This window comes from Gardnerella phocaeensis, from assembly GCF_048545075.1.
Classification (GTDB): domain Bacteria; phylum Actinomycetota; class Actinomycetes; order Actinomycetales; family Bifidobacteriaceae; genus Bifidobacterium; species Bifidobacterium vaginale_J.
Genome location: NZ_JBKQXS010000001.1, coordinates 1 through 230,686 on the forward strand (window position 1 = coordinate 1; position 230,686 = coordinate 230,686).

A 230,686-nucleotide genomic window follows, 5' to 3' on the forward strand; every position below is an offset into this window, starting at 1 on the left:
CTCCAGGATGCGTTTGCATACAAAAAGACTCTTAGATTTCTACAGTGCTTGTTCATTTATTATCTATCTTATTTAATGAGATATAAATAAATGTAGTAATAAAGACTGTGTATATGTGGAAAAGTGATTAAAAACCGCTTGGAAAAAGACTTATTAACATTTAAAAGCTGTGGATAATGTCAGAATAACAATGTGTATAAGTAGCCAACTTATCCACAGTTTTTTCTATTTTCTAAAGTTTCCACATTTTTAAATGCCTTATAAACAAGTTACTAACATTTTTAAGCGGCGTTTTCCACGAGTTATGCTCAGCTTTTACCCACATTTGTTATTAAGTATGTGGATAACTTTTTTTAAACTTTTAAACAATTCTTCATAAATATGTGGAAAAGAAGATTATTTTCTACGATCAGCAGGATTTTGCTTTAAGCGAACAGTTAATTCCATAACGTAGTTATAAATTTCTTGTTTTTCTTGCATCTCGCCACTTACACGAGTGTAAGCATGCATAACTGTAGTATGATCTCTACCGCCAAAAACTTCGCCAATATCAACCAAACTCATGCTTGTCATCTCTCTTGCAAGATACATTGCAATTTGACGAGCAAGAGCAACATTCTTTGTGCGCTGTCGTCCAACAAGTTCATCGAAAGTCATGTGGAAATATTGAGCTACCTGACTAATGATGTCAGTTGGACGAACTTCAATATCTGTAGCAAAGAAATCTTGTAATGCTTGTTCAGCTAAAGCTTTACTAACAGGCTGATTGCTTAAAGATGCTACAGCAGTAACGCGCGTCAATGCACCTTCAAGTTCACGAATATTTTCTGTAAAACGTTCAGCAATTAAATCAAGTACGTCACTTGGGACATTACAGTGATTCATTGATGCCATCATTCTAAGAATTGCAATACGCGTTTCCAAATCTGGCGGTTTAATATCAACCGTAAGACCTGATTCAAATCTGGAAATTAAGCGCGCTTCAAAGCCCTTAAGATTTTTTGGAGCAACATCTGAAGCTATAACTATTCGCTTATTTGCTTGGTATAAAGAATTAAAAGTATGGAAGAATTGTTCAAGCGTTGCTTCTTTTCCACCAAGGAATTGAATATCGTCAATAAGAAGAACATCTACTTCGCGATATCGCCTATTAAAATCAGCAATTTGACCTTGACTTTGATTTGGCGTTTGAAGAGCTTCAATAAATTCATTAGTAAATTCCTCACTTGTTACATAACGAACTTTAAGTGAAGAATCTTTTACCAAAGCATAATTGCCAATTGCGTTAAGCAAATGAGTTTTACCAAGGCCGGAACCGCCGTAAATACATAAAGGATTAAAATCTCTTCCTGAACCCTCTGCAACTGCTAAAGCTACAGTTCTTGCAAAACGATTTGAGTCTCCAGGCACAAAAGTATCAAAAGTTGCGCACGTGTTTAAATGTGTAATTGCATCGCGCTGAACAGAAACAGGCATTTTTTGCTGTGCAACTTGTTCATTAGAAATATCAGTTTGTTTAAGAGTAGATATTCCAGTTGCATGATCAAAATCTGGTTGTACAGGAGATACATCATTCGCTGTAACCGATGGCAAATCAGTAGATGCTGAAACTGAAATATTATCAACAGGCAAAACTGTATTATCAGTTACTACTTTATTTAAATTCGTATTGTTCTGCGCTTGATTAGATAAAGAATTTGAAGAACTTTGTGCAGCTTTTTCCTGATATTCAGATTGAGGAACAATCCTAAAAGCAGGAAACATATCTTTACCAGTGCAAATCTTTAATGCTGTAAGTAGAGGAGAATTTAATTCATTTTGCAAAGCTTGTTGCGTTTCAGCATTAGATACACACAAAACAATGGTTGTACCAAAGATTGCTTCTGGTTTAACGCCTTCAAACCAACCTTTATCGCGCGCAGTTAAAAGGGCATTATGCTGTAAAACAGTAAGCGTATTAGACCATACCAAAGCAGCTTGCGATGTAGGATCGCCTAATGTATCAGCCATTTCACCCCCAAACTTGCATTTAGCGCATGTAATAATGCTGATTCTGTTTACGCGCGCACGTGTGTAATAAGTATCAGTAAGATATGTTTACTCTGACCCTACGAAGTTATCCACAGTCTAGCGTGTTGAAATTGTTTAATTGTGAATAACATGTGTGTAATTTGTGGATAAGTTTAAAGCTGAGATTTGGCTATTTTTCAACGATTCTGCATGTACAATAAATTGTAATAGAAATGTGAATAAATCATTTTTATTTATATCTTACTATGTTGATTCTTTAATAAGAAAATGTGGAGTTTTGAGCATTGGTGAGGGGTAATAGTATTTTGGTATAGCTTGACTCATACGGGGCCATGCTTTTGCATGGCTGAATACAGGAGCATTAGTTATGAAGAGGACATTTCAGCCGAATAATCGTCGTCGTCACATGAAGCACGGCTTCCGCGTTCGCATGCGTACGCGTGCAGGTCGCGCAGTAATCAATCGTCGTCGTGCCAAGGGCCGCAAGTCACTGTCTGCCTGAGTTAAGGTAGCGTCGTAAGGCATGGAAAGGCTGAAAAGCCACCGTGATTTTGTTGCGGTGCTAAAAAAACGGCGCAAGGTGAGTTCCCGGGATATCGTCGCGCATTACATTATGCGTGACGATATAGCCGTGCAGAGCACACTTAACGAAGATAGAAGTGCAAGTTTAGATTATATTGCCACGGGTTTTGAAAGTGATACTCCCGCGGCATTTTCTGATACCTTCTTACATGATCAAAAATTTGAACATGTAAAGAGGCTAGGTCTTGCTGTATCTAAATCAGTGGGGAAAGCTGTAGTTCGCAATAAGGTAAAAAGACGTCTACGAGTAATCGCAAAAAATTATGAATCTTTATTACCTGCAGGTTGTGATGTGGTGCTAAGAGCAAAACCTTCTGCAGCTCAATCTTCATTTGATTCGTTACAATGCCAGATACAAAAGCTTTTTGGCAAAATTAGTGCAGATTTATGTTCTACACAAAATTGCAAAATGCATGAGAATAATCAGAATCAAGGATAATTGAAATATATTATTTTGAGTAAATGGTGGTTATTGTCATGCGTAGTAAAAAAAGTTTAAGCTCTAAGTTTGTAATTAGTGCAATTAGATGGTATCAGCGCACGATTTCTGCAAATAGACCAGCTTGCTGTAGATACTATCCTACGTGTTCGCGTTATGCTATTGAAGCAATTGCTAGATACGGCACGTTTAGAGGTGGTATTCTTGCATTATTACGCCTTCTACGCTGTAGACCTTGGACAAGCTGCAGTATTGATGATGTACCCCGCAAATATTCGATTTTTTACAGATGTGCTTGGTCTAAGGCACATGAAGAGCCACGGCTAACTCCCTTGGCTGAAGAAGACAAGGAAAACTAATGTTTAATCAAGATAACTTCATACTTGATAATGGATTCTTTGGATGGTTTTATAAAATCTTGACGCCAGTTGAGTGGCTTATGACTCAAATTATGTCATTATTCCACAAGTTATTAACTTTTCTTGGAATGAATGAAGTTGGCTTCTCTTGGGTTTTTTCCATCGTATTCTTGGTATTAGTTGTGCATGCGTGCATTTTCCCTGCATTTATTAAAAGCATTAAAGGCATGCGCAAAATGCAAGCTATTGCGCCTAAGATTAAGAAAATACAGCAAAAATATAAAGGTAAAAATGACCCTGCAAGTAAAGAAGCTATGCAGCGTGAAATGATGAAGCTTTATCAAGATAATAAAGCTAATCCTGCTGGCTCGTGCTTGCCTATGATGATTCAGGGTCCTGCATTTATGAGTATTTGGTATACGCTTTCCGTTATTCCTTTTATTGCTCGTGGCAAGCATGCAGCTCTTGGTGCCTTTGACATTGCAACAGCACAGCAATTCGTTAAGACTCGCGTATTTGGGGTTGGTGTTGCAGATACTTTTATGACAACTGCTGGCGCAGGTAAAATTGTCATAGTTATGTTTGTTGTGCTTATGTGTGCTGCAATGTGGTACATGCAATTCAATAATATTCGTAAGAATCTTCCGCCTGAGTCTAAGCAGGGTAGCCAATATACTGTACAAAAGCTTATGATGTGGGGATTCCCGTTGATTTACGTTTTCTCTGCATTTGCTATGCCTTTTGCAATGTTGGTGTACTGGTTAGTAAACAACGTTATAAATATGCTGCGTTCAATTTGGCAGGTTTACGCATTCCCAACTCCTGGATCTCCTGCAGCTGAAGAAAAAGAAAAGCGTGACTATAAAAAAGAAACTGATCGTCGTGAGCGCGAAGGTTTGCCTTCTATTGAAGAAGAGAATCTTCAAAAAGCTCGTGAGGAAGCTGAGCGTAGAGAGATTGAAGGATTCCAACGCAAGCAGCCACAACGTAAGCGTAAGGCGGCAAAGCGCTAATATTTAGATACATTTTGCGGATATATAAAGTCATTTTTATGACTTGAAAATAAGTTAGTAACTTGGCTTTATTATCCGCTAAACTAGACTTCAGAAATTTGTAAAACGTGAATTTTCTCACGATAAGGAGTAATTAATGGTACAAGATGAGAAGAGGACGGTTGATCAACTCAATGAAGAAGCTGATATTGCCGCAGATTATTTAGAAGGCTTACTTGATATTGCTGATTATGAGGGTGATATTGAGATGGGTGTGCGCAATAATCGCCCAATGATTCAGATTGTTGCAGATGATGACACTGATATTAAGAATTTAATTGGTCGCAATGGTGAGGTTGTCGACGCTTTGCAACAATTGAGCCGTCTTGCTGTTCAGCAAAAAACTGGTGATCGTTCGCATCTTATAGTTGATGTAGATGGATTCTTGAAGCGTAAACGCCAACATTTGCGCGATATTGCTTTAGATGCTGTTGATGATGTGCGTGAAACTGGTGAACCTGTGAATTTGAAGCCAATGAATTCTTTTGAACGCAAAGTTGTGCATGATACTGTGCGTGACGAAGGTTTGCGTTCCCGTTCACATGGTGAAGAACCACACCGCTATGTAACTGTTTACATGCCTTCAGTTGCTTCTGAAGATGAAAATATTGACGAAATTAACGATGTAGACGGCGAATATTCTGAAGAATAATTGATTCTTATTTAATTGGTTCTTTTCGAAGGAAAAGAGAAATAAAATGAAAAAGTAACACAATGAAACAAAAAATGTTTTGTTGTGTTACTTTTTATTTATTGTTTATTATATTTCTTTTATTTGTTTTGGGGAAAATATGGAAGCTAGTTTAGATAAAAAATATGAGGAAGATACGCAAAAAGTAGCGGACGAATTAGAAGGATCCCCATTGCTAAGTGAAGTTTTAGGTGAAGCATTAGAAAAGTGCGAGCTGTTTCACGTGAAACTTCAGCAAGAGGGATTAGTAAGAGGTCTTATCGGTCCTAGAGATATGAATATTCTTTGGGAAAGACATATATTAAATTCTGCAGCAGTTGTTCCTTTTATTAAAGAAGCAATAGTCGGTAGAAAAAATAAAAGAGTTGCAGATGTAGGCAGTGGCGGCGGTTTTCCTGGTCTAGTTTTAGCTGCGTGCTTACCTGATTATGACGTTACTTTGATTGAACCTATGGAGCGTCGTGTTGACTGGTTGCGTGAGTGCGTTGCTCTTATGAAATTAAAAAATGTTACTATATTTCATGGCAGATCAGATGAAGTTATTGACAAAATTAAGTCACACGAAATTCCAGCGTTTGATGTAGTAACATGCAGAGCTGTAGCTCCTATGACGAAATTAGCTGGATGGACTATTCCTCTATTGAATAAGCATGGGAAATTAATAGCATTAAAAGGTAAATCTGCTCAAGCAGAAGTAGAAAAAGCTGTAAAAATGATTCGAAAAGCTGGTGGAACAAATCCTCGCATTCTTGAAGCACCAGTTGCATCTGGTTTGCAGCCGACTACAGTCGTATTAATAGATAAAGCCTAATTTTTTAATTAAAATTTGTGTTTAAGCAAGTTTTCGTTTAATGTGGCGCGAGTTTATGTTTAATGTGGCGCGAGTTCATATCTAATGTGGCGCGAGTTTTGGGGGATTTCTTTCCTCGCACGTCCCGTCCTTCAGTCGCTCTGGCTGCTAAAAGAGTTTAGTGTGTTCGTCTTTCTTTAAGAATGTTGCTCCATCAGTCCTCTTTTAGTGCTCGTAAAGAAATCCCCCAAACTCTGCGTGTTTAATCGTTAATAACCGTGCCCATCGCAGAGATTTTTCGATTTTTCTTCTTCGCTTGGCGAATCAGCAGCCTGCGGCTCTGACGTTCGCCTCGCTCAGTGCGAAAAATCTCAAATCTCACCACACGAATATTCGTGCAACTAAAGTTGCGCAATTAAGCTGCGGGTGGGTGCGTGGTTTGTGTGCTTTGTGTGGTGTGTGCAGCAGCACTAATGATAGTGTTCGCTAATCAACAGGAATCAGCGTCTGCAGAGAATTAATGCTAAAGTTCGCTAATCAATAAATAATCGCCGTTAGCAAAGCATTACTGCAAAGCTACATAATCGACGTTAGCAAAGCACTGGTGCAAAGCTACAAAACCACTTTTCGCAGAAGCAATACTGCAAAGCTTCATACGCTACGTTTGCAAAGCATTGGTGCAAAGCTTCATGTGCAACGTTAGCAGAGGATTGGTGCAAAGCTACAGAAACGTGCAAGATTCAATCAGTGCGAAAAATCGAAAAATATGTAGTTAGTTATGGAATAAGGTGTTGATGTTTCATGTGAAACATCAAAAAATTTGTGCTTTTTATGTCCATAGAAACGACGAAACTTAAAACACGATATTTTTATTTTAAGAGTTTCGTATATTTAATTGGGGGTGATACATCGTGGAATCAGCTGCTGAAACGATTCAACGAATTTTTGGAGATTCAAAATCCTCCCTAGGTATTGAATTGGCAGATTTGACATCTCGTTTTCATTCCATTGAACAGGCGAAATATCCTAAGCCTAAGCAAACGCGTTTTATTGCTGTTGCTAATCAAAAAGGTGGAGTAGGAAAAACAAGTTCTGCTGTAAATCTTGCTGCAGCTATGGCTGTGAGTGGATCAAAAGTACTTCTTATTGATATGGATCCACAGGGAAATGCGTCGACTGCATTAAATGCTCCTCATGCTTCTGGTGATTTGTCAGTTTACGATGTTCTTGAAGGGCGAAAAAGTATCGCTGAAGTAAAACATGCTTGCCCAGATATTGAGGGACTTGATGTTGTTCCAGCATCTATTGATTTAAGTGGTGCTGAATTAGAGCTTGCAGATATGGATAATCGTAATAATCTGTTAAAGAATGCCTTGCAACAATATCTTGATAACAGCAACGAACACTATGATTATGTTTTTATCGATTGTCCCCCGTCGCTTGGCTTATTAGTTATTAATGCAATGTGTGCTGCACGTGAAATGCTTATACCAATTCAAGCTGAGTATTATGCTCTTGAAGGTTTAGGACAACTTATAAGAACTATTGGTTTAGTCCAGCAACATTACAATCCAATTTTAGTTGTTTCTACAATGCTTGTTACTATGTTTGACAAGCGAACTTTATTAGGTAGAGAAGTTTTCCAAGAAGTTAAAAAACATTATCCAAATATCGTGCTTGAGACTACGATTCCTCGTACTGTGAAAATACCTGAAGCGCCAAGCTTTAATCAAAGTGTTATTACTTATGATCCACATGGATCAGGAGCGATTTCTTATCGCGAAGCTGCGTTAGAAATTGCGAAGAGATCTAAGACGGTATTATCTGTTATTGCAGCAAAGCAAGATGCTAATCGACAAGAACAACAACAGGAGAATAAATAATGAGTGGAAATAAGTCTCGCCTGGGTAAAGGTTTAGGCGCTTTGTTCCCAGCTTTGCCTGGCGAGGATGCGCTTGCCGATGCATCTAATAATTTGCAATTTAATGTTTCACATGAAACACAAAAATCCGAATCTGTGGATGGTCAGCTAGAAAAACAAGCAAAAGTTTCACGTGAAACGTTAAATAAAGATAATAATCAATCAAAAAATGTTTCACATGAAACAAAGGTCCCTAGTATGAGCAATTCAATTGCTCCTCACGCGGATAAGAATAATAACAAAATAAAGAATGTTTCACGTGAAACCGTGCCGTCAATTAATACTAACAAGCATTCTCATAAACGCTCAACTATGCCATCTCTTGGAGATGTCACTAGACCTATGGATTTCTTTTTTGGAGATTCAGCATCAACGACATTTATGTCGTCTAAGACAAAGAATAATGAAGAAACCGTTATTGGTGAAAAAAATAACGCTGCTGAAAAATCAAATAAAACCGCAGAAAATGAGCCTTTGAAGCCAGTAAAAGGTGGGTATTTTGCTTATCTTAAGCCGCTAGATATTGTTCCAAATGCACACCAACCTCGAACAATTTTTGATGAGGATGAGCTGCGAGAACTTGCGTCATCTATTAAAGAAGTTGGCGTTTTACAGCCTATAGTTGTGCGACCTATTGTTGATGCAGATAAAAATGATGAACAAATTGCACATTATGAACTTATTATGGGTGAGAGAAGATGGCGTGCTTCTCAGCTAGCTGAACTTGATACAGTTCCAGCGATTGTGCGCACAACTGCTGATGAAAATATGTTAAGAGATGCATTGCTTGAAAATCTTCATCGCGTTGCTCTTAATCCTCTTGAAGAAGCTGCAGCATATTCTCAGATGATAGATGATTTTGGTTTAACACAGATTCAGCTTTCTCAGTCTGTATCAAAATCACGCCCACAAATTGCCAATACTTTGAGGCTTCTTAATCTTCCTGCTAGCGTGCAAAAACATGTCGCCTCAGGCGTGCTTTCTGCAGGTCACGCACGAGCACTACTTGGCTTGGAAAATCCAGAAGATATGGAAAGTCTAGCTAAGCGCATTATTGCAGAAGGATTGTCGGTTCGTAGTACCGAAGAGATTGTTTCGTTAAAGAATGAAGATACATCTAATGGAGTAGTGCGTACGCGCGTGCGTCGCAATAATCAATGGTCTTCTTCGCCTGTGCGCAAGCAGCTTGAGGAGCATTTTGCTACCAAAGTTTCTATTAAAGGCACAGAAAATCATGGAAGAATCGAGATTGTCTTTTCTTCTCCTGAAGAAATGCAACGAATTATTGGTTTACTTGTTTCTAAAAAAGAATAGTAGTTTTAATAAAAACGTGTGACATTTGTCTACAATATAATAGCTTAGACTGTAATGTCACACGTGAATTTAATTGTATTTATGCTTTTACTTTTAGTAAGCCTTTGTGTAATAAGTAAGATTTAAGCGTATTTTTCGTTAAGATAAGTTTGAGCATCAAGAGCTGCTCTGCATCCCATTCCTGCTGCAGAAATTGCTTGACGATACATGTTGTCGACAACATCTCCAGCAGCAAAAACGCCTTCAACAGAAGTGCGAGTAGTTGCGCCATCAACAACAATCGTTCCATCTTCATTAAGATTTAATTGGCCGTTTAAGAACTTTGTTGCAGGAGTGTGACCAATTGCCACAAACAATCCGGCTGACTCAACTTCTTGAGTTTCTCCCGTAATAACATTGCGAACAGTAAGTGAAGTAGCCTCTACATCATTGCCGTGCACTTCATCTACAACACTATTTGTAATAAATTTGATTTTTTCGTTCTCTTTTGCTCTGTCAACCATAATCTTTGAAGCGCGGAACTCATTTCTGCGGTGGATTAAAGTAACAGAAGAACCAAATCGCGTGAGGAATAATGCTTCTTCAAAAGCAGAATCTCCTCCACCAACTACAGTAATAGGTTTTCCGCGGAAGAAGAAGCCGTCACAAGTTGCACAATAAGATACACCTCTGCCGGAGTACTCTAGTTCTCCTGGAACGCCCAATTTGCGCACTTGCGAGCCCGTAGAGACGATAACTGCGTCAGACTCATAAGTTATACCGTCGTCGGTAGTAACGAGCTTTACGGTGCCTTTAAAGTCTACAGAAGTAACATCGTTCAGCAATACTTCTGCGCCAAATTTTTCAGCTTGCTTTTGCATAGATTCCATTAAGTCAGGACCTAAAATACCTTCTGGGAATCCTGGATAATTTTCTACTTCTGTTGTATTCATCAATTGACCGCCTGGAGTAAGAGCTCCAGCAATAACAAGTGGCTTGTATCCAGCGCGACCCAAATATATTGCAGCAGTGTATCCTGCAGGTCCAGATCCAATTATGATAACTTTTCGAAGCTTATTTTCCATTACTTATTTCCTTAAAAGCATTTGTTATAAGAGATTCAGTACAGTTTTACAGAATTGATGTACAAACTGTTCTTAGGCATACTATCTTTTGGAACCCAGAGCATGAAATCTTGAGATTTTACAACCTTCTTAAGCTTTACGTCTGTTGTTCCACTTTCGTCGAACGTAAATTCTGCTACTTGAGTTCCCTTAGTTGGATCATTCTTAGTATTTGCCAACAAATATGCGTGACCGCCAGAGGAACGTATCGAAACAACGAAGCGATACACAGTTTGTGGTTCGGTTAAGTGAATATAGTATCCGTATCCAACTTGATTAGCTGGGAAGCTTAAGAATTGATAACGATCAGCTTCGTAAGCAATGTTATTAGTAGGAATTTTAGGCTTAGGCACAGGTTTTACTTGCTTACGACCCATATTTTTCTTAGCAGGTTGCTTTTCTTGAGGAAGAATACCTTGGCTGCCAAACGGAACATTTTCTTGACTAGTGCTATCCCATGAGCCGTTGTTTCCGAAGTTATCTGCACTTTCATGATTTCCAAATAAACCATGTAAAGCTAAGGCTAATCCAGCTACAAGAAGCAATGAAACAGTTCCGATAGCAATAACTTTGGTTGAAAGACCCCACCAAATCTTAGCATCTGCAATAGTGTTGTTATTTTGCGTACTCTGCTTTTGTTTGTGCAAAGTAGCAGATTGTTCCAGAGGCTGGAAACTTGGCGGCAAAGAAGGTGATCCATTTTCTTGACTATCGTCGTCTTGATCACTGTTTATTTCGTCTCTAAGCGCTCTTGCTGATTCCTCTCCAGGAGCTACAAATCTTCCGTGAGAATCAACAACAGGAACACGACCAGTAGATTCGCCTTCTGAAGTTAAGTTTTGCGGTCTTGACATTAATTCTGTGTGCTGATTATTTTCAGTAAGAAGATGACTAAAATCAAAACTGCTAACTACGCCTGTTTCACTAATAGTATTTTTGGCAATTTGATTTCTTGTATTTTCAGCGTGATCAAAAATATTTTTAGATGTAGCAGTATCAGGAAAATGCTTATATGATGCAGACAATGTTGGGAAAATAGCATCGTCTGTATCGAGTTCTGTAGGAGCTAGAATGCTAGCCATTTCTGCTGCTGCAATATCATGAAAATCTATATCTGTATTGGTGTTACTTTCGTCGCTAAAATTATCGTTGTCACCGTTTTCAGAATTTGAGTTAGTATTGCTTCTTTTAAGAAGAGATCCTAATGTTCTTCCAGCATTTTTGAAACTATTACTTAATTTAGCGGATCCATTTGTATTGTTTGAAATAGTGTTGGCTGAATTAGTTGAAGAAAAATCGTTAGAATCCTGATTATTTCTTTGCATTAATTGTGCATCGAATTCTTCTTCACTTTGTGAAAGACCTTCAGGCAAAGGTAGTATAAAATCATCTTTTGCTTCGCGAAGTCGAACATTGCTAATAGAAGCAGCACTTGTTTTACTATCAAGCACAATATCTTTTGTTGTGAGCTTAGATAAAGGCGTGTATGAACCTAATAATGCTACTAATTCTGCAATAGATGCCATAGGTATTACGTTGTTATTTTTATTTGGAGCTAGGCTTCTTGTGCAAATCATCCTAAATTCTGAAGGAGTATTATCTGGCAAAAGAGACGCATCGAAACGAGCTTGTATTCGAGAAGAAGTTCTAGTAATCAAAGTGTATAACAATGATGCAAGTTGCCTAGTTGCAATATGTTCAACATTTTGCCTTGGAATTTGATCATCATCTTTTTGAGTTACATCTTCCAAAAGAGGACTTACTGGAGTATCTGCTAACTCAATTCCTGAAGAACTTATGCGAACAGTGTCACTAGAAATAGCGTGATGAGTAATATTGCTAGCAAGTAATCTGCTTAAAGCTTGTGCAGTTTCTGCAACAATAGTTCTTATTGCTTCGTAACTTAAAGGTGCTTTTTTAAGAGCCAAATAATCATTGATAGTAACACCGCGATCTAAAGCTGTAACAATAATTGCAACAGAATCATGATGCTGTAACTGAAGCACTTGCGTAAACTTGCGGCTATGCGATAAAGCCAAAGTTGATGCAATTGTATTTACTTGCGGCAAAAAACGTGAATCTCGTACAATAAAAAGCTGGCAATCCTGCGTAAGTATGCGGTCATTGGCTTGCCATACTTGCAAGCCTGCTTCGTTGCGCAAAAGCGATACTAATACGTATCGATTTAGTACAATATCTCCTAACCGAGGTTCCATTTGTTCCTCATCTTCCTACGCATGTGCAATAAGTAATTTGACATTTTTTACTAACACATAATTGTACTTGTGAGCCGTCATGTTATGTACAGCATTTTGCTGTTATTGAAATAATTTCCCAAATAATCACATATTTTAAGGAAAAGCTCAATATGAAACTAAGCTCTTAGAAGTTTTTGCCGTTAGAAGAATCATCATATTTTGCATCGGATTGTATTCTACGCGGAACTCTAAGATTTTTCTGTTCGTTATGTGATTGATTTCTTGCAGTTTCTTCAAAAATTTTAGCAAGAGGAACAAGAGCAGGAATCTTTTGGGCAAGCTTACTAATTATTGGAGCAGACAAATCTACAAGTTCTCTGGTCTTCAAAAGTAAGAGTGCTGACAGATAAATAACAGCAATAATAATTGTTATTATTGCGCAAATAAGTATTGCGTATATCCACCTTAACGCTCCATGCATGTGTGGAGAAGTAAAGTTTAAAACGTGCAATAATGGTTTACTTATTAAGAGGCCAACAATAATAGATACTATTGAAGCAATGATAATTTTTATATGCGCAATTATAAGATTTCGATCATCTAAATTATTGTTGAAACGATTCCGAAGCATGTGAACAAGCGCAGGGAAAGTCAAGAAGTAACTTATTGAAACTGACGAGCCTAAAGCCGTAACCCAATAAGTAGGCGGCAGTACATTAATGCAACAGACAAATGCAAAAAGCTCAGTAAGAAGTTGCGCTGCTGCGAAAATAAAAGGACTTTTACCGTCTTCAAAAGCAAAGAATGTGCGTTGGATGATCAAATAGCTACTAGTTAAAGGCAAGCCAAAAGCTAGCATCATTAAAGGTGCAGACATAAGGTTTGCTTCTTGAACGCTTATTGATGGTATTAAAGCTAACGAAATAGGTGTTGGAATAACAATAAAAACGACTGTAAAGAAGCACATAATTATGCTTACGTGCCTAAGTGCTTCACTTAAGTCATTGCGCGCGCCATTTAGATCGTGAGATGCAATAGAGCGTGAAATTTTAGGAAAAATTGCTGTTGCAACAGATACTGCAACTAAAGAGTATGGCAATAGGAACATTGTGTAAGCGTTTTGATAAGTAGCATTACCTGCTACTTCAAACTGGTCTAAGCCTAAACGTTTTTCGGCAACAAATGGGACGCTTGTTGTTATATGCGTAGTAATCATTACAACTATTTGTGTAACAATAACAATGCCCATGCTCCATGCAGCAACAGGACCCATCGATCTTAAGCCGATATCTCGTATGCCAAAACTTGGTTTGTAGTGTATTCCGCATTTCATAAGAGGTAGGAATAACACTAAAGCTTGTGCTGCTACGCCAATAGTCCAGAATCCTGCAGTGAGCAAAAGAGTATTGCCATTCCAAAAACTTAATGGCATCCTATTTGCTTTACCAAAGATGATGATAAAAACGCCAAAACCTAAGCAGCTAATAATATTTGCTGCAACTGAACTCCACGCGTACATAGCAAAATGTTCTTTTGCTGCCAAAACTTGCCCAAGTACCGTATAAATGCCGTAAAAGAAAATTTGAGGCATGCACCACAAAGTAAATGAACAAGTTAATGTTTGCATTTCTGCGCTTCCGCCGGCGTATAGCATAGTGAGCACAGGCGTTGCTATAGACATAAGAACTGTTAGCGCGAGAAGCAGAAGAATTGCAAATGTAATAAGTTTATTTAAGCGTTCCTCGGCATTTTTCTTTTCGAGAGTGCGAACAATTTGAGGTACTAATACAGCGTTGAAAATTCCACCTGAAACAAGCGTATATATTAGCTGTGGAATCATAGAGCCAGCTTGATATGCGTTTGCTGCCAAACCTGTTGTTCCAATGGCTGCTGCTAATAAGATAGTACGTATTTGACCTGTAATGCGCGATGCGGCTGTTCCGCTAGCCATAATTACAGAATTTCGACCTACTGAACTCATTCGTCTGGATCCTTTTTACGGTGGAATTGCCTCCAAAGGCCAAGAAGACCAAGAATGAAAGCAAATACTATAATAATCGTACCGCTTTTATCACTAATTTGCAGTGTACTAGTAATAAGCGTGCTCTGTTCTTTTGAAAATGCTCGATGCTGATTGTCTTCAAGCACAAAAGTAGCTTTTGTGTGAATTGATGTAGTGATTCTCAACGGTAAAGTTACTTGAGTTTCGCTATTAGCTGGAATTCTTACTAAAGTTTTACGACGCGTAACAATTTCCATAGCATGAGTATTTGCAGATAAATATACTTGCACAGGGTAAGAGTATGTGTTGCTTATCGTAATAGGCATGCTTGCTGTTTCGCTTACGGCAGTAATATCATGCGGTGGGATTATGCGGATTCCATTCATCAGCGTATTTGCAAAATTCTTAGCATTATTTTTACCTATACAAGATTTGTTATTTTGCTTGCTGTGTGCAGTAGTTTTGCTTGAATCTTGCTGCTCGATTGTATTATTTGTAAATTCATGCAAAGAAATATCGTCGTATAAGCGTAATAAATACTTTTCTAAGTCTTTTATGTTAATAAGTTTTTTTGTTTTGGCTGTTTGCTTTGCAAGTGCTTGAGCGTCACCTTCAGTATTATGAGGATGCTTAGCGGCACTATAGTCGAGAATATTCTTAGTAAAACGTAAAACGTTTTTCCTTGAATGTGACAAATCGTTTAGGCAAGAGCGTCTTGTTTTAGTAATATTCGCGCTTATAGAGCTGTTGCGAGATATTTCACGCATTATGGAATTTTTCTTCCAGTCAGGCAAGGCGTCTTGCTTCACATTTGCCATTGTTTGCAAGTCGCTTAGTGACAACCAAGGAGATTGTTCTAATGCGCTCATAACAGCATCAATATTTGAATTAGATGCATTATTTGAAAAAGTAATAAGAATATGCCTATCAACGTACGGCTGTTCCATTTGGTAGAACGCGCTTTGTGCCACTAAACGATTAATGCGCCCAGCCTGAGTTTGTTCGCTTGTTGCGCTATCGCTTGTAGGTTTTCCATTTGCTAAAAGAGTGAGCACTGACTGAGGTGACAAAACTCGCACATTCCCTGCGGGCGTATCTATATCGTATATTCCATTTCTAACAGCAAACTTTGAAGCATTATTGTCAAATTCATCTGTTGCAATAACAGTTTCATATCCATTACGTTTAGCTTGCTCTAGCGCATGAATAGTCCACTTGCCGTATGTTTGCCATGCATAAGCTTTATTTAAATTATGATTAGCTGAGTCTGTTTGTTTTGAATTATTTGCTTTAGTAGTATTTTTTTGCAATTGCGAATTTTTTGCAGACCATTTTTCTCTAGTAATTCCTGCCGATTTGTATAAATCGTCATTATTGTCGTCTGCATAAGCGCTGATATCAAAACCAGATTGTTGCATATAAGCGCTTGGTTTGAGTGTTAAATGAGACGCTTGTATTGTGCTTAAATCTGCAATTGTTTGTAATTTTGAGTGTTTATTTGCTAAATCAGCCTTCTCAATAATGTTGTGAATACTATCTTTGTCGGCTCTAAGTAGCGTTTCTAAATGATCGCTAGGCTGAATGTTATTAGCTTTAAAATTGCGTAAATCGTTTTGTGTACGAATTAATACTGGCATAAGAGCAGTAAGTTTCATCGCTGGTAAATTAGCTGAGTGCATGCCAACATTTGCTCTTGTCAAAAAAGAATGTATTGATTTGTATTTTGAATAATTTTGTGAGAAATACGTAATTTTTAATGGTTTTGGGCCCCAATTCAGGATGGACCGTAATTCTTGTTTATCTGCGGGTATGTTAAAGCTAAGAGTGCACGTGTGACCGGAAGCTAAACTTGGAGTTTTTATGGAATCTAAAATTTGGGGAGTCGGTATAAGAGATTCCTCTTGCGCCCAATTTTGCACGTCCGTGCGCGAAACAAAAGTGTAATTGGAATTTATAGAAAGTTGTAAAGTGCCTTCTGGAAGTGCAGTTTTTACGGCTTTTAGTGTTGCAGTAAGGTGGTATCCGCTTTCATCTGTCACTACAGGCGTTGCTTGAGTTATATCTATTTCAATGCCCTTGTTATTCGGATTCTCATACGTAGATTGTTTTTTATTTTGCCTTGCAGAAGTTTTGTCAGATAAATCTGCTTTTTTCGTGTCTGCATATGCGTAATTTACTAATCCTGCATATTTTGCTGTTGGAAAAGCAAAAATCGTTGCAAATACTACGAATAATATAAAAATAAAACGCGCAGAAATTAAGCAAGTACGTAACGTAATTCGTAATAAAGAAAATACGTACGAAAGTGACTTCTGCTTTAGAGCAGTAGACGCATTTGTGGCCTGATGTTTACGCGTGAGTTTCTTCACTGTTAGACCGCCTATGTGCTTTTTTGGCATAAAGCCATGCAATTTTACGTTCATTTGGATAGCTTAATATTGCATTAAGTTCTTTAAAATTCACCCATATTGCATCTTCTGCTTCGTGATCAGGATCTCCTAATACAGATAAGTCGCCACTTACGTAACGTAACGCAAAATGGTGCACTAGCTTGTGTACTCTATGCGTTGTGCCTGTAAACCAATAGTCAATTGTGGCAATCGAATCTACTACTTCGCCGACTATACCCGTTTCCTCATGAATTTCGCGAACTGCTGTTTCTTGAGGTGTTTCACCTTTTTCTATATGTCCTTTTGGTAGACACCATTCAAGGTGTCCACTTCTTGAATGACGAGCAATAATTGCGACACGCCCGAGAGAGTCAAATACTAAACCACCTGCGGAATATTCTCGAATAATTGGCAAGTCTTGCGCGTCTAAAGAAGCAAAAGTTGTAGGAGTATCTGCCTGTCTGCGTGGTGGCATAAGTGCTGGAGATACGCCTGAGAAAGAAGATGTTTTTTGAAGATTATCTTCCGGCGATTCTGAGTCTTGCGTAGTGCTGTCAGCCTTAGAAAACAGCGGAATATCAACAACATTTTGTTCTTCGCAACTGTCTTGCTGGCAAGACTTTTTTCTATGCATTTTAGCTAAATCAAGTGGCGTAATAACAGGAGCAGCTTGATTTTGGGCATGATTATCCGCAAGCTTGGCGAGCGTACGTCGTAAGTCTGCAGGAGTAATCATATAGTCAACATTACTCAATCCGCTGTGCATTGGGGTAACGGTATGCTGGAATATAGATTGATTTTTGCTGAAAGGGTGTCGGTAAGGGTGACTGAGAACTTCGAAGTTTGGCCTGAAGCTATAGAGTTGGGGCGACTTTTTGCTGAGCGTCATTATGAACTTGCATTAGTTGGTGGTCCTGTAAGAGATATGCTACTGCATCGCGTGTCGCATGATCTTGATTTTTGTACATCAGCTCGGCCTGAAGAGTTTGAACCTATTTTGCGTCGCTGGGGACATGATGGTTTTTGGGATATGGGTCGTAAATTTGGCACGTTGGGAGCTATGCGTCGGCGTGCGGATGGTACTGAAGTAAAAGTTGAAATTACTACATACCGTTCTGATGTGTACGATCCAGATTCTCGTAAACCTGAAGTGCAATACGGTGATACTTTAGAAGGTGATCTTTCTAGGCGTGATTTTACTGTCAACGCAATGGCGTTGCGCGTGCCAGATTTAGAGTTTGTAGATCCTTTTGGCGGTGCGAGTGATTTAGCTAAAGGCGTGTTGCGAACGCCGGTTGATCCTCGTCAATCTTTTGATGACGATCCTCTGCGTATGATGCGTGCAGTTCGTTTTGTTGCGCAACTTGGGTTTAGTATCGAAGCAAATACTGCTGAAGCGATTGTAGACATGGCAGATAGGTTAGATATTGTTTCTGCTGAAAGAATTCGCGACGAAATTACTAAAATGTTGCTTTCTGACAGGCCTCGTAAAGGATTAGAAGCTCTTGTCGAATCTGGTATAGCTCAGCGTGTTCTTCCGGAGATTCCAGCTTTACAGCTTGAAATTGACGAGCACCATCGTCATAAGGACGTTTTTGAACATACAATGATGGTTCTTGAGCGCGCTATTGCTTTGGAAACAGATCAAGAAGGTCCAGTGCCATCTCCGGATTTAACATTGCGTCTAGCTGCTTTATTGCATGACATTGGTAAGCCAAAAACTCGAAAATTTGAAGATGGAGGGAAAGTTAGTTTCCACCATCATGATGTTGTTGGCGCAAAAATGACTCGTAAACGTTTGAAAGCATTGCATTTTGATCATCATCTTATCGACGATGTTACTGAATTGGTGAATTTGCATTTGCGTTTTCATGGCTATGTTGATGAACCGTGGACTGATTCTGCAGTTCGTCGTTACGTAAAAGATTCAGGGCATCTGTATGAGCGGTTGAATCGACTTACTAGAGCAGACGCAACCACTCAGAATCGTCGCAAATCGTTAATGTTTGAACATGCGATGGACGAAATGGAAGAGCGCGTAAAAGAGCTTAAAAAGCAGGAAGATTTTAACGCTATTAGACCTGATGTAGACGGTAACGAAATAATGCAATTATTGCATTTGCAACCAGGTCCAATAGTTGGTGAGGCTTATAAGCATATGCTTGATTATCGTCTCGATAATGGTCCGGTAGATCATGATATTGCTGTAGAAGAATTACAGCGATGGTATGAAGAAACGTGCAAAAAGTAAAAGTCTACTCGTTTAAATAAAAAGTAGCAGTAAAATATTTTATACTGCTACTATTTTTTTATCTAACTTCCTTATGCTGAATTGCCTTAGGAATGTTTTTCATAAGGTCAGCTCTTATGCATCCTTGCACTTCATGTATTGCTGCGCCTGCTGCTGGAACATCTACTTTAGGGCGAAGATTATTAAAAGTAGAGCCAAGCACAATATCGACGAGTTTATCTTGCCTATCGTCCATTCGCATAATTGCATCGGCAAAATTAGCGCTTACTGTATAAGCTTCGTTAATAGCGTTCTTCCCAAAGTAAATAACTGTTCGTTTGATATTGCTTGATTTGTTATTGTTAACTTCTGTTAAGTTAAATCCGCGAGCATTTAAAGCTTCGCCAACAGCGCGAGCAAAACCGCGGAACTTTGTGCCGTTTAGAACTCTGATTGTCACAGCTCTATTATCTACGTAAGGGGCTTTGGCTCCTTCTTTTCCTATTATTGCGCATGGAGCTGGAACGCCGTAATTTGGGTTATCTTTTGGAGCGCGCACAGAATTTATGCCAAAAGCGTGGAATTGCACGAGTAAAGCAAATATAAAAATTACGCCTAAGCCTACGCTCACTGTAGTGAGTACAGATCTTTTTCTTTGATACATGAAAGCTTTACGAGCAATACGTTCGTCGTATTCTTGCGTCATGTTCACTTCCGATCTGTGGTTTATAACTTTGTTAGCAGCAAGTTTACACAAGCTGCAGAATATACGTAATATTTCATTGCGTAATATTTTATTTTGCATATTTATTCAACAAATAAATATGCGTTTCATTTATAATTTACAATCTTTGCATGCGCGATATAAAGCAATAAATTCATCGCAAGTAAGCGTCTCGCCGCGTCTAGTTGGGTCAATTCCAGAATTTTTATATGCTTCTTCTGGAACTTGATTTTTAAGAGCTGCGTGCAATGTCTTACGTCGTTGCTGGAAAGCTGCATCAATTAAAGCGAATACTCCCTCACGCTCATTGTTGTCACCTTTGCTTGTGCAATCGCGAGTAAAAGAAACTAATGCTGAATCAACGTTTGGCGCTGGCCAAAACACATTACGACCGATAAGCCCTGCGCGTTGTGCTTTTCCATACCATGCCAACTTAACACTTGGTGTGCCATATACTTTATTCCCAGGTTGTGCGCATAAACGATCTGCTACCTCTTTTTGAACCATAACTAGAAAATTCTGTAAGTTGCTAAATTTTTCTAGCAAAGTAAGAATAATAGGCGTCGCAACGTTGTATGGCAGGTTTGCAACAAGAGTAAATTTTTTAGCCCGTGCAATCTGTGGAACATCATCGGCATTTACTGTCAAAGCATCTTTTAGAATGACGTTAAATTTTTGCATTGCTTTAGGCATAAATTCTTCTACAGTATGCGGCAATCGTCGAGCTAGCGGAGGGTCTATTTCTACTGCAGTAAGCTGTGCTCCTGTTTGCAATATTGCAAGAGTAAGAGAACCAAGACCAGGTCCTACTTCCATAACAGTATCGTCAGGTTTAACTTCAGCTGCTGCTACTATTTTTCGCACTGTACCAGGATCAATAACGAAATTTTGACCGAACTTTTTGGTAGGAGTAATGCCTTCTTCTGCAGCGATACGTCTAATATCTGCTGCGCCTAAAAGCTGACCTTCATTTTCAATGCTGATTTCTGTCAAAGTTTTACCATCCAAATTTCGTAACAATTAACCCGTTGCGCCAAAGTGCGTAAAACACGCTGTTGTCTTTTAATACCAACCAATTTCGCGCGAATGTTTTACTGCTCCGCTAGGTGTTTTGTATCTGCCTTTAATGTAACTTATACCCCAGCTAATTTGTATTGCGGCATCTTCATGCCAATTAGCTCCTGCGCTGCTCATCTTATCTCCAGGAAGAGCTTGAGGAATGCCATAAGCGTGTGAGCTAGGATTTTCTGCGTTCCATCTCCATCCAGATTCCCTATTCCATAGCCATAAAAGATCTTCCCATTCTTTGCCGGTCCAACCCATTTGCGCAGCTGCGCCTTGAGCAAATAATTTAGCTTGTTCTGGAGTAGCATGTACGAGGCTATCGGGATTAGAGCTTGGTGCTGGTGCAGGTGGATTAGCAGCAGGTGCAGGAGCAGCAGATGTGGTTTGTTGTTGAGTTTGTGATGCTTGTGCGCCATTGTTGCTAGCAGTATTTTTCACATTGCTACTGTTCTGATCTTTATTTTGAGCCTGATTCTGCGTTTTATTCTGGTTTTGTTGAGTTTGCTGTTGGCTGTTTTTCTTTTCTTGTTTTGTAGATTGCTCAGCATCCTGCTTTTTTGGTTGAGATTTTGTTTGCTGCTTGGATTGTTTTGGCTTTTGTGTATTCGTATTATTTTTGTGAACTGGCGCAGGAGCAGCCTTACCTACAGCAATAACTTGATTAACTGCAGGCTTTACCAAATTTTGCGAAACTAGGGTTGCGCTTTCTGCTTTTCCATCTACGTACGTAACGTTATAAACATCTTCGCGCTCGCCATTCACGCCGGCTTGTTGTATGACGCGAGAATTTGCTGGAAGTTTAGGATCTACTACAGTTTGCGTGGCAAAAGGTAGCGAAACTGTACGAGTTTCTTTGCCATGAGTAACTCGAGAAATACGTAAAATAGTATTTCCATCATCTTCTTCTACGCTTACGCGATCTTCCTTGCCAAGCACTATACCTTGAGAATCAAGAATTGCACTCGCAGGTAAGTCTCCATTTTGCACAACGCGTGTCTTACCGTCAGCAACAACGCTAATTGGGCCTTTTTTATTAATTGATAAGCCGCAAGTTAGTTTATCGTAAATATTTTGCAAATTTACTGTAATTCGTGAAGCGTTTTTAGCATTAGCTTTAAAAAAGCCGATTAATTGATCGACGCTAGTTGCAACAGTCCAAAACGGTATAGTTACTCCATCTACGGTGATAGAAGTTTGATAAGCACTGCGAACTGTTACAGTAGAATGGTTTGTGAGAATATCTCCAGAAGAAGAAATAACTTGATCGTGAGTTTTTACTGGAACGTGTTGTTCTTCTAATAAGCGTATTGGATTTGTTGAATAAGTGCTTACAATGCGCGTTTTTCCATTTACGACCATTGCAACAGATTTTTTAGCTGTAAATATAAATAAGCTTGTTGCTGTGAGTGATATAGATAAAACGCAGGCAATTATTCTCGCACGACGCATTACTATTAATCGTCTAGGCGTCCATCGACGTGCCATACAATCACTCCTTCGCAATAACGCTAACTTTTCTATTATACCTTCAATATTGCATTCAAAATTGAGTGCAAAACAAAATAAAAGTGGGGGCGGGAGAGAAGGGGATATTCCCGCCCCCTATGAGGTGGAGCTGGTTGGGGGACGCTCCACTCTCACCTCGGAAACCCTGAGTTGGGGGAAGGTTTCCGAGTTCTTACTCGCGAAAAGTTTTGTTATAAAGATGATTATGTGTGCAGATATAGATTTGTTATTTTCATAATACGCCATAATTTGGCACTGTATATGAAAAGTAGAAATTTTTTCTATTTTGAATAGTTAATTAGCTGCTATCCCCTCTGCTTTAATCATTTCACGTCATTATATGTGATACGAAAGATAACAAAACTGTAGTTTTGAAATTGAGAATAGAAAATAACAAACACTCACGAAATGAGCATAATAAAAATGGAGCCTCCTGCCGGGATCGAACCGGCGACCTGCCGCTTACAAGGCGGCCGCTCTGGCCATCTGAGCTAAGGAGGCGATGTTTTCTAATCGGCATAACGAATCATGCTAAGTAGAACAATTGATTAGTGTACCATATGCCACGTCATTACAAAATTACGGCGATGTTGAATATAGAAACGGCGTGTTTTTTGTTTCGTATATTTGCGTATTTGGCAATATAAGGCATTAACATAATGCAGTATGGAAGATACAAGCATGTTCGATTTGCAACCAGGGAATAATGTAGGCGGATACACGCTTATTTCTAGGCTTGGCGGCGGCGCAATGGGGTCAGTTTGGCGTGTTAATGACGACGGCGGCAATCAATATGCTATGAAAATATTACGTGCTTCTGTTAATGCAAAACAGAGTGAAGAAGAGGATTCTGAGCAGGAACGTGCTCGAATGCGTTTAAAACGTGAAGCTTTGGCTTTGCAGAGGATTCATCATCCAGGTGTTTGCGCGATAGTGGATATGGAATTAGATGCTTCAATCGCTTTTATTGTGACAGAGTTGATTGAAGGACATAATTTGCGCGAAGACGTGGATGAGAATGGGCCTTATATTGCAGATGATTTAGAGCGCCTTGCGCATAAGCTTATTGAAGCTGTTAAGGCTGTTCATGAAGCAGGTATTGTTCATCGCGATATTAAACCAACTAATGTAATGATTTCTGCTACTGGACCAGTATTAGTAGATTTTGGTATTGCGATGGGTGAAGGTGAAAGCCATGTTACTCGCACGGGATTAGTGATGGGCACTCCTGGTTTTATTGCTCCAGAAATTATTGAAGGCGGAGATTCAGATGAACTTACAGATTGGTGGTCTGTTGCCGCTGTGCTTGCATTTGCAGCTACAGGTAAGCCTGTTTTTGGCATAAAGCCTATGATGGCTGTTTTGGAGCGTGCTGCTTCAGGAAATGCAGATTTAACGGGGTTGCCTCCTAGAACAATGGCTGCTTTCCGTAAAGCTTTGAACCCGATTCGAGAGCAGCGTTGTATGCCATCTGATTTAGAAAATGCAATTAGTCAAGATGCTATGGATCCTTTAGCTTGGCCGGAGATGAATCGCCCTTTTGATCGTAACGCCACTAATGTAACTATGCGTGAAATGTGGCGTGCAACAAACCGTGAAACAATCCGTGAAACAAAAGAAAAAACTGCTATACTAACAAATTCTCCTGCCTGCGATGCAGCTGGTACAGTTGGTGCAGATAGCATATCAAATCTTAATTCTGATGAAGAAGCGCCTACCGTAACTGTTCGTTCTACTACTGTTATGCCGCATTCATTAGATAGTGAAGACGATAAAACGTCTTATGTGGATGAAAAAACACGAATTAATGCGTTAAAAGACGTAGATTTTCAGAATATACAGAACGACAATTCAAACAATTCGCGCATTGCACAATCTTCAAAACTTATTCATCCTTCTGATAGCACTTTTGATAATGGCAATATTGAAAATGAAGCAGGCGATTCTCTACACGTTAAAAGTGACGAAGTACCTTCTGCCAATCGTGTTCTTAATCAACATGATTATGCGCGTAGAGGAACATGGATATTACTGATTTGTGTAATTTTTCATTTAGCTATTGCTTGCTTAAGTATTCTCGATTCCATTGGTTTTGCAATGGTTTTTATGTGGATTAGTGCAACATCCGGTTACAGTATTTCATCAAGCTTTAGAAGAATGCAACTTAACGATGGGATAATTCCTCGACACGATTCTGTAGTGCGTGTTGCAACTTTGCCATGGCATATTATTCGAGGATTCGTTTACATGCTTCCACGAGTTATAGCTATTGTGATTTCCGGAGGTATTGGAGCTGTTATATATCCATTTTTCTGTGGTGATAATCCTGAATTACTTTCTATAGATGTTGGATCCTTGCGTATTCTTTTGCCAGCTTACTCACCTAATATTTTTTCAAATACTGCATTTGGATATGCTCTAGGATTTATGGTTGCATGGGTTGTTTTTGCTGTAGTTAAGTGGACTACAAAATTCCGTTTAGGATTAGGTGCGTTATTTTATTCTGAAAAATCATTTGAAAAATAAAAAATAAAAATAGTACGATGCGTAATGTTTATTTTCCGTTGATGCCATCTACTAAACTGTGGTGAAGTTATTATTTTATTAACAAGAATGCTGCTAGGAGCTAGTCTTAGCGTGTGAAATAAAGGGTTGAAGGATAGCAATGCCTAAAATTCAGATGCGTGATGATAAGCAGAAGAATCCATCTTCTGCTCGCCAACAAAGAATTATAGAAAAACGCGAGCGTGAAGAGCGTGAAGAGCGCGAGCGTCGTCAGCAAGCAATTATCGGAGTTATCGTAACGATTATTGTTATGGCTATGCTGGTTACAGTTGGTGTTGCAGCTTATCAAGCTTTGTCTCAGCCAAACGAGACCGAACAAATGCAAATTGAGCGTTCTAAGCAAGCTAAAAAGCGACTAAAGAAAGATGGCGCTAAATATAAGCCGGAAGTTGTCAATTCTAATGGCGGAATTCTTATAAGCAAGCTTGGTTACAACAAGCCTGTTGCTAAAGCCCCAACGGTTGCAAGCTATTTTGATCCTTTGTGCCCTGGTTGTGGAAACTTTAACCGTACGTCAGACAAGACACTGATTTCAATGGTTAAAGCAGGTCAAATTAACCTAGAACTTCACCCAATGTCATCCTTGGATAAGTTTACTGTTGACCATTACTCGACTCGCGTAACCGGCGCTGTTATATATATTGCTTCACATGACAACAATCCAAAGCATCTGCTTCAGTTTGTTAATAACATTTTTAGTAAAGAATTCCAGCCGGAAGAAGGAAGAGATTATAAGCCTGTAAGCAATGAAGAATTGATTAATCTGGCTAAAAAATCTGGCGTTTCAGAAGAAGTTGCAAGTAAAGCTTTTGACAGACAATATTTGAAGTGGCAGGATTTGATTAACGAATGCATTCCTGATTTCAAAGAGCTGTTAAATGTTTCTGGGGATAACAAGGGTTCAATGACAACACCAACTGTCACCATTAATGGGAAATTACTAGATATTAATGCTGCAAGTGAAAAAAATATGAAAATTATTGACGCTTTGTTGCATTGCATTGGCTTGGATAAAAAGCAAGTTGGAGTTGCGGGTCAGATGCCTAAAGTGTCTAGCACTGACTCTCCTATTGAATTGTAAATAAGCTAAATTATAGAAATCTAAATTATTAAATAAAAACGGACGCTAGGCTTGTTCTTAACGTCCGTTTTTGTATAGAAATTATTTAATTTTATTTATAAATCAAGCGGCTTACTCTTATATGTAACTTGCGGCATATAACCAGATTTGCCAACATGTTTTTTATCGATTCCCAAAGACTTTAATATAGCTTCCAAAGGATCCATCTGCTTTTCAGAAGCTGCATGTAGATCTACTAGCTTACCGTTAATTGTTACTGTTGGAGTTGTCATAGCGCCTTTATTAGAGCCAGAAACATTCCATAAAGCTTTTTCTTCTGGAGTATTCTCATTAATAACTTCTTGCCACTTAACATAGTGTAGGTTAAAGGCTTCATTCGCAATCTTATTTGCAACTCCAGCATCTTCAGCTAAATCAATAAGAGCTTTATTTGGTGTTGCTTGGTATCCATCGCCTTCTTCCGGCTGGAATCTTTCGCTAAAAATACTATTGATGAACTTGAGCAAGTGCTTTGGATCGTTATCATATGAGGCGATATAAGCAATACCGCTTGATACGCGATAAGAATATTGATCTGAGCTAAAACGATTTAAGAATGACATAGGGTGAAGCTCTAGGTTAATTTGACCTGCTTCAACCATTTTAATTAAAGTTTCATCAACAGTACGATTAAAGGATCCGCAACCAGGGCACAAAGGATCAAAATAAGTAGCAACTGTAGGAGCACCAGCAGCTTGCTTGCCGTACCCATCCTTGCTAAGAAGAATTCCGCCTTGTAAATTAGATGCCGGTGGGATGTCAGAAGAAGGCAGTTTTTTAATCTCTTTGGCTATTTTGGAGTCTGCTGTATCCTCAGTTTGTGTATCTGGCTTATTAGTTGTTGGATTTTCAATTTTTACTTGTGGTTTATTGATTGAATTGTAATAAGCCATAAACCCAGCTCCCGCAACGAATGCAAGAATAATTAGTGCTATTACGATGCCAATTAAGCTTTTACTATAAGGGGTATTTGATCTTTGTATTTCATTATTTGTTGTTTCTTGTTGTTGATCCATAGTTATTCTCCTTTTGTGCGCCTTATTCGACACGCCGAGTATTGAGAAAATACTGATTTTTTGCTGTTTTTCTAAGATAAACATGATATATTAAGGCATGGCTCAACGAAGAGAACCTTCAATGGACCAGGTAAGTAAACTGTGGACGATTGATACCCGCCGATGTAGGAATTGGGGTCATGAGTGCACACCCTTCACTACGGATCGTTCGGCACGTACCTGCCGATGAAAGGACATATCATGGCAGAAGTTGTATTTGATCATGTGACTCGTATATACCCAGGCAACGATAAGCCTTCGGTTGATGACTTGAACATGACTATTAAAGATGGTGAGTTCCTCGTACTCGTTGGTCCATCTGGTTGCGGTAAGTCAACTACTTTGCGTATGTTGGCAGGTCTTGAAGAGGTTAACAAAGGACGTATCCTCATCGGCGGTCAGGACGTTACTACAATGCAGCCAAAGGATCGCGATATTGCAATGGTCTTCCAGAATTATGCACTGTATCCACACATGACAGTTGCTGATAACATGGGCTTTGCTTTGAAGATTGCTGGTGTTCCTAAGGAAGAAATTCGCAAGCGTGTTGAAAAAGCTGCAGAAGTGTTGGATTTGACAGAGTATTTGGATCGTAAGCCAAAGGCTTTGTCTGGTGGTCAGCGTCAGCGTGTTGCTATGGGTCGCGCAATTGTTCGTGAACCAAAAGTCTTCCTTATGGATGAGCCTCTTTCCAACCTCGATGCTAAGCTCCGCGTTCAGACTCGTACTCAGATTGCTGCTTTGCAGCGTCAGCTCGGTGTTACTACTCTGTACGTTACCCACGATCAGACTGAAGCTTTGACCATGGGTGACCGCATTGCAGTGATTAAGCTTGGCGTATTGCAGCAGGTTGGAGCTCCTACTGAGCTTTATGACCGTCCTGCAAACGTATTCGTCGCAGGCTTCATTGGCTCTCCATCCATGAACATCAATCAGCATCCAGTTGTAAATGGTCGAGCTCAGATCGGTGAGGATTCCATAGTTCTTCCAGCTGAGGCTGTTGACAAGCTCACTGCAGAGGATGACGGACAAATTATTGTTGGCTTCCGTCCAGAAGACGCAAGCTTGGCAACATCCGATGATCCAAATGCGTTCTCCTTGAAGGTAATGAACGTGGAAGATCTCGGTTCTGATGGCTATATCTACGGCAATATCATTACAGATGGTTCTCCTGAAGAAGCATCTACGATGATGTCTGATCAAAACAAGCTCACAACTATTCGCGTGAATCCACGTGCTCTTCCAAAGGTTGGAGACACCGTGAAGATCAAGATTGATCCATCTAAGATGCATCTGTTCGCACCTTCTACGGAGTTGCGTTTGAACTAAAAGCGTTGGTTTGCCTGCTTATATGAGCTAATAAGCAAACTTTCGGTATAAGGTATAGCGGGGTTCGCAATATGACGCGAACCCCGTTTTTGGCACAAAAAAGCAGTATAATAAGTGTGCAATAATACATCATTACAATGCATCGCTTATTATATATAGTTGTTATCAATAATTCGCCGGTGGTTAAGCTGTGTTTATATTGAATGCAGTGATATCGTTGGCATGAGCTTGATTGGTAAATAAACTTTATGGAATGGAATGACGCTCCTCAATTAGACCCGCGTGCTGTGCAAGCAACTTCGGTATCTGCACAGGACGAGAATGCGTCGTCTCAAGAGCCGCAGGCGCTTAAGATTACTGCGGCTAGTTCAAATCCAAAAATGTTTACACTGCCTTGGGAATTACCACTTTCTCAATGGCCTGCTGATTTATTCGTGAATTTGCCGCGCGGTATTTCTCGCCACGTTGTGCGATTTGTTCACGTTGGCGATGAAGTGTATGCAATGAAGGAAATTACTCGTCAAGTTGCAGAACGTGAGTATGAGCTTTTGCGTAGGCTTCGTAAACTTGAGTTGCCTACAGTTACTCCTATAGCTGTTGTTGCAGGTCGCCATGATGCTAATGGTGAAAAGCTTGAGGCAATGTTAGTTACGAAACATTTGAAGTTCTCACTGCCATATCGTGCGTTATTTGCTCGTACGTTGCGTCCGGATACCGCAGAGCGTCTTATTGATGCGCTCGCTGTTCTTATGGTGCGCTTGCATCTTTCTGGCTTCTATTGGGGCGATGTATCGCTTTCTAACGTGCTGTTTTTGCGAGATGCAGATGCTTTTTCTGCTTTTCTAGTTGACGCAGAAACTGGTGATTTGCACGGAAGCTTAACAGAAGGTCAACGAGAATACGATATTGATTTAGCTCGAACCAACATTATTGGTGAGCTTATGGATTTGAGCTCCGGTCAGCTTTTGCCGACGGAAGTAGATGAAATCAGCATAGGCAATCGTCTAGTAGACCGTTATCATTCGCTTTGGAGTACGCTTACTGACGTTGATAAGTTCAGTCCTGATGAGATGTGGCGAATTGAACGTCGTGTTAATCGTCTAAATGAGCTTGGTTTCGATGTTGACGAGTTGGAGATGAAGACTTCAGAAGATGGTCGAAGGGTTTTGGTTCGACCTCGCGTTGTGGATGCTGGCTATGCTTCCCGCAAGCTTCTTCGTCTTACTGGATTAGATGTTCAAGAGAATCAGGCTCGAAGGCTTCTGAACGATTTGGATGCGTATCGCACTTCTACATGGCGTCAGGGTGAAGAGTTGGAAATCGTCGCAACTGATTGGATGCGTGAAATTTTCGAGCCAACAGTTCGTATGATTCCTCCTGAGTTCCGTTCGCAAATTGAACCAGCTCAGTTCTTCCATGAAGTGTTGGATCATCGTTGGTTTATGGCAGAAAAAGTTGGCCACGACGTTGCTATGCAAGATGCTGTAACTAGCTATATTAAGAACGTATTACCACAGTACAAAATGGATAAGCATGTTCTTGCTGCTATTAATGCAGATGCTGATTCTGGCGTTGTGGATGATGAATACACGTATTCTTCTCCAGCACTTGTAGGTCACGATATAGATGAAGATGATCAAGACGCTAGTGTTTGGGCAAGTTGAGTTTAAATTTTTCTGCTTGAGTCGGGTGAATTGTATCTAGAGAGATAATAGGGAGAGTGAAATGAGTCAATTTAAGAAACTATTTTGTAGCATTTTTGCAATAGTAATACTCATGAGCTTTTCTTCCTGTGGGAACGATAGTGTCAATCAGTCTTACAGTGACGAAATATCTTTTAGTGGTAGTAAGAAAATAGTAAAGCACAAGAAGAAAAAACCTACTAAACCTAAGAAAGTTACGGACGTTAATCTAACCGTATGGTCAAGTAGCAAAGACAATAGTTGGGTTGCGCAGATGGAAGAAAAATTTCAGAAAATCCATCCGGAATACAAAATAACTTTTAAAAATAGCGTGGTTGAGTCTCAGGATCCTGCATTAAAAATGAATAATAATAGCGAAAGTCCTGATGTTTTCTGTTACTGCAATGATATGATGATAGAGTTATTAAAACTTGGCAAATTGGGCGAACTTCCGCCGTACGCTGTTAAACAAGTAAAAAAGCAGAATGATGATGTAGTGGTTCGTGGAGTTACCTACACGGATGGAAAGCTATACGGCGTTCCGTATACAACTAACTCATGGCTAATGTATTACAACAAATCAAAATTCACACCTGACGATGTTAAGTCTTTAGATAAGATGATTGCAAAAGGCAAAGTAGCTTTTGATATTAGTAATGCGTGGTATCTTGCTGGATTCTATTCTGATGGGGCTGTATCATTCTTTGGCAAAAATGGGAATGATGCAAGTAAAGGTATAAAGTTCAATAAGAAAGCTGTTGCTATAACGCAATATATTATTGATCTAACAAGAAACAGTAATTTTGTTTTAGGTGGTAATGGAAGGGAGCTTAAAAGCCTTAGGAAAGGTTCTGTGGACGCGATTTTTTCCGGAACATGGAGTGCAAGTGAAGTGAAAAAGATTCTTGGATCTAACTATGCTGCAACTAGCCTTCCAAAGTTTAAAACTAAGATTGGAGAATTCCAGATGAAAGCTTTTTCTGGATCGCGTGATTTTGGTTTCAATCCTAACTCTTCTTATAAAAAAGCTGCTGCTAAATTTGCAGCATTTCTTGGGTCAAAAAACTCTCAAAAAGTATCTTTTGAAAAAACAGGCACGGTGCCATCAGATAAAAGGCTTAGTAAGTTTGTTGGTAAAGCTGATGCTGCAGCCGAAGCAGAAATGAAAGTTATTGCGCGCACTTCTATTCTTCAGCCGACAATACCTGAAATGTATGCTTTTTGGGATCCTATGCAAAAGTTCGGCAAGACAATAGCAAAAGGTGAAGCAAGTTACGATGATGCTGACAAACTTATAGATGATTTAAATCAAGGACTTCAATTATACCATTCCGACCGATAATTAAATTAACTAAGATTCGGGTTATAGGCTCCAAAAGTGTGTAAAGCTCAGCTGATGGATACTCTGCGTTAGTAACAGAGTTTGTGACGATTTATTGTTAAATATTCAGCTAATGAATGCTTCGAATGCCACAGAACATAAAAATAATCCGCATTCGATATACTACGAGCCCTACTGCCGTAGTTGTTATGAGTTTATTTTTACACATTTTTGTCTTGGTGGCGAATGTGCAGAAAGCAGATTTAATTATCGCAAAATGCTTGTATTGCAAGACCTAAAACATGATTTCTTACACACTTTACACGCTTTTGACCTATAACCCTAAGATTCTGTACTAGCCGATTATTTGGATTAACTAATCTACAAGCCATTAGTGTTGTAATAAACATACTTATACGCTCTCGGCTGTGTGCTTAAGGTATAAAAAAGTGCCCCCTGTGGGACTCGAACCCACAACCCAAGACTTAAAAGGACTCTGCTCTGCCAATTGAGCTAAAGGGGCAACAAATGCCAAGTATACTACATTCAATCGACGAAGTGAATATCGTGTTAACTTATGCGTGTTACATACATTTATTGCAGTATTCCGAGTGACTCAAGTTTTGCTTTTATTTGTGTTGCTGATGGCTCAACCATAAAAGTATTATCTGCAAAAGTAACAACTGGAATATGCTTTTGATTGCTAATTTCAATCGCTTTTTCTTCAGCGCCCTCTTCTGTTTCGATATCATGCCAAATAAATGCTACTCCGTACTGAGTTAGTGCAGCTTTCGCACGTTTGCAATCTCCGCACCAATCTGCACCGTATACATTTACGGTAGGCTGATCTGACATAAAATCCTCCTCAATTATTTAGTGAATTCAAATTTTGCGTAATAATAACTAGCGCTATTTATTACGACTTTTATTAGTGTAATAGATGCAGGTGTACCTAGACATATTGATGTTGAAGTGTGACAAAGATGAGAAAAAATAGTGAAATGTATTGCTAGTGTCCCTTGACTTTCATAGTCTTGATGTCATGAACATGGTTATGGATATGAACATGCTAATTTGGTTTGCGGTTGCAGCTGTTGTTATTGCAATCTTATTGGTAACAGTTGCAGTGATTTTGCGCATTCACAGCAATAGTCATGGGCCAGTAATTCCTAAAAGCGTTAATAGCTCAATCGATACGAGCAAATCTAAAGCGCGCGGCACAAAACAATCTGAAAAGCAGATAGAAAGTGACGTTGCTGTTGCACACAATGAAGAAGCGAAGTCTGAATCATTGCCAGAAAGCACCTCTTCGCGTATTAAGCGTCTTCGCGAACGTTTGTCTCATAGTGCAAATCCATTTGGTCGTGCATTGTTTAATATCATAAGCAAGGATCATCTTTCGGAAGAAGATTGGGAAGATGTAGAAGATACTCTTCTTATGGCCGATGTTGGTTCTCGAGCTAGTGAAGAATTAGTAGAAGATCTACGCAAAGATGCACGCATTGCTGGCACCTCTAGTGCAGAAGATGTGCATTCTGCATTGCGTACGAAACTTTTGAAAATAGTAGATGAAGATGCTGATCGACGCTTAAACGCAGATAAATCAGATGCGCATCATCCTAGCGTTATTATGATGGTCGGCGTTAATGGCACCGGTAAAACCACTACTGCTGGAAAGTTAGCGCGATTGTTTATTGCTAAAAAACGTTCAGTAATGTTTGCTGCAGCAGATACTTTTCGTGCGGCTGCAGCTGATCAACTTGAAACTTGGGCATCTGCAGTAAGCGTGCCAGTTGTTCGTGCAGATAAAGACGGTGCTGATCCTGCTTCTGTTGCTTTTATTGCTGCAAATAAGGCGAAGGAAGAGCAAGCTGATTTATTGATTGTGGATACTGCTGGTCGTTTGCAAAATAAAGCAAATTTGATGGAAGAGCTTGGCAAAATTCGTAGGGTTATAGAAAAAATTATGCCTGTTGATGAAGTATTGCTGGTATTGGATGCTACTACTGGTCAAAATGGCATGTCGCAAGCAAAAGTGTTTGCTGAAGCTATTGGCATTACGGGCGTAGTTCTTACTAAGCTCGATGGTTCTGCTAAAGGTGGAATTGTTATAGCTGTTCAACGCGAACTTGGCGTGCCGGTTAAGCTAGTAGGTCTTGGCGAAGGGCCAGATGATTTGATGCCGTTTGATGCTCAAAGCTTCGTAGACGGTTTGCTCGCTTAATGCTGAACATTTGTAGCTGCACGAATGGTAGTTTTTAATGTTCCATTAAAGTTCTTCTATGAGTTTTGGCTATAAGGGTTTCTCGGTACAATAGTTATATAAGTAATACTTAAGTTGCAACGATGTATTGTTGCGCTGTTTCAAATAATTGAGGTGAAAAATGACCACAATGGATCCGCAATGGGCATTGTTGGCTGGCGCATTGGTGTTTATTATTACGCCGGGTATTGCCCTGTTCTATGGAGGTCGCGAACGCGCTACTTCCATGGTGAATATGATGATGCTTTCAGCTGGCGCTATTGCTGTAACCACACTGGTTTGGACGCTGTGGGGATGGTCGTTAGCTTTTGCTGGCAAAGATATGGCTGGCGGTGTTATAGGTGATCCATTGAGTGGTTTGCTATTCCGTGATTCGATGGTGGCAGATCACGGTGTGTTTACGTCTATGGACGCAAATTCTGGGCTATCTGGCGGCATTCCTGCAGCTTTTCGTTTAGCATGTGCGGTAGTTGCAGTAGCTCTTATCACCGGAGCTCTAGCCGGTCGAGTGCGTTACGCTATTTGGCTTATTTTCGTAGCTGTATGGATTACTTTAGTATTCGCTCCATTAGCACATATGGTGTGCGGTGGTGGCTTACTTTCGCCTAATGGTGCTATTTCACAGGCGTTAGGTATTTCAGTGCATGATTTCGCAGGTGGCTCTATATTGCATATTGCTGCGGCTGTTTCGGCTTTTGCGATTGTTATGATTATTGGCGGACACGCTCACTTCCCTCTTAAGCGCTTTGTTTTGCATATTAAGAAGGTTGCGCATACGAGTGGCAATGCTAATTCTGGAGCTACTAATTCGCGTAATTCTAAAAGTCGTTTATCGCGCGCATTGTGGGCTGATGTTGAGCATGCTAAAAATGCCGCTAGTGAGACTGTTGTCTCTCCAGTTGCTACAGTAACTGAAGTTGCTGCTGAATCCACTGCAACGCAGTCAGCAGTTGAAAATGGTGTTGCTGCTCGCCAGCCACATAATGTTCCTTTTGTTATGCTTGGCGTTTTCTTGATTTGGTTCGGTTGGCTTGGGTTAATGATTGGTTCTTCTGCAGGTGTTCCTGGAGTTGCAGGTTATGCTTGGGTGAGTTCCACAATAACTGCTTCTGCTTCAATGCTCGCCTGGGGCGTGACTGAACGTTTACACTCTGGATGCTTTACTGCTTTGGGAGCTGCGTCTGGCGTTATGGCTGGATTAGCTGCAAGCGCTGCAGCCGCGGATGTTATTGCTCCATTGTGGGCTTTAGTTTTGGGTGTTCTTTCTGGTGTTATTACTTCTTTAGTAACTCACTCTCGTACTTTTGTGCGCTACGATGGCGCTTTGCATGTAGTTAGCGTTAATGGTGTTGCTGCGCTTATTGGTGTGCTTGCAGTAGGCTTATTTGCCGATGGTTCCGGATTACTTGCTGTTGGCGACTGGCATCAGTTAGTTGCGCAACTGTGCTTGATTGGAATTACGGTTCTTTATGCAGGCGCCGTAACTGCAGTGCTGGCTTTTGTTCTTGAAAAGCTTTTTGGATGGCGCATCTCGGAAGCTAAGGAACGTAAGGGCGTTGATTTAGTTGATCAAGGAGAACGTGCTTACGATTTTTCTTCTATTGCACAAAGTCACGATGGCGCTGTAGTTGCTGTTGCAGATGATGATGCAGATAAGACTCAAATGGCTGTTCTTACTTCCGTTGATATTGATATGAGCGAAAATGAGGTTGAACAATCTGATTTTATGGCTGATCAATCTGAGGCGAATTCTGAACAAGGTGATTCTAAGGCTGATGATACTAAATCTGAAGTTGAGCAAAAAGAGTCTTCTTCTGAAGAAGAGTCTGAAACTGTAGAAAAAGATAAACCAGCGCAAAATAATAAAAAAACAGAAAAACGAAATAATAGTGCTAAAGAATAGATGCATGTGCGTAAGTACTATTGTTTAGCAGCAAGTTCGAGTTTCTGATATAAACCGCATGTCTTATCTAAGATATGCGGTTTTGTTATTTTTGCTAATTTAAAATCAAGTTTTAAATTAATAAGTTATTTTTAGTGAATAAGTTATTAATATGACACGCACGAATTGCTTGATGTGGATAAAAAAGACAAGTTATCCACATTTTAGGCGTGTCTACGTGGATATCACACAAATTTATCCACATAGTGGGGATAACATTGTGGATATCCTGCGGATAACTTTTTAAAATAATATTTTTATTTGCGATTTACGCATATTTGTGTTACTTCACTCGCAATTACTTTTGCATAAAATTTGTTAGCAATTGCAATCTTCTTTTATGCAAGCGTGACAAAGTAGCAGTAGAATGAAGCATTATGACAAATCAAAAGTTGGACAACCAGGACAAAAAAGACGTATTGCGCAATATTTGGCTACTAGCCGTACCAACTTTTGGACAGCTCATATCTGAGCCGGCATTTGTACTTATTGACACTGCTATTATTGGTCACATTGGCAAAAGCGCTCTAGCAGGTCTTTCTATTGGATCAACGGTACTTCTTACTACTACAGGTCTTTGCTTATTTTTGGCTTACAATACAACTTCACAGGTTGCGCGTCTTTTAGGCGCAGGTAAGCGTCGAGAAGGTTTTAGCATTGGCATGGATGGATTGTGGCTTGCATTATTGCTTGGCATAATTCTTACAGTTATACTTATTTTCGCCGCTGAACCGTTATGTTACGCAATAGGCGCGCGTGGCTCTACGTTGCAAAATGCTATTGTGTACACACAAATGGTTATGCCCGGATTGCCTGCGATGCTGCTCGTGTATGCAGCAAATGGCATATTTCGCGGTCTTTGCAACGTGCGCATAACATTATTTGCTGCTGTAAGTGGAGCTGTCCTAAATACTATTCTCGATGTAATCGCAGTATTTGGTCTCAACATGGGAATCGCTGGTTCTGGTATTGCAACAATGATTGCACAATGGTATATGGGACTTGTTCTCACTATTCCTGCAGTTATTTGGGCTACTCAAAGTGGTGCGCGTCTCAAACCGCATTTCCGGCATATTCTACATTCTGCTGGAACTGGTATGCCTTTGTTTGTTCGTACACTTGCATTGCGCGTGTGCATGGTAGCTACGGTTGTTACTGCGACTCATCTCGGTACTAATACTCTCGCCGCGTATCAGGTTGCTAATTCCTGTTGGAATTTTGTTATGAATATTTTGGATGCAATTGGTATTGCTGCGCAGACTATTGTTGCTGCAGCGCTAGGTGCAGGCTGTCGTAAGCGCGCAGGAATGATTACGCGTATTTGTGCTCAAGTGGGAGCTGTAAGCAGCGTAGGAGTCGGTTTATTCATGATTTTCGTGGGTTGGAGTTGCGCGCCACTATTTAGTCAGCATACAGATATTCAGTTTTTAATTTCTGTAGGCATGACAATATTAGGATTATTCTTGCCTCTTGCTGGATGGATGTGGGCACTAGATGGCGTATTAATTGGCGCAGGTGATCACCGTTACTTAGCAAAAGCTTGCTCAGTAATGGCTGCTGTGTATTTAACATTTTTGGCGCTCACAAGCGTTTTTGATGTCGTCGTCGATGCTAATGACGTGGTAAGAACTATTACTTTATGGGTTGTTTTAAATGCTGTTTATATTGGGGGGCGTGCAATAGGCAATAGTTTGCGCATAAGAAATGATACGTGGATGGATTCTGCGCTAAAAATGTAAATAAAGTTTTGTGTTAATACATTTACGTTTTTTCATAATACGTGCGCGCGTTTATACTCGTTTTTATGGCAGATAATGATATGTGGCAATCTACTAAAGGCAATGTTATCCGCGCAGGTAGCAATCGTGGTGGCAATGGTGACGCCTCTGCATATGGTTCTGGCGTTGCAAATCGTGGTGCTGAAGTAGGTGCTACGTTGTTTGATCGTGTGCCTCCTCACGATGTTGATGCAGAAATGGCTGTGCTTGGCGGAATGCTTATGAGCAAAGATGCTATTGGCGAAGTGTCTCAATTGCTTGAAACATCAGATTTTTATTTACCGCAGCACCAAACAATTTATGATGCTATTCTTACGCTTTTCGCTGGCTCACAGCCTGTTGACGTTGTGCTTGTAGCTAACGAATTAATGAAAGATGGAAATCTCGATAAAGTTGGCGGAGCTGACTATTTGCACAGCCTAGTAGCTTCTGTGCCAACAGCCGCAAACGCAATGTACTACGCAGATATTGTGCACCAAAATGCGGTTCTTCGTAACGTTATTACTGCTGGCACAAAAATTGCACAAATGGGCTATTCTGCTTCCGGAGCGCAAGCAGAAGATATTGTAAATCTTGCGCAATCAGAAGTGTATGAGATGAGTGCCGGCAAAGTGCGTCAAGATTACGTTGCTATTGGCCCAGTTTTGCAAAATACACTTGATCAGCTCGATAAAATGCAAAATCACGAACTTGAACAAGGTGTGCCGACTGGATTTAGAGATATTGACGAAGTTACTCAAGGTTTGCAACCTGGCCAAATGATTGTTGTTGCTGGTCGTCCAGCTATGGGTAAGTCAACACTTGGCATTGATTTTGCGCGCTCAGCAGCACTACACCACAATATGACATCTATTGTGTTCTCTCTAGAAATGAGCAAAGTGGAATTGGCTCAGCGCATTATTGCTGCAGAAACTAATATTCCGCTTGCTGCTATGCGAAGAGCGGAAGATATTACTCCAGATCGTTGGAATACTCTTAATACTTTTTGGACAAAAATGCAAAACGCTCCGCTTTTTATTGATGACAGTCCAAATATGAGCTTGATGGAAATTCGCGCAAAATGCCGTCGTTTGAAGCAAACTAATGATCTGAAACTGGTAGTTATTGATTACCTTCAGCTGATGAGTTCCGGCAAGCGCGTGGAAAGTCGTCAGCAGGAAGTTTCGGAATTCTCGCGTGCGCTTAAGTTGCTTGCAAAAGAGCTTGAAGTGCCAGTTGTGGCTTTGAGCCAGCTTAACCGCGGACCTGAAATGCGAAACGACAAGAAGCCACAGCTTTCAGATTTGCGCGAATCTGGTTCTATTGAGCAGGATGCTGACGTGGTGTTCCTTGTACATCGCCCTGATTTTTACAATAAGGAAGATCGCCCAGGCGAAGCAGATATTATTATGGCAAAGCATCGTAACGGCCCTACTGACACGTTTAATCTTGCCTTCTTGGGTGCAACTTCCAAGTTCATGGATATGCCGCAAGACTACCAGCAATAAGGGGTGTGATTTAGTATGTCAAGCCGCGACCATAAATCGCATAAAAAGTTGCGCCAAAATTTGCATAAGCATTGGTACAGTTTTGCAATGCCTGCTGTTGGTAAACTTGTTTGCGCTCTTTCTAGGGTGCTACATCATGGTGGAAGCGCATTGCCGGGTAAAGTTATTGAAAGCCTTGATTCTGGCTTTCTAGCACGTACTCTTGCCGCATTGCCATACGGAATAGTGTTGATTTCTGGCACCAATGGCAAAACTACCACAACGCGTATGGTAACTTCTATGCTGCGCGACGCAGGGCTTAATGTATTTACTAATCCAACCGGTTCAAACTTTACTAGAGGAGTAGTGGCAGCTCTTGCAAAAACAATGCCGGCTTTTGGCACAAAACTAAATGCGGATATTGCAGTTTTAGAGCTCGATGAAGCGTATGCAGTGCATTTTGTAAATCAAATCAAGCCTCGCTACTCTTTATTGCTAAATGTTATGCGAGATCAGCTTGATCGATTCGGCGAAATTGACACAACTGCAAAACTATTAAGCAATGTAGCTGCAGCAACTGAAGGAACGGTAGTGCTAAATCGCGAAGATCCACGTATTTGCGCGCTTGCAAAAGTTGTTCCTTCCGAGACTTGTGTGCGGTATTTTGGTTTGGATGACGCAGTAAAAAGCATGTTCCCAACGGATGATGATTTGCACAATACTGCCGAAAAAAGCGAAAATTGCGAAGATACTGCAGAAAGCAAGGATAACAATCTTCCTAAAGCAGACGTTGTGCTTTCAAAAGTTGGAGACCATGAGGCTGAGCTTATACTTGATGGCAAGCGTAAAACCACATCTGTAAAACTCGACGGTGCTTACAACATTTTCAACGCTGCTGCAGCAGCAACAGTAGTTCGCGCTATCTTGGCGGACGCTAAAAAACAAAATTCTACGCTGCAAAAATTTGACGACGACTCGCTTATGGAAGCGATTTCGCACGTAACTCCTGCTTTTGGTAGAGGAGAAGTAATTGAAGTTAATGGCGCTCCTGTTGAGCTTGTTTTAGTGAAGAATCCTATTGGTTTTAGACTTGCGATTGCTTCGGACCATCCGCAAAATCACGATACCATGATTGCAATTTGTGACGAATACGCTGACGGTAGAGACATGAGCTGGCTGTGGGACGTTGATTTTGCAAGCTTTAGTGTCACTGGAGTTGCGTGTGTTTCGGGCACTCGCGCATGGGATATGGCTTTGCGGTTGCAATACGATAAGGTTGAGGCTCGCAATGTGAATACGGATTTGGAAGAAGATGCTAAAGCTTTTGTAAATGGCGATTTTAGTGGCAATACTAAAAATGCTAAGCGCATATATTGCACGTATACTGCTATGCTTCGCGTGCGCGCTGCTTTAGCACAACTTGCGGAAGTTAAAGACGTTGGAGTTGGGAAGTAATTGTCATGAATGGTTCCAGTGATATTAGTAAAGCAAATGCTACTTGTGAAGAAAATCGCGTGCTAGATATTGTGTCGTTGTACCCGAAAGACATGAATATTTACGGGGACTACGGGAATGTGCTTACGATTATGCGCCGAGCGGAATTGTATGGCTACGAGCCTGTGCTACACGAATACAATGTTGGCAATTTATGGCCAGAACACGTGGATATGATTCTTGGTGGCGGCGGTCAAGATCATGGTCAAAGTAGAGTCACGGAAGATTTATTTGCGCGCGCAGACACGATTCGTGGGCTTGCAGAAGATGGCGTTCCAATGCTTATGATTTGTGGACTTTACCAGCTTTTTGGAGAGTATTTTGAAACCGTTGAAGGGCAAAAACTTCAAGGAATTGGTGTGCTCGGCGAGCATACGGTTGGTCAAGACGTGCGCATGATTGGGAATCTTGTGGAGCATAGTGCCGATTTTGGCGATATTGTGGGATACGAGAACCATTCTGGGCGCACAAGCTTGGAAGATGGCACGCAGCCGCTTGGCTTGGTTAATAGTGAAAATTGCGGTAATAATGGCAAAGATCACACGGAAGGAGCGCGCAAATACAATGTTATTGGAACGTATATGCACGGCTCAGTTTTGCCGAAAAATCCGCGTCTGGCTGACTTTTTAATTCGTACTGCTGCACAAAATCGTTACGGCGAATTTTCGCCAAGGCAAACTGATGCTCAACGCGCGGAGCTTGCGAAATTAGACGAACTGGCCGAGCGCGCTCGCGAAGTGGCCGTAACTCGTCCGCGCTAAACACAAAAGCCTGCTGAACTTGCAAAGTGTTGCAAATCAGCAGGCTTTTTGTAGTTTTGATTTTAGCTGTTATATTCTAGCTTTCGCTTGATTTGGTGAGTGTATTAGTCAATCAAACCATACAAGCGATCGCCAGCGTCGCCAAGACCTGGCACGATATAAGCTTTGTCGTTCAAATGTTCGTCAACAGCGCAAACAACAACCTTGAAATCGATGGAAGGATCAAGTTCCTTCTCCAAGCGCTTTAAGCCTTCTGGGGCTGCCAAAATGTTAATAGCAGTAACATCCTTAGCGCCGCGCTCAGCTAAATAATGCGTAGCGGCAATAAGAGTGCCACCAGTGGCAAGCATTGGGTCAAGAAGGAAGCATTGACGACCGGTCAAATCTTCTGGCAAACGGTTGGCATAAGTGACAATGTCGAGCGTCTGCTCGTCGCGCTTCATGCCAAGGAATCCAACCTCAGCGGTTGGAAGAAGGCGAGTCATGCCATCGAGCATGCCAAGACCAGCGCGCAAAACCGGCACAACCATTGGGCGTGGGCGGTTTAAATGCTTGCCAGTCATCTTGCAAATAGGAGTTTCAATCTCGCGATCGCTAACTTCCAAATTGCGGGTTGCTTCGTATGCTTCGAGGGTTACCAATTCGGAAACCAACTCGCGGAAAATGTTAGAAGGTGTATTCTTATCACGCAAAACGGTGAGCTTGTGGTCCACCAGCGGATGATGTAAAACATGAAGATCCATACCTTCTAGGGTAATGCAAGCATGGCATGTTAAGCTATCGGCGTGCCGTTATTTTTGCGCGAAATATAAACAAATGTGAGTAAAAATATATATTTTATCTAAAATTAGCTAGCAAAATCTAAAATATAAAATCTAAAATATAAAATTCGAGATTCAGAGCAGAAACGATACTGACTTGCGAAAGCGCCTGTCGGCGCAAACGCCGCTCGCAGCGGCAAAAAATGGAGCCCGGGGCTTAAACACAAGCCAGCATCATTTTGAGTATACCTTGTTTTCTATTTTCACGCGCCGCATAATTTTAATCGCAAATAATTTATTCCAACTTTCCTGCGCGCCATAATTTCGCTCCATGAGCAAAAGATAACGAAAGTGCGTGCATATTTGCGGAGATATGCAAAACTTTTGCAATTTTCTGCGTGTGCATTGTATTTGCTTGTTCGTCTAACTTTTTTGCGTAAACTTGCATTCCGCGCGCAATAATCGAAGTAAAAGCTGAAGATCGGTAAAGCGCTACAGCAAAATCGCCTGTAAAAGCACCAGAAAGAATAGAATCTGCAAGTCGCGCAATATCCTCTCCTGTAGGAGCTTCGTTAATCCCTGTAATAGCGGATGCGCTTGTTGTTTCAGGCTCGCCAAGACTCCAGTACTCAGCATAAGCTTCGCGCTGTTTTCGTAGCGACATGCGCAATAAATACAGTCGCCACAACATTCCAGGAATAGACTCTGCTTCCGCATGGCTCCACAAATCTGCAATAACTTCAATGCCCTCATTTTCAACCAAATTCAGCACGCGCTCAACGATTTCCGGCGACTGCGTTTTATGAACGCGGTTAAGCAGAACGGCAGCGGAAGTGTGACTAATTTCGTTTACAACCTGCGGGTCTGTGCCGCCTTCAATCTGTGCGAGCATCGCAGGATCCATTTGTGCAGGCCGGCTTGGGCGGGCAGCTCCTGTAGGGCTTGGCATAAAAGCAGATCTGCTTGAATGAATGGAACTCGATTTTGAATTTAAACTAGTAGACACTTGGAAGAACCTTTTCAATATCGATAATGCGAGCACCTTTAGGTGTATTAATTATGTGCAAAACTATTGCGCTTCCTGTAGGCATGTATGGAGATTTTTGGCTGAGTATGCGCTTGTGTGCTCTAGGTTTTGTTATTTCGCGCAAATAATCGAAGAAAGTGCCAATAACCGGGCGATGTAGGCACATGATGGTTGCGTTGTTAATTGTGCTTACGTTGTTGGCTGTGCTTACATTGCTAGTTTCGCTTGCATTTTGTGCGTTGTGATCAAGATTTTGTATTTCTTTTGTAAGCACAGATAGCGTAGATTTTGGTTGTTTTTCGTGATGATCTTCAGTAAGTTCCGCAACCTGTTCTATTGGGAGTGAAGAGTCGTGCGCAAAAGCTGCAACCGTTTCTACGCAACGCTTCCAAGGAGACGATATGATTTTATTCGGCGCGTAGCAGGCAAGCTCACGACCTAAAGCGTATGATGCGGCTGCTCCAAGGGGTGTGATTGGTCGAGTCGCTTCGCTTCCTTGCCAAGTTTTTCGAGACTCAGCTTTTCCGTGACGCACCAAAAGCAGCGTGCTGTATTCTCCTTGACCTGCGTGGAGCTTTTCTAAGAAAGCGTCTAGCACTTCGCGGTCGCTATCGTGCGTAAGTTTTTTGCGCGCTTGAGAAGGAGTAAGCCATAAAACATTGCCAATTTCAGTAGGCTTAGCTGGCTTAATTGGTCCGAAAGCAGGAAGACGCTTTGCTGCGGTTGGTTTATCGATTAAGCGCATCATCCAGTAGTGGATTCGCTTTATTACTTCCGGCTGAGAATTGCGATTTTGGTTGCTATTTGATGAGCTGTTCTTGGAAGATTTTTTGCCTTCGCGCTCAAGCGGATACTCTATTTTGGCAATGTGTGGGCCTAGCGTGACTGAATATCCTGTTTCTTCTCCAACTTCGCGCACGGCCGTGTGGCGATGCGATTCTTTTGTCTCATTCTTTCCTTTTGGCCAGCTCCAATCGTCATATTTAGGACGGTAGACTAGGCAAAGCTCAAAATCATCGTCGGTAGACTTTATTGCGCTTATTGGCTTATTTGCATGGTTTGGATTTATTGCATTGCTGCCCGTTTTTGTATCTTCACCTGCGTTTGAGCTGTTTGTAGTATTGCGCTTGCGATAAATAATTCCGCCAGCTGCTTCAACGTATTGCGTCGTTACTGCACTCATATTCACTATTTTAGCGGTTTTCTTTCGCAAATTTTAGTTGTGCTTGGTTATTTATTGCAATTCGATTATTTGCCCATTTGGTTAGAGTCAATTTAGTTGCTGATTTTTGTATATTTGCGCTGCTTACGTTTATCATGGCCATGACTGTGATAAAAGTGTTGTGACTGTCATTTTCTCGTCCATAACAGTGATTTTCGTATATATGACTGTCATTTTTTCGATTTTGAACATGATCTACTATATTTTGACAGTGATCTTACGTATTTTGACCGAGATGCGTAGATTTATGACGATCATTTTGACTTCCGTGACTGTGATACCCCCCCCCATTTATGCTGTGATATCTCACCAATATCGCGCTATCATATCACCTACAATCTCTTTATAATTTTACGCGCCCCGCATTCGTTGCTGTTAATAGCAGCAACGAATGCGTATACAGTTACATTATTAATTCACAATTTTGCTGACAAATCTATTCCTGAAGCATGTTTGCATTCATTCAATATTGTTTCTACTATTTCTGCCACATCCGTCCATGGAGCATAATTTGACTTACTAGTTATCGAAGGGTGATTTCTACGCTTTTTCTTCTGAGTTTGTCCCATATGCAACTTTGCATTCTTAAATGCATTTTTGTAGTTACCTTCTATTTTTCCCAATTCAATATGCTTGTGTTTGTTACCAGTTGTGTTACACAATAAACCAAGCTGCTTTGCTGCTCTTTGGCAATCTCGCGTAGCCGTACAAGAAAGTGGGCAGCTTTTTAGATGGTCAATAATCCACACTTCAAAACATGGGTTGGAAATTATTAATTTTATTTTTCCACCAGTTGAATTCGCCTTCGACTGCGCCTGCTGAATTTTTTCTCCAAAATCATCTACGTCTGTTACAGCCCATACCAGTGTAAACGGATCGTAGTTTTCTTTTTCTGCTTCTTTGCAGTCTAATCTCTCAAGCTTAATTGCATAATTCATTAAAGTGAGTGGGTCTACGCCCTCTTTTTCTATGTTAATTGATTTATGAATATCCCATGATGTAGCACAATATTTACTTACTTCTGATTTTATATAGCTAAAATACTCAAACTCTGTGACTACGCCGCCGCAAACAATAAGGAATCTTTTGTTTCGTTTCGACTGTTTCTTCGAACGGCCGTGTGATGGAACATGAACCATAGCCTGCTCCTCATGAATACTAGTGTTTTATATTGTTTTGAATACTGGTAGTGTTTTAGCTTCTGTTAGTATTTGTAAGTATTTCCGCAAAAACATCATGTAGTGACGGCTGTGGCGCTGAAGCGTATATGTTGTGTTGATAGTTTTTACCAAAGTTCACATTGCGGTTTTCCCATTCTGTAAGTGGATGTAATGAAGATTCACCTAATGCGTTTTTCTCTATAAACCAAATTTGATCTCTGTCGAGAATGGTTTTGTCGGTTCCAGAATTACTAATAAGACTCAAATCATGAGTTGTAAAAATCAATTGTGACTGATGAGGATTTGTTTCGGGATTATTATAAAGGCTAATCACCTCCGATATAAGCTGCATACTAAGGCTTGTATCAATTTCATCAATCAACAGTATAGATCTTTTCAATAAAGCATCTAAAACAAAAGCAAATAACACCAACGCTGTTTTAGTTCCTAAAGATTCAAAATCTTCAGGAAGCTGACGCTCTTGCTGTCCAGAATGCGTAAACGCTAAACGAGAAACGCTGAATTTTTGCAATTTTGCATCATTTTCTAAACCATTATTTGTAGGTGTGCTACTATCTGCATCGAGTTCCTTAATAAGATGCGCAATTTTCGTTAATTTTTCTGAAGTGGCAGCATCTAATTGTTCGTCTTGTACTGCTACATCTTTTAACCCTAAATCTGCGTATTTAAGCAACTTACTAATGTTGTGCGCAAAATCTGGGTGTTCTCGCAGAATTCTTGTTAAGACGGCACGATAATCATTAAAATTAACTGTTCTACATTGCATACTAGAAGTTATCTCTTCGTAAGCATCCTGTAGCGCAGATACTCCAGATGCTGCAGCAGTAGAAAGAAAGAGCACATTGTCTTTTGTAATCTTCTCTACAGCTTTACCAACATTTTTAATAGATGTTCCAAATTTAATTGGTTTACCGTATTCACGTTCAAATAATACAGTTTTTCGGTTTGTCGTTGATCGGAAAAGCCACAAAACTTCTTCTAGAACATGCTTATTATTTATTATGAACCAATACTGATACCTATTATTATCACGTGCAATAAATTCTATAAAGAGGGTTGATGGCTTATTCTCTGATTCTTTATTGAGAATAAAGGGAATCGCATTTATACCTGAATTAGAGCTGCCATCTTTGAAACTATTTTCTACAAAATTTCTTAAAAATGATATGCACCTTAATAAGTTTGTTTTACCACATGCATTTCCACCATAAATGGCAGCAAGTGTTGACACTTCTGGATGAGCCCATTCACAATCTTTTACGCGAATGCTTCTTTGCATAGTAAATTGCTGCAATTCTCGAAAACTTAAAGCGTTCATTGCGCTAAAATTGAGCAACATAACTACCTCCAGTTGCCTTGTATATATGATCTTTTGCAACATTCTTTATGTAAACAATAATAGTAAAAAATAGTATATTTGCAACCTACAGGCAATATTTTGTACAAAATTTACATAAAAGTAGTTGAAAATTTAAAGAATAAGATTATTATTCTCGCTAGTGTAATTGATTTATACTAAAACATTGGCAACACTAAATTCTCAAACATCCTAAAACTGGCAAATGGTGCTGTAGAAGATTTCGGCTATTGCGGGAACGCTTGAAATTTAACGGAGATAACAGCTTACAGTCTATTTGTGTTAGAATCGCCGAAGCCGAGCCCAAAACAGTTTGAGCCCGGCTTCAGATGTTTATTCAGGATGGCAGGCAACGTGTTACTTGCAATGCAGCACTTGCAATACGTTACCAACCAAGTTATTTTATTTAATTCGCGCCGCGAGGCTTGCGCGTATGAGTATGGATTAGGTAAGCCTGGCTGTCCACGAGCGGACGGCCTTCCTTATCGCGAGAATGCAAGGTATACGTGCCGTCGCCATCCATCCACCACGAAACAGTAGAATCAGCCATTTGCAAATCAATGTACTGAATCAAAGCTTCAACCTGATCAGGCGCGCTGATACGAACCAGAGTTTCAACGCGGCGGTCAAGATTGCGGTGCATTAGATCAGCCGAGCCAATCCACACTTCTGGACCGCTTGCAGGACCGTCACCAATCTGCGGACCGCAAGAATTAGCGAACGCGTAAATACGGCTGTGTTCAAGGAATCGACCAAGAATAGAGCGCACGCGAATATTGTCGCTCAATCCCTCAATTCCAGGCTTAAGCGAGCAGATACCACGCTCAACAATATCAATCTTTACTCCAGCTTGAGAAGCTCGATACAAAGCGTCAATAGTCTGCTCGTCAACCACAGAATTGACCTTAATCTTAATCCAAGCTTCCTTGCCGGCAAGAGCTGCAGCTTCCTCGCGCTGAATTCGCGCAATAATACCAGTGCGAACTGTACGAGGAGCAACAAGCAGGCGGTGGAAACTAGACTTCGGTGCATAACCAGAAAGTTGATTAAACAAGCGAGTCAAATCCTGACCGACTACAGGATCGCAAGTAAGCAAACCCAAATCCGTGTAAAGGCGAGCAGTTTTAGGATTGTAATTACCTGTACCAACATGGCAGTATCGGCGCAACCCTTCTGCTTCCTGACGAACCACAAGAGAAAGCTTACAGTGAGTCTTCAAACCAACAATGCCGTACACAACGTGAACGCCTGCGCGCTCAAGCTTACGAGCCCAAGCAATATTTGCGTCCTCGTCAAATCGTGCCTTAATCTCAACCAGCGCAAGCACCTGCTTGCCAGCGTGAGCCGCATCAACAAGAGCGTCAATAATTGGCGAATTGCTAGACGTACGATACAAAGTCTGCTTAATTGCAAGCACTTTTGGATCCGCAGCAGCCTGAGCAAGGAATGCCTGCACAGAAGTAGAGAACGAATCGTAAGGATGATGCAGCAAAATGTCATGCTCGCGAATCGAAGCGAAAATATCTTGCGCGTGGCTAGTTTCAACTTCCGCAATCTGACGGTTCGTAGTAGGAATGAACGGACGATACTTCAAATCTGGGCGGTCAAGCGCCTGCAATTCAAACAATACCGTCATATCAAGCGGCGAAGGCAAACGATAGACTTCCTCAGGGCTTACGCGAAGCTGATTTGCAAGCAACTGAGAAAGGAATGGGCTGGCCTCGTTAGAAATTTCCAAACGAATTGGAGGTCCAAAGCGGCGGCGAAGAAGTTCCTTCTCCATAGCATTGAGCAAGTTTTCTGCGTCATCTTCCTCAACATCAATATCCTCGTTACGTGTAACGCGGAAGGAGCGGGCTTCCTTAATAATCATGCCTGGGAAAAGCGATTCCAAGTGTGCTGCAATCAGCTTTTCCATTGTGATGAAGCCGTAGCGCTCTTCGCGACCTTCTTCGTCTGTTAAATCGTCAACTGGTACAAGGCGATTCAAATTATCTGGAATTTTGACGCGTGCAAAATGCGACTTTCCAGAATTTGGATTTTCGACGATAACAGCCAAGTTAATAGACTTGCCGGAAATGTATGGGAATGGGTGAGCAGGATCCACTGCAAGAGGCGTAAGAACAGGGAAAACTTGCTTTTTGTAGTAATCAGACAAACGCGCTTTTTCTGATTCTGTAAGCTTATCCCAGCTGAGCAAAACAATGCGCTGTTTGGCAAGCTCAGGAAGAATGTGCTCAATAACATAGTGAGCGTGCTCATCTTGGCGGCGGTGAGTTACCTCACTAATAGCGCGCAACTGCTGGCGAGGGCTTAAGCCGGATGCTGCAGTTACTGCTATTCCAGAATCTATTCTGCGCTTTAATCCTGCAACTCGAACCATAAAGAATTCGTCGAGATTTGACGCAAATATAGCAGCAAAATTAGCGCGTTCAAGAAGTGGCAAATCTGTATTCTGAGCCAACTCAAGCACGCGACGATTGAACTTCAACCAGCTTAATTCTCGGTCGAAGAAACGATCTTTTGGCAACGGTAGCTCACCCTCACGAGCTTCACGCTTTTCTGCCTTTTCATCTTCGGCGATATGCTCTGCAATTTGACCACGCAGAATCGCCTTTGAGGGAGCGTCAAAAATTTGTACCATATTCTGTAATTGTATGCGTTGCAAGGGAAGTGCGCGACTGAGTGTCGATTTTATTTGCTTGCTTTGCGCTCTAAAAATATCTTGCGACACGCCGGAGTATGTCTCATGCGAACGTAATTTAACATGACAACCTTTGCATGTTCACAAAATGCCGCAAGAGTTGCGATTTTTCGTGTGCAATTGAACAGTAGTGACAATATGTTAACAAAGGCTAATTTGCTCTTTACTATTAGGCAAAAAACGATGATAATAATAATTACAAAAACAAAAAAGAGATAGCGGTAACCCACAAAAGTGTATGGATATGAAATCCGTGGACGTTGGACGGGATATTTAAGACTTTAACCGTTGCAACGAGGATGTTGTGAAGATGAAACCGCAGATATTGTTTTTGTAGATAAGAGGCTCGCCAAAGTGGCGGGCCTCTTTTGATGTGAGTGCGATTTTACTGCTCACGCAGACTGTCGCGCGCATAAGGGAAACTATCAAAGAATAATTGTTGGAATTCATTTTCTTAGCTTCTTTGAAAATGAGAATATATTGTGTTCCATGCTGTGCTAATCGCAATTGCGAGTTGTGAATTTATTGACGCGTGATTACGTGTGTGGAGTTTGAAACAGGTAAGAAGGATCGAAGGACCATGCAACATTCGTTTATGGCAATGTTGGCTGCAGAATTTATTGGCACTGCTATTCTTATGATTTTTGGAAACGGTGCTGTGGCAAACGTTGAATTAAAGAATACTAAAGGACACCATGCAGGTTGGCTAAATATTGCCATGGGCTACGGTTTTGGTGTGATGTTCCCAGTGCTCATGTTTGGCGGAATTTCCGGTGCGCATATCAATCCTGCTATGACAATTGCGCAAGCTGTAAACGGCATGTTCCCATGGAAGGATGTAGCTCCTTATATTGTCGCTCAGCTTTTGGGTGCGTTGGTTGGCCAGCTTATTGTGTACGTAACTTATTTGCCGCACTACAACGAAACTGAGGAGCCGGGAGCTATTCTTGGCACTTTCTGCACTACGGACGCTTATAACAACAAGCTTAATTACTTCCTTAACGAGTTCTTCGGCACGCTTGTGCTTGTTCTGGCTGCACTTTGCTGCCTAACTTCTCCATGGGGTGAGAAGAATTTGGCTGGCGCTTCAATCGTTGTTGGCTTTGTTGTGTGGGGCTTGGTAACTTCTATGGGTGGTCCAACTGGTCCTGCTTTGAATCCTGCTCGTGATCTTATGCCGCGTTTGCTTCACGCGATTTTGCCAATTCCGCACAAGGGCTCTTCTCGCTGGGGTGAAGCATGGATTCCAGTTATTGCTCCTATTGCCGGCGCAATCTTGGGCGTGGTTATGTACAAGTCGTTATTTGCATAAAACATTTGCTTTTAACCGCGATTGATTGCGGTTGATTGCGATTGTAAGAAGCGCGTAATGCTAGTATGAATGCGTTACGCGCTTTTTATTTTGCGAGCTTATGCTTTGCAAACTTGTGCTTATTAAGAAAGATATTGGAAAAGATATTAAGAAAAATTTTAAGAAAGACGAAATAATGTTTTCGAAGTCAACTATTGCAATTGGGCGTTTTGCGCCGACTCCTTCCGGGCGTATGCATATTGGCAATATGGTAGCAATGTTGGCTGCGTGGCTCTCTGCAAAATCGCAGGGCGGCCACATGCTTTTGCGTCTGGAAGATCTTGATATTGCGCGAATGCCGAAGGATGCTAGTGCTCGAGTTATTGACGATTTGAAATGGGCTGGGCTTGATTGGGTTGGTGAGCCTACTTATCAGCATGAGCGCACTGCAATCTACCAAGAAGCTCTTGATGCGCTAAAATCTTTGCAAGATGACGACGGAAATTCGTTAATCTACCCTTGTTTTTGCTCGCGTTCCGATATTCGTGCGATTGCAGCTCCGCAAGAAGGCGACGGTTTTATACGCTATCCGGGTACGTGCAGAAATCTTCGCAAAACTGCGCAAGGTTTGGCGCAAATCGAAAAGCGTTTGCAAAATAATCAGCAACATTCCTTGCGACTTGCGGTACCGTCGGCTGATTCGCTGCAAGCAAATGTGAGTTTTGAAGACGCGATTTTTGGGCAGCAATCTTTTAATATTGATCGCGATTTGGGGGATATGGTGATTCGCCGCGCGGATGGCGTTTTTTCTTACCAGCTTGCGGTTGTTGTTGACGATGTTTTGAGTGGAGTAAATGATATTGTGCGCGGACGCGATTTGCTGCGTTCTGCAGCGCTTCAGATTTGGATTGGTGAGCTGCTTGAAAAATCGGGATTTTTTGCGGCTCACGGCGTGCGTTATGTGCGTCCGCAATTTGCGCATTTGCCGCTGATTGACAACGCACAAGGCGAGAGGCTTGCCAAAAGTAAGCACTCACTAGACGTCGGTGCGCTTCGTGAATCTGGCTGGAGCGCTGAGCGCATGATTGGCTATTGCATGTATCTTTTGGGATACAAAAAGCATGGTCAAAATCAGCCGGTAGATATGAGTGCTGCCGACGCGCTCGCGTTATTTAAAAGCCTTGACACGCCGTGGGATTCTGTTCGCGCAAACCTAGCCGACAAATCCGTGCCCTTCCTTGACTAAACTATGTAGTTAGGTTTGATAGATTGGGGGCAATAAATGGCATATATGACGCAAAAAGATTTAGCGAATACTGAGGTCGATTGTGTTCGTGCGCGTCAAATTGCCGACGGCGTGCACAGCGTGCAAGATGTCATTGCTCAAGCCGAATCGCATTATGGTCGCAAAGCTGAGTCGGTTACACTGCTTGCCGCAACTAAAACGCGAGATGTTGGCGAAATTATGGCAGCGCTTCGTGCTGGAGTGCGAGTAATTGGGGAAAATCGCCCACAAGAAATCGTTGCAAAAGCCGAGATTTTACGCGCACAAGCTGCTCGCGAGAATTTAAGCGTTGGTGTGAACGGCGAAATTCCGCTCTACTTAATAGGTCAGCTGCAAAGCAATAAAATAAACAAAGTTTTACCACTTGCAAATGGTATTCAGTCGGTTGACGGCATTGAACTTGCGCAAAAAATATCTGCTCGCGCGCAAAATTTGGGACTTTGCACAGACGTTATGTTGGAAGTGAACGTTTCGGGAGAATCTACAAAATCCGGGTGCGCTCCCGAACGTGCGATTGACGAAGCTCTCGCTATATCTAGCCTGCCTGCGCTTAATTTGCGCGGATTTATGACGCTTGGAGCGCGCGTGGATGATGAAAAAATAGTGAGAAGTGGTTTCGCAAAATTGCGAGAAATTAGAGATTGTGTGAGTGAACAACTCGCGCAAGATCATGATGGAAACTCTACAAAACTAGAGCTTTCGATGGGAATGTCCGGCGATTTTGCGTGGGCGATTGCCGAAGGCTCAACAATGGTTAGGATCGGTTCGGCAATCTTTGGCCCACGCTCATTCGTGTAGTTTTAAGTCAAAGTTTTAAGTCAAATTGATGATTTTGGTTACGCATGCACAATCACATTGCGCAGCGAGCCAATGCCATCTACGTGTACAATCGCTTCGTCACCAGCTCGCAAAGTTCCAGCTGGGTACGGAGTTCCTGTCAAAATCACATCTCCCGGAAGAAGAGTTGAGAAGCTTGAAATCGCTGCAATTTGCTCAGGAATACTGTGAATAAGTCGAGCTGTAGTGCCGTCAGCTTCCGGCACATTTTCACCATTAAGCGTAAACGAAATATGTGCATCGCGCCAATTTAGCTCGGTTGTAATCCAAGGTCCGAGTGGACAAGAAGTGTCGAAGCCTTTTGCGCGCGTCCACATTGGGTCGCTTCCTGCGCAATCTCGCAAAGTTACGTCGTTTACGCACGTAAAACCAAAAACGTAATTCATTGCAGTATCTGCCGTCACGTTTTTGGCGATTTTGCCCATAACAACTGCCACTTCTGGCTCAAAATTCATATCGTTTGAGCAAGCAGGAATCACAATTGGATCGTCCGGACCAATCACAGAAGTACTCGGCTTTGTAAAGATCACCATGTCTGCAGCAGTATGCGAAGAAGCTGCAGAAGAAGTAGTGCGCTCGTCGTCAGAGCGTGTATCGTAATTTTTTGCCAATCCGTACACTTTTGAAGGAATTACAGGCACAAGCAAGCGCACGCCATCGGCGTCTAACGCGTAACGTTTACCAGTTGGCTTAACTCCTTGCGGGCTTAAAGGATGACCTTCAAGGGCTACTAAATAATCTTTACCGTCGGTTTCGTCTTTTTGAACGAAAGCGTATTGCGGAACTTCATTATATGAAAAACGTGCAATTCTCATGTTTTTAAGATTACGACATATTTACTACTTAATTAAAACCTACTTACTCATTAACTAAACTTGATTGCTACTTAATTAAATTATCTGCGTAAATTATTTGCGATTGAAAGTTCTTGAAAACAAAACTTGAGTCTAGTACACTCAAGTTTTAGGAATAAAGTTATAGGAAAATCTGTTATACGTATCAGATACATGAAAGTGAAAGCTCGTTAGAACTCGAAAGTATTGTCAAAAAGATTGAAGTTGCAGCGAAAGTTGCAATAAAAGTTGCAATAAAAGTTGCAGCGATTTGACTTAACTGAAATGTGTTTTAGAGCTTTCGTGGAAATGAGGTAGATATGGAACAAAAGTTTACAACCTTAGCGCAAGACGCATTAAGTGATGCTGTGCAAAGTGCAGCGGCTGCTGGCAATGCGCAAGTTGACACTTTGCATTTGGCGGATGCTTTACTTCGTCAAGAGCAGGGCGTCGTTCGTGCGCTTATTGCGCAAACGGGGGCAGATGCGCAACAAATCGGTGCTGAAATTCGCAACGCATTAGTGGCATTGCCTTCATCTACTGGCTCAACTACAACTAAGCCAGATGCAAGTCGTCAGCTTTTGGCTGCGCTAAGCCAGGCAGAAAAAGAAATGCGCGCAATGGGAGACGAATACGTTTCTACGGAGCACATGCTTATTGGCATAGTTGCGAGCGCGCCGAATGCAGTTGCGGATATTTTCAAAAAGCACAACGTTTCCGCAGACGTGTTGCGTAAGGCTGTGCCAACTGTGCGCGGAGGTGCGAAGGTTACGAGTCCAGATGCTGAAGGCAACTACAAAGCGCTCGAAAAGTATTCTGTTGATATGACTGCGCGCGCTCGCGAAGGAAAGCTCGACCCAGTAATTGGACGAGACCAGGAAATTCGCCGCGTGATTCAGATTCTTTCTCGCCGCACGAAGAATAATCCTGTGCTAATTGGCGAGCCGGGCGTTGGTAAAACGGCAGTTGTGGAAGGCTTGGCTCAGCGAATCGTTGCAGGAGATGTGCCTACAACTTTGCAAAACAAGCGTCTTATCAGCCTTGACTTAGCTTCGATGGTTGCAGGTTCGAAGTATCGCGGCGAGTTTGAGGAACGCTTAAAGGCAGTGTTGAAGGAAATCCAGCAATCGGACGGTCAAATTATTACGTTTATTGACGAAATTCACACTGTTGTTGGCGCAGGATCTGCAGAAGGTTCAATGGATGCTGGCAATATGCTTAAGCCAATGCTTGCGCGCGGTGAGCTGCGCTTGGTTGGCGCAACTACGCTTAACGAGTATCGCGAGCATATTGAAAAGGATTCCGCGCTTGAACGCAGATTCCAGCAAGTGTTTGTTGGCGAGCCATCTGTTGAAGATACGGTGACGATTTTGCGCGGACTTAAGCAACGTTACGAAGCACACCACAAGGTAACGATTAGTGACGATGCAATCGTAGCTGCAGCAACGCTTTCAAACCGCTATATTACTGGCAGACAGCTTCCAGATAAGGCGATTGATTTGGTGGATGAAGCGGCAGCTCACTTGCGTATGGAGCTTGATTCTCAGCCAGAAGAGATCGACGAATTGCAGCGCAAAGTTACGCGTCTTGAAATGGAAGAAATGCAATTAAAGAAAGCGGAAGATGCTGCTGCTAAAGAACGCTTAGAAAAGTTGCAGGAAGAATTGGCAAACTCGCGCGAAAAGCTTGCTGGTTTGAAGGCGCGTTGGGATGCGGAAAAGGCTGGTCACAACAAGGTTGGTGATTTGCGAGCGCAACTCGACGCTAAGCGCGTAGAAGCCGACAAATTCACGCGCGAAGGCAACTTGGAACAAGCAAGCCGTATTTTGTATGGCGAAATCCCAAGCATTCAAAAAGCTTTGGAAGAAGCGGAGTCCGAGGCTGCTAACGCTAAGAGTGAAGCAAAAGAGCCGATGGTCCCAGACCAGGTTGATGCTGATTCTATTGCTGGAGTCGTTAGCGAATGGACGGGCATTCCTGTTGGTCGCTTGATGCAAGGCGAAAATGAGAAGCTGCTCAACATGGAAAAGGAGCTTTCTAAGCGCGTTGTTGGTCAAAGCGAAGCAATTCAGGCTATAGCGGATGCTGTGCGCAGAAGCCGCGCTGGAATTGCAGACCCGAATCGCCCGACCGGTTCCTTCTTGTTCTTGGGTCCTACTGGCGTTGGTAAAACGGAGCTTGCTAAGGCTCTTGCCGACTTCTTGTTTGACGACGAGCGTGCAATGGTTCGCATTGATATGAGCGAGTACATGGAAAAGGCTTCCGTTTCGCGTCTAATCGGTGCTGCTCCTGGTTACATTGGCTACGAGGAAGGCGGCCAACTTACTGAAGCCGTGCGTAGACGTCCGTATTCTGTAGTGCTTTTTGACGAAGTTGAGAAGGCGCATCCAGAAGTATTCGACGTTTTGTTGCAGGTTTTGGATGATGGTCGTTTGACTGACGGTCAGGGTAGAACGGTTGATTTTACGAATACGATTTTGATTATGACATCAAACTTGGGTTCGCAATTCCTTGTGCAAGAAGGCTTGGACGATGCTGCTAAACGCAAGGCTGTTATGAATGCTGTTCACGCTGAGTTTAAGCCAGAGTTCATCAACCGTTTGGATGAGCTTGTTATGTTCCATCCGTTGAGCCGCGAAGAGCTTGGTGGAATTGTGGATATCCAAGTTCGTCAAGTGGCTGCACGCTTGAACGACCGCCGCATTAGCTTGGATGTGAGTGACTCTGCTCGAGCTTGGCTTGCAGAGCATGGCTATGATCCAGTTTATGGCGCTCGTCCGTTGCGTAGATTGGTTCAAACGGAAATTGGCGATCAGCTTGCGCGATTGCTGCTTTCCGGCAAGGTGCATGATGGTGCTCGCGTAGTTGCGGATTGTGCAGAGAGCGACGACCACGTGACCCTAAAGATTGCGTAGTTCCTGCATTCTTCAATGTAGCCAAATAATGTAGTCAAATAAAACAAAGCGTGCTGTTTATTGGATTATTTTCCAGTAGACAGCGCGCTATTTTTTTATCTAAATAAAAAATATTTGTAGAATGAACTTGAAATAAAAAGGTGGAATTCCCCCTTAATTTTTCGAGTTACTGCTGATAATTGGCATTATCGAATATGCGTATCTTTTAAAATTGTAATTGGTTTTTGTAAAAATCTATTTTTTTTTATATTGAATTATTATAAAATGCGTGTATGTATTCAAGGCTGAATACGTTATGAAGCAGATTGAAAATGGAGATACGAATATGTTCGCAAAGGAAGGATTTGCAATAGTTGCGCGTTCTACTATTGTTTATGCTATGCCAATGTCAGCTTATGCTCAGATGAGTGGTTCTGTAGTTGGAATAGACAGAGAAAATATACGAAGTTGTCGGTAAGTAGTCTAGTTATTAAGTGGTGAGATATGCAAGAATCATATACGGGCTCAGATGTGCAACTTGTTAATGTGAATTTTTCGTATGGGAAAAAACAAATTTTGCATAATCTTTCTATAGATTTATCTTTTGGCATATGTGGTCTTTTGGGGCCAAATGGTGCTGGGAAAACTACTCTGCTTAACGTTATAGCGACTATTTATGCTCCCTCTAGTGGAAAACTTTTTGTTCATGGCTTTGACGTAACTGATCGTGCGGAAAGGGCTAAAGCTCGGTCAAATATTGGTTATTTGCCACAATCATTTGAACTTATGAATGCATCGAGTGTGTTAAAAAATGTTCAATATGCCGCATGGGCGCGAGGTCTATCGTGGAGTGCTGCGTATCAAGCTGCTTGGAATGCTCTCAAACAGGTTGGCTTGGAAAAACAAGCACATCGCATAGTTGCAAAAATATCAGGAGGTCAGCGTCAGCGTGCTGGTATTGCTTGTGTGATTGCTAGTCAGCCTGCAGTACTAATACTTGATGAGCCTACTGTTGGTTTAGATCCTGAGCAGCGTATTGATATTCGTAATTTTCTTAAGTCTTATTCGCAAAAGCATACCGTTATTGTCAGTACACATTTAGTAGAAGATTTAGCAGTAATTGCGGATCGGGTTATAGTTCTTAATGAAGGAATTATATTGCTTGATGGAAAAATGGATAATCTTCTTCAATATGCTAATCGTGAAGATCTTATGGTAACTCCATGGGAATCAGGGTATAGGCATTTGCTATCTAAATTTCATAAAAATTAGTAGTAGCAGTAACTAGATATGTATAGTTTCTTATTTTGTTAATGTGGTAGTGAGTAGGGATGTGATTAAATATGCGTCAATATTCTAACTTTTTAACTGAATTCAGTTTTTTTGCAAAAAGTCATAAGAAGTGCACAATTATTTCACGTATTATGTACCCATTATCTCTAATAAGCAGTTGTATTTTTAGCTTATTTTTGATTGCATATCCTGTTTTTTTGGGTGTGGCAAATTTTTTAGCGCATAATAATAATTATGCGCTTTGGTTAAGAATTGATGTCACGTGGATGCATTGTTTGTCTGATATTGTTGCTTGCATTTTTGGCGCATGGTGTTCATGTAAAGCTTGCTCGCCCAGATGTTTGGTTAATCCTGCGTGGTGTGCAGGAAAATCAGCCAGTCGTTACGCTATTCCTATACTAAAAGGCGCTATACTGTGCAGTTTGTTATATTGCGTAAGTATATTGCCAACAGTAATTCAGAGTGATGTAAATATTACAAATTTCCCGTATTTTCCACTATTATGTGGAGGCGTGACGCCAAGTGCATTTTTTGCAATTGGTTTTACTTTAGGGGTAATTATTGGTAATCGTTGGGCAATTGTATTCTCAGCTTTATTATCTTTTGCAATAATTTGGTGCTGTATTTATGGCGTCATTATAATGCATAATGGCACCATACCTCAAGGAGATATTTTTCCTAGATATTGGGGTAGTAGTTTATACGCAATACTTCCAGTGTCGGACGCTGGTATCGGCGCCGAGCCTGGTTTGCGAATGAACCCATGGTTGGTGACTTTGCGCATATTCTTTGTGTGTGTTGTTATCGTTTCATGCATTCTTTGTTGCGCGCATATTAGATATTTTTGGCAAAAGGGATCTTATTGGCGCATAAAAGCAATAAGTATTTCTTTAATTATGCCAATAGTATGCGCTTGTTGTATAGCTATGTGGGGTCCAAAACCTTGGATTCGCTCTGGACCTTTTGTGCCTCAGTGTACGACGTTTAAAGATACTGCTTTTTCTGTTTGTGTACATCCTGAAGAAGCTTATATTCGTAAACTTCGTGCTGTTAAACATTTGAAAACTGTTGTTTCTTGGTTTCCTAAGAATCAGAGAGATTCGCAAGGCAAAGGAATTGTGCTTGTGCTTGGAAATGCGTTTACTCCAACAAATACTGAAAAATCTTGGAATCTTACTAATAGTGGTTTAATAAAGTTACGTAATCTTAAAGCTACTGTTATTCAACAACAAACAGATACATTTGTTAGGCGTTCTGAGAAATATGGTGATATGACTGGTATCGCTCAAGAAGTGTTACAAAGATTTGTGCCTGCAAAATGTGCATCAAGTGCTATGAAAGAAGTATATGTAAAAAAGAATCTTGATTCAAACGCTTCTGTTACAGCATTTTTGCTTGCACAACTTCCTTCTCGTATAAGTAATGATGTGTATGGGTCATATGGATTTATTCCAGGTGAAGCAAACGATAAAGTGGCTATGAGTATTAATAATGCTGATGATGCTAAGCTGAAACAATTTGTAAAAAATCATGTTAAAGAACTTAATCAATGTCTCATAACTCCACAACAAGTCTTATCGGAACTTGGTGATAAGCATGAAAAATAATTTTCGCGCTTGGCTTGAAGGTAGGCATTATATTGTTGCAATCGTTGCAATCTTATTGTCCGTAGTCCTTCCCTCTTTAATGCTTGTTATATTCAGATCATTTGTAACGCAGTTGCCAGTTTATGTTGGTTATATGTGTTTGCCAGATTCTGCTAATGTGCATAATGCGGTAGAAGGTATAACGTTCCAATGTCAATCTGGTAGTAGTGTTGTTAATTTTGTTGTTCCTCTGTATGAAGTTATTGTAGTTGGGTTTATTGCCGCGGCATTCGTTTGCCTTGCTCCGATTATGGTATCGTGGGAACGTTTCGTGATGAAAAGGCTGCGAATATATGCATTGAGTGCTGCTTTATTGTGTTTGTTTGTTTCATTCGGCGCTTCAGTGTTAATTGTTCGTATAATTGACTTGCAGTTATTGAGTACATTGCAGATGATCTTAGGTAATGCTTGGATTGATATTGTGCTCATAATGATTGGATTAGCCTGTTTTGGAAGGTTTTACGGCCTTGCATTTGGTGTCTTTTTAGCGGTGATGAATATTGCCACACAAGGTTTGCAAAGTAAAATTGGATTGATTTTGCGATGGTATCCTTCTGGAACTTTGCCTGTAATTCCTGGACAATCCATATTGTTATATGTCGTTGTTGTGCTTACTGTAATTGCAGTTTGCCTATGGAGCGGCACGTGTGGACGTGGATTGCTTTATTTTGAACGTGCTTAAAAGACGTGTTTAATTATATTTCAAAAGTCAACTCAATAGTGTTTAATAGAACGTATGTTCGATAATATTGTGATGCTTGTTTTAATGGTGGTTGCTGTAGCAATAACCGCTGTTATTGTGCTGGCTATTGTTAAGCACAACTCTGGAACGCAAGGCACTAATGGCGTAAACCAACGCGAATTTAACGAATTACGCTCGCAGTATGAACAAGCGCGCACTCAAGCGCAAGAAAATGGCAATCAGGCTATACGGTATCGTACACAAGCAGAGCAGCTTGCTGAGCGATTGAAATTTGTGGAGTCTGAGCTGTTAAAAGCGCAGCAAGCAGAACAATTGCGAGTGAATCGCGAAGAACAATTGCGTGCAGAGCGAGAAGAACGCGAACGGTTAAATCGTGAAAAAACTTTGAAAGAGCAAGGTAAAGTCTTGGAAGCGCTTGCTCCAGTAAAAGACAATCTCGAAGCTCTGAAGAATAAAGTTTCGCAGATTGAAGAAGGACGCAAGCAAGAAATGGGTGTGCTGAGCACTCAGCTTAAAGGCTTAAGCGAGCAGCAAACAAGGCTTGACCGCGAAACAAGTTCGCTTTCTGCAGCATTGCGAAATAACAAGGTTCGCGGAGCTTGGGGCGAGGCTCAGCTAAAGAATATTGTGGAATCTGCAGGCTTGCTTGAACATGTTGATTTTGATACGCAGGTTGTTGTAACTGGAGTAAATGGTGAGCAACAGAGACCGGATATGGTTGTGCATCTGCCAGGAGGCAAAACAATTCCAGTTGATGCAAAAGTTCCGTATGCGGATTATCAACGCGCTTGCGAAATACCAGATAATGCAAGTGACGAAGAATTAGCTAGAAGAAGTGAGCTTCTAAAAGCGCACGCTAAGGCTTTGCGAGAACACGTTAGAGTATTGGGAGCTAAAGCGTATTGGCAGGCTTTTGAAACAGCACCAGATTTTGTAGTTGCATTTATTCCAAACGAAGCGTTGCTTCAGGCAGCTCTTGAAGCGGACCCAACGCTTATGGATGATGCTTTTGCGCAAAAAGTAGCACTTACTTCCCCAGTTACTTTGTGGGCTGTGCTTAAGTCTGTTGCGTACGCATGGCAGCAGCAAAGTCTTACAGATGATGCAAAAGAACTTTTCGATTTATCTCGAGAATTGTATGATCGCTTTGCAGTTCTTGGAGAAAATGCTTCAAAACTTGGCGTATCTTTGGCAAGAACAGTTGCAGCTTACAATAAGTTTGCTTCTTCGCTTGAGTCGCGAGTGTTGGTAACAGCGCGTAAACTTCAGAAGTTAGATCAAAGTAAAGTTATTGCTTCAATAGATCTTATAGATTCTGATAAAGCTGATGTTAAAGAGCTGAGCGCTCCGGAAGTATCAGTAGAAGATCGTTAAGCATAAAAACATCAAAGCATCAAAAATTGAAGAACTCTAAACGTTAAGGAGTGTAATAATGACGGAATTACAAGAGGAACGCGCGGAACTTAAGCGCATGCTTTGTGCGGATATGAGTGCGAAACCATTTAGCGAACTGTTTTCTGTTACTTTTGCTCAGCGCGGCTCCAAGTTGGTTGGTGATGTTCTTTTTGATGCAATTGAGAAAGCTGGGTATTCGTTAGAACGCGATGTTGACGCTATTGGTGCGTTAACTGCTGCTGCAGTGCCGATGGTTTTTGCGCTTATTCATGCTGCAGAACGTAAAGGAATTGCACTCGACGGCTTTGTTATGGATTTTGTTTTCCCTGCAACAAAAGGTCCGTCTGTTAAAGGCAAGCGAGTATTGTTACTTGACTCTTGGCTTTCTGAAAAATCGTATGTTCAAACTTCTTCGCTTGTGACTTTACGACACGGCAATGAATTAAGTCTTGATTTTGGCATTGTTAATCAGCAAGGCGCGCAAATTCTTGCTATAGTTGCATTAATTGGTGGTGTTGACGCCGACGAACAAGGCACAAGGCATCTTCAATTAGTAAATCCAATAAGTGAGGAGAGTACTAAAATGGCATTTGTTCAAGCTTTCGATGAAGAAGAATTACGTGCAGATGCAGATCACGACGATTGCTGCAACGACAACTGCTGTGGCGGTCATTGCGAGGTTAAATGCACAGGAGATTGCAAGCATGATGGTTGCACTGAGCCATGCTGTGAAGACAACTGCTGCGGTGGTCATTGCAAAGTAGAGTGCACGGGTGATTGTGCTCATGATGGTTGCACTGAGCCATGCTGTGAAGATAATTGCTGCGGTGGCCATTGCAAAGTAGAGTGCACTGGTGATTGCGCTCACGATGGTTGCACTGAGCCATGCTGTGAAGACAATTGCTGTGGCGGTCACTGCAAGTCAGGTTGCACAGGCGATTGCGCAACTGACGGCTGCCAAGACTAGCTGCAATTACTAGCTGCCAATACTAAACAAAAGTATTAAACGGAGCAAAACTCACACATGCACGAACCGAATCCAATTACTTTGGCTGCAAAAGCTTCCGATGAGCCAGAATTCCGACCTATAGGAGTTGGCCCGTGGGAAGAAGAGCATCCAGGTGAACCTCGCCCAGATAATCCAGAATCGCCAAATTATGATGCGCGGTTTAGCACTGAATTACTAGACGAAGGCGACCAGCGTAACGTCCTAGACCGTTACCGGTACTGGAAAGTAGAAGCCATAAAAGCGGATCTCGATTCTAAAGGCCGTCATGAGTTTGAAGTAGCTGTAGAAAATTGGACTCACGATTTCAACATAGGCTCTATGGTTCGCACTGCAAACGCGTTTACTGCGAAAAAAGTGTATATCGTAGGGCCTCATAAATGGAATCGCAAAGGCTCGTTAATGACTGAGCTATACCAATACGTTGAGTGCTGCCCAACTATTGAAACTCTAGTAACTAATTGGCGCGAAAATATGCTTAAAGAAGCAGAAGAAGCGCATCAACTTTTGCTTAAAGCACAAGCAGAAGGTAATAAAGAAGCCGAAAAAATCGCAAATATTAAGGAACAAGACGCTAAAAACGCTCGCGTTATAGCGCTTGATATTATTCCAGGCGCTGTTGCTATGGAAAACTACAAATTCCCTAAACGTTGCCTTATGCTTTTTGGTGCGGAAGGTCCAGGTCTTTCTAAAAAAGCGCTAGAGATGGCGGATGACGTTGTTTATATTTCGCAATTCGGCTCTGTTCGCTCGCTAAACGCAGGAGCTGCTGCGGCTGTTTCCATGCATGCGTGGATTGCGCAACATGCAGTACCAAATTTCTGATACAAGCTACAAACAAGCAAATATAAGCAAACAATCGCAAACAAACAATCGCATTACAAAACGCAGCAGCCTGTACTCATAAACGCTTACATTTAATGTGTATTTTTTTTTATTTGTGATACTGTTAAGCTATGTTAGAATTCCAACATATCACAAAGCGTTTCGGCGCAAAAACATCGCTTAACGACGTTTCTTTCGTCGCTGAAGACGGTAAAGTCACGGGCTTTTTAGGCCCTAATGGCGCTGGTAAATCTACTACCATGCGTTGCGCGTTAAATCTTATTCATGCCAATAGTGGCACTTCTCTTATTGACGGAAAACCTTACGCAAAAATCGCATCCCCAATGACGGAAGTTGGCGCAGTTCTTGACGCAAAGTCTGCTCACAGAGGTCGTTCCGCTTATAATCACTTGTACTCGCTCGCTTTAACTCACGGAATATCAAAAAAGCGCGTTGACGAAGTGATTGATATTACTGGTTTAACTAGCGTAAAAAATCGCAAAGCAGGTTCATTCTCGCTCGGTATGAGTCAGCGTCTTTCGATTGCGGCGGCACTTTTAGCAGATCCGCACAATCTTATTTTGGACGAGCCAATTAACGGTTTGGATCCAGAAGGCGTTAAGTGGGTTCGCGAATTGTGCAAGTATTACGCAAGTCAAGGTCGTGCAATACTACTTAGTTCGCACTTAATGAGCGAAGTTGCTCTTACTGCAGATAATCTTGTGATTATTGCGCATGGCGAAATTTTGAAGCGTACAACAGTACAAGATTTTGTTAATGCACATTCTCAGCATGCTATACGTTTAGTGACTCCTGAAGGCGAAAAACTAAAGTCGGTGCTCGCTCAAAATCGTCCGGAATGCAAGATTTTGCCTGATAATCGCACGCCTCAAGACGTTCAAGAAGGTGAGCTTTTTAAGGTAACAGGTTGTGAGCTTAATCAGCTTGCTCACGAAATTGCAGATAATCAAATTATGGTTTACCAGCTAAATCAAGAGCACGCATCGCTTGAGGAAGCATATTTGGCTCTTACGCACGGTCAAGAGCAGTACGCAACAAAAGCATTGCCAAATGCTACTGCTACGACTGAAACGCAATATGCAGATGGAGGAAGCGCAAAATGAGTGGGCAAGTAGCAAATCAGCAAGTGCAATTGGCTGAATCTAACGCATATCAATCTAACGCACACCAATCTAACGCATACAAGACTGGCCGTAGCATGAACGCTCAGCACTTGCGCCTTACATTTATGCACACGCTTAAATCTGAGATTGTTAAGCTGCGCGGACTTGCGTCCACTTGGTGGTGCATGGCATTAGCTATTGTTTTGCCAGTAGTTTTCAGCTTTATTATCGCGATTGTGCAAAAAGCAATGTCTAAAGTTGACATTAAGAATGGAGCAAATCAAGGTAGATCAAGCGCTGCAATTACTGTTGGGCCGAGCAATAAAGGCAGCCTTATTGCATCTCAAGATAGCATTTTCCGCTTAGTTATTAGTTTTGCTTCTGTATTTTTGATTGTTTTGTCGATTTTTGCAGTGCTCGCTGTAACCGCGGAGCATTCTACAACTTCGATTCAGGCTTCTCTTACTGCTGTACCTAGAAGGGGTATGTTTTTTACGGCTAAGTTTATTGCTGTTGCAATCTACGTTTTTGTGGTTCAACTTATTGCAATGGCAGTTTCGTTAGCTGCTGCAGAATTAGCTTTTATAGGAGACAGCACTTCTGGATTATCTGGAAGCAACGCGTGGAAATTGCCTCTTACGCTGTTTCTTGGATCTCCTGCAATTATGGTTGTTGTAGCAGCAATGGCGTACGGTTTTGGCATGATTTGCAAGTCAACTGCTGGCGGAATTATGTGCGTTATTGGAGCCGTGATGATTTTGCCTAGTGTTCTTAGCATTATTATGTTTGCAAGCAATTTCGCGAAGTGGAATTCAATACTTATACAGCTTATGCCAGCCACAGCGGTGGGGAAATTCTTGGGCGGCTCCCCTAATTCGGGTGCACAGCTTCCACCAAACGCATATATTTTCACATGGTGGCAATCAGGCTTGGTGGTTCTCGCTTGGGGCGTAGTCATGTATGCAATTGGCCACGTTGTTGAAAAGCATCGCGATATTTAAATTATAGTAAGTAAAATAAAAAATAACCCCTGCTCGATTGCAATCATTACTGAGCAAACGAGCGGGGTTTATTTATTGCAACTATTTGCTAATACTAGTTTCTAATTCTTCTTCTTGCTAGAAATAAAGCACCCAGCTGCAAATAGAACAATAGCCCAAGCAACCATAGCAATAATAGATGGCACTAATCCTGACACTAGACTTATTGTGCATTTCCATTAGCATCCTGATCATCTTGTTTCTTTTTAGCAAATTGAGGATGAGCATACTCTGGACCAATATATGAAGTATCAGGCAATGGCAGCTCGTTTGTAGGCTTAGCTTGCTGCGGTTGCGCATACTGAGGTTGTTGCGCGTATTGCTGCTCATAGTATGGTTGCTGGCCGTATTGCTGATTGTAATATTGTGGTTGTGCGTACGGTTGCTGCGCGTACTGCTGACCGTATTGGATTTGTTGTGGTTGTTGCGCGTATTGCTGCTCATATTGTTGTTGCGCGTATGGTTGCTGCGCGTACTGATTTTGTTGAGCGTACGGTTGCTGTGCATATTGCTGTTGCGAGTACGGTTGTTGAGCGTACTGATTTTGTTGTTCATACGGCTGTTGCGAGTACGGTTGCTGAGCGTACAGTTGTTGCTCATATTGTGGTTGAGCATACTGCTGTTGAGCGTACTGCTGACCGTATTGGATTTGTTGTGGTTGTTGCGCGTACGGTTGTTGCTCATATTGTTGTTGAGCGTACTGCTGTTGCGCGTACTGATTTTGTAAGTATTGTGGAGTCTCCTGCTGCGGTTGAATAGGTTGTGGATTTTGAGCTGACAAGTCAGTTTGAGAGGCTTCTTCTATTATGTTGGCGTGTAGCACAGGTGCAGGTTTGGCTTGAGGCTCAGGTTCGGCTTGAGGCTCAGGTTCGGCTTGTAGCTCGGGTTCAGGTTCAGGTTCAGGTTCAGGTTCAGGTTTGGTTTGAGGTTCAGGTTCAGGCTCAGGCTCAGGTGTTACTTGCACAGCAGGCTCAGTATTTGCTTGCACCGCAGCCTCGGGCGCTACATTTGTTTCATGCTCTGTCGTTGGCTGCGTATCAAGCTCAGGGGATACCTGTGCCTCAGGCTCAGTAGTCACATGCGTTTCAACCGCGATTGTTTCCTTAGGCTCAACTGCTTGAGGTTCTGCAACTGCCTTAGGTTCAACTGCTTTAGGTTCTGCATATATATGAGATTCTTCCGTCAGCTGAGGCTCTACTTCTGCCTTTACTTCTGTCGCTACTTCTGTCGCTACTTCTGCCTTTACAGTTGTATTCTCTGTTGTTAATTGAGTATCAGGCTCATTTTCAGGCATCAATTGAGGCTCAGGCTCAGTTAACAATTGAGGATCTACTGCCGCATCTTGCGTTAATTGTTGTAGTGAATTTAGCGGAGTCGTTTCATTGTTGATATTATTAGGGATTTGTTCTTGAACATATACTCCTGTAGGATTCTGGTATTTTTGTTCATTGTTATAAACATATAGAGGTTTGGACACGTATGCTGCGTTGTCTCCTATTGTCGCCATATACGCATCTTCGAGTGAAACGCATTCTTTACTTAACTGATATGTAAGTAATTGTTTATTGTTAAAGAATTGCGCCAAATCTGCAATATTTGCATTATCTATAACGAAAGCTGCGCCTTCCTGCACGTCTTCGCTTTTGTGCTCAACTTGCATAATAGAGCATTCGCTATGCTGAGATTGCATAATGTCAAATAGCTTTTCTGGTTCAGGAGTAATAACTCGTACAGTGTTTTGAGAATATGCAGCAAGCAAATCTGCCACGCTTGTTTTTTGTAGAATCTCACCATGCGCAATAATAACAAGATCGTCTGCAATAATAGAAAGCTCACTAATGTTATTAGTGCTGATAAGTACTGCGCCGCCGCGTTCTGCATAGTATCTGCAGATTCCGCGCAACCATTTAATTCCTTCGACATCTAAACCATAGAATGGATTATCTAGTATAAGGTTATGAGGGTCTGCGAGAAGCGCTGCGGCTACTTCAAGTCGCTTGTACATGCCGGTTGACATTTCTTTGATTTTCATATTCTGTATAGAGCTGATTCCAGCAATATCCAGAGCTTCTAATATGCGATTTTTTGGAATTTTACAATATTTCGCAACGAATGTGAGCTTTTTTATAGCACTAGTATTTCTGTAATTATCTTTTAAATCTAATACAGTGCCGACTGTTTCTATTGGGGAATTAAGCTTTTTGTATGGGACGCCGTCGAATAATGCTTCACCTTCATTGGATTTTATGAGTCCCAATGCGCAATATAGCGCAGTTGATTTTCCAGAACCGTTAGGTCCAACAAATCCTGTAACTTTACCATTTTCTGCTACAAAAGAAATATTATTTAGTACTTGCTGTTTTTTATAGTACTTGGATATATTCTGTATCTCTAACATAACTAAATCCTACTGCGTAATTTTAAATAAATCTATTATTATTGCTAAACCCCACCCGGTTTTTTAGGTTCTTGTTGAACTTGCAACCGGATGGGGTCTATGCAATTAAGGTTTTTAAATTTAATATATTATCTAACTCATTAATATCATTTCATAATATTTCTCATTCTTTCTACGGTATGTCCGATTCCGTAGAATAATGCTGCCCAAATAATCATGTATAGAAGCGAAATCATGAAGTTTGGCATAAAAATAGTCCAATTACTTATGTGTAATTCCGCATCTAATAAGCAATTACTTGCAGCATATGATGGCAACATTTGTAAAATATTCAACGAACCTGAAATTGCAGGATCTGCAATAAGTAACATCAAAGGGTTGTACGTGCCGTATGGGCTGTACGTGCCGTATGAGCTATACGGGCTGTACATGCCATATGGATACATTGTAGAAAAATGTGTAATGCCATTAATTATGCTACTTATTAATGTGATAACAATTATTGAAGTAATAACCATCTGCGATAGTATAAGCCATAAACTTCCAGCAGCTGCAGATTTGCATATTAAACCCATTCCGTAGCCCATAATTGCAAACAAAACCATGCATATTGCTGAAAGAATCATCGTTGCAATTGATATGCTAAATAGACATTTTCTTTGTGGGTCAAATGGCATATAAAAATCAGAGAACATAGCTGAAAGAGCTATATTTAATACAATCATAGAAATTATTTGCATAATGAATGCATAAAATACTACGACAATTAATCTTGCAAATATAAGTAGGTTTCTTCGTGGGACTGCAATAACAGAGCTTCTTATCGATCCTCTTTTGCGATCTTGAGTTGCAGCTTTGCTTGCGAAAACAATGACGATTATAAGTGCAGATAGTGCGAGCGGAATGCAGAATAATGACGCGGAGTTTTTTACAGCGTCAATAAAAGGTTGTTTTCCGTTGCATTCGCTGTAATGCCAGAAACCATTTGATTTATACCTTCCGCTGCATGATGGCGCAGATTGATATCCTTGAGCTAATATCGCAGACGGACTCATTCCTGCAGGAATAAGCGCGTGAATAATAGATGACAGTAAGGATGCGGAAATAATTGGAAATATTATGAACAGTGCTGTGCACCACCATGTAAACTTTGCGTATGCTAACTTAATTGTTTCAGACTTAAGCACATTAGCAAAAGTTAAATGGTAGCGTGTGTTTCTTTTTAAAGATGCAGAAAATTGCATCTGTGCTTGCATTTGGTTCATATTTACTGCATTTTGGCTATTCATAGTTGATGCGTTCATCGTGCTTCTCCCTGAATGCTCTGTTGCGATTGTGGAATATATTGCGTTTTTTGTTCTTTTAGAGATTGCGCAAATTGCGGATGTGCATATTGTTGTTGGTCGTATTGCGATTGCCTGTATTGTTGACTGTGTCGCGCTGTAGGTTGCGTAGGTTGCGTAGGTTGCGTAGGTTGCGCAGGTTGTACAGGTTGTACAGGTTGCGTCTGAACATATTGCATCTGCTGTTGTTGCATATATTGAGTTTGAGCAGTCGCGCCGTTTTCCATACTCTTATATGCGCTAGTAGGAATGGATACGAATCTTGCATGCTTAGCAGTCATTGCTAAATAAGCGTCCTCTAAAGGAATGTGTTCATTATTTATTTGGTAAGTAATCAATTGTTTATTGGCAAAACTTTGAGATAAAGATGTAATATCTGCGTTATTTATAACAAAAGCCGTGCCTGCTTGAACATCATCATTTTTGTGAACAACTTTAGTAACAGTGCACTCTCTATACTGTGACTGCATGATGTCAAGAAGCTTTTCAGGTTCTGGAGTTATAACTCTAACTGAAGCATATTGCGAATAAGATTCAATAAATTTTTTAGTAGTAGTTTGTTGCAAAATGTTGCCATGTGCAATAATAACCAAGTTGTCTGCAACGTTAGCAATTTCACTAATTGTGTTTGAACTTAGCAATACAGCTCCGCCGCGTTTTGCATAATATTTACACAAATCTCTCATCCATCTAACGCCGTCAGCATCTAACCCGTGGAAAGGCTCGTCTAGAATAAGGTTGTGAGGATCTGCTAATAACGCTGTTGCAACTGATAGTCGTTTACGCATGCCGGCTGACATTGATTTAATATCCATATTTTTTATAGAGCTGATTCCGGCAATATTCAGAACTTCTAATACGCGACTTTTTGGTATGCCATAAACGGCTGCGAAAGCGTTGAGATGATTAATAGCGCTTCTGTTATAATCTTCAATCTTTATATCTAACACAGAACCGACTGTTTCAATTGGAGATTGAAGACCCTCATAAGGCATACCATCGAAGTAAGCTCTGCCGCTATTGGTTTTCATTAGTCCCAATGCACAATACAGTGCAGTTGATTTTCCGGAACCGTTAGGTCCAACAAATCCTGTAACTTTACCATCTTCTGCTACAAAAGAAATATTATTTATTGCTAATTGTTCTCCGTAGCTTTTTGTCATATTTCTTATTTCTAACATAACTAAATTTTACTGCTAAAAATGTAATAAAAAAATCCTATTTATATAAAAAGTAAGGACTTTATCTTGTAACTGGCTACAGGATAAAGTCCTTACTTGTTTCATTTTTATGTATTTATTTATTTATGCTCAATTGCAATATGAGTTCAGTCATTCTTTACAGTCTCAGCAACGCGAGGCCACAAAGTTGTACCCCAGTTCTTGATTGTGCGCTGGCGAACCAACGGCAAATCGGTGCGGTTGTACACTGTGCGCCATGGTTCCCATGCTAAGCCGGTCTTTTCTTCCAACTTAATGCGCAGGTTGCGCACATTGCCCTTGAACTGAATCGTTGTGCTGAAGTGAGCGGTACGATACTTGCCGTTTCCTTCCCAAGCGCGAGAACGTACGTATGGAGTTCCGTCGATATCAGTGCCGTACTCATCCCAGTAGACGTAGTAGCGAGCTACATAAGCTCCACGGTGATCCAAGGTCAAATAGCCGTCACGGTAAGAAGAAACCTTGGTTTCAACGTAATCGCTGTTGCTCTGAAGAGTTGCTACTTCGTTATCTTTTACGAAGGAAGTAGTGTAAGCGATTGGAACAGCTGGGCTGGAGGTGCTCAAATTTGCACCTTCCTGAATCAAAGCCTTAAGCGTATCGATGTTGCCGGTAATAACCTTTGCTGCACCGTCAGCGCTGCCGCCGAGAATCACTGCAGTAACAGAAGTATTCTGGAGAATGCGATGGAACTCGGTGTTTGGCTTGATTTCTACGCCCTTAATTGCTGCTTCTACTGCAGCCTGGAAATCAGTGCTCTTGCTGGTGGTATCGAACTTTACATACATTGAGCGGCCATAAGCTACGTTTGACACGTAAACTGGTGGGCGCTTGCTGTCGACGCCGCGGTTCTTCAAGCTTTCTGGCGTAGTGCATGGAGCAAAGAAGTCTGCTGGGCTATCTGGAGCGTCAACGCTTACTGTGTAGTAAGTTTGCTTGAAGTTCACAATTTGAGTCTGCTTCTCACCCTTGTGTACTGCATCGAAATCAATCTTCAGCGGTACGCCAATCTTTGCAAAATCAGCACCAAACTTAGCTTTGAGCTGGTTCATGCTCTGTGCGCTTGCGGAATCATACTGCATACGAGCTGCCACATGATGGCTTGCTGCATATTGTGCATTCCACTTAGAAACTAAGCCGTTAACTGCTGAAGTAACGGAGCTCTTGGTTGGATGCTGCACAGTTACAGCGCTCTCGCCGCCATGGAAGCCTGGCAAATCAATGCTCAAAGTTAATGGAGCACGATTTGCTGAAATCAAGCTTGGCATGTTATCCATCAAATTCTGGTCAGCGCGGAATAATGCACCAGGATATACGCGATCATTGTTGGCGGAAGTTACCGACAAGTTTGAAGTTGTATTTGTGATGTTCTTCTTCTGGTGTTCAACAACAACGAATTCGCCGTTATTGTTGAAGCTGTCGCTGGAGAATTTATTGTTAATTGTTTCGCCGTGACGTGCGAGAATATTTGTTTTATCGTAATGCAAATCCCACAAGTAGTTGTTCAGCGAGTCCTTGCTAGCTGCGCAAGATGCAGCTGGATCCGAAGGTTTTGCAGAAGAATCTGCCATTGCTGGAACTGCTAAGCATTGTGGAATAATAGTCGCGCCCGCGAGCAACAACATTGCTGCATTACGGTAGAACTTTGTGCTCTTCATATGTATCCTTCAATTTTTATTAGATTTTATTTCAAATTATTTCTTCAGTGAGATGCTGCAAATACGTGCTTCAGTGCATATATATGCTTCAGTGCATCAGCTTCAGCTTCTCACATCACATGATTATTACACACTTTTTATTTATGTGATAATTGTTTAAAATAATTTTTTAAGTTTCAAACAAAAGTTTAAATAATGCTGAAATACCAACACTTTTTGGTTACGTCAGTTTTGTTGTTTCGGCGTGTTGACAGGTAAAATGAGCGGATTTTACGTATTTTGATTTGTGATAATTTTGTGAAAATATAGGCAAAATATCTGTTCAAATATTATTTAGTGTTACGCATGAGCTTTTTAATTGCTGCAGTCTTAAAAAATTAATTCCTAACACTTTCTCAATAAAACAAAAATAATCAACAAATAACTCTAATAAAGCTTTTATCCACATTGCTTTTTTCTACTAACGAAGGTCACGTATCACACATATAGTTGAGGTTATGCCTACATTCACACGCGAAGAAATTGAGCATTTGGGCGTTTTGTCCCAGATTGCTTTAAGCGACGAAGAAATCAGTCGCTTGCAAGGCGAATTAAACGTCATTGCAGAATCTATTAATAAAGTGCAGGAAGTTGCTGGCGAAGATGTGCCGCCTACTGCAAATCCAGTTCCTTTGGAAGCTTATTTGCGCCCAGATGAGCCTGCTACACCTTTGACTCAAGAAGAAGCTCTTTCTGGTGCTCCTAAAAGTGAGTCTGGCATGTTTGTAGCGCCTCGAATTTTGGGGGAGGAATAAAACATGACTAATACTCAAGATTTAGTAAAACTTTCTGCTGCCGATATGGCAAAGGCTGTGAAAGCTAAAGAAGTTTCTAGTCGCGAACTTGTTGAAGCTCACTTGGCAGTCATTGAGTCTGCAGAGCCAGAAATTAAGGCATTCTTGCATGTTTCTGCAGATATTGCTCTTGAGCAGGCAGATGCTTTTGATGCCAAGAACGCTAAGGGTGAGACTGAAGGATTGCCTGAGTTGGCTGGTGTGCCAATTGCAATTAAGGACATGATTGTCACTAAGGGCATTCCTACTACTGCAGCATCTAAGATTCTCGAAGGCTGGGTTCCACCTTACGATGCTACTGTTATTGAAAAGCTCAAGGCAGCTGGTATGCCAATTCTTGGCAAGACTAATTTGGATGAGTTCGCTCAAGGTTCTTCTACAGAACATTCTGCTTATCAAACTACTTGCAATCCTTGGGATACTGAGCGTGTTCCTGGCGGTTCTGGCGGCGGCTCTGCAGCTGCGGTTGCTGCATTCGAAGCTCCTATTGCTTTGGGTACAGATACTGGTGGCTCTATTCGTCAGCCAGGCGCTTTAACTGGTACAGTCGGCGCAAAGCCAACTTACGGTGGTGTTAGCCGTTTTGGCGCAATCGCTATGGCAAGCTCTCTCGACCAGATTGGACCTGTTTCTCGTACCGTTCTTGATTCTGCGCTTTTGCAGGAAATTATCGGCGGTAACGATAGGCGCGATTCCACTTCGATTCCAGCTTCTGTTCCTCCAATGGCTCAAGCTGCTCGTGAGGGCGCTCGCCGTGATTTGAAGGGCTTGAAGGTTGGTCTCGTTAAGGAGCTTAGTGGCGATGGTTTCCAGCCAGGCGTTGAAGCACGCTTTAATGAAGCTGTGCAATTGCTTAAGGATATGGGTGCAGAAGTAACAGAAGTTTCTTGCCCTCATTTCCCTTATTCTTTGGCTGCTTACTACATTATTATGCCTTCAGAAGTTAGCTCTAATTTGGCTCGCTACGACGGTATGCGCTACGGTTTGCGTGTAATGCCGCCAGCAGACAAGCCTCAGACGGCCGCAAATATGATGGCTGCAACTCGTGAAGCTGGTTTCGGTGACGAAGTAAAGCGTCGTATTATTCTCGGTACTTACGCGCTTTCCGCTGGCTATTACGACGCATGGTATGGTTCTGCACAAAAAGTTCGTACACTTATTATTCGCGATTTCGAAGAAGCGTTTAAGAAAGTAGATGTTCTTATTTCTCCAACAAGCCCTACAACGGCATTTAAGTTTGGTGAGAAGATGGATGATCCACTTTCTATGTACATGAACGATATTGCTACAATTCCTGCAAACATGGCTGGAGTTCCTGCTTTGAGCCTCCCTGCTGGCTTAAGCGATGACGGTTTGCCTGTTGGTATTCAGATTATTGCTCCGCAATGCCATGATGAAAAGATGTACAAGCCTGCAGCAGCGTTGGAAGCAGCGCTCGAAGAGCAGTGGGGCGGCCCAATCTGGAAGTCGCTTAAAGCTGGTTGGCTCGATTCATTGGCTAAGTAAAGTGAAGTAAAGCTTAAGTAAGAAGGATATCTAATGGCTGAAAAACTTATGAAATATGCCGATGCTGTTGAGCAATTCGATCCAGTATTCGGTTTGGAAACTCACGTTGAGCTTTGCACTCGTACGAAGCTGTTCTGCCCAGCAGAAGTATCTTTTGGTGGAGAGCCAAATACTCAGCTAACTCCTGTAAGCCTTGGTTTGCCAGGCTCTTTGCCGGTTTTAAACAAGACTGCGGTTGATTACGCTATTAAGCTCGGTTTGGCATTGCATTGCGAAATTGCCGAATGGAGCCAGTTTGCGCGTAAAAACTACTTCTACCCAGATATGCCTCGCGATTACCAGATTTCCCAGTACGATAAGCCTACTAATGGCAACGGTTACTTGGATGTTGAGCTCGAAGATGGCACCGTGTTCCGCGTGCCGATTGAGCGTGCTCACATTGAGGATGACGCTGGTAAGAATACTCACGTTGGTGGTGCTGACGGTCGTATTGAAGGTGCAAATCATTCTTTGGTTGATTACAATCGCGCAGGCGTGCCTTTAATCGAGATTGTAACTAAGCCAATCGAAGGTGCAGGCAGCCGCGCTCCAGAAATTGCTGGCGCTTATATGCGTGCTATTCGCGATATTGTTCGCGCTCTCAACATTTCCCACGCTCGCATGGAGCAGGGCAATATGCGCGCTGACGTGAACGTTTCGCTTCGCAGAAAGCCAACCGATCCATTTGGTACGCGCTCTGAAACTAAGAATGTGAACACATTCCGTGGAATCGAAAAGACGCTCCAATATGAGATTCGTCGTCAGGCTGCTATTTTGAGCGAAGGCGGCGAGATTTTGCAGGAAACTCGTCACTGGGATGAGGCAACTCAGACTACTGCTGGCGGTCGTGTGAAGTCGGATGCTGACGATTATCGCTACTTCCCAGACCCTGATTTGGTTATGCTTCACATCACTAAAGAGCATATTGAGCGCATGAAGGCAGAAATGCCTGAAATGCCTCGCGAGCGCCGTAACCGTTTGCAAAGCGAATGGGGTGTTAGCGATCTTGAAATGCGCGATATTTTGAACGCGGATGCTCTTGATTTGGTTGAAGAAACCGTTAAGTCTGGCGCAACTGCAGCAGGTGCTAAGAAGTGGTGGCTTGGTGAGCTTGCTCGCGAAGCAAACACTCGTGGCGTGACTTTGGAAGAATTGCCTATTACTCCGCAAGATGTGGCTGAAGTTGAAAAGCTAATTGCAGACGGCAATCTTAACGATAAGCTCGCTAAGCAAACTGTTGCATGCGTTTTGGCTGGCGAGGGTAAGCCTGATGAAGTTGTTAAGAAGCACGGATTCAAGGTTATGAACGACGACGGCGCTTTGGAAGCTGCTGTTGACGCTGCTCTTGCTGCTGATCCTGAAGTTGCAGAAAAGCTTAAGGCTGGAAATATGAAGCCGATGGGTGCAATTATTGGCGCTGTTATGCGTGCAACTAAAGGTCAGGCTGATGCTAAGGCTGTTACTAAGATTGTGATGGCAAAAATCAAAGGCTGAAAAGTGCTGTAAAAGCTGAAAAATTTAATATTTGATAACGCCAATGTATAAACGCAAAAGCGTAATCATTATTCAAAGTAAGTGCTGCGTACTTGCTACATATTCAAATCAAATTTGTTTGTGTAGCAGGTGCGCAGAATTTACTATTTATCGACATTGCAAGGCATTTTTCGTCTTCTGGATTATCATATATTATGCGACATGAGAATTATGCGAAGGGCTTAATTTTCAAAGGCACAATACAAGTAGGTGACTATGCAACAAACCAATGATGGTGTTATTAACTCTCGCGAGTTACCAAAATCTATAGTAATTCCTCAAATTCGTGGAGAGATGGCGCTCCTTCGTCCAGCTACGTGCGATGATTTGCAAAGAATGGATGATTTGTGCGCATTCGATGGTGCTGCAGTTATTACTGGAAAGGATGCTAATTCAGAGCGTTCTATGGTTCATTCGTGGGTTGAGAGATCAATGCAATGGACTAAAGATAATCTTATTGGCGAAAATCCTTCTGAATCTTGTCGTTTTGCTGGCGATGTTCAATTGCGTCACACTATTGCATGGGCGATTGTTCCTGATGTTTTGGATGATTCAAATAATGCTGCTGGTGACATTATTGGCATGATTTTCCTTATAGATATTGACGGATGGTCTCGCAGTGCTCGAATTCAAGTTGTTTTAGGCAAAAATTATCGAGGAAGAGGCTATTCGCGCGACGCAATGCCTAGAGTTATGACTTATGCTTTTGCATCAGAGCCGACTGGTCTAGGGTTGCATAGAATTTGGGTGGGAGTTCCGGCAACTAATACTCGCTCACTTTCTGTGTATCAATCTCTTGGATTTGTAAAAACAGGCACTGCGCGCGACGCATTATGGGATGCTCAAAATCAAAAATATCAAGATTTTGTTGTAATGGACACTCTTGTAGATGAGTATGATGCAATTCGCTCGCTAGATGCGTTTGGTCTACACGTTATTGAAGAAAATCCTGGTGTAGTTGAAGCTTTGAGCGCGCATGAGCATTCTGTGGCTATACCTGTGCATCGTGATAATCTTGATGAAGCATGGCCGTACAATGCAAACGTCTCTGAAGGAAGTTCATCAAAAAAAGCTTGGTGGCGCATTATAGGTCGTGGACGCAATCGTAATACGGAAGGTAAGTAATGAGCGCCGAAGATCTCGACAACTATGAAACCGATGCAGAACTTGCGTTATACAAAGAATACCGTGATGTTATTAAGCTTTTTACTTATGTTGTAGAAACAGAGCGACGATTTTATTTAGCCAATAAAGTCGATTTTAATGTGCGTTCAGCAGGTCAGGATGTTTATTTTGATGTTCAACTTACGGACGCTTGGGTATGGGATGTTTACCGCCCTTCGCGTTTTGTTAAAAATGTACGAATAGTGACTTTTAAAGATGTAAATGTTGAAGAAGTACAGAAAACAGACATTGACATTCCTGAATCTATCGCGTGATGCGCGTATGCTCAATAAGGATATATAGAAATTGCTTACCTAGCACGCAAAGTGTTTTCGTAAAAATTTGATGTATTAAGATGGAGGACAAGTGACGGATACACAATCCCCAAAGGAATCTGTGGTAATTATTGGTGGCGGTCCGGCAGGGTTGACGGCAGCCTGGGAACTCGTTAAGGATGGCGGATCTAGCCGCTACGACGTAACAGTACTCGAAGCCACGCGTGAATTTGGCGGTATTTCGCGTACTGTGAAGTATAACGGCAATCGTATGGACATCGGCGGTCATCGTTTCTTCTCAAAAGATGACCGTATTATGCAGTGGTGGCGTGAAATGCTGCCTCTACAGGGTGCGCCTTCATATGACGATAAAAAGCTTGGTCGTCATCACGATTTGGAAGCAGGTGGACCTGATCCTGAAGTTGAAGATGAAGTGATGTTGAAGCGTCATCGCGTTTCTCGTATTTTCTGGAATCATCATTTCTTTGATTATCCAATTTCTCTTTCTGCAGCAACCTTGCGCTCTATGGGCTTTATTTTGACAATGAAGGTTGGCTTCAGCTATTTGTGGTCTATGATTCACAAGTTGCCAGAAACTAATCTCGAGAACTTCTACATTAATCGTTTCGGCAAGAAGCTTTATTCCATGTTCTTTGAGGGTTATACCGAGAAGCTTTGGGGTAGGCATCCAAGCCAGATTTCTGCCGATTGGGGTGCTCAGCGCGTTAAGGGTTTGAGCATTGTGGAAGTGTTGAAGAACGCTTTTTCCAAGCTTTTCCCTAAGAAAAAAGGCAAGAAGAAGGAAGTAGAAACCTCATTAATTGAGGAATTCTGGTATCCAAAGCTTGGTCCTGGTCAGTTATGGGAAACTGTTGAGCGTCGTTGCCGCGAAAACGGTGCTACTGTGCGCACAGACGCAAAGGTAGTTGCTATTAAGCAAGCAGACGGAAAGATTTCCAGTGTTGTAGTTGAAGATGCAAATGGAGAGCGTTCAGAATTGCACGCCGACCAGTTTATATCTTCTATGCCAATTAAGGATTTGGTAGCTGCTCTTGAGCAGGGTGCAGATGGTGACGAAAAAGCTGAAGTTCCAGCAGAAATGCAGCGCGTTGCCAAAGGTTTGCCTTATCGCGATTTTGTGACTGTAGGCTTGCTTGTTAAGCGCGTGCGTCTGCGTAATACTACTACTATTCCAACGCTTGGTAATCCTCCTATTGTTCCTGATTGCTGGATTTACGTGCAGGATCCTGGATATAAAGTCGGACGTTTGCAAATCTTCAACAACTGGAGCCCATATCTCGTTAAGGATGTCGATAACACCGTTTGGATTGGTCTTGAGTACTTCTGCGAAGAAGGCGACGACTTCTGGAATATGAGTGATGATGATGCTCGCAAGATGGCTATTGACGAGTTGACTCGTATGCAGGTTATCAATGGTGAGGAAGACGTTCTTGATTCTCATCGTGAGCGAGTTCCAAAGGCATATCCTGCTTACTTTGACACATACGCTCAGATGCCTGAATTGATTGATTATCTTGATGGCTTCGGCAATTTGTATTGCGTTGGTCGTAATGGACAGCATCGTTACAATAACCAAGATCATTCAATGGCAACTGCTATTGAGGCTGTAGAAGATATCCGAACTGGAGAAACTTCTAAGAAGAACGTGTGGTCTGTTAATACTGAAAAGTCGTATCACGAAAAGAAGTAGTAATTAATTTTCGTATAAATTTGAGCGTTTGATTTTAAAGCGCAAATAATTTAGCGATAAAGCGTCAATAATACTGGGCATTGCCCATGTTATTGGCGCTTTTTGTTTATTCTAATATCGCTTTAAAAGCTTTATAAAAATTGTAATAAAAATACTAAATACTATGGCGCGCCGCGTTGTACAGCGTCGTATAGCTGTAGTAGCATACATAATGTTCGTTGTTATGTGCATATGAATTGTTATGAAATAGCAGCGAGTTCGTGACGGATTTTTCCGTAATCTTCCATGTAAAGACTTGCCGGGGCTCTATTCCGTGTGAGTTAAGGAAAGGTAAAATTGTGGCAACAGGCCAGAATCTTGAAAAAATGAAGCTTTCAGAATTGAAAGATCTTGCGAAACAAATGGGTTTGCGCGGCACATCTACAATGCGTAAGCCTGAGTTGGTGGCTACACTGACGGCTGCTCGTAATGGGGGAGAAGCGCCTGCAGGTGTAAGTGTTCGTGTTCCTCGTGATGTTGTGAATGCTAATAAAACTGCAGATATTAGTACAGATATAGAAGATGCTGAATCGTCGAAAGACAATAGTGATTTAGAAGCGTTAGAAGGTTTGGTTCCAAATACTACTTCAGATCGTCGCTATAGAGACGAAGAAGATTTTGGGAATAAAAATTATCGACGCGATGCGAATCGTAATAATACATTCCAGCGTCGCCGTTCTTCAGAAGATCGTGATGATAATCGCGATCGTAGAGAAGATGGCATGGATTCGCATGAGTTGGATCAAATTTTGGCAACATTGCCTGGTGAAGATTCTCATGCAGAGGGTGAGTCGCGTCGTCAGCGTGTAACTTCTCGTGACTTTGATAGAGATGAACAGCAAAATCGTGCTGATCGTTTCCAGCGTCGTATGCGTGGTCGTGTGCGTGATTACGATGAGTCTCGTTCAGATTATTCAGATAGACAAAATCGTTCAGAACGCATGGATCGAGTAGAACGTGACGATCGTGATGAACGTCGTGCTGAGCGTGGAGAACGTCAAGATCGTAATGATCGTAATGATCGCAATGTTCGTCTTGATCGCGATGCCCGTGATGCGCGCGATGCTCGTGAAGAGCATGAGTTACGCGAGCCTCGTCGTGAAGAGCCTCAGGAAGAGCTCGTGCCAGTAGCTGGAATTGTTGATGTCTTAGAATCTTACGCATTCGTGCGCACTTCTGGTTATTTACCTGGTCCTAACGATGTTTATGTTTCAATGAGCCAAATTAAAAAATATGGCTTACGCAAAGGTGATGCAGTTCAAGGCTCCATTCGTGCTCCTCGCGAAGGCGATCGTCGAAATCAGCGTCAAAAGTTTGTTCCTTTGCAAACAATCGATAGCATTAATGGAATGAGCGTTGAAGAAGCTCAATCTCGTCCGCAATTTGCTAAGTTGACGCCGTTATATCCGCAGGAGCGTTTAAAGCAAGAAACTACTCCGAATCGCATGTTGGGACGCGTTATTGATTTAGTTGCACCAATTGGTAAAGGTCAGCGCGGTTTGATCGTGTCTCCGCCAAAGGCTGGTAAAACCATTACTCTTCAGAATATTGCAAATGCAATTACTACAAATAATCCTGAAGTGCATCTTATGGTTGTTCTTGTCGATGAGCGTCCAGAAGAAGTTACCGACATGGAACGCACTGTACAAGGTGAAGTGATTTCTTCTACATTTGATCGTCCTGCAACGGATCATACTACTGTTGCTGAGCTTGCTATTGAGCGTGCTAAGCGTTTGGTTGAGCTTGGCCAGGATGTTGTGGTTTTGCTTGATTCTATGACTCGTTTGGCTAGAGCCTACAATATTGCAGCTCCTGCTTCTGGTCGTATTCTTTCTGGTGGTGTTGATGCTCAAGCGTTGTACCCACCAAAGAAGTTCTTCGGTGCTGCTCGAAATATTGAAGACGGCGGCTCTTTGACGATTATTTCTTCTGCATTGGTTGAAACCGGCTCTAAGATGGATGAAGTAATCTTCGAAGAGTTTAAGGGCACTGGAAATATGGAATTGCGCTTGAGCAGAGATTTGGCTGATAAGCGTCTCTTCCCAGCAGTAGATATTAATGCTTCTGGAACTCGTCGCGAGGAGTTAATTACTCCAGCTGCAGATTTGCCAGTTATTTATCGTTTGCGCCGTCTCTTTGGTGGTCTTGAGGCAGAGCAAGCATATCAGACTTTGATTCCTCGATTGAAGAAAACTGCTTCAAATCGTGATTTCTTAACTGCTATAACTCAACAAACTGGCACTGCTACGAATAATTCTTCTTCTACGACTGTTGCGTAGTTTTTATTTCGTAAGGAATTAAAATTATTGCCCTTTGGATTATCTACCAAGGGGCAATAATTTTATTTATATTTATTTATATTTATTAATAACTAATACTTTATGCAGCATGTAAAGCTTGTTGCGCAAGTGCAAATTTGCTCATTCGAGCTACGCCTTCTTTAAGTTCTTCTGCTTTTCCAGCGTAAGATAGCCGCACGAATCCGCTTCCTTCTGCGCCAAATGCTTCTCCTGGCACAACAGCAACTTTTTCTTCATCTAAAAGTTTTTTGCTAAATTCTTCTGAACTTAAACCAGTTGGTCGAACGTCAACAAAAACGTAGAATGCACCTTGAGGCTCTATAAGACGCAATGCATTGCAATTTGCCAATCCGTCTATAACAAGCTGACGTTTTGCGCGATATTCTTCTCTCATTTCGCGCACGTGATCTTGCGGTCCTGTTAATGCAGTTACGCCGCCATATTGCGCGGTAGAATTTACAGAAGAATGCATCATTTCTGCAATTTTGCTGGTTTGCTCAATAACTTGGCTTGGTGCAAGAATATATCCAATTCTCCAGCCTGTCATTGCGTAAGTTTTCGATAAACTTTCTACAATAATTGTTCGTTCGTGCATCCCTTCAGCTGCTGCAATAGATGGCGCTACAGCATTTCCGCAAGGTTCAGTTTCTGGATTGCTTGCGAATACGAATGGATGGTAGACTTCGTCAGAAATTACCCAAAGATCAAATTCTTGGCATAATTTTGCAACTTCTTCGAGTTCTTCTGCGGTTGTTACAGCACCAGTTGGGTTGCATGGAGAATTGATAATGATGGCTTTAGTGCGCGGTGATATAGCTTTGCGTATTTCTTCCGCATTAATATGCATTCCATGTTCTGGCTTAAGTGCTACAGTTACTGGAATTCCTTCGCACATTAGAACTTCTGCATCGTACGACGTGAAGTATGGAGATGGAATAATGACCTCATCTCCAGGGTCTATTACTGATTTAATAGCTAAATATAATCCAATAGTAGCGCCGTCAACGGCTTGAATTTCTGTGTCTGCGTCGTAGTTTAGACCTTTTACTCTATTCGTATAATTTGCAGCTGCCTTGCGAAATTCTGGTATGCCTAAAACGTCTGTGTATTTTGTTTTTCCTTCTCGTAATGAGTTGCATGCAGCTTCAACAATGTGTGAGGAAGCAGTTTCGCCTGGCTCTCCTAGGCATAGTGAAATAGCGTCTGGTATTTGTTCTACACGGTCGAATACATCTCTAATACCTGAACGAGGTATTGAAATTGCATGTTTCGCTACTTTTGCCATGCTGTGCTCCTTTTTGATTGTTGGTTTTGATTATAGTTTTGCTTTGTTTTATAAGAATAATTTTTAAAGGTTATAGGTTTCGTTTATACGCTTATTATGCGAATTGTACAACACTATTCCTGCTGATGTTAAAAGAAAAAATTATTTTTAACGTAATAATTTGTATTTTTTTATTATTTTTTGAATAAATTTGTTCTTTTTCTGTAAAAAATACTGTACCATAAAAGTGACTGCAATGTGGCGCTACATAGATTCGTTTTGGATTCTCGATTCAGCGTCGACTGGAGAATGGAGGACGTATGGCTGGAAATCCTCATAAAGCTGAAGCTAGTATAGCTATGGATTCAACTGATGCAATCATTGTTGATATTCTCGAACACGATGGTCGAGCGACGTTAACTCGTTTGGCGAAGGCCTCGGGTTTGTCTGTTTCTGCAGTTCAATCTCGAGTGCAAAAGCTTGAGCGTAAAGGTGTTATTACCGGTTATCGCGCATTAATTGATTATGAGCGCCGTGGTTTACCGGTAAGTGCATTTGTATCTGTTACGCCGCTTGATTTTGGTCAGGAAGCTACAATACCTAATAAATTGCGTGATATTTCTGGTATTGAAGCTTGCTATTCGATTACTGGTAGTCCAAGTTTTATGCTGGTAGTGCGTGTTGCTACGCCAAGCAAATTAGAAGAACTTATTAATACCATTCATCGCATAGTTCCTGTCAGTACAGAAACAACTATGGTTTTGCAAACATATTTCGATTAAACGCCTTTTTGATATGTGTGATTTTTCTGAAACAACGGTTGACGCGCACGATACATCTCTTACAACATGTTGCAAAGTTGCTGCCGAAGAGATTATCGTGTTGCGTCAATCTGTTGATAATTTTGATAATGCAATAATTGCGCTGCTTGCTGAGCGGTTTAAAACTACGAAACGAATTGGTGAATTGAAGGCTAAAGCTAGATTTGCTCCTGAGGATTCTAAAAGAGAGCAGCAGCAAATAGAAAGTTTGCTAAATATTGCGAAAAATGCCGGATTAGATTCTTCGATTGCGTTGAAATATCACGAGTTTGTTGTTACTGAGGCTAAGAAGCGTCATAAGCAAATGCAATCTTGAGATTAGATATTTCTGTTATTTTAATTGCGTTGAAATGTGGAATCACAATCAGTTTGTAGATTTTGAAGATAGATTTTCGCATACCAGTATGTAATGTTTTTGTGCATATGCGTGGCTATCTGAGTAATAAAGGCGGATAATACAAGTATGACTATTGCAACTGTTGAACGTTATGCGCATATGCTTGATGCTGCAAGTCGAGGTGGCTACGCATACCCTGCTATCAATGTTACTAGTACGCAAACTCTTAACGCAGCACTACAGGGATTTGCTCAAGCTGAATCTGATGGTATTATTCAAGTTTCTGTCGGTGGTTCTGCTTATTTTTCAGGTCAATCTCTTAATAATCGTGTTGTTGGTTCAATAGCATTTGCAAAGTTTGCGCACGAAGTGGCAGCTCAATATCCTAATATTACTATTGCGCTTCATACAGATCATTGCGCTGAGCAATATTTAGATGATTGGATTAAACCACTAATTTCTTATGAAGCAGAACAAGTCAAAAAAGGCGAAGAACCGTTATTCCAGTCGCACATGTGGGATGGTTCAACAGTGCCTTTGCAACATAATCTAGATGTTGCAGAACAGTTGCTTGATGCTTCACAAAAATCTCGCACAATTCTTGAAATTGAGATTGGCGCTGTTGGCGGAGAAGAAGACGGGCATCGTGCTGATATTGACGAAAGATTATATTCTACGCCTGAAGATGCTTTGCGCGTTGTAGATAAGCTTGGTTTGGGTGAGCGCGGTAGGTATATGGCAGCGTTTACTTTTGGCAACGTTCATGGAGCATATAAACCTGGCGTTGTAAAATTGCATCCTAAATTATTGCAAGAAATTCAAAAAACCGTATATCAGAACTATCAAAATATTTGTGATACTCGCACCTTCGGTGCTTCTAAAAAGCCGTTCCTGCTTGTATTCCATGGCGGATCTGGTTCTACTGCTCAAGAGATTGCTGAAGCTGTGCGTTACGGCGTAATTAAAATGAATATAGATACCGACACTCAATACGCTTTTACCCGTGCAATTGCTGGTCACATGTTCAGCAATTATGATTCTGTTCTTAAAATAGACGGAGAAGTTGGCGAAAAGAAGTTGTATGATCCTCGATCTTGGGGTCGTGAAGCCGAAAAAGCCATGGCTCAGCGTGTAGTAGAAGCCTGTGTGCAGTTAGGTTCTGCTGGTAAAGCACTGAAATAGTAAAATTTTTTAATTTTATATATTTCTTTTTCTTATTCGGTAGGGGCATAGAGATAGGCTTAACAGGTAAGAATTGTGCTTATTTGAGCAGCGTTAGCTCAAAAATGGAGGTGCGGCATGCCTGGTATTGTGCTTATTGGAGCTCAATGGGGTGACGAAGGTAAAGGCAAAGCAACAGATTTAATTGGTTCAAAGGTTGATATTGTCGCACGTTTTAATGGCGGTAATAATGCCGGACACACTGTTGTTGTTGGCGATAAATCTTATGCTTTACATTTACTTCCAAGCGGAATTATCAGCCCTAATGTTACGCCTGTAATTGGTAATGGTGTTGTTGTTGACCCAGAGGTATTACTTGAAGAAATCGATGCTTTGGAATCTCGCGGTGTAGATTGCTCGCGCTTGCTTGTGAGCGAAGCTGCGCATGTTATTACTCCGTATCATCGAGTTATTGATAAAGTAACTGAGCGTTTTCTTGGCAAACACAAGATTGGCACGACTGGTCGTGGTATTGGACCTACTTACGCGGATAAAATTAATCGTGTTGGTATTCGAGTGCATGATTTATTTAATGCTGATCACTTGCGCGACAAAGTTGAAGCAAGTTTGCATCAAAAGAATCAAATGCTTGTAAAACTTTATAATCAACATCCTATTGATATTGATGCAGTTACTGCTCAACTTGTTGAACTTGGCAAACGTTTGAAGAAATATGTTGCTGATACTTCATTAGTATTGAATAAAGCAATGGACGAGGGTAAGACTGTGCTGTTTGAAGGCGGACAAGCAACAATGCTTGACGTCGATCATGGCACTTATCCATTTGTAACTTCTTCAAACCCTACTGCTGGTGGCGCTTGCACGGGTACTGGTGTTGGTCCTACTCGTATTACGCGCGTAATTGGAGTAGCAAAAGCTTATATTACTCGTGTTGGTGAAGGTCCATTCCCAACTGAACTTTTGGATGAGCAGGGTGACTGGTTGCGTGAGCAAGGTCATGAATATGGTGTTACAACTGGTCGTCCTCGTCGTTGTGGATGGTTTGATTCTGTAGTAAGCCGTTATGCAACTCGCGTAAATGGTTTGACGGATATTGTTCTTACTAAGCTTGACGTTTTGACTGGTTTAAAGGAAATCCCAGTTTGCGTAGCTTATGATGTGACTTTGTCTGATGGCACAGTTCAGCGTATGGAAGAAATGCCTGTAGATCAAGCATTGTTTGCTTCTGCGAAACCAGTATACGAGATGCTTCCAGGCTGGAATGAGGATATTTCTCAAATTCATAAGTTTGAAGATTTGCCTCAAAATACGCAAAGTTATGTAAAGCGTTTGGAAGAGCTTTCTCATTGCCGTATTTCTGCTATTGGAACTGGTCCGCAGCGTGATCATATCATTAGTGTTCACTCACTAACTGACTGAAATCGTTTATTATTTTATGATCAAATTAGCAAAACGGCACTTCTCAATTGAGAGTGTCGTTTTGGTTTATGACGATACTTTCAAAAAGAGTGAAAATGAGTAAAATAAGCGGAAAAAATAAAAAAAATAATTGCCGATTATACTTTTTAGTTTTTATTGGTGGTACATGTGGAGCTTTCGTGCGCGCAGTAATTTCTTCTTATGCGCACACGATTCACCAAGTAGACGGGCAATCTTTTATATTTGGTCAGCTTACTTTAGGCACTTTCTTGTCGAATATGATTGCGTGCTTTATTTTTGCTCTTGTTGCTGCAATATCTGTTAAAGCTTTAACGCAGGAAAAGCAAACTTTGTATAAATATGCGCTAGGAACAGGATTTTGTGGCGGATTGTCTACTATGTCTACTTTCGCGTTTGAAAGTGCAATGTCTTTTATGGCTCCACGCATGACGCTTGTTGTTTTGGGCATGCTTTTTTCGCTGCTTTTTGGCGTTTTTATGGCTTTTGTTGGTAATTGGGTTGGAACGGGAATTGCGAATTGCATGAACAAAAAGCAAAGTCGATCTGTTGCGGAAGCTAATACTAAGGTGATGAAGTGATGAATTCTTTATACGTTTTTATTATGTTTATTTTGCCTTGCTTTTTTGGCGGTTTAGGTGCTGTTTTAAGATGCGCAATGACTAAAAAAATTTCAGCTGCCTACAAAAGCGAAGTTCCAGTTGCAACGCTATTTATCAATTGCATTGCTTCATTTGCTATAGGTGTTGTATCTAATGTTTTCATGGTTGCAGCTGCAATATGTGGAGTACGTTTTGCTTATTTGATGATTTTGGGATTTTTAGGTGGATTTTCCACGTTTTCTACTGCAATTTTTGAAGGTGTGGATCTTATTCAAAGAAAGCGCATAAAAGATGGAGTGTTCTTGCTTTTTGCAGAACTTATTGTCCCATTCTTTGCTGCTTCTGTTGGGTATATTGTTTCGCAAATATTGTTACTGTACGTAATTTAGTATTTAGAAGTTAAGTGTTGTGCGCAGAATCGAGTTGTAGTGAAGTTTAAGAATGCATTGAGCTTTTTGAGTAATAAGTTAAAGCAAATATCAAAAACTTTTTGCCAGCTTCGTTGGAAAGTAATATTAGCTGGAATATTTGTCGGCGCTGTTTCTGGTTCATTAGTAGCTTCTTACAGGCTTGGTATTGAATACGGTACGGATTTTGCGCGTTGGATGTATTTACAAATCCGGCATAACGTATGGTGGATTTTGCCATGCTTAATTTTTGCTGTAATTGCAGGTCTAATTATTGGCTGGATGAGTCGTAAAGAGAGTATGGCTTCTGGAAGTGGTATTCCTCAAGTCGTGGGCTATGTTAATCGCGGTTTGAATATGCGATGGCACACGATTCTACCAGTGCGTTTTGTTGGCGGTTTACTTGGTTCTTTATTTGGATTGTCTCTTGGACGTGAAGGTCCATCTATTCAAATAGGTGCATGTGGTGCTCAGATGTTGTCTCGAATTTTACGTAAAGGTAGGCGTGACGATATTAAAGAGCATTATGTGGTAACTGCTGGAGCTGCAGCCGGTTTATCTGCTGCGTTTTCTGCGCCACTTTCTGGAGTTATGTTTGCTATGGAGGAGATTCAGCACGGCTTAACTTCAATTGTTCTTATAGGAGCTGCTGCAGCTGCTTTATGTGCTGATTTTGTTTCGCAAACTTGTTTCGGATTGCGTCCAGTTCTTGATTTTGGTCAGATTCCAGATTTGCCAATGAACTTGCATATTTGGCTTATTCCTCTTGGTATTTTTGCAGGTTTTGTAGGCTCGCTAATGAATCGTTCGTTACTTGGTTTGCAAACATTATACGGATATTTGCCAAAGTGGATTCCTGTTGCTGTTGCTTGCCTAATTGCAATACCAGTTGGCTTGTTCCTGCCTGAAGTTCTTGGTGGCGGATCTAATTTAGTGCAACTTTCTGAATATGGAAAAGCAAGTCTTGTAATGCTTTGTTTGCTATTTGTGGCAAAAATGTTGTTTACTTCTACAAGTTTTGGTTGTGGTGCTCCTGGTGGTATTTTTATGCCGATTCTTGCCGTAGGTGCGCTCGCAGGTGGTATTGCTGCGCGCTGTATTACTAGCGTTTCAGCATTTGGCATTGATGCAAAATTTGTATCTGTGTTTGCAGTTTGCGTTATGGCTGGCACGTTGTCTGCATCTGTAAAAGCTCCACTCACTTCGATTTTGCTTACTGTTGAAATGTCTGGAACTATGATTCATACGCTTCCAGTTGCAGCTTCTGCATTTATTGCATTGCTTATTTCGGATATTCTAAAAACTAAGCCAATTTATGGTGAGTTACTTGAACGCTATATGAAAGTTAATAAAGATTTAGTATTGCCATCTGTAAATTCTGTAAAATAGATGTTTTTATAGATAATTTTGTGCAATATTTGCTTATTCTTAATATTTCCTGAGCTTTTAACCACATTGCATGAATATTGTTGAAAACTCATTGCTGTATGCGTTTCAATAGGCGCATGAGTATGAATATGAGTGTAAGCAACAAATCAATTGGCGTTAAGCAGATTGATAAAAATTATAACAATGGCGAAGCTGTAGGCGCATTTAGAGATGTTAAACGTTATGTTTATCCTCCTCAAGTTGCAGATAAATCTATATACGAATCTGCGTCTAATGGTGTAAAAAGCACGCCTTGTATAGCTGACGATCATACTGTTATGACTCTTTTGCCTAAGAGTTCTCAAGATGTGGAGAGTTTTCAAAATACTGAGCGCTCGCAAGATATTTCTATTAAGCATAAATCTCGTATGTTTAATAATGCTGAAGAAGATAATTTTATTGCGCGTGATTCTTTAGATCCGTTGCCTAAAAATATTTTGGTTGGAATGTCTGCTGCAGATGGCATTGGGCTAAGTACTTCGCTATCTATTCTTTCTCTCTATATAAGTGAACAAGGTCATAGTGTTGCTCTTGTAGATGCTGATTTGACTCATGGTGGTTTAGACGTTCTGCTTGGTTTGGAATCAGATGAAGGCCGCAGGTTGCAAGAAGTTGATGCTCCTTTAGGTAGATGTGATGGCTATGTGTTGCGCAATGAGCTATTGCATTGGGATAAGGTGGATGTTTTAGCATTTTCTCCATGGCATGGTAAGTATCCTGAACCTTGGGTTTTAGAAGCTGCTATTAGAGGTTTAGCTGATGCTGTTGATGTAGTTATTGTAGATATAGGTTCTGGCGAGACTGCTATGAAGTCTTACCGTAATATTCCGCAATTTATTGACAGTGCAACTCTTGCTGCGGTTGAGCTATCTGTGCTCGATTTGGCAAGGTTTAGAGCATTGCTACAAAAATTAGATACTTTGTGTGATTCTGGCGTAAAGTTTAATAAATTTGCTGTTGTTGGATTGTCTCCTCGCGGTTTAACGCAAAAATCTTATGTTTTAAGTATCGATGAAGCTTCTGAATATTTATCAACTACATTTCTTGGTTCTTTGCAACATGATGCTCGCATGTACACCGACATTATAGGGGGTTACGGTATTCGAAATGTGCCATCTTCAATGAAGGAAACTATGAAACGCATAAATAATTGGCTTATTGGAGATGTTATATCAAATACAAAAAATGCTGTAACTAAATATCGTCGTTCGCAATATCGTCGTTCGAAATATTCAAGAGGTAAATATGATCGTAAATAATATTCGTGATATCGATTTTGGAATTCTGCAGGAATTCGCCAATGATGTAAGAGTCACAGACATGGTTGTAAGTGAGTCCGGTCGTGTGTGGGTAGATTGTGGGCAAGGTCTTAAGGAACGCGCAACTCGAGTTCCGCTTAACAACCCTGCTTTGTTAAGAGAATATGCTGTATGGCTTTGTGCACAATTAGGCAAAAGACTGGATGATGCGTGTCCTATTGCTGATGCTTCAAGTACTTCTGGCATTCGCATACATGCTGTTTTAGCACCACTTGTATCTCAAGGAGCAGCATTGTCAATTCGTTTTCCTTCAATTAATTGTTATGATCTTGTTTCTTTAAGCGAGCAAGGCATGTTTCCAAAAGAATTGTCTTGTATTCTAAGCGTTTTAGTTAAAAAGCGAGCAAATATAATGATCACCGGAAGTACTGGATCTGGGAAAACTACACTTATGAAGGCTTTGTTGGCTGCTGCTGATTGCGAAGATCGTATTGTATCTGTTGAAGAAATTAGAGAGCTTGGCGAGTTGACACAAAATCATGTTTCGTTAAGTGCGCGAGAAGCAAATGTAGAAGGTGTAGGAGAAATTGGATTATCTCAATTAGTAAAAGCAACATTAAGAATGCGTCCGGATCGCATTATTCTTGGTGAATGTCGTGGGGAAGAAATTGCCGATTTATTGAGAGTATTTACTTCTGGTCATAAAGGTGGAATGACAACTCTTCATGCAGATGAAATAGAAAAAGTTCCCGCTCGTCTTATGGCATTAGGGTTATTGGCTGGGTTGGATCCTGCAGCTTTATGTGCTTTAGCTGCTGGAGCATTCGATGTCGTTATTCATGTAGAGAGATCTTCTAACGGGCGTCGAATGATCAAAGAACTCGGTATTTTGCAATACGCTTCTAGCACTTCGTTGCTGTGTGGCGTTCCAGTTTTGCAATTATCTTGTGGAATTGACGGCAGTATTGTAATGAAATTTTTGCCTGCATGGGTTAAGTTTTCAAATTATTGGAATCTTCCCGAAAATATGGCAAGCGTATGTGTTGACAGTTCAAATAATTAGTAGTCGATTGTGTTGCTTGGAGCGTAAAAATGGATATTGAAGAAGTTCTTGCTGGAATGATTGCTGCATTACGTTCTGGTTCTACTTTTGCAATGATTGTTCACAGTGACTCTAAGTCTCAAAAATGTATTTGCAGTAGTGCAGTTAATACAAAAATTATTTATAAGTGGCTTTATGAACGTTGTTTTCCAAAGAACCGCAATATGAATAAGAATCAACGTCGTCAGCTTGAAAAACATATACATACTGTTTCTGAAAGTCTTATGGCTTCATATGAATTGAGTAATACTCTTGGTTGCGCTATGGCAGAATGTGTGGAAGCTACAGCAAAGTCATATCATGCTCAGAAGCGTGCAGAAGATTTACGTGCTGACGTAGCTGCAATGCCAAAAGCAACAATAAAATTACTTACTGCTCTGCCTATTTTGGCTCTTTTTGCTGGTGAATTACTAGGTGGGCATCCTATTTTGATGTTAATTACAACAGTAAATGGATGGATTTTATTAACAATAGGTGGAATATGTTATGGATTGGGTTTGGTGTGGGTTAGTTCTATGTTGCAAATATCTCAGCACGCAATGGATGCTGCTTCGCTGGAAGGATGATTCATGGAATCCACAAAACAGCTTTTGTTTATCGTTCCATTGTTCGTTGTAATTGTTTGGCAATGGGTGAGTTTGAGATTAGAGTGTGATTCATTAGATAATCGTATGCGTTTTAACAGCAAAATTATGCTAGTTAAATACGAATGGCGTAATTCCAAAGTTTCATATGTAGATCCTCTTCTTGGTTTACATATGATTATTGTTTCACTTCGTAGTGGTGTTGCTATTACTAGGGCTCTTAGTGCTGTTGGGCAAGTGTTTCCTTGTGGTCAAGGCATGTGGCTTTGCTCTGTTTCCAATGCTTTACTTGCAGGAGATACGTGGCATGAAGCATGGTCTTCTACTTATACTAAACAAGATAATTTTGAATTAGAAAATAAATCAAAATTTACTAATCGTAAAAACTTAGATTCTTCAGAAATATTAGCTAGATGGTTAATGACATCTTTAAAAGAATCATGGTGTTATGGTTCTTCTCCAGTTCCTGTATTGTCTGCACTTGCTCAACATTATGAGAGAAATATGGCTAATATTGCGAGACAAGAAAGTTCTAGGTTGTCTGTGCGATTGCTGCTTCCTGTTGGATTATGTTTTTTGCCGTCTTTTATATGCATAGGAATTTTGCCAACAGTTATGTCGCTTATGCGCTAGCTTTTTAAAAATAAATTTCTAGAAAAATAGATTAGCTTTTATCCACAATGCAATTTTTTTATTTTCATTCGCAAAACAAGTTGTAATAATATTTCTATCCGAAAATTTCGGATAGTTTGAAGTGAAAGGTACAAGATGATGGTTGGGATAATGCAAAAACTTGTTGCACGATGCTCTGTGTCTATGCTTCAAGTAAATGAACAATTAGTGAATATTGAGTCATGTTTGTGTCAAAAAAGAAAACTGTACGCTGAAGGTCTTAAAAATAAGGATTCTGGAGCTGTAACAGCTGAGTATGCAGTAGTTATTATTGCTGCCACTGGTTTTGCTGCACTGCTAGTTGCTATTTTAAAATCAGATACGGTTCGCACAACGTTGACAAATTTAGTGCAAAAAGCATTGAAAATCGGCTAACGGCATGCTTTAGCAGATGAAATGAGCTTATGATGCGGAAAGTTATTGTGTGCAAAAGGTTGTTGCGCAAAATTAGTGATTATGACAGAGGGACGGTAACTGCTGAATTTTCTATTGTTTTGCCTTGCGCATTAGTACTGTTGTTCGTATTAATTGGCATAGGTAGAGCAGTTGTATGTACTATGAATTGTCATGATGCTGCTGCACAAGTTGCGTATTATCTTGTGACTCATAAGGACGATAAAGCTGCCGCAAGTATTGTGCAGTCGGTCGCAGGTCAAGGAGCGTCGGTGAAAATAAGTCGTAGCAATAATATGGCGAATATTGTTGTTAAATGTCCTCTTATTCCTGATCCTCTTCATATTTTGCCGCCTCTAGTGGAAAGTCATGTAAGCCAGGTTTTAGTATGAGTAGGCGCAAGAATTTTGTGAAGCATTCAATAAATTCCATTCATAAGCGATGTAAGGGCATTGACTGCGGTTCTGGCACTATGCTTGGCATTATGCTAGTGATCGCAGTCTGCTCAATACTCGTGTTCTCTGCTATTTTATGTAATGTTCTCGGAGCTAAACATCAAGCTTATGCTGTTGCAACTTCCGCTGCTTTATCTGGTGCTTCTTCGTTGCAAAGGATGGAGGATAATGCGTGCGAGGCTGTTGCGCGTACTGTTGCTTCAAGCAATGCTTTTTTGAAATCTTGCAACTCTACTAGTAATGATGTAACTGTTCGTGTTTCTGTTGGGCTGAATATTCCATTTGCTTCTAACGTGGAAGTTTCTGCTAGAGCAGGGCTAGAAGATTGCAATAAGTAGTAAGTAGCAAAAACGAATATAAATATCAGCAGTCGGGTGGCGGCTGCTGATAGTCTTAACTAAGATATATCGGGGAAATAGTTAGGTCGCGGTAGGTTAGGAAACATGGCACTTGCACTGTATCGTAGATATCGTCCTGACACGTTTGATGGTGTTATTGGGCAGGATCAGGTTACCATACCTTTGTCTAGAGCATTAGACCAAGGGAAAATAACGCATGCATATTTATTTTCTGGTCCGCGTGGATGCGGTAAAACAAGTTCTGCGCGAATTTTAGCTCGCTGCATTAATTGCGAAAAAGGACCAACTTCGCACCCATGCGGAGAGTGCCAAAGCTGTAAAGATTTAGCTACTGGCGGTGCAGGTTCTATCGACGTTGTAGAGATTGATGCTGCAAGCCATAACGGTGTCGATGATGCTAGAGAGTTGCGTGAGCGTGCTGGCTTCGCTCCTGCTCGTGACCGTTATAAGATTTTTATTCTCGACGAAGCTCATATGGTTACACAGCAAGGTTTTAATGCTTTGCTTAAGATTGTAGAAGAGCCGCCTGAGCATGTAATGTTTATTTTTGCTACCACTGAGCCGGATAAAGTTATTGGCACTATTCGCTCACGTACACACCATTATCCTTTCAGACTTGTGCCTCCAGAAGTAATGTCTCCATATCTTGAAGATATTTGCAAAAAGGAAGGTATTCTGCCACAGCCGGGAGTTCTTCGTCTTGTTATGCGCGCTGGTGCAGGATCAATGCGAGATACGTTATCTGTGCTCGATCAGCTTATGGTGGGTGCTGTTGATGGTTCAATTTCTTTGGATTCTGCGGTTGCTTTATTAGGTTTTACGCCTAATTCATTGATTAGCGAATTCATTGACGATCTTATTAATCATGATGGTGCTTCGATATACGATGTAGTTCGTCGCGTTATTGTTGGAGGCTACGATACTCGCAAGTTTGTAGAAGATTTATTAGGTAGAGTTCGTGATTTGTTGCTTATGGTATCTGCAGGTCCTAAAGCGGCTTCAAGCTTACTTAATGATGTTTCTCCAGAAGATTTGGAAATATTGAATAAGCAATCTGCAAGCATGACATTGCATGATTTAGCACGTATGGCTCAAACAATTAATGATGCTTTAAGCGCAATGGCTAGTGCAATTTCTCCTCGAATGAATTTGGAAATTTTAGTTGCTCGTTTGCTTGCAGACAGCGAAACTTCAAATACTGTTGCAACTAATTTGCGCATTAATAACGTGCAACAACAAAATATTTCCACTTCTAAGCAGAATATTCAAAATAAAGTATCTTCTGGTGCTCATTTCGTAGGTTCTACAAGCAATAAGAAATATGTTTCTGCAGATAGTGAGAATAATATTACTTCAAATTCTTCGCTACCTTCGCTACCTTCTGAAACTACAGCATCTCCTATTGCTAAAGCAGAAACGCAATCTGCTACAAACACAAAAGAAATGGAATCTAAAAAAGCGTTTTTAAACGATGCACATAATGCTAATTCAAAGAATGATTCCGTGGATACCGATGCAATGTGGGATAAAGTAGTTTCAAAATTGCCTGATGACGTACGTGAGTATGTAACTCGTGAGTATGTTCCTACAGTGCAACTTACTTCAGCACAATCAGGTCGACAGCGTCTTATTTTGACTTTTAATGAGCCTATGAGTCAACATGCGTTTGCGCTCGCAGTATGCACTACTTCTCCATATGATGGACAAAAAGTGCCAAAAGTAGTAATGAATGAAGTGCATGAGGTGTTTGGAGCGCAAGTAATGATTGCTCCTGCACCAGTTGCTGCTAATGGTGAACAAGTAGAATCTGTTGCTCGAATGGATCCGCAAAAGCTTGCAAAAGTTAAGCGCGATATTTTATTGCGTAAAACTGGTGTATCTGCTGGTTTTAGTAATAAAACTGATTCTGATAGCAACGGAATAAATAAAAATCCTATTAAAAAAGAATCTTCGGGTTTTAGTGGCGCTGATGGCTCCGCAGCATCAGTAGCTTCTGAAAATACTGCGGATGAGTTGAGTGATATTGCAAATGCGGATGATGATGTTTGGGCAGACATGTCGTCTATGCCTATGTCGGATGTGATTGCAATGCCAGAAAACTCTTCTTCTGAAGAGTCTTCTTCTAAAGACTCTTCTATTGAAGATGAGCCTGTGCCTCATGCTGCCGAGATTGCAATACAGAAGAGTTCGCATTCTCATAACCAATCTGAATCTGTTTCTGGCGTCTTGGATCAAGCTAAACTACAGTCTCAAGTTCAGAATGCAACTAATACTTCAGAATTGTCTGCTGAATCAATTCAGACTACTGTTTCTCCTACGAATGGAGCTACTGCTGACGAATGTTCAATGGATGATGCTTCATTAGAATCAGCAACATCTGTAAGCACTGATGAGCTTAAACAAATTTTTGAAGTTAAATCTGTTGAAGAATTTGCTTCTAGTGATCCTAAAAATCCTAAAAATGCGATTATGAGCGTTAAGAAAAAGCAAGAGGAGTAGTTTACAGTGCATAATTCATCGTCATATGACGGAGCAATTGGTCGCTTAATTGAAGCATTTTCAAAGCTTCCAGGGATTGGACCTAAAGGCGCTCAGCGTATTGCGTTTTACCTACTTTCTTCCTCGGATAAAGATGTACAAGAGCTAATAGACGCAATTAATAACATGAAAGAAAGTGTGCGTTTTTGCGATGTATGCGGAAACGTATGTGAGCAGAGCCCTTGCATAGTATGCGCAGATCCTCGACGTGACCATAGCAAAATTTGCGTAGTTGAAGAACCTAAAGACATTATGAGTATTGAGCGAACTCATGAGTATTCAGGTGTTTATCATGTTCTTGGTGGTGCAATTAACCCAATGGCAAATGTTGGGCCGGGAGACTTAGCAATTACGCAATTACTTGAGCGTCTTAAAGATGAAAAAGTTCAAGAAATTATTCTTGCTCTTGATCCTGATATAGAAGGCGAAGCGACTGTTACGTATTTGGCTCGATTGCTCGATCCTCTAGGAATTAAAGTTACTCGCTTGGCAAGTGGATTGCCTGTTGGTGGAGATTTAGAGTATGCGGATGAGATCACTTTAGGTCGTGCATTTTCTGGTCGTCAATCTGTGTAATTTTGAATATTGTTTTTATGCGCGCATGTCATTATCAATAAATAGGGCATAGTTGGTAGTCTGATATTGAAGCCATTATTTGGCATATCCTGTGCGTTTATCAATTTGACATGAGCGAGGGGTAAAAATTGGCACTTATCGTACAGAAATACGGTGGTTCTTCTGTAGCAGATACAGATTCCATACAACGTGTTGCCAAACGCATTCTTTCTACAAAAGCAGCAGGAAATGATGTTGCTGTTGTAGTTTCAGCAATGGGCGATACAACTGACGATTTAATTGATCAAGCAATGAGTGTAAATACTCATCCTCCTGCTCGCGAAATGGATATGCTTATGACAGCAGGCGAACGAATTTCTATGAGTTTGCTTGCAATGGCTATTCATGCCCAAGGATCTCATGCTTATTCTTTTACTGGTTCTCAAGCTGGATTTATGACAGATACTCAGTTTGGAGCTGCGCATATTCGTGCGGTTAAGCCTGATCGTGTCAGAAGAGCTCTTAGCAAAGGCAGTGTTGCAATTGTTGCCGGGTTCCAAGGAATTAATGAAGTTGGAGATGACACAACTCTCGGTAGAGGCGGTTCGGATACTTCCGCTGTAGCGCTTGCGGTTGCTTTAGGTGCTGATGTATGTGAGATTTACACGGATGTAGATGGAGTATTTACTGCGGACCCACGTATTGTGCCAACTGCAAAACGTATTCCTGTAATCGATTATGATTCAATGCTTGAAATGTCATCTTGCGGTTCGCGCGTGCTTGCGTTGCGTTGTGTTGAGTACGCTCAGCGTTTTGGTATGCCTCTTCATGTTAGAAGTTCATTCTCGCATAGGAACGGAACGCTTATAGTTCCCAATAATATTAATCCGAACGATTTGCCTAATCTGAATTAGAAAATACAAAACTAAATATTAATAAATAATGTCAAATAATCTTCGAGCTTAAGGGCGGTAACAATGGTAAACCATGATATTCTTTCGACTATGGGCGATTTATTTCCTGATTTAGGTCCGGAAACTCCTGTTATTTCTGGCGTTGCTCATGATCGCAGTGAGGCAATGATTACTGTTCGCGGTATTCCAGATATTCCTGGCATGGCTGCGAAAGTATTTACAACTCTTGCAAAAGCAAATGTAAATATTGACATGATTGCGCAAGCAAGTGCTTCTACTGGTACAGCAGATATTTCTATTACTGCTCCAGGAGCGTCGATGGAAGCAGTGCGTAAAGTTCTAGAAGAAGCGCATGATGAATTGAAATTTACTTCTATGGATGTCGTTCCAGTAGTAGGAAAAGTAGCTGTTGTTGGCGTTGGTATGAAAACACATTCAGGATTGGCTGCTACCTTCTTCACTGCGCTAAGTGAGCATGGTATAAATACTTTGATGATTTCTACTTCGGAAATTCGTATTGCTGCCATGGTTCCTGTTGAACAAATTGATGAAGCTGTTCGCGCTTTGCATACTGCTTACGGTTTGGATGCAAGCCAAGTTGAAGCAGTAGTGTACGGCGGAAGCGGGCGCTGAAGCAATTTAAATTATTAAATTAATAAATTAACTAAATTATTTGAATTGTAGAATTGTAAAAACTGTAGAAATTATACGTACTTACTTTTAAGGGAGTATTGATGACAATTATCAACGAAAAAGGCGTGAATGTGGCAGTACTTGGCGCAACTGGCCAAGTTGGTATGGTAATGCGTCGAGTGCTTGACGAGCGTGATTTCCCAATAAAAGATTTACGTTTTATGGCTTCCGCTCATTCTGCTGGCACAGTTTTGCAATATCGTGGCAAAGACGTAGTCGTAGAAGATGTAGAAAAAGCAGATTTGCACGGAATTGACATAGCTATTTTTTCTGCAGGCGGTGGAACTTCAAAAATTTGGGCTCCAAAATTCGCTGAAGCTGGCGCAATTGTAGTAGATAATTCTTCGCAATGGCGTATGCATAACGATGTGCCTTTGGTAGTTGCGGAAGTAAACCCTGAAGATTTAGATACTATTCCAAGAGGAATAGTAGCAAATCCAAATTGCACAACTATGGCTTGCATGCCTGTATTAAAGCCGCTTGCTGATGCTTTTGGATTAAAACGTTTAATTGTTTCGTCTTATCAAGCTGTTTCTGGTGCTGGTCGAGCCGGTGCTTTGCAACTCATGAATGAGGCTCAATCTGCATTAAACCAAGGAGCAGATAAACTCGTTTTCGACGGTAGAGCAATAGATTTCCCTGAACCTACAAAAGTTGCTCGTACTATTGCTTTTAATGTAGTGCCTTTTATCGGTTCAATAGTTGATGACGGATCTGAAGAAACTGACGAAGAACAAAAATTGCGCAATGAAAGCCGTAAGATTTTGCATTTGCCAAATCTTGCAGCCTCATGCACTTGTGTGCGCGTAGGTGTTTTCACTGGTCACGGCATGAGCGTAAACGCTGAGTTTGAGCACGATGTAACTCCAGACATGGCTCGCGAAGTATTGAGCAAGGCTGCGGGAGTCGAACTTAACGATATTCCTACTCCTCAGCTAGCAGCCGGAAAATCTGCAAGTTATGTTGGCAGAATTAGGCAAGACCAAGCAGTCGATGGAAATAAGGGATTGGCACTTTTTATCACTAACGATAATTTGCGAAAAGGTGCTGCATTAAATGCTGTGCAATTGGCGGAAATTATTGCTAAAAAGCGTAATTTTCTAAACTAATTATGGTTATATTGCGCTCGCGATTATGTAAGATTTTGCGTAAACTGGAATTATGTCAATAGCATCTGAAGAAATACAGCAGCAACTCGATCGTATAGTGGCACTTGGGTATCCGGATGTGGCTGATATGAGTGCCGATGCTTTTCGTAAGTTGGCAAATCCTATATTGTGTGCGCTTGAAAATAGTAGTTTAGGTGCGAATATTTTATTGGTTCCTACGCGTGAATTAGTTTCGCCCGAATCGTTGATTTCTCGTACGAGTATTAATCGCATGGCTGGATTCACCACTATGCCTCCGCGAGATATCATAAGTTTTCTTCCTAAAGACGGGTATGAGTTTCCTGAAGGCCCGTTCTATATAGTCGTCGATCCACATACTGGCTCATCGTATTTGAATCGAGAGCCTGATGTTGCTCGTAAACTTATTGATTCTGATGAGCGTTTGCCTCTTACTCTGGAAGAAGGGCTTGCTATTGCAACACAACATCCAGATTGGCTTGAAAGCAAGAATGGATTTAATTTGCTTGGTTCGCAAAGCGCAGATGGGCGTGTGCCGAGTATATGGATGAGTCAATGTGCTCCTCGCTTAGGTGCTGTTTGGCCAAATTCTCGTCATACTTGGCTTGGTAATGCATATTGCATGGAAAGATGTGGAGTGTCGTCGCTGAAGTAAGTTAGCGAATTTTGCGCTCATTTAGTAAAATAGTACGAAATATAACGGTAAATAATACAAATAAATAGAAGTTGAATTTTATAGTTTCTCATATTGTGAAGGTGCGTTGTGGCATATATAACTTTTGATCATGTAGTGAAAGAATACCCATCAGGTTCTAGTGCTGTGCGAGCTTTGGATGATGCCAGTTTTACTGCACAAAGTGGTGAGCTTACAGTAATTTTAGGTGCATCTGGCGCGGGAAAAACTACAGCATTAAATATTTTGGGCGGTATGGATACTGCAACAAGCGGTCGTGTTGTTGTTGGTGATTGCGATGTTACTAAGCTAAAAGGTCGTAATTTGGTTCGCTACCGCAGAGAAGACATTGGTTTTGTTTTTCAATTTTATAATTTAGTTCCAAATTTAACTGCTCTTGAAAATGTAGAGTTAGCTTCGCAAATTTGTGCAGATCATTTTGACCCTGCTCAAACGCTTATTGATGTTGGCTTGAAAGAAAGGCTACATAATTTCCCAGCGCAACTTTCTGGCGGTGAGCAGCAACGCGTATCTATTGCGCGCGCTCTTGCTAAAAAACCTAAGTTATTGCTATGTGACGAGCCTACTGGTGCTTTGGATTATGAAACAGGTAAGGCAGTATTGCAATTATTGCAAGATATTTGCCGAACTGAAGGCATGACAGTGCTGATTATTACTCATAATGCTGCAATTGCTCCTATGGCTCACAAAGTTGTTCGTTTCCGTTCTGGAAAAGTTGTAGACGAAACTGTGCAAGAACATCCTATGGCTATAGCCGATATTGAGTGGTGATTAGGTGGTTGTTATGCGGAAAGTAGCAGCAGTTTCAAAGCAATCTGATAATAAAAATGCCAATAATGCCGGTGGAATTAAGCGCATGCATTCGTTGCTGCCAATAGTATTTATTAGCGCAATTAGAATGTGGGTTCGCGAATGGCGCCGCTTTTGCGTTCTTGCGGTTATTGCAATGCTTGGCGTTGCTGTTATGACTGGTATTTATGCAGGATGCAACGACATGTTTCTTGCTACTAACGATATGTATGCGAAGTTGCATGCTTATGATTTGCAAATCGTATCTACTCTTGGTTTAACTAAAGACGATGTTGCAGCATTACGCGCGTTGCCAAGTGTGAGTGAAGTTGAAGCAGAGCGTTCTTGGAAAGCAACAGCGCACGCAACAGATGATACAAAGTCTTCATACGCAATGAATTTCGTGCATTATGTAGAATCGCAAAAAAATCTTAATCGTTTGCATTTGCTTAAGGGCAACATGCCTAAAAATAATAGTGAAGCTGTTGTAACTCAGCGATTTTTACACGATAGTGGCTTGAGCATTGGCAATGTGATAGTAGTCAATATGCGGCAAAATGCGGGCGTTGGAAGTCGTGATTCTTCTAATTCAAAGTCTAAAACTTATCGTTTGCGCATAACTGGTAGCGTGCTAGATAGCAACGATTTAAACAATCCTGATGGCTATCAATCTAAAGCATTTCGCAACTCTGTGACGTCTAGATATCCAATATTTACTTCTGCTGCTCCTGATAACGTGACTAGCTTGCCGTATACGGCAATATCGGTGCGTTTGAATGATGCTCAACATGTCAATGTTTTTTCTAAAGATTATCGTGGCATTGTCGACGATGCGTCTGAACAGATTCAAGAACGCGTGCAATCTAAACGCGAAAAAGCTCGACGTAATCAAATTATCGACAAACAAGTTAATTTAGAATTAAAAAATATTATTGCAAACGATCCTAGGCTTCAGCGCGCTCCAAATTTTGTTAAAGAGCAAGCAAAGGAGCAAATTCGTAAACAAATTAAGTCAGAGATTCAAAAACGTGTTCCTCAAGCTCAATGGCATATATCTACTCGCATAGCTAACGACAGTTATGCTAGTTTGCGTTCTGACGTTGCTTCAATACAGTCACTTGGATACGCTTTCCCGGCAGTATTTCTTGTTGTAGCAATGATGATGAGTTTAACTGCTATGGCTCGTATGGTTGAAGAAGAGCGAGGGCTTATTGGCACTTACTTAAGTTTGGGATACGGTCGTTCTACTGCAGTAACAAGACATGCTTTCTTCGCAATATTCGCGTGCTTTGTTGGCGGCGGAATTGGCGATATTATGGGTTTTCTTGCAATCCCTTCACTTTTACTAAAAATCTTGCGTGGTTTATACGCTGTTCCAGACGTTAGTTTGAAGTATGACTGGCTATATGGCTCTTTGTGTGTGCTAGCATTTGTGATTCCTGTTGCAATATGCACAATCGTTGTTAGTTGGCGAGAAACAAAGCAAGTTCCTGCAGCTTTGTTAAGGCCAAAAGCTCCAAAAGCTGGTTCTCGCGTTCTTCTTGAAAGGTTGCCTTGGATTTGGAAGCGAATGAGTTTCTTAAATAAGGTTACTGTACGCAATTTGGCGCGATTCAAAGGCAGATTGTGCATGACTATCGGTGGAGTTGCCGGTTGCACAGCGCTTATTGTTTGCGGTCTTGCTTTGAACGATACTGTTGCTACCCTGGGTATTCGCCAATACGAGGGAATTTATCGATACGATATGATTTCTATCTCAGCTCCAGGATCTTTTCAAAATATGAAGAAAAGCGTTGAGCAAGACAAGTCAAATAATAAAGTAGAAACTATTCTTCCGGCTTATGTGGGCTCTGGAGAAATAGCTAAAAATCAATCAAATAAGTCGAATAGTCGTCATGTTGAGGATTCAGAAAGCGTTCAGTTGGTTGTTGTAAAAGACACGAAAACTTTGTCTCATCTTGTAAATTTGCAGGATGTGAACAATAACCTGCAAACTATTAAACTTACGGATGAAGGTCCGTTGCTTTCTCAAAGCGCTGCTGCATCTCTGGACATTACTCGTGGTAGCGAAATTAATGTGACGAATACTAGTTTTAAGCGTGCGAAGGTTAAAGTTAAAGCTATTGTTCGTAATCTTATTGGTTCTAATATTTACATGACTGAACGTTGCTACGATCGTTTGTTTAATGGTGAAAACAGTAAGCTTTTGAAACATAATGCGTTAATTTTGCGTTTGCGCGGTAGTGATAATAATAAAATTAAATATGCAGACAATGTTTCTGAACGTGACGGTGTGCTTGCTGTTATGAATATTACGCGTATGAAGCATGCTTTTAGTTTTGATCTTATGAATGCTGTTGTTGCTTTAATCGTAACTTTGGCTGCTGGCTTAGCTTTGGCTGTGCTTTTTACTCTTGCAAGTACTAATATTTCGGAACGTACTCGCGAAATGGCTACGCTGAAAGTTCTCGGTTTTTATCGTAGAGAAGTTCATTCCTATGTGCATAAAGAAATGCTTACTTTAACTGTTATCGGTATTGCTGTTGGATTGCCATTAGGAAGGCTTATTGCAGGATTGTTGACTAGCGCGCTTCGTATGCCATCGTTGTATTTTGAAGTTGAAGTAGCTCCTTTAAGCTATTGCATTTCTGGCGTTGCGACGCTAATTTTTGCGTTAATTGTGCAATGGGCTACCAATCCAGCTTTGGATCGCATAGATCCAGTAAGCTCGCTTAAAAGTGTGGAATAGTTGCGAGAATTGTGGAATGCGTAAATGAATAGTTAAGGGTTCCCTATAAAATTAGAAATTCGTGGCTACTAAAGAACGGAGTTGTAATAATGAGTGAGACTGTGAATAGTGACATTAATGTAGATTCTAAACAAACAGAATCTGCAGAGACGCACAATAGCACATCTTCTCATAATCAATCTTCAAACCAAGCTTCTAGCGTATCTGCGCAAGAAAATGCAAGTAGCAATACAAACCAAATGGAGCGTAGTCTTACCAAGCGTCATGTGCAATTTATTGCTATCGGCGGCACAATTGGCACAGGCTTGTTCCTTGGTTCCGGAAAATCTATTAGCTTAACAGGTCCAAGTATTGTATTCGTTTACATTATTGTGGGCTTGATTATGTTCTTGCTGATGCGTGGCATTGGCGAACTTATGTATAAGGATCCGAACCAGCATACTTTTATTAGTTTTATTACACGTTATCTTGGCAGAGGTTGGGGTAATTTTGCCGGATGGTCGTATTGGTTTGTGCTTGTGCTTATTGGTATGAGCGAAATTACGGCAGTTAGTACGTATTGCGTCACATTCTTCCAAACTTTTGACATTGACGTAAGTCATTGGAAATGGCTGATAGAAGTAGTATTTTTAGCGGCTTTAGTGTGCATAAATTTGGTGGCTGTAAAGCTATTTGGGGAAACTGAGTTTTGGTTCTCAATGATTAAAATCACGCTAATTGTTGCTCTTATTGTTACAGCCGTAGTTATGGCTTTAATTGGTTACCATTACTCTGCAACTCCTTTGCATGGTGGCGTAATAAGTCCTGCTGGTCACGCTGGATTAGATAATATTTTCAACAATTTCTCGCTTATGCCAAACGGCTGGCTTTCTTTCTTAATGAGCTTCCAAATGGTGTTTTACGCGTATCAGCTTATTGAGTTTGTTGGTGTGACTGTTTCGGAAACTAAGAATCCTCGTCAGGTTTTGCCAAAGGCTGTTAACGAGATTATTGTGCGCGTTCTGGTTTTCTATGTTGGTGCTCTCATAGCGATTATGCTTATTGTGCCATGGCAGCAGTTTAAGGCTACGAATGCAGAAGGCGTATTTATGTCACCATTCATTATGGTGTTCCAATACGCTGGATTGCATTGGGCTTCTGCGCTTGTGTTCTTTGTGGTTATTACGGCTGCATCTTCTGCGCTTAATTCTTTGCTGTATTCTGCAGGTCGCCACATGTATCAGATTGCTCTTGAGTCGCCTTCGCCTCTTTTGGGTAAGTTGCGTAAGGTTTCGCGCACAAAGGTTCCTGCTCGCGCGATTTTGTTCTCGTCTGCTTTAATTCTTCTTTCGCCAATTATTAATTCGATTCCTGGCGTTCATGGCGCGTTTATTTTGTTTGCTTCTGCTTCTTCTGCAGTGATAATCATGATTTACATTTTGATTATGGTTACGCATCGAAAGTATCGTGAATCCGCTGATTTTATGCCAGACGGCTTCGTTATGCCGCATTATAAGCTTTTGAATTCTATTACTATAGCGTTCTTTGTTTTTGTGTATGTGACTTTGTTTATTAGTGACGATACGCGAGCTTCTGCGATTGGCGGACTAGTGTGGCTTGTATTGTTTGGCGGATACTGCGCTTTGCATCAACATTGGCAGAATCGCGATTTAGCTGAAGCATTGGGGAAGTAGGGTACTTCTTTACTTGATTTCTGTTATGCTTGCTGTGTGCGAATTATTGTTGCAGATTGCAGTGCAGAATATACAGGTAGATTAAATGCCACGCTTCCTTTAGCTAAGAGAGTGTTGCTTATTAAAGCAGATGGCAGCGTACTTATTTTTTCTGAGCTTGGTGCGTATAAACCACTTAATTGGATGGTAGCTCCTTGTACTATGCGTGTTCTGCGTAAAGAAGATAGCGATGAATCTGATGCTGGCATTGTTGTAGATGGCTGTATTTTGCGCGTTGCTGCCGCTAAAAGCGATGATTTGCTTATGATTTCGCTCGAGCATGTTTATAGCGATAATACTTACGATTTAGGTGAGGACCCTGGCTTGGTTAAAGATGGTGTTGAGGATCATTTGCAACGCTACTTGGCTGAGCAGATTGAGCGAATTGGCGATGGTGCTACGTTGGTGCGCCGCGAGTATCCTACGCCTATCGGACCAGTGGATATTATGGCTCAAGATGCGGATGGTGTACATGTTGCTATTGAGATTAAGCGACATGGTGGTATTGACGGTGTTGAGCAACTTACGCGTTATTGTGAGTTGCTGAATAGAGATCCGTTACTTAAGCCGGTTAGAGGTATTTTTGCAGCGCAAACTATTAGTCCGCAAGCTCGCGTTTTGGCTGAGGATCGTGGATTTACTTGCTTAATATTGGATTACGATGAAATGCGTGGAGTTGAGTCCAACGATCTTCGTCTGTTCTAAATACGTGTTCTAAATATGTGCTCTAAATATGTAAAAACCCCTCGTAAAGGAGGGGTTTGTTATTTATGAATCGCTAGTTAATTTTGCAACAGTTTGCAAAATTTACAAATCTCACGAAGCATAGAGAATATCGACTACAAAGTAAAGTGTTGCGTTTGCAGGAATAGTTACGTTTCCGCGCGCATCCTTCTTTTCTTCTTTACCGTAGCCATCTTCTGGTGGAATTACCAAAAGAACTTGGGAGCCGACTTTCTTTCCAGTTAAGCCTTTAGTCCAACCAGGGATTACTCCTCCAGCAAGTTGGAAGTCTGCAGGTATGCCGCGAAGCCAAGAAGAATCAAACTGATGCAGTTTGCCGTCTTTATCGGTGGTCCAACCAGTGTAATGAGCGGAAACTGTGTCTTTTGCAGTTACTTCTTTTCCAGTTCCTTCAATCAAAGTTTGAGAAACAAGCTTTCCGTCTGGCACGTAGTTATTTTTATCTAAGCTTGGGGCTCCAGATTTATCAAGAGTTACTTTCGGCAAATTTGCAGGGATGTCCGTAACAGCTTTGCCTGTTGCTCTAGTTATAGCCTTTGATCGCGAAACCATTGTAAGAACCATAATATATGAAGGATTTTTGGCTCCTCCGCTTACGCCCAAAGCAATAGTAGAATTAATTTTCTTGCCTTTAATCAAAGCGTAATATGGGCGGCTTGTAGAATTTTTACTAATGTAAATTGAGCAATCAACTTTGCCTTTTTCCCAAGTATTCATAAGCTCTTTGCCTGTTTTGGAGTCAAACACAATGCCCTGAGAGCATACGCGATCGCCTTCTTCAATCGCTTCTCCGTTGCCTCGTTGCAAAACAGCGTAAGTATTTTGATTTACTTTTACAGGCGTTTTCAGCGTTATTTTAGGCTTTTTTCCAAGCTCTCCAGATGCGCTTATGCCTTCCATCAACTGCATTCCAGCTTTTTGAGCGTTCTCATCAATTAAATTGTTTTTGTTGTTGTTGGAACTTTCTCCGCAGGAAGCGAGCACTACGCACATTGCTATTGCGCTAATAGTTGCGAAAGTGCGAAGTAAAAGAGATTTTTGTCCTAATGTTTTGATTTTTTTCATAGCCTCACATTACCGCCTGACGCTGATTTTTACATCAAAACATGCAAGTAATATTAAAAGATTGTAGAATAGTATCGTTATGACAAATATAGAAGATGCTTCTGATACAGAAGGACGACCAATGCGACGACCAATGCGACGGCTCACTTTGCGCAGTAAAATCATGCGCGGCGTTGTAGCTCCATTTTTTGCTTTGCTTGCAGTATTAAGTGTTGTTCTCGGTGTTGCTAACGCAACATTTTGGAAGCCTAGCAACGTGGTTATTGCGTACGCTAAAGTATCTGGAACTCGTTATATTGTCACTGATCCTGGTGTTTTGAATCTTGTAGATAACAGGGTTCGTATTAGTGTTGCGGCTTTGCATACGCGTAAGCCTATTTGTGTTGCAGTAGGTTTAACAAAAGACGTAAGAGGCTGGGTGGCAGGTTCTCCAGTACAAAGAATTACTGGTTTGCGCGATTGGAATAATCTTTCAGTTTCTGAAATGTCTGGTAGAACCTCTATGCAAGCGGAAGGCTCTGTTGACATTAAAGATCCTGACGTAAAATTCCAAGAATCTAATTTATGGCCTATAGTTACATGCCAGCTTGGTTTAGCGAAATTGGCAATAAATACTGCAGATTATGTTCAATCTTCTGGTTCTGCGTCGTATGATCATGCTGTTGCAAGCGGCACAATGCCTAAATCGGGCACTCGCTCTAGTAAGTCAAATAGTCATGATGCGTCTTCTTCTTCACTGCGCTCGCAAGCAGCTAGACGTGTTTTGTTAATTGATTTAGGAGATAATGTACCAGAGGCTTCCGTAGAATTGCGGTGGCGTCGTAATCAAATTCCAGATTTTGCAACGCCGTTATATTTTGTAGGAGCGCTTTTTGCAGTATTAGCTATACTTTCTGCAACTATTTTTGCAATGGCTCCGCATCGTCGTCGTAATAAGCAATTAATAGCTAGCCGTTCAGGAGCGTTGACAGTAAAGTCTGCGCAGCGTGACGAAGTTACCTTTGCTGAAGCAATTTCTGGAACTATGTCTGGTATTTTCGGCCACAAACGTCGTAAGAAGGATTCTGGAAGCCACGCAAGGCACGGGACTCATGCACATCGTCGTAAAGATTCAATGCAAAGTGACGACTCAAATGGTATGCAAATAACTCGTGTTGCGTCTGCTTCTACAGCAGTTGCATCTACTGATTCTTTGGCTGAAACTACCGTTATTGCGCAAGATGAAATGCTTGCGTTTGCTGCGCGCTTTATGCAGCAACATGACGATAATTCTTATTTAGATAACTTAGATAATTCTGATGATGAGTTTAATGATTTGCAAAATCAGGATGATTCAGAAAACGCGGAAGATTCTGCAAACGCGGAAGATGCAGAAAACGCGAAATATTCTGAAAATCCAACAGAATCAGAAAATCCAGAGAATAAGCAATATAAGCGAAATTCTCAAAATATTAAGACTCCGCGAAATAAGAAAAAATCTTATGCAAAAGCGTCATATAGCGATAATCTGAACGAACATAAGGATAAGCGTCAGCAGCAAAATAAGTATGCTCAGCAGAATAACAAGAGACGTAACCGTCAGAATGATAGAAACAATGCTAATAATTCTGAAAAGTTTGCAAAGAAACGTTTGGAAACAGCTAAGCCTTCAGATATTAGTAGCAAGATTTCGCATGAATCTACTAAGAAAAAGCCTAATGATCGCGAAAACTATCGCAACTCAGAATCAGATAAACGTCAAAATTCGTCTAAAAATAGCAACGATAAGCAGTCTCGCATAAAACGAAATGGGTTTAGAGGAGACGGCGGTAACGGTCGCTACAGAAAAAATGTGAAAGGCTACCGCGGTAATTCTTCAAGTGAGCGAGGAAATGAGTAAAATGCGTAATACTAATGTCGATATTCACCGCGTAAAAAGTAAAAATAGAGGCGTATTGCGCAACAATATAGTCACATTAATAGCATGTGTTGTATCAACGGTTATGGTAACTGGATTATCTGCTTGCGATGGGCAGGTGCCGAAACCTGCTGAAGCGCGCAGTAGTCAAGAGTTACCTAATTTGACTATGCTTCAAGAAAAAGATATCCGCTTAGGTTTGCTTCGTGAGCTAGAAAAAGCAAACGACGAAAAAGATGTGGATTCATTATCTAAAGCAGTTTCTGGACCTGCTCTTGACATTCGCACGAGCGAGCTCACTATTGCAAAGAAAACTGGGAACTTAGATCCTAAGACCACTATTCCGCGTGAAGCTGCACAAACCATTGTGCCAACTAATTCTGGTTGGCCAAGAGATTTAATGACTATTACAACTACTACTAAAGATCAGCAGTCAAAACGTCTGCTAGTTTTACGTCAACAGAGAGCGCGTTCGAATTACAAACTTTGGGCTGTCGCTCGCTTATTCCCTGGAGTGCATCTTCCTAAATTTGCTGTGCCAAGTATTGGTTCTTCAATGGGTAAATCTAACGATACTGGTTTGGTGATGACTCCAGACGAAGCAGTAGCTGCGTACGCTGACGTTTTACAAAATGGTGAAAACAGCAAGTATGCAAAGCATTTTGCTGACGATTATTTGCGTAAAAAGTTAGTTGAACTTTCTAAAGCAGTGCAAGCTGGAATGGAGCGAAATAAAGGCTCCCAAGAACAAGTCTTTACGCCAAATCTCAAACAGATAAGCATTATGCGTTCAAGCGATGGAAGCGATTTGGTTGTTGCTCGCATAGATTCTGTGTGGACTCGTAAAGCTGGCGAAGGGCGTGAATCTCGTCCTGCTTCTGATGAAGAAAAAGCATTATTTGGCGACGGTAAAGCAAAAGGTACTATGCGAGTAACTTATGTAAATGTTATTGCTCTAGTAGTTCCTCCAGCTAGTTCTCATATGAAGATTATTCCTGTTGGTGCTGAGCGTCAGCCTATTAAAGTAGAAGCTTTATAAATTTTGTAAGTACAATTTAGTGTGCTTGGAAAAGAGGAAAAATGGTGAGTAGCAAAGCGCAAGGCATGAATCCTGGCGGATTTTCGCTTGCTGGGGCTGTAGATTTAGAAGGCGTAAAGCGTCGCGTAGAAGCTCAAGCTAAGCAAGCTGCTAAAGCTGCATCGGGCTCTACTGGTTCTTCTGCTCCAAAAGCTGGCGGCTATGTAATCGATGTTAATGAGCAGTCTTTTCAAGCGATGGTGCAAACGTCCGTAAGTTTCCCAATTGTTATTTTGCTTTGGCAAGCTAGTGACGAAGCCTATTATGATGTTGCGCAGAAATTAGCGGATTCCGTTAACGCGCTTGACGGTCGCATGCAGTTAGCTCGTATTGACTCTGATGAAAGCCCAAGTATTGCTCAAGCTTTGCAAGCGCAGCAGCTTCCTGCAATTTACGGTTTAATTGGCGGACGTCCTATGCCTATTGTGCAAGGTTTACCTAGCGACGAGGAATTACAGCAGATTTGTAGCACTATTTTGCCGCAATTGGTTCAGGTTGCTGAACGCTCGGGCGTTGCTGGAACTGCTCCTTTTGTGGAGGCATCAGTTGAGGAAAAGTCTGAAGCATCTAAAGACGCAGATCAAGATAGTTCCGAGAATAATTCTGTTGAGAGTGTTCCGCCTGCTCATGAGCAAGCTCATTCGCTTGCTATGAAGGGTGATTATGAAGGTGCTGCACGCGAGTATGCAAAAGTAATGGAAGCAGATCCTCATGATGTGATTGCGTCGCGTGAGCATGCAAAGGCCTTGCTGCTTTCGCGTAATACTAATACTGATGTTGCTGCTGTTAGAAAGGCTGCTGGCGATAATCAGGATGATTTAAATTCGCAGCTTGCAGTAGCAGATGTAGATATGATTGACGGTCATATTGATGACGCTTTCGGGAGACTGCTTGACTTCCTTGCAGCTGGTCATAAGAGCGATGCGGATGCTATTCGTTCTCGTATGCTTGAGTATTTTGCAATGCTTCCTGCAGATGATGAGCGTCTTGCTCGCGCTCGTCGCCGTCTTGCAATTCTTCTTTATTGATTATTGTGCGATGGTGCGTTTTTGGCGACTTATGTAGTATTAAACAAAAAAGCCAAGAACCACAACAATCGTGAGAAATTTGTGTGATTCTTGGCTTTAGTAGCGGGGCATGGATTTGAACCATGGACCTCTGGGTTATGAGCCCAGCGAGCTACCGAGCTGCTCCACCCCGCGTCGGCTACTTTTAGCAGCTCTATCTACGATAGGTGCAAATTTAAATTTGTCAACTTTCGGGCGTGTCTTACTGTATTTAGTTAGAATTTTACGATTCGTGCACATGAGTGACGTATACACAATAAACATAAACAAGTGTGGGGTATAATAAACACATGCCTATTAAGATTCCTGAAGGATTGCCAGCGCGAAGCATATTAGATGCTGAGCGAATTTTTGCGTTGGAGCGCCCAGAAGCAGAACAGCAGGATGTTCGACCACTTCGTTTGTTGATTTTGAATCTTATGCCCAAAAAAATCGAGACAGAAACTCAGCTTTTGAGACTCATTTCTAAGTCTCCTTTGCAAGTCGACGTCGATTTTATGAAAACTTCTACGCATGTATCAACGCATGTTAGCGCTGATCATTTAGTAAAATTCTATGAAAATCTTGACGCACTGCGTAACAACTATTACGACGGATTTGTTGTGACGGGCGCTCCTGTTGAGCATATGGAATTTGAGGATGTTGACTACTGGCACGAATTTACGCAAATTCTTGACTGGGCATCAACACACGTTTTCTCAACAATGTATTTGTGCTGGGGCGCAATGGGTGCGCTTTACTACCGATATGGCATAAAAAAGCATGTTCTCAGCAAAAAAGTTTTTGGCGTGTTCCCGCAATATTTGCAGGATGAGTACTGTTTTCTTACAAATGGTTTTGATGAAATCGCTTTACAACCGCACTCTAGAATAGCGAGTGTTGATGTTGACAGCATTTCTGCAGATAAGCGTTTACAGATTCTTACGTATGGTCCCGAATCTGGTCCGGGCTTAGTTGCTACGCGTGATTTTTCTGAAGTTTTTGCGCTCGGGCATTGGGAATACGGTAAAATGACTCTTGCGCAGGAATATGAGCGTGACATGTTAAAAGGTTTGAGCAACGTGCCATTCCCTTACAACTATTTCCCTAATGACGATCCAAAATTAGAGCCACTATTTTCTTGGCGTGCACACGCGAATTTGCTTTGGCGCAACTGGCTTAATTGGGTGTACGAAACTACGCCTTACGATCTTTGTGATATTCCTCATTTAAGAACTACTGGAAGGCTTGGAACTGAACGTTCTATAAGGCATGAGCCAGCTTCTCCGCGCTCCGATAATTTTTATCCATTTGACGGTGTTAAGTACGGTATGAACAAATAAATTTCGACATTGCGTAATTAGTTGCGTAATTAGTTGCGTAATTATGTACAAGCAAAGAGTACAATCAGCAGTTAGATATATTTTTCGTTTCGTGCCCCGCGCCTTACGAAATATGAAACATATGATCTAGTTGATATATATGCCGCAAGAATGATTGAATTGAGTATGTGAGTGAGCGGCACTGAATTGAGGCGTGTGAACGGATTGCTATAAGGAGGCACTTATGGATGTAATGGTTGATGTTTTACAGAAGACCACAACTGTAGCTTCTACTGTAGCTTCGAATAAACCAGAGCTACCTAATATTAGTGAGTTTTTGCCTCCAGAAATTTTGTTCCAAGGCACTCCATTTGCCATGAATCGCATTATTTTAGTGCGTTTACTTATGACAGTAGTAGTGATGATTATTTTTGGAATTGGTGCAGCCCGCGCAAAGGTTGTTCCGGGCAGATTCCAAAGCGTGCTTGAAATTTTGATGGATTTTGTGCGCTACAACATTGTTTATGAAATGATTGGCGAGGAACGCGGTAAGCGCTATGTGCCAATGATGTCCACATTATTCCTCACTATTTTCTTCTTTAATCTTTGTTCTGTGATTCCAGGATTGAATATGGCTGCAACAGCAACTATTACTGGACCGCTTGTTTTTGCTTTGTGGGTTGTTTGCCAGTATCTTATTGCTGGCATTCGCGAAAAGGGTTTTTTGCGATTCTTCCGTGAAGCATTGTTCCCAGCGGGTGTGCCATGGCCTATTTACTTTATTCTTTCGCCATTGCAGCTCATAGAATTAATAATTGTGCGACCACTTTCGCTTACAATCCGTTTGTTTGCGAATATGATTGCTGGCCATTTGCTGGTGGCCACTTGTTTAGTATTCACCAATTTCTTCGTGGTGGATTCCAGCAATAAACTCCTTGCCTTAGGCGGTGCTTTGTGGCTGCTTGGTGGCATTCTGTTTACCCTATTCGAAATTATGGTAGCTGGCTTGCAGGCATTTATTTTTACAGTGCTTGCTTCAGTCTACATTTCGGAAAGTTATCCGGAAGAGGAAGAAAAGTCTGCTGTTGTAGCTGCTTAATAAAAGTAGTGTAGATTTTCAGATTTTACATATCTTACGGGTTTATACTGGTTACTGTTTCAACAGAAAGGAAACCAATGAATAGTATCATCGCTCTTGCAGGTTTGACCGGCAACCTGAGCATTCTTGGCTTTGCTGTAGCAACTATTTCCCCTGCACTCGGCATGGCAATAGTAGTGTCTAAGGCTATGGAATCTACTGCACGTCAGCCAGAAGTTGGCAACCGCATTCAGCTGTTTATGTTCGTCGGCTTGGCATTTATTGAGGTTTTGGGCTTGCTTGGCTTCGTTTCCTACATTATGGGAGCCTGAACAAAACTTACAATGCACAACACGAATAGTGTTGAAAGAATAGAAAGGACAAGCCATGGCATATGCAGCCGGAAGTAATAAGTTGGCGTTGTTCTTGCCTGAGCCTTATGACGTACTGTGGTCATTAGTAGTTTTGGTAGTTCTTGCAGCGTTTTTCTACAAGTTCGTTATGCCTAAATTCCAGGCAATTCTCGACGAGCGTGCAGAAAAAATTGAAGGCGGAATGGCTAAGGCTGCTAATGTGCAGCGTGAAGCAGACGAGTTAAAGAGCCAGATTGAAGACGAACTTTCTCAAGCTCAAACTGATGCTGCAAAGACTCGTGAAGAGGCTCGATCGGAAGCTTCAAAAATTATTGGCGAAGCTAGACAACGCGCTGAAAAGGATGCTGCGAAGATTATCAGTGAAGCGCAGCATTCTATTGAGGCTCAGCATAAGCATGCCATGTCCAGCCTCCAAGGAGAGGTGTCGGTTCTTGCAGCAGCTTTAGCTGGCAAGATTCTTGCATCCAAATTGGATGACGATACCGTCAGCTCCAAGATTATTGATCATGTGATCGATGAAGTTGGAGACACTAAAAATTCGGATCAAAGCAAGTAAAGTAATGTGCAAAACTGAATAATCGCAAAATAAAATTACGGTTATTTCATTTTGTATTATTTGCATTACTTCGTTTTTTACAGAAACGAGGAGGTAAGAATGCCAGAAAAGGCATCGCGAGCAAACGATAGTTTGTCGCGTTCTTCGCTTGCTCAGGCCATCTTAGATGCGCACGATGAAGCGCAGCGCATTTCGGACGAGCTTTCGTCAATGATGGACATGATTGATAAGTATCCTGAGCTTTCTGATGCGATTACTGATCCGAATAGGTCTTCGGAAGATAAGTCTCGCCTTATTGACGAGCTTATTGGAGGTAAGGCGCACCCTGTTGTATTGCGCATTATGCATTATCTAGTAGGAACTTGGCACGGAGGTGCCGAAAGCGGTAAAACCGGTAGCTTCGGTGGTGCTTGGTCAGGATTTGAGCGTGAAGCTGGAGAAACATTGGTTACAGTCACTACTGCTCAGCCGCTTACAGATAAGCAAATTAAGCGTTTGATTGAAATCTACAGCGATAAGTTGGGTCATCGTGCATACATTAACCCAATTGTGGATCCAAACGTGCTTGGTGGTATGCGTATACAAATCGGTGATCAAATAACCGATCGCACCATGTTGATGCAGCTTAAGCAGTTGCAGCGTTCTGCACGAAATGGTGCTTGGACACAGGCAGTGAAGTAGTAAATTAAGGAGAATTATGGCGGAACTATCTATTGATCCCGCCCTGATACGCAAGGCACTCGACGGGTTTGTTGACTCGTATAAGCCTACCGACATGCCAACGCAAGAAGTTGGCTATGTTGTTACGGCTGGTGACGGCATTGCGCACGTAGCTGGATTGTCCGGCTGCATGGCAAACGAGCTGCTCACATTCGAGAACGATACCTTGGGTCTTGCGTTCAACCTTGATGCACACGAAATCGGCGTCGTTATTCTCGGCGATTTTACAGGCATTGAGGAAGGGCAGGAAGTATACCGCACAGGCGAGGTGTTGTCTGTGCCGGTTGGTGACGCTTATCTTGGTCGTACTGTGGACCCGTTGGGTAATCCAATCGATGGTTTGGGTGCGATTGAATGCAATGAGCGTCGTATTCTTGAAGCCCAGGCTCCAGACGTTATTCACCGTCATCCAGTCGATGAACCATTGTCTACTGGTTTGAAGGCTATTGACGCAATGACGCCAATAGGTCGTGGTCAGCGCCAGTTGATTATTGGTGACCGTCAAACAGGTAAGACTGCAATCGCAATAGATACGATTATTAACCAGCGTGCTAACTGGGAAACTGGAGATCCAAAGAAACAGGTTCGCTGCATTTATGTAGCAATCGGTCAAAAGGGTTCCACTATTGCTTCAGTGCGTCAAAGTCTTGAAGAAGCAGGAGCTATGAAGTACACCACAATCGTGGCAAGCCCAGCTTCTGATTCTGCAGGCTTTAAGTATATTGCGCCTTACACAGGTTCTGCAATCGGCCAGCACTGGATGTATAACGGCAAGCACGTTTTGATTGTTTTCGATGATTTGTCGAAGCAAGCAGAAGCATACCGTTCAATTTCCTTGCTTTTGCGTCGTCCACCTGGGCGTGAAGCTTACCCAGGCGACGTGTTCTACTTGCACTCTCGTCTGCTTGAACGTTGTGCTAAGCTTTCTGACGATTTGGGTGGCGGTTCTATGACCGGTCTTCCAATTATCGAAACCAAGGCAAACGATGTTTCTGCATACATTCCAACCAACGTGATTTCTATCACCGATGGTCAGATCTTCTTGCAGTCTGATTTGTTCAACGCAGGTCAGCGTCCAGCAGTAGACGTTGGTATTTCCGTGTCTCGTGTTGGTGGCGCAGCTCAGGCTAAGGCTTTGAAGAAAGTCTCCGGCATGTTGAAGATTTCTTTGGCTCGTTACAAGTCTTTGGAATCCTTCGCAATGTTCGCTTCTGATTTGGATGCAGCCTCAAAGGCGCAGCTTACTCGCGGTGCTCGTTTGACTGAGCTACTTAAGCAGAAGCAGTTCTCTCCTCGCGCAATGGAGCAAGAAGTTGTTTCTGTGTGGGCTGGTACTCATGGAAAGCTTGACGATATTCCTGTGAAGGATGTGTTGCGTTTCGAAAGCGAATTGTTGGATTACTTGGATAAAGGAACCGACATTTTGCAAGTAATTCGCGATACTGAAGACTTCACTAAGGAAACTGAAGCCAAGCTTGATGCAGCCATCGATGATTTCCGTAGGACGTTTAAGACATCTGCTGGCAAGCCTTTGATTGTAAAGGATTCTTTGCCGCCGGCTGAAAACCCTGCTCCTGTTGAGAAGGAACAGCTTGTAGCTAAGCCAAAAGCAGACAGTCGCGAGCCTGAGGGGAAGTAGCGTATGTCCTCCCAACTTGCATTGAAATCGAGAATTATTTCCACACAGTCTTTGGGTAAAATCTTTAAGGCTCAGGAAATGATTGCGTCTTCTCATATCGCTAAAGCGCGAGATATTGCGCTTAATGCTAAGCCTTATAGTGACGCAATTTTCGATGCCGTGCAGGCGTTGGTAGCTCATCACGAAGCAAATATTAAGCATCCTATTTTTGGTAAAGAGCATGCCGGCAATCGCGTAGCAGTTTTAGCTCTTACTTCTGATCGTGGTATGGCAGGTGCGTTTACGTCTTCGATTATTCGTGAGACTGAAGCACTTCTTGCAAAACTCGATGCAGAAGGTAAGCATGCAGAACTGTACGTGTACGGTCGACGCGGTGCAACTTACTACAAGTATCGCAATCGCGATGTGGCAGGTACTTGGGAAGGTTCTACTGACCATCCTGACGTTACTATTGCTGAAAAGATTTCCGATACTTTAATGGACGCTTATATGACGCCGGAAGCAGAAGGCGGAGTTTCGGAACTGTATATTGTGTTCACTGAATTTATAAATATGGTGAGGCAAAAAGTTCGTACGTTACGCATGCTGCCAGTTGAGCTGGTTCCTTTGAAGGACGGTGAAGAGTTTTCTATGCATCGTCCTGACTATGAAGCAGCTTCTGGTCCTTCAGCAGCATTGTCGTCTACGAGCGCAGTTTCGGCTCGTGAAGAAGCAGTGAGCCGCAGCAATCCAGAAGCTGTGGAGTATTGCTTCGAACCAAGCCCGGATGAAGTATTGGATGCTGTTTTGCCGAAGTATATTCAGTCTCGTATTCACGAGTGCTTACTTACTTCTGCTGCTTCCGAAACGGCAAGCAGACAGAACGCTATGCATACGGCTACAGATAACGCCCGCAATTTGGTGGATGATTTGACAAGAAAGCTTAATGCTTCTCGTCAGGCATCCATTACTCAAGAACTTACCGAGATTATCGGCAGCGCTGATGCGCTGAATAATGAGGAGGATTAGGAGCATATGGCTGAAAATCAGACCACAGCGCCTCCAGAAGCTGAGCAGGAGGTCGATCCAACAGCTGGTCGCGTAACCCGCGTTCAGGGTTCCGTGATTGACGTTGAATTCCCGGTCGGCTATCTGCCGGATATTTACAATGCTCTCAAAGTCGATATTGCTACCGTTGGTAACACGGAAGGTGATACCGTTCACGAGATCACGCTGGAAGTTGAGCAGCACCTTGGTGATTCGACTGTGCGTGCAGTTGCTTTAAAGCCTACTGACGGTTTGGTTCGTGGTGCTTTAGTGCGAGATACTGGCGGCCCAATTTCTGTACCTGTTGGTGACATTACTAAGGGTCACGTGTTCGATGTTACAGGCAACATTTTGAATGCTAAGCCTGGCGAGCACATTGAAGTAACTGAGCGTTGGCCAATTCACCGTAACCCACCTGCTTTTGATCAGCTTGAGTCTAAGACTCAGATGTTCGAAACTGGTATTAAGGTTATCGATTTGCTTACCCCTTACGTTCAGGGCGGTAAAATTGGTCTGTTCGGTGGTGCAGGCGTTGGTAAAACTGTGTTGATTCAGGAAATGATTCAGCGCGTTGCACAGAATCACGGTGGTGTGTCTGTGTTTGCTGGCGTTGGCGAACGTACCCGTGAAGGTAACGATTTGATTGGTGAAATGGCTGATGCTGGCGTTTTGGAGAAAACAGCGCTTGTCTTTGGTCAGATGGATGAGCCTCCTGGGACTCGTCTTCGCGTGCCTCTTACCGCTTTGACTATGGCTGAGTACTTCCGCGATGTGCAGAATCAGGATGTGTTGCTGTTCATCGATAACATATTCCGCTTTACTCAGGCTGGTTCTGAGGTTTCCACGCTGCTTGGTCGTATGCCTTCCGCAGTTGGTTACCAGCCAAACTTGGCAGATGAAATGGGTGCATTGCAGGAGCGTATTACTTCTACACGCGGCCATTCCATTACGTCACTTCAGGCTATTTACGTTCCTGCAGATGATTACACTGATCCTGCACCTGCAACTACCTTTACGCACTTGGACGCAACTACTGAGCTTTCGCGTGATATTGCAGCTAAGGGTATTTACCCAGCTGTGGATCCTTTGACTTCTACTTCTAGAATTTTGGATCCGCGTTACGTTGGTCAGGCTCATTATGATTGCGCAAACCGCGTTAAGGCTATTTTGCAGCGTAACAAGGAGCTTCAGGACATCATCGCTTTGATTGGTATCGATGAGCTTGGTGAGGAAGATAAGACTACTGTGAGCCGCGCTCGTAAGATTGAGCAGTTCCTTGGTCAGAACTTCTATGTGGCTGAAAAGTTCACTGGTCGTCCAGGTTCTTATGTGCCAGCAGACGAAACCATTGAGGCATTCACTCGCATTTGCGATGGTGTTTACGATGAGATTCCTGAGCAGGCATTCTCTGGTATCGGTGGCATTGATGATCTTGAGCGTCGTTGGCACGATATGCAGCAAGAGTTTGGTGCGTGATTATGTCGGAGAAGCAAGTAAAATCGCTGCACGTTAGTGTGGTGGCAGCCAGGCATCCTGTTTGGGAAGGTGACGCCAAGTTTGTGGTTATTCCTTCTGTGAATGGCGCAATGGGCGTGCTTCCTGGACATGAGGCTGTGCTTGCGTTGATTGATCACGGTTTTGTGAAGGTTGACGATTTGAAGGGTGTGCGTCACGTTTTTAAAGTGACAGACGGCTTCTTCTCTGTTGATTCTGATCATATTACTATTGCTGTTGAGCATAGTTGTAACGTTGATAAAGACGGCAACGTGCTGCCTAACGCTAAGGTGATTTAGGCTTACGTATAAGTGAAGTAAGCGAAAAGGCAGGAGTTTGGGTATCCCGAGCTCCTGTCTTTTGTTTTTTGCGTGCGTTGTAAAGTTTCTGCCGTTTTTTGGCGTGTAGGCGACTTTTTCTTTACACGCGCGTAAAGTTTCTGCTGTTTTTCTGCTCTTTCGCGACCTTTTCTGTACACGCGCGTAAAATTTCTGCCGTTTTATCGCCTTAGCCCGACCTAAACTTTACAGCGTTGTAAAGTTTCTGCCGTGCAGGGGTGCAAGGTTTGTTAAGAGTTTTGGTTTGAGTTTTGGTTTGAGTCTTGGTTTGAGTCTTGGTTTTGGTTTGAGTTTTTGTTTAGGCTTATGTTTTGGGATTGTGTTGGCAGCACTAGCAGTATCGCGCTTCAATTTGTAATCATCGCTAATTTTGTCTTCAGAAGCGTAGTATGTAGTATTTTTCACTTTTGAAGGCAGATTCGCATTTTCACTTTCAAAACTTTAATTTTATTTTACTTTTGAAAGTGAGTGCCTATTTGCGCTCGCGTTCTCTTGTTTGTTTTCTTGCTTGCGTTCGCGTGCGAAGGCCCTTTTTTTGCTTAAGTTTTGCGAATCTTTACTTTTGAATATGCAAAATCGCAATTATCTTTACTTTTGATGGTTGTTATGTGTAAATAAGTAAAGATTTTAGTGCGTGAGTATTTAGATTCGTCATGATTTGTCTCAATTTGTTTCGAGCAGCCATTGCGCTATGTCTATTACGCGTATTCCGTCAATGTCATAAGAATCGTGACGCGTATTTGCAAGCAGGATTTTAGGGTAAGAGTCTTTTATTGCTTTTAGTGGCGAAAGTTCGCGCTCCAACGTTGCATCGTTACTAATATTGTCTGAAACTTGAATATAAATCTTTTTGCTCGCCTTTACTGCCACAAAATCTACTTCTTTTTGGTAAAGCTTGCCAACATAAATTGAGTATCCTCTTCGCATAAGCTCAAGTGCCACAATATTTTCGTATGCTCTTCCGTAATCCATGTTGCGAGTGCCCAGAATTGCGTAGCGTAGTGCGGTATCTGCTAAATAGTATTTTTCGTTTGTTTCTAAGTATTTTTTGCCGCGAATATCGTAGCGTTTTACTTTATAAAACATGAACGCATTGCATAAATATTTTAGGTATTTCCCAACTGTTACGTGCGTTGTTTCAATCTGATTCTGCTTAAGTATTGAGCTTACGTTGTTTGCGGTTGTGAGATTTGCAATATTATCCATTAAAAATTCGCATATTGAGTCAAGAAGTGACACTTCCGATATTGCGTATTTGTCTACTAAATCGCGTTTAACAAGAGTTGTATACACGTTTTTTATGTACGCTTCAGCATCGTCTTGGTTCGCGTAAACGTATGAGCCGGCAAGTCCGCCCTGTTGCAAATACCTTTGTAGAGCATCGTTAAAGTTGCTTGTTATTTCAAAGTATTCGCAATATTCTGCAAAGCTGAAAGGGAATATTGGTATTTCAATAAATCTTCCACTAAACAGTGTTGCAAGGTCCGAGCTAAGTAAGAATGCGTTGGATCCCGTTAAGTAAATATCGTATTTATTGCTATTGTGAAGGCTATTAATCGCAAGCTCAAATTTTGGGCACAATTGCACTTCGTCAATCGTAAGAACGTTGTAAGCGCCTGGTATATAACGGCTTTCAACGTATTCAAAAAGGCTTTTGTAATTTTTCAGATTTTCATAATTTAGGTTATTAAAGTCAATGTTGATTATGTTAAGTTTTTGGTTGTTTGAGTTATCTTGTTGTTGTAGTGCGTTTGGAAGTTGCGCATGCTTTGCTGACGCGTAAAGTTTGCTACTTTGATTGCTGTAGGTATTTTCTAAATACGTGCGGTAAGCGCGCAGCAACTCAGATTTTCCGCTGCGTCGAATGCCAGTGATGATTTTTATATCTGGTGTGCCTTTAAGTCGCTTTAGGCGATTTAGATAATCTGTTCTCTCGATTAGTTTCATTTCAATCGCCTTTCGTCTTCAGAAGCGTAGTATGTAGTATTTTTCACTTTTGAAAGCAGATTCGCATTTTCACTTTCAAAACTTTAATTTTATTTCACTTTTGAAAGTATTATATCATTTTCACTTTCAAAACTGTAATATTTTTTCACTTTTGAAAGTGGAAGCGTCTGTTTGCGTTCGCGCGAAGGCTCTTTCTTTTTGATTAATATTGTTGATTTTTGGCTACGGGGGGGGGGTATGCTTATATGCGATTGTTGATGAATTTCTGGCTTTACTTTTATCAATCTGCCAGTTGTTTCAACGTGTAATATTTGCGCTTTTTGCGCGAGAGAAGAAAGGATAAAGTATGCTAAAGAAAAAAGCGATAGGTGCTTTTGTTGCTGCTGTTACTTTGCTTAGTGGTTTTGCTTTTGCATCGCTTGCTCCAGTTGCCTTTGCAACTGATGGCAACAGTGGTAGTGATATAGAGAAAAATTGCGAAGTTCGTGAAAAATATGATGATGAAAGACTTGGCTTAGGCGTTTACACCCGTACTCTATATTGTAAAGATTCCAACGATTCTGAATATCATGAGGCATCGGCTGAAAAAAGAATACAATGGAGTAAAGCCGTTGCAAAGAGACTTAATATTCCAGGAGAACCTATTCAGGGTGCGCCATATTGGTGTGATAAAAATTTTTGCCCATTAGGCTCTTTTATTGATTCTGATCGTGTGGACAATTATATTACAGAAAAACTGAAAACGAGCGATGTGTTTTGCTATTATGCAGCTCATGGCACAGGTCTTCGCAAAGATGAAAACGGCATAGAAAGACTTAATGTAACATTCGGCGGCCCTGACTACTGCGATAAACATGCATGTAAAAGCGCTAGTAGAGGTACCGAAGAATTTAAAGTATGCCAAGCGCATGGATATTTCAATGATAGCGAAGATCAGTCTGGTTCAGACCAAACTCCCGCTCCTGAAACTAATCCTACTAAGAACCAAAACAGTAAACCAGATGGCAGTTCACCTGCTAAGTCTGGTTCTACTGTAGGTACAGCTCCTAAGTTAAGTGAAGGATTAGTGACATCGTCTTCTTCTGATTCAACTTCTTCTTCTAATTCGGAAGCCAATGATCAGGTGAATGCTCCTGCTAGCGTTCCTACTGCTCCTAAGAGTGTTAATGATCTTAAGCCGGAAGTTGAGGGCAAGATTACCGTTGGTAATAATAATGTTGCTCAAGCTGGTGCGGCTAATAAGGTTACCCTTCATGTTGATGATGCCAAGTTTAATGCTGAATTGAAGGAGAATGGTTCTGCTAAGGCTTATGCATTCATTTACTCTACTCCTAAGCTTTTGCACAGTGTGAGTGGTAGTGATTATGTGACAGTTAAGCTTGGTGCTGATGGTGTTCCTTATTTTGACGCTCAATTCCCTGCAGGATATTCAGGTAAGCATACTGTTGTTCTTGTAGATAAAGAGGGCAAGCAGCTCGCTTGGACGAATATTACTGTAGTGAATAATGTCGTTAAGACTGCTTTGGATGTTGTTGCTAGCAATTTGCCTGGCACTGGTGTAGGTGTTGGTATAACTGCAATTGTTATGGCTGTTCTTGCTGGTGTCGGTGTTACTTTGCGTAAAGTTCGCCGCTAGTTAATCAATTAGCTGGTTAACTGACTGGATTGCTAGATAACCAGCTAATTGATTAATTAATATTGCTGTTATTGGCAGCAGCAATAGTTTATTAAGGGCTTTCGCTCGCGTTCGCTTGTTTGTTTTCTTGCTTGCGTTCGCGTGCGAAGGCTCTTTCTTTTTACTTAAGTTTTGCGAAGTGGGATTTGCTAGGTGTTAAAGCGTGTAAATTATCTACGCCGAAACGAGTGGCGTGATGTTGCCGATGCTTTTTGCGTTTGTGTGGATTCGTCAAATTGCAAAATATTCTGTAATCAAAATGCATTGCGAATAGTAAAATAGTTAATAGTTGTTTTTGATTTGGGTGCGTGTGTTGGCAGGGAGAAGAAATGATTGATAAAGAAACGCAACGTAGGCGTCAAGAAAATTTGGGTCTTGCAATAGCTTCAGGCAAACTTGAAGGCAATTCGCCTTCAAAAGAGTTTCTTTATGACGCAAATCAATATGCTAAAGGTTTTATAACCAGTGACGAATTTGTTGCTAGAATGCGTTCTAGATATGGCGTGATGGATTAAGTTATTGGGTTGTGTGTGTCGTGGAAACAGTTTTTGACCCTTATCTTATTCCTCACACAAGGGTATTGAAGAACAAATCTAATATAAATAATCAGATTGAATTAGATAAATATGAGAACGATGCTGTTCTCACAAGATGTTCTATTTTGTACGAAAACTTGCCACATGCTGAAGGAACTGTTAAGCAATTGCAATGGATTCATCATTATCTTTTTCAAGATGTTTACGATTGGGCTGGCCAGATTCGCACTATAGACATGACTAAAGGCGGCGGCGAACCGTTTCATCCGCTTGAATACATGGGCGTTGGAATTCGTTACTGTGAGCAAACGCTTAAAAATGATAATTTATTGCAAGGTTTATCTATTGACGAGTTTATTAGTAAGCTAAGTGTAAATTACAATAATTTTAATGTTTTACACCCATTTCGTGAGGGCAATGGTAGAACGCAACGCGTTTTTTGGGATATAGTTGCGCGAGATTCTGGATACCATTTCGATTGGGGATTAATAACGCAGCGTGTTAACGACGAAGCTTCAATCCAGGCTAAAGATGCTAACGATACAAAGCTTCTTGAAGATATGTTCCACATTATTACAAAGCCTTTGCAGGTTGAGCTTTTAGCGCAGCAGCAGTTTGCGCATCTTGTTGAAGAAGAATACGAATACGCGCCGAATGTGGCTAGTGTTTTGCAGGATAAGGATTACGCTGCGTATAAAACGCGTTACGGCATAGATTGAATTTAGCGATTGTGTATTGCTAATGCCGAAGCGAGTGACATGATGTTGCTGATGTTGCCAGTTCTGCCGATGTTTCTATAGTGCGTTTTTGCCAAAATGTAGGTATAGGCGAATATATTTTGCCTGCTATACCGCTGTTTTGCGAAAATGTCGGTATAGATGAATGTTTTTTACTCGCTATGCCTTCATTTTGCCAAAATGTCGGTATAGAATAGATTTTTACGTTAGTTAAGCAATCATTTTGTGATAAATGCGTTATTTGCGTATAAGCAAAATATCGCAAGCAAAATAGCGCAAACAAAATATTGCAAGACATCACTACAAAATCCTCAATAACGTAGACACAATAACGTAGACACAATAACGTAAACGCAATAACGTAGACACAATAATGTAAACGCAATAATGTAAATGGAGTCGCATTATGGATTACAAAACAATACGCAAAATAGTTGCGATGTCTAAAAGTAATGCAAAACCTTGTGATATTGCGGAAGAAGAATATCGCTTGCGCATTGATAATCCTGCAACGTATCGTTCTGGAATCATATTTGATGCGCATGAGATTTTTGCAATGTGCGTAACGGATCTTGTAACGTATATGAATGATATTGCGAATACTGAAAAAGCGGTTGAAAAAGCGTGGAGCGAGTTACCGCGGTTTGCTCAGCGCGAGTATTTAATGCAACTTATTGCGAAAGAAGTGCAAAATACCAACATTATTGAAGGTGTTCACAGCACTAGAAAAGAGCTTTCCAAAGCGCTTGCTGCTGCGAGTGAACAGAATAAGCATACGCGTTTTAGTGAATTTACTAAGCTTTTTCTTGAGCTTGCAGATTCTAAAGAAAAGTCTGTTGCGGCATCTGTTACGGACTCTGTTGCGGATTTGAATGTAAAGTCAGTCGAAAAGTCGTCTGTACAGTCAGTTGCAGATTCCAATGAGAGTAGCACTTCAATTCCGCAAACATTGCAAGATATACGAAAAATCTACGACAGCATTATGCAGGACGAATTAGAATCAGGCGATATTCCAGATGGTGAGATTTTTAGAAGTGGAAAAGTAAGTATTCGTGATGGTGCAAATAATGTAGTGCACGATGGCGATGCAACGGAAGCGGAAATTCAAAAGCATTTAACGCAGATGTTGCGTTTGATGAATAGCAACGAAGTCCCAACGCTTATCAAGGCGTGCATGTGCCACTATGCTTTTGAGAGCGTGCACCCGTTTTATGATGGGAACGGCAGAACTGGGCGGTTTTTACTTGCTTTGCAAATGCACGAGCAGCTTTCGATGCCAACAATTTTGAGCTTAAGCTCTATAATTTATGCAGAAAAATCTGGATACTATGCTGCCTTTTCCAAATCGCAAGAACTGTTTAATTGCAATGATTTAACTATGTTTTGCTGCACAATGTTGAAATATATTAAAAAAGCACAGAACGAAGTATTCGACAATATTGTTTTGCAATTAAAACAGATTATTTACTGCATGAATAAGCTGTTCAAGTTTTCCAAAAAAACAGCGATTTCTGAAGTGCAGTACGAAGTTATGACCATTTTGTTGCAAAATAAGCTTTTTTCGTATAATTCAACTCCGATGACTCGCAAGCAATTAAGTGAATACGTTGGCAATGCAATTGATGAGAAGATTGGTAATAGAAAGATTGTGAGTGCGCTTAACGGTTTGATTAAGCTTGGAATGGTTGACTCGTTGGGCGAACGCCCTATTCGGTATGAGCTTTCTAAAAAAGCGAATGAAATGTTTGCGTGAGGCAAGCGATGTTTTTGCGTGAGGCAAGTGATGTTTGGGAATGTAATGGCGATTGAGCGCGCGCTTGGCACGGGGATTATTATTTCCAGCAGCAAGCCGATTGCGCAGCGCGTTGAGCAGCGGATTCGCGATTTTGTTGATGAGTATGAATCGGTGCTTTCGCGCTTTCGTGAAGATTCGCTTGTTTCGCGCATGGCTCGTGCGGAGCATGGCGGCGATTTTGAGTTTCCAACGTGGGTGCAGCCGCTTTTTGCAATTTATGACGAGTTTTACGCTGCTACGCGCGGAGCTTTCGACGCGTGCGTTGGTGCGGATCTGCTTGCGCTTGGCTACGATAATTCTGTGCAATTCGTTCCGGAGTCGGTTGGCAGCGCGAGCAATGATAGTGTCAGTGTCAGTGGCAATTGGAGCAAATATCGCCGCGCTTTGCCAGTTAAGTGGGCAGATATTTCGCGAGATGACGACAGCACAACGCTTTGCACAAATCAACCAGTGCAGCTTGATTTTGGTGCAGCGGGTAAGGGCTATTTTGTAGATCTTGTAACGAATATTCTTAAAGACGAGCTTGGTGACGATTCGCTTTCGGATTGCGATTCGCTTTCGGATTGCGATTTTTTGGTAAACGCTGGCGGTGATATGCGCGCTTGTTTTAGCGATGAAGATTATCAAATAAAAGTTGCGCTGGAAAATCCTTTTGATACAACGCAAGCGGTAGGTGCGGCATCAATTGTAAGTGGAGCGTTGTGTGCATCGTCTAATGCGAGAAGGCGATGGAAAGTAAAAGACGCAAATTGTCTTGCAGCTAATGCTTTTGAATCTAATTGTCACAAATCTAATGGTTGCGAATCCGATGCTTTTGAATCTAATCTAATTGCCACTCACTTAATCAACGCTTTAGACGGCATTCCTGCTTGCGATTTATGCGCAAGCTGGGCATATGTTCCTGCTAAAACTTGCGCTTTTCCAACGGCTTATGCCGATGCGCTCGCAACTGCGTTGTTTGTTTCGCAAGAAAACGATTTGCAAAAAATCGTGCAAACCACCAGTGCTGAGTTTGCTGTAATGCTGCCAAATTGCGCGGCTTGCCAAGTTCGCAAAACGTCCGCCTTTCCCGCGCACTTTTTTGCGGACTAATGCTGGCGATGCTAACTAATGCCTAATAATGACGATGCGAGCTAACTTGCTTACGCAAATCGAAGCTCGTCGCAAACAATACGAGTCCTATCGCGATCAACTCCTAACTTTCAAGCGTGCGTAATATCATTCGTAATGTAGATGTATTTTAAGGTGTTGTAATCAACTTTTGTTTCCATGTACAACAAGGTATAATTAAAACGTAATTGCGGTGTGTGTTTGCGGACACGCACCTGTGGGAGCTGACATAGTTTCGGCTCCCTCTTTTATTTTGAGTGTTGAATAGTAATAGCGAATATCTAGAAATAGTGATAAACTCACTGGTAACAGCAGCCCCCTAAGCCTACTAACAGTGCTCAAATCTGGGGGTTCTTTTTCTGACTAATCGCCTTATTGTTTAATGCGTTGTTGCGTTGTGCTTTGTGTAACTCAAAGCTTGCATGCAGAAATCGAAGATCGTAAAAAGCGATGCGAATACTATCACTGCTGATTGTGTGCGCTTACAGTAGAATATTAAAGAACGCTTATTTAATTATTGCGTAATATTGCGTAATTATTGCGTTTATTTAATTATTGCGTATACGCGTGCACAAATTGCACAAATAGGGAGCAGCAAAATGGACACTCGCAAAGAAGAAGAACGCGCGGAATTACATCGCACGATTTGGAAGATTGCCGACGATTTGCGGGGTTCTGTTGATGGTTGGGACTTCAAAGCATACGTGTTGTGCACAATGTTTTATCGCTATATTTCCGAGAATTTATGCGATTTTATTAATAAGAACGAGCACGAATCTAAAGACGGCGATCCAAATTTTGATTATGCAACAATAAGCGATGAGGATGCCGAGCCTCTTCGCAGTGAAATGATCTCGGCTAAAGGCTTCTTTATACTTCCTAGCGAACTGTTTTGCAACGTGCTTAAGAATGCTCCTCAAGATAGCAATTTAAACGAAACATTAAGTCGTGTGTTCCGCAATATTGAAGCTTCTTCTCAAGGAACTGATTCCTCTGACGATTTTAAAGGATTATTCTCCGATTACGATGTGAATAACATTAAGCTTGCAGACACTGTTGAAGGCAGAAATAAGCGTTTTGTTAGGTTATTGCAAGTGATTAGTGAGATGAAGCTTGGCAGCGTAAACAACAATGTGATTGAGGCTTTTGGCGATGCTTACGAATATTTGATGGGCTTGTACGCTTCTAATGCTGGCAAGTCTGGCGGCGAATACTTTACGCCTGCAGAAGTCTCAATGCTGCTCACGCGCCTTGGAACAGTTGGAAAATCAAGCATTTCAGACGTATACGACCCAGCATGCGGATCCGGGTCGCTTCTGCTAAAAGCCAAAAAAGTGCTAGGCATTGAAAACATTAATGGCGGTTTTTACGGTCAGGAAAAGAACGTTACTAGCTACAACTTGTGCCGCATGAACATGTTTTTGCACGATGTGAATTTTGATAAGTTTACTATTACGTGCGGTGATACTCTTATAAAACCGATAATCAAGGATAATAAAAAGTTTGAGCTAGTGGTTTCTAATCCGCCTTATTCCACGAGTTGGGAGGGGGATTCTAATCCGTGTATGATTAATGATTCTCGTTTTGCTCCAGCTGGTGTGCTTGCTCCAAAAAGCAAGGCAGACATGGCATTTGTTTTGCACTGCTTGGCGTATTTGGCAGAAAATGGTGCTGCTGCAATTGTTTGCTTCCCAGGAATTATGTACCGCGGCGGAGCTGAGCAGAAGATTCGCCAATATTTAGTTGAGCGTAATGCTGTTGATTGCGTTATTCAGCTTCCGAGCAACTTGTTCTTTGGCACTTCGATTGCTACGTGCATTATGGTTTTGCGCAAAAACAAGCAAAATGACACTTCTATATTGTTCGTTGATGCAAGTAAAGAGTTTGTAAAGTCAACGAATAGTAACAAGCTTTCGGATGAGAATATTGAGCAAATTGTTCAGTGGTACACTTCTAGGCAAGATGTGGAGCATATTGCGCACGTTGCGTCTTTGGAAGAAGTGGAATCCAATAAATATAATCTTTCAGTTTCCACATACGTTGAAGCAGAAGATACTCACGAAAAGATTGATATTACAGAGCTTAATGCGCAATTAAAAACGATTTGCGCTCGCGAGCAAGAGTTGCGCGAGCAGATTGAGAAGATTGTAAGCGAGATTGAAGCTGGCGGCGTTAACTCTGATAATAGCGAGGTGGCTCAATGACTAGCAAACTTGAGGAATTAATCGCTGAGCTTTGCCCGAATGGTGTGGAGTATAGGAAAGTTGGCGATATTAAAAAAGATAAAGCAATTAGGCTTATATCTCCGAGTCTGAAAATTAAATCGAACGATTACAAAAATGAGGGATCTGTTCCAATAATCTCGCAGGAATTAGAGTTTATTTCTGGATATTCAGATGTATTTGATCCAAATATTCCTAATTCAGAATATGTATGTTTCGGCGACCATAGTGAGCATATAAAATACGTTAATTTTGCTTTTGTGCAAGGTGCAGATGGACTTAAAATTATTTCTGTTAATAATGAAGTTATACTAGCCAAGTATTTTTATTATGCTATATCAAATTATTATGTTAAGCATAATAATTATGAACGTCACTTCAAATATCTGATGGATACTGAAATACCAGTGCCGCCGCTTGAGGTTCAAGAGGAGATTGTGCGGATTTTAGATACGTTTACAGAGCTTACAGCAGAGCTTACAGCAGAGCTTACAGCTCGTAAAAAGCAATACGAATACTATCGAGATACACTGCTTACATTTGACGACAACAATCCTCTTCACTCGCTTATATCGCGCTGCTGCCCGAATGGTGTTGAGTATAAGAATCTTAAAGAATTAGGTTCATTCTTTGGTGGATTGACTGGTAAGAATAAGAATGATTTTGTTGATGGAAATGCTCGTTATATAACCTATAAAAATGTGTATTGTAATGCAGCTGTAGATTTCTCTACAAATGATTTTGTTAAGGTTTCTGATGGTGAAAAGCAAAATGTTTTACAATATGGTGATGTAATTTTTACCGGCTCATCTGAAACTCCTGATGAATGTGGTTTTTCGTCTGCTGTTACCTGTCGCCTAAATGAAGAAGTATATTTAAACAGTTTTTGTTTTGCTTTTCGATTCAACGATGTAAGCATGATGAATCCTGATTTTTCTAAATATCTGTTTCGTTCAAGTGCGTTGCGTTCTCAAATAAAGCGAACTGCTAACGGTGTTACGCGATTTAATGTATCTAAAGCATTAATGAGTAAAGTAACAATCCCCATCCCACCTCTAGAAGTACAGCATCAAATCGTACAAATTCTGGATCGCTTTGACGCGTTGTGCAATGATTTAACTCAAGGACTGCCTGCAGAAATCGAAGCTAGACGCAAGCAATACGAGTACTATCGCGATCAACTCCTTACCTTCAAGCGTGCATAATAGAAAAATGTGAGTAAGAGTAAGAAAGAAGGAAGCAAAATGAAAATTGTGTTAGAGAATCAAGATAGCACTGTAATGTCTACGTTCACGCCGAGTGAGCGAAACGACGGCAGCTATCAAAGCGAAGCACAACTCGAAGAAGAGTTCATTAACATTTTGCAATCCCAAGGCTACGAGTACGCTCACATTCACAACGAGAAAGATCTTATAGCAAATCTTCGAGTGCAAATCGAAAAGCTCAACGACTATCATTTTTCAGATGGCGAATGGGAAAGATTTTTCAAAGAAAATATTGCAAACAGCACTGACGATATAGTTAAGAAAACAGATACTATTCAGCGAGATAACGTTAAAATACTCAAAAAAGATAACGGCGAAGGTAAAAACATAAATATTATTGACAAAGAAAATATTCACAAGAATATTGTGCAAGTAATCAACCAATATGCTGTTAATGCAAACGATAATGCAAGCGATAATGATGCAAATGGCCCTGCGCGTAGTAATCGTTACGATGTGACTGTTCTAGTAAACGGCTTGCCGATGGTTCATATTGAGCTAAAGCGCAGGGGTGTGCCTATTAGAGAAGCGTTCAATCAGATTAACCGTTATGCTCGCGACTCATTTTGGGCTGGAAGCGGGCTATTTGGATACGTGCAAATTTTTGTAATCTCAAACGGCTCTGAAACAAAGTATTACTCTAACTCAACTCGCAATAATGCTTACAATGAGCAGAAAAGTAAAGGATCTAGCAAAACAACAACAAGTAACAGTTTTGAATTTACAAACTATTGGTCCGATGCTCAAAACACTATAATCTCTGACTTATGCGATTTTGCTAAAACATTCTTTGCAAAGCACGTAATTCTTAACATTCTTACAAAATATTGCGTTTTTAATGCAGACAAATGCTTGATGGTTATGCGACCATACCAGATTACTGCAGCAGAAAACATAGTGAATCGCGTAAAATACATGTTTGCTAATGCAAGTAAAATGCCATCATCGGAGCGCCAAAAGGGTGGTTATGTTTGGCATACTACTGGATCGGGTAAAACGTTAACTAGCTTCAAAACCTCGCAGCTAGTAAAAACTTTGAAAGACGCAGAAGGCAATAATCTTGTTGACAAAGTTTTGTTTGTGGTAGATCGTAAAGATCTTGACTATCAAACAATGAGAGAATATAACGCGTTTGAAAAAGGGGTCGCAAATAGTAACACTTCAACAGCTGTACTTACAAAACAGCTAGAAGACAATACCGAAAAATGCAGGCTTATTATAACCACTATTCAAAAGCTTAGTAGATTTATAAGCAACAACCCAAGTCATGAAATTTACAAAAAGCGCATAGTGTTTATTTTTGACGAATGCCACCGAAGCCAGTTTGGAGGCATGCATGCGGATATTGTAAAACACTTTAAAAATAGCTTGCTTTTTGGGTTTACTGGCACGCCAATTTTTGAAGCGAACGCTGCTGGCTCCGACGCTACGCATCTTTCTACAACCGAGCAAACTTTTGGACCTTGCTTGCATACTTACACAATCATTAACGCGATTAACGATAAAAACGTGTTGCCATTCCGCGTAGAATACGTTGCTACTGTAAAAACGTCTAGCGAGTTGGAAAAAGCAACAGACGAATTGGTTGCAGATATTAATCGTCCCGAGGTAATTAAGCACAAAGATCGCGTGCATAATGTCGTTCAATACATTATTGAGCATTTTAGTCAAAAAACGTATCGCAACGAGAAAACTTACAAATACAAGCGCATTCTTAACGTTAAAGAACTTGCTGCTGATAAGCATAACTCTGTAGAACCTAAAAAATCTTCTGAAGCAGTTGACGTAAACGGCTTTAATTCAATCTTTGCTGTTGCGGACATTGAGCTTGCAAAATTGTATTACAACGAGTTCAAAAAGCAGCAGCAAAATCTGCCGCCAAGCGAACGCTTAAAAGTGGTAACTATTTTTAGCTATGCAGTAAACGAGGGTGAGTCAGATTCTTCGGAGTATAGCAACGGCATGGGTTCTCTTGGAGAAGAAAATTCTGAAAGCACTGCAAGACTTGACGCAAATTCGCAAGAATTCTTGGAAAGCGCTATAAACGACTACAATCAAATGTTTGGAATGCACTACGATACGTCAAACAGTGAGTTTCAGAGTTACTATAAGGATGTGTCAATGAGGATGAAGAATAAGGAAATTGACGTTTTGATTGTAGTCAACATGTTCCTAACTGGTTTCGATGCAACAACTTTGAACACGCTTTGGGTAGATAAAAATCTTCGCATGCATGGGCTTATTCAAGCGTTTTCGCGCACAAATCGAATATTGAACTCCGTTAAAACGTTCGGAAACATTGTGTGCTTTAGGGATTTGAGCTATCAAGTTGACAAAGCGGTAGCTCTTTTTGGAGATAAAGATGCGCAAGGTATTGTGCTTTGCCCTACCTTTGAGCAGATTTTCAACGGTTATGTTGATGCTAATGGATCTGAGCGCTGCGGATACAGTGATTTAGTAAATGAGCTTATGGAAAAGTATCCGCTACAAGGATTCAATATTGTTGGAGAAGAGAATCAGAAAAAGTTTATATCGCTTTTTGGTAATATTTTGCGCTTGCGTAACATGCTGAAAGCTTTCGATCAATTTGAAGGCAACGAGATAATCAAAGAGCGCGATATGCAAGATTACTTGGGGCATTACCAAGATTTGCATGAAGAATGGAAGTGCAAAGAGCAAAAAGGCGAGATTGCAGACATTACGGACGATGTTGTGTTTGAGATGGAGCTTGTGCGCCAAGTAGAAGTAAATATTGACTACATTTTGATGTTAGTAGAACGCTACCATAGCAAGCATTGTAAAGATAAAAATGTTCTTGCTTCTATTAAGGTGGCGATTGACGCTAGCCCGCAGTTGCGTAGTAAAAAGAAGCTTATTGAAGGGTTTATTGCGCAGCTTAATGAGAAGGAGCTTGAAAAGCTTGTGGATTATGGCGGTACAACTACTGTTTACGATTCGAACGGCAACAAGGTGAGTATTGTTGATTGCTGGAGCGAGTATGTTGAGCAAAAGTATAATCATGACTTGGCGCAACTTGTGCAAAGCGAAGGATTAAACGATGATTTGACTCGCAAGTTTATGGAGAAATCTTTTAGCGCTGGCGAAGTGAGCGAGCTTGGTACAGATATTAATGATTTAATGCCTAGAATGAGCAGATTTGGCGCTGCGGCTCAAGCGCGCGCTGAGAAGAAAAGTCGCATTGTGGAAAGTATGAGAAAACTATTTAATGAGTTTGTTGGACTTGTCGGCTTTAGTAAAAACGAAAGATAATTATCGTTATCAATATCATTTTTGTAATATTTGCGTGTTTTTTGCGTCGAACTATATCAATCTACATGATATGTCGATATTATGTACCTGTGGGGCCTTTGTAATGGCAAGTTTTAGTTGGGTGCGCTCAATTTGGGGTAGAGCGCGTAGATATGCAGGAAATGCGTTAACGCAAAAGGCGTAAAACGCGTGAGAAGTGCGGAATCGCAAGAAGACGCGGAAGAACGCGAGGAGATGTTATGCGCGCGTGTGTAAAAGTGCGCCGAATTATTCGTGACTCGGCTGCACTGATTCTGGCTGTGTGCATGTTGGTAGGTTGCATAGTTAGCTCGTTTGCTACAACTATTCCAGCTTTTGCAACAGATGCAGATCGTTCGTATACTAGCTGGACAGAAGTTTCTAAAGCAATTAACAATGAATTGCTACAAGGTCAATCAGAATACAATAGTGGCAATAATTCTGGAGCTGCAACTCGATTTGAAGCAGCATACAATTCAGTTTACGTTGCTTCTAACATGATTACGGTTGTGCGAGATGCAATCGGGCAGAATAAAGTTCAAGCACAAACTGATCAATTCCAGCAGCTGCAAACGCTTGTATACCAGCAAAATCAAACTTCGCAAATAAGTGCTGTTTCAACTGCTCTTGCAGCGGATGTTGCACAAACTGCATCTAGTCTAGATGCCAACTCAAAAGTGGATAAGCCAAATGTTTATGCACAAAAGTTGCGTGCGCAAATTAAAGCAGAGCGCAAAAAGCTAGATGCTGCAAAAAAGAAAAACCTTGGACGCAATGGTCGTACGTGGGGTCAAGTTGCTCGAGAAATGAATGTTATTCTCGACAAATCTGTTGCAAAATACAAGTCTGCAAAAGGTAATAAAACTCAAGTAGCAGCCGCAGTTGATTTAATTAACGAAGCCTATTACCAGTATTACGAAAAGCTCGGTTTCGAGAAGAACGTGATGAATGCAATAAGCGGAAGTCGCGTTTCGACTGTCGAATATCAATTCAAAGAGTGCCGCCAAACAATGAACAATGGCGGAACTATTGAGCAAGCTAAAAAGTTTGTAACGGATCTTAAAGCGATGCTTATTGAAGATGCAGCAAAATTAGACAAAGGTGCATCTTCAAGCGCAAATCCATTTATGCAATTCATAACTAGCTCATTTGGTCAAGCTTTCGTAATTTTGCTTCGTGAAGGTTTGGAAGCGTTGCTAGTTGTTGCAGCAATTATTGCTTACCTTGTTAAATCCGGTCACAAGAATATGGTGAAGTATATTTACCTAGGTATTGCGGCTGGAATTGTGGCATCTCTCGCTGTAGCTGCACTATTCGGATTGCTGTTTAATGGCTCTGGTCCGCAGCAGGAGATTACAGAAGGCGTTGTTGCATTGTTCGCAATGCTTATGCTGCTTTACACGAGTAACTGGATGATTTCTAGATCTTCAGTGCAAGCATGGAATAAGTATATTAGTGAGCAAACAACGGCAGCAGTTTCTAAGGGAAGCTTGGTTTCTTTAGCGTTATTGAGTTTCCTTGCGGTGTTCCGCGAAGGTGCTGAAACTGTAATCTTCTATCAAGCAATCTTTGCAGTTTCAAACGGAGCTGACTCTATGATTTGGGGAGGCTTCATTTCCGCTGCTGCAGTTCTTGTAGTGATATTCTTGCTAATTCGTTTCGCATCTGTGCACATACCAATTCGCCCATTCTTTACTGGAACAAGTGCTCTTATGTCTGTTCTCGTAGTGATTTTTGCAGGCGGTGGTGTGCACGCGTTAATCGAGGGCGACGCTCTCGAAGGAATGTATATTCAAGGCTTGCCAACTAACGATTGGCTTGGGTTCTATCCGTATGTTGAGACGATTGTTGCTCAAATTGTGGCAGCAATTGTTGTGATTTCACTGCTTTGCGTATCTATTGCGCGAAGTCGTGGGAAACGCGCGATAGAAAATAAATAAGCAAAACAACAAATAACCAACTAGTAAATAATTAATAAACAACCAATAACAACAATTAAATAAAAATAACTAACAACAAACACAGAAGGTTAGATATGAAGAATAATAAAATGATGGCAATTGCAGCTTTGGCTCTTGCTGGACTGCTTGCTCTTGCTGGCTGCGGTTCTAATGGCAATTCAGCTAAGACTGATGCTAAGTCACAAGCAACCGAGCAGAAGGCTGACGACAAGGCTGATGACAAGGCTGATGACAAGGGCGGCGATAAGGGCTTTGAGGAGGTTCCAGTTGGTCCTCACCAAGATCAGAACATTGGACCTCTTACTATTGGTGCCGTATACTTCCAGCCAGTTGATATGCTCCCAGCCGGCATGGGTTTGAAGGCAAGCGAGGCTAGCTTCCACCTTGAAGCCGATATTCACGCAAACAAGGAAGGCGCCAAGCTTGGCTACGGTAAAGGCGAGTTCATTCCAGATTTGACTGTGAATTATGAGATTGTCGATACGGCAAGCGGTGAATCCGTTGGCAAGGGTACTTTCATGCAGATGAATGCTTCCGACGGTCCTCACTACGGTGCAAACGTTAAGCTTGACAAAGCTGGAAAATACAAGCTCTTGCTTTCTATTGAATCCCCAGAAAAGAAGGGTTGGATGCTTCACGTCGATCCTGCTACCGGCGTAACCGGTCGCTTCTGGACTGAGCCAATTAAGGCAACCTTCGACGATTGGAAGTACACTCCTCGTCAGTGGTAGTGATAGCTAGTTAATAATTAGCGATTAATTAATAATTTTAGTAAATAATAAGTAATAGCAAAGGAGGGAGTTATGCTCAGACTGTTTGTGGCAGTTATGCCTGGGCTGCTCCCTCTTGCGCTACTCACAATGGGATTAAGCACATCGCTTACTGTTGGCGAGGGGCGAGATAAGCCTCTAAGTGCACGTTGGAGATTGTATGGGCTGTCTGCAGGCACAGTTGCAGCTCTTATTTTTGCTATACTTCGCGCATCTGTAGTAATTAATCAGCGAAACTTTATTAATATGCCGGCTTTGTGCATTGCAGTTCCGCTTGATATTGCTGCAATTATTGTGGTTATTTTTTCACGCAAAATAGTAAGAAATTGGCGTAATTGCCCGCTTTTAATGCACATAAGTAACGTGATTGGCGCATGTTGCTTAGCGTTTACTGTGTTTTATGCTTTGCCAGATGTTATTTTGCAGCTTACTATTTTCGTAGATTCAAGCACTCCGCCTTTTACATCAGACATGTTGCTTCGCGCGCTGGGTTTTGTACTTGGCGTTATTGCTGCTATTTGCTTAAGCCTTATGGTTCGTTCTTTGCGCACTACATCTAACGCGATTTCTTTCAAAATTGCTGTAGTTTTAAGCATGATTATTTTGCTAGTGCAGCACATAACTTCACTTTTGCAGATTATGCAAGGAAGCATTCTGCTTTATATGGATGACTTTTCTTTCAGCGTGCTTGTTTGGCTAATTAATAACGCTCCGTTAATGATTATGGCGCAAATTAGCGTGTTTATGATTCCTGCTGCTGTATCCGTAATAATCGGCTTTAAAACGGCTGTAGTTGGTGAAAATGCTGCAGAAATTCGCACGAAGCGAGCGTTTAAAAGGAAATCTCGAAAGTCTGCGCTCGCAGCTCTTTTGGCTGCTATCACAGTAATACTTACGCTTACTGTAGGCGTATCTATTATGAATATTAAACCAACTCTTACGCCTCCAGAACCGTATGAATTGCACGATGGCGTTGCGACTATTAATTACGTTCAAGTTTCAGATGGTCATTTGCATCGCTTCCAATACAAAGCAAAAGACGGCACTGTTATGCGCTTTATAATCATTAAAAAGAATGGTGGAGCGTATGGCGTTGGCTTGGATGCTTGCGAAAACTGTGGAGATGCAGGCTACTATGAAAAAGACGGTAAGATTATTTGCCGTAAGTGCGACGTAGCAATTAATTTGGCAACTATCGGTTTTAAAGGTGGTTGCAATCCGATTCCGTTCCCGTATAAGGCTGGGCATGGCAAAATCACAATTCATACTGCTGATTTAGACGTGCTCAGTTCGCATTTTAAGTAAGGGAGAGTTGCTATGTTTATGATGCGCATGGTTGCTCGATCTCTTGTGCGGCAATTGAAGAAGCGTGTGTTAATTGCGCTCGTAGTGTGCTTAAGCGCGTGCGTTAGCGTGTCAATGCTTAGCGTTGTGTACGACGTTGGAGACAAGATTAACGCAGAGCTCAGCTCGTACGGTTCAAATATTGTGGTTCAGCCAAAATCAAGCGCTGTTGTAAATGATTTGTATGCTTCTCGCGAGCAGATTGATACTAATAGTTCTGGGAGTTTAAAGGCTGCGGAAAGCCACGAGTCTACTGCTTTTTTGAAGGAATCAGACGCTGCAAAAATAAAAATGATTTTCTGGGCGTTTAATATCACTAATTTTGCGCCGAAAATAAAAGTTCACGCAAATCTTGAAGTGAAATCTTCTGGCGATTTGGTAGTGCCTATTATTGGAACTTGGTTTAATCGTAAACTTGCGCTCGCTTCCGGGGAGACAACAGTTGTTGGTGTTAGAGGTTTGCGTTCTTGGTGGAAGATTAATGCAGGTCGTTGGGCAAAAGATAATAAATCTGAAGCAATGGTAGGTGCGCAGCTAGCTGAGCGTTTGCAGTTAAAAATTGGTCAGCATTTGCGTTTGATTCGTGACGGGCGCGAGGTTTCGTTGCGCTTGGTTGGCGTATACGATTCTGGCGACGACGACAATAACGCAATCTACGCAAGTTCTAGCGATGCTCAAAGCCTTGCAAATAAGCAGAATAAGGTTGATTCGATTGAAGTAAAGGCTCTTACTACTCCTGAAAATGATTTAGCGCGAAAGGCTGCTAAAAATCCGGCAGCTCTCAGCCAGGAAGAGTGGGAAACTTGGTATTGCACAGCTTACCCGAGTTCGATTACTTACCAAATTGAGGAGGTAATTCCTGGAGCTGTTGCAAAGCAGGTTCGTCAAGTTGCAGCGTTGCAGGGTAACGTATTAAATAAGACGCGCGCTGTTATGGTTTTGATGACTGCGTTGAGTTTAATTGCTGCAGCTGTTGCTGTGGCGAATCTTATGGCTGCTTCAATTTCTGAGCGTTCTGGCGAGCTTGCTTTACTCAAGGCGTTAGGTGCGCGTGATGGTGCTGTTGCTCGTCTTATGCTTATGGAAACTGCGGTTATTGCGTTTGGTGGAGCGTTACTAGGCATGGCTTTGGGATTTGCAGTGGCGCAGATTATTGGTTTCACAGTGTTCGGCTCTGCGATTTTGTTCCGACCGATGGTATTTGTTCTGGTGTTCGTGCTGCTTGCGTTGACTGTGCTTGCGGCTGCAGGCTCGTCGATTCGTTCGATTTTGAGTGTGCGTCCTGCGGAGGTGCTTCATGGCAGGTAAATCTTATATGACTTCCAACAATTCTATGTTTATAACCATGCTGTTTAGCGCGGTATTTCGTCGAAAATCGCGTGCTCTAATGGCTGTTATTGCAACGCTTGTTGGTGCTGCTACGCTGTTTTGTTTAGCTGCAATCTGCCTTGTTGTACCTCAACAGATGAGCGATGAAATGCGCGCGTATGGAGCGAATATTATCGTAACTCCAATTGAGGGCGAGTGGAAAAACGGTATTGATCGCGCAATGGTTTTGCACACAAACGATATGGTTCTTGCAAAAGGTGCTATGCGATCTGCTACATATCGTTACGAAAACGTGCGTATTAATGCAGCTCCGTATGTTTTAGCAGGAATAGATGTTCGTTCAGTAAAGTCGCTTAATAAGCATTGGAATGTAGACGGCTCTTGGCCTAGCAGTGGCAATGTTATGGTTGGGCGAGATGTAGCTCTTGCGATGGGCTTAAAAATAGGCTCTCGTATTGCGATTGCGTATAGATCTTCGGATAATACTGCCGGCTCGCATAAACCAGCGGAGAAGTCTGCAAATCAGTCTGCAAGTGAATCTGCAAATAAGTCTACAAATCAGTCTGCAGATAAGCCAGCAGAGAATCAAGCGCAAAATTCTGCTGCAAATTCTTCAGATCAGTCTGCGCAAAAATCTTCTCAACAAAAGCTCGTTGAAGGCAGAGTCTCAACGGATATTATGGATACTCACGGTACAACTTTCCGCGTTTGTGGCATTTTGGACACAGGCGGTGCAGAGGATTCTATGCTATATGCGCTAAACGCAGATGTAAATTCTCTTACGGGAGTTAAGCGTGGTGCGGATGTTATTGCTTACTCGTCTTCTGCACCTAGCGTTGATGCGGTTGTTAGAAGCATTAACGATATGACTTCTATGCGTGTGCGCGCTCAGCAAGTTACTAAAGTTACTGCTGCTGACACTGGTATTATTACTATGCTTCGCAGCCTGTTCTGCATTGTATCGCTAGTTGTTTTGGTACTGATGATGGTTGGTGTGAGCACTACGATTTCTTCGATCGTGCAGCAGCGTCGAAATGAAATTGGTTTGCGCAAAGCTTTGGGTGCGAGCGCACGGAGTATTGGCGTGGAGTTTACTGCTGAAGCTGGATTATATGGCTTCATTGGCGGTATTGCTGGTACTGCGGTAGGGTATGTGTTTGCTCGTTTGCTTGCTGCAATGGTGTTCTCGAGAGATTTGGGTGTGAACTGGTGGCTAGTCGTGTTCTCTATTGTATTTAGCGTTGCTGCGTCTTGCGTTGCTGCGTTGCCGCCTGTTTTGCGCGCTTCAAAAATTGACCCTGCGATTGTGCTTCGAGAAGAATAGTTTTAATCGTAAATTTAGAGATTGTTTAAGATTTGAGTTAAGGATTTGAGTTAAGGATTTAATATGACAGAGAATATAGAAAATAAGTTGGAAAGCACGGAGTCTAATCCAAAAATGCTGTTGACTTTGGATCATATTTCCAAGATTTACGGCTCTCTACGCGCGGTTGACGATTTGTCGCTTACTGTGCCAGAAGGCGAGTGGCTTTCAATCGTTGGCTCCAGTGGCTCTGGTAAAACCACGCTAATGAACATTATTGGCTGCATGGATTCGCCATCTAAGGGTTCCGTGTCTTTGCAAGGACGCAAACTTGAGGATTTGAACGCGGGTCAACTTGCTGACGTTCGTAAAAACGTAATCGGTTTAGTTTTTCAAAAGTTTTATCTTGTTCCGCATTTAACGGCAGTTGAAAACGTGATGGTTGCGCAATACTATCATTCTGTTGTTGACGAAGCTCAAGCGATGGATGCTTTGGATCGTGTGGGTTTGAAGGATCGTGCTCACCATTTACCAAGCCAGCTTTCTGGCGGCGAGCAGCAGCGTGTGTGCGTTGCTCGTGCGCTTATCAACTGCCCTAAGTTGCTTCTTGCGGATGAGCCGACTGGTAATTTGGACGAAAAAAATGAGCAGATTGTGCTCGACTTGTTTAAGCAGCTGCACAAGCAAGGCACGACGATTATTGTTGTAACTCACGATTCTTTGGTAGCTCAGTGCGCGGATCGCGAAATTATGCTCAACCACGGTGTACTTGTTGGTGAGCGTTGGAATAACGAGGATGCTCGCAAAGCATACGAGGCGATTGGCGGCAAGCCTGCGTTTACGAGTGCGCATATTGATGAAAGCGTTGCAGAGGCTTTGCAAGACCATGAGCCTACTAAGTCTCCTAAATTAGTGAATTTAGATGATTAGTTGCGTGGGTTTTAAAATATACAAGATTTGAGGGCGATGATTTTATGATTTCAGATAATATGTTTCACGATGTTTCACGCGACGATTTGAAATCCAAAAAAGTTACGAAAACCGTTGCTGCGCTTGCGATTGTAGCTGCGTCGTCTGCTATGTTTTCTGCTTGCGGCGAGCCGAGTGCTGTGCCGATGAATGACGAGTTTGCAGGAAACTCTGGTCAAAGCGCGGATGATGGCGGTAATCCTTCAGGCAAGTACGATGCTGGTGCTCAGCAATCTAAGTCTTCTGCGCAAAGTGAGGATTCTGGGGATTCTAAAAACCAATCTAAAACTGATACTGGCAATTACAAAGATGGTGACTATAAAGTCAAAGCTACGTATGGTCCGGTTGCAGAAGACAGTTTCGATGTGCGCTTAAGCGTTGCAAATGGGAATATTAGCGATGTGCAAATGACGCCTCATCCGTTTACGCCGATTTCAAGAGGTCATATGGATGCATTCTCAAAGGCTATTCCAGGAAAAATCGTTGGAAAGCCGTTGAAAGATTTGCATATTTCGGTTGTTGCTGGAGCAAGTTGGACTAGCGACGCATTCAATAAAGCTCTTGACGTTGCTCGCCAAGAGGCTTCAATTCAATCCGCAAAATAATCTACAACCACCTTAATCCTTGACTTCAAGAATAGTGCCTTCGTCGCGAATCATCGTTGCTGCCATAGCTCCGGTTGCTGCCATAAATGGAATAATCGCATTACTGTATTCGTCCATGAACTGTGCAAAATCATGATTCCAAGAAATAATCGCAACGTACAAAAGAAGGAACTCAACTGCTGTAAATACTGCCCACTTAAGAATCCAAATAAGCGTTTTTTTAATAAGTTTTATAGAATCCTTGCTCATGAGTTGTTTCCCTTCCAATTTGCTGTTTTGTTTGTGAGCATTGTAGCTAATTCGCGTACATTGCTTCTCGTTCGTATGTATTTTGTATTTCTAGTATAAATATTGCAATTCTTTGCAACAATATGATGTACTCAAAACTCAGTACTCAAGATTGCGCGGAAAATGTTTGTAATTAGACTTAAAGCAACGCACAAATGTGTTGCGCAAATACGTTACAAATACAAGGAGATACAAACATGAACAGCGCAAATATGGGTAGTGTAAGCAGTGATTTTGGTATAAACTCTTGGCTGCCAGAAGATAACGTAAACAAAATAGGAAACGCTAGTGAAAATAGCATTAATCAAATTCAAAATCAGGAAGATAAACTTTCGGAAAATAGTAGCGAAGAGCTTTCACAAGATGAAATTGATGAATTAGCTAAGCAATTAGAAGAATTCTTTACAAAATATATTGTGCTAGAAAATGGCTCTTTTGTTGTAAAAGAAGACGCCATTATTGCAGACGGTTATGGAGATCGCATAGAAGATTTTCGCAAAGCTGCAAAAGGATTTAACGTTGTAATAGAAAAGCAAAATAAGCATTAATTCTTTAAAAATCGCTTTGATCCGTAGGGTGACCTTGTGGGCGCTTTATTACTCGCCACAAAATCACTAGTGCTAAGACGCCATTTGCAATTCCGTAGTAATAAAGCCAAGGAACGTGAATAAGCCCACAAATAAAGCATGTAATAATATTTGTTAAATTATTTGAGTAATTGCTAAGTATTTGCTTATTTTGCAATTCGACTTTTTTGCGTTCTTGCGTAAGAGCCATGCTTTCTTTGTTGCTGTCTATGCTCTTAACGTCACTACTTATATCGCTAGAGTTAGTGCTATCGAGTTCTGCAGTATTATTTGCTTCATTTGCATTAGTTGCGTTACTTGTGTTTTTTCCTTCAAGAACACTTTTTCGCAAGAAAAAATATGCATAAGAATACAATGCAACAGAAAGAAGTCCTAGAACAAGCCACAAAACGAAAAAGCCAAAGCTACGCATAAAAGCAGCTGTTGAGGCAAGCGCCATCGCAGCTACTTCTGCGGAGTGCAATACTACTAATCGTTTTGTCATATAATCCTGCTGCAATCATTATTAAAGATGAATTTTAACGCAACTAAAAGTCACATATTGTTACTTATTATAAGCACATATGATTTACGCGCAGTACTTGTAATCATTTCTTACTACACAATTTGCCCTACTTTGCGCGCGTTTATAAAGTAGAATATAAGAAAAGTAGCGTGTGATTGCAAGAAAGCCATTATGCCAAAAACGTATGCAATAGTAGATAACGACCAACTAGTTTTAGCGGTTATGCGAAACGTGCTCAGCAAGCTTTTGCCGAGTGAGTACGCGTGCAAATGGTGCGTAAAATCAGGCGTGCAAGCTTTGAAATATTGCCAAGTAGCAAAAACAACCCCAGATTATATTTTGATAGATATGTCAATGAAAGACATGTCTGGAGTAGACGTAATACGCGCAATTCGCGAGAAAAACAATAACATTATTTTAATTGGTATGACTTCTTACGATTGTAGATCCTACGCTTCTATGGTTGCGCAAGTTGGTGGGCAGGCAATGGTTGCTAAAGACAATTTCAAAGGACTAGCAGAAGCTTTGCAATATTGCGATAATCAAAATGTGTATGGCTGCCGTTGCGTTAAAGATGTTGCTTACGATTTTGCTACTCCGCAAGAATCTTTTATTAGGCTTTCTAAATCAAGGTCGCGCAGCGTTTTGCCGCCGCAAGAGCTAAAAATCATGGAACTGCTTGCTAAAGGCTACACGACGAATCAGATTGCGGCTCAACTTGGTCTTATGCCAAACACTGTAAACACGCATATTCATAGGATTTACAAAAAATTGCATGTTTCTAATCGCGTACAAGCAATATCCGCATTTGCTGCAATGCAAAATCGTGAGCAAACTAGCAATATGCAATATGCTTATAATTTGCCGCAAAATCATCCGAATATTTTGCAAGAAACGGATAGCGCATGTTAATGAAAACATTTTCGCGCGTTATTGAGTTGGTTAAAAGCTGGAAAATTCAGCGAACTTTATTCATAATATTGGCGATTCTTGTAGTGTCAATGGATGTGCAATTTTGCCATACAGCTGGGTTGTGGAATAATCCATTACAATCTGCGTGTCAATACGTTTGGATGTTTGCAATATTTCTTTTGATTGCTTTTCCGCGTCAAATATCACTCGTAACTCCGATTTTGTATTGCGTAACGTTAGCAGTACCAGGCGTAAATGCAACTTGCGTGCTTTTTTCGTTGATTGCTAGCATGTTTGTTGCAGGCTTTTACGATTCGTGGAAGTATTTGCTTTGTGTGTACATAGTTTCGCTGAATATTATGTACTTTGCAAAAATGGCGTATATTCCGTTTACTTTTCCTTGTTTTATTCTTATTTCTATGATTTGCGGTTACGCTTTGCGCAAGTATTTGAACATGTTGGAAGAAAATAATCGCGCAAAAATGAATATTGTACGAAGCAAGTTCCAGTCTTATATTGCGTCTGTTGCGTTGCAATTGCACGACGATGTGAACAATGAGATTACTGATATTACGTTGCTTGCAACGGATGCTTTATATGCTGAGAACAATGAACATACAAAAGAATCGTTAGAGCAGATTATTGAACATTCGCGTAATGCACTTTCCAAAGCGAGACTTGTTATCAGCCTGCTTGAGCAAGCTGAGCATAAGTATGATGATTCTTTAGATTCAAATATTGCCAGCACGCAGTTCGTTTATGGTTCTAATAGCAATGATCGCATGAATTTGACTGATTTTTTATGCAATATTCGTGCGCGTTTACAGGCTGAACGGCAAATTTGTGAGCAGCTTGGGTACTATGGCTCTGTAATAGTGGTTGATAAAAGTTCGGGGAGTGGTGATTTTACTGCATCTGCAACTGTTAGTACTGAAAAGGCTCAATGTGCGATTAGCATGTGCAGCGAGTTGCTTACTAATATTCGCAAGCATTGCAATACTAGCGTTGATTTTTCTATGAATGTTACGGTTGATGAGCGCGAATGCAAAATAATGTGCATGAATTCGATTTCGACGTTGAATAAGTTTGGCGAAAGGCTTGTTTTTGGCAAAGGGCTGCTGTTTCACAAAAAATCTGTGGAATGTTTAGGTGGATCTTTAAGCGCGCAAAAAGATGATGACACTTGGCTGGTCAATGTTGTTATTCCGCTAAACTAGCAGCGCTCAAATCATGCGTTATCGTGGCAAAAATTGCAAATCTAGCAAAAACTGCCATGATAACTGCGTGCGTCACACATTTGCTGGTTCTATTGCAATACGTCCACCTAACGCTTGAACAACCTTCGCAATAGTTTGAAAACTAGGATTGCCGTCTCGTCTTAGGCTTTTGTAAAGGCTTTCCCTTCCAACCTCAGCTTTTTGAGCAATCTCTTTCATGCCTCGAGCTTTTGCAATATCGCCTATAGCAGCTTGCAGCAAGCGAGGATCGTTAAGTTCTGCTGCGGCATTGAGATATGCAATAACATCATCATCGTTCTCAAGATACTCACTCGCATCCCATTTACTTATATTTACCATTTTTTCTCCTCAATTAATTGTGAGAGAAGTATCTTCGCTTGCTTAATATCTTTACTTTGACTACTTTTATCTCCACCAGCAAGTAATAGCATTAGTTTTGAGCCTTTTTGTGCAAAATACACACGATACCCTGGTCCAAAAGTGAAACGCAGTTCACTAATACCATTGCAAACTGTATGTAAATCACCTACTGGCTTGCCTGCAATTTCACATAATCTCAGCCTCGCGTTAATTCGAGCTTTAGATTGCGTATCGCGAAGTTTTTTCATCCAATTGCGATACTCATCTGTTTTAAGTATCTCCATAAAAGTATTTTATCCTGCAGGATACAATTTTGCAATTTTTGCCACGACAACTCCATAAGTGCGCCTCTATTTAAAAATAGTTCCAAAACGGAAATATTCTTAAATGTTGATTGTTGAGAACGTACAAACTGCTAATAGTAAAAGTTTTTTAAAAGTTTTCTAAAAGCACTATCGTTAAAAATAAGTACGCCTATTTGTGTAGATAAAATTTGAACGTTAGTATGTTGGTAATTCACAAAACAAGAATCACAAGGAGGTGCTTATTATGACTAATCCTTTGCGCGGCATACGAGAAGAAGATATCGTCAAGTACTTTAAAGAGCATAATCTTTCGATTGATAAAACGTATGTATTTACAATGAAATACAACCCTTGGTGGAAAGATTTAATCAAACTATTTTTATTACCTAAATTATTCTATGTAGCGCAAAGCGTTGATGCGCGTATTGTCGCTGCCACTAATAATGAGTTTATTGTTGTTAATCCGAATGCCATTTTAGGCTCGGGTAATCTAGCTAAATTAGACGATAAGCATCTTCGTCGCATTCCGTGGAATCAACTCACTAATTTTGAAGTTATAAATAAGCCAACAACTCAAATAATTCGCTTTACTGTTAATGGTAAAACCGAAGAATGGAGTGTGCCAACGGAAAGTGCTAGCGTATGGCACTTTAATGTGTACAATCTTGATAATTTGAGAAAAACAATACAATCGCACATCTCTTGATAAGCGTATTCCAAAACAAGATACCATATATTGTATGAACACTACTTACGCAATTGTTGATAATGACACGCTTGTATTGCGATATATGCAACTTCTTTTAAAAAGTCGTTTGCCTGAAAACTTTGTTTGTTCATGGATGTGTTCTTCTGCAAAACAAGCTATTCATCGTTGCGTTACAGAAAATACTCCTGACGTACTTTTAGTAGATATGTCAATGAGAGAAATGAGTGGCGTTGATGTGATTAAGGCAATTCGCGAGCGCAATAGCAATATTGTTTTAATTGGCATTACTTCCTACATGCTGGATGAATACGTATTGCAAGTTGCTAAGTCGGGTGGTCAAGCGTTAGTGCATAAAGACAATGTAGCAGACGTAGTTGCAGCCATCCAATCGCGCGCAACAAGCTACGGTTGCCCAGAATTGCCACAATATATTGACTATTTTCACACTCCGCAAGAATCATTTAATATGATTTCTCAACTTCCGAAGGCTTCAGTTTTGTCTCCTCAAGAATCGGAAATTATGCGCTTGTGCAAACAGGGGTATTCTACGAAAGAGATTGCCGATCAGCTTAATGTGAAAGTTTCAACAGTAAACACGCATTTACGTCGTATTTATGGAAAACTTCAAGTACGAAGTCGTATGCAGGCGCTTGTCGCGCTCGCAAAATATTCGCATGACATATAACGTATAAGAAATTAACGCGTAAAAGTAGGTAGTTATGAAATTATTAACGCGTATGATCAATTTTTTGCCGCATGATGCCTGGCAGAAAATTGGAATTGGTGTGATCATAAGTTGTACTTTGCTTCTTGAAATTTGTTCCTATAATAATCTTCATTACTACTCTAATTGGCATGCCATTACGGTTGAAATAGTATGGATTGTAATCTGCTTATGTATTGCAATATGGCCTCGTAAAGCATCTTTTATTGTACTTATTTGGATGCCGTTGGTAATTATTGCGCCCAATATCAACTACTCATCTATGATGCTTACCATATTGATTTGTTTGGCAATTGCTGTAATTACTCAACCTTGGTACACCGTGCTTTCTTCTTGCGGAGTATCTTCATGGTTCTTTATTATCTGCGATTTTCAAAACGCTTATGTGTTAGCGTGGTGGCTTCTTATTACTCTTATTTCTAGCGCAATCGTAAAATACTATATTTCTACTATTCACCAACAACAGGAACAGTTATTTGCGCAGCGTTACAATGTTTTTCAAAAATATGCCACTATTGCAGCAATTCGCATGCACGATGAAGTAACTAATGAGCTTTCCAGCATTATGATGATGGCTCAACAATCTATTGAACCTCAAACAACTCATGAACAAGAGCATGAAAATTCGCAAGAGATTCTTCAACGTGCTACTACAACTGTTCATAGAGCACGTAATATCATTTCTCTTCTTGACAATGCTACAACTGCAAGCACTGGCGATGTTATGCAATCGACTACATGTTATAAAGATTTTTGCACAGGATTACGCGTTTTATTTGATGGTGAACAAAAGTCATTTGAAAAGCTTGGCTATATTGGTTCCATTGACTTTAGTATTGATTTAACTGCTGAAGATTCGAGATCAGCGCATTTGCCTTTTGAAGAATGTGCTCAAATTGAGTATATTTGCCGAGAACTTCTTGCGAACGTAAAAAAGCATGCTGCAAGGCCTAAAGAATACGCCATGAATGTAATGCTTAATGACCATGAATGTCATATTACGTGTATAAATAGTGCGCAACGAGGTATTCTTGCTAACTTGCAATTAGGATATGGACTGCGTTTTCATAAGATGCTTGCGGAACGCGTTGGTGGAACTTTTAAAGTTATTGAAGATGGCGATTCGTGGATTATTAATGTACATGTTCCGCTTCATGCAGAGAAATAGCCATTGCGCAAGATGCTTATTGTGCTTTCTTGCGCTTCAATCGAGTACTTGGACGCTTTTCGACCGAGTATTTGGACGCGTCTGCTGCGCAGCAGATGCAAGTAGGCGGTTAATTTGCAATACAGAATGCTGTTTCGTTGTTATGTTATACAAAGTTATCATGGCAGTTTTTGCGAATTTTGCAATTTCTGCCACGATAACGCGCGGTTGCGTTGAATATATTGCAAAATAATATAATTTAGATTATTATAATTACGATTATAATAATCGCGATTATATTAGATAGAGCGCAGATTCAGCAGCTATAAGATGCGCTGAAAAATATTGCAATTATTAGCGTAGCGGCAGGTGGAATATGGTTTTTGTTGGCAGACAAGACGAGTTACAAGTACTGGAAAAACTGTATGAAAACAGCAAACACTCGTTCCAGATGGCAATAGTTTATGGTCGAAGACGAGTAGGAAAAACTTCGCTTATTTCACAATTTTGTAAAAATAAGCGCGCAATACTTTTTACTGCTCGCGAACAAACCAATATCGAGAATTTGCGTGATTTCTCGCGAACTGTGTACGACTTCTTCAATCTACCAGCAACTACAGGATCGTTTAATAATTGGAACGACGCTCTTGATTTTGTTGCGCAACAATCTAACAACGCAAATCAAAGCGCTTCTCAATCTCCACTTATTCTAGTTTTTGACGAATTTCCTTACGCAGCTCAAGCAGATAAATCCCTAGCGTCAACATTCCAAGTCGCAATAGATCATAAATTTAAGAACACGAACATGACTCTTATTTTGTGCGGCAGCAACGAAGGATTCATGGAAAGTGAAGTGCTTGGCAAAAAGAGTCCACTTTACGGAAGACGTACCGCACAGATTCGCTTGCAACCATTTAATCTTTTTGAAGCATCTGAGCTTATGCCAAATAATGCTACTTGGGAAGATAAAATCAACTATTTTGCATCCCTTGGAGGAACACCATACTATATTGAACAGTTAGATAATAACTCTTCGTTTGCGGAAAATCTTGAGCAGCTATGCTTTAATATTTCGGGAATTTTGTACGCTGAACCAGACATGCTTATGCGCCAGGAATTGCGCGATCCTTCAACGTACAATAGTGTGCTCAATGCTCTTGCAACGGGATGCAACACTCCAACTTTAATATCGGATCGTATTGGATTGCCGGCTACATCGGTGAACGTGTATTTGAAAACATTAGAAGGCCTTGGATTAATTGAAAGAAATATTCCATTCGGTATGAATCCACTTCATTGCAAAAAAGGATTATGGCAGATTTGCGACCCATTTTTTGCGTATTGGTATAGGTTTGTAGCACCTAATAAAGGATTGATCGAACGCGGACTTTCGCACGCTGCCGCAAGTAGTGTTCTTGGTGGCGAACATGAAGTATTTAGTACTTTTGTAGGTCAACAGTTTGAGAAAATGTGCGAGCAGTGGATTGTGCTCCAATGCAAAATTGGCAGAATGGACTTTTTGCCAACTACGTTAGGTAAATGGTGGGGTGCTGATCCTATTGCTCGTGAACAAACTGATATCGATATTGTTGCGCAAGACGATATTAACAAACAGCTTCTTATTGCAGAATGTAAGTGGCGTAATAATCTTAACGAAGCTGAAGCAGTGAGCAAGTTGTTGCAGCGAGCAACTTTAGTTGAGAATGCAAAAAATCGCGATTATAAGAAAATATTTATGCTTTTTACAAAGTATCCAACTTCTTACAATCCTCGTCATGCTAAAACAAGCATCAACTTTGTTGACGCGCAAACAATGTTTTTTAACTGATTACGGGACAATAGTTACGAGACTATATTGCGCAGCAATAATCACAAGTTATCGTGGCAGAAATTGCAAAATTAGCAAAAACTGCCACGATAACTCGTATAACATAGCGACTGTGCAATTAAAGTTGCGCAATACAGTCGCGTAATCAATTAAAAAAATATTGCCTGCTCATCAACCTAGTCGATGCACAGGCAATATTTTCAAAACAACAAAATGGCAAATAATCTAAATTATGTTGCTAAACCATTTACTATTTTGCTACGTCAAAAACTACTATACGTTGACCGCCATAAGTTCTGGCATCAAGACAAGTTTGGACAAAGTAAGCAGATTTAGGGAATTGCTTAATATACTCTTTGAATAGGTTTGACAATTTATCAGAGCTGCCGTTACCTTCAAAGTTTTTATAATCCGTAACTTTATAATCTTTGCCGTTTAATTTGACTGGTGTGCCCTTTTGAAGTTTCCTTAATAAAGCTCCTGAAGTGGTTAAACGGTCGGCGACCATATAATGACCGGTATTAACTTGGAACCATTTGTCATTAGGCGTCCAGTGATAAAAAGAATCTTTCACCTGAGACAAACTTTTAGGGTAAGCTTCCCAAATAACAGATTTGGTTTCGCCTAGAGCCTCAAAAGTTCCTTTTTCGCCTTCTACAAAAGCCTCAGGAACTTTCTTTTCTGAAGGTTTTTTGATTGATTTTGAATGTTCTTTAGTTGACTGACGGGTTATTTTCGTAGACGCTGTATTGTTTGCTTTTGTGTTACCGCAGGCTGCTAGTCCTACTAACGAGCTGAATAGCACTACAAGACAAAGTAATTTTTTATAAGTCATTTTCCCCATACTTGTCCTTCTTTCTTCATACAGACGTGACTAATAGCTGCTAGGCGCACTTATCAATTTGGATTCCAAACTTGAACGCCAGCTCAGTTCAGCCCAAAAGTTTTTGGCTTAAACGTTAGGATGAGTGATAGCCACTGCTGATTTTTGCATAAAGGGATTAACAAAACCAGTTCATCTCACATAGTGTACCATAAGTGTGGAGGTAGTCTGTGCTACTTTCTAATTTTTCAGTTTTTGTGTATGCGATATTTTGGTTTAATAATTAACTTATATAAATTAAATTGGTTAACTAATTAAATCTAATTAGTTAACCAATCAAACTGCTAAATAGTCAAACAGTAGGCTATACGACTAGAAATCCCAATCATCGTCGTCAGTTTCAACGGACTTGCCCATAATGTAGCTGGAGCCAGAACCGGAGAAGAAGTCGTGATTTTCGTCGGCAGCAGGAGAAAGAGCCGCAAGAATTTCTGGGCTTACGTGAGTTTCTTCTTCGCTGTACTTAGCAGGATAGCCAAGATTCATCAAAGCTTTGTTAGCGTTGTAGCGCACGAAGTCAAAAACGTCATCGTGGAAGTCAAATCCTTCGTAAATCTGACCAGAATACTCAACTTCCAAATCGTACAAAGTATCGAGCAAGTTCATAGTGAACTTTTCAAGATTCTTCTTATCGTTCTCGCTTCTAAGCTCCAAACCGCGCTGGAACTTGTAGCCAGAATAATAGCCATGAATTGCTTTATCGCGCAAAATCAAACGAATCATATCTGCAGTGTTCATCATCTTGCCGCGAGAAGCAAAGTAAAGCGGAAGGTAGAAGCCCGCGTAAAGAAGCAACGAAGAAAGCATAGTTGCTGCAATCTTGCGCTTAAGTGGATCTTCACTCTCATACTCGCAAAGCACAGTGGTGACGCGCTGCTGCAAAACGTCGTTTCCAACAGCCCAACGGTAAGCCTCATCAATTTCCTCGCTAGAGCAAAGAGTGGAGAAAATAGAGGAGTAGGAACGAGCGTGAATCGACTGCATAAAAGCAATATTCGTGTAAATAGCCTGCTCGTGCTCAGTGCGAGCGTGCTCAATCTGGCAAAGCTCGCCAATAGTTGCCTGGCTGGTATCAAGCAAAGTCAAGCCTGTAAAAACGCGAGTAGTGGTTTTGCGCTCAAGGTCGGTGAGGGAACGCCAAGAAGGAATATCGTTGCTCAGTGGAACCTTTTCTGGAAGCCAGAAGTTAGCAATAAGGCGATTCCAAACGTCCAAATCCTTGTCGTCAACAATATTGTTCCAATTAACTGGGCGCACGCGCGATCCGTGATGGTAGCGGTACTGAGATGGTGTGATAGAAGCTGCCATCATAGCGTCATCTGCGATTACGCGATTTGTGCCGAAAGGCTTATCGAGGCTACTTCTAAGCTCGGTTGGGCTGAGTTCTGTCATAATTACTCCTGATCTTGTGTTTACGTTTTATAAAATTTTTAAGTTTTGATTTAATCTTTAAAGATTTACGTCGCTGCGATTTTTAGCGCTGTTATTTACAGCGTGCAGCTTACGCAACCCTCGATTTCTGTACCTTCCAAAGCCTTCTGGCGAATACGAATGTAGTAAAGAGTCTTAATGCCCTTACGCCACGCGTAAATCTGAGCTTTGTTCAAATCGCGAGTAGTAGTAGTGTCTGGGAAGAACAAAGTAAGCGACAATCCTTGATCCACATGCTGAGTTGCTTCAGCATAAGTATCAATAATTGCCTTCCAACCAATCTCGTAAGCATCCTTAAAGTACTGCATATTGTCATTCGTCATGTAAGCGGCAGGGTAGTAGACGCGACCGACCTTGCCCTCTTTACGAATCTCAATGCGAGAAGCAATTGGGTGAATCGAGCTCGTGGAATGGTTGATGTAAGAGATTGAGCCAGTTGGAGGAACAGCTTGCAAATACTCGTTGTAAATGCCATCGCGCAAAATCTCGTCGCGAAGTTGTTCCCAGTCAGAAACGGTTGGAATTGCAACATTAAAACGAGCAAACAAATCGCGAACCGCTTGAGTGCGAGGCTCAAGAGAACGACTTCCATCAGTATATTTATCGAAGTAGTTGCCTTTGCCTGCAGGCTTAGCGTAAGCGCTAGTCTTAAAGCTTGCAAAAGCGTGGCCGCGCTCTACAGCCAAAGCGTGAGAAGCTTTATAAGCGTGGTAAGCAACAGTCATAAAGTACATGTCTGTAAAGTCAAGAGCTTCTTCGCTTCCGTACTGCATATGCTCGCGAGCAAGGAAACCGTGCAAATTCATTTGACCCAAGCCAATAGCATGACCTTCTTCGTTTCCGCGACGAATCGAAGGAACGGAATCAATAGAAGTATGCTCCGAAACAGAAGTGAGAGCGCGCACAGCCAAATCAACGCTTGCACCCAAGTCGCCGTCCATTGCCTTAGCGATATTAAGAGAGCCAAGATTGCAAGAAATATCGCGACCAACGTGGCTATAAGACAAGTCGGCATTATAAGTACTTGCTTCTTGAGTTTGCAAAATCTCGGAGCACAAGTTGCTCATAGTAATGCGACCCTCAATAGGATTCGTGCGATTCACAGTATCCTCAAACAAAATGTAAGGATAGCCGGATTCAAACTGAATTTCTGCAATCGTCATAAAGAATTCGCGAGCGTCGATGTACTTCTTGTGAATGCGAGGATTTGCAACCATCTCATCGTAATGCTCAGTAACAGAAATATCTGCAAAAGGCTTACCATACTCGCGCTCAACGTCGTAAGGGCTAAACAAAGCCATCTTTTCCTTGCGCTTAGCAAGCTCAAAAGTAATATCTGGAATCACAACGCCCAAAGAAAGCGACTTAATACGAATCTTTTCGTCAGCATTCTCGCGCTTAGTGTCGAGGAAACGCATAATATCTGGGTGGTGAGCGCTAATATACACGGCACCAGCACCCTGACGAGCACCAAGCTGATTAGCGTAAGAGAATGAATCTTCCAAAAGCTTCATAACAGGCACAACGCCACTCGACTGATTTTCAATGCGCTTAATTGGAGCCCCAAGCTCGCGCAAATTCGTAAGAAGCAGAGCCACGCCGCCGCCACGCTTAGAAAGTTGCAAAGCAGAATTAATTCCACGCGCAATAGACTCCATGTTATCTTCCAGGCGCACGAGGAAGCAGCTTACAGCCTCGCCGCGCTGTGCTTTACCAAGATTCAAGAACGTTGGTGTAGCTGGTTGGAAGCGACCTGCAAGCATCTCGTCCAAATAGTTGAGCGCTGCTTTTTCGTCGCCGTCTGCGAGTTCCAAAGCGACTGCAGCTGCGCGCTGAGCGAAGTTTTCCAAATACTGCTTGCCGTCGAAAGTCTTCAAAGCGTAAGAAGTGTAGAACTTAAAAGCACCCAAGAATGTGCCAAAAGTGTGGTGAGCGGCTTGCGCGTGCTCGTAGAATTTATCGAGGAACTCGTCGCTGTACTTTCCGAATACGTTGCCGTTGTAGTAATAGTTGTCAATCAGATAGTTCAAGCGCTCGCGAGTGGAAGCAAACTTCATGCTGTGCTCTTGCACGTAACCCGAAACGTAAAGCTTTTCTGCTTCCCTGTCTTTATCAAACTGAATGCCCTTTTCTGGGTCGAAAAGACCAAGCATAGCGTTAAGAACGTGGTAGTCGCGGCTGTTGCGAATGCGCTCCGCAGTTGTGCTGGCAGTTGCGCTGGCTGTTGCGCTTGCAGAATCAGTGTGATCAAGATTAAGCGAAGTAGATTCGCTCATCGGATCCGTGCTATTCATGGGGTTTGTTCCTTTCTTCATGCGTTATTTTTGCTTTTTCAAACGCTTTTTGTTTTGTTTCTTTTACTTGTTTTGTTTATCTTGTTTATTTCGTTTATTTCACTTGTTCTGTTTCTTCTGTTTCTTTGAGTTGTTTTAAAAATCTCGGTATGCCCTGCGCTACTTTTTCTATATCTTCTTGAGTTCCCGTGAGCTCAAACGAGTACATATTTGGGATTCCGCACTTTCCTGCAATTTGACCGCCTGCAGCGCAATATGCTTCTCCAAAATTCGTATTTCCGGAAGAAATTACTCCGCGAATAAACGAACGATTTTCGCGATTATTTAAGAATTTGCGAACTTGCATCGGTATTGCTTTTGCAATATTTCCACCGCCGTAAGTTGGAACAATCAAAACATACGGTTCGCGCACGTTTAATTCCGGTTCTTTAGGGCGAAGTGGTATGCGATATACGTTCACGTTATTGCTTGGAAAATCGCAATTTTGCACAAATCTTAACGTGTTTTCGGAAACTGAGGAAAAGTAGACTACAGCTCCGATTGATTCGCCTTGTGCGCGTGATTCAGGCTCGCTTGGTTTTGTGATGCTTTCTTGTTCACACATTTCTTATGCTTCTTTTGCTGTCTCTGCGGAAGTTCCGAGTTTATCTGCAATTTGCGCAATTAAATCTGGACGGTACCCACTCCAGGATGCGTCGGGAGCAATGACTACTGGAGCTTGACGGTATCCTGCATTTCTTAACTGTTCGAGTGATTCAGGGCTTTTTGACAAGTCTACAGTTTCGAAGTTCACGCCAAGTTTTGTGAACTGTCGCTTAGTTGCATCACACTGTGGGCAATGAGGTTTAGTAAACACTGTGATAGTCATTTCAATCTCCTCTGGTGATGGGGAATTTTGCAATTCCGTGTTGTATCGACAAAAGCCAAGTAGTTAGCTTACTCCGAATAAGCACTATTTATAGTGGTGTGTCGATTGTGTAAACACTATATATAGTTATTATTTAAAATAGCTAAAAATAGCGTGTTCGTAAGCGTGTCGTGTTTTATGAAGTGAATATGAGCTTAGTTTTAACGATTAAAAATGTAATTTATTTCACAAAATTTATATTTGAAACTGCTTAGCTTGCATATTGTTAAGCCTTGTGCATATCCGCCTATAAAATTATTAAGTGCGTTTCTTGAAGGGGCGTAACGCAAAATAAAAAATTGTGCATTTTGTAGATAATGCAGATTGCTTGGGTGCGCAAAGCATGCGTGCAAATAACAAAACAAGTACAAGATAAGAGGTGTCATTATGACTCAAGCTCAGGCAAATATTGGTGTTGTTGGTTTGGCTGCCATGGGTTCGAATTTAGCGCGTAATCTTGCGCATCATGGAAATACAGTAGCTGTTTATAACCGTCATTATTCGCGCACTGAAACTTTAATGAATGAGCATGGCAGTGAAGGTGCTTTCGTGCCTTCAAAAACTGTTGAAGAATTTGTGGCTTCTCTAAAGCGTCCGCGCACCGCAATAATTATGGTAAAAGCTGGTGCTCCTACGGATGCTGTGATTGAAGAACTTGCGAACGCTATGGAGCCTGGAGATATTATCGTCGACGGCGGAAACTCTTATTTTGAAGATACGATTCGCAGAGAGCGTGACATTCGCGCGCGCGGTCTTCATTACGTTGGTTGCGGTGTTTCTGGCGGCGAAGAAGGTGCTTTGCGTGGTCCTTCGATGATGCCTGGTGGCACTGAGGAATCTTGGAAGACTCTTGGTCCTATTTTGAAGTCTATTGCGGCTGTTGCTGAAGGTGAGCCTTGCGTAACGCATATCGGTACCGACGGTGCTGGCCACTTTGTGAAGATGGTTCACAATGGCATCGAGTACTCGGATATGCAGCTTATTGCCGAAAGCTACGATTTAATGCTTCGCGGCTTGGGCATGAAGTCCGACGAAATTGCGGATGTGTTTAGCGAGTGGAATAAGGGCGAACTTGATTCTTATTTGATTGAGATTACTGCTGATGTGCTTCGTCAGAAGGATGCTAAGACTGGTAAGCCTTTGGTTGAAATGATGGTGGATCATGCTGGCATGAAGGGTACTGGTACTTGGACTGTGCAGTCTGCTCTTTCGCTTGGAATACCGGTTACGGGTATTGCTGAAGCTGTGTTTGCGCGCGGTCTTTCAAGCCAAGTTGCATTGCGTGAAGCTGCTGAAAGCCAGGGTTTGACTGGCCCGGACGTGCATTTTGATTTGAACGATGCTGAGCGTAAGGCGTTTATTGAGGATATTCGTCAAGCTTTGTACGCTTCTAAGATTGTTTCTTATGCTCAGGGATTCGACGAGATTGCGGCTGCTGCAATTGAGCATGATTGGAAGATTGACCAGGCTGCGGTTGCTCGCATTTGGCGAGGCGGCTGCATTATTCGTGCTCAGTTCTTGAACCGCGTTTCCGAGGCGTTTGAGTCTGGTGAAGCAAGTGTTTCTCTGCTTTTTGCACCGTACTTTAAGGATGCAATTGAAAAGTCTCAAGCTGCTTGGCGTCGTGTTATTGCGCGTGCAGTTGAGCATGGCGTGCCTGTTCCAGCATTCTCTAGCTTGCTTGCATACTACGATGGCTTGCGTTCAAAGCGTTTGCCGGCTTCGCTTATTCAAGCTCAGCGCGATTTCTTCGGTGCGCACACTTACGGTCGCATTGACGAGCCAGGCGTATTCCACACTTTGTGGGCAGATCCTAATCGCCCAGAAGTAAAGCAAGATTAAAAAATAATATTTAGAGATAACAGACCTTTGCATTATTATGCAGGGGTCTGTTATTTATTGTTCTGAATATTATGCATGTTGCTAGAAAGCTATGAAAGCTACTTAATAGCAGCTTGCAAAGTTTCTGCGGTTGTTAACCAAGAGATTTCGTCTGTGCCGTTTGCAAAAGACGCAGGATATTCAGGATTATTAGCTTCAGAAAGTGAATTCATTAAAGCAGCACCCTTTTCTGCTCCGGCAGTCAAGAACCAAGTGCGGTGGCTGTGAGCCAGCACAGGGACTGTAAGAGACAATCGCATTGGAGGAAGCTTAGGGGAGTGGTTTACTCCAACAACAATGTGCTCGCGATTGTTGACATGCGGCAATCCTGGGAAAAGCGAAGCCATATGAGCATCCGGACCCATACCGAGGATTGCTAAATCAAACACAGGCTCTTTACCAAGTATGCTCACAATTTCTTCCTCATAGTCGCGTGCTGCAGCATCTAAAATTGCATCATTTTCAGCGTCGCTGGCTGTTGCAATTTCCTCAGCACTACGCTCGTCTGCAGGCATTTCGTGAATATGAGATTCTGCCAAAGCCTTGTTAGAAGTAAGTAAGTTAAGAAACACTTTGCGAGCCTTGCGTGCGTTGCGATCCTCGCTATCGTAAGCTACGAAACGCTCATCTGCCCACCAAATATGCACTAAATTCCAGTTAATCGCCGGTAAAAGCGGATTGCTAGCAAGCATTTGGAACATGCGTATTGAATCTGTGCCACCAGTAAGAAGTAAATGGAATGGTTTATTGAGATTTTGCACATTATTTTGTGACTCCATAATAAGCGTTACTAGGCGTTGAGCTGCAACGGCTGCAAGCACATCGCGATTATCGTATCCGTAAATACTTGCGTTATGTGCAAAAGTAACTTCATTATTTGTCATAGTTGTTCCTTTTATGCAATTAAAAATGTTTCACACGCTGTTTCATACGTTGTTTCACAAGTTGTTTCACGTAATGTTTTACGCATTTTCTGCAGGATTATCTCTAACCAACTGCGCGTAAATTTCGTCAGGATCAATGCGTCGCAATTCTTCACTTAAGCAATCATCCAAAGTGCGAATAGGAAGCGCAATAGGTTGTGCAGCCTGTCCAGGCAAGCTAATCAAAGCTTGATCTCCGCCAGCAGGGCGAGTGAGTGACAATGTGCCATCTTCGCGTTCTAAAGTTACGGAAGTAATAGCTTGAGCTTCGGGATTTTCAACTATTTCTACAGGCACGTGCAAGCTACTCTTCAGCCAAGCTGCAAGTAAATGCAAAGACACGTAATGAGTAGGACCCACAACTTTCGCGCTAAGAATAGGCAAATGTGGAGGTTGATCGAGCATAGAAGCAAGTAAAGCGCGCCAAGGAGTTAAACGCGTCCAAGACAAATCTGCATCTTGCGGAGACCAGTTTTTGCGCAAGTTTTGCACAGTTTTAAGAGTATCGTCTGCTCGCTGTGCATCAGTAATTCTGCTACTTGCCATAGCTCCAAGCAAATCGTGAGCAGGATCTTCCGGAGCGTTTGTTGGCCACCATGCAACAACCGGCGCATCTGGCACAAGTAGTGGAATAACAAGAGTATCCGGATGACGAACTAAACCGTTGTGCGGATACAAAATAATAATTTCACCAGCTCCAGCATCTGCGCCAAAGCGCACTTGAGCATCGAGATTCGGCACAACCTCACCGCGCTCAGCAGCGTGCTCGCTAGACCAATCTCGAACCATTGCAATAACTCGGCAAGGATGCTCGCGGCTAGCTGTGTTTGCTGCATCAAGTGCATGCTCTAACTCTTTAAGAGTTGTATCAATAAGCAAAGTGAGCACTCGACCAGTAGCGGATTCGCCGCGCTCTTCGTGCAATTCGTCGATTTTTGCTGCAATTTTGCTTGTATTAGTATCAGGAAGGTTGATAATCATGGCAGCCTCCAATGACGATTATCTCGAGCAAGCATAGCATCTGCTTCTTCTGGACCCCACGTTCCAGCGCGATACGGTTGCGGTTGTGTGCCAAGCGAACTCCAGAATTCCTCAATAGGGTCAAGAATTTTCCAACTTAAATCTACTTCTTGCGTAGTTGGGAATAGCGGTGGTTCGCCAAGAAGTACGTCAAGAATCAAGCGCTCGTAAGCTTCAGGGGAACTTTCAGTAAAAGAGCGTCCGTAACTAAAGTCCATAGAAACGTCTCGAACTTCCATAGCAGTTCCGCCAGGAACTTTCGCACCAAAGCGCATAGTAACGCCCTCGTCTGGCTGCACTCGAATCACAATAGCGTTACTGCCAAGTTCGCGCACAGCAGTAGACTCAAACGGCAAATGCGGAGCGCGCTTAAAAATAACAGCAATTTCTGTAACGCGCTTGCCTAAACGTTTTCCGGTTCGCAAGTAGAACGGAACTCCAGCCCAACGGCGAGTATCAACGTCAAGTCGTACAGCAGCGTACGTTTCAGTAGTGCTTTTAGGGTTGATTCCTTGCTCTTCCAAGTATCCAACAGCTTTGTAAGAGCCTTGCCATCCTGCTGCATACTGTCCTCGAGCGGTATTGGCAGCCAAGTCTTGAGGTAGTCGGATTGCGGATAGAACTTTCGTTTTTTCAGCAGTCAAATCGCTAGCGCGGAAACTTACAGGCTCTTCCATAGCAGTAAGAGCCATAAGTTGAAGCAAATGGTTCTGAATCACGTCACGTGCAGCGCCGATTCCGTCGTAGTATCCGGCTCTTCCGCCAATGCCAATATCTTCAGCCATCGTAATTTGCACGTGATCGACGTAATTCGCGTTCCAAATCGGCTCATACATTGCGTTAGCAAAGCGGAAAGCAAGCAAATTTTGCACAGTTTCCTTGCCTAAATAATGGTCAATTCGGAACACAGAATTAGGATCAAAAACTTCAGAAACAACGCGATCCAACTCTCGTGCGCTCGCTAAATCGTGTCCAAAAGGCTTTTCAATAATTACGCGTCGCCAAGCATGTTCAGAAGAGTGCGAAAGACCTGATGCTGCAAGTTGTTGCGCAACAACCGGGAAGCTGGAAGGCGGAATAGACATGTAAAAAGCGTGATTTCCGCGAGTTCCACGATCCCTATCTAGCTCGTTTACTGTTTTGCTTAAACGCTCAAACGCGGACGCGTCGTCAAAAGTACCACGCACGAAACGTATGCCTTTAGCGAGATTAATCCAAGTTGACTCACGAAATGGCGTTCTGCAATGCTGCTCAATATTTTCGCGCACAAAGTTTACGAAATGCTCATCCGTCCAATCGCGTCTTGCAAAACCAGTTAAACCAAATCCTGGAGGCAAAAGACCGCGATTAGCTAAATCATATACTGCTGGCATAAGTTTTTTGCGTGCTAAATCGCCAGTAATGCCAAAAATTACTAGGCTGCACGGGCCTGCAATACGAGCTAAACGCAAATCACGCGGATCGCGCAAAGGATTCGTCCAAGTAGATACGCTTTCCCCAGCGTCTTGCGAATCATGTAGTGTCCTCAACTCAGTCATAAATACTATCGTAATATTTCGTAGCTATTTTCACCACGCAAAACGCAATTTATTACGCTTAATAACAGTATTAAAAAGTTTTAACGCGCTATAACTCTAATTTTCAGCCACCGCACACTGCTAAACGAATCATTTTCGCGTATTGCGGACCACCGACTGGAGTTAAGTGAACTCCATCGTCAGTCAAATATTCTGAGTGACCGTTACTCAAACCATGCCAGTCTATAATGCCAACATTATGGTGAGTTGCTGCGAACTTGCGTAAGCTATCGTTCGTTGCATCCTGCCAAGGTTGCGGAACTCGTGTTGTAACGAAGTAAACAGGCCTACCTTTTGTGACATCAACCATGTGTTGAAGCACGCTATCGTCACGAGGAGGGCCGTTGGTTCCAAGAGCGAAAATTACCACATCTCCAGCGTGTTTTACAGAAATATCTTTCTCGTATTCATCAGCTCCGTGGAAAATTTGTCTACTCACTTTTCCATCTATATAAGCGTTAGGCATAACTTGCATCAAATATGGTTTAGCGCCTTCAGTAATAGAATCTCCAACCATAGTTAAGTTCACGGAACAAGTGTTGCGTCGTTTGTCGATTCGCGTATGAGTAGTAACAAGATTTCGTGGAACTTTTTCTGCAATAGGGAAGAGAATGCGATACTTCGATGGTGTAGGTGGAAGAGACTGTTTTACTACATCCTTTTGCGCACCTTTTGGAACTGCTTTTCCTTTTGTTTTTTGCTCAGAATTAGTTCTGTCAAAAGCAGTAGGTTTTTTATTTAACAATGAAGATTGAGCTACTTGTGCTGTCAATTCTGGGCGAAGCTGCATTGACCTATGCTTAGCTATATCTTGCCAATTTACTGGCAAGATAATTAACGACACAATAATTATGCAGCACAAAGTTAGTGAAACAGAGCGGATAAGCTTAAATAATTGTTGATCTTTTATTGGCTTTTCAAATAACTGATACAAGCATTCTGCAAGTGCAACTATTACTAGTGCCTGAAAGACTTGCTCGCCTGTAGATACAGCAGTTGTTCTATTTGCTGGGTTGAATAATTCAAGAACAGGGAAGTGAACTAAATAAATTGCAAAAGAGCGTCTGCCGATATAAGCGAGCGGAGCCCATGAAAATATTCTTGAGCAAATATTATCAGTTTGCGTGCAAGACCACAGTATTAGTGTGCAAGCGGCTGCTGTTATTGTGTATCCGCCAAAAACAAATACTGAAGATGTGCCTTCTGCATACACGAAGCAGTAGCACAACACAATTGTTGCCAACAGTCCAATGCAAGATCTCTGCCATGCATGAAGTGGATTATAAAAAACAGTTTTTGGCTTATTGAATGCGTTATTTGGAAGTTCTTGTATATCTGAATCTACGCTATTATCTGATAAATCAATTTGTAATCCTTCGCGCAAGTCAGCAGGTATTCCATCTTCAGCAAATACTTTTTCGTTATTTGCGTAGGATTTATCTGATTTTTTCGTTAGTGCTGAATTATCTACACTACTATCTGCATTACTATCTAACTTAACTGATGAAGCTAAGCTGACAGATATGTTCTTTTTGCCAATTAGCAAATGTAATGCATGAATAAGCCACGCGTGGAATGAATGTTTTGCAAACCAAGCGCCGTACATTGCTAACATTGCGCCCATTAAGAATTCTGATGCTCTAGTATCTAGAGAATAGTAGACGCGAGCTGGGGTTGTGTAATTGTCAAATAAGTAGGAAAAAGTAAAAGTAAGAATAGAAGAAAGTATTGCTAAGCCTGCTGTGATATACATGCGTACTAGCTTGCTACGCACGAATTTAATAAGTGCAGCAAGGATAATAGGCCATATAACAAAAGCTTGCATTATAAGTCCGAGATACCAAAGATGTTTGATAGGAGAAGGTAATCCGGACTGTTCAAAATATGAAAGTTTACGAGCAACATACATTATGTTGCTAAAGAATCCGGAGCCTGAAAGAGCATCTGCTTGTAACTTTGGCAGTAGACTTGGCGAAAAAAGCCACATAATTGGTGCTGTTATAGCGATAATTCCAAGTGTCGATGGCCAAATTCTTTTTACGCGCTTTAGTAAATATTCCCAGTAATGCTTGATTCCTTGAGTATTTTTATTATTATCTTCGATATTTTCCGCATTTTTTGCGTTTTTATCTGCGTTTAAATAGCGCAGAACTGATCTCGTGCAAAAATATCCTGCCAATACCAAAAACAGTGTTACTCCAAGGAATCCTCCCGTAAGAAGGCTTGGACGCATATGAAAGCATACAATACCAATAATTGCTAGAGCTCTTAAACCGTCTATTGCTTTATTTCTCTTCGAAACAGTATTTGTAGGTAAAGTAGATGACTGTTTATTTTCAGCTTTTGCGCTATTAATAGTTTTTTCTACGGTAATAGATTTTTCTACTGTATTATTTGCGTTTGATGAAAGATTAGTTGAGTTCGTTTTACTAGCATTTTTTTCTGCAGTAACCTTCTTTGTTTTGAAGGATTGATCTGCTTGTGAAACAGTGGAAGTGTTCACGCATCTCTTTTTTGTCATCTTGCCTACGCTTCGGTAACCATACTGGTATGTGTGCAACATATCGTGTGTAAAACGTAGCAATATTAACTGCGTATTAAGACACTTTTATAGCTTAAAGCGTGTCTTGTTGATATGCCTAGGATGCGCTAAAAATATGTGATTTTATGCTACTTCTGTAAGGGATACAAAACGTTTATTATTTAATGAAATTTGTTAACAAAATTTTGTATTGCATGCTCTATTGTTGTCGTTCGTCGGTGCGCGCTAAAGTGAGATAGAACAGTTATATGAATTGTTATTAAAGTTATCAAAGGAGCCAAAATGGCAGAAACTTTTAACGTTGTGGTAGAGATTCCACGCGGTTCTAAGAACAAGTATGAAGTGGATCACGAAACTGGTCGCGTATTCTTGGATCGTACGCTTTTCACAGCTATGGGTTATCCAGATGATTACGGTTATATTGATGGCACTTTGGGCGAAGATGGAGATCCACTCGACGCTCTTGTTATGATTCCAAATTCTGTGTTCCCAGGATGCGTTGTTGAGTGCCGTGCCGTTGGCTTGTATCACATGGTTGACGAAGCCGGTGGAGATGACAAGGTTTTGTGTGTTCCAGCTGACGTTCGTTTCGACGACATCAAGGATATTGATGACGTGAACGAGTATCACAAGGCTGAAATCAAGCACTTCTTCGAGCAGTACAAGGCTTTGGAGCCAGGTAAGGAAGTTCTTCCTGGTGACTTCTGGGCTGGCGTTGAGCAGGCTGAGAAGGAAATCGTTGCAGCTCGCAAGCGCTTGGAAGAAAGCGAAAAATAAGTTTCGCTTTTAATAAGCAAAACAATAAAATTACAGTCTAAATAAAACGTCGAAGACACATACCGTGTTTTCGACGTTTTTATGTAAGCAGGTGATTTCAAAAGTAAATTAAAACGTAACGTTACATACGCTTTAAATAATTTTAAGCAGCTACTAGCATTCCAAGACCTGCAATATACACAAGCATTCCTGAAAGCATTATTGGCAATATAGAAGTAGCGATATCGTGCGCAATAATTCCAGTTTTGTATTCTTCATAATTGTTGCGAACCCATAAATATGAAAGTCCTGATAGCGCGATTAGCATAAATATGCACAGTACTATAACGAGTATTCCAGCGTTTAAATTGCGAAGCGATGGTATAAAGCTAATAATTGACGGCAAAAATAGCCAACCCGGAAGTGCTGCACAAGCAATACTTGCAGTCAACGTGTGCGAAAGATTTCGTACTAAATTTGTGCGATTCTCGCGCAGCATTTGCCTCAAGAATGTCACAAATGTTGCTGCTACAAGAATTAGAGCAAAAGATACAGCCCAACGTTCGTAAGGGTGAATTGCAGCAATAAACTTACTCATTGACACAGTTTCGTTATCAATGACGACGCTTTTTGGCAGCCATACCTTTAATACTCCAGTTGCAAACCATGCAGAAGCAATTCCTGCGCATAATGCAATAGCTCTGTCAATTAAATTTCCGCGCAGTGGCCACAACGCTATAAATATAAGCATTATGATAAGGCATAACATAAGTGTTATTTTTGCTGTTGCAATTGGCAATATCGCTGCAATTGCGAGAAGTACTACAACAAAAATTTGGCTTATAAACATCGCCAATGCGTTCATGCTAGGTATACGTGTATGTTTTTGAACATTTACGCAAGAATTATCATTTTTCTGCATCTTGTCATTGCAGATACGTGTTTCATTGCTCATACACACTCCCTAGTGCTGTAAGTTTTATATTTATAAAGCGTAATATGCCCATAAAATATTAACAAATTACTTTGTTTATTTACTAATGTAGCCTATAACCTGCACTGCGCTTTATTGTGTTGATATTTTTTATCTTCGGAAGACGCAAGTGTTGCGCTTATCGCTATTTTTCGCAGTATGGTTTACAATTCCTGTAAAGGCTGAATTTGCTACTACATCAATTGTTTGTTGGAGGCATCATATGACTGATATCACATTGATGACTTCGTGTGCTTCTCCCTCTTCAGTTTTACCTTCACTTACTTTGTTATCTCATAAAGTGCGTTTACTTTCTTTGGATACGTCAAGTTTGGCAAAACTACCTGCACAAACCATTCTTTTGCTTGACGCGCGTGAGGATTTAGCTCTCGCTAAATCAATGTGTTCTTCTCTGCGTGTTGCAAATATTACGGTTCCTGTCATATTAGTTATAACTGAGGGTGGTTTTACTGTAGTAAATCCTTCGTGGAACATTTCTGATGTTGTGCTAACCAATGCTTCTCCTGCAGAAGTAGAAGGTCGTTTGCGTTTGGCTTCTTTGCAACACGGATCTTCTGATGATTTATTTGTGCATTCGCAAGGCTCTGAAATTGATGATTCTTTCAATTCAGACAATGGAACTATGCGTTCTGGAGATCTCGTTGTAGATATGCGTAGCTACACAGTGAGTTTGCATGGTCATCCTGTTGATTTAGCTTATAAAGAATTTGAATTGCTGAAATACTTTGTGCAGCATCCGCGCAGGGTGTTTACTCGCACTCATTTGTTGCAAGAAGTATGGGGTTACGACTACTACGGTGGCACTCGTACTGTAGATGTCCATATTCGTAGGCTTCGTGCAAAACTTGGTGTTGAATATGAACATTTGATTGGCACAGTGCGTAATGTTGGCTATCGCTTCGATCCTTCGGAATCAGACGAGAATAGCGAAATTTCCGAAAGCAGCATTGAAGATGATTCTGAAAATGATGCAGATAAGCAGCCTGAACAATAACGATTTATTGAAGCTCTAATATGCGAGAATCAAAACAAGCGAAATTAGCTCGTATTTATGCAGAGTACGATTTATTGTGCAAAGAAATACCGGAACCGAAGTGTGCATTAAATTTCAAAAATCCGTTTGAGCTACTAATTGCTACTGTATTAAGTGCGCAAACTACAGATAAGCGCGTAAATATTGTGACTCCTGAACTCTTTTCTATTTTTCCCAACGCGAGTTCTTTAGCTGCTGCTCCTGTATCTCAAGTTGAGTCAATTATTTACCCTCTCGGATTTTATAGAGTAAAAGCACAGAACATTATTTCATTATCTGCATGCTTGCTTAATAATTTTTCTGGTATAGTGCCATCAAATATGGAAGATTTAATATCGTTGCCAGGTGTTGGCCGTAAAACTGCCAATGTCGTTCTTGGCAACGCATTTGGATTACCGGGGTTTCCTGTAGACACTCACGTAATACGTGTTACAGGGCGTCTTGGTTGGCGTAAGGTTCAGGCTCATCCAAATCCTGTCGCTATTGAACGCGAAATAACAGCTTATTTTGCTCCTAAAGAGTGGACTAATCTTTCTCATAGACTTATTTTGCACGGCAGAAAAATTTGCACTGCTCGGAATCCAAAATGTGTTTCATGCCCTTTAAATACAACATGTCCGTCAGCAATTATTTAAAGCGTGTTGTTTCCAATTCCGATATTGATATAGACTGTAAGTTATGTCAAGAACAGGCAAATATGCGTATCGTGCTTCCAGGTCAGCTCATGCTCGAGTTAATACAGACTGGATGCCATGGGTTGTGTTTGTGGTTGTGTCAGTAATAATGAGCGGCATTTTGTGGTGTGGATGGCAAATATACCAAGGTCATTCGCCTTTTGCTTCAATAATGCATCCAGCTAGTAACTCAGTGCTAAAAGTTGGTTTGCGTACTGCTCCTGAATCTCTTGATATTAGAAAAGACGATAGTGACGCTTTACAGCAAGCTTTAATTGGTAATGTTTACGAAACTCTTGTTAAACGTGGCGATGATAATAGTTTGCAACCGGGTCTCGCGAAGTCATGGGATATTTCGAAAGACGGCTTAACATATCGCTTTAATTTGCGTCAAGGCGTGCGTTTCTTTAACGGTAGTGAGATGAATTCCAATTCCGTATTAGAATCTTTGAAACAAGGCATAACAAATAATTATCCTGGTTATAGCGCGCTTTCAAATATTAAAACCGTTAATAATCCAGATAATTACACTCTAGTAATCACTCTTAATAATCCAGATGCTTTACTTCTACGTCGTCTTGCTGGACGTGTTGGCATTGTCTATGACACAAAATCGATGATCGACTATGCAAGTGCTGCTCTTGGCACAGGTCCTTTCACTGTAAGTGATTACAATAAAGGCAATTCTTTAGTATTACTTCGCAACGATAAATATTGGGGAACCCCTGCTTCTTGTGCAAGTATTACTTTGCAATATTTCAATAGCGATACTGCTCTAGCTGAGGCAATGGAAAAGGGCAATATTCAAATGGCAGTTCCGCTTGAAGGTAGCGAAAATAAGCGTCTTGCTGCTGTTGCTAATACGCAAATGGTAGAGGGTCAGAGCACAAGAGTGCGATTTATTGCAATAAATACAACAGTTTCGTCGATTTTCTGCGATGAGCAGGCTCGTAAAGCTGCGAGATACGCTTTGAATGCGCAAACTGTACTTGCAGCTGATGGCAATGGTGGTGTTCCAGTAGGAGGACCTATTGATCCTCTTTCAACTGGTTATGAAGATTTAAATGGATTGTATCCTTATAATCCAAGCAAAGCTGCTCCTTTGTTCCACTACTTTAGCGCAAGATATTTAGGAACTATTACTTTCCTTGTTTCACAAGGCGAAGGTGGAGTTGGGCGCGAGCTTTCAAAACAGATTAGTTCCGTGAGCGGTTTTAAGGTCAATCTTGAAGAAGTTGATCAACAAACTATGCGTAAGCGTATTAGTGAAGGTAAGTATGATCTTGCGCTTACTACGAGTAATCGTACTTTAGATGAAGGTATGTTTGCAGAAAGCGGTTCTCCGTTCGTTTTGCAAGACGCGCGTGCTCAACAAGCTTGGGCAGATGCAGTTCATTCTAAGAATGCAAGCGAATATGAGGCAAATGCTCGTGCATATGCTCGCGAAGTAAGCAATAATGCTGCAGCGCACTGGCTTTATGCTCGTAAAAGCATAATGGCTGTGAAATCTAATATAAGCGGTTACACAAAGAATATGACGGATCAGCTTCTGCCATTGCAAAGCGTAGTTGTGAAATAGAAAAGCGTAAGATTTGCGTTGTCGCGCTGAGTTTCTAATATTCAGTTCATGAGTGAACAGGATAACAACACAGTAAAGCACGCACATTTAACGCCTCTTCCTAACAAAGTTGGCGTTGATGGTCTTGAAGACAAGTGGCGTAGCAATTGGGATGAAGCTAAGACTTACGCATTCCATAATTCTCGCGACCGTAAGGCCGTATATTCTATCGATACTCCACCTCCAACAGTTAGTGGACACTTGCATGTTGGTCACGTATTCTCCTACACGCATACGGATGTTATTGCGCGATATAAGCGTATGCAAGGCTTTGACGTGTTCTACCCAATGGGTTGGGACGATAACGGTTTGCCAACAGAGCGCCGCGTACAAAACTATTACGGCGTGCGCGTAGACACTTCGTTGAAGTATGACCATGATTTTAAGCCGCCTTTTGAAGGCACTGAAGGCAAGAAAATTGAAGCTAAGGATCAGGTTCCTGTAAGCCGACAGAACTTTATTGAGCTTTGTGAGCGCTTAACTTCTCAAGATGAGAAGCTTTTTGAAGCATTGTGGCGCAGGCTCGGTCTTTCTGTAGACTGGTCGCAAACTTACCACACTATTGGCGAGCAGCCTCGCAGAGTTGCGCAAAAAGCATTCCTTCGCAATCTTGCTCGCGGAGAAGCTTATCAAAAAGACGCTCCAGGCTTGTGGGATGTTACATTCCAGACTGCAGTTGCTCAGGCTGAGCTTGAATCGCGCGAATATCCTGGTTTCTACCATAAGATTGCGTTCCGTTTTGAAGATGGTACGCCAATTTATATTGAAACTACGCGCCCAGAATTGCTTGCTGCATGCACTTCCTTAATTGCAAATCCAGAAGATGAGCGTTACAAGAAGTACTTTGGTCAAGAAGTTTATTCACCGCTGTTTAAGGTGAAGGTTCCGATTTTGGCGCATTCTGCTGCTCAAATGGACAAGGGTGCTGGCATTGCAATGTGCTGCACTTTCGGTGACGTAACTGACGTTGAGTGGTGGCGCGATTTGAATTTGCCAACTCGACCAATTATTCAGCGTAACGGTCGCATTGTAATGACGACTCCTGATTGGATTACGGATGAATCCGGTCGCGAAATGTTCGAGAAAATTGCCGGCAAAACCACGTTCTCTGCTCGTAAGGAAATTGTTGAAGCTTTGCAAGCAGCTGGAGATATGGATGGCGATCCAAAGCCAACAAAGCGCATGACGAACTTCTACGAAAAGGGCGATAAGCCTTTGGAAATCGTCACTTCTCGTCAATGGTACTTAAAGAACGGTGGCACAGACGAAAAGCTAAACGCTGAGCTTATTGAGCGCGGCAAGGAACTTAACTTCCATCCAGACTTTATGCGTGTGCGCTATGAGAATTGGGTTCACGGCTTGAATGGTGACTGGCTTATCTCTCGCCAGCGCTTCTTCGGTGTGCCATTCCCATTATGGTATCCAGTAAACGAAAATGGGGAAGTGGATTACGAGCATCCTTTGACGCCTAGCGAAGATCGTTTGCCAATCGACCCAACTATTGACGTTCCAGAAGGATTCGACGAATCTCAGCGAGACCAGCCAAACGGCTTTACTGCTGAGCAAGACATTATGGACACTTGGGCCACATCTTCCTTAACTCCACAAATCGTGACTCGTTGGGAAGAGCCAGGTGAGGAAAATCAAGCTTTGTTTAAGGCTACTTTCCCAATGGATTTGCGTCCACAAGGTCAGGATATCATTCGTACTTGGCTGTTTAGTACTGTTGATCGTGCACATCTTGAAAACGGCTGCTTGCCTTGGAAGCATGCTGCGCTTTCTGGCTGGATTCTTGATCCTGACCATAAGAAGATGTCTAAATCTAAAGGCAACGTGGTTGTGCCAAATAAGCCAATCGAAGAGTTTGGTGCGGATGCTGTGCGCTACTGGGCAACTTCTGCAAAACTTGGCTTGGATGCAACTTACGACGAAGGTCAAATGAAGATTGGTCGTCGCCTTGCGATTAAGCTTTTGAACGCTACAAAGTTTGCGCTCGCAATTGGTCGTGAAGATGATGAGCATCAGGTTCTTGAGCCTGCTAGCGCGGACTGGGATTTTGCAGACGTTACGGAAGTATTGGATCGCTCTGTTATGGCAAAGCTTGCATCCGTTATTCGTACCGCAACTGATGCGCTTGAATCTTACGAGCATTCTAAGGCTTTGGAAGCAATCGAAACCTTCTTCTGGGAATTCTGCGACGATTATATTGAGCTTGCAAAGAATCGTGCTTACGGTACTGCAGAATCCACTGGACGCACTCCAAGTGAAGCTGCTGTGAAGTCTGCTCGCACAACTCTTGGTCTTGCACTCGATGCTTTGGCTCGCTTGCTTGCTCCTTACTTGCCTTACGCTACTGAAGAGGTGTGGAGCTGGATGCATGACGGCGAAGGCTCTGTGCATCGTGCTAGCTGGCCATGCGCTAAGGCGTATGAGTCTGCTGCAAACGGTGTTTCTGCGGATACTTTGGCTTATGCGGGTGAAGCTTTGGCTACTTTGCGAAAGATTAAGTCTGAAGCAAAAGTTTCTATGAAGACTCCTATTTTGCAGGTGACTTTGAATGTTGCAGAAAACGCTTACAAGGCTGTTGAGGAGACTTTGGATGACGTTGCTGAAGCTGGACGCGTTACTGGAGAAGTAAAGCTTAACGCTGTTAAGGCTGCAGTTGCTGGAGATTCTTCTGATTCTGAATCTGCAGATTCTGATGCAGCTAACGTAAACGTTTCAGTTGCTCAAAGCGAACTCGGTGAAGCTCCTGCAAAAAAGAAGTAGTTGCAAGTAGTCGAAAATAATTAATCGCAAAACAAAAGCGCTGGAAGTCAATCTTCGACTCCAGCGCTTTTTGTGTATTTAAGCACTTAAGAATAATCACTTATTTTCTTCCAAACCAAGGCGCTTCACCACGTCGTCGAGTGGAGATGTTTCTAATTCTCCACGTTTGTATGCTTCAATATCTGCCATTAGACCATATTCATGTTCAAGTTCATCGATTTGGGCCTCTAGCGCTTGATTCATGTAAAATGAACGAGTGCGGTGAGTGGTTTTAGCGAGCTGATCATAACGATCTAAAACGTTAGAGGGTACTCTTAATCCTGTAATTGTTGCAGCCATTTTTAATCTCCATTGTAAAACATGTAAAACATATATTACACTATATGTAGAATAATGCGATCCAATACACTGTAATCGCGAAGCATCGCGCGGTAACGCTAGACTGTAAACCATGAATCCAGAAAGCTTAAGTGAATTAATTGAAAAAATTGCTAAAGATTTAGTAGCAAGCGGTAAAGCTGGCAATCTAACAGAAGATTTGATTCCTGCTGCCGAAAAACTTGCAGTTATGCGACCAAAAGATCGCGCACACGGAGATTGGGCTACGAACGTTGCTATGCAGCTTGCTAAAAAAGCTGGTATGAAGCCTCACGATTTAGCTGAACTTTTTGCCGAGCGTTTGCAAGAAGCAGAAGGTATTGCATCTGTAGAAGTTGCAGGCCCTGGCTTTATTAACATAACGCTTGATTCTGCTTCTGCTGCGGCTGTTGTTGACGAAGTATTAAAGCAGGGTGCAGATTTTGGCAAGAATACGCATTTGAGCGGCAAAACTTTGAATCTTGAGTTTGTTTCCGCAAACCCAACTGGTCCAATCCACATCGGTGGAACTCGCTGGGCTGCAGTTGGCGATTCCATGGCTCGAGTCTTGGAGGCGAACGGCGCAAAAGTTGTGCGCGAATACTACTTCAACGATCATGGTGAGCAAATCAACCGTTTTGCAAAGTCTTTAGTTGCTGCAGCTCACGGCGAAGAAACTCCTGCAGACGGCTACAAAGGCGCGTATATTAACGAAATTGCGGACGCTGTTATAAAAGAAGCGAAGGCGGACGGCGTTGATGTTCTTTCATTGCCGCGAATTGATCTTGGAAAAGATGAAGAAGGTTTGCCTCTTGGAGAAGGCGATTCCGAGCAGCGCGAAGAGTTCCGCAAGCGCGCAGTGCCAATGATGTTTGCTGAAATTCGCAAGTCGATGCACGATTTTCGTGTGAAATTCGACGTGTGGTTCCACGAAAACAGCTTGTACGAGGATGGCGAAGTTGAGCGCGCTATTGCAGACTTGCGTGAGCGTGGAGACATTTTTGAAAAAGATGGTGCAACTTGGTTCGAATCCACTAAGCATGGCGACGACAAGGATCGCGTAATTATTAAGTCCGATGGAAACTACGCTTACTTTGCTGCAGATATTGCGTACTATCGCAACAAGCGTCATCGCGAGCAGAATCCTGCGGATGTAGCGATTTACATGCTCGGCGCGGATCATCACGGCTATATTGGCAGGATGATGGCAATGTGCGCGGCTTTTGGAGACAATCCGGGCGAAAACATGCAGATTCTTATTGGTCAGATGGTAAATGTTATGAAGGATGGCAAGCCTGTGCGCATGAGCAAGCGCGCTGGAAACGTTATTACGATTGACGATTTAGTTGATGCAATTGGCGTTGACGCTTCTCGCTATTCGCTTGCTCGCACCGACTACAACACAAGCGTTGATATTGATTTGGATTTGCTTGCTTCTCACAGCAACGATAATCCTGTGTACTACGTGCAATACGCTCACGCGCGCAGCTGCAATGTGGCTCGCAATGCTGCAGATGCTGGAATTACGCAAGATGGCGCTGATTTAAGCTTGCTTAATACCGAGGCTGACGGCGAAGTATTGGCTGCTTTGGCTCAATGGCCTGCAGCTCTTGCACAAGCTGGCGATTTGCGCGCTCCTCACCGCGTTGCGCATTATCTTGAGGATTTGGCTGCAAGCTACCACAAGTGGTACAACCTTGAGCGCGTTGTGCCAATGGAGTTAACTGACCCTGAAAATCGTTTGCCGGAAGCAGAGCGCGAAGCTCAGCGCATTGCAAAGTGCCCAGAGCCAGCTCGTGCTGCAGCTCGCTTAAAGCTTAACGCTGCTGTGCGTACGGTAATTGCAACTGGTCTTGATTTGCTTGGAGTTTCTGCTCCAGAAAAGATGTGATTTTGCTTTTTATATAAGATTTAGAGCAAAGTTATAGAGCATTTTTGATTGCATAGGACGTTGGTAGTTTGCCAGCGTCCTTTTTATCTTTTATTAAGGACACGCGCGAGATTGTAAATTTATGCCGATTAAGTACATGCGATTTATTAAGATACCCCCTAATATTATTTTCGCTTTAAATCCACAATATAAAACAGAGATTTAGCTGAATAGTATGTAAATACAAATTTATCCTTATAGGAGGTGTAAGCATGAGCGTCACAACACAAAGTGTCAGCACAGACAGTGCCCCGAAAAAAAGGAACCTGACAATTATTGAGTCCGCGTACGTGGCGGTCATGTTGTTTGGTATGTTCTTTGGCGCAGGAAACCTGATTTTCCCTGTGTTCCTTGGAGCTAACGCAGGAAGCAATTCTGCTCCTGCCGCATTAGGCTTTATTATTACCGGCGTTGGTTTGCCATTGTTAGGTGTTACAGCTCTTGCAATGAGTCGTGCAAACGGTCTTTTTGAACTTTCAAGCAAGCCGAGCAGAAAATACGGCATGTTCTTTACTTGCGTTCTGTATTTAACAATTGGACCATTCTTTGCAATTCCTCGCTGTGCAACAACTTCGTACACTGTTGGTTTGGAGCGCGTTGTTCCACAAGACGGAAACGGTCAATTGTATTTGTTCTTGTTCTCTGTGGTTTTCTTCGCACTAGCGTTCTTCTTTGCGCTAAAGCCTAGTGGAATACTTACATGGGTTGGTAAAGTTCTTACGCCTATATTCTTGGTTTTCTTAGGTATTCTGGTATTTACTGCGCTGTTTTCTCCTGTAAGTGGTGCTTCTGAGGATGCCGCTCCTATAGGAAAGTACGTTAATGAATCATTCTTTACAGGATTCTTAGATGGCTACAACACAATGGATGCTTTAGCTAGCTTGGCTTTTGGCATTATAGTTGTTAGTACTATTCGATCCTTTGGCGTAAAAGACCCTAAAGATGTGGCAGTGAATACTGTGCGATCTGGATTCTTTAGCTGCTTGCTTATGGCGTTGATTTACGTCGCAATTGTTGTTGTCGGTGTGCGTAGCCGTGCACTGTTTAAGCCTGCTGAAAATGGTGGTGTAACTTTGGCGCAAGTCGCACGCTACCATCTTGGAAACGTTGGCTTATTTGTGCTTGCTGCAACTGTAACGCTTGCCTGCTTAAAAACTGCGGTTGGCTTAATCGTAAGCTGCTCAGAAACATTCTCTAAGTTATTCCCTAAGGGTCCTAGCTACAGAGTTTGGTCTGTGTTGATTACGCTCGTTTCGTTTGGTCTTGCAAACTTTGGTTTGAGCGCAATCATCGAATACGCGGTTCCAGTATTAATGTTCTTGTATCCACTTTCAATCGTACTGATTCTTTTGGCTTTGTGTGGTCGACTTTTTGACAATTCCAAAGTTGTATACGCTTGGACACTTGGTTTTACTGGTGTTGCAGCGGTATATGATTTTTTGAATAGTTTGCCAACAGCTTTACGTAATGCATTGCATATGAACGATATGTTGGTGGTTGTTCAAAACTGGCTGCCGTTCTCGGAATTTGGAATGGCTTGGCTTTGCCCTGCTGTTGTTGGATTTGTTGTTGGCTGTGTCCGCATGGTCTTATTTGACAACAAGGACATGAAGGAGATGGCTCGTGTAGCTGCTGGTCCAGATCTTGAAGGCAGTGTTGCTAGTAGCGATGACTATTCTTCAAGCAGCTCTGAGTTTGACGAGCCTGCCGACTTCGCTGTATCTGCTAAGTCTACTGCTGACGAACCTAATTTTAGTGAGCAATCCTAAAGTTTTGTAGAGTCGCGTAAAAGTTATAATAATCGCCATATTTTGTTGCGTAATTTTTCGTAGCGAAGTATGGCGAATTTTATATAAAACGCACGCTTGACTTATTTATTGGAACGATTTAGTATATTTCAATAACGAACAAAATAATGTGCAATCTAAAGTAATTCTCGCTTAGCCAGTAAAGCAAGATACAAAAGGCACGCGTCTAATGCTCGATGCTGAGGCATTAGCAAAAGTGGTTGTTCATTAGTGAAAGGAGTAAACGACGCTGTTTGCGGCAGAAGTCTGGCGTTGCTATATATCAAATGATTCATTGGGCGGTATGTCCAAGAACCTTTAAGTTTCTCTAAATATTTCTAAGGAAGAACAACGATGTTGAAACTAAAAAAGTTTGGAGCAATCTCTATGATGCTCGCTGCTGCGCTGTCTCTTACTGCATGCGGTGGCGGCACAAGCTCTACAAGCAATACTCAAGGTAAAACAACCGTTTCTGTTTGGCACTACTGGGATGGTGCTAATGCAGATGCTTTCGATAAAAAAGTAAAAGCATTTAATGCTTCACACAAGAACATTGAGATTAAAACTACAAATGTTCCTAATGCTGATTTCTTAACAAAATTACGCGCATCTGCTACTTCAAATACCTTGCCTGATATGGCCATAGGTGATTTGATTTGGATGCCTCAAATGGCGCAAATTGGCAAATCTGCAGACTTAAAAAAGCTTCTCAAGCCTGAAGTAATTGACAATATTAACCCAGCATTAAAGAATTTCGGCTCAATTGATGGTCACTTAGTATCCGTTCCAATGTCAGCCAATAATCTTGCGTATATGTACAATCGCACAGTATTTAAGAAGGCTGGTTTAGATCCAGATAAGCCTCCAAAAACTTGGGACGAATTAAAGCAAATGGCAAAGCAGATTAAGGATAAGACTGGTCTTCCAGGTTACGATTTGCCAACTGAAGCAGGAGACAGCGGTGAGGCTCTTACCTGGAACTTCCAAGTCAATCTTTGGCAAGCTGGTGGCGAATTCTTAAAGAAAGATAACTCTGCTGCTGCTTTTAACACTCCTGCGGGTAAGAAAGCTGCCAATTTCTGGATGGATCTTATTAAAAGTGGAGTGAGCCCATATGCTGGATGGGGCAAGTTTGAAAAAGGTAAAGGTGGTTCTGCTCAGGAAGGTTCTTGGATGGTAGGTATTTGGGCAGCGGATCCTCCATTTGATTTTGCCGCAGCTCCTTTACCAACTCCTGAAGGTGGTAAACCATCTACTAATCTTGGCGGAGAACAAGCCATGTTGTTTAACAATGATGATGCAAAAGTAAAAGCTGCTGCTGAATTTGTGACTTGGTTCTTGCAAGACAAGCAAGTGCTTGATTGGTGTGAATCTACTGGTTTCCTGCCTGCTACAAAGAGTGCTGCTAACAATGCAGAGTATCGTTCATGGGTTGAAAAGAAAGAGCCTCGCTTACTTCCATATATTGAACAAATGTCAACTGCTCATACTCGTCCAAACACCAAACTATATCCACAGATTTCGTTGGCATTCGCAAAGGAAATGGAAAAAGCATTTTCTGGCGAAGTAAATGTTGGAACTGCATTAAAGAATGCAGAAAAAGCAGTCAACGAAGTAATATCGCAAGGTAAGTAATCATGCGTAATCCGATAGTACAGTTGAAAAAGAACAAGTCAGCTGCTAATGCAGAAGCAAAGGCTAGTAATGGTAAGCTGATTCGTGATAGTCGTAAAACTGTAGGTAAATGGGAGCAAATTCTCACAGCATGGGGATTGTTGCTTCCTGGATTAGTGATTCTCGTCATCTTCACTTTTTATCCAATTATTTCTGCAGCTTATACGAGCTTAACGAATTGGAACGGGTTTTCTGTAAATCCAGATTTTATTGGATTGAAGAATTATGTGAAACTATCTCAAGATCCAGAATTTTGGAATAGTTTAACCGTGACTGTTATCTATGCATTTGGTGTAGCTGTGCTATCGGTTGTTTCGGGGTTGCTTTTTGCGGTATTACTAGATGCGCCAATTCGCGCTCGCGGATTGTATCGCACTATATATTTCCTTCCTGTCGTTACCTCCTCGGTGGCTGTAGCAATTGTGTGGAAATATATGTTGGATCCATCGGGTCTTGTAAATTCTGTACTCTCATCCCTAGGTATTGCAGGACCCGACTGGCTCCACAACAAGTGGCTAGCATTACTTGCTACTACACTCCTTACAGTTTGGAAGAACTTAGGTTTTAATATCATTCTATATTTGACTGCTTTGCAATCTCTTTCTAAGTCGACTTATGAAGCTGCAAGTCTTGATGGTGCTACGAGCTGGCAACAGCTGCGTTATATTACAGTTCCTCTGCTTAGACCAATGACATTCTTTGTGGTTGTGCAAGCACTGATTAGTAGTTTCCAATCATTTGATTTAATTTATGTGTTTACTGAAGGTGGTCCTCGAGGTGGCACTGACGTACTAGGAATGTTTATGTATCGTCAAGCATTTAGGTTAGGCAATTTCGGTTATGGTACGGCAATTGCTATAGCGTCGCTGGTGTTAGTTCTTATCGTAACTCTTGTGCAATGGAAGGTAAGTAATGCAGAAAATAAGTAAGGTTTTTACGAGATTGCGTTCGTTGCATCTTGCTCGGCATATTGTACTCATTATCGGTGCAGCTTCGGTACTTATTCCATTTATGTGGATGTTTACAACGTCGTTGCAAACAAAAGCCGAAACGTATGCCGTTCAGTCAGTGATTCCAACATCATGGCATTGGGAAAATTATCTGCATGCGTGGCAAAGCGCTCCGTTTGCAAACTATTATATTAATAGCTTGATCATGTCGGCAATTATTGTAGTTGGTCACCTTGCGTTTGATGCTATGGCAGCTTTTGCTTTTGCGCGATTAGAGTTTCCTGGAAAGAAAATATTATTCGTGCTGCTACTTTCTGCTTTCATGGTTCCTGCTTTCGTAACAGTTATACCTATGTACGGTATTATCGCTCAGTTGCGTTGGATTGATACTATGGCAGCTTTAACAGTTCCGCGTTTGGCTGATGTATTTGGCATTATTTTGCTACGCCAACATTTTACTACTATCCCGCGTGAGCTAGATGAGGCTGCAAGAATTGACGGATGTTCAAGCCTTGGTATTTTTATTAAAGTTATTCTGCCGCTTTCTAAGCCAGCTCTTGCAACTCTTGGTGTATTCTCATTCCTATTTGCATGGAATGATTTTCTGTGGCCTCTGTTGGTTACAAATGCAGAAGAAATGCGTACTATTCAAATCGGCTTGAGTGGTTTTGTTGGACGTTATGGTACGTCATGGAACTATTTAATGGCTGGAACTTTGACGTCAACTTTGCCATCAATTATTATTTTCTTCTTCTTCCAAAAAGCTCTTGAACGAGGAATCGCTTCTACAGGTCTTAAAGATTGAAGAAGTGCTAAGACGCTCACAATTTGTAAAATTTACTATTTGTTAGGAACAAGTCATGCAACCTGAATGGGTAAAATCAAGTGTATTTTATCAGATTTTTCCGGAGCGTTTCGCAAATGCAAATGCTTCTATTAACCCTAATCCTGTAGAATCATGGGATAAATCTCCAACTAGGGACAATTTTTTCGGTGGTGATTTGCAAGGGATCAGTGGGCATCTGTCATATCTTGCGGATATGGGTGTCAATGCTTTGTATCTTACTCCAATTTTCCAAGCGGATACGAATCATCGCTATGATGCCACTGATTATTTCAAAATTGATTCACGTCTTGGTAATGACGCAGATTTTGATGAGTTTATTAAGCGTGCTCATGAATTGCAGATTCGTGTAGTTTTAGATGGTGTATTCAATCATTGTGGAATAGGTCACTGGGCGTTTCAAGATGTTGTACGTAACGGCGAACAATCGCAATATGTTAATTGGTTTTCGGTAGAGGGCTTTCCTGTAGTGTCTCATCCGGAACCGAATTATAAAACATGTTCCGGCTGTTACTATTTACCAAAATGGAATGTATATAATCCAGAAGTGCGTAGACATCACTATAACGTTGCTAAATATTGGTTAAATCGTGGTATTGATGGCTGGCGTTTAGATGTTCCATATTTCGTCAATAAAACATTTTGGAAGGGTTTCCATAAAGTAGTGAAATCTTTTGGGGATGATAAATACTTAGTAGCTGAAGAATGGCGTAACCCTTCTCAATGGCTTACTCCGGAACTTATGGATGGAACCATGAATTATACAGTTCGTGATTTAGTTCTAGGTTTTTGCGCTGATGAAACTTTGGATGCTTATGATTTTGCAGATGGCATGAATGCTTTGTATAACGATATTCCAGAAGAACATCGCTCTTGTATGTTGAATTTGCTTGGGAGTCATGATACTGAGCGCTTGCTTACGCGCACAAAGGCTCATGAATATGCTTGGGATACACCTGCTGAAGACGCTGAGAATTTAGCTTACGCTCTGCTATTTGCTTCTGATGGCTCTCCTATGGTGTATTACGGTGATGAAAATGGCATGGAAGGAGAAAATGATCCTGGTTGCCGCGCTCCTATGATTTGGAATGAGAATGATTGGAATTTATCTGTTCGTAAAACAGTTTGCAAATTAATGCGTCTACGTAGAGAAAATGCTGCTCTCCAATATGGCCGGCAGCATGTAGCTGCTTTGGGAAAACATACTGTGTGTATTACTCGTACTTTGCCTTCAGGGCGTGCATGCTTATGTTTAGTGCATCGAGGATCTGGAGCTTACATCAATTGTGATGATTTGCCAGTGCGTATAGATCGTTCGCTATTTGGTGTGCCAAGTATAATAGGTAATCAATACCGTATGGGAGAAAAATCCATTATATTGTATGAAGGTGAAGCAGTAGGGAAGCTATGAATGTTCGTAGAGTGACTATTAAGGATGTTGCAAAGAAAGCTAATGTTTCCAAGTCTGCAGTATCTTTTGCATATAATGATCCGTCAAAACTATCTGAGGCGACGGTTGAACATATTATGCAAACTGCTGAAGAAATGGGATATGTGCGAAGTGCAACAGCTAGAGCATTGCGCACGAATTCTTCGAATGCGTTGGGCTTGTTGCTTCCGCAAGGTATTGATACGATTTTGCAAAATCCTTATTATTCACTCTTGATTCAAGGAATTGGGCAGGTTTGCCAGTCAGAAGGCTACACTTTGATGCTTGTTCCTCCGCTGAGAGGTTCAATGTTAAAAGCTATTCCTACGGCTGCGGTAAGTGGTTTTATAATTTGCGGTTTGGAAGCTGAGCGTGCAGAAGTTGTTGAAATCTTGAATAAGCACGTTCCGGTAGTAATTGTTGATCCTGCTCAACCTATTAACGTTCCAACTGTAGAAGTCGACGATGAGCATGATTTTGAAGATTTAGTAGATCGACTTATTGATTTAGGTCATAGGAATATTGGTATTGCGGCAATTGAAACGAAATCGCATACTGATTATCCGGGATGGCAAGGAATAGTTGGTAGGCGCATGGCAAGTGTTGTGCGTGCGCTTAAAAAGCATAACTTATCACCTGAAGATAAAGAAATTACCGTTATAGAAACTCCTTGCACGTATCAGGGTGGGGCTGATGTTTTCAACAAAATGTGGAATGACACTGATATTGAATGTAAGCCTACTGCGATTGTGTCGTTTAGTGACATTATTGCGCTTGGAGTGCTTGGAGCAGCTCAAGCGCAAGGATTACGCGTTCCTGAAGATCTTTCCATTACGGGTTATGATGATTTGCCTTTGTCTACAATTTGCACGCCTAGATTAACTACGGTCCATCAGCCAATTACTTCGAAAGGACGTTTGGCTGCAGAAAGTTTGATTGATCAAATACGCTTTGATGAAGAAGCTTTGCCTGTTTCGCATAAAAAATTGGGAACTGCCCTCATCGTGCGTGAATCGGTTGGGGCAGCTCCTCTTAAGAAGTAATTTATATATTCTGCAGTTTTTTATTTAGAAGTTGCCGCCGTTCCAACCCCAGTCGGTGGTTGCAGTGTAACGAATATAAGTGCGGTCTTGAGGTACGCCAAGCTCGCTCTCCAAAGCTGCCATAATCTGCTCAGTCAACTTTTCCCAAGCCGACCCCGGTACGCTGGAACCAAACACGTTCACCTCAACGTAAGCTGCAGGCTTAGTATTGTCTCCTGCAAAATAAATCGGCATATTGTCCTCGAATGGGCACATGAGCCAATGCTCGCTTTTTCCTGGAACTGCGCTAATTGCCTTGCCATAAGCAGCTTTTAATGCGTCTCGCTGGGCAGGTGTTGTGCTTACAGAAACATGAGTATGGATAACTGGCATAATCGCTCCTTTGCTAAATTTAGTAAGCTTTATTACGTAACAATTATATGTTATTTGTTAGCAGCCGCGTGTTTAATGGATATTATGAAAAAGCTTATTGAACAGGTTGTAAAGTTTGGAATTGTTGGCATTATTGCCCTTATTATTGACGTTGCGCTACTTAATTTATTAATGCTTGCGCACTTAAATAATGTGGTTGCAGGTACGATTTCTTTCGTAATCTCACTTATCTTCAACTATATTGCCAGTATGAAATACGTCTTTAAACATCGTGAAGATATGGCAAAGTGGATGGAGCTTCTGATTTTTGTTATTTCTGCAGTCATTGGATTGCTTATTAACGATGCGATTATTTGGGCAAGTACGTTAGGAATGGCTGAAACTTTACGCGGTTCTGCAGTATACGTTTTGCGCACAAATATAGGAAAACTTGTAGCTACTGTTGTTGTTGCTGTGTGGAATTTTGTTATACGAAAGTGGCTTCTCGATGATACTAAATCTCAACAGCCTGGGTATGTTGCGCAAGAAGATACGAGTTTTGCTCACCGCTTGGGAATGTGGTCGCTTAATCATACAAAAAACCGCAAGTAATTGTTTTAGTATTTTAAACAGAAAGTAGAACGCAATGCCAGCTACGACAATTCATTTTGTGCGTCATGGAGAAGTTGATAATCCAAATCACGTGTTGTATGAGCGTCTTCCTGGATTTCATCTTTCGGCTCGCGGAGTGAGGATGGCGCAAGCTACAGCAAAATATATTGCCACTGTTCCGCAAATGCGCGGAATTACTGCAATTTATTCGTCTCCTCTTGAGCGAACTCGTGAAACAGCGCGTGAAATCGAAAATGCTTTGCGCAATATTGAAGATTCTGCCTATGTAAAAGCGCACTGTGACGAAGATTCTGCGCAATCTTCTGTGCAATCTCAAGAAAGCGACATTATTTTAGATAAACGCTTAATTGAAGCTGGAAATAATTTCCGCGGAAAACGCATAGGTTACGGTGAAGGCGCACTGTGGAAAAACAACAATTGGAAGCTTGTTGCGAATTTGTGGAAGCCAAGTTGGGGAGAAAGCTACAGAAGTATTGCAACTCGCGTTGGCGATTTTGCGCGCGAGCAGGTTCGTAAGCATCCGGGTGAGCAAATCGTTGCAGTTACTCATGAGTCGCCAATCTGGTCTTATAGACACCTACTGGAAACCGGTCACGCTGAACATAATATGCTTCTTCGTCACACGGCTTTAGCTTCGATTACTTCTATCACTTACGATTGCGAGACTTTGCGCGTGCTTTCAATTACGTATGTTGATCCTGCTGGGCGAGTGAAGTAAGTAACATATAATGCGAAGGAGCATTGAAATGGTTGATTCTGTTGATTCTGTTGATTCTGTCAAAGATCCTGAAGATGTTAAGAATAATGAAAAAAGTATGCTAATGCTGAATGATGCAGCGCAATCTGCTGCGAAACTAACAGAATTATGGCCATTGACGGAAGCGCGACACTTAGATAACGACGCAAAATATGCGGAAAATCTTGAGGTGCGCTCAATGCGAGCAATAGCGCGAATACTCACGAATCTTGACGTTACTGTGCCGGATGCTGAATTTGTGTATGAAGGCGCGGATGAAATTCCTGGACGTCCGCAAGAAATAGTAGACGCGCTACTTGCTGCCGCCGATGCTTACGACAATATGGATTCATGCTATGAGCCTAATTATGATGAAGCAGAAGAAGAAATACTAGAAAATAGTAATAATATAAATTCTGTTTTTAGTAAGATTGCATCTCATTCTGCCGAAGACTCTAATGCAATAAATGCAGCAGCCGATACGTTAAATGTTGAAGGTAATTGGAGTATTAACGATATTGACTTTGCAATTAATTATGCGAAACAAATGGTTTCTTGTTATGAAAATAAATCGTTGGAAACGCAAAAAATTATTGTAGTTTTAAGCTTACTAACAAATCTAATTAAAAAAACTAACGAGATTTGCGAAACTTTACCAATTTTCTTATATATTAACGAAATATGTGAGTGTGCTGGTTTGCCGCGAATGATGTTCAAGGATGCTCAATGGTGTGAGATTGTTGATTGTGTGCGCAATTCGCGAGTAGATTGCAGCGAAAGTAACGAAAATAGTATAAGCGCTCTAATTAATTTTGTGTCGCCTTTGTTGGCTGCTGAATGGCAAAAGCATCGTGAAGACGTTCTGTGGGATCCTGAAGTTGCGAAGAAGCTTGCAAAAGAAGAGGATGATAGAAAGTCCCGCGAGGCTCTTGCTGCGAAGTTTGCGCACGTTGAGGGCAATAAAGAATCTACGCAGGCGCTTGATTAGTTTTTATGTTGACTCATGTTTGATGCGAATGCTGCACGTCCGTAACGCGCGGCACAATGGAACCTATGACTGATATCGAGGAAACTCAAGAAGTTGCTAATAATGCAACAAAATCCACAAAGCCTGAACTTCCAAAGAATGTTCGCGTGCGTTTTTGCCCTTCGCCAACTGGTACACCTCACGTAGGTATGGTTCGTACCGCGCTGTTTAACTGGGCTGAGGCTCGCCATACTCATGGCAAATTGCTGTTCCGCATTGAAGATACCGATAATGAGCGTGATAGCGAGGAAAGCTACCAGCAGATTATTGAGGCTCTTCGTTGGCTCAATATTGATTGGGACGAGGGCATTGATGTTGGCGGAGATAACGGACCGTATCGCCAGTCTCAGCGCATGGAAATTTATAAAGACGTAGCGCAAAAGCTTTTTGAAGCAGGATACGCGTACGAATCCTTCTCTACTCCTGAAGAAATTAAGGAGCGTAATATTGCTGCTGGTCGTCCTGCTGAATTTGGTTACGATGGCTACGATCGCAATCTTACGGAAGAGCAGAAGCAAGCTTTCCGCGACGAAGGCCGCAAACCTGCACTTCGCTTGAAGATGCCAAATGAAGACATTACTTTTAACGATTTGATTCGTGGCGAAATTACTTTTAAAGCTGGATCTGTTCCAGATTATGTGATTGTGCGCCCGAATGGCGATCCGCTTTACACGCTTACGAACCCTGTTGACGACGCATTAATGGATGTGAACGTGGTTTTGCGCGGTGAGGATATTTTGAGCTCCACGCCTCGTCAGATTGTGCTTTACCGTTACCTTATGGAAATGGGTATTGCTAAGGAAACTCCACTTTACGGCCATATGCCTTACGTTATGGGTGAAGGTAAGAAGAAGCTTTCCAAGAGAGACCCTGAGTCCAACTTGTTCTTGCATAGAGATAACGGATTTATTCCAGAAGGCTTGCTGAACTACTTGGCTTTGCTTGGATGGTCGATTGCTCCTGATCGTGACGTGTTCACTATGGACGAAATGATTGAAAAGTTTGATGTGCGCGATGTTAAGGCAAATCCTGCACACTTTGACTTGGATAAAGCAATTTCGATTAACGCTGAGCATATTCGTATGCTTGAGCCTCAAGATTTCTTGAATCGTTCTGTGTCTTACTTGCATAAGGATGGCGTAGTTAGCGCAGATAATTGGGATGCGTTAACTGACCGCGAGCGTGACGTGCTCACAGCTGCTGCTCCTCTTGTTCAGCCTCGCGTGCGTTTGCTCGGTGAAGTTGCTGGAATGGTTGGTAGCTTGTTAAGTGAAGATGGCTACATTGAGCCAGATGACGACGCTCGTAAGCAGTTGAAGGAATCTGCAGGCGAGGTTCTTGACGCCGCAATCGCTGCTTTGAAGGGTGTTGACGCTTCTGATTGGCGCACTGATTCCTTGCATGAGCTTTTGAACAAGAAGCTTGTTGAGGAAGCTGGTTACAAGCCGCGCTTGGCATTTGGCCCTGTGCGAGTTGCGCTTTCTGGTCGTCGCGTTTCGCCTCCACTGTTTGAGTCCATGGAAATCGTGGGCAAAGACGTGACTTTGGCGCGTTTGGCTGGATTGCGTGAGCACTTGTAAATCGCAAATAATTTATAAGCGCAAATAAAATTTGAACAAGGCGGGAGTGTGGCACTATTGCTGCATTTCCGCCTTTTTTATTTGTGCGTTATTTTGCAGTTTAATATGCTTGTCCTTTTAACTTCGACACGCCGCGGTTGCGCATTGAGCTGTTATGTTGTAAAGTCGCTATTTGTTGCGTCAAGAGGCGTAGCTAATAAATGAAAGCCCCCGTCGTCTAGCGGTCTAGGACTACGCCCTCTCACGGCGCCAACACCGGTTCAAATCCGGTCGGGGGTACGAAGACGGAACGGTTCCAAGAGCCGCGAAGCCTGCCAATTGGGGTATGGTGTAATTGGCAACACAGGTGATTCTGGTTCATCCATTCTTGGTTCGAGTCCAGGTACCCCAGCGAATAGCTCTCGTAGAACGAGGGCTTTTTTGTTATCTATCTGTATTCCTGCGATTTGCCTCAGCGCGCGACATTTTCTTTACGCGGCTGTAAAGTTTTGGTCGGATTAAGGCGATAAAACGGCAGTTTCTTTACATCACTGTAAAGTTTCTGCCTTTTTTGGGCGCGTAGTCGACCTTTTCTTTACACGGTCGTAAAGTTTCTGCCGTTTTTTGGCGTGAAAGCGGCAGTTTCTTTACATGCGTGCTCAGTTTCTGCCGCTTATCCCGTTTACCACGCTTACCGCGTGCTTCTTATGCAGCCTTAAAATCAAAAACCCCGGTGCGTGACCGGGGTTAGAGAAAGAAGAGAAGAAGAGAGGTTTAAGTTATTAAAGTCAAATTCAACTACTTGCTTGTAGTTTATTTCCTTTTGATGTATATATAATAACCACCTTATGCTGAGCGCAGTAATGCGATTACCTGTGAATTGTCTGTGAATTTGTAACTATTTTACTGAAATTGCACGTTTTTATCGCTTTTAGGTTATTTATTATCAGTATTTGCTTAATTTAGTATTTTTGAATGTAAATAATTTATGTAAACTTGCGCACAAAATTGAGTGAGTCGCGGCATATCTGCCGTATGCTTAAAGTATGACTGATTCTGCACAATCTGAAGCTAATGCATCTGCGGCACTTCCTTTATCTGTTTCGGCGCGTTTAGGACGTTTGCAGTTCCATCTTTCTGGTAAATTCCGGGTGCTTCAGTGTGCAGATGTTCAAGATGGGTTACGTATTTCACAAGATACTATTCGACTTATTGCTTCTGCTTGCGATGCTGTGCGACCAGATCTTGTAGTTTTTAGCGGAAACCAGATTGCAGGTTATGAAAAAGTATTTGCAAAAACTTTTCAGCGTAGACGCTGGCAGGAATCTTCCAATATTTCGGCTTCTGATAAGAAGCAATTGGTTGATAAAGTGCACGAATTTGTTGCTAAGTTAATGAAGCCACTAGAAGATCGCAGTATTCCGTGGGTTGTTACTTATGGGAATCATGATTTCCAGTGCGGTCTAAGTAATGAAGAGCTTGATAAGATATATCAAGATTTTCCATGCTGCATGAATCGTAGTGCTTCTAGTGCATCTTCTGCAAGTGCTATGCAATCGACAAAATGTGTGTTGCCAAAGCAGATTATTTTTACATGTGAGCCTGGTACTTTTGCCTTGCCTGTTATGGATGAAAAGCATGAAAAGGTTGTTTTTTCAATAGTTTTAGTTGATTCGGGAGATTATGCTAAATCCGGCGGCTATGGTAGTCCTTCTAAAAAAACTAACGAGTTTATCTCTGGTCTTCCTTCTTATTTGCCTGAGCATATTTGCGTTTTTCAGCATTTTCCATTGCCGCAATATTATCGTGTTCTTCGCGAAGTTCCGCAAGAACTCGCTGCGCGCGAACATGCTATTGAAGGGTATCGTACTTTTGCTGGTCGCTATTATGCTCTTGACGAAAAACACGTTCTGCCTGATGGGTATTTAGGTGAAGGAATTAGCTGCCCTGACGTCGATAGTGGTGAATACGCTGCCTTGCTTGATGCAGGAGCTTTTGCGCTAATTGCCGGTCACGATCACCGCAATTCTTTCGCAGCTAAAGATCCCGAGAGTAATATGCTATTTGTTGCCACTCCTACATGTGGTTTTGGATCTTACGGCCCTGAACCTGCTAAAAGAGGCGTGCGCTTGCTCGAATTTGATATTCGTCACCCGTTTGAACCGCGTACGCAAATGCTTGAATTTGGGAATCTTGTTGGCAAACCTTCTTCCAAAAAAGCCTATACTTATGCTCTTACAGCTGAATCTGAGCATGAATTGCCAGAAGTAGATTTATTGCGTAAACCATCATTGCTTATTAGATTGATTCGCCGATGGCGTCAACAATCTACGCATTAATTTAATCAGTTTTAATAGATTGCATGAGCGCGTTGGCAAATATGCCGGTATTATAGTGAATAGTGTTTTAGCGCGAACGAAAGAGGTAAATGTGTCCGCACACGATACGGCTGAACAGAACAACAATAGTGGCATTGACGCTGCAGATGTGTTGCATGTAGAAGGTGGTAAGCCGCTTAATGGCACTATTAAAGTGCGTGGCGCAAAAAACTTTGTTAGCAAGGCTATGGTTGCAGCTTTGTTGGCACCAGGTAAGTCTGTTCTAAAAAACGTTCCTGAAATTCGCGATGTTCATGTAGTTTCTGATTTATTGCGTTTGCATGGTGTTGACGTTGAAGTTAATGGACCTGAAGGCATTGTGACAATTGATGCCACAAAAGTGCAGCTCGCAGATGTAGCTGACGTCGACACTCTTTCTGGCTCGTCTCGTATTCCAATTCTTTTCTCTGGTCCTCTTCTTCATCGTCTTGGAGAAGCGTTTATTCCTGCGCTTGGAGGATGCAATATTGGTGGCCGTCCAATTGATTTTCATCTTGAGACGTTGCGTAAACTTGGTGCAAATGTAGATAAAGATCACGAGGATGGTATTCATATTACTGCACCTAATGGCTTGCATGGCACTAAAATTCATTTGCCTTATCCTTCTGTCGGTGCAACCGAGCAGACTTTGCTTGCAGCAGTTCTTGCAGAAGGTCGTACAGAGCTTTCCGGAGCTGCAATTGAGCCAGAAATTATGGATTTGGTAGCCGTTTTGCAAAAGATGGGTGCGATTATTTCTGTAGACGTTGACCGTACTTTCCGTATCGAGGGAGTAAAAGAGCTTCAAGGATATACTCATACGTCATTAACTGATCGCATTGAAGCAGCTTCTTGGGCTTCTGCTGCTCTTGCAACACACGGAGATGTGTTTATTAAGGGCGCAACTCAGCCAGAAATGATGACTTTCTTAAATGTGTTCCGTAAAGTTGGCGGACAGTTTGATGTGACAGATAAAGGAATTCGTTTTTGGCATCCGGGTGGGGATTTGCATCCGGTTGCTATTGAAACCGATGTGCATCCTGGTTTTATGACTGATTGGCAGCAGCCTCTTGTTGTTGCGCTTACTCAAGCTAAGGGCTTGAGTATTGTGCATGAAACTGTTTATGAAAATCGTTTTGGTTTCACGAAGCCACTTGTGCAAATGGGAGCTATGATTCAGCTTTATCGTGAATGCTTAGGTTCGCTTCCTTGCAGGTTCCAGCAGCGCAATTACAAGCATTCTGCAGTTATTTTCGGACCTACTCCGTTGACAGGTCAAGATATTGACGTACCTGATTTGCGCGGAGGTTTTAGCCATTTGATTGCAGCTCTTACTGCTCAAGGTCCGTCGAATGTGCGCGGAATTTCGCTAATTGATCGAGGATATGCAGATTTTAGAGGCAAACTTTTAGCTTTGGGCGCTAATATCGACTGATATATTCTTCTACTTCTTCTACAAAACGTGAGTTTTGTAAGGTTATAAGCTTTTATCCACAATGCTATAAAAAGCTTTTTTACGCATAAATTTATCGGTACAGTAGTCGCAACTGTAATTCAATTACTCAAAAAATTAACTGAAATATTTGATGAGTAGTTGTAGTTTTCAATATTGCGGAGGCGTAACGATGGTTTGTGTAGGCGGACGCTATCAGCTGCTCGGTGAGCTGGGGCGTGGTGGTACTTCAACAGTGTTTCTTGCTGTTGACACCGTTTTGCACAAGCAATGGGCTGTTAAAGAAACACTTCTGCAAGGAGACGAAGAGTATCAACAGCATATTATTCAATCCTTACGCGCTGAAGCGAATGTTTTAAAGGAATGCGATCATCCAGCTATTCCGCGAATTGTTGATTTTTTTGAAGAAAATGGTAGAGCTTATGCTGTTCGCGATTATGTAAAGGGACGTTCTTTAAAATCTATTGTAGAAGAATCTGGATTGCAAAATGTTGAAACCGTTCTTGATTTAGGTATGCAACTTTGCTCAATACTTTCTTATTTACATTCGCATTATCCGCCAATTATATACGGTGATCTTAAGCCTTCTCAGGTTATGATTTCAGAAGATGGCACAGTCCGTTTGATTGATTTTGGTGCTGCAACGCAATTATATGCAAACGGGGGAGTGCTTGATTTGCGCACAATAGACCAGTGCAACGCTCGATTTGCTACTAATATTTTTACTGCTCCTGAAATTTTGAACGAAAACTCTGCAGCAACTACTTCGAGCGATGTGTATTCGATTGGAATGACATTGCGTTACGCATTATTGCCAACTGAAGTGTCTAAAACAGACGTGCAATCTTCTGTACTATTGCCTCACGGGAATCGCGAAGTAGTAGAACAATTAGTGTCCGTGCTCGCAATAGCTACAGCTACTAAACCATCTCATAGATATAAAGATTGTGAAGAAATGTTTTCTGCACTGGAAGCGTGTGAGCATACAGAAAAACATTCACAACAATGCGACACCTCTACGAATGTATTGCAACGCAAACAATGCAAAAATAGTTCTAAGCCTAGAAAAAAGCGCTATGCAATTACGGCATTAATTGTTGTAGCGCTGGTTTTTATAGTAATTTTATTCAACTGCTTAGGTTTATTTGTTGGGCATGCTTTTGTAAATCGAAATAAGCAATCTTTTGATAGTGAGCCAAGTAGTAAAAGAATTGAGGAAATACGCAAAAATAATAAAAGCTACGATTCTTACATGCAATTAGCTGAGCGCGAAAGCAATTCGGATATTGCATGTCGCTATATTTCTCATGCAATGCAAGTGCAAAATAGTATGCTCAAAAAGAAATACATAAGCAAAATGTCATTTAAACCTCTCCAAAGTTTATTGCAAATTCAACTTGCAGATCAGCAATGGAGTGCCGACGAAGAGCAATGTTTTGTTGGTTTGATTAATAAATACGAGCAAAACTTGCGTACTGTAAATAAAGATTGGTTGAATATTTCTATAGAAATAGGCAAAGCGTATTGGTACTATTTTGCAGGATTTTCTGGAAAAGTTTCGCAAACAGAACGATTATCTCGTATGCGAGTAGCAAAAGTATGGTTCCAAGAGGCTCAAAAATATGAGAAGGATGCGGATGAAGCGTCTTCGCAAGCTGTAGAAACTAATTCTGATGGCATATCGCATACTGTTTCAAATCAAAAAATGTTAAGTGCGTACATCGCTATTTCTGACGCTTATGCGCAACTTGTTGATGTTTCTAAAGATTGTGCAAGCGTAGAAACGTATAAAAATTATGTGAATCAATTACAGCAGTTAATGCAAATTGTTGAGAAAGATCACGGAGACGTCTTGTTCGTGGATACTGGAGAACTAGTTTTGCAATCAATTCATTCGTGGTTGCCAATGTTCCTAGAAAGTGGATCAAGTAAACAAGAAATTCAGCAAATGTGCGACAAGGCAGAATATCTTCTTAAACAAGCGCATGTGTCAAATGATGAAGCTGTAAGTAGAAAGAAAAACGCAATCGATAGCGTCAAAAAAGTTCAAGACGAAATTAATTTAGCTTTTTTGCAAAAGAAATAAAAGAAATAAAAGAAATAATAAAAAGGGGGGAATAAATGTGTAAACAAAGAAATTTGGGGGATATGTGGTTTTTCAAGCGACTTAAATGCGATTGCGCTCGCATTGGTGTTTATATTGGGATTATTGCGTTTATTAGTGTTGCTATAGCTGCTGCATTATTGCCACTTAATTCTATTGCATATGCAAAGAACAGCTATAACGCAGCCAAAGGATTGCATATAGCAAATGTTTCTGTTATGACAAAACAGAAAACTGTTCGCACTCAAGGCGAGTACATGTTTACTAAACGTTCTGCTTCGCTACTTATAACTTTTGATGGATTGGACGCTTCGGAAATTAGGAACGCGCATAAAGCTACTGTTAGCGTTGGAAGATATCAAATAGTGAGTGCCAAAGCTGATTTAGCTAAGGTTGAGGCGGTGTCGTCCTTGGTTAATATTCGTTATAAGATCCGACCTCGAGTATTAGGAATAGTAAGAGTTGAATTGCAAAAAGAAGGAATATACGATTTGCAAGATATCTCTATAAGACTTGCTGCTGTAACAATGCATCCTAAACGCATATGGGGAGGAGTTGACTCTAATCCTCATGTTTCAAAGCAAACTAACTATATTTCTAATGAAAGTAAACTTTCTAGCAACAAATTGCGCTCTCGTAAGCCAATATTAAGCATTCCTGATTCAGTTTTGAATGCTTCAGATTTAACAAAAGATAACTCTTATAACAAGCGTCCAAGATATGTTGTTATTGATAAAACTGCTCCTCGCTTGAGTGTTAGCTATGACAACAACGCATCGTATGAAGGCAAATATTTTCGTAATAATCGAGCTTCAAGAATATTAATACAGGACGATTCGTTCGTTTTCTCGTATTTGCTTCACGATTCTTTTCCTATTGCGAAAGTTTTTGCTGACGGTAAGCAGGTTATGGTACTTACAGCTAAAAGCTTTAAAAACGATGGTGTGCATACAAACGTGTGGTATGCTGATGTTTCTTTTTTGGGGGACGCTTCTTGGGATGTTCGCTATTGTGTTGAAGATTTATCGGGTAATGCGAGTTCTTCTATCAGTAATAAATTCATTATTGATACGCTTTCGCCAACTGTTTCTATTACTGGAGTGCAACAAGGCGGAGCGTATTCTCATGCTGTAGTTCCAACATTAGTTATAAAAGATCGTTGGCTAAAACCTGCAAGCGTAACGTATTCGTTGAGAAGAATGCGATATTCTAAGGAATTGCGTTCTTTTGTGCCTAAAAAAGCTGATTCGCAAAGCGTAAGTGTGCAATACGCAGGTTTTTATAATGGAATTCAAGACGATGACGTGTATCAGCTTCAGTGGAGCGCTAAAGATTTAGTAGATCATGTTGTTTCTGGTCAGTTGCAATTTTCTATAAATAGAAGCGGTTCCTCATTTAGTATAGATAGTTCCACTAAAGAAATTAATCGTAAACAATTGCAAAATGCTAAAGATATTCATATTGAAGAACTCAATCCTAGCGGACTTGCAAGTCCTGCAAAAATTAGTGTTATTCAAGACGGTGTAGAGAAGATTTTGTCAAAACAGGATTTTTCTGTAAACAGTCGCATAGATCATGGCTGGAAACGATTGACTTACACTATTTTTAAACGAAATTTTGCAGATAATGCTCATTATCGTGTGCGCGTTATGTCAGTAGACAAGGCAGGAAATCATTCTTGTAACGAAAGTGCAGTTAGCAAAAAAGAAGGAATGTTGCAATTTGCACCAGCATCTGTGCAATTTACAGTAGATAATATTGCTCCAATCGCAACAGTGTTTGATATGCAAAATAATTCTACTTATCGCACTAATAAAGAAGGAAAAACTTTACGTATTAGTGCAAAAGATAACATAGCATTGCAATATGTAACAATCGATGTTGATGGTAAAACAAATCGTATTTGGAGCAGTAAAGATGTGAATAAATCAGTTTTATCTACAAAACTAAAACCAGACGGTTTTACTCACGACGTATTAGTAAAAGCTGCAGATTATGCGGGGAATATAACAACTTTGCAATATAAAAATGTAAAAATTGTTTCTATTGCAAATAAGATTGTAAAAAAATCTGAAGCAGATAAAAAATCTAAAAATAGCGAGAGTAAAGATACTGATAGTTCTGATGATGGTTCCGAAAATAGCTCCGATGGCGATGATTGGGTAGCTCGTTCGCAAGTGAAAAAATCGGAAAAATCTTTTGAAAATGCTGATTCCTTTAAACGAAACTCGGTAAATTATATAGAAATTGTGGCTTATATTGGCGCTGGAATTATAGCGATTCTTTGTGCTGTATTAGTAATTAGCACTATTTTTAAAAAGAAAATTAACGTCAGTAAGCTGTTTTAATGGTTTTGATAGTTTCGATAGATTTGATAGGCATTGTGCGAGAAAATAAAAAGCCCACTGCGGTGGAATGAATGCAGTGGGCTTAGTGGAGCTAATGGTAATCGAAACCACGACCTCTTCGATGCGAACGAAGCGCTCTACCAACTGAGCTATAGCCCCAATGTCTAAGACAAATCATCTTATGACAACTCTGCACACTGTACTACAAAGCTTGTATAAAAACAACATTTTTTGTAGTGCAGCGTGCTTGAGTGTCGTAAGTTAAAATACCTCTTTACTTGCTTTCTTTATTAAGTTTTGCTGCTTTCTTTGCTTTGTGCGCTTTGTATAAACCAATAAAAGTTGGCACAAGCGAGATAAGCAAAATTGCAACAATTACTAATTCAAAATTCTTCTGTACAAAATCAATCTTGCCGAAGAAATATCCAAGAAATGTGAAAAGCGACGACCAAATGAGACCGCCTAATACAGAAAATGGTGTGAAACGTGTCCAACGCATTCCAGAAATTCCGGAAATAAACGGCATAAAAGTGCGTATGAATGGGAAGAATCTGCCCAAGAATACAGCCAGCGGACCCCATTTATCAATCATTTTTTCGGTTTTTGCAACTCGTTCTGGAGTGAGTGCTTTTACTTTTCCGGATTCTACAATCTTTCGACCGAAGAAATGACCAATAAAGTAATTGCACTGATCGCCAATAATTGGTGCTAGCCACACTACGGCAAGTAATAGCGGAAGTGGAAGCGCGCTATGACCAGTTTGAGCGTCAGGAGCTGCAAAAAAGCCTGCTGCAAAAAGAAGTGAATCTCCTGGAAGGAATGGGAAGAATACTACGCCTGTTTCAATAAAAACAATGAGAAAAATAAGACCTAATGCTGGAGCTGTGCCCATTGCAATCCAACTTGCAATAGCTGAGCGTGGATCCTTGAGTAGGTTAACAATAAAATGAATAAATCCCATAATGTCCTGTCATAAATTTTGCGTATTTAGTGACGCTTGCTAATTAAAAATCAAGCGAAACAACTGTTATTTTGAGCCTAGCAGTCGCCATAAACGGTTGACACTTTTTGTGCACACGCTATCAGTTAATTGCGTTATAACATACAATATTAGTAATGTAATGTTGCATTGTTAAAACTTGAGAATTGCTTGACGATTAAAGATTGGCAGGAGAAGTAGCGCATGAAGTTAAATGATGAGCATGATAGTGAACGTCCGCAAAGTTTTGCTCCACTAAAGCCTAGGAAACGTTCTGCTCGCGTAATCAATGCTAATGAAGTTCCGAAAAAGAATGATGATTCAAAAAGCGAAATTTCTGACGAATATTTAAACATTGGTTTGCCGGAAACAGACTTGTCTATTGCTGATTTTTCTCGTAAGCATTCTAATCCAAAGAGATGGTGGATTTATTTTGGTGTTCTGCTTGTTGCCATTGTTATTCCGTATTGGATTGGTCGCATTATGGCAGTTCGTCATACTTTATGGGTTATTTCGCATTGCTCTGGATTGTCTTCGCAAGGTGTCGTTTTTATTTCTTGGGTAATAACAGTAGCTGCTTTTACAAGTCTCGCAATGGCATTAATTGACACTCATCGTTGGATTTGGAGAATAATGTTTGCTGTTTTTCTGGCTTTAGAACAACTTATTGCTGGATTATGCATGCTAAACATGAGCTTCTGGTATTCGACTTATGTGGTCTATGGTCATGCTTCAGGTTTAGCGAATGCGGCAAATCTTGGCATTATTTCTGCAGGTATTGGAGTAGCTGTATTTGCTGTCATTTTTGTCGGTTTGCTTGTAATTGTTCCTAAGACTTCGGCTTTGAATGTTCTTACGCGAAGTTGGGCATCGTTCATAATGTTTTATGCAATTGAGGTTTTGGCAATATTAGTAGTTATTTTTGGTGGTTTTTTGACAGCAATGTAATGTTTAGATTCTACAAAAATAAGTTGTTTGCAAGTGGTTGTACAATAGACGCTTGGCGTGTAACGCCCGCGGATTGAGAGCGCTACAGCATGAGGTTGTGGCACCGCGCAGTGATATTAAGGAGGACGCCGTGGCATTAACGGCTGAAGATAAGAAGAACATTATCAACGAATACGCGACGCACGAGGGTGACACGGGTTCCCCAGAAGTGCAGGTCGCTTTGCTTAGCAAGCGCATTGCTGACCTTACTGAGCATTTGAAGGAGCACAAGCACGATCATCATTCTCGTCGTGGTTTGTTGCTCATGGTTGGTGATCGTCGTCGTCTTCTCGATTACTTGAAGCGTGTTGACATCAACCGTTATCGTTCTTTGATTGAACGACTCGGCTTGCGTCGATAGTCTTATTGCCCGGGCTTAAGCTCGGGCTTTTGTATTATTTATACGTTTTGCTTAATTGTTAAATGCATAAATTGTTCACTCATGCGCAATATTTGGGGAAAGTGTAGTGGGCAATAAAGTAGTGGGCAATATTTAAAATTTATAACTAAAAAATAATTTATAACTAAAAAGAATTAACACATAATTCAACACATAATTGAAAATTGAAGCATAACTTAATACGGATGATTGAAGTAACCGAAACAAAAAACACTACGAAATATTGACGTAACGCAAGTGTTGCAAAGAGCGCAAATATTCGCATATAGGTAATAATGCGAAGTCGTCAATGTTATTACGCATGTTGGTTGATTAGGTAAGTTAAGAAAAGGAGGAACCCGTGGAGGGTCCCGAAATTAAGGCTGTAGAAGCCGTTATTGATAATGGTTCATTTGGTAAGCGTACGCTACGCTTTGAAACTGGTCGACTTGCTCAGCAAGCAGACGGTGCTGTTGCCGCATATTTGGATGACGATTCCATGATTTTGTCGACGACGACTGCAGGATCTAGCCCGAAGGAAAATTACGACTTCTTCCCATTAACTGTAGATGTGGAAGAAAAAATGTATGCTGCTGGAAAGATTCCAGGTTCGTTCTTCCGCCGTGAAGGTCGTCCTTCTAACGAAGCAACGTTGGCATGCCGTATTATTGATCGCCCGTTGCGCCCGTTGTTCCCACACACTTTACGTAACGAAGTGCAAGTTGTTGAAACAATTTTGGCAATTAATCCAGATGATGCTTACGATGTTATTGCTTTGAATGCTGCGTCTGCATCTACTATGATTTCTGGTTTGCCATTTGAGGGTCCAGTTTCCGGCGTTCGTTTGGCTTTGATTGACGGCCAGTGGGTTGCTTTCCCACGCTGGAGTGAGCGCGAGCGTGCAGTATTTGAAATTGTTGTGGCTGGTCGCGTGATTGAAAACGGCGATGTTGCTATTGCAATGATTGAGGCTGGTGCTGGTAAGAATGCTTGGAATTTGATTTACAATGATGGTCAAACTAAGCCAGATGAGCAAGTTGTAGCCGGCGGTTTGGAAGCTGCAAAGCCATTTATTAAGGTTATTTGCGATGCTCAAAATGAGTTGAAGCGCATTGCAGCTAAGGAAACTAAGGAATTCCAACTCTTCCCAGAATATACTGACGAACTTTATGCTCGTATTGACGAGATTGCGCATGCTGATTTGAACGAGGCTCTTTCTATTGCTGAAAAGCTGCCTCGTCAAGATCGCATTGCTGAGATTAAAGAAGGTGTGCGTGCTGCAATCGCTGAAGAATTCACTGATATGGACGAAGCCGAAAAGGAAAAGGAACTCGGCAACGCCTTCAAGGAATTGCAGCGTCAAATTGTTCGCCGTCGTATTTTGACTGAAGATTATCGTATTGATGGTCGCGGTTTGCGTGATATTCGTACGCTTTCTGCAGAAGTTGATGTTGTGCCTCGCGTACACGGTTCTGCACTCTTCCAGCGTGGTGAAACCCAGATTTTGGGTGTGACTACTTTGAATATGCTTAAGATGGAGCAGCAGGTTGATGCGCTTTCTGGCCCACAAACCAAGCGTTATATGCACAACTACGAAATGCCTCCATATTCCACTGGTGAAACTGGTCGCGTTGGTTCTCCAAAGCGTCGTGAAATCGGTCACGGTGCTTTAGCTGAGAAGGCTTTGGTTCCAGTATTGCCAGGCCGCGAAGAGTTCCCATACGCTATTCGTCAGGTGTCTGAAGCTATTGGTTCTAATGGTTCTACTTCTATGGGTTCCGTTTGCGCTTCTACGCTTTCTTTGCTTGCTGCTGGCGTGCCTTTGAAAGCTCCAGTTGCTGGTATTGCTATGGGCTTAGTTTCTGGCGATGTTGATGGAAAGCATATCTTCAAGACTTTGACCGATATTCTCGGTGCAGAAGATGCATTTGGTGATATGGACTTCAAGGTTGCTGGTACTTCCGAATTCATCACTGCTTTGCAGCTCGATACGAAGCTTGATGGTATTCCAGCTGATATTTTGGCTGCCGCTTTGCAGCAGGCGCATGAAGCTCGTACAACGATTCTTGAAGTTATTAACGAGTGCATTGATTGCCCAGCTGAGATGAGCCCATTTGCTCCACGCATTATTACAACCACAATTCCTGTAGACAAGATTGGTGAAGTAATCGGACCTAAGGGCAAGATGATTAACCAAATTCAGGAAGAAACTGGTGCTGAAATCGCTATTGAAGATGACGGTACTGTTTACATTTCTTCTGAAGGTGGCGAAGCTGCTGAGAAAGCTAAGGGAATCATCGATTCTATTGCAAATCCTCGCGTGCCAAAAGCTGGTGAAACTTTCACAGGCAAGGTTGTTAAGACCACAAGCTTTGGAGCTTTTGTGAATTTGACTCCTGGAACTGACGGTTTGCTTCATATTTCACAGATTCGCAATTTAGCAAACGGTGAGCGCATTGACACTGTTGAAGATGTGCTGAAGGAAGGCGATGATGTTGAAGTTATCGTGCAAAGCGTAGATGAGCGCGGCAAGATTTCTTTGGCTATTCCAGGTTTTGAAGATCAAGAATCTTCTGCTCCAGCAGCGCGTGAAAATCGTTCCCGTAGTTCTCGCGACGATCGCGATTCTCGTGACTCTCGTGACTCTCGTGGCGATTACCGTCGTTCTCGCCGTGACGATCGCGATAATCATGATCGTGCGGATCGCGATGAACGTCCTCGTCGCCGCGTGCGCGATGATCGTGACGATCGAGATCGCATGGATCGAAATGACCGATACGCGGATCGCGATAACCGTTATGATGACCGCAGCGCTCGCCGTGACGACCGTCGTGCGGATCGTGCGGATCGCGATGATCGCTACAGCGACAACGATTTTGACGAGCGTCCTCGTCGCCGTGTGCGCGATGATCGTGACGATCGTTACGAAAATCGCGACGACCGTGAAGAGCGCGCAGACCGCGATGACCGTGAAGATCGCTCAAATCGTCGAGATTCAGAAAATCGTCGCGTATCCGATCGAAAGCCGCGTTATGCAGCTGACGACGATCACTATGACGAGTATCGTTCGGCTCGTGAAGAGCGCACAGAGCGTCCTCGTCGCCGCGTGCGTCGCGATTTTGATCCATTTGAGGAAGATTAATCGCGCAAATAGTATTAAAGCAAAATTATTGCTAGATACTAAATAAAAATAAATATTCATAGAAATGCCTTCAAGATGCGTTTGCGTTTGGAGGCATTTCTTTTAAATAGCGATTCAACTGTTTTATGCAATCTGTGCAATAAAATAAAATATAAAAAGTAGTAAAATATTGCGACTGCGTAAAGTAGCGTAATGCAATAATAAATACTTACGAAAAATATAAAACTTACAAAATAGGGGTGAAATATGGTTATGCATCGCGCATTAGGTTCGTTTGACACGACCGCTATTGGTTTTGGCGAAATGCCATTGACAATAGAAAACAATCTTGGCCACGATATGGGAATTGAAACAATTCACGCGGCTCTTGATGCTGGCTGCACACATATTGATACCGCATGGGCGTATTACTGCTCTGGCGGTGAGGAACAAACTGGCGAAAAGCTTGTTCGTGAAGCTTTAGAAAGCTGGAAAGGCGACAAATCTTCTATTTTGGTTGCAACAAAAGTCGGCCACTTCCGTAACTTTACTGATGGGCGACCAACATGGGGTAAGGATGGCAAGCCAGAGCATTTGATTGCGCATGCCAAAGAGTCTGCAATGGCTTTAGGTGTTGACACTATTGACTTGCTTTACTTCCACAGGCCAGATCCAGAAGTTCCATACAATGAGTCTATTGAAGCAATGCAACAGTTGCTTGACGAAGGTGTGGCTCGAGAAATAGGTATTTCTAACGCTTCTGTAGAGCAAATCGATATTGCGCGCAACATTTTAGGAGAAAAGCTAGTAGCAGTACAAAATCAATATTCTCCAGTTCATTTAGAGAATGAAGATACTTTGCAATATTGCGAAAAGCTTGGAATTGCTTTTGTTTGCTGGAGTCCGTTAGGTGGATTCCGCCATCCTTATGACGAGCATCTTTTCGATCCATTCCGCAAAGTTGCTGAAAATCATAACGTAAGCTATCAGCAAGTAGTTTTGGCTTGGGAGCTAGCTAAAGGCGATCACGTATTCGTAATTCCTGGAGCTCACAGACCGGCTACAATTTTAGATAGTTTGAAAGCTTCCGATTTGCAATTAAGCAATGAAGAATTGGCTTATTTAGGCTGAAAGAAAACAATAAAATGCAAGAAACAAGCGTAACTGGTATGCCGTTGCCTCACGAAGATGAGGACGGTGCACCAATTCCTGTGACTATTCCGGTGGCGTTAGGAACTCGCACTCATGCAGTTTTTACTACTAGATTGGGTGGAATTTCTGAAGGCTCATTTGCTTCACTTAATTTAGGCGGACGCGCAGGAGATAGCGCGGAAGCTGTAGCAAGCAATCGCGCAGCTTTACAGCGTGCGTTACAAGCGGACTTATCTTTAGTTGCTCAAGTGCACGGAAATGAAGTTTTTGACGCAGATAGTGTAGTAGATTCATGGAATACTTCTTACGGCTTTGATGCAACAGGTTTTGCGGATTCGCAATTGAGAATTGAAGCAGATGCGCAAGTTTCAACTGCGTGCTCGCTTGCTTTGGGAATGTTTGCTGCAGATTGTTTGCCCGTTTTACTTGCGGACGACGAAGCTGGAGTAATCGCTGCAGCGCATTGTGGGCGAAAAGGCTTGATGGCTGGAGTGCTCGATGCTGCAATCGAAGCAATGTGCGAAAAGGGAGCTGAGCGTTCTCGCATAACAGCAGTGCTCGGCCCATGTATTTGCGGAGATTGCTACGAAGTTGGTGAGAGTATTGCGCGCGATTTTGAAAAACGCTACCCACAAACAGTAACAAAAATACGTTTCGGTGGAATCGGTATTGATATTGCTGAAGCTGCGCGCATTGATTTAGCGCTCGCAGGAGTAGCGAATATTGTTGACGCTTTGCCGCGAGTTACTGCTGCAACGCAATATTTATCTGAAGATGAGGAATTGCGCACGATTTGCGAAGTAGATGGTGAAGGTGCGTCTTTGCCAGAACGTTTGCAAAATTTGCAAAACCCAATGTGCACTTTGGAAAATCCGCTATGGTATTCTCATCGACGTGCTAGTTTAACTGGAAAATCGCATGAAGGTAGACTTCTTGCTTTAGTAATTCGCGACAAATAATCACATATGCTATATAAACATTACTGTATTTGAGCTAGGTAGTAAGTGCAGTTGTGTGAGCTTAGCAAAAACGTGCGCAACACACGAGTGTTTTTTGCTTGTAAGTGATAGCGTTGATTCTGATGGTGTAGCACAGCGTTTTGTGCAGCTGTGTGGGGGCTTGTGAAAGGAATATTATGGTGGCTGATTTATTCCCAACCGCGTTGCGTGGGTACGATAAAGACAAGGTAAATGAAGCATTTGCAAACTATGAGCGCACTATTTCTCGTCTGCGTGAACAAGTGCGTTCAAGCGATGAATCAATTTTGCAATTACAAGCGCAATTGCAAGAAGAAAAAAATAATGTAAAACGTGCAAAAAGCGGAAATACTTTTGCATCTTTAGGTGCAAATGCGCAACAATTACTGGCATCTGCAGAGCAGACTAGTTCTCAATTGCTTGAGCGTGCTAAGCAAGATGCTGCATCAATTAAAAAGAATGCACAAGCACAAGCAGGAACTTTGCTGAACAATGCAAAACTGGATGCTGCGCATTTAATGCAAGAAGCACAAACTAAAGCAGACACAATGCTTTCTAATGCCACGCAAAAGTCGACACAACTTATGCAAGCTGCACAAGAAGATTCTGCACGTTTGCGCGATACTACTGCTAAAGATGTGCAAGCTCAAAAAGACGCTGCAGAATTAGCTTTACAAAATGCTCAAGAGGAGCACACTAAGCGCATGGCTTCTGAGCGCGCTCAGCAAGAAAGCAGTATTTCACAGCTTAAGTCGGAAGCTGCACAAAAAATTGCTGAGCAGCGTGCGGCTGCAAACGAAGAGATTGCGCGTGCTAAAGCTGAAACAAACGATCAGATTGAGTCTGCTCTCGCAGAAGCAAATAAAAAGCTTGCTGATATGCGCGAACACGCTTCGAAGATGATGGCTGACGCACAGCGCAAAGCTGGCGAAATTACGGATGCTGCTGCTGCTAAAGCTCAAGAAATTGCGGATGATGCTCAAGTTGAGCGCACGCGTACGTTAAGCCAAGTTAGTGCAGAAGTTGAGCAGATTCGTGCAGATATTGCTGCTCAGCAGGAGGAAGCTACAAAGAAAGTCAATGCCTTGCTTTCTGGCTTGAAAGAGAAAGAAAGTGCAGCTCAGGAAGAAGCAGATGCTTTGGTTGCTCGCGCAAAAACTGTTCATCAAGAAGCTGACGAATATGCAGCGCAAACGCATCAAGCTGCGGATAGTCAGGCTGCTGATATTGTGCGCAAAGCTATGCAGGAGGCGACTGCTCAGGTTGAAGAGCGTAGAGCTGCAGCACAGCAAGAGCTTGATGGCATGACGACTCGATTAACGCAATTGCAGCATCGTGAGGCAACTATTACGCAGCGCGTTACGGAATTGCGCTCGCTGTTTGCGAATGCTTTCTCTGGATTTGATTTTGGAGATGCTCAACAAAATCAACAAGTTGCGCAAGCCTCTGACGATAATGAGGATTCGACTGATGCGCAATCTTCTGCGGATGCGAAGCAAGCTCAGCGAGATGTTCAAGCTGCGTTGGCTGAATCTGAAGAAGCTAAAGAGTCTCAAGAAAACCAAGACGCAAATAATTAGTAAAGAAAATATTGTAAAATTTGTAGATTGGCTTAAATATCGTACGCTAGAATGCGCTGGTATTTGAATAAATATTTGAAATAAATATTGATAATTAACAGGAAAGGTAGCATTGTGACTGAAATCACTGCTCTAACTGATGAAAAATTACAAGGTTTGCGTGAGGATTTTGACGCAAATCCTTTAAACCGTTTAGCTATGAATGGTGTGACTGCTGCTGGTATTGATAAAGTCGCGCGCAATTATGATCGTGCGCGCTTATTGCAGCGTCGTTTTTCTACCATCGTTGACAACGGAGATGCAACACATCAGGATCGTTCTGGCCGTTGCTGGCTGTTTAGTTCGTTGAACGTGGCCCGTTTCATTGCGAAGAAGTCGCTTGGTTTGAAGGAATTTGAGTTTTCTCAGAACTATGCGATGTACTATGACAAGCTTGAGCGAATTAACTACTTCTTGAAGGATGTTGCAGCTTTGGTGCGCGCAGGTGAGCCTTCAGATTCTCGTTTGATTCAGCATTTGTTGCACGATGTTATGGGCGATGGTGGCCAGTGGACCATGGCTATGAACGTTTACAAGAAGTATGGTGCTGTTCCTAAGGATTTGTTCCCAGAAACTGCTTCTTCTAAGAATACTGGTGCTATGAATACGCAGTTGCGTGCGCTTTTGCATACTGCTGTTGCTCATATGTATGCTAATGCCACTGAAATTGATGAGATTATTGCGGACGCTACTGCTGCAGGCCACAGGATTTTGACAATTCACTTGGGTGAGCCACCTAAGAGCTTCGATTGGGAGTGGACTGATAGCGACGGCAAGTTCCATCGCGATGGTGAGATTACGCCAGTTGAGTTCTGGAAGAAGTACGTGAATGCTGGTCTTGAGGATTATGTGTGCTTGGTTGACGATCCTCGAGCTGAACATCCTAAGGGCAAGAAGATTGCTATTGAGCACTTGGGTAATGTTGCTGGCGGAGATGCAACCGAGTATTTGAACGTGCCAAACCAGTTTATGAAGGATTGCGTGCGTAAGATTTTGGTTGAGAAGGGCATTCCAGTTTGGTTTGGTGCCGATTGCCATCCTATGATGGATCGCGAGAATGGCGCTTGGGCTACTGATTTGTTCGAGTATGGTCGTGTTTATGGCGTTGATTTTGATTTGGATAAGGAAGCGCGTGTGCGTTTTGCTGATTCTGCGATGAATCACGCTATGGCTTTTGCTGGCGTGGATGTTGCTGATGATGGTACGACTACTCGTCGTTGGCGCGTAGAGAACTCTTGGGGCACTGATATTGCGGATAAGGGTTACTTTACGATGAGTGACGACTGGTTTACTGAGTACGTGTATGAGGTTGCAGTTCCAAAGAATTTGCTTCCAGAGGAATATCGCAAAGCCCTAGAAGAACCAGCAATCGTATTACCGGCGTGGGACCCAATGGGCGCACTCGCTTAGGCTAATTTCACAGGGAAATTAGCCTGCTCGAGTGCGCCGCGCTCACTATTGTGAAAAGCACGGTGTGCTTTTCGCGTGAGCGCGGCGGTGCTTGCATCTTTATTTCAAGATGCAAGCACCGACCACACCAAGTTAGGTTGGACTCTCTGCGCGAGTTCGGCGGTGCGCGTTCTAAAAACGCGCACCGACCCCACCAAGCACAGTTTTTATAGGATGGTGAACAAATGGCTTCTACAGCTGAGCAGCGTACTTCTCGCGCGGTAAAGAAGGAAGTTGAGGAGGGACGCAACCCTCTTAATTCTGCGAAATTCCAACGCTGGGAAGACCAGGTTGGTGTGGATCGCATTATTAACCGTCGCGTGCTTGAGCTTGAACCTCTTCCAACTCCTGCTCAGGTGCTTGGTGAGTTGCCGTTGTCGCCGTATGCGCAGGATATTGTTGCGCAGTCGCGCGATGAAATTCGCGGCTGTTTGAATGGCGACGATGATCGCTTATTGGTTATTGTTGGCCCGTGTTCTGTGCATGATCCTAAGGCTGCTCTTGATTATGCGAATCGTTTGGCTAAGTTGCGTTCGGAGCTTGAGGGTGAGCTTCTTATTGTTATGCGCGTATATTTTGAAAAGCCGCGCACGGCTCTTGGTTGGAAGGGTTTGATTAACGACCCGGATATTGACGGAACGCATGATATTCACAAGGGTTTGCTTCTTGCGCGTAAGACTTTGCTTGGCGTGTTGGATGCTGGTTTGGCTGCTGCTACTGAGTTTTTGGAGCCGACCAGCCCTCAGTTTATTGCGGATGCTGTGAGTTGGGGTGCTATTGGTGCGCGTAATACGGAGTCTCAGATTCATCGTCAGCTTGCTAGTGGTCTTTCTATGCCGGTTGGTTTTAAGAATGCTACTGATGGTTCTGTTTCTGCGGCTGTAAATGGCTGCTTGGCTGCGAGCCAGCATCATACGTTCTTTGGTATTGATCATCTTGGTCGCGCTTGTGCTGTGCAGACTCTTGGTAACCCGGATTGCCACGTTGTTTTGCGCGGTTCTAGTAAGGGCCCGAATTATGACGCTGCATCGGTTGCTTCTGCTGTTGCTTCAATTCGTTTGCGTTTGGGCACTGGTTGCGTGGCTTCTAACGGCGTGGTTGTGGATTGCTCGCATGGTAATTCTGGCAAGGATGAGCGTCGCCAGATTGAGGTTGTGCGTGAGATTGCGGATCGTTTGGCTGCTGGCGAGCAGGGCATTAAGGGCGTTATGATGGAGAGCTTCTTGCAGGGCGGCAATCAAGATCCTGCTCCTCTTAGCGAGCTTGAATACGGCAAGTCTATTACGGATCGTTGCATTTCTTGGGAAGATACTGCCAATTTGCTAAGGATTTTAGCTAAATCCGTTGCTTCGAGACGTAGCCGTGTTTAATTTGCGTAGCTTGTGCAAGTTTATGTAATCTTCGGAAATTTACTTATATCAAATCAAATAGTATTTGAAAATCAATTAGATAATAATTAAGGAGATGATCGTAATGCCAGAAATTTCGCGAGTTGCTATTGTTGGCGCTTTGGATGAGGAAGTTGCGCATATTGCTAGTGTGCTTGAAAATGTAAGTCTTAAGAAGGCTGCAAGTCTTGACGTATCTTGCGGTACTCTCAACTCGGCGAATGGTAGCAAAATTGAAGTCGCAGCTACGGTTGGTGGCATGGGCTTAGTAAATGCTGCTGCAACTGTGCAGTATCTTATTGACACATACAATCCTCAAGTCGTAATTTTTTCTGGTATTGCAGGAAATCTTAATAAAAATTTGCATACGAACGATGTTGTTCTTGGAAAAACTGTAAAATATCTCGATACTGATATGCGTTTAATTGGCCAATGGAAGCCGTTTGCAAGCGAATTTCATTCGGATGATTACTTGCTCAAAGTAGCTAGCAAAGTACTTACCGATATGAAAATTACGCATATTGCTGGAACGATTGCGTCCGGCGGCTATTTCGTTGATTCGCCAGAAAAAGTAGCGGAAGTAATTGCAGCTACTCAAGCGGATGCTGTGGAAATGGAAGGCGCAGCAGTCTTGCATGTGGCTGCTCGTAACGACGTTCCTGCGCTTATTGTGCGCGCAATGAGTGATAACGCGGATACTCAATACGAAACATTCAAGACTTTCGATATTTCCGAATACGCGGACACGGCTGCAAAAATTACTGTAAATATAATCCGCAATTTGTGACATTTCGACACGCTGATGTGGTCGCCACCCTACGTTTACGCAAATAGCGCAATAAGTAGCGCCAAATGCCGCCATTTTTGGTACCTATTTTATTTTTGCCGGTGCGGTTTAACCCACCTATTTATGATGGTTGCGTTAATAAAAAAGATAGGGATTAAGTTAAGAAAATGCGCCCAATTCGCAATACGGCTATAGGAACGCGAAAATGTGGTGGGGTGCAAGGCAATTCTTCGCGAAAGGAAAGAAGAATATGCGTAACGATATGAACAAATTAAATATAAACGAATTGAATACAACAACTACAACAAAACTAAATACAACAAAATTAAATACGACTAAAAGCGCAATTAAGTTCCGCACTATTGCTGCGGCTGCGATTACTTTCGGTTTATGCGCAACTTGCGCTGCTTGCGGAGACAACGCTCCTGCTGATAATTCCAACGCGTCAGGTTCGCAAAACACTAAGATTTCCGGCAATTTCCAAGGCTCGGGCGCTTCTTCTCAGCAGGTTGCAATGGAAGCGTGGATTGCAGGATTCCAATCTAAAAATCCGGGTGCAAAAATTGCTTACAATCCTACCGGTTCTGGTGCTGGCGTTACCACTTTTATGACTGGTGCAACTGCTTGGGCTGGTTCAGACAAAGCGTTGAGTAACGACGAAGTTGAAAAGTCTAAGTCGGTTTGTGCTAATGGAACTACGGCTTTCGACGTGCCTGTGTATGTTTCACCAATTGCGATTATTTTCAACCTTAAAGGTGTTTCGGATGCTGGCAAGCATATTAATTTGGACGCTTCGACGATTGCTAAAATTTTCGACGGCAAAATTACGCGCTGGAATGATGACGATATCAAGAAGCAAAATCCTAAGCTAAAGCTTCCAGACACGCCGATTACTGTTGTTCATCGCTCCGATAAGTCTGGCACAACGCAGAATTTCTTAATCTATGTGAAGGATGCGGCTCCGGACGATTGGTCGCACGATCTTAGCGAAAACTGGCCAAATAATGTCGGTCAAGGTGCGAAGGGTACTTCGGGCGTTGTGTCTACTATTCGCATGGCGAATGGTGCAATCGGTTACGCTGATTTTTCACAGGTCGGTAAGCTCGGCACTGTTGCAGTGAAGGTGGGGGATACTTATAATCAGATTTCTCCGGAAGCTGCTTCTAAAACTTTAGCTGATTCTGAAATTGACGCAGACGCTTCTGAAAAATATCCTAATCGCGTTGTTATGAAAATTAATCACAATACGCAAGCTAATGGCGCTTACCCAATTGTGTTAGTTTCATACGATATTGCTTGCCCGGTTTATAAAGATGCTTCAACTGCGCAATTTGTGAAGTCTTGGCTTAGCTACATAACTAGCGCGGAAGGTCAGAATGCTGCTTCTTCCGCTGCTGGAACGGCTCCACTTCCGCAAAATTTGGTAAGCAAAATTAGCGCATCAATTAAGTCTGTTAAAACAGGAAAGTAAAAACTTTACAAACTGATATTATGAACGTATCGGTTATAAAGGAGAATTATTGAGTTCTACGAAAAATGCGACAGCAGTTGCGAATAGTGCAAACGAAACTACTCAAATTTCTGAGAGCAATAGAAAAAATTATGTTGGCACTCATCTTGCAGACCGTCTTTTTAAAGGCGTGGCTGCAGGCTGCGGCATGCTAATTTTGCTTGTTCTTACGGCAGTTGCAGTATTTCTGCTGTTTCGTGCTTTGCCGTTATTAAGTGGAAATCACGATCAAGTAAGTCATGTGTTTGCTGATTTTACTGGTGGTAAAGCGCATGATTTTATAAGCTATGTGGCTCCGCTTATTTTTGGCACAGTGCTTATGTCTGCGCTCGCGCTGCTGTTCGCATTTTTTGTGGCAATTGGTATTGCTCTGTTTATTTCGTATTATGCGCCTAAAAAAATTGTTCCGCTTTTGAGTGGAGTAATTGATTTGCTTGCTGCGATTCCGTCCGTAATCTATGGTTTGTGGGGCGGATTGGTTTTGGTTCCAGCTATGTATCCTTTCTGGGATTGGGTTTCTAAACTTTTTGGCTGGATTCCGTTATTTTCTGGCCCGGCGGCTAATCCTTCTCGTTCTGCTGCTACGGTTGCATTAGTTTTGGCTGTGATGATTTTGCCGATTATTACTTCTATGGCTCGCGATATTTTCCAGCAGGCTCCGCGTTTGCAGCAAGAAGGTGCGCTTGCGCTCGGTGCTACGAAGTGGGAGATGATTAAGTTAGCTGTTCTGCCGTTTGCAAAGTCTGGTATTGTGTCAGCTTCTATGCTTGGGCTTGGCCGCGCGCTTGGTGAAACGATGGCAGTTTTGATGATTTTGTCTCCTGGGTTTACTTTTGGCATCAATATTTTCAAGGCTTCTCAAAATCAAACTATTGCTGCAAATATTGCAGCGCAGTATCCGGAAGCAAACGGGCTTGGCGTAAGTGCGCTTATTGCAACCGGCTTAGTTTTGTTCGTTATTTCTTTTGCAGTCAACTTTATTGCTCGCAAAATTACAGGAAAGGCGGGCGCATAAATGGAGTATCAAATTAATAAATCTGCCGAAAAATCTGCAGAAAATTTCGCTGAAAAGTCTGCTGAAAATTCCGCAGCTCCGGTTATTGACTTCAACAAATTCCGCCCAACTCGCTCACACATAGCTGCGCGCAAACGTAAAGACATGCTTATGCGCGTGCTGATTTTCTTGTCTTTTGTTGTGGCACTTATTCCGCTTATTTCTTTGCTTTTAACAACCATTATTAATGGTATTAAGCGCTTGAATTTTGATTTTCTCACTCATAACATGACTTACGTTGTGGGCGGAAATGCTACTGGAACTGGCGGTTACGGCGGAATTTTGCACGCAATTATTGGAACTCTTGAAATAACGCTAGGAGCTATGGTTATTTCAATTCCGATTGGTTTAATGTGTGCTGTTTATTTGGTTGAGTATGCTCGCGGAAACAAAATTTCGCGCATAATTAATCTGCTTGTTGACGTTATGAGTGGTATTCCGTCTATTGTTGCCGGCTTGTTTGCGTTTTCTATGTTTGCTCTTCTTGCAGGTCCTGGCACAATCAATGGTTTTGAAGGATCTGTTGCTCTTTCGCTTCTTATGATTCCAACAGTTGTGAAGTCTTCTCAAGAAATGCTAAAAATCGTGCCTAACGATTTGCGCGAGGCGTCTCTTGCGCTGGGAGTTACTCAGCAGCGCACAATTACAAAAATCGTTTTGCGCACTGCGCTTCCGGGAATTGTGTCTGGCTGCATTCTTGCGGTCGCGCGCGTTATTGGCGAAACTGCGCCACTTCTTATGGCTTCAGGCTTTATTGCTTCCACGAATCTCAATTTATTTGACGGGCAAATGACGACTTTGCCGGTGTATGTTTATCAGGAATATTCCAAGCTTTCTGCGAATTGCCCGGCTAACGCGCCGGCTTCTTGCGTAACGTCAATTCCAATGGAACGCTCGTGGGCTGCAGCTTTAACGCTTATTGTGTTGGTGTTGTTGCTAAATATTTTGGGGCGAGTTGTAGCTCGAGTGTTTTCTGTAAAGGCGAAATAAAGCGAAATAAAGCAAAGCAAAATAAAGCAAAGCAAAGCGAATTAAATTTTTAGAAAGTGAGTACAAAATGGGTCAACGAATTGATGTGAAGCATCTGAATATTTACTATGGTGATTTTCTTGCTGTAGAAGATGTGAATATTAATATTGAACCAAATAAAGTGACGGCTTTTATCGGACCTTCCGGATGCGGAAAATCAACAGTTTTGCGCACTTTAGACCGCATGCACGAAATCACTCCGGGCGCGCGCGTAGAAGGTCAAGTGCTTCTTGAAGGCCGCGATTTATATGGCAAAGATGTGGATCCTGTGGCTGTCCGCCGCGATGTTGGCATGGTTTTTCAGCGACCAAATCCTTTCCCAACTATGTCTATTCGCGAAAACGTGCTTGCTGGAGTTCGCTTGAATAATCGCAAAATTGCTAAAAGTGATGCTGACGATTTAGTTGAGTGGGCTTTGCGAGGCGCGAACTTGTGGAATGAAGTTAAGGATCGCTTAGATAAGCCGGGTATTGGTCTTTCTGGCGGTCAGCAGCAGCGACTTTGCATTGCTAGGGCTGTGGCTGTGCATCCGCAAGTTTTGCTTATGGATGAGCCTTGCTCGGCACTCGACCCAATTTCTACGTTGGCTGTAGAAGATTTAATTAACGAGCTTAAAAACGATTACACGATTGTGATTGTGACGCATAATATGCAACAAGCTGCGCGTGTTGCGGATTACACGGCATTCTTTAATTTGAAGGCTGTTGGTAAGCCTGGTCATCTGGAATACTTTGCAGACACGACTACTATGTTCAACAATCCGCGCAACGCTGAAGCTGAGCGTTATATTTCCGGTCGTTTTGGCTGATTTGTTATATACTTTTTTGATTTCGGTGTATTTTCTTGGTCAGCACGTGCGCGTAAGGTCAGAGCTGTTCGGTTGTTCAAAGGTTTCGCAATTTTCATAATTTTATGTGAGATTTTGTGATGCCTTCGTTCATTCGACGAGTCGCAGTAACCTCTGCGTGAATGCCCAAATGTAATTGCGTACGCGATTGCTCAAGTGCTTTCGCTGCGCTTTTCTGGTCTTTTGCGCTTGTAAACCAAGGAACAGAGAGTATATGGAAAAGTTCTTCCATCTCAAAGAAAACGGCACGAATGTATCAACGGAGATCACTGCAGGTCTCACTACATTCTTCGCGATGTCGTACATTATCATCGTAAATCCAAATTTATTAAAAGAAACTGGTATGCCATGGGGTGGCGTGTTCTTAGCAACAATTATTGCCGCTATTATTGGCACGCTTGTTATGGGCTTATTTGCTAACGTGCCTTACGCTCAGGCTGCTGGTATGGGCTTAAATGCATTCTTTACGTTCACAGTCGTAAAAGGTTTAGGCTTTAGTTGGCAGCATGCAATGTGCATGGTGTTCTTATGCGGTTTAATTAACATTATTATTACCGTTACTAAAATTCGTAAAATGATTATTCGTGCCATCCCGATTTCGTTACAACACGCAATCGGCGGTGGCATTGGTTTATTTGTGGCTTATGTCGGCATGGTGAACGTTGATTTAATTAAGTTCACTCCAAAGGATGATAAAGCTGCAAAAGTTGCATCTAATTTTGGTGCAGCTCCTGCAATTCCAGGTCTTGCTGTTTTAAAGAACCCAGTATTGTGGTTGTTCCTCATTGGATTGCTTTTGGCAATCGTGCTTACTGTGTTGAATGTTCGTGGATCTTTGCTTATTTCCATTGTCGTTACAGCTATCATTGGTATTCCAATGGGTTTGACGACTATGAACAACTCTGTGTCAATCATGGGCGCTTTCCACGATTTGCCAACTACTTTCTGCGCAATATTTAGCGACAAAGGTTTCCCAACGCTGTTTGCAGACTCTTCGCGCGTTCCGCTTGTTTTGATAACTATTTTTGCATTCTCAATGTCTGATACTTTCGACACCTTGGGTACCTTCATTGGCACTGGTCGTCGTACAGGTATCTTCTCTGAGGCTGACGAAAAGGCTCTTGAAAACGGCTCCGGATTTAGCTCCAAGATGGATCGCGCTTTGTTCGCTGATTCCATCGCAACTTCTGTTGGTGCAATTTTCGGTACTTCTAACACCACCACTTACGTAGAGTCTGCTGCAGGTATTGGCGCTGGTGGTCGTACCGGTTTGACTTCCGTGGTTGTGTCTATTTGCTTCGCGCTTTCTATAGTGCTTGCTCCTGTAGTTTCCGCTGTTCCTGCTGCTGCAACTGCCGGCGTGCTTGTGGTTGTTGGTTGCATGATGGCAAGCTCTTTGAAGGAAATTGCTTGGGATGATATTTCTGAGGCAATTCCTGCATTCTTCGCTGCAGTGTTCATGGCATTCTCTTACAACATTTCTTATGGTATTGCCGCTGGCTTTATCATGTACTGCTTAGTGATGACTTGCAAGAAGCGTGCTAAAGAAGTTCATCCAATGCTTTGGATTGTTTCTTTGCTGTTCTTGCTTGATTTCGTTGCTAATGCTGTGCTTTAAATGTGTATTTAATGTAAGAGTGCATTTAATGTAAGAGTGCATTTTACAAGTAGTGAACTTGTGAAGCAAAAAATATAAAAGAAAAAATTAAAAAATTAGAGGGTATGTAAATTACATGCCCTCTTTTTTATTTCTATTTTATTTTCATAGTATTTCTCTTGACATTGTCTTAGCGGCGTATTAAACTTGCCCAACGTAAACCACAGACCGTTGGCGGAATTAAAAATTCCTGAAATTGATGTGTCAGGCCAGCACAGGTTGAGCGATGATTTATAGCGGATCTCGTTATGAGTCGAAAATTTAAGCACGTCTTAGTGCTTCTTATGTTGCTCTGCCAGTGCGCAGGGCTTTTTTATTGCTCTGTTTAATTAAGCTTGATGCGTTTCTTTCACCTACGGCCAATTTAGGAAGGAACGCCATGAAGAGGCCCGAAAAGGAAGCGGTAGTTGCCGAGCTTACGGAACTTTTCCGTAATGCAGACGCTATCTACCTCACCGAGTACCGCGGGCTTACCGTTCCGCAGATTTCTACTCTGCGCGAAAAGCTAGGCCGCGATACTTCCTACTCTGTGGCTAAGAACACGCTTGCTCGTATTGCTGCTAAGGAAGCGGGCATTGAAGGTCTCGACGAGCTTCTCGCCGGCCCAACTGCAGTCACCTTCGTTAAGGGTGATTTCATTGAGGCTGCTAAGACCTTGCGTGATTTTGCCAAAGAGAATAAAGCCCTCGTCATCAAGGGCGGTTTCGCAGATGGAACTGTTTACGATGCCGAAGGTGCAAAGCAGCTTGCAGACTTGAAGTCTCGCCCACAGTTGCTTTCCGAAATGGCCGGCGCGCTCAAGGGCACCATGTCCAAGGCCGCCTACCTGTTCAACGCATTGCCAACCAAGACGGTGCGTACTATCGACGCTTTGCGCGAGAAGCAGGAAAAGGCCGCTTGATTCCCTTGCAGCTTGCTGCATGAGACCAACCAAATATAAAAATGTTATGGTCGTAAGGCACACCGTGTGCCTGGCCAAGTAAGAAAGGAAGCCAATTATGGCTAAGCTCACTAGTGAAGAGCTTCTTGAAGCTTTTGGTGAAATGACCCTCGTTGAGCTCTCTGAGTTCGTCAAGGCCTTTGAAGAGAAGTTCGACGTCGAGGCTGCTGCCCCTGTCGCCGCTGTTGCCGCTGCTCCAGCTGCTGCTGGCGCTGCTGAGGAAGAGAAGGACGAGTTCGACGTCGTTCTCACCGCTGCTGGCGACAAGAAGATTGCAGTCATCAAGGCTGTTCGCGCTTTGACCAACCTCGGCTTGGCTGAAGCTAAGGCTCTCGTTGACGGCGCTCCAAAGGCTGTTCTCGAGAAGGCTAAGAAGGAAGACGCTGAGAAGGCTAAGGCTGCCCTCGAAGAGGCTGGCGCTTCTGTTGAACTTAAGTAGTTCTAACTTTTTGTTGCTTTGCGCGTAACGCAGTTTTGTGCGTGAGTGCATAGTGAAAATTAGGCGGTAGGATTGTTCCTGCCGCCTTTTTTGTTGCGCGTGTAAAGTTTTTGCCGGATTTGAGCGCGTAGACGACTTTTTCTTTACACTCGCGTAAAGTTTCTGCCGGATTAAAGCGCGTAGGCGACTTTTCCTTTACACAGCTGTAAAGTTTTTGCCGCTTTTGGACGCGTAAACGACTTTTTCTTTACACTCGCGTAAAGTTTCTGCCGGATTAAGGCGCGTAGGCGACCTTTATTTTACAGTCGTGTAAAGTTTCTGTCGCCGCGCGACACGCGAGAAGCGGGCTGTTGGCGTGTCGCACAAGAGTGGCTATATTGCAACGGTTTTGCGTCTGTCTGGGGGAGCGTTCAAGAGTTTCCTGAGAGTTTTCTGAGAAAAATCTTTAAAAACCTTGAAATTGACATTTTTACGAAAAATAACGCATAATACTGTATTTTTTACTCTTAAAAATAGTTTAAGTGAAATATTTCCGTAAAAACATCGATGTTTTTTGTTAATGAGCTACGTGTTGGCTCTTGACTTTTGCGAACGGGGGGGGGGGTATCTTAATAGCAAACGCCGGTCATTCCTAGTTGACGGGCGTGTGCGGCTCCGTTTGGAGTTGCACAGCAGATTTTTCTTCGTGTACCTAGCACGAAGGAGAAGAAGAAAGGAAAATATTATGTTGAATAAGAAGGCTATCGCCGCATTCGCTGCTGGCGCCACCCTCCTCTCTGGTTTCGCTTTTGCTGCTCCAGCAATGGCTGTGAAGGATGACAATCCTTGCAAGGTTCAGAATCTCACAAAGACTCAGTGCGCTGCTCGAGTTGACACTGCTAAAGCTGATTATGATAAGGCTTTCAAGGCTGTTAACGATGAAAAAACTGGTGCACAGGCTGCGTATAATAATGCTGCTGCTGATTACGAAGCCAAGCTTGCTGCTAAGACCACTGCAGACGCAAAGTTAACCGCAGCCAAGACTGCCACTGCAAATGCTCAAGCTGCTGTGAACAATGATCCAACTAACCAAAGCTTGCAGGATGCTTTGGAAGCTGCACAGCGTAAGGAAGCTGTTGCTCAGGGTGATTATAATGCTGCTGATGCTGCTGTAACTGCTGCTAAGACTGCTAGGGATAATGCTGAAGCTGCTTTGCGTGATGCAAAGTCTAAGTTGACTGCTGCTGAGACTGCTTGGGAAAAGGCACAGTCTGATCTTAGTGACTTCACTGGTCCAACTGAGGATGAGACTAAGAGGAAGCTTATTGACAAGGTTCGTCTTGCTAAGATGAACTTGGACAACAAGGATGATTTGCTTGCTGTTGCTAAGAAGAATTTCGATGATGCTTATAAGACTTTGGTTGCTGCTGTTGCTGAGTACAATGCACGCAATGATGCAGCCACTGTTGCTCATCAAAAGCTCAATGCGTTCTTGGCTTCTGGCGTGAATGATTCTACTACTGAGACTCGTTTGCGTGATGCAGCAGATCGTGCTGATGCTCATCTTAAGCGTGCAACTATTGCTTTGGCTAAGGCTAAGGCTGCTTATGATGATGCTTTGGCAAAGGATTTGGCTGCTGTAGCTGCTTATAATAAGGCTTTGCAGGAGTACAAGGATGTTTACAATGAGGCTGTTGCTGCTGGTGTGAACCCAGCTTTGTTGCCACCAGTTGTGACTTCTGATCCTTTGGATCCAAAGGTTCCAGCTGTTCCTGGTTTGAAGCATGCTTATGCTTCTGCTATGAGCGGTAAGTTCGGTAAGGAAGCTAAGGCTGCTGAGGCTTCTGCTCAGCAGAACAACAAGAAGAACAATGCTGCTTCCGCTGAAGCAAACGGTGCATCTGCCGCTGCTGCTGCCAAGCTTCCTCAGAGTGGTGCTGCTGTAGCTATGGCTGCTGTTGCTGCTTCTGTGCTTGCTGGCATGGGTGCTGCTCTTCGCAAGATCCGTCACTAAGCTAAAAGCTGATTCAGCGATGAATCATTTTGAGCTTTAGCTTACTGATTGGTCGTTGAGTCGATTTTACTGTGAATCACTTAGTCTAGTGTGCTAAAAAGTGCGCTAGACTAAGTGCTTTTATAAAAATTTTGTGCTTGGCGCGCTGTGTAGATTTTTAGTCTTATACAGCAATTAATTGGTTTGCGTTTGCTTGTTGATGTAGTTTGCCAAAATTTCCTTTTTTACTATTGATTCATGCTTCGTTAACTGATTAATGCTGAGCGCTTTGCGCTGTTACTTTCCGCTAGGGACGGGTGGTAATATCGCGCTTTCGAGGCTCGGGAGTCTTTCTTCCGAGCCTTTTGTTATTTTTTATGCTTAAAATCAACAAATACTAGCGCAATATACACAAAGCATGACACAATAGTAGGTAGTGTGTTTTTTGAAGGGAGCAGATCACGTGAGTGAGCGACAAACCGTGCAGCGCTGGATGATTACAGTTGGTGGTGTCGAGCAGGCACGTGTGGGTGCAGGTCAGTCTGTAGAGATTGGTCGAAAGCCTATACGCCCGTTGCGTGAAGATGGTTTCACGCGCGTCGACATAGTAGATAACAAACGTTCTATGTCAAAGAGGCATGCCCTGCTAATTGTAGACATGCATGGCGTGGCAACAATACGAGATTTAAATTCAACTAATGGCACATATCTAGTCAGCGCAAATGGTGATTTGCTGCGGCTAGAGCCTAATGTCGATTTTCAGCTTCCAGATAGCTTAATGCGCATGCAATTCGGCGATGTTCCTGTTGATTTTGTGCGTGTAGAAGAAGAATCTGCTGAAGTTGAAAAAGATAACGCAGTACGCAATCTGTTCTCTTATGCTACAGATGATTCGCATGATGAGCCTGCAGCTTCAGATTTATCGGTAGATCAAATTCTTGATTTGCGCGCTGGCGAGCCAACAGGTGTTTTCCGTGCTCAATCAGTTTCGCATCCTGGATTGTCTTGGAAACAAGGCATGCAAAATCAAACTCAGTTCAATGATGATTCGCAAACAGAAGTTGCTCCAATCAATCATGATGTAACTTTGCCTGTTATGCGAGAGCAGCAGGAGACTCCTGTAGAGCCGCGTAATTTATTTGAAGACGCACAAGCAATTCAGCAAGAAAGTGCAACTAAAGAAGAGCCTTCGCAACAAGATTCTGCGGTTGATCAGGTTTCTGCGGTTTCTGCGGTTTCTGCGGTTGACACGGTTGCTGCTGTTGATCAATCTGATTCAGTTGCTCAAGATTATCCGTCTGCTCAAGATTCTCAAGTCAATACGGTTTCTCCAGTTACGCCAGTTAACACAGAACCAAATGTATTGCAAAACGAAAGTTCTCAAGAATTTTCAGCATCTCCATTGAATTCAACTGAAACTTTTGGTGAAAATATTGCCGATTCTTCAGCTTTTAATATTGCAAATACAGGTTCTAATAATCTCGATATTAATAGTTTCAGCTCTACGAATCTTGGTACTACGAATCTTGGTACTACGAATCTTGGCTCTACGAATCTCGATTCTAACAATCTCGATATTAACAATTCCGATGCGGCGTACACACCTGCATTTGAGCCAGGCTCCGTATTTGAAAAAGTATCAAAAGGCGAATTTGACTCTCAAGAAAATATAGTGGAAGCCGGCGGATTCACGTCAAAAGAAGCTGAAGAAAGTAGCGATTTTTCAAAGCAATTTGAAATGGCGCAATATTCGCAATTGCTTCCGTTCTTGGCTGCAAACACTGGTTTGTACGATGACTTATACGCGTGGCTCGCAGCTCAAGGTAATTCTGAAGTAGATGCTGCACTAGCTAGAAACAGCGGTTATAGTGCATATCGCAAAGCTATTGAACAGTAAGCAAGCAGGGTGGGAATATGAGTGATACAAACAACGTGGAGCAGGATTCGGCACAGCAAGTGTTTAATGATGCAGTAGTCGAAAATACTACGTCAGAAGATGATTCTTTGGAAAAATCCGGCTCTAATAACACCAACAGCGCTCGTACTAACGCTTTACAACGCATAGTTGAGTGGAAGCAGCAATATCAGGCTCAGCTATCTCCTTCTCCACTAGAAGATATAACGCAACTTGCTGCTCAATTAGAGTTGACGCATGCTCATCCTTCCGGAATTGCGCAACTTTTTGCAAGCGGAAAAGTAACATTAAAATCTTTATTCCGGGACGCTGGAATGTTGCGAGCTGCTGGGCGAAGGCTAGATCGAGTTTTTGAAGATAGAGACGCAAAAGCGCACGAAAGTGGTGTTTCCGAGCTTTCTTTAATAGTCGGTGTTGCATCGTGGAATGGCAACCATGTGCCTGTTCTTACATATCCTGTGAAAGTTGTTCGTGACACTAATCAAGATGAAACCTCCGCCACTATTTATTTCTCTGGAAGTGTTGGGCTGAACAATTCGCTTGTGTCGCGTTTAAGTGAGCGTGGTGTTCAACTTAGGGAAGATGTTTTATTCGACGGATCTCAATATGAAAGTGGAACGCCAGAAACTTCTGTAGTGTTTGATGCTATTTGTAAGCAAGCTCGCTCAGCTTTCCCAGATTTTGATATTGAGCGCGATATTATACTTGGCTGCTTTACAGATGCTGGTTCGCGTTTTGTGGCAGAAAGTGAACAAATTATTAACGCTTTGCAATCCGGCAATGTTGGGAATGCAATGATTGATGCTATGGCTGGCGATGATAGAGCTATCAATAAGCTCCAGTCTGCAAATAAGCCAGAATATAGTCCTTTCGACGCAGATCCTCATAGCGAATGCGAAGTTGGTGAAGTAGATAACGTTGTGCGTTATGCGGCGGAGCTTGTTGCATCTGGAAACTCTTTGTTCGTGAATATTGATTCAGGATCGGATTCAGCTGCAATTGCTGCTGCGATCGCTTCCCGTTCTGTGATTGCAGGACGTTCTGTGCTATATGTGCCTAATGTTGTTGAGCAGCAGAGGCGTTTCCGTTACACGTTGAATACGCATGAAATTTCCTCATTAGCATTAGATGTTGCGGATGGTCATATTGCTAAGCATGTCGATGCGCAGTTGATTGCAGCAGTTGGCGCTAGACATAGTATTGCGACTTCGCGATTTGAGCAGGTTGCAGATGAGTTGGTCGGAGTGCGTTCTCGCCTTACTCGTTATTTAGGCGATCTTCACGGTATTAACGAAACTTGGGGAGTGTCTGCATACCAAACAATCCAGAATCTTGCAGCAATTGCAATGTTCCCAACCCATCCGTCTACGCATGTGCGTTTAGATGTTGCTGCAGCACACGCTATGACCGGTCATATTGAAGAGTGGTCGAAGAAATTCCACCAAGCCGATGAGCTTGGAGAGTTCAAGATAAATCCTGAAGATACTCCTTGGTTTGGTGCGTCAATATTCGACGAAAATGAAGCTATATCTGTATATCAGCGTGTTGTAGATGTGCTTCTTAAACTTCTTCCAGCAACTCGAGAACAAGTTAAAAGCACTGTGCAAAGCTGTGGTTTCCCTGTGCCAACAACAGCTCGTGAGTGGAGTCGTCAAGTTACAGTTCTCAAGAATTTGCGACGTGTTCTTGACGTATTCCAGCCTGAAATTTTTGAGCGCGATTTAGATGCAATGATTGAAGCAAGTAAGCCGAAAGCTCAGCGTAAAGCCGAAGGCACAGTTATGGGCTTCTGGGAACGTAGGCATCATGTTCGTGAAGCGCGCAGCTTGCTAAGAGTTGGAGCTAAAGTCGATGATTTGCATGAGGCTTTAAAGATTGTTGCGCAGCAAGCAGCTCAGTGGCGTACTTTCGTGCCTCACGGCGGATGGCCTGTTTTGCCGCCAAAATTGGACGATATTGTAAATACTCAAGAGTTATTAGCAAGGCATTTAGTTGCTCTTGATGCAGTATTAGCAACAACTCTTAAGGGTGCAGATCTTGAAAATATTGAATTTGCGCAGCTCGAAGCTCGTTTGCAAGATTTGCATGACGACAGAGCATCTCTAGATACTCTCCCTGGTCGTTGCAATTTGGAGCGTGAGTTCAGCAAAGCTGGCTTATCTGATTTAGTCAACGATTTGCGTCGTCGCAACGTTACAGGTAATGCAATTGACGGTGAGTTGCAATTAGCTTGGTGGACTACTGTTTTTGAAGATATTGTTAATTCTTCTGCAATTATTTCTCACCAAGATGGCTCAGCAATGCAAGATGCTTCTGATCGATTCGTGCAAGTTGATACCGAACATGTGCGTTCAATCGGTCCAATGGTTCAGCAAGAAGCTATGAAGCATTTGTGTGATTTATTGTTCTCGCATACGCAAGAAGCTAATCAATTGCATACTATGCTTGCTGGAAACCGTTCTGGAATTACTTTTAATAAATTATTGCGCAATTATGCGGAACTTGTGTTGGCTGCGAAACCAATACTTGTAGCTATGCCATCTACTCTTACTATGATGACTCCGTTGAGACCTATTGCAGATACTGTAATAATTGATTCGGCATCTCATATATCAAATATTGAGTTGCTATCTATTTTGTCTCGTGCTCGTCAAGTAGTAGTTTTAGCGCATAAGCAAACAGTAAGTTCTGAAAGCTTGCGTTCGCTTATTTCATTACTACCATCTGTAACAGTAGTTTCTAGAGCAACAAGGCGCTCGCTTCGTTTAGCGCGATTCTTGGAAGAACATGGTTACGGAAAGTTGCGTCACGACGTTCCTGTTGAGCGTTTGCAAGGCAAAGTTCGCTTGCATCAAATTGAAGCAACTGGAGTTCCGGTAATGTCTTCTGGGCTTATTGAAAGCAGCCAGCGTGAAATTGATGAAGTAGTTGAGCTTATTCGTCAGCGTGCAAATACGTTTACGGTTGTTCCTTCAAGCTATGTGCTTGTTGTAGTTACGTTGACAAACGTGTTCCGTAGTCGTTTGGGAGCGGAGCTGAAGTCTTTGTCTATTAAAGACGAAAACATGGCTAGATTCTTGCGACACGTGAGACTTTTGGGCGTTAATGAGGCTTCTGGAGCAATAGCAACAGATGTAATTATGTCGCTTTGTTATGCAAAAACATCTCACGGCAGACTTCTTCAGCAGTTTGGATTGCTTGAAGAAGAAGGTGGAAGCAGTATGCTTCTTGACGCTTTGGCTCTAGCTCGCCGTCATCTAGATATTGTTAGTGCGTTTACGTCTAAAGATATGGAAGATGAGCGTTTGCACCAAGATGGTCCAAAGCTTTTGAAGAATCTTTTGCAATGGGCTGAGAAGTTAAGTGATAAGCCGCTTCGTCCAGAAGATTCTAACGATGTTGAAGCACAAATTGCTGCAGAATCTGCGCAAAGGAATGTGCTATTTACTGATTTAGCTGAGCGTATTCGCTCGCGTGGATTAAAAGTTGCAGTCAATTATGGCTTCGATAATGACGTTAGAATTCCTCTAGTAGTTGGACTTGCGGATAAGCCGTTTGCTATTGCTGTGCTTACGGATGATTCGCAATTTATGAGCGTGCAATCAACTCGTGAACGTCATCGCATGATTATTCAGGATTTGGAATCCTTGGGCTGGTCAGTAATGACAGTGTGGAGCGTTGGAGCTTTTGTCAATCCTGAAAAAGAGGTTGATCGTGTTGTTTCTCGTCTCGGGGAATTGTATGGTGACAACGAATGAGTAAATACGATCCCAATAGAAGATCTCCACGTAGGTCGGTTAGGGTTGTTCGCGAAGGCTCAGAGCTTTTTGATGCAGATGGCGTTAAACTCGAGCCTTCTGACGAGCTTACTTTGCAACAGCGCAATCAAGACGACGATAATCGCATTTTAAGCGAATTGCCGCCTCACTGGGCTGTATTTTCCGAGCGTATTAGTTGAGCTTGAAATACTGCTAGGAGTAGCACAATAATTTTTTTATTGTGACAATTTCATGGCAACAATCGCCAATGAAGGATTTGCAGACTGAGCTTGTAATAACCGCAAGGCATCTGCAGCAGGCATAGCAATAGTAGTAGTGTTTTGCTGATTTTGTGAAGCTTGAGTGCTTTGACTTATTTGCATCACCATAACGTTATGAACTACGCTAACATAGCGTTCGTCAATTTCTGCAATATTGTTTTCTTCAATATCGTGGTTTTTGTTTTCATCGTTATTTTCTGCGGTGTTGCTTTTAGTTTTTTCGCTGTTATGGCTTTCTGCATTTTGAGAGTTAGAAATTTCTTCATCTTGCACAGGCTTGCTAAAAGCTAAATCAATTTTTTCGCCAGGAAGCAGTGTGTGATCTGCGCTAGCTAAATGAATTGTAATAGAAGTGAATCCTTTTGGAATGCGCGGAATTTTACTCAATAGTGTTTGCAAAATTGGCATTCCTTTACGTATTTCGCATGTTGCAATAATAGAAGCATTCGCGCTTATATTATTGGATAGCGCTTGATTAAATACTTTATGCTTAGGCACTCGAACGTATGCAATATCCTTTACGCTAACGCGTGAACCTTGCTGAATATTGTGTTTAGCTACTGCTATGACTTGAGTTTCTTGTGAGTCAATAATAGTTGACACAACTAGTAAAGCCATCATTCCAGCACATAGCACAATAATGATTTTCCGCACGAAAGCGCGTTGCCTTCGCTGCAATAACGCACTATTTTTTGCGTTATTTTGAGATTTAAATAAAGAAAAATTTATGCTCATACTTGCATTTTGAAATATAAAAAATGCAAGAGCAAGAAAAATTGCGCGCTGTGGATAAAACCTATTAGCGCGCAATATTTAAACAATAATTAATATTTATGATTTTACAAAATCATTTATCGGTTCGATAAAAACCTTTGCCTTTGAAGTTGATTGGAGGAGCGGAGTACACTTTGTGCACTGCATCTTTTCCGCACTGAGGGCAAATGGTAATAGGGTCATCCGAAAATGATTGATGTTCTGAAAAATCGTATCCGCATTGCTTGCAACGATAATGATAAGTAGGCAAAAGTCCCTCCGAAGTTACACGAGCACGTAAGTAGAAACTTACTGTTCCTTCACATATCCTAGTACATACTATGACAGTTATTATAGGTGTTAAATTTGCTTAGTGAATGATTGCGGTACAGCATATTGTGTGATGGCGCGCGCAATAATCCCACATTTTGGCGACACGCCGAAATGTTTATGTTGCTACACATCCTATGACTTCCTTATATTAATAGTTATGGGTTATGAATCGGTGAGTGCGGTACTCGTATTAGTCATCCTCGTAGCCTTATGGTTCGGGTGGTTGCCTAAACGCACGGTTAACGGCATGAAGTCTATGCTTGAACATCGCGAGGATAGGTTTTCACCAACACTCCATCTTGTAGGTGAGTGGAGTACTGCGCGCATTTGCGACGGTACTGGTATGTTGGCAAAAGGGGCTTGTATGCAACCGACACAACAAAAACGAACATTAACTCCTGAATATATTGCGCGTATTCGCGCTGCTAGGCGTGCTGCGATACGCCGTCGTTGTGTGTTGGTGGCTGCGCTTGCTGCCTTGACTTTTGTAGTATTCTTAGCAGGGTGCTCTGGAATATTTTCTCCAGTTTTTGCTCTTATTCCTGGAACTATGTTGGCAGTAGTGCTTTATTTTGGAGCTCGTGCTTCTAAGCATGCTCGTGCGTGGGAGGCTCGCGTTGCAAAAATGCGCGCTGCTTCGAGACGTAAAGCTGAGGATGAGTTGTGTGAACGCCGCAACAGTGCCGTTATACGCCAGTTGGAAGATTATTCTTCTGCATCTGATTCTGATTTTAATGGAGAAATCAGCAGTTGTGATGCGATTTCTCAAAACGACAGTGATGAGTATTCTGTATCTCAAACTGTAGTACCTGTTCGAAATGGCGCGTCTCGTGACAATACTGAAACTTCGGTTATGGAGCAGAGCGAAATTCGTGTTGCGTTGCATCGTGCAGAGCAAGAGCGAAATGCAGCGTTGCGTGAGCGTTTGTATAAAGAAGAATCTGAATCTAAAGAATCTAATATCGTTGAAGTGGAAAATAAAGACGCATTTGATTCTTCTAATGCTTCTGTGACTTCGAAGCAAAACTATAATTCTAATCAAGATTTAATTTCATTCTCGCTTGGTTCACAAACTAAGTCTGATTCACGTAACGCTAATTTGGCATCTCGTGCTCCAGAAAGTTTGGAAATTAAGTCAACTAAGCAAGTAGTTAAAGCCGTGCCAGTTGCTGACGCTGCTGGTGCTGATGCTAACGCTACTAACGCTACTGCCGATACTAATTTTGCTGCTGCAAACTCTTCTCAATTCCACGAAAAAGAAAAAGTAAGCGAAGTGGATGCTCCAGAAAGTTCTGAAGACTCACTCGGTGTGGCAAATTTGCACGATGTTCTTGCTCGTCGCAATGCGTGATTAAAGAGTTTTCTAAAAATTTTCTTAAAAGATTAGCACTCGAGTTGTTAGAGTGCTAAATTCGCGGTATTATGAGGCACAGAGCGTAAGTGCGGTTGCGGACGTGATCGTCAGCCTCGTCGGATTGTTTCTTGCGTACGAAATTAATATCTCTTATGAAAGGGGTGGCAACAGTGTCGATTAAGCTCACACCGTTGGAGGATAAGATTATTGTTAAGCAAGCTCAAGCAGAGACTCAAACTGCTTCTGGCTTGTATATTCCAGATAATGCCAAGGAAAAGCCACAGCAGGGTGAAGTTCTTGCAGTAGGTCCTGGTCGTCGCGACGATAAGGGCGAGCGTATTCCTATGGACGTTAAGGTTGGAGACAAGGTTCTTTATTCCAAGTACGGCGGAACTGAAGTGCATTACGAAGGTGAGGACTACTTAATCGTGTCTTCTCGCGACGTGCTTGCTATTCTTGGCTAGTATTTAGCAGGTTGAAGCAATAAAACTTACGCTGGAAATGACGGAAACGTTGTTCCCAGCGTTTTTTATTGCGGTACGTAAGAATGCGCTGTGGAATATTTGTATAAGCGGCAGAAACTTTACGTGGGTGTAAAGTTTTGGTCGGATTTTGGCTTGGGGACGGCAGTTTCTTTACATGCGTGCGTAGTTTTGGTCGGATTAAGGCGATAAAGCGGCAGAAACTTTACGTGGTTGTAAAGTTTTGGTCGGATTTTGGCTTGGAAGCGGCAGTTTCTTTACATGCGTGCGTAGTTTTGGTCGTTTTTGCTATTGCGCAGTTAAGGCATGTGTGGAGTATGATGGAGAAGTATGACATACAAACATCGCAATATTGTAGATACGATTCCTAGCTATAAGCAGGGTAAGCCAGCTCCTAAATTGGACGGCATTCGTGCATATAAAATCTCGAGTAACGAAAATCCTTATGAGCCTTTGCAAAGCGTAAAAGAAGCGATTTCAAATCGCGCGCTTAATGTAATAAACCGTTATCCTAATATGCGTGGCACAGAAGTTGTTGAAGAACTTGCTAAGCGTTTTGGTGTGACTGCAGACGAAGTAGTGCTTGGTTGCGGCTCTACGGAAGTTATTACGCAGCTTGTTGACTTGGTTGCAGGCCCGGGAGATGAGGTCATATATCCTTGGAGAAGCTTTGAAGCTTACCCGATTATTGTAACGGGAGCTGGTGCTACAAGCGTTAAGATTCCTAACCGTGCCGATGGTTCCCACGATATTGACGCTATGATTGCAGCTATTAACGATCGCACGCGTTTGGTTATTTTGAATAATCCTAATAACCCAACTTCAGCTGCTCTTAGCGAAGAAGAAGCTCGCAAGGTGTTAGATGCTGTGCCAAGCGACGTTCTTGTGCTTATTGACGAAGCTTATGTGCAGTTTAATACAGCAAAAGGCACTGCAAATGGCATAAAACTGTACCATGAGTATCCAAATGTAGTTGTTGCTCAAACGTTCTCCAAGGCCTATGGATTGGCAGGTTTGCGCATTGGTTATGGTATTGCTCCGGCTGAAGTTGTAGACGGTATGCGCAAGGTTGCTGTGCCATTTGGAGTGTCTCAAATAGCGCAAGTGGCAGCTTTGGCTTCTTTGGAAGAAGACGCAAGCAAGGAGATGGATACTCGTGTTGCATCTCTTGTTGCTGAGCGCGAGCGCATTGTTGAAGCTTTACGCGAGCAAGGCTGGAATATTGAGGATGCGTACGCAAACTTCTTCTGGATGCCATTTGGTGCAGATACCGAGCGAGCAACAGAACATTTTATTGCTGCAGGATTGTCTGTTCGCGCTTTTGCTGGTGAAGGTATTCGCATTAGTATCGGCGAGCGCGAGGCTAATGACAGGGTTTTGACAGTTTGCGAAAATTTAAAAAAAGAGGGTTTTTCGCTAAATAACTAGCTTTTTTGCATAAAAGTTTTGCTTTCGGCGTGTCTTAATCTTGCATTAGTCGCGATTTCGTGGCAAAATAACAAAGTTGCCGTTTGAAGTTCACTTCTTACGGAGACTGCTGGCGGGTTTCCCAAGTGGTCAAAGGGAGCTGACTGTAAATCAGCCGCTTCGTGCTTCAGTGGTTCGAATCCACTACCCGCCACGCCTCGATAGCTCAGTGGTAGAGCACTTCCTTGGTAAGGAAGAGGTCGTGAGTCCGATTCTCACTCGAGGCTCTCTGGCGGGGTAGCTCAGCTGGCTAGAGCGTACGACTCATAATCGTAAGGTCAAGAGTTCGAGTCTCTTCCTCGCTACAACGGCCAGTAGGAGACTGGCTGGCCAATAATGAATTGTAGAGGTGAACGAAATGGCAAGCAAGAGCGCCGACATCCGTCCGGGCATTACGATGGCATGCACGGAGTGCAAAGAGCGTAATTACATCACGACGAAGAATCGTCGCAATACGCCTGATCGTCTTGAGTTGAACAAGTTCTGCCCACGCTGCGGCAAGCATACGCTTCATCGCGAGACTCGCTGAATTTTCAGCTTACTGCGCTCACGATTTTGGCTTGTTGAGCTTGTTTCAGTTGCGCAGATTTTATTCTTATTACCCCGCTCAATGCGGGGTTTTTGTTATTTATTACTGTTAGTATTTAAACCATGAGTATGCAAGCATCTTTAGTAAATAATCCATCGTTTGCAGATATAACAACTGTTGGCGTAGGTGGCAAAATTGCACGTTTTATAGAGCCAAAAAGTCGCGTTGCTGTTATTGAAGCGGTAGAAGATGCTGATGAAGCTGGTTTGCCTTTATGTGTTATCGGCGGCGGCTCTAATATGCTTGTTAGCGATGAGAACTTCAACGGCGTTGTTGTGCGAGATGCTAGACGCGATATTCATGTGCTTGATGAAGCAGCACCTTCAGAAGATGGCATTGATTTACAAAGCGGTGCTCATTTAGTGCATATTAACGCTGAAGCTGGTTGTAATTGGGATGATTTTGTTTCTCATACGATTTCTCTTGGTTTAGAGGGCGTAGAAGGTCTTTCTGGCATACCTGGCACTGTTGGAGCTTCGGTTGTACAAAATATTGGCGCTTATGGTCAAGAAGTATCTCAAAGTGTTACTTCCGTAGAAGTTTGGGATCGCGAAACAAAATCAACTATGGAGCTGCAAAAGGATGCTTTAAATTTTGGGTATCGCACTTCATTGCTTAAAAAAAGCATGTACTCTTCAGCGGGAGTTCCTGCGGACTCGTATTTTCCTACTCCTCGTTACGTTGTGCTGTCTGTTACTTTTTGTTTGAAACATAATTCAACCGGGGTTGTCTCTCATTCTCAATTAGCTAAGGCTTTGCACGTAGAATTGGGCGAGCGCATGCAAACAGCAGCAATACGTCGTGAAGTTTTGCGCGTTCGTGCTTCTAAAGGCATGCTTGAGGATGCTTCTCGTTACGATAAGCTGTGGATGCGTGGCACAAAGTGTGCTGAAGGTGTTGAATTTGCTTTGCGATTGCAAAGTGAAGACTATGTTACTGGTGAATTTTTAGAGGGCGATAATACTTACAGTGATCGTCATAGTTGCGGTAGCTTCTTTATGAATCCAATACTTAGCACTAGTCAAGCCGATGCTTTGCCAGAAGATGCTCCTAAATTTGACGCTGTTATGCAAGATGGATCGCATGGCATAAAAACTTCTGCAGCTTGGCTTATTGATCATGCTGGATTCCATAAGGGTTTTAGGCTTATAGAAAATGGGAAACCTTCTCCTGCAGGGCTTTCTTCATTGCATACTTTGGCACTCACTAATCGTAACAATGCTTCTTGTGACGACATTGCAAATTTGGCAAAAACTATTATCAGCGGTGTAAAAAATAAGTTTGGCATAACGCTTATTCCTGAACCTGTTGTAATAAATATTTCTATAAACTGAAAATTTTACGAATATAATATGTTTTATGCAGTAATATATAAGTTTATTATTTAAATTTTCACAAATAATAAAGGAACACACGGTAAAACTACCGTATAAGCAATGTTTTGTGTAATATTTACCTACATTATCTATATAAATTTTTTATTTAATTACATTTACAGAAATAAATAAAGGAAATTAAGTAAAAATTTTATGTAGGTGAAGTCGCAACTGTTTCGCAAATTTGTTAATTCGCTTCTGATTGCGGCATACCTTTATACCTATACCTCAACGAAAGTGCGTTTATTATGCAAATATGGAGAAAGAAGTCTGTTGAACAGACTATCGCTGAGACTATGGATGGTGAACGCCATCTTAAACGTACATTAAATTCTTGGGATTTGGCAGTTATGGGTGTTGCTGTCGCAGTTGGTGCCGGTATTTTCTCTGTCGGTGCTCAAGCTGCAGCATTCCATGCTGGTCCTGCTGTAATTATTAGCTTTATTATTGCAGGTATTGTGTGCGGTTCTGCTGCAATGTGCTACGCAGAATTTGCTTCAATGATCCCAGTTGCTGGATCTGCTTATACGTTTACATATACTACAGTTGGTGAGCTTATTGCTTGGATTATCGGCTGGGATATGATCCTGGAAATGTTGATGGCTGGCTCAGTAATTGCAAAGTATTGGGGCGTTTATCTTAACGATTTAATGAAGCTTTTCGGTTTGAGTATGACCACAAGT

At 41.9% G+C, this 230,686-nt stretch carries 189 protein-coding genes and 9 tRNA genes (1 of these 198 cut by a window edge); 150 read left to right on the forward strand and 48 right to left on the reverse strand.

Annotated features, from left to right (window positions below; genetic code table 11):
* Positions 1–396 precede the first annotated feature (396 nt).
* Entirely contained in the window at positions 397–1,971 is a 1,575-nt protein-coding gene (gene dnaA, locus ACJV2T_RS00005; protein ID WP_415687381.1) for a chromosomal replication initiator protein DnaA, read from the reverse strand.
* 427 nt (positions 1,972–2,398) lie between these two features.
* Between dnaA and rpmH the strand changes: the two genes are divergently transcribed.
* From rpmH to ACJV2T_RS00045, 8 genes are all read left to right on the forward strand, one after another.
* Positions 2,399–2,533: a 50S ribosomal protein L34 gene (gene rpmH / locus ACJV2T_RS00010; RefSeq protein ID WP_004106067.1), complete on the forward strand. Its 135-nt coding sequence runs from the start codon at positions 2,399–2,401 to the stop codon at positions 2,531–2,533.
* 21 nt (positions 2,534–2,554) lie between these two features.
* Positions 2,555–3,052, forward strand: coding sequence for a ribonuclease P protein component (rnpA, locus tag ACJV2T_RS00015; RefSeq protein ID WP_033888537.1), 498 nt, complete (start codon positions 2,555–2,557; stop codon positions 3,050–3,052).
* 38 nt (positions 3,053–3,090) lie between these two features.
* Positions 3,091–3,411 carry a membrane protein insertion efficiency factor YidD gene (gene yidD / locus ACJV2T_RS00020; protein ID WP_004119706.1) on the forward strand — a complete coding sequence of 107 codons (321 nt, stop codon included), beginning with the start codon at positions 3,091–3,093 and terminating at the stop codon, positions 3,409–3,411.
* Positions 3,411–4,424, forward strand: coding sequence for a membrane protein insertase YidC (gene yidC / locus ACJV2T_RS00025; protein WP_415687061.1), 1,014 nt, complete (start codon positions 3,411–3,413; stop codon positions 4,422–4,424). The genes yidD and yidC overlap by 1 nt, the downstream gene beginning before the upstream one ends.
* 136 nt (positions 4,425–4,560) lie before the next feature.
* Positions 4,561–5,115, forward strand: a complete 555-nt coding sequence (locus tag ACJV2T_RS00030; RefSeq protein WP_391496119.1) for a Jag family protein — start codon at positions 4,561–4,563, stop codon at positions 5,113–5,115.
* A gap of 139 nt (positions 5,116–5,254) precedes the next feature.
* A complete protein-coding gene (gene rsmG / locus ACJV2T_RS00035) occupies positions 5,255–5,965 on the forward strand; it encodes a 16S rRNA (guanine(527)-N(7))-methyltransferase RsmG (RefSeq protein ID WP_391496120.1) in 711 nt (236 codons plus the stop codon).
* Positions 5,966–6,855: 890 nt separating this feature from the next.
* Complete coding sequence (locus ACJV2T_RS00040; RefSeq protein ID WP_415688957.1) at positions 6,856–7,827, forward strand: ParA family protein; 972 nt, start codon at positions 6,856–6,858, stop codon at positions 7,825–7,827.
* The gene (locus ACJV2T_RS00045; protein WP_419398797.1) at positions 7,827–9,179 is read left to right on the forward strand and encodes a ParB/RepB/Spo0J family partition protein; all 1,353 of its coding nucleotides are present in this window, start codon (positions 7,827–7,829) and stop codon (positions 9,177–9,179) included. Before ACJV2T_RS00040 ends, ACJV2T_RS00045 begins: the two co-directional genes overlap by 1 nt.
* A gap of 122 nt (positions 9,180–9,301) precedes the next feature.
* Here ACJV2T_RS00045 and trxB read toward each other — a convergent pair whose 3' ends face one another.
* The 5 genes from trxB to ACJV2T_RS00070 all read right to left on the reverse strand — a co-directional run bounded on the left by trxB (position 9,302) and on the right by ACJV2T_RS00070 (position 17,608).
* Positions 9,302–10,243: a thioredoxin-disulfide reductase gene (gene trxB / locus ACJV2T_RS00050; RefSeq protein WP_415683161.1), complete on the reverse strand. Its 942-nt coding sequence runs from the start codon at positions 10,241–10,243 to the stop codon at positions 9,302–9,304.
* A 35-nt stretch (positions 10,244–10,278) separates the two neighbouring features.
* Entirely contained in the window at positions 10,279–12,498 is a 2,220-nt protein-coding gene (locus tag ACJV2T_RS00055) for a protein kinase family protein (RefSeq protein WP_419398798.1), read from the reverse strand.
* A 166-nt stretch (positions 12,499–12,664) separates the two neighbouring features.
* Positions 12,665–14,461 carry a murein biosynthesis integral membrane protein MurJ gene (murJ, locus tag ACJV2T_RS00060; RefSeq protein ID WP_419398799.1) on the reverse strand — a complete coding sequence of 599 codons (1,797 nt, stop codon included), beginning with the start codon at positions 14,459–14,461 and terminating at the stop codon, positions 12,665–12,667.
* Positions 14,458–16,881, reverse strand: a complete 2,424-nt coding sequence (locus ACJV2T_RS00065; protein WP_419399072.1) for a DUF6049 family protein — start codon at positions 16,879–16,881, stop codon at positions 14,458–14,460. The genes murJ and ACJV2T_RS00065 overlap by 4 nt, the downstream gene beginning before the upstream one ends.
* Entirely contained in the window at positions 16,832–17,608 is a 777-nt protein-coding gene (locus tag ACJV2T_RS00070) for an NUDIX hydrolase (RefSeq protein WP_419399073.1), read from the reverse strand. The genes ACJV2T_RS00065 and ACJV2T_RS00070 overlap by 50 nt, the downstream gene beginning before the upstream one ends.
* A 42-nt stretch (positions 17,609–17,650) precedes the next feature.
* Here ACJV2T_RS00070 and ACJV2T_RS00075 point away from each other — a divergent pair, with 42 nt between their 5' ends.
* Positions 17,651–19,123 carry a CCA tRNA nucleotidyltransferase gene (locus tag ACJV2T_RS00075; RefSeq protein ID WP_415683164.1) on the forward strand — a complete coding sequence of 491 codons (1,473 nt, stop codon included), beginning with the start codon at positions 17,651–17,653 and terminating at the stop codon, positions 19,121–19,123.
* Positions 19,124–19,181: 58 nt separating this feature from the next.
* Here ACJV2T_RS00075 and ACJV2T_RS00080 read toward each other — a convergent pair whose 3' ends face one another.
* The 4 genes from ACJV2T_RS00080 to ACJV2T_RS00095 form a co-directional block, all read right to left on the reverse strand.
* Entirely contained in the window at positions 19,182–19,808 is a 627-nt protein-coding gene (locus ACJV2T_RS00080) for a LytR C-terminal domain-containing protein (protein WP_415687065.1), read from the reverse strand.
* A 129-nt stretch (positions 19,809–19,937) separates the two neighbouring features.
* Positions 19,938–20,834, reverse strand: a complete 897-nt coding sequence (gene rsmA, locus ACJV2T_RS00085) for a 16S rRNA (adenine(1518)-N(6)/adenine(1519)-N(6))-dimethyltransferase RsmA (protein WP_419399074.1) — start codon at positions 20,832–20,834, stop codon at positions 19,938–19,940.
* A gap of 54 nt (positions 20,835–20,888) precedes the next feature.
* The gene (locus ACJV2T_RS00090) at positions 20,889–22,376 is read right to left on the reverse strand and encodes an aggregation-promoting factor C-terminal-like domain-containing protein (protein WP_415683166.1); all 1,488 of its coding nucleotides are present in this window, start codon (positions 22,374–22,376) and stop codon (positions 20,889–20,891) included.
* A 445-nt stretch (positions 22,377–22,821) separates the two neighbouring features.
* Positions 22,822–22,898, reverse strand: a tRNA-Thr gene (locus tag ACJV2T_RS00095).
* A 165-nt stretch (positions 22,899–23,063) separates the two neighbouring features.
* Between ACJV2T_RS00095 and ACJV2T_RS00100 the strand changes: the two genes are divergently transcribed.
* Positions 23,064–24,923 carry a serine/threonine-protein kinase gene (locus ACJV2T_RS00100; RefSeq protein WP_419398800.1) on the forward strand — a complete coding sequence of 620 codons (1,860 nt, stop codon included), beginning with the start codon at positions 23,064–23,066 and terminating at the stop codon, positions 24,921–24,923.
* Positions 24,924–25,062: 139 nt separating this feature from the next.
* Positions 25,063–26,043 (forward strand): DsbA family protein, encoded by a 981-nt coding sequence (locus ACJV2T_RS00105; protein ID WP_415687068.1) that lies wholly within the window; start codon positions 25,063–25,065, stop codon positions 26,041–26,043.
* Positions 26,044–26,138: 95 nt separating this feature from the next.
* On the opposite strand, the gene ACJV2T_RS00110 is transcribed toward ACJV2T_RS00105, so the two are convergent.
* A complete protein-coding gene (locus tag ACJV2T_RS00110; RefSeq protein ID WP_415687557.1) occupies positions 26,139–27,098 on the reverse strand; it encodes a DsbA family protein in 960 nt (319 codons plus the stop codon).
* A 240-nt stretch (positions 27,099–27,338) separates the two neighbouring features.
* On the opposite strand from ACJV2T_RS00110, the gene ACJV2T_RS00115 reads away from it, so the two are divergent.
* The 3 genes from ACJV2T_RS00115 to ACJV2T_RS00125 all read left to right on the forward strand — a co-directional run bounded on the left by ACJV2T_RS00115 (position 27,339) and on the right by ACJV2T_RS00125 (position 31,490).
* Entirely contained in the window at positions 27,339–28,466 is a 1,128-nt protein-coding gene (locus ACJV2T_RS00115) for an ABC transporter ATP-binding protein (protein WP_419398801.1), read from the forward strand.
* Positions 28,467–28,714: 248 nt separating this feature from the next.
* Positions 28,715–30,130 carry a DUF4032 domain-containing protein gene (locus tag ACJV2T_RS00120; protein WP_415683170.1) on the forward strand — a complete coding sequence of 472 codons (1,416 nt, stop codon included), beginning with the start codon at positions 28,715–28,717 and terminating at the stop codon, positions 30,128–30,130.
* A gap of 61 nt (positions 30,131–30,191) precedes the next feature.
* The gene (locus ACJV2T_RS00125; protein WP_415687069.1) at positions 30,192–31,490 is read left to right on the forward strand and encodes an extracellular solute-binding protein; all 1,299 of its coding nucleotides are present in this window, start codon (positions 30,192–30,194) and stop codon (positions 31,488–31,490) included.
* A 429-nt stretch (positions 31,491–31,919) separates the two neighbouring features.
* Here ACJV2T_RS00125 and ACJV2T_RS00130 read toward each other — a convergent pair.
* Both ACJV2T_RS00130 and ACJV2T_RS00135 read right to left on the reverse strand, forming a co-directional pair.
* Positions 31,920–31,992: transfer RNA gene (locus ACJV2T_RS00130), tRNA-Lys, on the reverse strand.
* 71 nt (positions 31,993–32,063) lie between these two features.
* Positions 32,064–32,324, reverse strand: a complete 261-nt coding sequence (locus ACJV2T_RS00135) for a glutaredoxin domain-containing protein (RefSeq protein ID WP_415683172.1) — start codon at positions 32,322–32,324, stop codon at positions 32,064–32,066.
* Between the two features lie 187 nt (positions 32,325–32,511).
* On the opposite strand from ACJV2T_RS00135, the gene ftsY reads away from it, so the two are divergent.
* The 6 genes from ftsY to ACJV2T_RS00165 all read left to right on the forward strand — a co-directional run bounded on the left by ftsY (position 32,512) and on the right by ACJV2T_RS00165 (position 41,173).
* The gene (gene ftsY, locus ACJV2T_RS00140) at positions 32,512–33,693 is read left to right on the forward strand and encodes a signal recognition particle-docking protein FtsY (protein ID WP_419398802.1); all 1,182 of its coding nucleotides are present in this window, start codon (positions 32,512–32,514) and stop codon (positions 33,691–33,693) included.
* Positions 33,694–33,853: 160 nt separating this feature from the next.
* Positions 33,854–35,635, forward strand: a complete 1,782-nt coding sequence (locus tag ACJV2T_RS00145; protein ID WP_419398803.1) for an ammonium transporter — start codon at positions 33,854–33,856, stop codon at positions 35,633–35,635.
* Between the two features lie 416 nt (positions 35,636–36,051).
* A complete protein-coding gene (locus ACJV2T_RS00150; RefSeq protein ID WP_419398804.1) occupies positions 36,052–37,413 on the forward strand; it encodes an MATE family efflux transporter in 1,362 nt (453 codons plus the stop codon).
* A gap of 65 nt (positions 37,414–37,478) precedes the next feature.
* Complete coding sequence (dnaB, locus tag ACJV2T_RS00155) at positions 37,479–38,939, forward strand: replicative DNA helicase (RefSeq protein ID WP_032835455.1); 1,461 nt, start codon at positions 37,479–37,481, stop codon at positions 38,937–38,939.
* Positions 38,940–38,954: 15 nt separating this feature from the next.
* Complete coding sequence (locus ACJV2T_RS00160; protein WP_419398805.1) at positions 38,955–40,373, forward strand: MurT ligase domain-containing protein; 1,419 nt, start codon at positions 38,955–38,957, stop codon at positions 40,371–40,373.
* 5 nt (positions 40,374–40,378) lie between these two features.
* Positions 40,379–41,173: a type 1 glutamine amidotransferase gene (locus ACJV2T_RS00165; protein ID WP_419398806.1), complete on the forward strand. Its 795-nt coding sequence runs from the start codon at positions 40,379–40,381 to the stop codon at positions 41,171–41,173.
* A 104-nt stretch (positions 41,174–41,277) separates the two neighbouring features.
* On the opposite strand, the gene upp is transcribed toward ACJV2T_RS00165, so the two are convergent.
* From upp to ACJV2T_RS00195, 6 genes are all read right to left on the reverse strand, one after another.
* Complete coding sequence (upp, locus tag ACJV2T_RS00170; RefSeq protein WP_419398807.1) at positions 41,278–41,916, reverse strand: uracil phosphoribosyltransferase; 639 nt, start codon at positions 41,914–41,916, stop codon at positions 41,278–41,280.
* A 313-nt stretch (positions 41,917–42,229) separates the two neighbouring features.
* Complete coding sequence (locus ACJV2T_RS00175) at positions 42,230–42,883, reverse strand: thymidine phosphorylase (protein ID WP_419398808.1); 654 nt, start codon at positions 42,881–42,883, stop codon at positions 42,230–42,232.
* Between the two features lie 46 nt (positions 42,884–42,929).
* Complete coding sequence (locus ACJV2T_RS00180) at positions 42,930–44,144, reverse strand: NUDIX hydrolase (RefSeq protein WP_419398809.1); 1,215 nt, start codon at positions 44,142–44,144, stop codon at positions 42,930–42,932.
* 455 nt (positions 44,145–44,599) lie between these two features.
* Positions 44,600–45,322: an RloB family protein gene (locus ACJV2T_RS00185; RefSeq protein WP_419398810.1), complete on the reverse strand. Its 723-nt coding sequence runs from the start codon at positions 45,320–45,322 to the stop codon at positions 44,600–44,602.
* Between the two features lie 55 nt (positions 45,323–45,377).
* Positions 45,378–46,703 carry an AAA family ATPase gene (locus ACJV2T_RS00190; RefSeq protein WP_419398811.1) on the reverse strand — a complete coding sequence of 442 codons (1,326 nt, stop codon included), beginning with the start codon at positions 46,701–46,703 and terminating at the stop codon, positions 45,378–45,380.
* Positions 46,704–47,127: 424 nt separating this feature from the next.
* On the reverse strand, positions 47,128–49,365 hold the full coding sequence (locus tag ACJV2T_RS00195) for an RNA degradosome polyphosphate kinase (RefSeq protein ID WP_004119572.1): 2,238 nt from the start codon (positions 49,363–49,365) through the stop codon (positions 47,128–47,130).
* Positions 49,366–50,005: 640 nt separating this feature from the next.
* Here ACJV2T_RS00195 and ACJV2T_RS00200 point away from each other — a divergent pair.
* The 3 genes from ACJV2T_RS00200 (at position 50,006) to ACJV2T_RS00210 (ending at position 52,799) form a co-directional block, all read left to right on the forward strand.
* Positions 50,006–50,737, forward strand: coding sequence for an MIP/aquaporin family protein (locus tag ACJV2T_RS00200; RefSeq protein WP_391496139.1), 732 nt, complete (start codon positions 50,006–50,008; stop codon positions 50,735–50,737).
* Between the two features lie 175 nt (positions 50,738–50,912).
* Entirely contained in the window at positions 50,913–51,962 is a 1,050-nt protein-coding gene (locus tag ACJV2T_RS00205; protein WP_419399075.1) for a glutamyl-Q tRNA(Asp) synthetase, read from the forward strand.
* Positions 51,963–51,998: 36 nt separating this feature from the next.
* Entirely contained in the window at positions 51,999–52,799 is an 801-nt protein-coding gene (locus ACJV2T_RS00210; protein WP_419398812.1) for a YggS family pyridoxal phosphate-dependent enzyme, read from the forward strand.
* Between the two features lie 38 nt (positions 52,800–52,837).
* Here ACJV2T_RS00210 and ACJV2T_RS00215 read toward each other — a convergent pair whose 3' ends face one another.
* Positions 52,838–53,653 carry a fumarylacetoacetate hydrolase family protein gene (locus ACJV2T_RS00215; protein ID WP_419398813.1) on the reverse strand — a complete coding sequence of 272 codons (816 nt, stop codon included), beginning with the start codon at positions 53,651–53,653 and terminating at the stop codon, positions 52,838–52,840.
* A 338-nt stretch (positions 53,654–53,991) separates the two neighbouring features.
* Here ACJV2T_RS00215 and clpB point away from each other — a divergent pair, with 338 nt between their 5' ends.
* The 10 genes from clpB (at position 53,992) to ACJV2T_RS00265 (ending at position 65,558) form a co-directional block, all read left to right on the forward strand.
* The gene (clpB, locus tag ACJV2T_RS00220) at positions 53,992–56,586 is read left to right on the forward strand and encodes an ATP-dependent chaperone ClpB (RefSeq protein ID WP_419398814.1); all 2,595 of its coding nucleotides are present in this window, start codon (positions 53,992–53,994) and stop codon (positions 56,584–56,586) included.
* A 295-nt stretch (positions 56,587–56,881) separates the two neighbouring features.
* On the forward strand, positions 56,882–57,043 hold the full coding sequence (locus tag ACJV2T_RS00225; RefSeq protein ID WP_019260604.1) for a hypothetical protein: 162 nt from the start codon (positions 56,882–56,884) through the stop codon (positions 57,041–57,043).
* 26 nt (positions 57,044–57,069) lie between these two features.
* Positions 57,070–57,837, forward strand: coding sequence for an ABC transporter ATP-binding protein (locus ACJV2T_RS00230; protein ID WP_004133980.1), 768 nt, complete (start codon positions 57,070–57,072; stop codon positions 57,835–57,837).
* A 533-nt stretch (positions 57,838–58,370) separates the two neighbouring features.
* Entirely contained in the window at positions 58,371–59,465 is a 1,095-nt protein-coding gene (locus ACJV2T_RS00235; protein ID WP_419398815.1) for a hypothetical protein, read from the forward strand.
* The gene (locus ACJV2T_RS00240; RefSeq protein WP_297643907.1) at positions 59,455–60,186 is read left to right on the forward strand and encodes a hypothetical protein; all 732 of its coding nucleotides are present in this window, start codon (positions 59,455–59,457) and stop codon (positions 60,184–60,186) included. The genes ACJV2T_RS00235 and ACJV2T_RS00240 overlap by 11 nt, the downstream gene beginning before the upstream one ends.
* A gap of 54 nt (positions 60,187–60,240) precedes the next feature.
* A complete protein-coding gene (locus tag ACJV2T_RS00245; protein WP_419398816.1) occupies positions 60,241–61,581 on the forward strand; it encodes a DNA recombination protein RmuC in 1,341 nt (446 codons plus the stop codon).
* Between the two features lie 58 nt (positions 61,582–61,639).
* The gene (locus ACJV2T_RS00250) at positions 61,640–62,569 is read left to right on the forward strand and encodes a hypothetical protein (protein ID WP_419398817.1); all 930 of its coding nucleotides are present in this window, start codon (positions 61,640–61,642) and stop codon (positions 62,567–62,569) included.
* 57 nt (positions 62,570–62,626) lie between these two features.
* A complete protein-coding gene (locus ACJV2T_RS00255; protein WP_419398818.1) occupies positions 62,627–63,433 on the forward strand; it encodes a TrmH family RNA methyltransferase in 807 nt (268 codons plus the stop codon).
* A gap of 131 nt (positions 63,434–63,564) precedes the next feature.
* Entirely contained in the window at positions 63,565–64,557 is a 993-nt protein-coding gene (locus tag ACJV2T_RS00260; protein WP_419398819.1) for an ATP-binding cassette domain-containing protein, read from the forward strand.
* Positions 64,554–65,558: an ABC transporter permease subunit gene (locus ACJV2T_RS00265; protein WP_419398820.1), complete on the forward strand. Its 1,005-nt coding sequence runs from the start codon at positions 64,554–64,556 to the stop codon at positions 65,556–65,558. Before ACJV2T_RS00260 ends, ACJV2T_RS00265 begins: the two co-directional genes overlap by 4 nt.
* Positions 65,559–65,760: 202 nt before the next feature.
* Here the strand turns inward: ACJV2T_RS00265 and ACJV2T_RS00270 are convergent, their stop codons facing one another.
* From ACJV2T_RS00270 to ACJV2T_RS00285, 4 genes are all read right to left on the reverse strand, one after another.
* Positions 65,761–67,995: an ATP-binding cassette domain-containing protein gene (locus ACJV2T_RS00270; RefSeq protein ID WP_419398821.1), complete on the reverse strand. Its 2,235-nt coding sequence runs from the start codon at positions 67,993–67,995 to the stop codon at positions 65,761–65,763.
* A 146-nt stretch (positions 67,996–68,141) separates the two neighbouring features.
* Entirely contained in the window at positions 68,142–69,299 is a 1,158-nt protein-coding gene (locus ACJV2T_RS00275; RefSeq protein ID WP_391496145.1) for a hypothetical protein, read from the reverse strand.
* On the reverse strand, positions 69,296–70,501 hold the full coding sequence (locus ACJV2T_RS00280; RefSeq protein ID WP_419398822.1) for an ATP-binding cassette domain-containing protein: 1,206 nt from the start codon (positions 70,499–70,501) through the stop codon (positions 69,296–69,298). Before ACJV2T_RS00280 ends, ACJV2T_RS00275 begins: the two co-directional genes overlap by 4 nt.
* A gap of 164 nt (positions 70,502–70,665) precedes the next feature.
* Complete coding sequence (locus ACJV2T_RS00285) at positions 70,666–72,216, reverse strand: thiol-activated cytolysin family protein (protein WP_391496147.1); 1,551 nt, start codon at positions 72,214–72,216, stop codon at positions 70,666–70,668.
* A gap of 497 nt (positions 72,217–72,713) precedes the next feature.
* Here ACJV2T_RS00285 and gatC point away from each other — a divergent pair, with 497 nt between their 5' ends.
* From gatC to rho, 7 genes are all read left to right on the forward strand, one after another.
* Entirely contained in the window at positions 72,714–73,010 is a 297-nt protein-coding gene (gatC, locus tag ACJV2T_RS00290) for an Asp-tRNA(Asn)/Glu-tRNA(Gln) amidotransferase subunit GatC (protein WP_391496148.1), read from the forward strand.
* A gap of 3 nt (positions 73,011–73,013) precedes the next feature.
* On the forward strand, positions 73,014–74,555 hold the full coding sequence (gatA, locus tag ACJV2T_RS00295) for an Asp-tRNA(Asn)/Glu-tRNA(Gln) amidotransferase subunit GatA (RefSeq protein WP_419398823.1): 1,542 nt from the start codon (positions 73,014–73,016) through the stop codon (positions 74,553–74,555).
* Positions 74,556–74,588: 33 nt separating this feature from the next.
* Entirely contained in the window at positions 74,589–76,088 is a 1,500-nt protein-coding gene (gene gatB / locus ACJV2T_RS00300; protein WP_419398824.1) for an Asp-tRNA(Asn)/Glu-tRNA(Gln) amidotransferase subunit GatB, read from the forward strand.
* Positions 76,089–76,343: 255 nt separating this feature from the next.
* On the forward strand, positions 76,344–77,252 hold the full coding sequence (locus ACJV2T_RS00305) for a GNAT family N-acetyltransferase (RefSeq protein WP_391496150.1): 909 nt from the start codon (positions 76,344–76,346) through the stop codon (positions 77,250–77,252).
* Positions 77,252–77,566 (forward strand): DUF2469 domain-containing protein, encoded by a 315-nt coding sequence (locus tag ACJV2T_RS00310; RefSeq protein WP_004105898.1) that lies wholly within the window; start codon positions 77,252–77,254, stop codon positions 77,564–77,566. Before ACJV2T_RS00305 ends, ACJV2T_RS00310 begins: the two co-directional genes overlap by 1 nt.
* 91 nt (positions 77,567–77,657) lie before the next feature.
* Positions 77,658–79,277 (forward strand): NAD(P)/FAD-dependent oxidoreductase, encoded by a 1,620-nt coding sequence (locus tag ACJV2T_RS00315; protein ID WP_032835339.1) that lies wholly within the window; start codon positions 77,658–77,660, stop codon positions 79,275–79,277.
* Positions 79,278–79,615: 338 nt separating this feature from the next.
* Positions 79,616–81,595, forward strand: a complete 1,980-nt coding sequence (rho, locus tag ACJV2T_RS00320; RefSeq protein ID WP_415688984.1) for a transcription termination factor Rho — start codon at positions 79,616–79,618, stop codon at positions 81,593–81,595.
* A 100-nt stretch (positions 81,596–81,695) separates the two neighbouring features.
* On the opposite strand, the gene ACJV2T_RS00325 is transcribed toward rho, so the two are convergent.
* On the reverse strand, positions 81,696–82,901 hold the full coding sequence (locus ACJV2T_RS00325; protein ID WP_415687534.1) for a pyridoxal phosphate-dependent aminotransferase: 1,206 nt from the start codon (positions 82,899–82,901) through the stop codon (positions 81,696–81,698).
* 299 nt (positions 82,902–83,200) lie between these two features.
* On the opposite strand from ACJV2T_RS00325, the gene ACJV2T_RS00330 reads away from it, so the two are divergent.
* The 24 genes from ACJV2T_RS00330 to nucS all read left to right on the forward strand — a co-directional run bounded on the left by ACJV2T_RS00330 (position 83,201) and on the right by nucS (position 106,394).
* Positions 83,201–83,662: an Lrp/AsnC family transcriptional regulator gene (locus tag ACJV2T_RS00330; protein ID WP_119527272.1), complete on the forward strand. Its 462-nt coding sequence runs from the start codon at positions 83,201–83,203 to the stop codon at positions 83,660–83,662.
* 13 nt (positions 83,663–83,675) lie between these two features.
* Positions 83,676–84,017 carry a chorismate mutase gene (locus tag ACJV2T_RS00335; RefSeq protein WP_419398825.1) on the forward strand — a complete coding sequence of 114 codons (342 nt, stop codon included), beginning with the start codon at positions 83,676–83,678 and terminating at the stop codon, positions 84,015–84,017.
* Positions 84,018–84,164: 147 nt separating this feature from the next.
* Complete coding sequence (gene fbaA / locus ACJV2T_RS00340) at positions 84,165–85,220, forward strand: class II fructose-bisphosphate aldolase (protein ID WP_119527269.1); 1,056 nt, start codon at positions 84,165–84,167, stop codon at positions 85,218–85,220.
* A 117-nt stretch (positions 85,221–85,337) separates the two neighbouring features.
* Positions 85,338–86,639 carry an adenylosuccinate synthase gene (locus tag ACJV2T_RS00345; RefSeq protein WP_391496154.1) on the forward strand — a complete coding sequence of 434 codons (1,302 nt, stop codon included), beginning with the start codon at positions 85,338–85,340 and terminating at the stop codon, positions 86,637–86,639.
* A gap of 95 nt (positions 86,640–86,734) precedes the next feature.
* Entirely contained in the window at positions 86,735–87,238 is a 504-nt protein-coding gene (locus ACJV2T_RS00350) for a fluoride efflux transporter FluC (RefSeq protein WP_419398826.1), read from the forward strand.
* A complete protein-coding gene (locus ACJV2T_RS00355; RefSeq protein WP_415687389.1) occupies positions 87,238–87,648 on the forward strand; it encodes a fluoride efflux transporter FluC in 411 nt (136 codons plus the stop codon). The genes ACJV2T_RS00350 and ACJV2T_RS00355 overlap by 1 nt, the downstream gene beginning before the upstream one ends.
* A 39-nt stretch (positions 87,649–87,687) precedes the next feature.
* Complete coding sequence (locus ACJV2T_RS00360) at positions 87,688–89,055, forward strand: ClC family H(+)/Cl(-) exchange transporter (RefSeq protein ID WP_419398827.1); 1,368 nt, start codon at positions 87,688–87,690, stop codon at positions 89,053–89,055.
* 122 nt (positions 89,056–89,177) lie between these two features.
* Entirely contained in the window at positions 89,178–90,353 is a 1,176-nt protein-coding gene (locus tag ACJV2T_RS00365; protein WP_419398828.1) for a CpaE/TadZ family protein, read from the forward strand.
* On the forward strand, positions 90,340–91,416 hold the full coding sequence (locus ACJV2T_RS00370; RefSeq protein ID WP_419398829.1) for a CpaF family protein: 1,077 nt from the start codon (positions 90,340–90,342) through the stop codon (positions 91,414–91,416). Before ACJV2T_RS00365 ends, ACJV2T_RS00370 begins: the two co-directional genes overlap by 14 nt.
* 29 nt (positions 91,417–91,445) lie before the next feature.
* Positions 91,446–92,021 (forward strand): type II secretion system F family protein, encoded by a 576-nt coding sequence (locus ACJV2T_RS00375; protein WP_415687095.1) that lies wholly within the window; start codon positions 91,446–91,448, stop codon positions 92,019–92,021.
* Positions 92,022–92,024: 3 nt separating this feature from the next.
* Positions 92,025–92,672: a type II secretion system F family protein gene (locus ACJV2T_RS00380; protein ID WP_415687096.1), complete on the forward strand. Its 648-nt coding sequence runs from the start codon at positions 92,025–92,027 to the stop codon at positions 92,670–92,672.
* A gap of 138 nt (positions 92,673–92,810) precedes the next feature.
* Positions 92,811–93,086: a DUF4244 domain-containing protein gene (locus ACJV2T_RS00385; protein WP_415687391.1), complete on the forward strand. Its 276-nt coding sequence runs from the start codon at positions 92,811–92,813 to the stop codon at positions 93,084–93,086.
* A gap of 29 nt (positions 93,087–93,115) precedes the next feature.
* Positions 93,116–93,496, forward strand: a complete 381-nt coding sequence (locus tag ACJV2T_RS00390) for a TadE/TadG family type IV pilus assembly protein (RefSeq protein ID WP_415687097.1) — start codon at positions 93,116–93,118, stop codon at positions 93,494–93,496.
* Positions 93,493–93,897 carry an Rv3654c family TadE-like protein gene (locus ACJV2T_RS00395; protein ID WP_419398830.1) on the forward strand — a complete coding sequence of 135 codons (405 nt, stop codon included), beginning with the start codon at positions 93,493–93,495 and terminating at the stop codon, positions 93,895–93,897. The genes ACJV2T_RS00390 and ACJV2T_RS00395 overlap by 4 nt, the downstream gene beginning before the upstream one ends.
* 105 nt (positions 93,898–94,002) lie before the next feature.
* Positions 94,003–96,417 carry a DNA polymerase III subunit gamma/tau gene (dnaX, locus tag ACJV2T_RS00400; protein WP_419398831.1) on the forward strand — a complete coding sequence of 805 codons (2,415 nt, stop codon included), beginning with the start codon at positions 94,003–94,005 and terminating at the stop codon, positions 96,415–96,417.
* Between the two features lie 6 nt (positions 96,418–96,423).
* Entirely contained in the window at positions 96,424–97,032 is a 609-nt protein-coding gene (recR, locus tag ACJV2T_RS00405; protein ID WP_391496164.1) for a recombination mediator RecR, read from the forward strand.
* 128 nt (positions 97,033–97,160) lie between these two features.
* The gene (locus tag ACJV2T_RS00410) at positions 97,161–97,925 is read left to right on the forward strand and encodes an aspartate kinase (RefSeq protein WP_288230963.1); all 765 of its coding nucleotides are present in this window, start codon (positions 97,161–97,163) and stop codon (positions 97,923–97,925) included.
* Positions 97,926–97,988: 63 nt separating this feature from the next.
* Complete coding sequence (locus ACJV2T_RS00415; protein ID WP_004105778.1) at positions 97,989–98,558, forward strand: ACT domain-containing protein; 570 nt, start codon at positions 97,989–97,991, stop codon at positions 98,556–98,558.
* A gap of 101 nt (positions 98,559–98,659) precedes the next feature.
* Positions 98,660–99,727, forward strand: a complete 1,068-nt coding sequence (locus ACJV2T_RS00420) for an aspartate-semialdehyde dehydrogenase (protein WP_419398832.1) — start codon at positions 98,660–98,662, stop codon at positions 99,725–99,727.
* A gap of 52 nt (positions 99,728–99,779) precedes the next feature.
* The gene (locus ACJV2T_RS00425; RefSeq protein WP_004574183.1) at positions 99,780–100,400 is read left to right on the forward strand and encodes a DUF5701 family protein; all 621 of its coding nucleotides are present in this window, start codon (positions 99,780–99,782) and stop codon (positions 100,398–100,400) included.
* A 108-nt stretch (positions 100,401–100,508) separates the two neighbouring features.
* Positions 100,509–101,210 (forward strand): ABC transporter ATP-binding protein, encoded by a 702-nt coding sequence (locus tag ACJV2T_RS00430; protein WP_116431974.1) that lies wholly within the window; start codon positions 100,509–100,511, stop codon positions 101,208–101,210.
* Positions 101,211–101,295: 85 nt separating this feature from the next.
* A complete protein-coding gene (locus ACJV2T_RS00435; RefSeq protein WP_419399076.1) occupies positions 101,296–103,977 on the forward strand; it encodes an ABC transporter permease in 2,682 nt (893 codons plus the stop codon).
* A gap of 239 nt (positions 103,978–104,216) precedes the next feature.
* On the forward strand, positions 104,217–105,650 hold the full coding sequence (locus tag ACJV2T_RS00440; RefSeq protein WP_415683545.1) for an amino acid permease: 1,434 nt from the start codon (positions 104,217–104,219) through the stop codon (positions 105,648–105,650).
* A 36-nt stretch (positions 105,651–105,686) separates the two neighbouring features.
* Entirely contained in the window at positions 105,687–106,394 is a 708-nt protein-coding gene (gene nucS, locus ACJV2T_RS00445; RefSeq protein WP_415683203.1) for an endonuclease NucS, read from the forward strand.
* Positions 106,395–106,505: 111 nt separating this feature from the next.
* Here nucS and ACJV2T_RS00450 read toward each other — a convergent pair whose 3' ends face one another.
* Positions 106,506–107,498, reverse strand: a complete 993-nt coding sequence (locus tag ACJV2T_RS00450) for an FKBP-type peptidyl-prolyl cis-trans isomerase (protein WP_419398833.1) — start codon at positions 107,496–107,498, stop codon at positions 106,506–106,508.
* Between the two features lie 79 nt (positions 107,499–107,577).
* On the opposite strand from ACJV2T_RS00450, the gene ACJV2T_RS00455 reads away from it, so the two are divergent.
* The 3 genes from ACJV2T_RS00455 to ACJV2T_RS00465 are packed head-to-tail and all read left to right on the forward strand — an operon-like array spanning position 107,578 to position 111,501.
* Positions 107,578–109,377: a hypothetical protein gene (locus ACJV2T_RS00455; protein WP_419398834.1), complete on the forward strand. Its 1,800-nt coding sequence runs from the start codon at positions 107,578–107,580 to the stop codon at positions 109,375–109,377.
* A complete protein-coding gene (locus tag ACJV2T_RS00460) occupies positions 109,370–110,434 on the forward strand; it encodes a DUF8094 domain-containing protein (RefSeq protein ID WP_419398835.1) in 1,065 nt (354 codons plus the stop codon). The genes ACJV2T_RS00455 and ACJV2T_RS00460 overlap by 8 nt, the downstream gene beginning before the upstream one ends.
* A 41-nt stretch (positions 110,435–110,475) precedes the next feature.
* Positions 110,476–111,501 carry a tetratricopeptide repeat protein gene (locus tag ACJV2T_RS00465; protein ID WP_419398836.1) on the forward strand — a complete coding sequence of 342 codons (1,026 nt, stop codon included), beginning with the start codon at positions 110,476–110,478 and terminating at the stop codon, positions 111,499–111,501.
* 100 nt (positions 111,502–111,601) lie between these two features.
* Here the strand turns inward: ACJV2T_RS00465 and ACJV2T_RS00470 are convergent.
* Positions 111,602–111,675: transfer RNA gene (locus tag ACJV2T_RS00470), tRNA-Met, on the reverse strand.
* 155 nt (positions 111,676–111,830) lie between these two features.
* Here ACJV2T_RS00470 and ACJV2T_RS00475 point away from each other — a divergent pair.
* The 9 genes from ACJV2T_RS00475 to ACJV2T_RS00515 all read left to right on the forward strand — a co-directional run bounded on the left by ACJV2T_RS00475 (position 111,831) and on the right by ACJV2T_RS00515 (position 120,027).
* Positions 111,831–112,862 carry a homoserine O-succinyltransferase gene (locus ACJV2T_RS00475; RefSeq protein ID WP_415689004.1) on the forward strand — a complete coding sequence of 344 codons (1,032 nt, stop codon included), beginning with the start codon at positions 111,831–111,833 and terminating at the stop codon, positions 112,860–112,862.
* Positions 112,863–113,085: 223 nt separating this feature from the next.
* The gene (gene atpB / locus ACJV2T_RS00480) at positions 113,086–113,940 is read left to right on the forward strand and encodes a F0F1 ATP synthase subunit A (protein ID WP_004574173.1); all 855 of its coding nucleotides are present in this window, start codon (positions 113,086–113,088) and stop codon (positions 113,938–113,940) included.
* Between the two features lie 77 nt (positions 113,941–114,017).
* Positions 114,018–114,251 (forward strand): ATP synthase F0 subunit C, encoded by a 234-nt coding sequence (gene atpE, locus ACJV2T_RS00485; RefSeq protein WP_004109950.1) that lies wholly within the window; start codon positions 114,018–114,020, stop codon positions 114,249–114,251.
* Positions 114,252–114,306: 55 nt separating this feature from the next.
* Complete coding sequence (locus tag ACJV2T_RS00490) at positions 114,307–114,849, forward strand: F0F1 ATP synthase subunit B (protein WP_415687115.1); 543 nt, start codon at positions 114,307–114,309, stop codon at positions 114,847–114,849.
* Positions 114,850–114,948: 99 nt separating this feature from the next.
* Positions 114,949–115,530, forward strand: a complete 582-nt coding sequence (locus ACJV2T_RS00495; RefSeq protein WP_415683547.1) for a F0F1 ATP synthase subunit delta — start codon at positions 114,949–114,951, stop codon at positions 115,528–115,530.
* Between the two features lie 16 nt (positions 115,531–115,546).
* A complete protein-coding gene (gene atpA, locus ACJV2T_RS00500) occupies positions 115,547–117,208 on the forward strand; it encodes a F0F1 ATP synthase subunit alpha (protein ID WP_004574171.1) in 1,662 nt (553 codons plus the stop codon).
* A 3-nt stretch (positions 117,209–117,211) separates the two neighbouring features.
* Positions 117,212–118,216: a F0F1 ATP synthase subunit gamma gene (locus ACJV2T_RS00505; protein WP_004574170.1), complete on the forward strand. Its 1,005-nt coding sequence runs from the start codon at positions 117,212–117,214 to the stop codon at positions 118,214–118,216.
* A 6-nt stretch (positions 118,217–118,222) separates the two neighbouring features.
* Positions 118,223–119,710: a F0F1 ATP synthase subunit beta gene (atpD, locus tag ACJV2T_RS00510; RefSeq protein WP_415683210.1), complete on the forward strand. Its 1,488-nt coding sequence runs from the start codon at positions 118,223–118,225 to the stop codon at positions 119,708–119,710.
* A gap of 2 nt (positions 119,711–119,712) precedes the next feature.
* A complete protein-coding gene (locus tag ACJV2T_RS00515) occupies positions 119,713–120,027 on the forward strand; it encodes a F0F1 ATP synthase subunit epsilon (RefSeq protein WP_032835331.1) in 315 nt (104 codons plus the stop codon).
* A 702-nt stretch (positions 120,028–120,729) separates the two neighbouring features.
* Here the strand turns inward: ACJV2T_RS00515 and ACJV2T_RS00520 are convergent.
* On the reverse strand, positions 120,730–122,013 hold the full coding sequence (locus ACJV2T_RS00520) for an ATP-binding protein (RefSeq protein WP_419398837.1): 1,284 nt from the start codon (positions 122,011–122,013) through the stop codon (positions 120,730–120,732).
* A gap of 346 nt (positions 122,014–122,359) precedes the next feature.
* Between ACJV2T_RS00520 and ACJV2T_RS00525 the strand changes: the two genes are divergently transcribed.
* The 15 genes from ACJV2T_RS00525 (at position 122,360) to ACJV2T_RS00595 (ending at position 142,922) form a co-directional block, all read left to right on the forward strand.
* The gene (locus tag ACJV2T_RS00525; protein ID WP_419398838.1) at positions 122,360–123,649 is read left to right on the forward strand and encodes a hypothetical protein; all 1,290 of its coding nucleotides are present in this window, start codon (positions 122,360–122,362) and stop codon (positions 123,647–123,649) included.
* Between the two features lie 368 nt (positions 123,650–124,017).
* The gene (locus ACJV2T_RS00530) at positions 124,018–124,203 is read left to right on the forward strand and encodes an antitoxin VbhA family protein (protein ID WP_419398839.1); all 186 of its coding nucleotides are present in this window, start codon (positions 124,018–124,020) and stop codon (positions 124,201–124,203) included.
* A 20-nt stretch (positions 124,204–124,223) separates the two neighbouring features.
* Positions 124,224–124,943, forward strand: a complete 720-nt coding sequence (locus ACJV2T_RS00535) for a Fic/DOC family protein (RefSeq protein ID WP_419398840.1) — start codon at positions 124,224–124,226, stop codon at positions 124,941–124,943.
* 424 nt (positions 124,944–125,367) lie between these two features.
* A complete protein-coding gene (locus ACJV2T_RS00540; protein ID WP_419398841.1) occupies positions 125,368–126,714 on the forward strand; it encodes a Fic family protein in 1,347 nt (448 codons plus the stop codon).
* Positions 126,715–126,744: 30 nt separating this feature from the next.
* Complete coding sequence (locus tag ACJV2T_RS00545; protein WP_419398842.1) at positions 126,745–127,848, forward strand: FAD:protein FMN transferase; 1,104 nt, start codon at positions 126,745–126,747, stop codon at positions 127,846–127,848.
* Positions 127,849–128,465: 617 nt separating this feature from the next.
* Entirely contained in the window at positions 128,466–130,070 is a 1,605-nt protein-coding gene (locus tag ACJV2T_RS00550) for a type I restriction-modification system subunit M (protein ID WP_419398843.1), read from the forward strand.
* Positions 130,067–131,293, forward strand: a complete 1,227-nt coding sequence (locus ACJV2T_RS00555) for a restriction endonuclease subunit S (protein ID WP_419398844.1) — start codon at positions 130,067–130,069, stop codon at positions 131,291–131,293. Before ACJV2T_RS00550 ends, ACJV2T_RS00555 begins: the two co-directional genes overlap by 4 nt.
* 39 nt (positions 131,294–131,332) lie before the next feature.
* The gene (locus ACJV2T_RS00560) at positions 131,333–134,623 is read left to right on the forward strand and encodes a type I restriction endonuclease subunit R (RefSeq protein WP_419398845.1); all 3,291 of its coding nucleotides are present in this window, start codon (positions 131,333–131,335) and stop codon (positions 134,621–134,623) included.
* A gap of 239 nt (positions 134,624–134,862) precedes the next feature.
* Positions 134,863–136,581, forward strand: coding sequence for an FTR1 family iron permease (locus ACJV2T_RS00565; protein WP_419398846.1), 1,719 nt, complete (start codon positions 134,863–134,865; stop codon positions 136,579–136,581).
* Between the two features lie 95 nt (positions 136,582–136,676).
* Complete coding sequence (locus tag ACJV2T_RS00570) at positions 136,677–137,333, forward strand: iron transporter (protein WP_419398847.1); 657 nt, start codon at positions 136,677–136,679, stop codon at positions 137,331–137,333.
* Between the two features lie 72 nt (positions 137,334–137,405).
* Entirely contained in the window at positions 137,406–138,677 is a 1,272-nt protein-coding gene (locus ACJV2T_RS00575) for a Fe-S-containing protein (RefSeq protein ID WP_419398848.1), read from the forward strand.
* A gap of 12 nt (positions 138,678–138,689) precedes the next feature.
* Complete coding sequence (locus ACJV2T_RS00580; protein ID WP_419398849.1) at positions 138,690–140,024, forward strand: ABC transporter permease; 1,335 nt, start codon at positions 138,690–138,692, stop codon at positions 140,022–140,024.
* A complete protein-coding gene (locus ACJV2T_RS00585) occupies positions 140,014–141,369 on the forward strand; it encodes an ABC transporter permease (RefSeq protein WP_419398850.1) in 1,356 nt (451 codons plus the stop codon). Before ACJV2T_RS00580 ends, ACJV2T_RS00585 begins: the two co-directional genes overlap by 11 nt.
* 63 nt (positions 141,370–141,432) lie before the next feature.
* Positions 141,433–142,278 (forward strand): ABC transporter ATP-binding protein, encoded by an 846-nt coding sequence (locus ACJV2T_RS00590; protein ID WP_419398851.1) that lies wholly within the window; start codon positions 141,433–141,435, stop codon positions 142,276–142,278.
* A gap of 44 nt (positions 142,279–142,322) precedes the next feature.
* Positions 142,323–142,922: an FMN-binding protein gene (locus ACJV2T_RS00595; RefSeq protein WP_415687480.1), complete on the forward strand. Its 600-nt coding sequence runs from the start codon at positions 142,323–142,325 to the stop codon at positions 142,920–142,922.
* 12 nt (positions 142,923–142,934) lie between these two features.
* Here ACJV2T_RS00595 and ACJV2T_RS00600 read toward each other — a convergent pair whose 3' ends face one another.
* A complete protein-coding gene (locus ACJV2T_RS00600) occupies positions 142,935–143,171 on the reverse strand; it encodes a hypothetical protein (protein WP_419398852.1) in 237 nt (78 codons plus the stop codon).
* A gap of 236 nt (positions 143,172–143,407) precedes the next feature.
* On the opposite strand from ACJV2T_RS00600, the gene ACJV2T_RS00605 reads away from it, so the two are divergent.
* Positions 143,408–143,758, forward strand: coding sequence for a hypothetical protein (locus tag ACJV2T_RS00605; RefSeq protein WP_419398853.1), 351 nt, complete (start codon positions 143,408–143,410; stop codon positions 143,756–143,758).
* A 4-nt stretch (positions 143,759–143,762) separates the two neighbouring features.
* On the opposite strand, the gene ACJV2T_RS00610 is transcribed toward ACJV2T_RS00605, so the two are convergent.
* On the reverse strand, positions 143,763–144,281 hold the full coding sequence (locus ACJV2T_RS00610; protein ID WP_415683228.1) for a hypothetical protein: 519 nt from the start codon (positions 144,279–144,281) through the stop codon (positions 143,763–143,765).
* 192 nt (positions 144,282–144,473) lie between these two features.
* On the opposite strand from ACJV2T_RS00610, the gene ACJV2T_RS00615 reads away from it, so the two are divergent.
* Together ACJV2T_RS00615 and ACJV2T_RS00620 are read left to right on the forward strand one after the other, a co-directional pair.
* Positions 144,474–145,214, forward strand: a complete 741-nt coding sequence (locus ACJV2T_RS00615; protein WP_419398854.1) for a response regulator transcription factor — start codon at positions 144,474–144,476, stop codon at positions 145,212–145,214.
* Positions 145,208–146,431, forward strand: a complete 1,224-nt coding sequence (locus tag ACJV2T_RS00620) for a histidine kinase (protein ID WP_419398855.1) — start codon at positions 145,208–145,210, stop codon at positions 146,429–146,431. Before ACJV2T_RS00615 ends, ACJV2T_RS00620 begins: the two co-directional genes overlap by 7 nt.
* A gap of 72 nt (positions 146,432–146,503) precedes the next feature.
* Here ACJV2T_RS00620 and ACJV2T_RS00625 read toward each other — a convergent pair whose 3' ends face one another.
* Positions 146,504–146,791, reverse strand: coding sequence for an addiction module antidote protein (locus ACJV2T_RS00625; RefSeq protein WP_004114268.1), 288 nt, complete (start codon positions 146,789–146,791; stop codon positions 146,504–146,506).
* Positions 146,785–147,096: a type II toxin-antitoxin system RelE/ParE family toxin gene (locus ACJV2T_RS00630; protein ID WP_415683231.1), complete on the reverse strand. Its 312-nt coding sequence runs from the start codon at positions 147,094–147,096 to the stop codon at positions 146,785–146,787. Before ACJV2T_RS00630 ends, ACJV2T_RS00625 begins: the two co-directional genes overlap by 7 nt.
* A gap of 265 nt (positions 147,097–147,361) precedes the next feature.
* Between ACJV2T_RS00630 and ACJV2T_RS00635 the strand changes: the two genes are divergently transcribed.
* The 4 genes from ACJV2T_RS00635 to ACJV2T_RS00650 all read left to right on the forward strand — a co-directional run bounded on the left by ACJV2T_RS00635 (position 147,362) and on the right by ACJV2T_RS00650 (position 151,525).
* On the forward strand, positions 147,362–147,823 hold the full coding sequence (locus ACJV2T_RS00635) for a hypothetical protein (protein WP_415683232.1): 462 nt from the start codon (positions 147,362–147,364) through the stop codon (positions 147,821–147,823).
* 34 nt (positions 147,824–147,857) lie between these two features.
* Positions 147,858–148,511: a LuxR C-terminal-related transcriptional regulator gene (locus ACJV2T_RS00640; RefSeq protein ID WP_419398856.1), complete on the forward strand. Its 654-nt coding sequence runs from the start codon at positions 147,858–147,860 to the stop codon at positions 148,509–148,511.
* Positions 148,512–148,545: 34 nt separating this feature from the next.
* Complete coding sequence (locus ACJV2T_RS00645; protein ID WP_415687469.1) at positions 148,546–149,718, forward strand: sensor histidine kinase; 1,173 nt, start codon at positions 148,546–148,548, stop codon at positions 149,716–149,718.
* A 355-nt stretch (positions 149,719–150,073) separates the two neighbouring features.
* A complete protein-coding gene (locus ACJV2T_RS00650; RefSeq protein ID WP_419398857.1) occupies positions 150,074–151,525 on the forward strand; it encodes an ATP-binding protein in 1,452 nt (483 codons plus the stop codon).
* A gap of 250 nt (positions 151,526–151,775) precedes the next feature.
* On the opposite strand, the gene ACJV2T_RS00655 is transcribed toward ACJV2T_RS00650, so the two are convergent.
* The 5 genes from ACJV2T_RS00655 to nrdH form a co-directional block, all read right to left on the reverse strand.
* Entirely contained in the window at positions 151,776–152,369 is a 594-nt protein-coding gene (locus ACJV2T_RS00655) for a hypothetical protein (RefSeq protein ID WP_415683236.1), read from the reverse strand.
* 351 nt (positions 152,370–152,720) lie between these two features.
* On the reverse strand, positions 152,721–153,800 hold the full coding sequence (gene nrdF, locus ACJV2T_RS00660) for a class 1b ribonucleoside-diphosphate reductase subunit beta (RefSeq protein WP_012913780.1): 1,080 nt from the start codon (positions 153,798–153,800) through the stop codon (positions 152,721–152,723).
* Between the two features lie 95 nt (positions 153,801–153,895).
* On the reverse strand, positions 153,896–156,133 hold the full coding sequence (gene nrdE / locus ACJV2T_RS00665) for a class 1b ribonucleoside-diphosphate reductase subunit alpha (protein WP_419398858.1): 2,238 nt from the start codon (positions 156,131–156,133) through the stop codon (positions 153,896–153,898).
* Positions 156,134–156,227: 94 nt separating this feature from the next.
* Entirely contained in the window at positions 156,228–156,737 is a 510-nt protein-coding gene (nrdI, locus tag ACJV2T_RS00670; protein ID WP_419398859.1) for a class Ib ribonucleoside-diphosphate reductase assembly flavoprotein NrdI, read from the reverse strand.
* A gap of 3 nt (positions 156,738–156,740) precedes the next feature.
* Complete coding sequence (gene nrdH, locus ACJV2T_RS00675; protein ID WP_119527179.1) at positions 156,741–157,001, reverse strand: glutaredoxin-like protein NrdH; 261 nt, start codon at positions 156,999–157,001, stop codon at positions 156,741–156,743.
* A 426-nt stretch (positions 157,002–157,427) separates the two neighbouring features.
* Between nrdH and gndA the strand changes: the two genes are divergently transcribed.
* Entirely contained in the window at positions 157,428–158,882 is a 1,455-nt protein-coding gene (gene gndA, locus ACJV2T_RS00680; RefSeq protein ID WP_101885857.1) for an NADP-dependent phosphogluconate dehydrogenase, read from the forward strand.
* Between the two features lie 98 nt (positions 158,883–158,980).
* Here the strand turns inward: gndA and pgl are convergent, their stop codons facing one another.
* The 4 genes from pgl to ACJV2T_RS00700 form a co-directional block, all read right to left on the reverse strand.
* Complete coding sequence (pgl, locus tag ACJV2T_RS00685; RefSeq protein WP_419398860.1) at positions 158,981–159,805, reverse strand: 6-phosphogluconolactonase; 825 nt, start codon at positions 159,803–159,805, stop codon at positions 158,981–158,983.
* Positions 159,806–159,883: 78 nt separating this feature from the next.
* The gene (locus tag ACJV2T_RS00690; protein WP_419398861.1) at positions 159,884–160,825 is read right to left on the reverse strand and encodes a glucose-6-phosphate dehydrogenase assembly protein OpcA; all 942 of its coding nucleotides are present in this window, start codon (positions 160,823–160,825) and stop codon (positions 159,884–159,886) included.
* On the reverse strand, positions 160,822–162,402 hold the full coding sequence (gene zwf / locus ACJV2T_RS00695) for a glucose-6-phosphate dehydrogenase (protein WP_419398862.1): 1,581 nt from the start codon (positions 162,400–162,402) through the stop codon (positions 160,822–160,824). Before zwf ends, ACJV2T_RS00690 begins: the two co-directional genes overlap by 4 nt.
* A 103-nt stretch (positions 162,403–162,505) precedes the next feature.
* Positions 162,506–164,962, reverse strand: coding sequence for an acyltransferase family protein (locus ACJV2T_RS00700; protein ID WP_419398863.1), 2,457 nt, complete (start codon positions 164,960–164,962; stop codon positions 162,506–162,508).
* A gap of 303 nt (positions 164,963–165,265) precedes the next feature.
* On the opposite strand from ACJV2T_RS00700, the gene ACJV2T_RS00705 reads away from it, so the two are divergent.
* Positions 165,266–165,760 carry an inorganic diphosphatase gene (locus ACJV2T_RS00705; protein ID WP_004105658.1) on the forward strand — a complete coding sequence of 165 codons (495 nt, stop codon included), beginning with the start codon at positions 165,266–165,268 and terminating at the stop codon, positions 165,758–165,760.
* A 142-nt stretch (positions 165,761–165,902) separates the two neighbouring features.
* On the opposite strand, the gene ACJV2T_RS00710 is transcribed toward ACJV2T_RS00705, so the two are convergent.
* The gene (locus ACJV2T_RS00710; protein WP_415683244.1) at positions 165,903–166,694 is read right to left on the reverse strand and encodes a beta-carotene 15,15'-monooxygenase; all 792 of its coding nucleotides are present in this window, start codon (positions 166,692–166,694) and stop codon (positions 165,903–165,905) included.
* A gap of 241 nt (positions 166,695–166,935) precedes the next feature.
* Here ACJV2T_RS00710 and ACJV2T_RS00715 point away from each other — a divergent pair, with 241 nt between their 5' ends.
* The 4 genes from ACJV2T_RS00715 to valS all read left to right on the forward strand — a co-directional run bounded on the left by ACJV2T_RS00715 (position 166,936) and on the right by valS (position 172,827).
* The gene (locus tag ACJV2T_RS00715; RefSeq protein WP_415683245.1) at positions 166,936–167,727 is read left to right on the forward strand and encodes a response regulator transcription factor; all 792 of its coding nucleotides are present in this window, start codon (positions 166,936–166,938) and stop codon (positions 167,725–167,727) included.
* A 20-nt stretch (positions 167,728–167,747) separates the two neighbouring features.
* A complete protein-coding gene (nth, locus tag ACJV2T_RS00720; protein ID WP_415683246.1) occupies positions 167,748–168,401 on the forward strand; it encodes an endonuclease III in 654 nt (217 codons plus the stop codon).
* Between the two features lie 130 nt (positions 168,402–168,531).
* The gene (locus ACJV2T_RS00725) at positions 168,532–170,019 is read left to right on the forward strand and encodes an ABC transporter substrate-binding protein (protein WP_415683551.1); all 1,488 of its coding nucleotides are present in this window, start codon (positions 168,532–168,534) and stop codon (positions 170,017–170,019) included.
* Between the two features lie 48 nt (positions 170,020–170,067).
* Positions 170,068–172,827 (forward strand): valine--tRNA ligase, encoded by a 2,760-nt coding sequence (gene valS / locus ACJV2T_RS00730; RefSeq protein ID WP_419398864.1) that lies wholly within the window; start codon positions 170,068–170,070, stop codon positions 172,825–172,827.
* A 96-nt stretch (positions 172,828–172,923) separates the two neighbouring features.
* Here valS and relB read toward each other — a convergent pair whose 3' ends face one another.
* The gene (relB, locus tag ACJV2T_RS00735) at positions 172,924–173,166 is read right to left on the reverse strand and encodes a type II toxin-antitoxin system RelB family antitoxin (RefSeq protein ID WP_419398865.1); all 243 of its coding nucleotides are present in this window, start codon (positions 173,164–173,166) and stop codon (positions 172,924–172,926) included.
* A 112-nt stretch (positions 173,167–173,278) separates the two neighbouring features.
* On the opposite strand from relB, the gene argS reads away from it, so the two are divergent.
* The 7 genes from argS to ACJV2T_RS00770 all read left to right on the forward strand — a co-directional run bounded on the left by argS (position 173,279) and on the right by ACJV2T_RS00770 (position 182,841).
* Complete coding sequence (gene argS, locus ACJV2T_RS00740; protein ID WP_419398866.1) at positions 173,279–175,075, forward strand: arginine--tRNA ligase; 1,797 nt, start codon at positions 173,279–173,281, stop codon at positions 175,073–175,075.
* A 251-nt stretch (positions 175,076–175,326) separates the two neighbouring features.
* Complete coding sequence (gene brnQ, locus ACJV2T_RS00745) at positions 175,327–176,883, forward strand: branched-chain amino acid transport system II carrier protein (protein WP_419398867.1); 1,557 nt, start codon at positions 175,327–175,329, stop codon at positions 176,881–176,883.
* A 372-nt stretch (positions 176,884–177,255) separates the two neighbouring features.
* A complete protein-coding gene (locus tag ACJV2T_RS00750) occupies positions 177,256–178,536 on the forward strand; it encodes an ABC transporter substrate-binding protein (RefSeq protein WP_419398868.1) in 1,281 nt (426 codons plus the stop codon).
* A gap of 2 nt (positions 178,537–178,538) precedes the next feature.
* Positions 178,539–179,504 carry a carbohydrate ABC transporter permease gene (locus ACJV2T_RS00755; protein ID WP_004105644.1) on the forward strand — a complete coding sequence of 322 codons (966 nt, stop codon included), beginning with the start codon at positions 178,539–178,541 and terminating at the stop codon, positions 179,502–179,504.
* Positions 179,488–180,330 carry a carbohydrate ABC transporter permease gene (locus ACJV2T_RS00760; RefSeq protein WP_050397215.1) on the forward strand — a complete coding sequence of 281 codons (843 nt, stop codon included), beginning with the start codon at positions 179,488–179,490 and terminating at the stop codon, positions 180,328–180,330. Before ACJV2T_RS00755 ends, ACJV2T_RS00760 begins: the two co-directional genes overlap by 17 nt.
* Before the next feature lie 55 nt (positions 180,331–180,385).
* Positions 180,386–181,780 carry a glycoside hydrolase family 13 protein gene (locus ACJV2T_RS00765; RefSeq protein WP_419398869.1) on the forward strand — a complete coding sequence of 465 codons (1,395 nt, stop codon included), beginning with the start codon at positions 180,386–180,388 and terminating at the stop codon, positions 181,778–181,780.
* Positions 181,777–182,841 carry a LacI family DNA-binding transcriptional regulator gene (locus ACJV2T_RS00770; RefSeq protein ID WP_419398870.1) on the forward strand — a complete coding sequence of 355 codons (1,065 nt, stop codon included), beginning with the start codon at positions 181,777–181,779 and terminating at the stop codon, positions 182,839–182,841. Before ACJV2T_RS00765 ends, ACJV2T_RS00770 begins: the two co-directional genes overlap by 4 nt.
* Positions 182,842–182,865: 24 nt before the next feature.
* Here the strand turns inward: ACJV2T_RS00770 and ACJV2T_RS00775 are convergent, their stop codons facing one another.
* Positions 182,866–183,213, reverse strand: coding sequence for a phenylpyruvate tautomerase MIF-related protein (locus ACJV2T_RS00775; RefSeq protein WP_016796989.1), 348 nt, complete (start codon positions 183,211–183,213; stop codon positions 182,866–182,868).
* Positions 183,214–183,297: 84 nt separating this feature from the next.
* On the opposite strand from ACJV2T_RS00775, the gene ACJV2T_RS00780 reads away from it, so the two are divergent.
* The 10 genes from ACJV2T_RS00780 to ACJV2T_RS00825 all read left to right on the forward strand — a co-directional run bounded on the left by ACJV2T_RS00780 (position 183,298) and on the right by ACJV2T_RS00825 (position 195,409).
* Positions 183,298–183,804, forward strand: a complete 507-nt coding sequence (locus ACJV2T_RS00780; RefSeq protein WP_415683553.1) for a GtrA family protein — start codon at positions 183,298–183,300, stop codon at positions 183,802–183,804.
* 34 nt (positions 183,805–183,838) lie between these two features.
* Positions 183,839–184,543: a histidine phosphatase family protein gene (locus tag ACJV2T_RS00785; RefSeq protein ID WP_415683255.1), complete on the forward strand. Its 705-nt coding sequence runs from the start codon at positions 183,839–183,841 to the stop codon at positions 184,541–184,543.
* Positions 184,544–184,571: 28 nt separating this feature from the next.
* On the forward strand, positions 184,572–185,549 hold the full coding sequence (locus ACJV2T_RS00790; RefSeq protein ID WP_419398871.1) for a hypothetical protein: 978 nt from the start codon (positions 184,572–184,574) through the stop codon (positions 185,547–185,549).
* 56 nt (positions 185,550–185,605) lie between these two features.
* Entirely contained in the window at positions 185,606–187,168 is a 1,563-nt protein-coding gene (gltX, locus tag ACJV2T_RS00795; protein ID WP_419398872.1) for a glutamate--tRNA ligase, read from the forward strand.
* Positions 187,169–187,374: 206 nt separating this feature from the next.
* A tRNA-Glu gene (locus tag ACJV2T_RS00800) sits at positions 187,375–187,447 on the forward strand.
* Between the two features lie 40 nt (positions 187,448–187,487).
* Positions 187,488–187,559 (forward strand) — tRNA-Gln (locus ACJV2T_RS00805).
* Positions 187,560–188,193: 634 nt separating this feature from the next.
* Positions 188,194–189,486 (forward strand): metallophosphoesterase, encoded by a 1,293-nt coding sequence (locus tag ACJV2T_RS00810; RefSeq protein ID WP_419398873.1) that lies wholly within the window; start codon positions 188,194–188,196, stop codon positions 189,484–189,486.
* A gap of 91 nt (positions 189,487–189,577) precedes the next feature.
* Positions 189,578–190,939 carry a UDP-N-acetylglucosamine 1-carboxyvinyltransferase gene (murA, locus tag ACJV2T_RS00815; RefSeq protein WP_419398874.1) on the forward strand — a complete coding sequence of 454 codons (1,362 nt, stop codon included), beginning with the start codon at positions 189,578–189,580 and terminating at the stop codon, positions 190,937–190,939.
* A 190-nt stretch (positions 190,940–191,129) separates the two neighbouring features.
* Complete coding sequence (locus ACJV2T_RS00820) at positions 191,130–193,043, forward strand: serine/threonine protein kinase (protein ID WP_419398875.1); 1,914 nt, start codon at positions 191,130–191,132, stop codon at positions 193,041–193,043.
* A 35-nt stretch (positions 193,044–193,078) separates the two neighbouring features.
* Positions 193,079–195,409, forward strand: a complete 2,331-nt coding sequence (locus ACJV2T_RS00825; RefSeq protein WP_419398876.1) for a hypothetical protein — start codon at positions 193,079–193,081, stop codon at positions 195,407–195,409.
* Between the two features lie 86 nt (positions 195,410–195,495).
* Here ACJV2T_RS00825 and ACJV2T_RS00830 read toward each other — a convergent pair.
* Positions 195,496–195,568 (reverse strand) — tRNA-Ala (locus tag ACJV2T_RS00830).
* A 115-nt stretch (positions 195,569–195,683) separates the two neighbouring features.
* The gene (locus ACJV2T_RS00835; protein WP_391496218.1) at positions 195,684–196,370 is read right to left on the reverse strand and encodes a DedA family protein; all 687 of its coding nucleotides are present in this window, start codon (positions 196,368–196,370) and stop codon (positions 195,684–195,686) included.
* A 222-nt stretch (positions 196,371–196,592) separates the two neighbouring features.
* Here ACJV2T_RS00835 and ACJV2T_RS00840 point away from each other — a divergent pair, with 222 nt between their 5' ends.
* The 20 genes from ACJV2T_RS00840 to ACJV2T_RS00935 all read left to right on the forward strand — a co-directional run bounded on the left by ACJV2T_RS00840 (position 196,593) and on the right by ACJV2T_RS00935 (position 223,568).
* Positions 196,593–197,336 (forward strand): teichoic acid transporter, encoded by a 744-nt coding sequence (locus ACJV2T_RS00840; protein WP_415683261.1) that lies wholly within the window; start codon positions 196,593–196,595, stop codon positions 197,334–197,336.
* Between the two features lie 130 nt (positions 197,337–197,466).
* Positions 197,467–197,736: a 30S ribosomal protein S15 gene (gene rpsO, locus ACJV2T_RS00845; RefSeq protein WP_004109774.1), complete on the forward strand. Its 270-nt coding sequence runs from the start codon at positions 197,467–197,469 to the stop codon at positions 197,734–197,736.
* Between the two features lie 379 nt (positions 197,737–198,115).
* Positions 198,116–200,896 (forward strand): polyribonucleotide nucleotidyltransferase, encoded by a 2,781-nt coding sequence (locus ACJV2T_RS00850; RefSeq protein WP_419398877.1) that lies wholly within the window; start codon positions 198,116–198,118, stop codon positions 200,894–200,896.
* 246 nt (positions 200,897–201,142) lie between these two features.
* Positions 201,143–202,006: an aldo/keto reductase gene (locus ACJV2T_RS00855; RefSeq protein WP_419398878.1), complete on the forward strand. Its 864-nt coding sequence runs from the start codon at positions 201,143–201,145 to the stop codon at positions 202,004–202,006.
* A 14-nt stretch (positions 202,007–202,020) separates the two neighbouring features.
* Positions 202,021–202,986: a purine nucleoside phosphorylase YfiH/LACC1 family protein gene (locus tag ACJV2T_RS00860; RefSeq protein WP_419398879.1), complete on the forward strand. Its 966-nt coding sequence runs from the start codon at positions 202,021–202,023 to the stop codon at positions 202,984–202,986.
* A 176-nt stretch (positions 202,987–203,162) separates the two neighbouring features.
* The gene (locus ACJV2T_RS00865) at positions 203,163–204,584 is read left to right on the forward strand and encodes a coiled-coil domain-containing protein (protein ID WP_415683265.1); all 1,422 of its coding nucleotides are present in this window, start codon (positions 203,163–203,165) and stop codon (positions 204,582–204,584) included.
* A gap of 114 nt (positions 204,585–204,698) precedes the next feature.
* Complete coding sequence (locus ACJV2T_RS00870) at positions 204,699–206,033, forward strand: C1 family peptidase (RefSeq protein WP_004105599.1); 1,335 nt, start codon at positions 204,699–204,701, stop codon at positions 206,031–206,033.
* 224 nt (positions 206,034–206,257) lie between these two features.
* Positions 206,258–207,442: a 3-deoxy-7-phosphoheptulonate synthase gene (locus ACJV2T_RS00875; RefSeq protein WP_419398880.1), complete on the forward strand. Its 1,185-nt coding sequence runs from the start codon at positions 206,258–206,260 to the stop codon at positions 207,440–207,442.
* A gap of 103 nt (positions 207,443–207,545) precedes the next feature.
* On the forward strand, positions 207,546–208,247 hold the full coding sequence (mtnN, locus tag ACJV2T_RS00880) for a 5'-methylthioadenosine/S-adenosylhomocysteine nucleosidase (protein WP_419398881.1): 702 nt from the start codon (positions 207,546–207,548) through the stop codon (positions 208,245–208,247).
* Between the two features lie 205 nt (positions 208,248–208,452).
* Positions 208,453–209,718: a phosphate ABC transporter substrate-binding protein PstS gene (gene pstS / locus ACJV2T_RS00885; RefSeq protein ID WP_419398882.1), complete on the forward strand. Its 1,266-nt coding sequence runs from the start codon at positions 208,453–208,455 to the stop codon at positions 209,716–209,718.
* A gap of 106 nt (positions 209,719–209,824) precedes the next feature.
* Positions 209,825–210,772 (forward strand): phosphate ABC transporter permease subunit PstC, encoded by a 948-nt coding sequence (gene pstC / locus ACJV2T_RS00890; protein WP_415683555.1) that lies wholly within the window; start codon positions 209,825–209,827, stop codon positions 210,770–210,772.
* Complete coding sequence (pstA, locus tag ACJV2T_RS00895) at positions 210,773–211,801, forward strand: phosphate ABC transporter permease PstA (protein ID WP_419398883.1); 1,029 nt, start codon at positions 210,773–210,775, stop codon at positions 211,799–211,801. It begins immediately after the preceding gene.
* Between the two features lie 67 nt (positions 211,802–211,868).
* Positions 211,869–212,648 (forward strand): phosphate ABC transporter ATP-binding protein PstB, encoded by a 780-nt coding sequence (gene pstB / locus ACJV2T_RS00900; protein WP_004105584.1) that lies wholly within the window; start codon positions 211,869–211,871, stop codon positions 212,646–212,648.
* 253 nt (positions 212,649–212,901) lie between these two features.
* Positions 212,902–214,305 (forward strand): NCS2 family permease, encoded by a 1,404-nt coding sequence (locus tag ACJV2T_RS00905; RefSeq protein WP_419398884.1) that lies wholly within the window; start codon positions 212,902–212,904, stop codon positions 214,303–214,305.
* A 418-nt stretch (positions 214,306–214,723) separates the two neighbouring features.
* On the forward strand, positions 214,724–215,245 hold the full coding sequence (rplJ, locus tag ACJV2T_RS00910) for a 50S ribosomal protein L10 (protein ID WP_419398885.1): 522 nt from the start codon (positions 214,724–214,726) through the stop codon (positions 215,243–215,245).
* A gap of 97 nt (positions 215,246–215,342) precedes the next feature.
* On the forward strand, positions 215,343–215,723 hold the full coding sequence (gene rplL / locus ACJV2T_RS00915) for a 50S ribosomal protein L7/L12 (protein ID WP_119487302.1): 381 nt from the start codon (positions 215,343–215,345) through the stop codon (positions 215,721–215,723).
* A 724-nt stretch (positions 215,724–216,447) separates the two neighbouring features.
* Entirely contained in the window at positions 216,448–217,716 is a 1,269-nt protein-coding gene (locus ACJV2T_RS00920; protein WP_419398886.1) for a hypothetical protein, read from the forward strand.
* Positions 217,717–218,158: 442 nt separating this feature from the next.
* Positions 218,159–219,592 (forward strand): variant leucine-rich repeat-containing protein, encoded by a 1,434-nt coding sequence (locus tag ACJV2T_RS00925; protein WP_419398887.1) that lies wholly within the window; start codon positions 218,159–218,161, stop codon positions 219,590–219,592.
* Between the two features lie 17 nt (positions 219,593–219,609).
* On the forward strand, positions 219,610–223,368 hold the full coding sequence (locus ACJV2T_RS00930; RefSeq protein WP_419398888.1) for a helicase: 3,759 nt from the start codon (positions 219,610–219,612) through the stop codon (positions 223,366–223,368).
* Complete coding sequence (locus ACJV2T_RS00935; RefSeq protein ID WP_004109746.1) at positions 223,365–223,568, forward strand: hypothetical protein; 204 nt, start codon at positions 223,365–223,367, stop codon at positions 223,566–223,568. Before ACJV2T_RS00930 ends, ACJV2T_RS00935 begins: the two co-directional genes overlap by 4 nt.
* 36 nt (positions 223,569–223,604) lie before the next feature.
* On the opposite strand, the gene ACJV2T_RS00940 is transcribed toward ACJV2T_RS00935, so the two are convergent.
* Both ACJV2T_RS00940 and ACJV2T_RS00945 read right to left on the reverse strand, forming a co-directional pair.
* Positions 223,605–224,384: a CpaB family protein gene (locus ACJV2T_RS00940; protein WP_419398889.1), complete on the reverse strand. Its 780-nt coding sequence runs from the start codon at positions 224,382–224,384 to the stop codon at positions 223,605–223,607.
* A 112-nt stretch (positions 224,385–224,496) separates the two neighbouring features.
* Positions 224,497–224,673 (reverse strand): FmdB family zinc ribbon protein, encoded by a 177-nt coding sequence (locus ACJV2T_RS00945; RefSeq protein WP_004574103.1) that lies wholly within the window; start codon positions 224,671–224,673, stop codon positions 224,497–224,499.
* A 426-nt stretch (positions 224,674–225,099) separates the two neighbouring features.
* Here ACJV2T_RS00945 and ACJV2T_RS00950 point away from each other — a divergent pair, with 426 nt between their 5' ends.
* From ACJV2T_RS00950 to ACJV2T_RS00990, 9 genes are all read left to right on the forward strand, one after another.
* Complete coding sequence (locus ACJV2T_RS00950) at positions 225,100–226,086, forward strand: hypothetical protein (RefSeq protein WP_419398890.1); 987 nt, start codon at positions 225,100–225,102, stop codon at positions 226,084–226,086.
* 173 nt (positions 226,087–226,259) lie between these two features.
* Positions 226,260–226,553 carry a co-chaperone GroES gene (groES, locus tag ACJV2T_RS00955; protein WP_004114319.1) on the forward strand — a complete coding sequence of 98 codons (294 nt, stop codon included), beginning with the start codon at positions 226,260–226,262 and terminating at the stop codon, positions 226,551–226,553.
* Between the two features lie 348 nt (positions 226,554–226,901).
* Entirely contained in the window at positions 226,902–227,999 is a 1,098-nt protein-coding gene (hisC, locus tag ACJV2T_RS00960) for a histidinol-phosphate transaminase (protein WP_419398891.1), read from the forward strand.
* A gap of 111 nt (positions 228,000–228,110) precedes the next feature.
* A tRNA-Tyr gene (locus ACJV2T_RS00965) sits at positions 228,111–228,192 on the forward strand.
* 1 nt (position 228,193) lies between these two features.
* A tRNA-Thr gene (locus ACJV2T_RS00970) sits at positions 228,194–228,265 on the forward strand.
* 4 nt (positions 228,266–228,269) lie between these two features.
* Positions 228,270–228,343 (forward strand) — tRNA-Met (locus tag ACJV2T_RS00975).
* 53 nt (positions 228,344–228,396) lie between these two features.
* Complete coding sequence (gene rpmG, locus ACJV2T_RS00980) at positions 228,397–228,567, forward strand: 50S ribosomal protein L33 (protein ID WP_004105548.1); 171 nt, start codon at positions 228,397–228,399, stop codon at positions 228,565–228,567.
* A 122-nt stretch (positions 228,568–228,689) separates the two neighbouring features.
* Positions 228,690–229,961 carry an FAD-binding protein gene (locus ACJV2T_RS00985; RefSeq protein ID WP_415683278.1) on the forward strand — a complete coding sequence of 424 codons (1,272 nt, stop codon included), beginning with the start codon at positions 228,690–228,692 and terminating at the stop codon, positions 229,959–229,961.
* A gap of 290 nt (positions 229,962–230,251) precedes the next feature.
* Positions 230,252–230,686: the 5' portion of an APC family permease gene (locus ACJV2T_RS00990; RefSeq protein WP_415683279.1), read on the forward strand. It continues 1,191 nt past the right edge of the window; 435 of the gene's 1,626 nt are visible here — the first part of the coding sequence; the start codon lies at positions 230,252–230,254; the stop codon falls past the right edge of the window.

Bases quoted from the DNA above. Each gene is read 5' to 3' on its own strand.
- rpmH (WP_004106067.1), top strand. From the start codon at position 2,399: ATGAAGAGGACATTTCAGCCGAATAATCGTCGTCGTCACATGAAGCAC.
- rnpA (WP_033888537.1), top strand. From the start codon at position 2,555: ATGGAAAGGCTGAAAAGCCACCGTGATTTTGTTGCGGTGCTAAAAAAA.
- yidD (WP_004119706.1), top strand. From the start codon at position 3,091: ATGCGTAGTAAAAAAAGTTTAAGCTCTAAGTTTGTAATTAGTGCAATT.
- yidC (WP_415687061.1), top strand. From the start codon at position 3,411: ATGTTTAATCAAGATAACTTCATACTTGATAATGGATTCTTTGGATGG.
- ACJV2T_RS00030 (WP_391496119.1), top strand. From the start codon at position 4,561: ATGGTACAAGATGAGAAGAGGACGGTTGATCAACTCAATGAAGAAGCT.
- rsmG (WP_391496120.1), top strand. From the start codon at position 5,255: ATGGAAGCTAGTTTAGATAAAAAATATGAGGAAGATACGCAAAAAGTA.
- ACJV2T_RS00045 (WP_419398797.1), top strand. From the start codon at position 7,827: ATGAGTGGAAATAAGTCTCGCCTGGGTAAAGGTTTAGGCGCTTTGTTC.
- trxB (WP_415683161.1), bottom strand. From the start codon at position 10,243: ATGGAAAATAAGCTTCGAAAAGTTATCATAATTGGATCTGGACCTGCA.
- ACJV2T_RS00055 (WP_419398798.1), bottom strand. From the start codon at position 12,498: ATGGAACCTCGGTTAGGAGATATTGTACTAAATCGATACGTATTAGTA.
- murJ (WP_419398799.1), bottom strand. From the start codon at position 14,461: ATGAGTTCAGTAGGTCGAAATTCTGTAATTATGGCTAGCGGAACAGCC.
- ACJV2T_RS00065 (WP_419399072.1), bottom strand. From the start codon at position 16,881: ATGCCAAAAAAGCACATAGGCGGTCTAACAGTGAAGAAACTCACGCGT.
- ACJV2T_RS00070 (WP_419399073.1), bottom strand. From the start codon at position 17,608: ATGATTACTCCTGCAGACTTACGACGTACGCTCGCCAAGCTTGCGGAT.
- ACJV2T_RS00075 (WP_415683164.1), top strand. From the start codon at position 17,651: ATGCTGGAATATAGATTGATTTTTGCTGAAAGGGTGTCGGTAAGGGTG.
- ACJV2T_RS00080 (WP_415687065.1), bottom strand. From the start codon at position 19,808: ATGACGCAAGAATACGACGAACGTATTGCTCGTAAAGCTTTCATGTAT.
- ACJV2T_RS00090 (WP_415683166.1), bottom strand. From the start codon at position 22,376: ATGGCACGTCGATGGACGCCTAGACGATTAATAGTAATGCGTCGTGCG.
- ACJV2T_RS00100 (WP_419398800.1), top strand. From the start codon at position 23,064: ATGGAAGATACAAGCATGTTCGATTTGCAACCAGGGAATAATGTAGGC.
- ACJV2T_RS00105 (WP_415687068.1), top strand. From the start codon at position 25,063: ATGCCTAAAATTCAGATGCGTGATGATAAGCAGAAGAATCCATCTTCT.
- ACJV2T_RS00110 (WP_415687557.1), bottom strand. From the start codon at position 27,098: ATGGATCAACAACAAGAAACAACAAATAATGAAATACAAAGATCAAAT.
- ACJV2T_RS00115 (WP_419398801.1), top strand. From the start codon at position 27,339: ATGGCAGAAGTTGTATTTGATCATGTGACTCGTATATACCCAGGCAAC.
- ACJV2T_RS00120 (WP_415683170.1), top strand. From the start codon at position 28,715: ATGGAATGGAATGACGCTCCTCAATTAGACCCGCGTGCTGTGCAAGCA.
- ACJV2T_RS00125 (WP_415687069.1), top strand. From the start codon at position 30,192: ATGAGTCAATTTAAGAAACTATTTTGTAGCATTTTTGCAATAGTAATA.
- ACJV2T_RS00135 (WP_415683172.1), bottom strand. From the start codon at position 32,324: ATGTCAGATCAGCCTACCGTAAATGTATACGGTGCAGATTGGTGCGGA.
- ftsY (WP_419398802.1), top strand. From the start codon at position 32,512: ATGAACATGGTTATGGATATGAACATGCTAATTTGGTTTGCGGTTGCA.
- ACJV2T_RS00145 (WP_419398803.1), top strand. From the start codon at position 33,854: ATGACCACAATGGATCCGCAATGGGCATTGTTGGCTGGCGCATTGGTG.
- ACJV2T_RS00150 (WP_419398804.1), top strand. From the start codon at position 36,052: ATGACAAATCAAAAGTTGGACAACCAGGACAAAAAAGACGTATTGCGC.
- dnaB (WP_032835455.1), top strand. From the start codon at position 37,479: ATGGCAGATAATGATATGTGGCAATCTACTAAAGGCAATGTTATCCGC.
- ACJV2T_RS00160 (WP_419398805.1), top strand. From the start codon at position 38,955: ATGTCAAGCCGCGACCATAAATCGCATAAAAAGTTGCGCCAAAATTTG.
- ACJV2T_RS00165 (WP_419398806.1), top strand. From the start codon at position 40,379: ATGAATGGTTCCAGTGATATTAGTAAAGCAAATGCTACTTGTGAAGAA.
- upp (WP_419398807.1), bottom strand. From the start codon at position 41,916: ATGGATCTTCATGTTTTACATCATCCGCTGGTGGACCACAAGCTCACC.
- ACJV2T_RS00175 (WP_419398808.1), bottom strand. From the start codon at position 42,883: ATGCCAAGCCCTACAGGAGCTGCCCGCCCAAGCCGGCCTGCACAAATG.
- ACJV2T_RS00180 (WP_419398809.1), bottom strand. From the start codon at position 44,144: ATGAGTGCAGTAACGACGCAATACGTTGAAGCAGCTGGCGGAATTATT.
- ACJV2T_RS00185 (WP_419398810.1), bottom strand. From the start codon at position 45,322: ATGGTTCATGTTCCATCACACGGCCGTTCGAAGAAACAGTCGAAACGA.
- ACJV2T_RS00190 (WP_419398811.1), bottom strand. From the start codon at position 46,703: ATGTTGCTCAATTTTAGCGCAATGAACGCTTTAAGTTTTCGAGAATTG.
- ACJV2T_RS00195 (WP_004119572.1), bottom strand. From the start codon at position 49,365: ATGGTACAAATTTTTGACGCTCCCTCAAAGGCGATTCTGCGTGGTCAA.
- ACJV2T_RS00200 (WP_391496139.1), top strand. From the start codon at position 50,006: ATGCAACATTCGTTTATGGCAATGTTGGCTGCAGAATTTATTGGCACT.
- ACJV2T_RS00205 (WP_419399075.1), top strand. From the start codon at position 50,913: ATGTTTTCGAAGTCAACTATTGCAATTGGGCGTTTTGCGCCGACTCCT.
- ACJV2T_RS00210 (WP_419398812.1), top strand. From the start codon at position 51,999: ATGGCATATATGACGCAAAAAGATTTAGCGAATACTGAGGTCGATTGT.
- ACJV2T_RS00215 (WP_419398813.1), bottom strand. From the start codon at position 53,653: ATGAGAATTGCACGTTTTTCATATAATGAAGTTCCGCAATACGCTTTC.
- clpB (WP_419398814.1), top strand. From the start codon at position 53,992: ATGGAACAAAAGTTTACAACCTTAGCGCAAGACGCATTAAGTGATGCT.
- ACJV2T_RS00225 (WP_019260604.1), top strand. From the start codon at position 56,882: ATGAAGCAGATTGAAAATGGAGATACGAATATGTTCGCAAAGGAAGGA.
- ACJV2T_RS00230 (WP_004133980.1), top strand. From the start codon at position 57,070: ATGCAAGAATCATATACGGGCTCAGATGTGCAACTTGTTAATGTGAAT.
- ACJV2T_RS00240 (WP_297643907.1), top strand. From the start codon at position 59,455: ATGAAAAATAATTTTCGCGCTTGGCTTGAAGGTAGGCATTATATTGTT.
- ACJV2T_RS00245 (WP_419398816.1), top strand. From the start codon at position 60,241: ATGTTCGATAATATTGTGATGCTTGTTTTAATGGTGGTTGCTGTAGCA.
- ACJV2T_RS00250 (WP_419398817.1), top strand. From the start codon at position 61,640: ATGACGGAATTACAAGAGGAACGCGCGGAACTTAAGCGCATGCTTTGT.
- ACJV2T_RS00255 (WP_419398818.1), top strand. From the start codon at position 62,627: ATGCACGAACCGAATCCAATTACTTTGGCTGCAAAAGCTTCCGATGAG.
- ACJV2T_RS00260 (WP_419398819.1), top strand. From the start codon at position 63,565: ATGTTAGAATTCCAACATATCACAAAGCGTTTCGGCGCAAAAACATCG.
- ACJV2T_RS00265 (WP_419398820.1), top strand. From the start codon at position 64,554: ATGAGTGGGCAAGTAGCAAATCAGCAAGTGCAATTGGCTGAATCTAAC.
- ACJV2T_RS00270 (WP_419398821.1), bottom strand. From the start codon at position 67,995: ATGTTAGAGATACAGAATATATCCAAGTACTATAAAAAACAGCAAGTA.
- ACJV2T_RS00275 (WP_391496145.1), bottom strand. From the start codon at position 69,299: ATGAACGCATCAACTATGAATAGCCAAAATGCAGTAAATATGAACCAA.
- ACJV2T_RS00280 (WP_419398822.1), bottom strand. From the start codon at position 70,501: ATGACAAAAAGCTACGGAGAACAATTAGCAATAAATAATATTTCTTTT.
- ACJV2T_RS00285 (WP_391496147.1), bottom strand. From the start codon at position 72,216: ATGAAGAGCACAAAGTTCTACCGTAATGCAGCAATGTTGTTGCTCGCG.
- gatC (WP_391496148.1), top strand. From the start codon at position 72,714: ATGCCTACATTCACACGCGAAGAAATTGAGCATTTGGGCGTTTTGTCC.
- gatA (WP_419398823.1), top strand. From the start codon at position 73,014: ATGACTAATACTCAAGATTTAGTAAAACTTTCTGCTGCCGATATGGCA.
- gatB (WP_419398824.1), top strand. From the start codon at position 74,589: ATGGCTGAAAAACTTATGAAATATGCCGATGCTGTTGAGCAATTCGAT.
- ACJV2T_RS00305 (WP_391496150.1), top strand. From the start codon at position 76,344: ATGCAACAAACCAATGATGGTGTTATTAACTCTCGCGAGTTACCAAAA.
- ACJV2T_RS00310 (WP_004105898.1), top strand. From the start codon at position 77,252: ATGAGCGCCGAAGATCTCGACAACTATGAAACCGATGCAGAACTTGCG.
- ACJV2T_RS00325 (WP_415687534.1), bottom strand. From the start codon at position 82,901: ATGGCAAAAGTAGCGAAACATGCAATTTCAATACCTCGTTCAGGTATT.
- ACJV2T_RS00330 (WP_119527272.1), top strand. From the start codon at position 83,201: ATGGCTGGAAATCCTCATAAAGCTGAAGCTAGTATAGCTATGGATTCA.
- ACJV2T_RS00335 (WP_419398825.1), top strand. From the start codon at position 83,676: ATGTGTGATTTTTCTGAAACAACGGTTGACGCGCACGATACATCTCTT.
- fbaA (WP_119527269.1), top strand. From the start codon at position 84,165: ATGACTATTGCAACTGTTGAACGTTATGCGCATATGCTTGATGCTGCA.
- ACJV2T_RS00345 (WP_391496154.1), top strand. From the start codon at position 85,338: ATGCCTGGTATTGTGCTTATTGGAGCTCAATGGGGTGACGAAGGTAAA.
- ACJV2T_RS00350 (WP_419398826.1), top strand. From the start codon at position 86,735: ATGAGTAAAATAAGCGGAAAAAATAAAAAAAATAATTGCCGATTATAC.
- ACJV2T_RS00355 (WP_415687389.1), top strand. From the start codon at position 87,238: ATGAATTCTTTATACGTTTTTATTATGTTTATTTTGCCTTGCTTTTTT.
- ACJV2T_RS00365 (WP_419398828.1), top strand. From the start codon at position 89,178: ATGAATATGAGTGTAAGCAACAAATCAATTGGCGTTAAGCAGATTGAT.
- ACJV2T_RS00370 (WP_419398829.1), top strand. From the start codon at position 90,340: ATGATCGTAAATAATATTCGTGATATCGATTTTGGAATTCTGCAGGAA.
- ACJV2T_RS00375 (WP_415687095.1), top strand. From the start codon at position 91,446: ATGGATATTGAAGAAGTTCTTGCTGGAATGATTGCTGCATTACGTTCT.
- ACJV2T_RS00380 (WP_415687096.1), top strand. From the start codon at position 92,025: ATGGAATCCACAAAACAGCTTTTGTTTATCGTTCCATTGTTCGTTGTA.
- ACJV2T_RS00385 (WP_415687391.1), top strand. From the start codon at position 92,811: ATGGTTGGGATAATGCAAAAACTTGTTGCACGATGCTCTGTGTCTATG.
- ACJV2T_RS00390 (WP_415687097.1), top strand. From the start codon at position 93,116: ATGATGCGGAAAGTTATTGTGTGCAAAAGGTTGTTGCGCAAAATTAGT.
- ACJV2T_RS00395 (WP_419398830.1), top strand. From the start codon at position 93,493: ATGAGTAGGCGCAAGAATTTTGTGAAGCATTCAATAAATTCCATTCAT.
- dnaX (WP_419398831.1), top strand. From the start codon at position 94,003: ATGGCACTTGCACTGTATCGTAGATATCGTCCTGACACGTTTGATGGT.
- ACJV2T_RS00415 (WP_004105778.1), top strand. From the start codon at position 97,989: ATGGTAAACCATGATATTCTTTCGACTATGGGCGATTTATTTCCTGAT.
- ACJV2T_RS00420 (WP_419398832.1), top strand. From the start codon at position 98,660: ATGACAATTATCAACGAAAAAGGCGTGAATGTGGCAGTACTTGGCGCA.
- ACJV2T_RS00425 (WP_004574183.1), top strand. From the start codon at position 99,780: ATGTCAATAGCATCTGAAGAAATACAGCAGCAACTCGATCGTATAGTG.
- ACJV2T_RS00435 (WP_419399076.1), top strand. From the start codon at position 101,296: ATGCATTCGTTGCTGCCAATAGTATTTATTAGCGCAATTAGAATGTGG.
- ACJV2T_RS00440 (WP_415683545.1), top strand. From the start codon at position 104,217: ATGGAGCGTAGTCTTACCAAGCGTCATGTGCAATTTATTGCTATCGGC.
- ACJV2T_RS00450 (WP_419398833.1), bottom strand. From the start codon at position 107,498: ATGAAAAAAATCAAAACATTAGGACAAAAATCTCTTTTACTTCGCACT.
- ACJV2T_RS00455 (WP_419398834.1), top strand. From the start codon at position 107,578: ATGACAAATATAGAAGATGCTTCTGATACAGAAGGACGACCAATGCGA.
- ACJV2T_RS00460 (WP_419398835.1), top strand. From the start codon at position 109,370: ATGAGTAAAATGCGTAATACTAATGTCGATATTCACCGCGTAAAAAGT.
- ACJV2T_RS00465 (WP_419398836.1), top strand. From the start codon at position 110,476: ATGGTGAGTAGCAAAGCGCAAGGCATGAATCCTGGCGGATTTTCGCTT.
- ACJV2T_RS00475 (WP_415689004.1), top strand. From the start codon at position 111,831: ATGCCTATTAAGATTCCTGAAGGATTGCCAGCGCGAAGCATATTAGAT.
- atpB (WP_004574173.1), top strand. From the start codon at position 113,086: ATGGATGTAATGGTTGATGTTTTACAGAAGACCACAACTGTAGCTTCT.
- atpE (WP_004109950.1), top strand. From the start codon at position 114,018: ATGAATAGTATCATCGCTCTTGCAGGTTTGACCGGCAACCTGAGCATT.
- ACJV2T_RS00490 (WP_415687115.1), top strand. From the start codon at position 114,307: ATGGCATATGCAGCCGGAAGTAATAAGTTGGCGTTGTTCTTGCCTGAG.
- ACJV2T_RS00495 (WP_415683547.1), top strand. From the start codon at position 114,949: ATGCCAGAAAAGGCATCGCGAGCAAACGATAGTTTGTCGCGTTCTTCG.
- atpA (WP_004574171.1), top strand. From the start codon at position 115,547: ATGGCGGAACTATCTATTGATCCCGCCCTGATACGCAAGGCACTCGAC.
- ACJV2T_RS00505 (WP_004574170.1), top strand. From the start codon at position 117,212: ATGTCCTCCCAACTTGCATTGAAATCGAGAATTATTTCCACACAGTCT.
- atpD (WP_415683210.1), top strand. From the start codon at position 118,223: ATGGCTGAAAATCAGACCACAGCGCCTCCAGAAGCTGAGCAGGAGGTC.
- ACJV2T_RS00515 (WP_032835331.1), top strand. From the start codon at position 119,713: ATGTCGGAGAAGCAAGTAAAATCGCTGCACGTTAGTGTGGTGGCAGCC.
- ACJV2T_RS00520 (WP_419398837.1), bottom strand. From the start codon at position 122,013: ATGAAACTAATCGAGAGAACAGATTATCTAAATCGCCTAAAGCGACTT.
- ACJV2T_RS00525 (WP_419398838.1), top strand. From the start codon at position 122,360: ATGCTAAAGAAAAAAGCGATAGGTGCTTTTGTTGCTGCTGTTACTTTG.
- ACJV2T_RS00530 (WP_419398839.1), top strand. From the start codon at position 124,018: ATGATTGATAAAGAAACGCAACGTAGGCGTCAAGAAAATTTGGGTCTT.
- ACJV2T_RS00540 (WP_419398841.1), top strand. From the start codon at position 125,368: ATGGATTACAAAACAATACGCAAAATAGTTGCGATGTCTAAAAGTAAT.
- ACJV2T_RS00545 (WP_419398842.1), top strand. From the start codon at position 126,745: ATGTTTGGGAATGTAATGGCGATTGAGCGCGCGCTTGGCACGGGGATT.
- ACJV2T_RS00550 (WP_419398843.1), top strand. From the start codon at position 128,466: ATGGACACTCGCAAAGAAGAAGAACGCGCGGAATTACATCGCACGATT.
- ACJV2T_RS00555 (WP_419398844.1), top strand. From the start codon at position 130,067: ATGACTAGCAAACTTGAGGAATTAATCGCTGAGCTTTGCCCGAATGGT.
- ACJV2T_RS00560 (WP_419398845.1), top strand. From the start codon at position 131,333: ATGAAAATTGTGTTAGAGAATCAAGATAGCACTGTAATGTCTACGTTC.
- ACJV2T_RS00565 (WP_419398846.1), top strand. From the start codon at position 134,863: ATGCGCGCGTGTGTAAAAGTGCGCCGAATTATTCGTGACTCGGCTGCA.
- ACJV2T_RS00570 (WP_419398847.1), top strand. From the start codon at position 136,677: ATGAAGAATAATAAAATGATGGCAATTGCAGCTTTGGCTCTTGCTGGA.
- ACJV2T_RS00575 (WP_419398848.1), top strand. From the start codon at position 137,406: ATGCTCAGACTGTTTGTGGCAGTTATGCCTGGGCTGCTCCCTCTTGCG.
- ACJV2T_RS00580 (WP_419398849.1), top strand. From the start codon at position 138,690: ATGTTTATGATGCGCATGGTTGCTCGATCTCTTGTGCGGCAATTGAAG.
- ACJV2T_RS00585 (WP_419398850.1), top strand. From the start codon at position 140,014: ATGGCAGGTAAATCTTATATGACTTCCAACAATTCTATGTTTATAACC.
- ACJV2T_RS00590 (WP_419398851.1), top strand. From the start codon at position 141,433: ATGACAGAGAATATAGAAAATAAGTTGGAAAGCACGGAGTCTAATCCA.
- ACJV2T_RS00595 (WP_415687480.1), top strand. From the start codon at position 142,323: ATGATTTCAGATAATATGTTTCACGATGTTTCACGCGACGATTTGAAA.
- ACJV2T_RS00600 (WP_419398852.1), bottom strand. From the start codon at position 143,171: ATGAGCAAGGATTCTATAAAACTTATTAAAAAAACGCTTATTTGGATT.
- ACJV2T_RS00605 (WP_419398853.1), top strand. From the start codon at position 143,408: ATGAACAGCGCAAATATGGGTAGTGTAAGCAGTGATTTTGGTATAAAC.
- ACJV2T_RS00610 (WP_415683228.1), bottom strand. From the start codon at position 144,281: ATGACAAAACGATTAGTAGTATTGCACTCCGCAGAAGTAGCTGCGATG.
- ACJV2T_RS00615 (WP_419398854.1), top strand. From the start codon at position 144,474: ATGCCAAAAACGTATGCAATAGTAGATAACGACCAACTAGTTTTAGCG.
- ACJV2T_RS00620 (WP_419398855.1), top strand. From the start codon at position 145,208: ATGTTAATGAAAACATTTTCGCGCGTTATTGAGTTGGTTAAAAGCTGG.
- ACJV2T_RS00625 (WP_004114268.1), bottom strand. From the start codon at position 146,791: ATGGTAAATATAAGTAAATGGGATGCGAGTGAGTATCTTGAGAACGAT.
- ACJV2T_RS00630 (WP_415683231.1), bottom strand. From the start codon at position 147,096: ATGGAGATACTTAAAACAGATGAGTATCGCAATTGGATGAAAAAACTT.
- ACJV2T_RS00635 (WP_415683232.1), top strand. From the start codon at position 147,362: ATGACTAATCCTTTGCGCGGCATACGAGAAGAAGATATCGTCAAGTAC.
- ACJV2T_RS00640 (WP_419398856.1), top strand. From the start codon at position 147,858: ATGAACACTACTTACGCAATTGTTGATAATGACACGCTTGTATTGCGA.
- ACJV2T_RS00645 (WP_415687469.1), top strand. From the start codon at position 148,546: ATGAAATTATTAACGCGTATGATCAATTTTTTGCCGCATGATGCCTGG.
- ACJV2T_RS00650 (WP_419398857.1), top strand. From the start codon at position 150,074: ATGGTTTTTGTTGGCAGACAAGACGAGTTACAAGTACTGGAAAAACTG.
- ACJV2T_RS00655 (WP_415683236.1), bottom strand. From the start codon at position 152,369: ATGGGGAAAATGACTTATAAAAAATTACTTTGTCTTGTAGTGCTATTC.
- nrdF (WP_012913780.1), bottom strand. From the start codon at position 153,800: ATGACAGAACTCAGCCCAACCGAGCTTAGAAGTAGCCTCGATAAGCCT.
- nrdE (WP_419398858.1), bottom strand. From the start codon at position 156,133: ATGAATAGCACGGATCCGATGAGCGAATCTACTTCGCTTAATCTTGAT.
- nrdI (WP_419398859.1), bottom strand. From the start codon at position 156,737: ATGTGTGAACAAGAAAGCATCACAAAACCAAGCGAGCCTGAATCACGC.
- nrdH (WP_119527179.1), bottom strand. From the start codon at position 157,001: ATGACTATCACAGTGTTTACTAAACCTCATTGCCCACAGTGTGATGCA.
- gndA (WP_101885857.1), top strand. From the start codon at position 157,428: ATGACTCAAGCTCAGGCAAATATTGGTGTTGTTGGTTTGGCTGCCATG.
- pgl (WP_419398860.1), bottom strand. From the start codon at position 159,805: ATGACAAATAATGAAGTTACTTTTGCACATAACGCAAGTATTTACGGA.
- ACJV2T_RS00690 (WP_419398861.1), bottom strand. From the start codon at position 160,825: ATGATTATCAACCTTCCTGATACTAATACAAGCAAAATTGCAGCAAAA.
- zwf (WP_419398862.1), bottom strand. From the start codon at position 162,402: ATGACTGAGTTGAGGACACTACATGATTCGCAAGACGCTGGGGAAAGC.
- ACJV2T_RS00700 (WP_419398863.1), bottom strand. From the start codon at position 164,962: ATGACAAAAAAGAGATGCGTGAACACTTCCACTGTTTCACAAGCAGAT.
- ACJV2T_RS00705 (WP_004105658.1), top strand. From the start codon at position 165,266: ATGGCAGAAACTTTTAACGTTGTGGTAGAGATTCCACGCGGTTCTAAG.
- ACJV2T_RS00710 (WP_415683244.1), bottom strand. From the start codon at position 166,694: ATGAGCAATGAAACACGTATCTGCAATGACAAGATGCAGAAAAATGAT.
- ACJV2T_RS00715 (WP_415683245.1), top strand. From the start codon at position 166,936: ATGACTGATATCACATTGATGACTTCGTGTGCTTCTCCCTCTTCAGTT.
- nth (WP_415683246.1), top strand. From the start codon at position 167,748: ATGCGAGAATCAAAACAAGCGAAATTAGCTCGTATTTATGCAGAGTAC.
- valS (WP_419398864.1), top strand. From the start codon at position 170,068: ATGAGTGAACAGGATAACAACACAGTAAAGCACGCACATTTAACGCCT.
- relB (WP_419398865.1), bottom strand. From the start codon at position 173,166: ATGGCTGCAACAATTACAGGATTAAGAGTACCCTCTAACGTTTTAGAT.
- argS (WP_419398866.1), top strand. From the start codon at position 173,279: ATGAATCCAGAAAGCTTAAGTGAATTAATTGAAAAAATTGCTAAAGAT.
- brnQ (WP_419398867.1), top strand. From the start codon at position 175,327: ATGAGCGTCACAACACAAAGTGTCAGCACAGACAGTGCCCCGAAAAAA.
- ACJV2T_RS00750 (WP_419398868.1), top strand. From the start codon at position 177,256: ATGTTGAAACTAAAAAAGTTTGGAGCAATCTCTATGATGCTCGCTGCT.
- ACJV2T_RS00755 (WP_004105644.1), top strand. From the start codon at position 178,539: ATGCGTAATCCGATAGTACAGTTGAAAAAGAACAAGTCAGCTGCTAAT.
- ACJV2T_RS00760 (WP_050397215.1), top strand. From the start codon at position 179,488: ATGCAGAAAATAAGTAAGGTTTTTACGAGATTGCGTTCGTTGCATCTT.
- ACJV2T_RS00765 (WP_419398869.1), top strand. From the start codon at position 180,386: ATGCAACCTGAATGGGTAAAATCAAGTGTATTTTATCAGATTTTTCCG.
- ACJV2T_RS00770 (WP_419398870.1), top strand. From the start codon at position 181,777: ATGAATGTTCGTAGAGTGACTATTAAGGATGTTGCAAAGAAAGCTAAT.
- ACJV2T_RS00775 (WP_016796989.1), bottom strand. From the start codon at position 183,213: ATGCCAGTTATCCATACTCATGTTTCTGTAAGCACAACACCTGCCCAG.
- ACJV2T_RS00780 (WP_415683553.1), top strand. From the start codon at position 183,298: ATGAAAAAGCTTATTGAACAGGTTGTAAAGTTTGGAATTGTTGGCATT.
- ACJV2T_RS00785 (WP_415683255.1), top strand. From the start codon at position 183,839: ATGCCAGCTACGACAATTCATTTTGTGCGTCATGGAGAAGTTGATAAT.
- ACJV2T_RS00790 (WP_419398871.1), top strand. From the start codon at position 184,572: ATGGTTGATTCTGTTGATTCTGTTGATTCTGTCAAAGATCCTGAAGAT.
- gltX (WP_419398872.1), top strand. From the start codon at position 185,606: ATGGAACCTATGACTGATATCGAGGAAACTCAAGAAGTTGCTAATAAT.
- ACJV2T_RS00810 (WP_419398873.1), top strand. From the start codon at position 188,194: ATGACTGATTCTGCACAATCTGAAGCTAATGCATCTGCGGCACTTCCT.
- ACJV2T_RS00820 (WP_419398875.1), top strand. From the start codon at position 191,130: ATGGTTTGTGTAGGCGGACGCTATCAGCTGCTCGGTGAGCTGGGGCGT.
- ACJV2T_RS00825 (WP_419398876.1), top strand. From the start codon at position 193,079: ATGTGTAAACAAAGAAATTTGGGGGATATGTGGTTTTTCAAGCGACTT.
- ACJV2T_RS00835 (WP_391496218.1), bottom strand. From the start codon at position 196,370: ATGGGATTTATTCATTTTATTGTTAACCTACTCAAGGATCCACGCTCA.
- ACJV2T_RS00840 (WP_415683261.1), top strand. From the start codon at position 196,593: ATGAAGTTAAATGATGAGCATGATAGTGAACGTCCGCAAAGTTTTGCT.
- ACJV2T_RS00855 (WP_419398878.1), top strand. From the start codon at position 201,143: ATGGTTATGCATCGCGCATTAGGTTCGTTTGACACGACCGCTATTGGT.
- ACJV2T_RS00860 (WP_419398879.1), top strand. From the start codon at position 202,021: ATGCAAGAAACAAGCGTAACTGGTATGCCGTTGCCTCACGAAGATGAG.
- ACJV2T_RS00865 (WP_415683265.1), top strand. From the start codon at position 203,163: ATGGTGGCTGATTTATTCCCAACCGCGTTGCGTGGGTACGATAAAGAC.
- ACJV2T_RS00875 (WP_419398880.1), top strand. From the start codon at position 206,258: ATGGCTTCTACAGCTGAGCAGCGTACTTCTCGCGCGGTAAAGAAGGAA.
- mtnN (WP_419398881.1), top strand. From the start codon at position 207,546: ATGCCAGAAATTTCGCGAGTTGCTATTGTTGGCGCTTTGGATGAGGAA.
- pstS (WP_419398882.1), top strand. From the start codon at position 208,453: ATGTGGTGGGGTGCAAGGCAATTCTTCGCGAAAGGAAAGAAGAATATG.
- pstA (WP_419398883.1), top strand. From the start codon at position 210,773: ATGGAGTATCAAATTAATAAATCTGCCGAAAAATCTGCAGAAAATTTC.
- pstB (WP_004105584.1), top strand. From the start codon at position 211,869: ATGGGTCAACGAATTGATGTGAAGCATCTGAATATTTACTATGGTGAT.
- ACJV2T_RS00905 (WP_419398884.1), top strand. From the start codon at position 212,902: ATGGAAAAGTTCTTCCATCTCAAAGAAAACGGCACGAATGTATCAACG.
- rplJ (WP_419398885.1), top strand. From the start codon at position 214,724: ATGAAGAGGCCCGAAAAGGAAGCGGTAGTTGCCGAGCTTACGGAACTT.
- rplL (WP_119487302.1), top strand. From the start codon at position 215,343: ATGGCTAAGCTCACTAGTGAAGAGCTTCTTGAAGCTTTTGGTGAAATG.
- ACJV2T_RS00920 (WP_419398886.1), top strand. From the start codon at position 216,448: ATGTTGAATAAGAAGGCTATCGCCGCATTCGCTGCTGGCGCCACCCTC.
- ACJV2T_RS00930 (WP_419398888.1), top strand. From the start codon at position 219,610: ATGAGTGATACAAACAACGTGGAGCAGGATTCGGCACAGCAAGTGTTT.
- ACJV2T_RS00935 (WP_004109746.1), top strand. From the start codon at position 223,365: ATGAGTAAATACGATCCCAATAGAAGATCTCCACGTAGGTCGGTTAGG.
- ACJV2T_RS00940 (WP_419398889.1), bottom strand. From the start codon at position 224,384: ATGAGCATAAATTTTTCTTTATTTAAATCTCAAAATAACGCAAAAAAT.
- ACJV2T_RS00950 (WP_419398890.1), top strand. From the start codon at position 225,100: ATGCAACCGACACAACAAAAACGAACATTAACTCCTGAATATATTGCG.
- hisC (WP_419398891.1), top strand. From the start codon at position 226,902: ATGACATACAAACATCGCAATATTGTAGATACGATTCCTAGCTATAAG.
- rpmG (WP_004105548.1), top strand. From the start codon at position 228,397: ATGGCAAGCAAGAGCGCCGACATCCGTCCGGGCATTACGATGGCATGC.
- ACJV2T_RS00985 (WP_415683278.1), top strand. From the start codon at position 228,690: ATGAGTATGCAAGCATCTTTAGTAAATAATCCATCGTTTGCAGATATA.